This window comes from Variovorax paradoxus (genome assembly GCF_030815975.1).
Taxonomy (GTDB): domain Bacteria; phylum Pseudomonadota; class Gammaproteobacteria; order Burkholderiales; family Burkholderiaceae_C; genus Variovorax; species Variovorax paradoxus_N.
The window spans coordinates 337,416-557,361 of the sequence record NZ_JAUSXL010000001.1 but is presented as its reverse complement, the minus strand read 5'-3'; the positions used below and the strand labels follow the sequence as shown (position 1 = coordinate 557,361).

Annotated in this window: 220 protein-coding genes and 4 pseudogenes (1 of these 224 running past the window's edge); 107 read left to right on the top strand and 117 right to left on the bottom strand. The window is 66.6% G+C overall.

Features of this window, described 5'->3' with window-relative positions; all coding sequences use genetic code 11:
- A protein-coding gene (locus QFZ47_RS02675) for a PPC domain-containing DNA-binding protein (protein WP_307654151.1) crosses the window boundary here: on the bottom strand, nt 1-425 show its 5' portion. It extends 127 nt beyond the left edge of the window; 425 of the gene's 552 nt are visible here — the first part of the coding sequence; the start codon lies at nt 423-425; its stop codon lies beyond the left edge, outside the window.
- 117 nt (nt 426-542) lie between these two features.
- Here QFZ47_RS02675 and QFZ47_RS02670 point away from each other — a divergent pair, with 117 nt between their 5' ends.
- The gene (locus tag QFZ47_RS02670; protein ID WP_307654150.1) at nt 543-1,427 is read left to right on the top strand and encodes a LysR family transcriptional regulator; all 885 of its coding nucleotides are present in this window, start codon (nt 543-545) and stop codon (nt 1,425-1,427) included.
- Here the strand turns inward: QFZ47_RS02670 and QFZ47_RS02665 are convergent.
- Nucleotides 1,413-2,363, bottom strand: a complete 951-nt coding sequence (locus QFZ47_RS02665) for a LysR family transcriptional regulator (RefSeq protein ID WP_307654149.1) — start codon at nt 2,361-2,363, stop codon at nt 1,413-1,415. The genes QFZ47_RS02670 and QFZ47_RS02665 overlap by 15 nt on opposite strands.
- A gap of 112 nt (nt 2,364-2,475) precedes the next feature.
- On the opposite strand from QFZ47_RS02665, the gene QFZ47_RS02660 reads away from it, so the two are divergent.
- The 10 genes and pseudogenes from QFZ47_RS02660 to QFZ47_RS02615 all read left to right on the top strand — a co-directional run.
- On the top strand, nt 2,476-3,414 hold the full coding sequence (locus QFZ47_RS02660; protein WP_307654148.1) for a dihydrodipicolinate synthase family protein: 939 nt from the start codon (nt 2,476-2,478) through the stop codon (nt 3,412-3,414).
- 67 nt (nt 3,415-3,481) lie between these two features.
- Complete coding sequence (locus tag QFZ47_RS02655; protein ID WP_307654147.1) at nt 3,482-4,453, top strand: Bug family tripartite tricarboxylate transporter substrate binding protein; 972 nt, start codon at nt 3,482-3,484, stop codon at nt 4,451-4,453.
- Nucleotides 4,443-5,150, top strand: coding sequence for an SDR family NAD(P)-dependent oxidoreductase (locus tag QFZ47_RS02650; RefSeq protein ID WP_307654146.1), 708 nt, complete (start codon nt 4,443-4,445; stop codon nt 5,148-5,150). The genes QFZ47_RS02655 and QFZ47_RS02650 overlap by 11 nt, the downstream gene beginning before the upstream one ends.
- Nucleotides 5,151-5,182: 32 nt before the next feature.
- A complete protein-coding gene (locus QFZ47_RS02645; RefSeq protein ID WP_307654145.1) occupies nt 5,183-6,349 on the top strand; it encodes a mandelate racemase/muconate lactonizing enzyme family protein in 1,167 nt (388 codons plus the stop codon).
- A gap of 262 nt (nt 6,350-6,611) precedes the next feature.
- Complete coding sequence (locus QFZ47_RS02640; RefSeq protein ID WP_307654144.1) at nt 6,612-9,500, top strand: type VI secretion system Vgr family protein; 2,889 nt, start codon at nt 6,612-6,614, stop codon at nt 9,498-9,500.
- A 62-nt stretch (nt 9,501-9,562) separates the two neighbouring features.
- Nucleotides 9,563-14,398 carry an RHS repeat-associated core domain-containing protein gene (locus QFZ47_RS02635; RefSeq protein WP_307654143.1) on the top strand — a complete coding sequence of 1,612 codons (4,836 nt, stop codon included), beginning with the start codon at nt 9,563-9,565 and terminating at the stop codon, nt 14,396-14,398.
- Complete coding sequence (locus QFZ47_RS02630; RefSeq protein WP_307654142.1) at nt 14,395-14,793, top strand: hypothetical protein; 399 nt, start codon at nt 14,395-14,397, stop codon at nt 14,791-14,793. Before QFZ47_RS02635 ends, QFZ47_RS02630 begins: the two co-directional genes overlap by 4 nt.
- 91 nt (nt 14,794-14,884) lie before the next feature.
- Nucleotides 14,885-15,100 carry a hypothetical protein gene (locus QFZ47_RS02625; RefSeq protein WP_307654141.1) on the top strand — a complete coding sequence of 72 codons (216 nt, stop codon included), beginning with the start codon at nt 14,885-14,887 and terminating at the stop codon, nt 15,098-15,100.
- Between the two features lie 167 nt (nt 15,101-15,267).
- Nucleotides 15,268-15,678: a hypothetical protein gene (locus tag QFZ47_RS02620; RefSeq protein ID WP_307654140.1), complete on the top strand. Its 411-nt coding sequence runs from the start codon at nt 15,268-15,270 to the stop codon at nt 15,676-15,678.
- Nucleotides 15,679-15,728: 50 nt separating this feature from the next.
- Nucleotides 15,729-16,115: pseudogene (locus tag QFZ47_RS02615) on the top strand (RHS domain-containing protein); the annotation flags it as partial.
- Between the two features lie 54 nt (nt 16,116-16,169).
- Here QFZ47_RS02615 and QFZ47_RS02610 read toward each other — a convergent pair.
- The 6 genes from QFZ47_RS02610 to QFZ47_RS02585 form a co-directional block, all read right to left on the bottom strand.
- Entirely contained in the window at nt 16,170-16,457 is a 288-nt protein-coding gene (locus QFZ47_RS02610; RefSeq protein ID WP_307654139.1) for a copper-binding protein, read from the bottom strand.
- Between the two features lie 30 nt (nt 16,458-16,487).
- Nucleotides 16,488-16,991: a cupredoxin domain-containing protein gene (locus QFZ47_RS02605; protein WP_307654138.1), complete on the bottom strand. Its 504-nt coding sequence runs from the start codon at nt 16,989-16,991 to the stop codon at nt 16,488-16,490.
- A gap of 54 nt (nt 16,992-17,045) precedes the next feature.
- On the bottom strand, nt 17,046-18,461 hold the full coding sequence (locus QFZ47_RS02600) for a multicopper oxidase family protein (RefSeq protein ID WP_307654137.1): 1,416 nt from the start codon (nt 18,459-18,461) through the stop codon (nt 17,046-17,048).
- Between the two features lie 35 nt (nt 18,462-18,496).
- Nucleotides 18,497-19,921 (bottom strand): TolC family protein, encoded by a 1,425-nt coding sequence (locus tag QFZ47_RS02595; protein WP_307654136.1) that lies wholly within the window; start codon nt 19,919-19,921, stop codon nt 18,497-18,499.
- Nucleotides 19,918-20,208 (bottom strand): hypothetical protein, encoded by a 291-nt coding sequence (locus tag QFZ47_RS02590; RefSeq protein WP_307654135.1) that lies wholly within the window; start codon nt 20,206-20,208, stop codon nt 19,918-19,920. Before QFZ47_RS02590 ends, QFZ47_RS02595 begins: the two co-directional genes overlap by 4 nt.
- A gap of 179 nt (nt 20,209-20,387) precedes the next feature.
- Nucleotides 20,388-20,828, bottom strand: a complete 441-nt coding sequence (locus QFZ47_RS02585; protein WP_307654134.1) for a hypothetical protein — start codon at nt 20,826-20,828, stop codon at nt 20,388-20,390.
- Nucleotides 20,829-21,097: 269 nt separating this feature from the next.
- On the opposite strand from QFZ47_RS02585, the gene QFZ47_RS02580 reads away from it, so the two are divergent.
- Nucleotides 21,098-22,636 carry a sensor domain-containing diguanylate cyclase gene (locus QFZ47_RS02580; protein ID WP_307654367.1) on the top strand — a complete coding sequence of 513 codons (1,539 nt, stop codon included), beginning with the start codon at nt 21,098-21,100 and terminating at the stop codon, nt 22,634-22,636.
- 10 nt (nt 22,637-22,646) lie between these two features.
- Here the strand turns inward: QFZ47_RS02580 and QFZ47_RS02575 are convergent, their stop codons facing one another.
- Nucleotides 22,647-22,910 carry a substrate-binding domain-containing protein gene (locus tag QFZ47_RS02575; RefSeq protein WP_307654366.1) on the bottom strand — a complete coding sequence of 88 codons (264 nt, stop codon included), beginning with the start codon at nt 22,908-22,910 and terminating at the stop codon, nt 22,647-22,649.
- A 96-nt stretch (nt 22,911-23,006) separates the two neighbouring features.
- Here QFZ47_RS02575 and QFZ47_RS02570 point away from each other — a divergent pair, with 96 nt between their 5' ends.
- Nucleotides 23,007-24,179, top strand: coding sequence for a mandelate racemase/muconate lactonizing enzyme family protein (locus QFZ47_RS02570; protein WP_307654133.1), 1,173 nt, complete (start codon nt 23,007-23,009; stop codon nt 24,177-24,179).
- 268 nt (nt 24,180-24,447) lie between these two features.
- Here the strand turns inward: QFZ47_RS02570 and QFZ47_RS02565 are convergent, their stop codons facing one another.
- The 8 genes from QFZ47_RS02565 to QFZ47_RS02530 all read right to left on the bottom strand — a co-directional run bounded on the left by QFZ47_RS02565 (nt 24,448) and on the right by QFZ47_RS02530 (nt 32,910).
- Nucleotides 24,448-25,227, bottom strand: a complete 780-nt coding sequence (locus tag QFZ47_RS02565; RefSeq protein WP_307654132.1) for a sulfite exporter TauE/SafE family protein — start codon at nt 25,225-25,227, stop codon at nt 24,448-24,450.
- 109 nt (nt 25,228-25,336) lie between these two features.
- The gene (araD, locus tag QFZ47_RS02560; protein WP_307654131.1) at nt 25,337-27,100 is read right to left on the bottom strand and encodes an L-arabinonate dehydratase; all 1,764 of its coding nucleotides are present in this window, start codon (nt 27,098-27,100) and stop codon (nt 25,337-25,339) included.
- Nucleotides 27,101-27,126: 26 nt separating this feature from the next.
- Nucleotides 27,127-27,945 (bottom strand): HpcH/HpaI aldolase family protein, encoded by an 819-nt coding sequence (locus tag QFZ47_RS02555; RefSeq protein WP_307654130.1) that lies wholly within the window; start codon nt 27,943-27,945, stop codon nt 27,127-27,129.
- A gap of 20 nt (nt 27,946-27,965) precedes the next feature.
- The gene (locus QFZ47_RS02550) at nt 27,966-28,949 is read right to left on the bottom strand and encodes a Bug family tripartite tricarboxylate transporter substrate binding protein (protein WP_307654129.1); all 984 of its coding nucleotides are present in this window, start codon (nt 28,947-28,949) and stop codon (nt 27,966-27,968) included.
- Between the two features lie 24 nt (nt 28,950-28,973).
- Nucleotides 28,974-29,777 carry a shikimate dehydrogenase family protein gene (locus QFZ47_RS02545; protein WP_307654128.1) on the bottom strand — a complete coding sequence of 268 codons (804 nt, stop codon included), beginning with the start codon at nt 29,775-29,777 and terminating at the stop codon, nt 28,974-28,976.
- Nucleotides 29,778-29,781: 4 nt separating this feature from the next.
- On the bottom strand, nt 29,782-30,618 hold the full coding sequence (locus QFZ47_RS02540) for a carbohydrate ABC transporter permease (RefSeq protein ID WP_307654127.1): 837 nt from the start codon (nt 30,616-30,618) through the stop codon (nt 29,782-29,784).
- Nucleotides 30,615-31,517, bottom strand: a complete 903-nt coding sequence (locus QFZ47_RS02535) for a carbohydrate ABC transporter permease (protein WP_307654126.1) — start codon at nt 31,515-31,517, stop codon at nt 30,615-30,617. Before QFZ47_RS02535 ends, QFZ47_RS02540 begins: the two co-directional genes overlap by 4 nt.
- 25 nt (nt 31,518-31,542) lie before the next feature.
- Nucleotides 31,543-32,910 carry an ABC transporter substrate-binding protein gene (locus QFZ47_RS02530; protein ID WP_307654125.1) on the bottom strand — a complete coding sequence of 456 codons (1,368 nt, stop codon included), beginning with the start codon at nt 32,908-32,910 and terminating at the stop codon, nt 31,543-31,545.
- A gap of 164 nt (nt 32,911-33,074) precedes the next feature.
- Between QFZ47_RS02530 and QFZ47_RS02525 the strand changes: the two genes are divergently transcribed.
- The 4 genes from QFZ47_RS02525 to QFZ47_RS02510 all read left to right on the top strand — a co-directional run bounded on the left by QFZ47_RS02525 (nt 33,075) and on the right by QFZ47_RS02510 (nt 37,839).
- On the top strand, nt 33,075-33,839 hold the full coding sequence (locus QFZ47_RS02525; RefSeq protein WP_307654124.1) for a FadR/GntR family transcriptional regulator: 765 nt from the start codon (nt 33,075-33,077) through the stop codon (nt 33,837-33,839).
- Between the two features lie 34 nt (nt 33,840-33,873).
- A complete protein-coding gene (locus QFZ47_RS02520) occupies nt 33,874-34,974 on the top strand; it encodes an ABC transporter ATP-binding protein (RefSeq protein ID WP_307654123.1) in 1,101 nt (366 codons plus the stop codon).
- Nucleotides 34,975-35,249: 275 nt separating this feature from the next.
- Entirely contained in the window at nt 35,250-37,433 is a 2,184-nt protein-coding gene (katG, locus tag QFZ47_RS02515) for a catalase/peroxidase HPI (protein ID WP_307654122.1), read from the top strand.
- Nucleotides 37,434-37,608: 175 nt separating this feature from the next.
- The gene (locus QFZ47_RS02510) at nt 37,609-37,839 is read left to right on the top strand and encodes a hypothetical protein (RefSeq protein WP_307654121.1); all 231 of its coding nucleotides are present in this window, start codon (nt 37,609-37,611) and stop codon (nt 37,837-37,839) included.
- Nucleotides 37,840-37,894: 55 nt separating this feature from the next.
- Here the strand turns inward: QFZ47_RS02510 and QFZ47_RS02505 are convergent, their stop codons facing one another.
- From QFZ47_RS02505 to QFZ47_RS02495, 3 genes are read right to left on the bottom strand one after another with little or no spacing between them, the layout of a single operon-like run.
- Nucleotides 37,895-38,539 (bottom strand): HD domain-containing protein, encoded by a 645-nt coding sequence (locus QFZ47_RS02505; protein ID WP_307654120.1) that lies wholly within the window; start codon nt 38,537-38,539, stop codon nt 37,895-37,897.
- A 34-nt stretch (nt 38,540-38,573) separates the two neighbouring features.
- Nucleotides 38,574-39,299, bottom strand: a complete 726-nt coding sequence (locus QFZ47_RS02500; RefSeq protein WP_307654119.1) for a nitroreductase — start codon at nt 39,297-39,299, stop codon at nt 38,574-38,576.
- A 3-nt stretch (nt 39,300-39,302) separates the two neighbouring features.
- On the bottom strand, nt 39,303-39,851 hold the full coding sequence (locus tag QFZ47_RS02495) for a 4-hydroxylaminobenzoate lyase (RefSeq protein WP_307654118.1): 549 nt from the start codon (nt 39,849-39,851) through the stop codon (nt 39,303-39,305).
- Nucleotides 39,852-39,962: 111 nt separating this feature from the next.
- On the opposite strand from QFZ47_RS02495, the gene QFZ47_RS02490 reads away from it, so the two are divergent.
- From QFZ47_RS02490 to QFZ47_RS02475, 4 genes are all read left to right on the top strand, one after another.
- Nucleotides 39,963-40,943 carry a LysR family transcriptional regulator gene (locus tag QFZ47_RS02490; protein WP_307654117.1) on the top strand — a complete coding sequence of 327 codons (981 nt, stop codon included), beginning with the start codon at nt 39,963-39,965 and terminating at the stop codon, nt 40,941-40,943.
- 141 nt (nt 40,944-41,084) lie between these two features.
- Nucleotides 41,085-41,534, top strand: coding sequence for a cupin domain-containing protein (locus QFZ47_RS02485; protein ID WP_307654116.1), 450 nt, complete (start codon nt 41,085-41,087; stop codon nt 41,532-41,534).
- Nucleotides 41,531-41,986, top strand: coding sequence for a carboxymuconolactone decarboxylase family protein (locus tag QFZ47_RS02480; RefSeq protein ID WP_307654115.1), 456 nt, complete (start codon nt 41,531-41,533; stop codon nt 41,984-41,986). Before QFZ47_RS02485 ends, QFZ47_RS02480 begins: the two co-directional genes overlap by 4 nt.
- A 254-nt stretch (nt 41,987-42,240) precedes the next feature.
- Nucleotides 42,241-42,645, top strand: a complete 405-nt coding sequence (locus QFZ47_RS02475) for a hypothetical protein (protein ID WP_307654114.1) — start codon at nt 42,241-42,243, stop codon at nt 42,643-42,645.
- 94 nt (nt 42,646-42,739) lie between these two features.
- Here QFZ47_RS02475 and QFZ47_RS02470 read toward each other — a convergent pair whose 3' ends face one another.
- From QFZ47_RS02470 to araD (QFZ47_RS02395), 18 genes are all read right to left on the bottom strand, one after another.
- The gene (locus tag QFZ47_RS02470) at nt 42,740-43,111 is read right to left on the bottom strand and encodes a VOC family protein (protein ID WP_307654113.1); all 372 of its coding nucleotides are present in this window, start codon (nt 43,109-43,111) and stop codon (nt 42,740-42,742) included.
- A 175-nt stretch (nt 43,112-43,286) separates the two neighbouring features.
- A complete protein-coding gene (locus QFZ47_RS02465) occupies nt 43,287-43,958 on the bottom strand; it encodes a hypothetical protein (RefSeq protein WP_307654112.1) in 672 nt (223 codons plus the stop codon).
- A 640-nt stretch (nt 43,959-44,598) separates the two neighbouring features.
- Complete coding sequence (locus QFZ47_RS02460; RefSeq protein WP_307654111.1) at nt 44,599-45,180, bottom strand: hypothetical protein; 582 nt, start codon at nt 45,178-45,180, stop codon at nt 44,599-44,601.
- 514 nt (nt 45,181-45,694) lie between these two features.
- Nucleotides 45,695-46,264, bottom strand: a complete 570-nt coding sequence (locus tag QFZ47_RS28845) for an alpha/beta hydrolase (RefSeq protein WP_370880557.1) — start codon at nt 46,262-46,264, stop codon at nt 45,695-45,697.
- A gap of 143 nt (nt 46,265-46,407) precedes the next feature.
- On the bottom strand, nt 46,408-46,947 hold the full coding sequence (locus QFZ47_RS02455) for a DUF2059 domain-containing protein (RefSeq protein ID WP_307654110.1): 540 nt from the start codon (nt 46,945-46,947) through the stop codon (nt 46,408-46,410).
- A gap of 91 nt (nt 46,948-47,038) precedes the next feature.
- Nucleotides 47,039-47,392, bottom strand: a complete 354-nt coding sequence (locus QFZ47_RS02450; RefSeq protein WP_307654109.1) for a hypothetical protein — start codon at nt 47,390-47,392, stop codon at nt 47,039-47,041.
- Nucleotides 47,393-47,515: 123 nt separating this feature from the next.
- Nucleotides 47,516-47,968, bottom strand: coding sequence for a hypothetical protein (locus QFZ47_RS02445; protein ID WP_307654108.1), 453 nt, complete (start codon nt 47,966-47,968; stop codon nt 47,516-47,518).
- 71 nt (nt 47,969-48,039) lie between these two features.
- The gene (locus QFZ47_RS02440; RefSeq protein ID WP_307654107.1) at nt 48,040-48,474 is read right to left on the bottom strand and encodes a hypothetical protein; all 435 of its coding nucleotides are present in this window, start codon (nt 48,472-48,474) and stop codon (nt 48,040-48,042) included.
- Nucleotides 48,475-48,569: 95 nt separating this feature from the next.
- Nucleotides 48,570-48,971 (bottom strand): hypothetical protein, encoded by a 402-nt coding sequence (locus QFZ47_RS02435; RefSeq protein ID WP_307654106.1) that lies wholly within the window; start codon nt 48,969-48,971, stop codon nt 48,570-48,572.
- Between the two features lie 86 nt (nt 48,972-49,057).
- On the bottom strand, nt 49,058-49,186 hold the full coding sequence (locus tag QFZ47_RS02430) for a hypothetical protein (RefSeq protein ID WP_307654105.1): 129 nt from the start codon (nt 49,184-49,186) through the stop codon (nt 49,058-49,060).
- A gap of 180 nt (nt 49,187-49,366) precedes the next feature.
- Nucleotides 49,367-49,789, bottom strand: a complete 423-nt coding sequence (locus tag QFZ47_RS02425; protein ID WP_307654104.1) for a hypothetical protein — start codon at nt 49,787-49,789, stop codon at nt 49,367-49,369.
- A 77-nt stretch (nt 49,790-49,866) separates the two neighbouring features.
- Nucleotides 49,867-50,139 carry a DUF8617 domain-containing protein gene (locus QFZ47_RS28950; RefSeq protein ID WP_503169953.1) on the bottom strand — a complete coding sequence of 91 codons (273 nt, stop codon included), beginning with the start codon at nt 50,137-50,139 and terminating at the stop codon, nt 49,867-49,869.
- A gap of 417 nt (nt 50,140-50,556) precedes the next feature.
- Nucleotides 50,557-50,697, bottom strand: coding sequence for a hypothetical protein (locus tag QFZ47_RS02420; protein WP_307654103.1), 141 nt, complete (start codon nt 50,695-50,697; stop codon nt 50,557-50,559).
- 90 nt (nt 50,698-50,787) lie between these two features.
- Complete coding sequence (locus QFZ47_RS02415; RefSeq protein WP_307654102.1) at nt 50,788-51,246, bottom strand: hypothetical protein; 459 nt, start codon at nt 51,244-51,246, stop codon at nt 50,788-50,790.
- A 68-nt stretch (nt 51,247-51,314) separates the two neighbouring features.
- Nucleotides 51,315-51,743, bottom strand: coding sequence for a hypothetical protein (locus QFZ47_RS02410; protein WP_307654101.1), 429 nt, complete (start codon nt 51,741-51,743; stop codon nt 51,315-51,317).
- A gap of 166 nt (nt 51,744-51,909) precedes the next feature.
- Nucleotides 51,910-52,917: a Bug family tripartite tricarboxylate transporter substrate binding protein gene (locus QFZ47_RS02405; RefSeq protein WP_307654100.1), complete on the bottom strand. Its 1,008-nt coding sequence runs from the start codon at nt 52,915-52,917 to the stop codon at nt 51,910-51,912.
- Between the two features lie 39 nt (nt 52,918-52,956).
- The gene (locus QFZ47_RS02400) at nt 52,957-53,667 is read right to left on the bottom strand and encodes a ribonuclease activity regulator RraA (RefSeq protein WP_307654099.1); all 711 of its coding nucleotides are present in this window, start codon (nt 53,665-53,667) and stop codon (nt 52,957-52,959) included.
- Nucleotides 53,668-53,720: 53 nt separating this feature from the next.
- Entirely contained in the window at nt 53,721-55,448 is a 1,728-nt protein-coding gene (gene araD, locus QFZ47_RS02395; RefSeq protein ID WP_307654098.1) for an L-arabinonate dehydratase, read from the bottom strand.
- A gap of 83 nt (nt 55,449-55,531) precedes the next feature.
- Between araD (QFZ47_RS02395) and QFZ47_RS02390 the strand changes: the two genes are divergently transcribed.
- A complete protein-coding gene (locus QFZ47_RS02390) occupies nt 55,532-56,227 on the top strand; it encodes a GntR family transcriptional regulator (protein WP_307654097.1) in 696 nt (231 codons plus the stop codon).
- A gap of 53 nt (nt 56,228-56,280) precedes the next feature.
- The gene (locus QFZ47_RS02385; RefSeq protein ID WP_307654096.1) at nt 56,281-56,847 is read left to right on the top strand and encodes a flavin reductase family protein; all 567 of its coding nucleotides are present in this window, start codon (nt 56,281-56,283) and stop codon (nt 56,845-56,847) included.
- Nucleotides 56,848-56,899: 52 nt separating this feature from the next.
- Here QFZ47_RS02385 and QFZ47_RS02380 read toward each other — a convergent pair whose 3' ends face one another.
- The 6 genes from QFZ47_RS02380 to QFZ47_RS02355 all read right to left on the bottom strand — a co-directional run bounded on the left by QFZ47_RS02380 (nt 56,900) and on the right by QFZ47_RS02355 (nt 61,771).
- Nucleotides 56,900-57,919, bottom strand: coding sequence for a zinc-dependent alcohol dehydrogenase family protein (locus tag QFZ47_RS02380; protein ID WP_370880556.1), 1,020 nt, complete (start codon nt 57,917-57,919; stop codon nt 56,900-56,902).
- A complete protein-coding gene (locus QFZ47_RS02375; protein WP_307654095.1) occupies nt 57,919-58,497 on the bottom strand; it encodes an amino acid synthesis family protein in 579 nt (192 codons plus the stop codon). The genes QFZ47_RS02380 and QFZ47_RS02375 overlap by 1 nt, the downstream gene beginning before the upstream one ends.
- Before the next feature lie 10 nt (nt 58,498-58,507).
- On the bottom strand, nt 58,508-59,479 hold the full coding sequence (locus tag QFZ47_RS02370; RefSeq protein WP_307654094.1) for a tripartite tricarboxylate transporter substrate binding protein: 972 nt from the start codon (nt 59,477-59,479) through the stop codon (nt 58,508-58,510).
- 73 nt (nt 59,480-59,552) lie between these two features.
- Nucleotides 59,553-60,416: a fumarylacetoacetate hydrolase family protein gene (locus QFZ47_RS02365; protein WP_307654093.1), complete on the bottom strand. Its 864-nt coding sequence runs from the start codon at nt 60,414-60,416 to the stop codon at nt 59,553-59,555.
- Nucleotides 60,417-60,460: 44 nt separating this feature from the next.
- The gene (locus tag QFZ47_RS02360) at nt 60,461-61,018 is read right to left on the bottom strand and encodes a VOC family protein (protein ID WP_307654092.1); all 558 of its coding nucleotides are present in this window, start codon (nt 61,016-61,018) and stop codon (nt 60,461-60,463) included.
- A 33-nt stretch (nt 61,019-61,051) separates the two neighbouring features.
- The gene (locus QFZ47_RS02355) at nt 61,052-61,771 is read right to left on the bottom strand and encodes an FCD domain-containing protein (protein WP_307654091.1); all 720 of its coding nucleotides are present in this window, start codon (nt 61,769-61,771) and stop codon (nt 61,052-61,054) included.
- A gap of 31 nt (nt 61,772-61,802) precedes the next feature.
- On the opposite strand from QFZ47_RS02355, the gene QFZ47_RS02350 reads away from it, so the two are divergent.
- Nucleotides 61,803-62,405, top strand: a complete 603-nt coding sequence (locus QFZ47_RS02350; protein ID WP_307654090.1) for an NADPH-dependent FMN reductase — start codon at nt 61,803-61,805, stop codon at nt 62,403-62,405.
- 33 nt (nt 62,406-62,438) lie between these two features.
- Here the strand turns inward: QFZ47_RS02350 and QFZ47_RS02345 are convergent, their stop codons facing one another.
- A complete protein-coding gene (locus tag QFZ47_RS02345; RefSeq protein WP_307654089.1) occupies nt 62,439-62,981 on the bottom strand; it encodes a cupin domain-containing protein in 543 nt (180 codons plus the stop codon).
- Between the two features lie 9 nt (nt 62,982-62,990).
- A complete protein-coding gene (locus QFZ47_RS02340) occupies nt 62,991-64,100 on the bottom strand; it encodes an alcohol dehydrogenase catalytic domain-containing protein (RefSeq protein ID WP_307654088.1) in 1,110 nt (369 codons plus the stop codon).
- Nucleotides 64,101-64,250: 150 nt separating this feature from the next.
- Here QFZ47_RS02340 and QFZ47_RS02335 point away from each other — a divergent pair, with 150 nt between their 5' ends.
- The gene (locus QFZ47_RS02335; protein ID WP_307654087.1) at nt 64,251-65,867 is read left to right on the top strand and encodes a bifunctional 3-(3-hydroxy-phenyl)propionate/3-hydroxycinnamic acid hydroxylase; all 1,617 of its coding nucleotides are present in this window, start codon (nt 64,251-64,253) and stop codon (nt 65,865-65,867) included.
- Nucleotides 65,864-66,277: a nuclear transport factor 2 family protein gene (locus QFZ47_RS02330; protein ID WP_307654086.1), complete on the top strand. Its 414-nt coding sequence runs from the start codon at nt 65,864-65,866 to the stop codon at nt 66,275-66,277. The genes QFZ47_RS02335 and QFZ47_RS02330 overlap by 4 nt, the downstream gene beginning before the upstream one ends.
- 60 nt (nt 66,278-66,337) lie before the next feature.
- On the opposite strand, the gene QFZ47_RS02325 is transcribed toward QFZ47_RS02330, so the two are convergent.
- Both QFZ47_RS02325 and QFZ47_RS02320 read right to left on the bottom strand, forming a co-directional pair.
- Nucleotides 66,338-66,787, bottom strand: a complete 450-nt coding sequence (locus QFZ47_RS02325) for a type II 3-dehydroquinate dehydratase (protein ID WP_307654085.1) — start codon at nt 66,785-66,787, stop codon at nt 66,338-66,340.
- 26 nt (nt 66,788-66,813) lie between these two features.
- Nucleotides 66,814-67,815: a TRAP transporter substrate-binding protein gene (locus QFZ47_RS02320; protein ID WP_307654364.1), complete on the bottom strand. Its 1,002-nt coding sequence runs from the start codon at nt 67,813-67,815 to the stop codon at nt 66,814-66,816.
- 125 nt (nt 67,816-67,940) lie between these two features.
- Here QFZ47_RS02320 and QFZ47_RS02315 point away from each other — a divergent pair, with 125 nt between their 5' ends.
- The 8 genes from QFZ47_RS02315 (at nt 67,941) to QFZ47_RS02280 (ending at nt 75,729) form a co-directional block, all read left to right on the top strand.
- Entirely contained in the window at nt 67,941-68,723 is a 783-nt protein-coding gene (locus QFZ47_RS02315) for an IclR family transcriptional regulator (RefSeq protein ID WP_307654084.1), read from the top strand.
- 186 nt (nt 68,724-68,909) lie between these two features.
- Nucleotides 68,910-69,938: a TRAP transporter substrate-binding protein gene (locus tag QFZ47_RS02310; RefSeq protein ID WP_307654083.1), complete on the top strand. Its 1,029-nt coding sequence runs from the start codon at nt 68,910-68,912 to the stop codon at nt 69,936-69,938.
- Between the two features lie 4 nt (nt 69,939-69,942).
- Complete coding sequence (locus QFZ47_RS02305; RefSeq protein ID WP_307654082.1) at nt 69,943-71,814, top strand: TRAP transporter large permease; 1,872 nt, start codon at nt 69,943-69,945, stop codon at nt 71,812-71,814.
- 20 nt (nt 71,815-71,834) lie between these two features.
- Nucleotides 71,835-72,929, top strand: coding sequence for a LacI family DNA-binding transcriptional regulator (locus tag QFZ47_RS02300; RefSeq protein WP_307654081.1), 1,095 nt, complete (start codon nt 71,835-71,837; stop codon nt 72,927-72,929).
- The gene (locus QFZ47_RS02295) at nt 72,926-73,924 is read left to right on the top strand and encodes a hydroxyacid dehydrogenase (protein WP_307654080.1); all 999 of its coding nucleotides are present in this window, start codon (nt 72,926-72,928) and stop codon (nt 73,922-73,924) included. The genes QFZ47_RS02300 and QFZ47_RS02295 overlap by 4 nt, the downstream gene beginning before the upstream one ends.
- A complete protein-coding gene (locus QFZ47_RS02290) occupies nt 73,921-74,745 on the top strand; it encodes an amidohydrolase family protein (protein WP_307654079.1) in 825 nt (274 codons plus the stop codon). Before QFZ47_RS02295 ends, QFZ47_RS02290 begins: the two co-directional genes overlap by 4 nt.
- A 197-nt stretch (nt 74,746-74,942) precedes the next feature.
- Nucleotides 74,943-75,143 carry a hypothetical protein gene (locus QFZ47_RS02285; RefSeq protein WP_307654078.1) on the top strand — a complete coding sequence of 67 codons (201 nt, stop codon included), beginning with the start codon at nt 74,943-74,945 and terminating at the stop codon, nt 75,141-75,143.
- A gap of 139 nt (nt 75,144-75,282) precedes the next feature.
- A complete protein-coding gene (locus tag QFZ47_RS02280; protein WP_307654077.1) occupies nt 75,283-75,729 on the top strand; it encodes an SRPBCC family protein in 447 nt (148 codons plus the stop codon).
- A 12-nt stretch (nt 75,730-75,741) separates the two neighbouring features.
- Here the strand turns inward: QFZ47_RS02280 and QFZ47_RS02275 are convergent, their stop codons facing one another.
- Nucleotides 75,742-76,491, bottom strand: coding sequence for a TerC family protein (locus QFZ47_RS02275; protein ID WP_307654076.1), 750 nt, complete (start codon nt 76,489-76,491; stop codon nt 75,742-75,744).
- A gap of 194 nt (nt 76,492-76,685) precedes the next feature.
- On the opposite strand from QFZ47_RS02275, the gene QFZ47_RS02270 reads away from it, so the two are divergent.
- The 5 genes from QFZ47_RS02270 (at nt 76,686) to QFZ47_RS02250 (ending at nt 80,153) form a co-directional block, all read left to right on the top strand.
- A complete protein-coding gene (locus tag QFZ47_RS02270; RefSeq protein ID WP_307654075.1) occupies nt 76,686-77,054 on the top strand; it encodes a hypothetical protein in 369 nt (122 codons plus the stop codon).
- A 60-nt stretch (nt 77,055-77,114) separates the two neighbouring features.
- On the top strand, nt 77,115-77,522 hold the full coding sequence (locus tag QFZ47_RS02265; RefSeq protein ID WP_307654074.1) for a GNAT family N-acetyltransferase: 408 nt from the start codon (nt 77,115-77,117) through the stop codon (nt 77,520-77,522).
- 78 nt (nt 77,523-77,600) lie between these two features.
- Nucleotides 77,601-78,464: an alpha/beta fold hydrolase gene (locus QFZ47_RS02260; RefSeq protein WP_307654073.1), complete on the top strand. Its 864-nt coding sequence runs from the start codon at nt 77,601-77,603 to the stop codon at nt 78,462-78,464.
- Between the two features lie 28 nt (nt 78,465-78,492).
- Nucleotides 78,493-78,915, top strand: a complete 423-nt coding sequence (locus tag QFZ47_RS02255; protein WP_307654072.1) for a VOC family protein — start codon at nt 78,493-78,495, stop codon at nt 78,913-78,915.
- Between the two features lie 107 nt (nt 78,916-79,022).
- A complete protein-coding gene (locus QFZ47_RS02250) occupies nt 79,023-80,153 on the top strand; it encodes a 3-deoxy-7-phosphoheptulonate synthase (RefSeq protein ID WP_307654071.1) in 1,131 nt (376 codons plus the stop codon).
- A 127-nt stretch (nt 80,154-80,280) separates the two neighbouring features.
- Here the strand turns inward: QFZ47_RS02250 and QFZ47_RS02245 are convergent, their stop codons facing one another.
- Nucleotides 80,281-81,222 (bottom strand): LysR substrate-binding domain-containing protein, encoded by a 942-nt coding sequence (locus QFZ47_RS02245; protein WP_307654070.1) that lies wholly within the window; start codon nt 81,220-81,222, stop codon nt 80,281-80,283.
- Between the two features lie 85 nt (nt 81,223-81,307).
- On the opposite strand from QFZ47_RS02245, the gene QFZ47_RS02240 reads away from it, so the two are divergent.
- Nucleotides 81,308-82,294 carry a Bug family tripartite tricarboxylate transporter substrate binding protein gene (locus tag QFZ47_RS02240; RefSeq protein WP_307654069.1) on the top strand — a complete coding sequence of 329 codons (987 nt, stop codon included), beginning with the start codon at nt 81,308-81,310 and terminating at the stop codon, nt 82,292-82,294.
- An 8-nt stretch (nt 82,295-82,302) separates the two neighbouring features.
- Complete coding sequence (gene ggt, locus QFZ47_RS02235) at nt 82,303-83,919, top strand: gamma-glutamyltransferase (RefSeq protein ID WP_307654068.1); 1,617 nt, start codon at nt 82,303-82,305, stop codon at nt 83,917-83,919.
- Between the two features lie 37 nt (nt 83,920-83,956).
- Here ggt and QFZ47_RS02230 read toward each other — a convergent pair whose 3' ends face one another.
- The 3 genes from QFZ47_RS02230 to QFZ47_RS02220 form a co-directional block, all read right to left on the bottom strand.
- Nucleotides 83,957-84,445, bottom strand: a complete 489-nt coding sequence (locus QFZ47_RS02230) for an SgcJ/EcaC family oxidoreductase (RefSeq protein WP_307654067.1) — start codon at nt 84,443-84,445, stop codon at nt 83,957-83,959.
- A gap of 161 nt (nt 84,446-84,606) precedes the next feature.
- Entirely contained in the window at nt 84,607-85,290 is a 684-nt protein-coding gene (locus QFZ47_RS02225; RefSeq protein ID WP_307654066.1) for a response regulator transcription factor, read from the bottom strand.
- Nucleotides 85,287-86,912 (bottom strand): sensor histidine kinase, encoded by a 1,626-nt coding sequence (locus QFZ47_RS02220; protein ID WP_307654065.1) that lies wholly within the window; start codon nt 86,910-86,912, stop codon nt 85,287-85,289. Before QFZ47_RS02220 ends, QFZ47_RS02225 begins: the two co-directional genes overlap by 4 nt.
- 202 nt (nt 86,913-87,114) lie before the next feature.
- Here QFZ47_RS02220 and QFZ47_RS02215 point away from each other — a divergent pair, with 202 nt between their 5' ends.
- On the top strand, nt 87,115-88,347 hold the full coding sequence (locus QFZ47_RS02215) for an acyl-CoA dehydrogenase family protein (protein WP_307654064.1): 1,233 nt from the start codon (nt 87,115-87,117) through the stop codon (nt 88,345-88,347).
- 26 nt (nt 88,348-88,373) lie between these two features.
- On the opposite strand, the gene QFZ47_RS02210 is transcribed toward QFZ47_RS02215, so the two are convergent.
- Nucleotides 88,374-88,853, bottom strand: a complete 480-nt coding sequence (locus QFZ47_RS02210) for a VOC family protein (RefSeq protein WP_307654063.1) — start codon at nt 88,851-88,853, stop codon at nt 88,374-88,376.
- 141 nt (nt 88,854-88,994) lie between these two features.
- Between QFZ47_RS02210 and QFZ47_RS02205 the strand changes: the two genes are divergently transcribed.
- Together QFZ47_RS02205 and QFZ47_RS02200 are read left to right on the top strand one after the other, a co-directional pair.
- Entirely contained in the window at nt 88,995-89,489 is a 495-nt protein-coding gene (locus QFZ47_RS02205; RefSeq protein ID WP_307654062.1) for a helix-turn-helix transcriptional regulator, read from the top strand.
- Complete coding sequence (locus QFZ47_RS02200; protein ID WP_307654061.1) at nt 89,486-89,893, top strand: VOC family protein; 408 nt, start codon at nt 89,486-89,488, stop codon at nt 89,891-89,893. Before QFZ47_RS02205 ends, QFZ47_RS02200 begins: the two co-directional genes overlap by 4 nt.
- Nucleotides 89,894-89,911: 18 nt before the next feature.
- Here QFZ47_RS02200 and QFZ47_RS02195 read toward each other — a convergent pair whose 3' ends face one another.
- From QFZ47_RS02195 to QFZ47_RS02175, 5 genes are read right to left on the bottom strand one after another with little or no spacing between them, the layout of a single operon-like run.
- On the bottom strand, nt 89,912-90,604 hold the full coding sequence (locus QFZ47_RS02195) for a substrate-binding domain-containing protein (protein ID WP_307654060.1): 693 nt from the start codon (nt 90,602-90,604) through the stop codon (nt 89,912-89,914).
- The gene (locus QFZ47_RS02190; protein WP_307654059.1) at nt 90,601-91,506 is read right to left on the bottom strand and encodes a DUF1932 domain-containing protein; all 906 of its coding nucleotides are present in this window, start codon (nt 91,504-91,506) and stop codon (nt 90,601-90,603) included. The genes QFZ47_RS02195 and QFZ47_RS02190 overlap by 4 nt, the downstream gene beginning before the upstream one ends.
- 22 nt (nt 91,507-91,528) lie before the next feature.
- Complete coding sequence (locus QFZ47_RS02185) at nt 91,529-92,545, bottom strand: Bug family tripartite tricarboxylate transporter substrate binding protein (protein ID WP_307654058.1); 1,017 nt, start codon at nt 92,543-92,545, stop codon at nt 91,529-91,531.
- A gap of 12 nt (nt 92,546-92,557) precedes the next feature.
- The gene (gene ligK, locus QFZ47_RS02180; protein WP_307654057.1) at nt 92,558-93,259 is read right to left on the bottom strand and encodes a 4-carboxy-4-hydroxy-2-oxoadipate aldolase/oxaloacetate decarboxylase; all 702 of its coding nucleotides are present in this window, start codon (nt 93,257-93,259) and stop codon (nt 92,558-92,560) included.
- A 7-nt stretch (nt 93,260-93,266) separates the two neighbouring features.
- Entirely contained in the window at nt 93,267-94,295 is a 1,029-nt protein-coding gene (locus QFZ47_RS02175) for an amidohydrolase family protein (protein ID WP_307654056.1), read from the bottom strand.
- Nucleotides 94,296-94,453: 158 nt separating this feature from the next.
- On the opposite strand from QFZ47_RS02175, the gene QFZ47_RS02170 reads away from it, so the two are divergent.
- Complete coding sequence (locus QFZ47_RS02170; RefSeq protein WP_307654055.1) at nt 94,454-95,755, top strand: LysR family transcriptional regulator; 1,302 nt, start codon at nt 94,454-94,456, stop codon at nt 95,753-95,755.
- Between the two features lie 21 nt (nt 95,756-95,776).
- On the opposite strand, the gene QFZ47_RS02165 is transcribed toward QFZ47_RS02170, so the two are convergent.
- Complete coding sequence (locus QFZ47_RS02165; protein WP_307654363.1) at nt 95,777-96,631, bottom strand: NAD(P)-dependent oxidoreductase; 855 nt, start codon at nt 96,629-96,631, stop codon at nt 95,777-95,779.
- A 268-nt stretch (nt 96,632-96,899) separates the two neighbouring features.
- Here QFZ47_RS02165 and QFZ47_RS02160 point away from each other — a divergent pair, with 268 nt between their 5' ends.
- Complete coding sequence (locus QFZ47_RS02160; RefSeq protein WP_307654054.1) at nt 96,900-97,247, top strand: GFA family protein; 348 nt, start codon at nt 96,900-96,902, stop codon at nt 97,245-97,247.
- Between the two features lie 3 nt (nt 97,248-97,250).
- Here QFZ47_RS02160 and QFZ47_RS02155 read toward each other — a convergent pair whose 3' ends face one another.
- Nucleotides 97,251-98,165: a LysR family transcriptional regulator gene (locus QFZ47_RS02155; protein ID WP_307654053.1), complete on the bottom strand. Its 915-nt coding sequence runs from the start codon at nt 98,163-98,165 to the stop codon at nt 97,251-97,253.
- Nucleotides 98,166-98,308: 143 nt separating this feature from the next.
- Here QFZ47_RS02155 and QFZ47_RS02150 point away from each other — a divergent pair, with 143 nt between their 5' ends.
- Together QFZ47_RS02150 and QFZ47_RS02145 are read left to right on the top strand one after the other, a co-directional pair.
- Nucleotides 98,309-98,800, top strand: a complete 492-nt coding sequence (locus QFZ47_RS02150) for a (R)-mandelonitrile lyase (protein ID WP_307654052.1) — start codon at nt 98,309-98,311, stop codon at nt 98,798-98,800.
- Nucleotides 98,778-99,644, top strand: a complete 867-nt coding sequence (locus tag QFZ47_RS02145; RefSeq protein ID WP_370880555.1) for a carboxymuconolactone decarboxylase family protein — start codon at nt 98,778-98,780, stop codon at nt 99,642-99,644. Before QFZ47_RS02150 ends, QFZ47_RS02145 begins: the two co-directional genes overlap by 23 nt.
- Here QFZ47_RS02145 and QFZ47_RS02140 read toward each other — a convergent pair.
- The 4 genes from QFZ47_RS02140 to QFZ47_RS02125 all read right to left on the bottom strand — a co-directional run bounded on the left by QFZ47_RS02140 (nt 99,565) and on the right by QFZ47_RS02125 (nt 103,054).
- Nucleotides 99,565-99,969, bottom strand: a complete 405-nt coding sequence (locus QFZ47_RS02140; protein WP_307654051.1) for a nuclear transport factor 2 family protein — start codon at nt 99,967-99,969, stop codon at nt 99,565-99,567. The genes QFZ47_RS02145 and QFZ47_RS02140 overlap by 80 nt on opposite strands.
- Before the next feature lie 73 nt (nt 99,970-100,042).
- Complete coding sequence (locus QFZ47_RS02135) at nt 100,043-101,020, bottom strand: Bug family tripartite tricarboxylate transporter substrate binding protein (protein ID WP_307654050.1); 978 nt, start codon at nt 101,018-101,020, stop codon at nt 100,043-100,045.
- A gap of 54 nt (nt 101,021-101,074) precedes the next feature.
- Complete coding sequence (locus tag QFZ47_RS02130) at nt 101,075-102,046, bottom strand: Bug family tripartite tricarboxylate transporter substrate binding protein (RefSeq protein ID WP_307654049.1); 972 nt, start codon at nt 102,044-102,046, stop codon at nt 101,075-101,077.
- Between the two features lie 54 nt (nt 102,047-102,100).
- Complete coding sequence (locus QFZ47_RS02125) at nt 102,101-103,054, bottom strand: 2-hydroxyacid dehydrogenase (RefSeq protein WP_307654048.1); 954 nt, start codon at nt 103,052-103,054, stop codon at nt 102,101-102,103.
- Between the two features lie 112 nt (nt 103,055-103,166).
- Here QFZ47_RS02125 and QFZ47_RS02120 point away from each other — a divergent pair, with 112 nt between their 5' ends.
- On the top strand, nt 103,167-104,315 hold the full coding sequence (locus tag QFZ47_RS02120) for a citrate/2-methylcitrate synthase (protein ID WP_307654047.1): 1,149 nt from the start codon (nt 103,167-103,169) through the stop codon (nt 104,313-104,315).
- Nucleotides 104,316-104,366: 51 nt separating this feature from the next.
- Here the strand turns inward: QFZ47_RS02120 and map are convergent, their stop codons facing one another.
- Nucleotides 104,367-105,158, bottom strand: a complete 792-nt coding sequence (gene map / locus QFZ47_RS02115) for a type I methionyl aminopeptidase (RefSeq protein ID WP_307654046.1) — start codon at nt 105,156-105,158, stop codon at nt 104,367-104,369.
- The gene (locus QFZ47_RS02110) at nt 105,158-105,412 is read right to left on the bottom strand and encodes a ParD-like family protein (RefSeq protein WP_307654361.1); all 255 of its coding nucleotides are present in this window, start codon (nt 105,410-105,412) and stop codon (nt 105,158-105,160) included. The genes map and QFZ47_RS02110 overlap by 1 nt, the downstream gene beginning before the upstream one ends.
- Before the next feature lie 255 nt (nt 105,413-105,667).
- Here QFZ47_RS02110 and QFZ47_RS02105 point away from each other — a divergent pair, with 255 nt between their 5' ends.
- From QFZ47_RS02105 to QFZ47_RS02060, 10 genes are all read left to right on the top strand, one after another.
- A complete protein-coding gene (locus QFZ47_RS02105; protein WP_307654045.1) occupies nt 105,668-107,179 on the top strand; it encodes an aldehyde dehydrogenase family protein in 1,512 nt (503 codons plus the stop codon).
- Between the two features lie 41 nt (nt 107,180-107,220).
- A complete protein-coding gene (locus QFZ47_RS02100) occupies nt 107,221-107,940 on the top strand; it encodes a cupin domain-containing protein (protein WP_307654044.1) in 720 nt (239 codons plus the stop codon).
- Between the two features lie 20 nt (nt 107,941-107,960).
- Nucleotides 107,961-109,286, top strand: a complete 1,326-nt coding sequence (locus tag QFZ47_RS02095; protein ID WP_307654043.1) for an NAD(P)/FAD-dependent oxidoreductase — start codon at nt 107,961-107,963, stop codon at nt 109,284-109,286.
- Between the two features lie 195 nt (nt 109,287-109,481).
- Nucleotides 109,482-110,999 carry an amidohydrolase family protein gene (locus QFZ47_RS02090; protein WP_307654042.1) on the top strand — a complete coding sequence of 506 codons (1,518 nt, stop codon included), beginning with the start codon at nt 109,482-109,484 and terminating at the stop codon, nt 110,997-110,999.
- Nucleotides 111,000-111,064: 65 nt separating this feature from the next.
- The gene (locus QFZ47_RS02085; RefSeq protein WP_307654360.1) at nt 111,065-112,105 is read left to right on the top strand and encodes an ABC transporter substrate-binding protein; all 1,041 of its coding nucleotides are present in this window, start codon (nt 111,065-111,067) and stop codon (nt 112,103-112,105) included.
- A gap of 133 nt (nt 112,106-112,238) precedes the next feature.
- Nucleotides 112,239-113,084, top strand: a complete 846-nt coding sequence (locus QFZ47_RS02080; protein ID WP_307654041.1) for an ABC transporter permease — start codon at nt 112,239-112,241, stop codon at nt 113,082-113,084.
- Nucleotides 113,081-113,893 carry an ABC transporter permease gene (locus tag QFZ47_RS02075; RefSeq protein ID WP_307654040.1) on the top strand — a complete coding sequence of 271 codons (813 nt, stop codon included), beginning with the start codon at nt 113,081-113,083 and terminating at the stop codon, nt 113,891-113,893. Before QFZ47_RS02080 ends, QFZ47_RS02075 begins: the two co-directional genes overlap by 4 nt.
- A gap of 25 nt (nt 113,894-113,918) precedes the next feature.
- Nucleotides 113,919-114,779 (top strand): ABC transporter ATP-binding protein, encoded by an 861-nt coding sequence (locus QFZ47_RS02070; RefSeq protein ID WP_307654039.1) that lies wholly within the window; start codon nt 113,919-113,921, stop codon nt 114,777-114,779.
- Nucleotides 114,780-114,820: 41 nt separating this feature from the next.
- Entirely contained in the window at nt 114,821-116,185 is a 1,365-nt protein-coding gene (locus QFZ47_RS02065) for an LLM class flavin-dependent oxidoreductase (protein WP_307654038.1), read from the top strand.
- A gap of 53 nt (nt 116,186-116,238) precedes the next feature.
- On the top strand, nt 116,239-117,459 hold the full coding sequence (locus QFZ47_RS02060; protein WP_307654037.1) for an acyl-CoA dehydrogenase family protein: 1,221 nt from the start codon (nt 116,239-116,241) through the stop codon (nt 117,457-117,459).
- Here the strand turns inward: QFZ47_RS02060 and QFZ47_RS02055 are convergent, their stop codons facing one another.
- From QFZ47_RS02055 to msuE, 5 genes are read right to left on the bottom strand one after another with little or no spacing between them, the layout of a single operon-like run.
- Complete coding sequence (locus QFZ47_RS02055) at nt 117,460-118,833, bottom strand: LLM class flavin-dependent oxidoreductase (protein WP_307654036.1); 1,374 nt, start codon at nt 118,831-118,833, stop codon at nt 117,460-117,462.
- A gap of 1 nt (nt 118,834) precedes the next feature.
- On the bottom strand, nt 118,835-119,695 hold the full coding sequence (locus tag QFZ47_RS02050) for a MetQ/NlpA family ABC transporter substrate-binding protein (RefSeq protein ID WP_307654035.1): 861 nt from the start codon (nt 119,693-119,695) through the stop codon (nt 118,835-118,837).
- 53 nt (nt 119,696-119,748) lie between these two features.
- Complete coding sequence (locus QFZ47_RS02045) at nt 119,749-120,996, bottom strand: SfnB family sulfur acquisition oxidoreductase (RefSeq protein ID WP_307654034.1); 1,248 nt, start codon at nt 120,994-120,996, stop codon at nt 119,749-119,751.
- 3 nt (nt 120,997-120,999) lie between these two features.
- Nucleotides 121,000-122,241: an SfnB family sulfur acquisition oxidoreductase gene (locus QFZ47_RS02040; RefSeq protein ID WP_307654033.1), complete on the bottom strand. Its 1,242-nt coding sequence runs from the start codon at nt 122,239-122,241 to the stop codon at nt 121,000-121,002.
- A gap of 10 nt (nt 122,242-122,251) precedes the next feature.
- Nucleotides 122,252-122,830 (bottom strand): FMN reductase, encoded by a 579-nt coding sequence (gene msuE / locus QFZ47_RS02035; RefSeq protein WP_307654032.1) that lies wholly within the window; start codon nt 122,828-122,830, stop codon nt 122,252-122,254.
- A gap of 179 nt (nt 122,831-123,009) precedes the next feature.
- Here msuE and QFZ47_RS02030 point away from each other — a divergent pair, with 179 nt between their 5' ends.
- From QFZ47_RS02030 to QFZ47_RS02015, 4 genes are all read left to right on the top strand, one after another.
- The gene (locus tag QFZ47_RS02030; protein ID WP_307654031.1) at nt 123,010-124,089 is read left to right on the top strand and encodes an ABC transporter substrate-binding protein; all 1,080 of its coding nucleotides are present in this window, start codon (nt 123,010-123,012) and stop codon (nt 124,087-124,089) included.
- Between the two features lie 13 nt (nt 124,090-124,102).
- The gene (locus QFZ47_RS02025) at nt 124,103-124,912 is read left to right on the top strand and encodes an ABC transporter ATP-binding protein (RefSeq protein ID WP_307654030.1); all 810 of its coding nucleotides are present in this window, start codon (nt 124,103-124,105) and stop codon (nt 124,910-124,912) included.
- Nucleotides 124,913-125,069: 157 nt separating this feature from the next.
- On the top strand, nt 125,070-125,897 hold the full coding sequence (locus QFZ47_RS02020) for an ABC transporter permease (protein WP_307654029.1): 828 nt from the start codon (nt 125,070-125,072) through the stop codon (nt 125,895-125,897).
- Nucleotides 125,890-126,774 (top strand): transporter substrate-binding domain-containing protein, encoded by an 885-nt coding sequence (locus QFZ47_RS02015; protein WP_307654028.1) that lies wholly within the window; start codon nt 125,890-125,892, stop codon nt 126,772-126,774. Before QFZ47_RS02020 ends, QFZ47_RS02015 begins: the two co-directional genes overlap by 8 nt.
- Before the next feature lie 82 nt (nt 126,775-126,856).
- Here QFZ47_RS02015 and QFZ47_RS02010 read toward each other — a convergent pair whose 3' ends face one another.
- The 7 genes from QFZ47_RS02010 to QFZ47_RS01980 form a co-directional block, all read right to left on the bottom strand.
- A complete protein-coding gene (locus QFZ47_RS02010; RefSeq protein WP_370880562.1) occupies nt 126,857-128,725 on the bottom strand; it encodes a family 2A encapsulin nanocompartment cargo protein cysteine desulfurase in 1,869 nt (622 codons plus the stop codon).
- Nucleotides 128,726-128,791: 66 nt separating this feature from the next.
- Nucleotides 128,792-129,724: a family 2A encapsulin nanocompartment shell protein gene (locus QFZ47_RS02005; protein ID WP_307654026.1), complete on the bottom strand. Its 933-nt coding sequence runs from the start codon at nt 129,722-129,724 to the stop codon at nt 128,792-128,794.
- Nucleotides 129,725-129,786: 62 nt separating this feature from the next.
- Nucleotides 129,787-130,056, bottom strand: a complete 270-nt coding sequence (locus QFZ47_RS02000; RefSeq protein WP_012747027.1) for a helix-turn-helix domain-containing protein — start codon at nt 130,054-130,056, stop codon at nt 129,787-129,789.
- On the bottom strand, nt 130,053-130,967 hold the full coding sequence (gene epsC / locus QFZ47_RS01995; RefSeq protein WP_307654025.1) for a serine O-acetyltransferase EpsC: 915 nt from the start codon (nt 130,965-130,967) through the stop codon (nt 130,053-130,055). The genes QFZ47_RS02000 and epsC overlap by 4 nt, the downstream gene beginning before the upstream one ends.
- A 33-nt stretch (nt 130,968-131,000) precedes the next feature.
- Entirely contained in the window at nt 131,001-131,483 is a 483-nt protein-coding gene (locus QFZ47_RS01990; RefSeq protein ID WP_307654024.1) for a rhodanese-like domain-containing protein, read from the bottom strand.
- Nucleotides 131,484-131,667: 184 nt separating this feature from the next.
- Nucleotides 131,668-132,399, bottom strand: a complete 732-nt coding sequence (locus QFZ47_RS01985; RefSeq protein ID WP_307654359.1) for an oxygen-binding di-iron domain-containing protein — start codon at nt 132,397-132,399, stop codon at nt 131,668-131,670.
- An 83-nt stretch (nt 132,400-132,482) separates the two neighbouring features.
- Complete coding sequence (locus QFZ47_RS01980; protein WP_307654023.1) at nt 132,483-133,319, bottom strand: class I SAM-dependent methyltransferase; 837 nt, start codon at nt 133,317-133,319, stop codon at nt 132,483-132,485.
- Between the two features lie 193 nt (nt 133,320-133,512).
- Here QFZ47_RS01980 and QFZ47_RS01975 point away from each other — a divergent pair, with 193 nt between their 5' ends.
- The gene (locus QFZ47_RS01975) at nt 133,513-134,055 is read left to right on the top strand and encodes a nucleotidyltransferase family protein (protein ID WP_307654358.1); all 543 of its coding nucleotides are present in this window, start codon (nt 133,513-133,515) and stop codon (nt 134,053-134,055) included.
- Nucleotides 134,056-134,109: 54 nt separating this feature from the next.
- On the opposite strand, the gene QFZ47_RS01970 is transcribed toward QFZ47_RS01975, so the two are convergent.
- Entirely contained in the window at nt 134,110-135,090 is a 981-nt protein-coding gene (locus tag QFZ47_RS01970; protein ID WP_307654022.1) for a tripartite tricarboxylate transporter substrate-binding protein, read from the bottom strand.
- Nucleotides 135,091-135,295: 205 nt separating this feature from the next.
- Here QFZ47_RS01970 and QFZ47_RS01965 point away from each other — a divergent pair, with 205 nt between their 5' ends.
- Nucleotides 135,296-135,838, top strand: a complete 543-nt coding sequence (locus tag QFZ47_RS01965; protein WP_307654021.1) for a MarR family winged helix-turn-helix transcriptional regulator — start codon at nt 135,296-135,298, stop codon at nt 135,836-135,838.
- Between the two features lie 62 nt (nt 135,839-135,900).
- A complete protein-coding gene (yccS, locus tag QFZ47_RS01960; RefSeq protein ID WP_307654020.1) occupies nt 135,901-138,114 on the top strand; it encodes a YccS family putative transporter in 2,214 nt (737 codons plus the stop codon).
- A gap of 13 nt (nt 138,115-138,127) precedes the next feature.
- Here the strand turns inward: yccS and QFZ47_RS01955 are convergent, their stop codons facing one another.
- Nucleotides 138,128-139,030: an amidohydrolase family protein gene (locus QFZ47_RS01955; RefSeq protein ID WP_370880554.1), complete on the bottom strand. Its 903-nt coding sequence runs from the start codon at nt 139,028-139,030 to the stop codon at nt 138,128-138,130.
- Between the two features lie 211 nt (nt 139,031-139,241).
- Between QFZ47_RS01955 and QFZ47_RS01950 the strand changes: the two genes are divergently transcribed.
- The 3 genes and pseudogenes from QFZ47_RS01950 to QFZ47_RS01940 form a co-directional block, all read left to right on the top strand.
- A complete protein-coding gene (locus QFZ47_RS01950) occupies nt 139,242-139,925 on the top strand; it encodes an aspartyl/asparaginyl beta-hydroxylase domain-containing protein (protein ID WP_307654019.1) in 684 nt (227 codons plus the stop codon).
- Nucleotides 139,926-140,143: 218 nt separating this feature from the next.
- Nucleotides 140,144-141,232: a hypothetical protein gene (locus tag QFZ47_RS01945; protein ID WP_307654018.1), complete on the top strand. Its 1,089-nt coding sequence runs from the start codon at nt 140,144-140,146 to the stop codon at nt 141,230-141,232.
- Nucleotides 141,233-141,460: 228 nt separating this feature from the next.
- Nucleotides 141,461-141,799: pseudogene (locus QFZ47_RS01940) on the top strand (hypothetical protein); the annotation flags it as partial.
- Here the strand turns inward: QFZ47_RS01940 and QFZ47_RS01935 are convergent.
- Entirely contained in the window at nt 141,712-142,665 is a 954-nt protein-coding gene (locus QFZ47_RS01935; protein WP_307654017.1) for a GlxA family transcriptional regulator, read from the bottom strand. The pseudogene QFZ47_RS01940 and the gene QFZ47_RS01935 overlap by 88 nt on opposite strands.
- A 108-nt stretch (nt 142,666-142,773) precedes the next feature.
- Between QFZ47_RS01935 and QFZ47_RS01930 the strand changes: the two genes are divergently transcribed.
- On the top strand, nt 142,774-143,772 hold the full coding sequence (locus QFZ47_RS01930; RefSeq protein WP_307654016.1) for an SLAC1 anion channel family protein: 999 nt from the start codon (nt 142,774-142,776) through the stop codon (nt 143,770-143,772).
- A gap of 48 nt (nt 143,773-143,820) precedes the next feature.
- On the opposite strand, the gene QFZ47_RS01925 is transcribed toward QFZ47_RS01930, so the two are convergent.
- From QFZ47_RS01925 to QFZ47_RS01900, 6 genes and pseudogenes are all read right to left on the bottom strand, one after another.
- Nucleotides 143,821-144,747 carry a protein NO VEIN domain-containing protein gene (locus QFZ47_RS01925; RefSeq protein ID WP_307654015.1) on the bottom strand — a complete coding sequence of 309 codons (927 nt, stop codon included), beginning with the start codon at nt 144,745-144,747 and terminating at the stop codon, nt 143,821-143,823.
- A gap of 69 nt (nt 144,748-144,816) precedes the next feature.
- On the bottom strand, nt 144,817-145,275 hold the full coding sequence (locus QFZ47_RS01920) for a RidA family protein (protein WP_307654014.1): 459 nt from the start codon (nt 145,273-145,275) through the stop codon (nt 144,817-144,819).
- 76 nt (nt 145,276-145,351) lie between these two features.
- Complete coding sequence (locus tag QFZ47_RS01915) at nt 145,352-145,903, bottom strand: alpha/beta hydrolase family protein (RefSeq protein ID WP_307654013.1); 552 nt, start codon at nt 145,901-145,903, stop codon at nt 145,352-145,354.
- Nucleotides 145,851-146,270, bottom strand: a pseudogene (locus QFZ47_RS01910) (transposase); the annotation flags it as partial. The gene QFZ47_RS01915 and the pseudogene QFZ47_RS01910, both read right to left, overlap by 53 nt.
- Nucleotides 146,271-146,428: 158 nt before the next feature.
- Entirely contained in the window at nt 146,429-151,240 is a 4,812-nt protein-coding gene (locus QFZ47_RS01905) for an autotransporter outer membrane beta-barrel domain-containing protein (protein WP_307654012.1), read from the bottom strand.
- 615 nt (nt 151,241-151,855) lie between these two features.
- Nucleotides 151,856-152,587 (bottom strand): maleate cis-trans isomerase family protein, encoded by a 732-nt coding sequence (locus QFZ47_RS01900; RefSeq protein WP_307654011.1) that lies wholly within the window; start codon nt 152,585-152,587, stop codon nt 151,856-151,858.
- Nucleotides 152,588-152,735: 148 nt separating this feature from the next.
- Here QFZ47_RS01900 and QFZ47_RS01895 point away from each other — a divergent pair, with 148 nt between their 5' ends.
- Nucleotides 152,736-153,467, top strand: coding sequence for a GntR family transcriptional regulator (locus QFZ47_RS01895; RefSeq protein ID WP_307654010.1), 732 nt, complete (start codon nt 152,736-152,738; stop codon nt 153,465-153,467).
- Nucleotides 153,468-153,488: 21 nt separating this feature from the next.
- On the opposite strand, the gene QFZ47_RS01890 is transcribed toward QFZ47_RS01895, so the two are convergent.
- Nucleotides 153,489-154,910, bottom strand: coding sequence for an amidase (locus QFZ47_RS01890; protein ID WP_307654009.1), 1,422 nt, complete (start codon nt 154,908-154,910; stop codon nt 153,489-153,491).
- 215 nt (nt 154,911-155,125) lie between these two features.
- On the opposite strand from QFZ47_RS01890, the gene QFZ47_RS01885 reads away from it, so the two are divergent.
- The 7 genes from QFZ47_RS01885 (at nt 155,126) to QFZ47_RS01855 (ending at nt 162,469) form a co-directional block, all read left to right on the top strand.
- Nucleotides 155,126-156,226, top strand: coding sequence for an ABC transporter ATP-binding protein (locus QFZ47_RS01885; RefSeq protein WP_307654008.1), 1,101 nt, complete (start codon nt 155,126-155,128; stop codon nt 156,224-156,226).
- Nucleotides 156,227-156,292: 66 nt separating this feature from the next.
- Nucleotides 156,293-157,336 carry an ABC transporter substrate-binding protein gene (locus tag QFZ47_RS01880; RefSeq protein WP_307654007.1) on the top strand — a complete coding sequence of 348 codons (1,044 nt, stop codon included), beginning with the start codon at nt 156,293-156,295 and terminating at the stop codon, nt 157,334-157,336.
- Nucleotides 157,337-157,360: 24 nt separating this feature from the next.
- Nucleotides 157,361-158,227, top strand: coding sequence for an ABC transporter permease (locus QFZ47_RS01875; RefSeq protein ID WP_307654006.1), 867 nt, complete (start codon nt 157,361-157,363; stop codon nt 158,225-158,227).
- 7 nt (nt 158,228-158,234) lie between these two features.
- Nucleotides 158,235-159,050: an ABC transporter permease gene (locus QFZ47_RS01870; RefSeq protein WP_307654005.1), complete on the top strand. Its 816-nt coding sequence runs from the start codon at nt 158,235-158,237 to the stop codon at nt 159,048-159,050.
- A 26-nt stretch (nt 159,051-159,076) separates the two neighbouring features.
- Nucleotides 159,077-160,495: a dihydropyrimidinase gene (gene hydA / locus QFZ47_RS01865; protein WP_307654004.1), complete on the top strand. Its 1,419-nt coding sequence runs from the start codon at nt 159,077-159,079 to the stop codon at nt 160,493-160,495.
- Between the two features lie 28 nt (nt 160,496-160,523).
- Nucleotides 160,524-161,276, top strand: a complete 753-nt coding sequence (locus tag QFZ47_RS01860) for an aspartate/glutamate racemase family protein (protein ID WP_307654003.1) — start codon at nt 160,524-160,526, stop codon at nt 161,274-161,276.
- The gene (locus QFZ47_RS01855) at nt 161,273-162,469 is read left to right on the top strand and encodes an MFS transporter (RefSeq protein ID WP_307654002.1); all 1,197 of its coding nucleotides are present in this window, start codon (nt 161,273-161,275) and stop codon (nt 162,467-162,469) included. Before QFZ47_RS01860 ends, QFZ47_RS01855 begins: the two co-directional genes overlap by 4 nt.
- Nucleotides 162,470-162,509: 40 nt before the next feature.
- On the opposite strand, the gene QFZ47_RS01850 is transcribed toward QFZ47_RS01855, so the two are convergent.
- The 4 genes from QFZ47_RS01850 to QFZ47_RS01835 all read right to left on the bottom strand — a co-directional run bounded on the left by QFZ47_RS01850 (nt 162,510) and on the right by QFZ47_RS01835 (nt 165,120).
- A complete protein-coding gene (locus QFZ47_RS01850; protein WP_307654001.1) occupies nt 162,510-163,052 on the bottom strand; it encodes an SRPBCC domain-containing protein in 543 nt (180 codons plus the stop codon).
- Between the two features lie 64 nt (nt 163,053-163,116).
- Complete coding sequence (locus QFZ47_RS01845; protein WP_307654000.1) at nt 163,117-163,911, bottom strand: SDR family NAD(P)-dependent oxidoreductase; 795 nt, start codon at nt 163,909-163,911, stop codon at nt 163,117-163,119.
- Between the two features lie 99 nt (nt 163,912-164,010).
- Nucleotides 164,011-164,514 carry an SRPBCC family protein gene (locus QFZ47_RS01840; RefSeq protein ID WP_307653999.1) on the bottom strand — a complete coding sequence of 168 codons (504 nt, stop codon included), beginning with the start codon at nt 164,512-164,514 and terminating at the stop codon, nt 164,011-164,013.
- 3 nt (nt 164,515-164,517) lie between these two features.
- On the bottom strand, nt 164,518-165,120 hold the full coding sequence (locus QFZ47_RS01835; protein ID WP_307653998.1) for an NADPH-dependent F420 reductase: 603 nt from the start codon (nt 165,118-165,120) through the stop codon (nt 164,518-164,520).
- A gap of 171 nt (nt 165,121-165,291) precedes the next feature.
- Between QFZ47_RS01835 and QFZ47_RS01830 the strand changes: the two genes are divergently transcribed.
- On the top strand, nt 165,292-166,212 hold the full coding sequence (locus QFZ47_RS01830; protein ID WP_307653997.1) for a LysR family transcriptional regulator: 921 nt from the start codon (nt 165,292-165,294) through the stop codon (nt 166,210-166,212).
- A gap of 143 nt (nt 166,213-166,355) precedes the next feature.
- On the opposite strand, the gene QFZ47_RS01825 is transcribed toward QFZ47_RS01830, so the two are convergent.
- The 5 genes from QFZ47_RS01825 to QFZ47_RS01805 form a co-directional block, all read right to left on the bottom strand.
- The gene (locus QFZ47_RS01825; protein WP_307653995.1) at nt 166,356-167,591 is read right to left on the bottom strand and encodes an MFS transporter; all 1,236 of its coding nucleotides are present in this window, start codon (nt 167,589-167,591) and stop codon (nt 166,356-166,358) included.
- A 138-nt stretch (nt 167,592-167,729) separates the two neighbouring features.
- On the bottom strand, nt 167,730-168,167 hold the full coding sequence (locus QFZ47_RS01820) for a DUF4019 domain-containing protein (protein WP_307653994.1): 438 nt from the start codon (nt 168,165-168,167) through the stop codon (nt 167,730-167,732).
- A 72-nt stretch (nt 168,168-168,239) separates the two neighbouring features.
- The gene (locus QFZ47_RS01815) at nt 168,240-169,184 is read right to left on the bottom strand and encodes an AraC family transcriptional regulator (RefSeq protein WP_307653993.1); all 945 of its coding nucleotides are present in this window, start codon (nt 169,182-169,184) and stop codon (nt 168,240-168,242) included.
- Nucleotides 169,185-169,215: 31 nt separating this feature from the next.
- Nucleotides 169,216-170,421 (bottom strand): M20 aminoacylase family protein, encoded by a 1,206-nt coding sequence (locus tag QFZ47_RS01810; RefSeq protein ID WP_307653992.1) that lies wholly within the window; start codon nt 170,419-170,421, stop codon nt 169,216-169,218.
- Nucleotides 170,422-170,438: 17 nt separating this feature from the next.
- Entirely contained in the window at nt 170,439-171,440 is a 1,002-nt protein-coding gene (locus QFZ47_RS01805; protein ID WP_307653991.1) for a tripartite tricarboxylate transporter substrate binding protein, read from the bottom strand.
- A 129-nt stretch (nt 171,441-171,569) separates the two neighbouring features.
- Between QFZ47_RS01805 and QFZ47_RS01800 the strand changes: the two genes are divergently transcribed.
- The gene (locus QFZ47_RS01800) at nt 171,570-172,481 is read left to right on the top strand and encodes a LysR family transcriptional regulator (protein ID WP_307653990.1); all 912 of its coding nucleotides are present in this window, start codon (nt 171,570-171,572) and stop codon (nt 172,479-172,481) included.
- A gap of 12 nt (nt 172,482-172,493) precedes the next feature.
- Here the strand turns inward: QFZ47_RS01800 and QFZ47_RS01795 are convergent, their stop codons facing one another.
- Entirely contained in the window at nt 172,494-172,697 is a 204-nt protein-coding gene (locus QFZ47_RS01795; RefSeq protein ID WP_307653989.1) for an outer membrane protein assembly factor BamE, read from the bottom strand.
- The gene (locus tag QFZ47_RS01790) at nt 172,694-172,885 is read right to left on the bottom strand and encodes an ESPR domain-containing protein (RefSeq protein WP_307653988.1); all 192 of its coding nucleotides are present in this window, start codon (nt 172,883-172,885) and stop codon (nt 172,694-172,696) included. Before QFZ47_RS01790 ends, QFZ47_RS01795 begins: the two co-directional genes overlap by 4 nt.
- 799 nt (nt 172,886-173,684) lie before the next feature.
- On the opposite strand from QFZ47_RS01790, the gene QFZ47_RS01785 reads away from it, so the two are divergent.
- The 3 genes from QFZ47_RS01785 (at nt 173,685) to panD (ending at nt 175,359) form a co-directional block, all read left to right on the top strand.
- Nucleotides 173,685-173,915, top strand: coding sequence for a hypothetical protein (locus QFZ47_RS01785; protein ID WP_307653987.1), 231 nt, complete (start codon nt 173,685-173,687; stop codon nt 173,913-173,915).
- A 210-nt stretch (nt 173,916-174,125) separates the two neighbouring features.
- A complete protein-coding gene (locus tag QFZ47_RS01780) occupies nt 174,126-174,881 on the top strand; it encodes a winged helix-turn-helix domain-containing protein (protein WP_307653986.1) in 756 nt (251 codons plus the stop codon).
- A 76-nt stretch (nt 174,882-174,957) separates the two neighbouring features.
- On the top strand, nt 174,958-175,359 hold the full coding sequence (panD, locus tag QFZ47_RS01775; protein ID WP_307653985.1) for an aspartate 1-decarboxylase: 402 nt from the start codon (nt 174,958-174,960) through the stop codon (nt 175,357-175,359).
- A 75-nt stretch (nt 175,360-175,434) separates the two neighbouring features.
- Here panD and QFZ47_RS01770 read toward each other — a convergent pair whose 3' ends face one another.
- Entirely contained in the window at nt 175,435-176,250 is an 816-nt protein-coding gene (locus QFZ47_RS01770; RefSeq protein WP_307653984.1) for a class I SAM-dependent methyltransferase, read from the bottom strand.
- A 303-nt stretch (nt 176,251-176,553) separates the two neighbouring features.
- Here QFZ47_RS01770 and QFZ47_RS01765 point away from each other — a divergent pair, with 303 nt between their 5' ends.
- From QFZ47_RS01765 to QFZ47_RS01755, 3 genes are all read left to right on the top strand, one after another.
- On the top strand, nt 176,554-176,817 hold the full coding sequence (locus QFZ47_RS01765; RefSeq protein ID WP_307653983.1) for a type II toxin-antitoxin system ParD family antitoxin: 264 nt from the start codon (nt 176,554-176,556) through the stop codon (nt 176,815-176,817).
- Complete coding sequence (locus QFZ47_RS01760) at nt 176,814-177,146, top strand: type II toxin-antitoxin system RelE/ParE family toxin (protein ID WP_307653982.1); 333 nt, start codon at nt 176,814-176,816, stop codon at nt 177,144-177,146. Before QFZ47_RS01765 ends, QFZ47_RS01760 begins: the two co-directional genes overlap by 4 nt.
- A 78-nt stretch (nt 177,147-177,224) precedes the next feature.
- On the top strand, nt 177,225-178,685 hold the full coding sequence (locus tag QFZ47_RS01755; protein WP_307653981.1) for a sensor domain-containing diguanylate cyclase: 1,461 nt from the start codon (nt 177,225-177,227) through the stop codon (nt 178,683-178,685).
- A gap of 28 nt (nt 178,686-178,713) precedes the next feature.
- On the opposite strand, the gene QFZ47_RS01750 is transcribed toward QFZ47_RS01755, so the two are convergent.
- Nucleotides 178,714-179,982, bottom strand: coding sequence for an MFS transporter (locus tag QFZ47_RS01750; RefSeq protein WP_307653980.1), 1,269 nt, complete (start codon nt 179,980-179,982; stop codon nt 178,714-178,716).
- Between the two features lie 315 nt (nt 179,983-180,297).
- Here QFZ47_RS01750 and QFZ47_RS01745 point away from each other — a divergent pair, with 315 nt between their 5' ends.
- From QFZ47_RS01745 to QFZ47_RS01725, 5 genes are all read left to right on the top strand, one after another.
- Nucleotides 180,298-180,720, top strand: coding sequence for a tripartite tricarboxylate transporter TctB family protein (locus tag QFZ47_RS01745; RefSeq protein ID WP_370880553.1), 423 nt, complete (start codon nt 180,298-180,300; stop codon nt 180,718-180,720).
- Nucleotides 180,721-180,730: 10 nt separating this feature from the next.
- Nucleotides 180,731-182,251 carry a tripartite tricarboxylate transporter permease gene (locus QFZ47_RS01740; protein WP_307653978.1) on the top strand — a complete coding sequence of 507 codons (1,521 nt, stop codon included), beginning with the start codon at nt 180,731-180,733 and terminating at the stop codon, nt 182,249-182,251.
- A gap of 322 nt (nt 182,252-182,573) precedes the next feature.
- Nucleotides 182,574-182,981 (top strand): GreA/GreB family elongation factor, encoded by a 408-nt coding sequence (locus QFZ47_RS01735; RefSeq protein ID WP_307653977.1) that lies wholly within the window; start codon nt 182,574-182,576, stop codon nt 182,979-182,981.
- Nucleotides 182,982-183,035: 54 nt separating this feature from the next.
- Nucleotides 183,036-183,482: a hypothetical protein gene (locus QFZ47_RS01730; RefSeq protein WP_307653976.1), complete on the top strand. Its 447-nt coding sequence runs from the start codon at nt 183,036-183,038 to the stop codon at nt 183,480-183,482.
- A gap of 39 nt (nt 183,483-183,521) precedes the next feature.
- A complete protein-coding gene (locus QFZ47_RS01725) occupies nt 183,522-184,550 on the top strand; it encodes an RNA methyltransferase (protein WP_307653975.1) in 1,029 nt (342 codons plus the stop codon).
- 147 nt (nt 184,551-184,697) lie between these two features.
- On the opposite strand, the pseudogene QFZ47_RS01720 reads toward QFZ47_RS01725, so the two are convergent.
- Nucleotides 184,698-184,772: pseudogene (locus tag QFZ47_RS01720) on the bottom strand (hypothetical protein); the annotation flags it as partial.
- A gap of 12 nt (nt 184,773-184,784) precedes the next feature.
- Here QFZ47_RS01720 and QFZ47_RS01715 point away from each other — a divergent pair.
- Together QFZ47_RS01715 and QFZ47_RS01710 are read left to right on the top strand one after the other, a co-directional pair.
- Entirely contained in the window at nt 184,785-186,731 is a 1,947-nt protein-coding gene (locus QFZ47_RS01715) for a sensor histidine kinase (protein WP_307653974.1), read from the top strand.
- A gap of 9 nt (nt 186,732-186,740) precedes the next feature.
- A complete protein-coding gene (locus tag QFZ47_RS01710) occupies nt 186,741-187,211 on the top strand; it encodes an AAC(3)-I family aminoglycoside N-acetyltransferase (RefSeq protein WP_307653973.1) in 471 nt (156 codons plus the stop codon).
- A gap of 36 nt (nt 187,212-187,247) precedes the next feature.
- Here the strand turns inward: QFZ47_RS01710 and QFZ47_RS01705 are convergent, their stop codons facing one another.
- On the bottom strand, nt 187,248-188,129 hold the full coding sequence (locus QFZ47_RS01705; protein WP_307653972.1) for an aldo/keto reductase family oxidoreductase: 882 nt from the start codon (nt 188,127-188,129) through the stop codon (nt 187,248-187,250).
- 115 nt (nt 188,130-188,244) lie between these two features.
- Between QFZ47_RS01705 and QFZ47_RS01700 the strand changes: the two genes are divergently transcribed.
- The 4 genes from QFZ47_RS01700 (at nt 188,245) to QFZ47_RS01685 (ending at nt 190,986) form a co-directional block, all read left to right on the top strand.
- Nucleotides 188,245-189,141, top strand: a complete 897-nt coding sequence (locus QFZ47_RS01700; RefSeq protein WP_307653971.1) for a LysR family transcriptional regulator — start codon at nt 188,245-188,247, stop codon at nt 189,139-189,141.
- 20 nt (nt 189,142-189,161) lie between these two features.
- Nucleotides 189,162-189,650, top strand: a complete 489-nt coding sequence (locus QFZ47_RS01695; RefSeq protein WP_307653970.1) for a GNAT family N-acetyltransferase — start codon at nt 189,162-189,164, stop codon at nt 189,648-189,650.
- A gap of 70 nt (nt 189,651-189,720) precedes the next feature.
- The gene (locus QFZ47_RS01690; protein WP_307653969.1) at nt 189,721-190,365 is read left to right on the top strand and encodes an FMN-binding negative transcriptional regulator; all 645 of its coding nucleotides are present in this window, start codon (nt 189,721-189,723) and stop codon (nt 190,363-190,365) included.
- Nucleotides 190,366-190,377: 12 nt separating this feature from the next.
- Complete coding sequence (locus QFZ47_RS01685) at nt 190,378-190,986, top strand: trimeric intracellular cation channel family protein (RefSeq protein ID WP_307653968.1); 609 nt, start codon at nt 190,378-190,380, stop codon at nt 190,984-190,986.
- Between the two features lie 34 nt (nt 190,987-191,020).
- On the opposite strand, the gene QFZ47_RS01680 is transcribed toward QFZ47_RS01685, so the two are convergent.
- The 3 genes from QFZ47_RS01680 to QFZ47_RS01670 form a co-directional block, all read right to left on the bottom strand.
- Nucleotides 191,021-191,818: a DUF899 domain-containing protein gene (locus QFZ47_RS01680; protein WP_307653967.1), complete on the bottom strand. Its 798-nt coding sequence runs from the start codon at nt 191,816-191,818 to the stop codon at nt 191,021-191,023.
- A 128-nt stretch (nt 191,819-191,946) separates the two neighbouring features.
- Nucleotides 191,947-192,567, bottom strand: coding sequence for a glycine-rich domain-containing protein (locus QFZ47_RS01675; protein WP_307653966.1), 621 nt, complete (start codon nt 192,565-192,567; stop codon nt 191,947-191,949).
- A 72-nt stretch (nt 192,568-192,639) separates the two neighbouring features.
- Nucleotides 192,640-195,987, bottom strand: a complete 3,348-nt coding sequence (locus tag QFZ47_RS01670; RefSeq protein WP_307653965.1) for a bifunctional diguanylate cyclase/phosphodiesterase — start codon at nt 195,985-195,987, stop codon at nt 192,640-192,642.
- 382 nt (nt 195,988-196,369) lie between these two features.
- Between QFZ47_RS01670 and QFZ47_RS01665 the strand changes: the two genes are divergently transcribed.
- The 4 genes from QFZ47_RS01665 to QFZ47_RS01650 all read left to right on the top strand — a co-directional run bounded on the left by QFZ47_RS01665 (nt 196,370) and on the right by QFZ47_RS01650 (nt 199,721).
- The gene (locus tag QFZ47_RS01665; RefSeq protein WP_307653964.1) at nt 196,370-196,675 is read left to right on the top strand and encodes a helix-turn-helix domain-containing protein; all 306 of its coding nucleotides are present in this window, start codon (nt 196,370-196,372) and stop codon (nt 196,673-196,675) included.
- Nucleotides 196,676-196,677: 2 nt separating this feature from the next.
- The gene (locus QFZ47_RS01660) at nt 196,678-198,018 is read left to right on the top strand and encodes a type II toxin-antitoxin system HipA family toxin (protein WP_307653963.1); all 1,341 of its coding nucleotides are present in this window, start codon (nt 196,678-196,680) and stop codon (nt 198,016-198,018) included.
- A gap of 130 nt (nt 198,019-198,148) precedes the next feature.
- Complete coding sequence (locus QFZ47_RS01655; protein WP_307653962.1) at nt 198,149-198,433, top strand: hypothetical protein; 285 nt, start codon at nt 198,149-198,151, stop codon at nt 198,431-198,433.
- A 124-nt stretch (nt 198,434-198,557) separates the two neighbouring features.
- Nucleotides 198,558-199,721 (top strand): ATP-binding protein, encoded by a 1,164-nt coding sequence (locus QFZ47_RS01650; RefSeq protein WP_307653961.1) that lies wholly within the window; start codon nt 198,558-198,560, stop codon nt 199,719-199,721.
- Nucleotides 199,722-199,734: 13 nt separating this feature from the next.
- On the opposite strand, the gene QFZ47_RS01645 is transcribed toward QFZ47_RS01650, so the two are convergent.
- On the bottom strand, nt 199,735-200,382 hold the full coding sequence (locus tag QFZ47_RS01645) for an ABC transporter ATP-binding protein (RefSeq protein ID WP_307653960.1): 648 nt from the start codon (nt 200,380-200,382) through the stop codon (nt 199,735-199,737).
- A gap of 345 nt (nt 200,383-200,727) precedes the next feature.
- Between QFZ47_RS01645 and nosP the strand changes: the two genes are divergently transcribed.
- Genes nosP through QFZ47_RS01620 form a run of 5 tightly spaced genes read left to right on the top strand, consistent with a single transcriptional unit; the run spans nt 200,728 to nt 208,479 of the window.
- Entirely contained in the window at nt 200,728-201,888 is a 1,161-nt protein-coding gene (gene nosP, locus QFZ47_RS01640) for a nitric oxide-sensing protein NosP (protein ID WP_307653959.1), read from the top strand.
- Nucleotides 201,881-202,978 (top strand): sensor histidine kinase, encoded by a 1,098-nt coding sequence (locus QFZ47_RS01635; RefSeq protein ID WP_307653958.1) that lies wholly within the window; start codon nt 201,881-201,883, stop codon nt 202,976-202,978. The genes nosP and QFZ47_RS01635 overlap by 8 nt, the downstream gene beginning before the upstream one ends.
- A complete protein-coding gene (locus tag QFZ47_RS01630; RefSeq protein ID WP_307653957.1) occupies nt 202,975-205,242 on the top strand; it encodes a putative bifunctional diguanylate cyclase/phosphodiesterase in 2,268 nt (755 codons plus the stop codon). The genes QFZ47_RS01635 and QFZ47_RS01630 overlap by 4 nt, the downstream gene beginning before the upstream one ends.
- Nucleotides 205,239-206,231, top strand: a complete 993-nt coding sequence (locus tag QFZ47_RS01625; protein ID WP_307653956.1) for a TRAP transporter substrate-binding protein — start codon at nt 205,239-205,241, stop codon at nt 206,229-206,231. Before QFZ47_RS01630 ends, QFZ47_RS01625 begins: the two co-directional genes overlap by 4 nt.
- A 37-nt stretch (nt 206,232-206,268) precedes the next feature.
- Complete coding sequence (locus QFZ47_RS01620; protein ID WP_307653955.1) at nt 206,269-208,479, top strand: putative bifunctional diguanylate cyclase/phosphodiesterase; 2,211 nt, start codon at nt 206,269-206,271, stop codon at nt 208,477-208,479.
- 3 nt (nt 208,480-208,482) lie between these two features.
- Here the strand turns inward: QFZ47_RS01620 and QFZ47_RS01615 are convergent, their stop codons facing one another.
- From QFZ47_RS01615 to QFZ47_RS01580, 8 genes are all read right to left on the bottom strand, one after another.
- Nucleotides 208,483-209,880: an amidase gene (locus QFZ47_RS01615; protein ID WP_307653954.1), complete on the bottom strand. Its 1,398-nt coding sequence runs from the start codon at nt 209,878-209,880 to the stop codon at nt 208,483-208,485.
- Nucleotides 209,877-210,581 (bottom strand): ABC transporter ATP-binding protein, encoded by a 705-nt coding sequence (locus QFZ47_RS01610; protein ID WP_307653953.1) that lies wholly within the window; start codon nt 210,579-210,581, stop codon nt 209,877-209,879. Before QFZ47_RS01610 ends, QFZ47_RS01615 begins: the two co-directional genes overlap by 4 nt.
- 15 nt (nt 210,582-210,596) lie before the next feature.
- Nucleotides 210,597-211,316, bottom strand: a complete 720-nt coding sequence (locus tag QFZ47_RS01605; RefSeq protein WP_047784910.1) for an ATP-binding cassette domain-containing protein — start codon at nt 211,314-211,316, stop codon at nt 210,597-210,599.
- The gene (locus QFZ47_RS01600; protein WP_307653952.1) at nt 211,313-212,401 is read right to left on the bottom strand and encodes a branched-chain amino acid ABC transporter permease; all 1,089 of its coding nucleotides are present in this window, start codon (nt 212,399-212,401) and stop codon (nt 211,313-211,315) included. The genes QFZ47_RS01605 and QFZ47_RS01600 overlap by 4 nt, the downstream gene beginning before the upstream one ends.
- The gene (locus QFZ47_RS01595; RefSeq protein ID WP_307653951.1) at nt 212,398-213,264 is read right to left on the bottom strand and encodes an ABC transporter permease subunit; all 867 of its coding nucleotides are present in this window, start codon (nt 213,262-213,264) and stop codon (nt 212,398-212,400) included. The genes QFZ47_RS01600 and QFZ47_RS01595 overlap by 4 nt, the downstream gene beginning before the upstream one ends.
- 15 nt (nt 213,265-213,279) lie before the next feature.
- Nucleotides 213,280-214,506 (bottom strand): urea ABC transporter substrate-binding protein, encoded by a 1,227-nt coding sequence (locus QFZ47_RS01590; RefSeq protein WP_307653950.1) that lies wholly within the window; start codon nt 214,504-214,506, stop codon nt 213,280-213,282.
- A gap of 85 nt (nt 214,507-214,591) precedes the next feature.
- Nucleotides 214,592-216,109: an amidase gene (locus QFZ47_RS01585; protein ID WP_307653949.1), complete on the bottom strand. Its 1,518-nt coding sequence runs from the start codon at nt 216,107-216,109 to the stop codon at nt 214,592-214,594.
- 140 nt (nt 216,110-216,249) lie between these two features.
- Nucleotides 216,250-217,365 (bottom strand): substrate-binding domain-containing protein, encoded by a 1,116-nt coding sequence (locus tag QFZ47_RS01580; protein WP_307653948.1) that lies wholly within the window; start codon nt 217,363-217,365, stop codon nt 216,250-216,252.
- Between the two features lie 162 nt (nt 217,366-217,527).
- Between QFZ47_RS01580 and QFZ47_RS01575 the strand changes: the two genes are divergently transcribed.
- Complete coding sequence (locus QFZ47_RS01575) at nt 217,528-217,962, top strand: MarR family winged helix-turn-helix transcriptional regulator (protein ID WP_307653947.1); 435 nt, start codon at nt 217,528-217,530, stop codon at nt 217,960-217,962.
- Nucleotides 217,963-218,018: 56 nt separating this feature from the next.
- Here QFZ47_RS01575 and QFZ47_RS01570 read toward each other — a convergent pair whose 3' ends face one another.
- Nucleotides 218,019-219,392 carry a replication initiation protein gene (locus tag QFZ47_RS01570; protein ID WP_307653946.1) on the bottom strand — a complete coding sequence of 458 codons (1,374 nt, stop codon included), beginning with the start codon at nt 219,390-219,392 and terminating at the stop codon, nt 218,019-218,021.
- Between the last annotated feature and the right edge of the window lie 554 nt (nt 219,393-219,946).

Here is a 219,946-nt window from a genome sequence, read left to right as displayed (position 1 = left end):
GTCCGCTCGGTCAGGATGTGGCCGCCGCGCACCGCGCCGTCGGCGGTGCGGAAGGCGCCATGGCAATGGACCACCGGCGTGCCGCTGGCGGAACTGCCCAGCGTCGCGTTGCCGAATATGAAGCAGGCGCCGTGCACCGTGTGCGGTGCGCCGTAGGTCGCGAGCACCCGGCCGGTCGGGTCGGGCAGTGCGAGGCAGAAGCCAAGCTCGGCCAGCTCGCCGCCGAGCAGCGTCATCGACGCGCTGGCCACGCCTTCGTCCGCCAGCGCCTGCACGAAGCTCTCGTGCAGCGTTCGGCCGCCGGGCAGCGAGAGCCGGAAGTGCCGGCCCTTCTCGTCGCGCATGCGATCGATGCGCACGGGCCGGAAAGGCCCCGGATGCACCACGGTGCGCGAGCGTGGCAGCCCCATCAGTTTCTCGACCATCGCAGCGTCTCCTTGCCGCGCCGTTCGGATCGACAGCGCTGGTGGAACAAAGTCTAGAAGTTGACATCGATAGCAACAAATTTAGAATTCGTATCGATCAATACAAAATTCAGATCGATGGAAATCCGCCACCTCCGCTGCCTGGTCGCCGTTGCCGAGGAGCTGCACTTCGGGCGCGCGGCGCAGCGCCTCAACCTCTCGCAGCCTCCCGTGAGCCTCGCGATCAAGGAGATGGAGGAAGAACTCGGCGTCACGCTGTTCGAGCGCACCTCGCGCCGCATTGCGATCACGCGCGCGGGCGAAGAAGCGCTTCGCGACGCACGCGCGGTGCTGCTCGGCATGGACACTTTGCGCCGGCGCGCGCAGGAGGCCGCGGCCGGGCTCATGGGATCGATCTCCATCGGCTTCATCAGCCTGCCGGCCTACTCCTTCCTGCCGCGGGTGCTGCGGCAGTTCTCCGATGAGAACGAGCGGGCCGAGATCGCGCTGTGGGAAGGCACGACCGACCAGATCATCAACGACGTCGAGTCCGGCCGGCTCGACGTGGGCCTGGTGCTGCAGCCTTCGAGCATGCCCGCCTCGTTGGGCTCGCGGCTGGTGCAGAAAGACGCGCTGATCCTCGCGATGCCCGAGGCGCATCCGCTGGTGCGGCCCGGCAGCATCGCGCTCGAGAAGTTCTCGGGCGAGCGCTTCCTGGGCTTCGAGCGCCACTTCGGACCGCAGGTGTTCGATGCGATCGTGGCCACCTGCATGCGGCGCGGCTTCAGCCCGCGGCTGTTTTCGGCGCGCCAGATGCACACCATCGTCAGCCTGGTCTCGGGCGGCCTGGGCGTGGCGCTGGTGCCGGCCTGCGTCAAGGCGCTGCACCGCGAGGGCGTGGCGTACCGCTCGCTCAAGGGCGAGAAGACCTACATCGACACCCTCGCGGTATGGCGCAAGGCGGACGATTCGCCGCTGGTGCGCACGCTGCTGGCGCTGCTGCCGACGCTAAGCAGCGTGTGAAGGCTGGGCCGCGGCGCCGTCCCTCACCAGCTCCCACAGCGCCTCGGCCACGGGCGCCATGTGGGCCAGCTGACGGTACAGCCGGATGTCCACCGGCACCCGCCAGCCGCCCGCGCCGGCATCCACCAGCGCGCCGCCGCGCAGGTCGTCCGCCACCAGGCTCATCGGCAGCCACGCGAGGCCGCGCCCTTCGAGCGCCATGGTCCGCAGCAGCGCCGCATGGTGTGCCGTGAAGACCACCGACAGCGACGGCGCGAAGTCCTTGCCGAACTCGCTGTCCTGGATCGCCCGCATGATCCGACCCAGCCCCGAGGCTTCGCTGTAGGCCAGCACCGAAGGCGCCTGCGGCGCGCCCAGCGCATGCTGCGGCAGGCCGCGCGCGTCCGGCGCGGCCACCGGCACGAGCACGTCGTCGCTCAGGCGCAGCATGGGGTACTGCGCCTCGTCGAGCCGGCCGGGCGCCTGCGCATGGCCGTGGCACAGCACGAACTGCACGCGACGCTGCAGCATCAGGTCTTCGCAGGCCTGCGAGCTGTCGGAGATGGTCTGGATCGGCCCCAGGCTCAGCCGCGCTTCCACGCTGGCCAGCCAGCGCGGAAAGAAGGTCAGCGACAGCACGTGCGTGGCGGCGAAGCTCAGGCTTGCCGCGGCCAGGTCGTGCGCGGCGCGCGCCTTGATGCGCGCCGCCTCCAGCGCGGCCAGCACCTCCTGCAGCAGCGGCTGGAAGCGCTTGCCCGCCGCCGTGAGCGCGGCCGGGTGCGCGCTGCGGTCGAACAGATCGACACCCACCCACTCCTCGAGCGCGCGGATGTGGCGGCTGAAGGCCGGCTGGGCGATGGAGCGCGCCTGCGCCGCGCGCGAGAAATTGCCGCTCTCGGCCAGGGCCAGGAAGTCTTCCAGCCATTCGAGGTCGAGGGGTCGGTTGCCGGGGCCCATGCGCAGTGCGAGCGGTTGAATAGTTGTATGCGATTCGAGTATTGGACGGTGCATGCCCCGCCGGCCAAAGATGCACGCATTCCTGCACCTTGAACCCCAACGGAGACACAGCATGCCTTCCATCGCGAATTATCGCGGGATCATCCCCGCCATTTCCTGCCCCTTCACCACCGACCACCGCATCGACGAGCCGGCGCTGCGCAAGCTGGCCTCCTGGCTCGCGGGGCACGACGGCGTGGTGGCGGTCATGACCAACGGCCACACCGGCGAGGTGTTCTCGCTGACCCCGGCCGAACGCGCGGAGGTGACCCGCATCGTCGCCGACGAGCTGCGCGGCCGCATGCCGGTGATCTCGTCGATCGTCTGCGAGGGCCTGGCCGAGGCCGCCGAGCATGCGCGCGCCGCCCAGGCCGCCGGCGCGGCCGCGCTCGACGTAATGCCGCCGCACCACTGGCTGCGCTTCGGCTTCACGCCCGGCCATGCGCTGCAGTACTTCGAGGCCATCCACCGCGCCGCGCCGGAGCTCGACCTGGTCTGCCACGTGTACCCGGCCTGGACCCGCGCCTCCTACTCGTCGCAGCTGCTGGCCGAGCTGGCCCGCCTGCCCTACCTGCAGGCCTTCAAGGTCGGCCAGCGCGACATGAACAAGTACGCCCGTGACATCCAGGCGATCCGCGAGGCCGACGCCTCCAAGGCCATCCTCACCTGCCACGACGAGTACCTGCTGGCCTCGATGGTGCAGGGCGTGGACGGCGCGCTGGCCGGCTTCGCGACCTTCATTCCGCAACTGATCATCGACCTGTGGAACGCCGTGAAGGCCGGCGACCTGAAGAAGGCGATGGCGGTGCAGGCCCTCATCACGCCGCTGAAGGACGCCGTGTACGGCGGCGGCGAACCCACCGGCGAGGCGCATGCGCGCATGAAGGGCGGCATGTACCTGGCCGGCGTGCTCGACAACGCCACGGTGCGCCCGCCGACCGAGGCGCCGAACGCGCGCGAGATGGAGGCGCTGCGCGCCGCCGTCGCGCAGGCCGGCCTGTCGAAGCGCTGACTGAACTGAACACGCGCGGCCCGGCGCCGCCGGGCCCGTTCCCGAAAAACACAAGGAGACAAGAGACATGCAACGCAACCATTTCCTGCGCGCCGCGCTCGCGGCCCTCGCGCTCGCCGCGGCGTCCTCCGGCTTCGCGCAGACCCAGCCCTGGCCCACCCGGCCGGTGCGCGTGGTGATCCCGTTCCCGCCGGGCGGCACGCTCGACACCGTCGGCCGCCTGCTCGCGCAGAAGCTCGGCGACCAGATGGGCCAGCCCTTCATCGTGGAGAACCGGCCCGGCGGCAACGGCATCATCGGCGCCGACGTGGTGTCGAAGGCGCCGGCCGACGGCTACACGCTGCTGTTCAACGCCTCGACCTTCACCACCGCGCCCATGACGATGAAGTCCGTGCCCTACGAGGTCGCCAGGGACTTCACGCCGGTGGCGCTGGTCGCCAAGGCGCCGCTGTCGGTGGCCATCAACAAGAACCTGCCGATCACCGACATCAAGTCGCTCATCGCCTACGCCAAGGCGCACCCGGGCAAGATGACCTTCGCGGTGGGATCGACCGGCTCGGCGGGCCACCTGTCGACCGAGCTGCTCAAGCGCGCGGGCGGGCTCGACTACCTGATCGTGCCGTACAAGGGCACGGCGCCGGCCTTCCAGGACCTGATCGGCGGACAGATCGACGGCTTCATCGACCCGATCCTCGGCTCGCTGCAGTACCACAAGAGCGGCATGCTGCGCGTGGTGGCCGTCACCTCGGCCAACCGCGCCACCAGCCTGCCGAACGTGCCCACCGTGGCCGAGAGCATTCCGGGCTACGAGTTCTACAGCTGGTACGGCCTGTGGGGCCCGGCCAAGCTGCCGGGCGCGATCACGCAGCGGCTCAATGCCGAGGTGAACAAGGCGCTGGGCACCGACATGCGCGAGACGCTGAACGCGCAGGGCCTGCTGCTCACGCCGGGCAGCGTGGACGACTTCGCCAAGTTCCAGCAGGCCGACATGGAGCGCTCGAAGAAGATCATCGTGGAGGGCAACATCCGTGTCGAATGAAGCCAAGGCCGCCCCGCTTGCCGTGGTGACGGGCAGCAGCAGCGGCATCGGCCGCGCCATCGCGCTGCACCTGCTCGAGGAAGGCTGGCGCGTGAGCGGGCTCGACCTGGCGGCGCCCACGCTCTCGCATGCGGGCTTCGCGCACGCGGCGGTCGACCTGTCGGACGCCGCGGCCATCGCGCGCGCCACATCCGCGCTTCAGGAGACCGATGCGCTGGTGCATGCGGCCGGCGTGCTGCGCGTCGGCCCGCTGGGCCAGCTCGACCACGCGGGTGGCGAGCTGATGTGGCGCCTGCACGTCGACGCAGCCACGCGGCTGGCCGATGCGCTGGTGCCCGCGATGGCCGCGCGCGGCCATGGCCGCGTGGTGTTCGTCGGCAGCCGCGTGGCGCACGGCATGCCCGGCCGCGGCCAGTACGCCGCCACCAAGGCGGCGCTGGTCGCGCTCGCGCGCAGCTGGGCGGCGGAAGTGGCCGCAAGCGGCGTCACCCTCAACGTGGTGTCGCCCGGCGCCACGCAGACCGCGATGCTGCAGGACCCGGCGCGCGCGGCCAGCGCGCCGCGCCTGCCGCCCATCGGCCGGCTGATCGAGCCCGCGGAAGTCGCCGCGCTGGTCGCCTTTCTTCTCTCGGCGCCGGCCGCGGCCATCACCGGCCAAGACATCGCCATCTGCGGCGGTGCATCGCTGCACCGCTGAGTCCTCTTCTTTTTTCTACAGCCACAAGCACCATGAAGATCGTCAACATCCTCGAGTCCACGCGCCCCATCAAGTCGGACATCCGCAACGCCTACATCGACTTCTCCAAGATGACCCTGAGCCTGGTGGCCGTGGTCACCGATGTGATCCGCGACGGCAAGCCCGTCATCGGCTACGGCTTCAATTCGAACGGCCGCTACGGCCAGGGCGGACTGATCCGCGAGCGCTTCCTGCCGCGCCTGCTCGAGGCCGAGCCGGCCTCGCTCCTCGACGAGACCGGCGACAACCTCGATCCGCACAAGATCTGGGCCCGCATGATGATCAACGAAAAGCCCGGCGGCCACGGCGAGCGCTCGGTGGCCGTGGGCACCATCGACATGGCCGTGTGGGACGCGGTCGCCAAGATCGCCGGCCAGCCGCTCTACCAGCTGCTGGCCGAACGCTACGGCAGCGGTACGCCGAACCCGCGCGTGTTCGTCTATGCCGCGGGCGGCTACTACTACCCCGGCAAGGGCGTCGAAGGCCTGCAGCGCGAGATGACGAGCTACCTGGAGCGCGGCTACTCGGTGGTCAAGATGAAGATCGGCGGCGCCACGCTGGCGGAAGACTGCGAGCGCATCGAGTCGGTGCTCAAGATCCTCGGCCCCGGCCAGCAACTGGCCGTGGACGCCAACGGCCGCTTCGACCTGGCCACCGCCATCGACTACGGCCGCGCGCTCTCGCAGTACCCGCTCTTCTGGTACGAGGAAGCCGGCGACCCGCTCGACTACGAGCTGCAGGCGAAGCTCGGCGAGGTCTACGCCGGCCCCATGGCCACGGGTGAGAACCTGTTCTCGATGCAGGACGCGCGCAACCTGATCCGCCATGGCGGCATGCGGCCCGACCGCGACTGGCTGCAGTTCGACTGCGCGCTGAGCTACGGGCTGGTGGAGTACCTGCGCACGCTCGACATGCTGAAGGACCACGGCTGGTCGCCCTCGCGCTGCATTCCGCACGGCGGCCACCAGATGTCTCTGGCCATTGCGGCGGGCCTGGGCCTGGGCGGCAACGAAAGCTACCCCGACCTGTTCCAGCCCTACGGCGGCTTTCCAGACGGCGTGAAGGTGCAGAACGGCCATGTCACGCTGCCGCCGCTGCCCGGCATCGGTTTCGAGGGCAAGGTCGACCTCATCGCCGAGATGCGCGCGCTCGCGGGTTAACCCGAAGGGTTTCATTCCACGCGATGCAGCGCGAGAGATGTAGCCGTAGGGATTACATCTTTCGTTAACTGCAATCAAATAGCCCCGATCCGTGTCGAATTACCAAGGAATGAACATAGGGCCTCTTGCATAATCCAGCTGTTTTGATGCGTCCTGTCACACACATTGCATCCAGACAGTTGATTGGCTAGTTTCTTCTTCAGAAGAAGAAAAAAGATCAGGGAGGTCACATGGACACCACGTTCCTGCAAGGTGGCGGCTCGTGAAGCGCCGCGTCACCATCCAGACGCCGCTGGGCGAGGCACTGCAATTCCACCGGCTGGTCGGGCGCGAGGCGCTCAGCCAGGCCTATGCCTTCGACCTGGACCTGCTGGGCAGCAGCAATGCCATCGACGCGAAGGCCCTGCTCGGCAAGCCGGCCACCGTCGTGATGGAGACCGAGAGCGGCGCCCCGCGCTACCTGGCCGGCCTCGTCACCCGCTTCGGCCTTGCGCAGGAAGACGACCGCCAGGCCTTCTACAAGATGCGGCTGCGTCCCTGGCTCTGGCTGGCCACCCGCCGCAGCGACTTCCGCATCTTCCAGGACCAGACCGTGCCCGAGATCGTTTCGGCCGTGCTGGGCCGCTACGGCCACCCGATGGAGCAGAAGCTCAGCCGCAGCTACCGCCCCTGGACCTACTGCGTGCAGTACCACGAGAGCGATTTCGACTTCATCTCGCGCCTGTGCGAACACGAAGGCATCTACTTCCACTTCCGCCACGAAGCCGAGCAGCACGTGCTGGTCTTCGCGGACGACATCGCGAGCTCGCACGCCCCGCTGCCCGGCGGCGAGACCGTGCGCTACCACCCGCACGAGAAGGCCGGCATGACCGGCGGGCTGGAGGCCAGCGAGCGCATCTACGAATGGGCACAGGCCGAGGAGATCCGCCCCGGCCACCACTTTCGCAACCACTACGACTTCGAGAAGCCCCAGGCCGACCTGGCCAGCCGGCGCCAGATGCCGCCGGGCCACGCGCACGACGCCTTCGAGCAGTACGAATGGCCGGGCGACTACCTGCAGCACGACGACGGCGAAACCTATGCGCGCATCCGCACCGAGGAACAGCTGAGCCAGCGCAACCGGGTCAGCGGCCGTTCCAACTTGCGCGCATTGGCGCCGGGCCACACTTTCCGCCTGCGGGACCACCCGCGCGAGGACCAGAACCGCCAGCACCTGCTGCTGGCGGTCGACTACGAACTGCAGGAGAACCTGCAGGCCAGCGAAGGTGTGAATGCCTCCGAAGGCTCGGTGCAGCGCTTCGCCTTCGAGGCGCAGCCCACGAGCTACGCCTGGCGCCCGCGGCGCAGCACGTCCAGGCCGCGCACCCGCGGCCCGCAGACCGCCGTGGTGGTCGGCCCGGCCGGCGAGGAGATCTGGACCGACCGCTACGGCCGCATCAAGGTCCAGTTCCACTGGGACCGCTTGGGACAGCGCAACGAGAACGCCAGCTGCTGGCTGCGCGTGTCCACGGCCTGGGCCGGCGCCACCTTCGGCGCAGCCGCCTTGCCGCGCATCGGGCAGGAGGTGATCGTCGATTTCCTCAATGGGGATCCGGACCACCCGATCGTCACCGGCCGGGTCCATAACGCCGACGAGATGCCCGCCTGGGCCCTGCCCAGCCAGAAGCAGCTCACGGGCCTGCGCAGCCGCGAACTGGGCGGCGGGCGCAGCAACCACCTGGCGTTGGACGACTCCGCGGGCAAGGTGCAGGCCCAGCTCAAGAGCGACCACCAGAGCACCAGCCTGAGCCTGGGGCACATCGGGCGCATCGAGGACACGGCCGGGCGCAAGGACGACCGCGGCCAGGGCTTCGAGCTGCGCACCGACGGGCACGGCGCGGTGCGCGCCGCCCGCGGCCTGCTGCTGAGCACCGAGGCGCGCCCCAATGCGCAAGGCCACATCACTGACATGCGCGAGACGCTCGCGCGGCTCACGCAGGGGCGCGACCTGCACGAGAGCCTGGCGCAGGTGGCGCAGCAGGCCAGGGCGCACGAGGCGGGCGACCAGGACGAGGTGGCCCGGGCGCTGAAGGCGCAGAACGACGCGATCAGGGGGCAAGGCGGCCCCGCGGGCCAGGGCGGGTTCCCGGAGTTCCAGGAGCCGCACCTGACGCTGGCAAGCCCCGCGGGCATCCAGGCCACCACGGCCGCAAGCACCCACCTCGTGAGCGTGGCGCACACGGCCATCAGCAGCGGCGCGCACACCAGCGTGGCCACCGGCAACAGCTTCCTGGTGAGCGCCAAGGATGCGGTGCGCATGGTGGCCTTCAACAACGGCATCCGCATGGCGGCGGCGGCGGCCGACATCGACATCACGGCGCTCAGGGACAGCATCAATGTGCTGGCCAAGCTGGACATCAAGTTGGAGGCCAACCGGATCACGATCACGGCCAAGGAAGAGGTGCTCATCAACGGCGGCTCCAGCTACACGCGCTGGACGGCGGGCGGCATCGAGAGCGGCACCAACGGCCTGTGGCGCGCGCATGCGGCTTCGCATTCGATGGTGGGGCCCAGGAGCGACGGGCAGCCGCGGCTGCCGCAGCCGCCCCAGCTACCCAGGGGCCAGCTCGACCTCTACCACCAGTACGTCAAGGCAGACGGCGCCACGCGGCAAGGCGTGCGGCAAGGCGACTACACGGTGGTGGACTCCGACGGCGGCACGCACACCGGCAAGCTCGACAGCAATGGGTTTGCATCGGTGTCGGGACTTCCCATCGGGCAGGCGAAAGTGACCTTCGGCCAGGACCCGAGCGATCCGTGGGACAAGGGCAGCTATTTCGGCCAGCCCGATCGCTGGCCCGACAAGCCCGCGACCACTGCGGGCGTCGACGCGGCAGGCAGCAGTGGTGCAGCCGGCTTGCTTGGCGGTGCGGGTGGTGGTGTTGCCGGCATTGCCGGCGGCGCCCTGGGGCTGGCCAGCGGCCTCGCGGGACAGCTCGGCCAGGCGGCAGGCCTCGTCCAGCAGGCCGTCGGCACAGCACAGGCCATCGAGCAAGGTGGTGCCAAGGCGCTGCTCGGACAGGCCACTCAGACCGCCGCCGGCATGGTGCCCCGGCTGCTGCCTGGCGCGTCGGCCCGAATGCCGGGCCAGACACCGGGCTTCGCGGGCTGACGGCCGCAGCCGACGCCGCATCCATCAACAACAAGCAAGCATCCAGTCCAGGGGTAACAACAATGGCAGGCGACACGCCGCAACAGAATCGACCGGCGCAAGAGGAACAGGAACGCGAGCCCCAGGTGGCGGTGGCTCCGCTGAACGCCATCGCGCAGGAAGACATCGGCACGGGCGCGGCCAAGCTGGACGCTTGGCTGCAAAGCATCAGCGACGGCTGGATCACACTGGAGCGCCTGTCAACCGTGGCTGGCAGCATCCCGGTGGTCGGCAACATCATGGCGCTTGCCGACGCGATCATGGACGTAGTGCGCATGATCCAGAAGAATTCCTGGAACCAGTTCCTGGAGTGGGTGTCGCTGGTCATCAACGTGATCGGCGTCATCCCCTTTCCGCCGACCATGGCGGCAGCGCGCATGAGCCTGCGGCCCATGCTGGCCCTCATCAGGCAGAACGCCGGCCGCGTGGTCAAGGACCAGGCCGGCCGCGCCTTCGCCAATGCCGGCGAGGCCATGGTCACCGTCGCCGTCGGCCACCTGAACGACACCATTGCCGGAGAGATCGACAAGTTCGTCGACGAGGCCATGGCGCTCCTCGACAGCATGCTGAAGGACTGCGCCAACATGATCGACGCGGTCGTGGACGCCTTGCTCGACATCATGCAGCGTGGGCTCGGAGAAAAGCCCCTGCTCACGGTCACGCCGCCGATGGAGAGGAAGACCTACGACCCCCATACCCAGACCACCATGGGCAGCCTGCTGAGCACGCTGAGTTCCTTAGGCACCTCGGCCAGCAATACCGCCAAGAGCGGAATCAATCGCGTCAGCAAGGCGGCCTCCGGCCTCATTCCGGCGTGGGCAATGGCCAAGGTCAAGGAGACCATGGGCGCCCTGCTCGACATCAAGCAAGTCGCACGCGGCAAGCTGCAGGCAATGGCCAGCGAAGCCGAGCGCAACAGCATCAAGTCGCTCCTCAAGATGCTGAAGACCGCCTTGCTCAAGCGCAAGAACCGCCGAAACGGCATCGTGAACGCCTCCGAGGGCGCGCGGGTGGACAGCAAGAAGCCGGGCGGCGAAGTCGGCTTGGCCACCGCACAAGCCGGTCCCGGCGGCGATCCCGGCTGCAAGAACTGCCCCGCCCGTTCGAGCGCGGGCGGCGCGATCAGCCTGGCCATGGGCTGCGAAAGCTTCACGCACACCGATTTCGTGCTGGCCGCGCCCCTGCCCATCACATGGGCGCGCACCTACCGCAGCAACCTGGACGCCTTCGACCAAGGCAGCCTCGGCGCACGCTGGCTCGCGCCCTACAGCACCCGCGTGGACATCGCCACCCCCGCCCAGGGCCCTCGGCAGGGCCAGCCGAGCCTTGTCTACCACGGCGTCGATGGCCGCAGCCACGCCTACCCCCTGCTCGCCGCGGGACAGCGCCACCGCGATCCCATCGAGGAAGTCACCCTCACCCGCCTGAGCCCGAGCCTGCTGACGCTGGACTTCGGCAAACCGATGCCCGCCGGAGCGTCCAGCGATTGGCGCGAGACCTACGAGCTCGTCGACACCGCCGCCGCCAAGGTCCGCACCCAAGGCAAGCAGCACTTCCGCCTGGTGGCGCAGCACACCAGCAACGGCTTTGCCATCGGCCTGCGCTACGACCACGTGATTGCCGCCACCGGCGAGCAGGTGCTCAGCGACATCATCAGCAAGCAGGGCGACGCCACGCTCGCCCATGTCGGTATCCGCCCCCATGCCCACAGCGGGCTCATCGAAAGCCTGTGGGAAATCAAGGACGGCCAGCCCGTGCGCCAGCTCGCCACCTACGTTCACGACGCCGAAGGCGACCTTGTCTCGGCACAGGACGAGAACGGCGCGCGTTGGAGCTACGGCTACAGCCACCACCTCCTGACCCGCTACACCGACCGCACCGGGCGCGGCATGAACCTCGAATACGACGGCACCAGCGCAGACGCCAAGGCCGTGCGCGAGTGGAGCGACGATGGCAGCTTCGCGCTCAAGCTGGAGTGGGACAAGAACATCCGCCTGACCTACGTCACCGACGCCCTCGGCCACGAGACCTGGTACTACTACGACATCCTGGGCTACACCTACCGGATCATCCATCCCGACCAGTTGGAGGAATGGTTCTTCCGCGACAGCGCCAAGAACATCACGCGCCACATCCACACCGACGGCACCACCGACGACTACGTCTACGACGCCAACGGCAACCTCAAGACCCACACCCGCGCCGACGGCAGCAGCGTGCACTACGCCTACGACGCGCGCCACCGCATCATCGGCATCCTCAATGCCGAAGGCGGCGCCTGGAAGCGCGACTACGACGCGAGCGGCAACCTCACCGAAGAGATCGACCCACTCGGCCACAAGACCGAATACGCCTACGACAGCGCCGGGCGCCCCGTGCGCATCACCGACGCCAAGGGCGGCATCAAGACCCTCACCTACACCCCCGACGGCCAGCTGGCCAGCCACACCGACTGCTCGGGCAAGACCACCCAGTGGGCCTACGACGATCGAGGCCGCCTGGCCAAGGCCACCGATGCGCTGGGCCAGGCCACCCGGTACCGCTACACCGAAGCCGGCGAATCCGCGCTGGCCGCGATGCCCGGCCAAGCCAACCACCCGGGCCAACTCGAGGAGATCGTCCACCCCGACAACACCAGCGAGTATTTCGTGCACGACGCCGAAGGCCGCCTGCTCGCGCACACCGACGCGCTGGGCCGCCGCACCAGCTACGGCTACACCCGCGCCGGCCTCGTGGCCCAGCGCACCGACGCGGCCGGCCGCACGCTCAAGTACCACTGGGACCTGCTGGGCCGCCTGCGCGAACTGCACAACGAGAACGGCAGCCGCTACGACTTCCGCTACGACCCGGTCGGCAAGCTGCTCGAGGAAACCGGCTTCGACCGCAAGACCACCCAGTACCGCTACGACGAAGCCAGCGGCGTGCTGGCCGAGGTCATCGAAGCCGGCCACAGCACCGAACTCGCGTTCGACCTCCTGGGCCGCCTGAGCGAGCGCCAGGCCGGCGACCAGGCCGAGCGCTTCGCCTACGACCGCAACGGCCGCCTGGTCGAGGCCACCAATGCCGAGGCCCGGCTCCAGTGGTTCTACGACCGCGCCGGCAACCTCGTGCGCGAGCACCAGCACTACCTGGACCATGGCCACACGGCGGTCTGGCAGCATGGCTACGACGAGCTCAACCAGCGCATCGCCAGCGTCCGCCCCGACGGCCACATCACCCAATGGCTCACCTACGGTTCCGGCCACGTGCACGGCCTGCTCGTCGACGGCCAGGACATCCTGGGCTTCGAGCGCGACGACCTGCACCGCGAGATCGGCCGCGACCAGGGCAACGGCCTGCACCAGGGCTCGCGCTACGACCCGGCCGGCCGGCTGCTGGAGCAGCAGATCTCCCAGACCCAACCTGGCGCTATCGAGGCTGTCGGCATCCGCCGCAGCTATGCCTACGACAAGGCCGGCCAGCTGGTGGCCATCGGCGACAGCCGCCGCGGCAATCTGAGCTACCGCTACGACCCCGTGGGGCGCCTGCTGGAAGCGCACAGCCGACTGGGCCGCGAAACCTTCGCCTTCGATCCGGCGGGCAACATCGGCAACCCGTCAGACGACACCGATGCGAACGCGCAGGCCGCCGGCCGCGTCACCACCCGCGTCGCGGCGCGCCTGGGCGGCGATGGCCGCAGCATGGCCGGCCGGCTGATGGACAACCTGCTCAAGGACTATGCGGGGACCCACTACACATGGGACGCGCGGGGCAACCTGATCGAGCGCAGCCGCAACGGAGAAAAGACCACCTTCACCTGGGACGGCTTCAACCGCATGCGCAGCGCCGAGACCTTCGGTGAGACCACAAGCTTCAGCTACGACGCGCTGGGCCGGCGCATCGCCAAGCGAAGCTCACGCGCGACGACCTTGTTCGGCTGGAACGGCGACACGCTGGCCTTCGAGAGCACGCAGAGCTCCGAGGGCCAGCAGGAGAAGCAGACTTGGCGCGGCGACAGCGTGCACTACATCCACGAGCCCGGCTCCTTCGTGCCGCTGGTGCAGATCCGCCAGGCGCAGGCCGTGGCATTGAGCCAGACCACGGATGTGAAGGCGCTGATCGCGGCCAATGGCGGGCGCTACGACATCGAGCAGGATCCGCTGTGGAACGGGGAGCAGCTCAAGACGCCAACTCCCTTCGCAAAGGAAGAGATCGCGTTCTACCAGTGCGACCACCTGGGCACGCCGCAGGAGCTGACGGACCATGAAGGACGCATCGCCTGGTCGGCCAGCTACAAGGCCTGGGGGAAAGCGAAGCAGGCGATCAGCGAGGCGGGGCGCAAGGCCGGGTTCAGGAATCCGATTCGGTTCCAGGGGCAGTACTTTGACGACGAGACGGGGCTGCACTACAACCGCTATCGCTACTACGACCCGGTGAGTGGGCGATTTATATCCAATGATCCGATTGGATTGCTTGGCGGGATCCACCTTCAGCGATACGCTCCAAATCCCACTGAATGGATTGATCCACTTGGATTAAATCGCACAAGCGGCGCAGGTCGAAAACCGGAGTCATCAAAGCCCAATCAAAACCCCAAATGCTCCGAATGCAGAAAACCGTGGGAAGTAAATCGCTACGATAGACTTTGCGACGGTCATGTCCCCGGCGTTGGCAGAGTGAAATATTTCTACGATCCCAAAACCCGGCAGTGGTGGTCACCGGATCAAACAGGGCATGGCGGAAGTGCCTGGAAAGTTTACAACAGCGATGGTTCTTGGAGAGCCGATGCGGACCGGTATGGCGACTTTATGAGCAAACATAAGAGTGAAACCGGAAAGAACGTTGATCTCAAAAATATGAAATGCAAGGATGTTCAATGATTGAATCCGCAGAAGAATTCTCAAGACTTAGATTAAGCTCCATAAAAGAAGAATATGACCGTGCCGCTCACGAAGAGGCATCAGTTGAGGTTTGGATTGATGTAATAGAAAATTATCCAGAACTCAGGCAATGGGTTGCACATAACAAAACTGTTCCTCTTGCGATACTCAAATATCTAGTCGAAAACCATCCTGAAGCAAATTTATTTGTGGCCGATAAAAGGAAGCTGTCTCCAGAGTTGTTTGATATATTGTCTAAAGATGAAAATTATCTTGTTCGGGAAAGAATTGCAATTAATGCAAAAACTCCCATCCACATACTAGAGAATCTTTCAAAAGATTCTATAGAGGACGTAGCGCAAGCAGCGCGCTACAATTTAAAAAACAAAAAATAATTCCGAGAATTCACAAATTTGCATACAAGCATTCCACTGAAACAATTTTAAAGCATGTTGATACGCTCGAGAGCACGCGCTGGAGACTAGCATGTCGACTATGGGTGTGGACAAAATTAGAGAGCAAATTACTCAACGCCGAGGCAATGAATTACTGCAGAAGCTTGAAGGATTAGAAGCCGGAGCCTTGGTCAAATCCAGCAACTATGATCTATCGTGGCATACGACAAAAACAAAAGAAAATCGTGCGTTCGAATCAAAACCCACACTACTCTTTCCAATAGATATTTCTCTCGAAATAATATGAAAAAAATTTGACCATCTTCAAGATGCATCCGGATGCTATTTTTGAAGTGCAAGAATTGGAATATGAAATCAAGCTATTTGTAATCGCCAAATCTATTTAGATCTTATACATCCCGAGTACAAGTACTTCTTCAACATCGTTTCAACTATCGCCAGTCAGGGACTTCAATGCGACCACTTACATTGCCACTGCTGCTTCTCGCTGCCAACATCAGCTTTGCCGCGGAAACCACCCCCAAAGAAGTCAATTTAGGAAAATTGCACCAAAGCTACGTCAAAGCAGGTTATTCGACCATGGATTTGCCAGAATTCAATAAGAGGATTGCATTTTCCGGGGTAGTGATCGGAGGACCGAGCAGAGGCTTCAAAAGAGGCCCGGATAGCGCGAACGGCGGTGCTTTGCTCAAAGCGGGCGTTGCAGGTTCGGAAAACGAACTGGTTCGTATGGTTGCACGCGATGCCACCAATGAAGCCCAAATGGGAGCGCTGACAGCCGGGACTGCATTCCGAGCCACATGCACCGTTGCATTTGCCTCGGGCACGGGCTATATCCCGTTGCAAGATTGCGTTTTTCGCTAAGCGAAGCGTTCAAGCCTGTTGTAGGCCTATATCGCCACGTAGCGCACCTCAGCTACGGCGCGCTGGGCCGGCGCATCGCCAAGCGAAGCTCACACGCGACGACCTTGTTCGGCTGGGACGGCGACACGCTGGCCTTCGAGAGCACGCAGAGTTCCGAGGCGCGTCAGGAGCTACAGGCCTGGCGCGGCGACAGCGTGCACTATATCCACGAGCCCGGCTCATTCGTGCCGCTGGTGCAGATCCGCCAGGCGCAGGCCGTGGCATTGAGCCAGACCACGGATGTGAAGGCGCTGATCGCGGCCAATGGCGGGCGCTACGACATCGAGCAGGATCCGCTGTGGAACGGGGAGCAGCTCAAGACGCCAACTCCCTTCGCAAAGGAAGAGATCGCGTTCTACCAGTGCGACCACCTGGGCACGCCGCAGGAGCTGACGGACCCCTGCGTCCGAAGAACCCGACGGCCGCCAAGCGTCGGCAAATGGCCTGCCCTCTCAGCGCACAGGCTCGATGTGCGTCACGACGATCTTCCCATCCATCTTCTCCGCATCAAAGCGCACCTTGTCCCCCGCCTGGAACTTCTCCAGCACGGCTTCGTCGCTCACCCCAAAGACCATGGTCATGCCGGGCATGTCCAGGCTCTTGAGCGGGCCGTGCTTGATCGTGAGTTTCTTGTTGTCCTTGTCCACCTTGCGGATCTCGCCATCGGCAAGTTCCGCGGCGGAGACCGTGAAGGCCAATGCGGCCAGCGCCGCCATGAGTGAAATGCGAATCTTCGACATGCTGAGGTTTCTCCTGGAGGTTGGGGTTTCTTACTTGGCGGCAGCGGTCTTGGCCACGGTCACGGCGCCCTTCATGCCGGCGTCGTAGTGGCCCGGCTGCAGGCATGCGAAGTCGACCTTGCCGGCCTTGGTGAACTGCCACACGATCTCGCCGCTCTTGCCGGCGGCCAGGGTCACCATGTTGGGATCGGCGTGTTCCATCTCGGGGTTCTTCTTCATGGCTTCGTAGTGCTCCTTGAGTTCCTTCTCGGTGCCGAGCACGAGTTCGTGTTTCAGCTGGCCGGAGTTCTTGACGACGAAGCGCACGGTCTCGCCCTGCTTCACCTTGATGTCGGCGGGCGTGAAGCGCATGCCGTCGGTCATGTCGACATTGATCGTTCGCGTGGCCTTGGCGGCCTCGCCGGGTTGGCCGATCGCGGCTTCGGCATCGCCGTGGCCATGCCCGCCGGCGTGATTGCCGGCGGCAAAGGCGCCTGCGGCCGCGAAGGCGGCAAGCACGGCGAAGGCGGTGCTGTGGAGGGTGTTGTGCTTCATGGGTGGTTTCCTTCTGAAAGTTGGAGGTGGGAAGAAAGAGGGATGGATGAAAAATCAGTGGCCGGAGTGGCCGCTGCCGGGCTTGCGGATCTGCACTTCGATATTCTTCGCGGGCATGTTCCGCGCGGGCATCGCGGCCGCGCCGGCATCGCGCTGGCGCGAGGTTTCCGGTGGCGGGCCGTCGAGCTCGTAGGCCACGGTGCCCTTGGGGTGCTTGAACCAGCCGGGGTTGCTGTAGTCGCCGGGCTTCTGGTTCCTGCGCACCTTCACCACGCTGAACATGCCGCCCATCTCGACCGAGCCGAAAGGCCCCTCGCCCGTCATCATTCGCGCGGTGTTGTCGGGAATGGGCATTTCCATCTCGCCCATGTCGGCCATGCCGCGCTCGCCCATCACCATGTAGTCGGGCACCAGGTTCATGATCTGCCTGGCCACGTCCTTGTGGTCCAGGCCGATCAGTGTGGGCACGTCGTGGCCCATCGCGTTCATGGTGTGGTGGCTCTTGTGGCAGTGAAAGGCCCAGTCGCCCTCCTCGTCGGCCAGGAACTCGATCTGGCGCATCTGGCCGACGGCCACGTCGGTGGTCACCTCGTACTGGCGCGCGCTCCTGGGGGTGGGCCCGCCATCGGTGCCGGTGACGAGAAACTCGTGCCCGTGCAGGTGCATCGGGTGGTTGGTCATCGTGAGGTTGCCGATGCGGATGCGCACCTTGTCGTTGAGCCGCACGTTGAGCGAATCGATGCCGGGAAAGATCCGGCTGTTCCAGGACCACAGGTTGAAGTCCAGCATGGTCATGATCTTGGGCGTGGCGCTGCCGGGCTCGACGTCGTAGGCGTTGAGCAGGAACACGAAGTCGCGGTCGACCTTGTCGATCAGCGGATGCTCGGCCTTGGGGTGCGTCACCCAGAAGCCCATCATGCCCATGGCCATCTGCGTCATCTCGTCCGCATGCGGGTGGTACATGAAGGTGCCGGGGCGGCGCGCGACAAACTCGTAGACGAAGGTCTTGCCCGGGCGGATCGGCGGCTGCGTGAGGCCGGTGACGCCGTCCATGCCGTTGGGCAGGCGCTGGCCGTGCCAGTGCACGCTGGTGTGCTCGGGCAGCTTGTTGGTCACGAAGATACGCACGCGGTCGCCTTCCACCACCTCGATGGTCGGGCCGGGCGACTGGCCGTTGTAGCCCCACAGGTTGGCCTTGAAGCCGGGCGCCATCTCGCGCACCACGGGCTCGGCCACCAGGTGGAATTCCTTCACGCCGTTGTTCATGCGCCAGGGCAGCGTCCAGCCGTTGAGCGTGACCACGGGGTTGTAGGGCCGCCCGCCGGATGGCATGAGCGGCGGCATGGTGTTGGGCGTGGTCTGGGTCACGGGCTCGGGCAGCGCGGCCATGGCCACCTTGCTCACACTCGCGGCCGCGAGGGCGCCGGTGATGGCACCGGCGCCGCCGAGGAAATTGCGTCTGTTTGTCATGTCGTTCGAATCGTTGGTGAGCGCATGTGGCGCATTCAATGAGCGGCGCCGGCGGAGGCGGCATCGCCACCCGCACTGCTGGCCGAAGCGCTCATGGCCGTGGGCTTTCCGATCACGGAGGCCGCCAGCGCGGCATCGGCCAGCCAGAACTGCTGCTGAGCGTTGATGGCGTTGCTCACGCTCGTGATCTGGTCGCGCGCCTCGGCCAGCAGCTCGAACACGCCGATCAGCATGCCGTTGTAGCGAAGCACGTTCTCGTCGGCCATGGCTTGTCGCAGCGGCACGATCTCGTCGCGGTAGTGCCGCGCGATGTCGTAGGCGGTGCGGTAGGCCGAATAGCCTTCGCGCAACTGCGAGGAAGCACCGCGCACAGTGGCGTCGTAGCGGTTGGCCGCGGCGAGCGACTGCGCGTTCAATGCATCGCGCTGTGCCGAGCCCCAGTCGAACAGCGGCAGCCGGATGTCGAGCTCGAAACCGCGCCGCGTGCTCCGGGTGCCTTCGGCGTTGTCGAACACGGTGTCGCGCCGTCCGCCCACTTCCACGTCGACGAAGGTCGACAGCAGGTTGATGCCCTGCGACTTGCCCGCCACGTCGAGCTGCGCACGCGCAAGCTGCACGTCGAGGCGCTGCTCGGTCGCGGTGGCGGCCACTTCCTTGGGCTCGCGCGGCGCCTTTGGCAGATCGGGCAGCCGGTCGGGCAAGGCCAGCCGGGCGGCCTGCGCATCGTCGAGCCCCAGGGCGCGGACCAGCTCCTCGCGTGCAGCGGTGGCAGCGTGCTGCGCCGAGGCGAGTTGCGTGGTCGCGTCGGCATAGAAGACCTGCTGGCGCGCGCGCTGCAGCTTGCTGAAGTTGCCGATCTGCTGCATGCGGCGCGCGAGTTCCGCGCTGGCCTGCGCCGAGCGGTTGACCTGCTCGGCGTACTGCAGCAACTGTTGCGCGGCGACGGCGCGAACCCAGGCCTGCCGCACCTGGGTGACCTGGTCGACCACGGCGCCGGTGAGCTGCACCTTGGCCTGGCTCGACTGGCTGCGCGAAATCGACAGGCGCTGCGGCAGCAGGATGAGGTCCACGAGGCCGAAGGACAGCAGCCGCCCGATCTCGAGTTCGCTGTTCAGGCGCATGCGCTCGAAGGTGAAGACCGGGTTGGGCAGCCGGCTCGACTGATTGGCCGCGGCAAGGTCGCCCCAGCTCTGCGCGACCAGGGCCTGGACCGCCGGGCTGTTGGCCAGCGCGAGCTGCACCGCGTCGCTTTGCGACAGCGGCCTGGACAGCAGCTCCTGCGTCAGCGCCGAACGGCGGTCACGCTGTTCCTGCGTGCGGCTGAGCTCGAGCTTGCCGCCGGTGAACTGCCGGGCCTGGGTGTTGGTGTCCTGCAGCGCGTCGTCGACGCCGACCGAGGCGCAGCCCGCCAGGAAGGCGGCCGCTGCAGCGGCGGCCGTGAGGCGCAAGGCGCGCTTCATGGCTTCTGCTCCTTTTTTGCGGGAGGCATCGGCATCGTGTGCCCCTGGTGCGCGGCCGGTGCATCGGCCGCGCCGCCACTCGCCGCCTCCTCGGCATAGGCCTTCCAGCCGCCCCGCTGGTGGACGGTCTCGTTGGCCTCTTTCCACGGGATCGGCTTGTCGTCGGTGAAGGGCCGGTAGCCCTCGAGCGCGGACTTGTAGCTCAGGCCGGTGGGCGCGCGGGTGTCGGCCTTGTCAGCCGGGGGGGCGGGCACCGGCTGGGCCGCCGCGGCGGCGAGCGCTGCCAAGGCCGGAAGGACAGCCAGCCAACGGGCCGGCAATGAATGGAACATGGAATCCTCGCGTGTTCATGAACGGAATGCGTCAAGGCGGCCCCGAGGGCGCATGGCGCAGGCGATGCACGTGCGTTCGCTGCTGCACTGCGGCCGCGGCCCATGACCGGGCCGCGCGCAGGCGCACGAACGCTTCAGGCGCGAGGAGGTTTGTCGAGAAGGCGCGGCGCGACCGAGGCCACCGTGCTGGCGGGCTCGATCAGGTCGGCGCGGGGAAGGCCCTGGAACACGATCAGTTCCAGCGTGCTGGTGAGCGCCGTGGCGTGGCACGCGCCGCAGGTGCCGCACTTGTGCATTCCATCGGGCGACGCGTGGGTGTCGGCGCCGGCGCTGTGGGCGCTGGCGGACGGCCCGGCGTCCTGCGCGGCGGCTTCGTGATGGTGATGACTTGCGTGCCCATCGCCGTGCGCCTCTTGCGCATGCCGATGCGCTTCGGCCGGCGCGGCGGTTGCCGCAACCGCCGAGGCAGCACCGTCATGGCCCGGTCCGCAAAAGACCATGGCTGCCGCCGCGTACGCCTGGAAGGGCACGGCAAACATCGCGATCCAAAGGACGAAGAGGCGAACCCGGTGCATGCGCAGATTGTAGATAGAGCGGCGATGCCTGTCCGTATTCGACGGGCATACATGCCACTCTAGCCATCCACCCCGACGGTTTCCCGTCGGCCGGATTACAGCGCCGTCATCTTGGGACGCCGCCGTGCCGTGCCGTAGTGCGAACAGCACCAGCCCTGTCGGATGCGCGCTGGCTGTCGCATTCGGATACAGTGGGACGCATTCGCCTTCGGCGAGGCGCTCCAATCACCACCCCCCGCCGCCATGCTTCATTGCTCCGAAAGTGCGTAGTGCTTCGCGGACCCTCCATCACCGCCCGGACCATGGCTTTTGTGGCCATCGTCTGCTTCAGTCTGCTGGCGATTGACGGCTGGAACAGCTGGGAGTCGCGTTCCGACCAGCTTCGGCAGATGAGCGTGGCGGCATCGAACCTCGCGCGCGCCATGGCGCAGCAGGCGGACGACACCATCAAGAAGGCCGATACCGTCCTGGTCGGCATGGTCGAGCGGGTGGAGCACGACGGCACCGGCCCGGACGCTGTCGCGCGGCTTCGCAGCGTGCTCGCCAGGCGGATTGCCGAACTCCCGCAGCTCGATGGCCTGCACGTCTACGACGAAGAGGGAAACTGGGTTGCAAACTCCCGCACGACGCAGCCGGAAAACCTGAACAACGCGACCCGGGAGTACTTCGTCTTTCACCGCACGCACGAGGAGCGCGGCCCTCACATCGGCATTCCTGTGAAGAGCCGCACCAGCGGCAGGTTGCTTGTCCCGGTTTCACGGCGCATCAATCATGCGGACGGCAGCTTCGCCGGCGTGGCGCTCGCGACGATCCACATCGACTTCTTCATGAAGTTCTACGACAGCCTCGATATCGGCGAGGCCGGCGCTGTTGCATTGGTGCTCGAAAACGGAACCATGATGACCCGCCGGCCCTACGGCCCCGCCATGGTGGGCCGGAACATGCTGGAAACCGAACTCTTCCGCTCCTACGTTGCGCAGGGGCCAGTCGGAACGGTCTACATCAAGTCGGCGCAAGACGGCCTGATGCGGCTGAACAGCTTCCGGCGCCTCGACAACTATCCGCTGTTCGTTGCCGCGGCCCTGTCCAAGGACGAGATCCTGGTCAACTGGTGGCGCGAAACGCTCTGGCATTCCGGTGGCGTCCTTCTGCTGACCCTGATCGTCGCTTTCATCGGCTGGCGCCTGGTGAGGCAGTTCCAGCTCCAGACCCGGACCGAGGCCGAGCTGCGCCAGACGCGCGATGCGCTGGAAACGCTGAACAAGACCCTCAACACGCTCGCCATGGAAGACGGCCTGACCGGGCTGGCGAACCGCCGGCAGTTCGACGTGACGCTGGACAGCGAATACAGCCGCGCGGCGCGCACTGCGAGCACCCTGGCCTTGATCATGATGGATGTGGATTGCTTCAAGCAATACAACGACATCTATGGCCATGCGGCAGACGACGAGTGCCTGCAGACCATCGGCTGCACGATCGCCCGCCTCGCGTCCCGGCGTCCGGGGGACCTTGCGGCCCGCTATGGCGGGGAGGAACTGGCGGTACTGCTGCCGAACACCGATGTGGCCGGGGCCATGATTCTGGCGGAACGCATCCGCAGCGCCGTGCGGGACCTGCAGATCGAACATGCCGGCAGCGCCGACGGATTCGTGACACTGAGCGCCGGCGTGGATGCGCTCAGCCCCGCGGCCGGGAAGCCAGGCCAGCCCAAGGAACTGATCCGGGCCGCGGACAAGGCGCTGTACGCGGCGAAGAGCAGCGGCCGCAACCGCGTGTGCGCATCGACGGTGCAGCCGGTGGCGGTGTGATCCAGGCCCTTCAGTCGGCCTTGCGGCTCTCGGCCGGCCGGGGCCGCGACGTCGATTCGCGCACCACCAGCGACACATCGACGTCATGGTGCAGCGCGGCCGCCCGGCCCGACAGCGACCGGACCAGGTATTCCCCCGCACGCGTCCAGACCTCGTCGGTGGGCACATGCATGGTCGTGAGGCTCGGGCGCAGGTGCCGGCTCCACTCGAGATCGTCGAAGCCCATCACCGACAGGTCGTTGGGCACATTGAGTCCGCGGCGCTCGGCCTCCAGCAGCGACCGAGACGTACGGCTTGTCCGAAGGCGAACTCTGCGCGGCTTATTCCTGAGTTCGTGCGCAGGGCGAACTTGCGCCTGAGAATCGACGCCATGACATCCATCGCAACATCGGACCCTGCGTCCCCCACCACGGTCGAGCGCTTCGACGTGTTCGTATTCCGTGCACCGGCCGACCCGCCAGTGCAGACCTCGTTCGGCATCATGCGCGACCGCCCCGCGGTGCTGGTGCGTCTGACCGATGCCGACGGTACCGAGGGCTGGGGCGAGATCTGGTGCAACTTTCCGACCGTGGGCGCGGAGCACCGCGCCCGCATGGCGCTGGCCTACTGCAAGCCCTGCGTCGTGGGGCGCGCCTGGTCGCATCCGCGCGAGTGCTTCGACGAGCTCACGCGCCGCTTCGCGGTGCTGGCGCTGCAGACCGGCGAGCACGGCACGCTGAACCAGATCGTGGCGGGCGTCGACACGGCGATGTGGGACCTGTACGCGCGCCGCCAGGGCAAGCCGCTCTGGCAGGTGCTCGGCGGTGCCGAGGCGCAGCCGGTGCAGGTCTATGCCTCGGGTCTCAACCCCACCGGGCCCGAACAGCTCGCGCTGCAGAAGCGCAGCGAAGGCTACCGCGCGTTCAAGCTCAAGGTCGGCTTCGGAGCCGAGCGCGACCTGGCCAACCTGCGCGCCCTGCGCGATGCGCTCGGTGCAGAAGCCGCCCTGATGGTCGACGCCAACCAGGCCTGGAACTTCGACGAAGCACGCCAGGCCGGCGTGCGCATGGCGGATTTCAACCTGCTGTGGCTCGAGGAGCCGCTGCGCGCCGATCAGCCCGCGCAGCGCTGGAAGGAACTGGCCGCGTGCCAGCCGCTGACGCTGGCCGGCGGAGAGAACCTTGCAAGCTTCGCGCAGTACCGCGACTTCATCGCGACCGAAGGCATGGCGATCATCCAGCCCGACCTCGGCAAATGGGGCGGCTTCAGCGGCTGCCTCGAGGTGGCGAAGCAGACGATCGCGGCAGGCAAGTGGTACTGCCCGCATTGGCTGGGCGGCGGTATCGGCCTGGCCGCGTCGATGCACCTGAAGACCGCCGTGGGCGGGCCGGGCTACGTGGAGGTCGATGCCAATCCGAACCCGCTGCGCGAGCTGCTCGCGGTGCCGAACTTCGCGGTGAATGACGGCTGGGTGCAGTTGTCGCATGCACCGGGGCTGGGCGTGGTGCCGGACCTGGCGGCGTGCAAGGACTTCGTGGTCGAGCTGCCGCTGGTCGGCGTCTAGGGCCTGTTAACGCTATTTCTGGGGTCGCGAAGGCCAGCCGCAGCGGGCCAGTCAAGGCGCGCGACGCCGCGTGTGCATGCGTACACGCAAGGAGCGCAACGCCGAGTGGCCCGCTGCGGCTGGCCTTCCCTTCGGGTTGCCCGGCCAAGGGGCCGTCTGCGGCGTTGCCCGCGCTTGCAAGGCGCACGCCTTGCAAGCGCGTGCGCCTTGCATCCAGCCCCTTGGCCGGGCAACGCGATCCCCAGAAATAGCGTTAACAGGCCCTCGATCAAGCCTGAGCAATCGCGAGCCAGGCGCTCGCGACCAGCGTCGAACCCGCCGCGGCCAGCAGGCCGCCCACCAGCCATTTCAGGGTGCGCGGCTGCAGCTTGTTCGGCAGCCGGTGGTGCAGCCGCGTCACGCCGTAGACCACCGGCATCGCGCAGGCGGCCAACAGCGCCGCGCGCCACGAGAAGTGCCCCGTGGGCAGCACGATCACGAGCCGCACCAGCGAATTGAACGCGAACATCAGCAGCAGCGCGCGGCGCACCAGCTCGCGCTCCAGCGGCTGGCGGTACATGTGGAAGACGATGGGCGGCCCCGGACTCGAGAACAGCCCGCCCAGCACGCCCGAGAGACCGCCGATGACGGCAAAGCTCGCGCGGCCCGACACCGCGGGCTGCGGCCTGCCCTGCAGCACCAGCAGCAGCGCGCAGCCCAGGATCGATACGCCCAGCAGGCCCCGCAGCCAGTTCACCGCCCCGCCGCTGAGCCACGTGAGCAGCATGAGCCCCGCGATCACGCCCACCGTGCTGCCGTTGAGCGCCGGCTTCATCAGCTGCCACGGCACCACGCCCGGCCGCGCGCGGAAATAGGTCCATGCATTGATCAGGCTCAGCACCGTGGCGGCGTTGGCCGTATCGCTCACGCTGGCGACGTGGAACACCGACACCAGGCCGAGCAGGATGAGGCTGAATGCGAACCCCGTGAGGTTCTGCGCGTAAGTGGCCAGCGCCACGCAGGCCATGAAGACCAGCACGGGGCCGGCTTCGGAAAGAATCGCTTGCACCGGATATGAATCGTCGAGAGGCCGCGTCGGGCCGAATGTCGCAGGCCGTATTGTCCCCGAACGGCAGGTGCCGATTCCGGTGCGCCGCGCGCATGGCGAGGGACCTTTTTCAGTAGATCGGCGGCTCGGGCGTCGGCGCGTTGCCCGCCAGGCTCGCGAAGTCGCAGCCCAGGTGCGCCTGCGTCACCTCGTGCTGGAAGATCTTCGTGTAGCCGCGCGCGTAGGCCGGCGCGGGCGGCGTCCACTGTCGGCGCCGCTCGGCCAACTCCTCGTCGGACACCAGCATGTCGAGGCGCCGCTCGCCGATGTCCAGGCGCACGGTGTCGCCGGTCCTTAGCAGCGCGAGCGGACCGCCGATGGCCGACTCCGGCGAGACATGCAGCACGCAGGTGCCGTAGTGGGTGCCGCTCATGCGCGAATCGGAGATGCGCAGCATGTCGCGCACGCCCTGCCGCAGCAGCTTCTTCGGAATCGGCAGGTTGCCCCATTCGGGCATGCCGGGCCCGCCGACCGGGCCGCCGTTGCGCAGCACCAGCACGGTCGATGCATCGCAGTCGAGTTCTTCGTCGGCCATGGCCGCGAGCATCTCGGCGTTCGAGTCGAACACCAGCGCGCGCCCGGTGTGGCGCAGCAGTTCGGGCGTGGCGGCCGAGGGCTTGATGACCGCACCGTCGGGGCACAGGTTGCCGCGCAGCACGGCCAGCGCAATGCCGGCCTCGGGACATTCCGGTGTGCCCTGCCGGAGCGGCGCCGCGGGGTCGAGGATGGTGCCGTCGTCCTCCGCGGGCCAGCCCGCGATGTCCTCGCCGAGCGTGCGGCCCGTGACGGTGCGCACCGACAGGTCCAGGTGCGCCGCGATCCTGTTGAGCACAGCCGGCAGGCCGCCTGCGTAGTGGAAGTCTTCCATCAGCTTCTCGCCCGACGGATAGAGGTTGGCGATGACGGGCACGCGCCGCGCGATCGCGTCGAGCTCGTCGATGTTCAGCTCGATGCCCGCGCGCCCCGCCATCGCGGGCAGGTGCACCGCCGCGTTGGTCGAGCCGCCGAGCGCCATGTAGGCGGCCACGGCGTTGAGGAAAGACGCCTTGGTGACGATGCGCGAGGGCTTCAGGTCTTCCCACACCATCGAGACGATGCGCTCGCCGCAGCGCCACGCCATTCGGCTGTGCTCGGAGTCGACGGCCGGAATGCTCATCGCGCCAGGCAGCGACAGGCCCATGGCCTCGGCGATGGCGGTCATGGTGCTGGCCGTGCCCATGGTGTTGCAGGTGCCGGGCGTGCGCGTCATGCGCGCTTCGAGGCGGATCCATTCGGCCTCGTCGATGTTGCCGATGGTGCGCTCGGCCCAGAACTTCTTGGTGTGCGTGCCCGCGCCGACGGCCTGGCCCTTGTAGCGGTCGTTCATCATCGGACCGGCGGGCAGGAAGATGGCGGGGATGTCCATCGACAGCGCGCCCATGATCAGGCCAGGCGTGGTCTTGTCGCAGCCGCCCATCAGCACCGCGCCGTCGATCGGCAGGCTGCGCAGCAGCTCCTCGCATTCGATGGCCAGCAGGTTGCGGTAGATCATGGTCGTGGGCTTGACCATCACTTCGCCCAGGCTCAGCGCGGGCAGCTCGAGCGGATAGCCGCCGGCCTGCAGCACGCCGCGCTTGACGGACTCGGCACGCTCGCGCAGGTGCGCATGGCACGGCGAGAGCTCGCTCCAGGTGTTGACGATGCCGATCACCGGCCGGCCCATGAACTCCTCGCGCGCGAGCCCCTGCTGCTGCATGCGCTGGCGGTGCGCGAAGCCGCGGATGTCGTCGCTCGCGAACCAGCGCTGGCTGCGCAGTTCCTGCAGGGTCTTGGGGCGGGCGGCTTCTGTGGACATGCGGTGTGTTCTCTGGATCTCTGGGTTCAATAGGTGGCGGGCGCCGGCGCCGAAGCGGGCGCGGCGGGCGCGCCGCGCTGCCTGAAGCGCGTCGCGATGTCGTCGGCGCTCTTGCGCAGCAGCAGCTGGTCGTTGGCGACGGCCACGAAGAGCGCGCCAAGGTCGAGCAGCTCCCGCGCGCGCGGCTCGTCGTTCATGAGGATGCCGGGCGCCTTGCCGCAGGCGAGGATGCGCGCGATGGCGCGGTCGATGGCGGTGCGCACCGTGGGGTGGTTGACCTGGCCGGCCACGCCCATGCTGGCCGACAGGTCGCCAGGGCCGATGAAGACGCCGTCGACACCGTCGACGTTCGCGATGTCCTCGAGATGTTCGAGCGCTTCGACGGTCTCGACCTGCACCAGCACGCAGATCTCGCCGGAGGCTTCGGCCGCGTATTTCGTGTCGCGCCCGAACCGGGTGGCGCGCACCGTGCCGCCCATGCCGCGGATGCCGTTCGGCGGATAGCGCGTGGCGGCCACGGCGGCCTCGGCCTCGGCGCGGTTCTGCACGAAGGGCAGCAGCAGCGTCTGCGCGCCGATGTCCAGGTACTGCTTGATCAGCACCGGGTCGTTCCAGGGCGGACGCACCACGGCCGAGGTGGGCCGCTCGCGCTCGGCCTGCACCGCCTGCAGCTGGCGCAGCATGGTGGTCGGATCGCCGGGCGTGTGCTCGGCGTCGAGCAGCATCCAGTCGAAGCCGGCGCCCGCGAGCAGCTCGGAGACGTAGGGGTCGGGCAGCGTCGACCAGAGGCCGATCTGCGGGATCTTCGCCGCGAGGGCGTGCTTGAAGGTGTTGCGTGAGGGCATGGCTTCGGTCCTTTGCTGGGTCAATCGATCTTCACGTTGCCGGCCTTGATGACCTCGCCCATCGAGGCGTGGTCGGCCTTCAGGCGCTCGGCGAACGCCTGAGGGGTCGATGAGAGCACATCGAAGCCCTGCGCTTCCAGCGGCTTGCGGAATGCGGGCTCCTTCAGGATCGCAACCATCTCGCTGTGCAGGCGCTCGACCACCGGCGCGGGCGTGCCGGCGCGCACCAGCATGCCGCTCCATGCGAGCTGCACCACGCCGGGCGCGCCGGCCTCGGCCATGGTCGGCACGTTGGGCAGCAGCCTGGAGCGCTGCGTGTCGGCCACGGCGAGCACGCGCACGCGGCCGCCCTTCTCTTGCCCGAGCACGGCCGATAGGTTGTGGAACATCATCGGGATCTGCCCGCCCATCACGTCGTTGAGCGCGGCGGGTCCGCCCTTGTAGGGCACGTGGATCAGCCGGGTGCCGGTCTTCGCCTCGAACTGCAGCCCCGTGAGGTGCATGGTGTTGCCGTTGCCGGCCGAGCCGAAGCTCAGCGTGCCGGGCTCTTTCTTCGCGGCGGCCACCACGTCGGCCACGGTCTTGTAGGGCGTTCCCGCGCCGACCACGAGCACGTTGGGCGTCTGGTTGGTGAGCGTGATCGGCTGGAAGTCCTTCAGCGCGTCGAAGCCCGTGGCCTTGTAGAGGTGCGGGTTCACGGCCAGCGTGCTGACCGATCCGAAGAAGACGGTGTAGCCGTCCGCCGGCTGGTTGCGCGCCACGTAGGCGGCCGCGATGTTGCCGTTGGCGCCGGGCCGGTTGTCGATGATCACCGGTTGGCCCAGCCGCTGCGACAGCGCCTGGCCGAAGGGCCGCGCGAACTGGTCGGCGGCGCCGCCCGCGGGCTGCGGCACGACGAGCACGATGGGCTTGTGCGGATAGTCGGCCCTGGGCTGCGCCAGCGCGGGTGCGGCGGCCAGCGCCATGGCCGACAGGGCCATCGCGGCCCTCGGGAATTTCATCATGGTGTCTCCTGGATCACGTGTTGTTCATGCAGTGCCGCCGCGCCAGAACGCAATCTGCGCGGCGACCTGGTGGTCGATCATGGGTTTGCCGCCGACCACCCGCAGCCCGCGCGCGGCGCATGCGGCCATGAGCTCGGTGTCGCGCGCGGCGATGATGTCGAACAGCGCCGCATCGGCCGGCAGCTGCGCCGGGTCGAAGGGCATCGGGTCGCCCGCGTGCAGGCCGAGCGAGGTTGCGTTGATGGCAAGGCCGGCACTCCCCAGGCTGCCGGCGCGTGTGTCGGCATGGATGTCCGGGTAGGCCTTGCGCAGCTCGGCGCACAGGTGCTCCGCGCGCTCGGGTTCGCGGTTGACGATGTGCAGCTCGCGCACGCCGGCCGCGGCCAGCGCAAAGGCGATGGCGGTGCCCGCACCGCCCGCGCCCACCAGCACCACCGGCCGATCGGGCCACAGCACGCCATGCGCGCGTGCGGCATCGACAAAGCCCACGCCGTCGAAGCTCTCGCCCGACCATTGGCCATCGGCGTCGATGCGCATGGTGTTGACCACGCCCGTGCGCCGCGCCTCGGGCCCGAGGCGCGCGCACAGCGCATGCGCGGCGGCCTTGTGTGGGATCGTGAGGTTCAGGCCCTGCAGGTTGCCCACGCGCGCGAGTTGCGCCACGGTGGCCGCGAAGTCGCCGGGATGCACGCCCATCGGCACCAGGCACCAGTCGAGCCCGGCGGCGGCGAAGGCCGGGTTGTAGATGCGCGGCGCGCGCACGTGGTCGACCGGGTGCGCGAGGATGGGAACGAGGCGCGTCGCGCCGCTGAGGTTCGCGGGGACCATCGCCTCAGCCCTTCACCGCACCAGCCGTGAGGCCGCTGACCAGGTAGCGCCGCACCAGCATCGAGAACACCAGCACGGGCGCCATCACCAGCGAGCCGCCGGCGGCGATCTTGCCCCACTCCCAGCCTTCGTAGTTCATGAAGTTGACCACCGCGACCGGCGCAGTGCGCGCATCGGTGCGCGTGAGGATGAGCGCGAAGAAGAAGTCGTTCCAGGCATAGAGAAAGCACAGGATCGCGGTGGCCGCGATGCCGGCAGCGGCCATCGGCATCACGATCTCCATGAACACGGTGGCGTAGCCCGCGCCGTCCATCAGCGCCGCCTCTTCCAGCGACGCCGGCACGGCGTCGAAGAAGGGCTGCATCATCCAGATCACCAGCGGCAGGTTGAAGGTCATGTAGATGAGGATCAGGCCGGTGCGGGTGTCGAGCAGGCCGAGGTAGCGATACGCCAGGAAGAACGGAATCGTGAACGCGATCGGCGGCGCCATGCGCGTGAGCAGGATGCCCAGGCCGAGGCCGAAGCGCCCGCGCCCGGTCCAGCGCGACAGCGCGTAGGCCGCCGGAATGCCGAACACCAGCGCGAGCAGCGTCGACACGATGCTCGTGACCAGGCTGTTGACGAAGGACTCCGGAAAACCGGCCTGCCAGAGCCCCACGTAATGCTCGAGCGTGGGCACGAAGAAGACCCGCGGCGGAAACTCGAGGATCAGCGGCGTCGGCTTGAACGACATCTGCAGCAGCCACAGGAACGGCAGCAGCATCGCGAACAGGACGAGCGGCACGGCCCAGCGCGCGAGCGGCCAGCGCCGGCGCAGCGACGTCATTCGATTCGAACTCATTCGGCACCTCCCGCATTGCGGCTCACGCGCATCGCGCCCCAGCTGATCAGCACGGTGGCTGCGAGCAGCACGACGGTGATCGCGCTCGAATAGCCGAGCTCGCCGAAGTTGAAGGCCACGAGGTAGGCGTAGTAGTTGGTCACCTCCGTCACCGAGCCCGGGCCGCCGCCGGTCAAGAGGAAGATCAGCGGAAAGGCCTTGATGCTGTCGATGAGCCGGAACAAGGTGCACACCAGCAGCACCGGCGCGATGTACGGCAGCACAATGTGGCCGAACACGCGCCAGGCATCGGCGCCGTCCATGCGGGCGGCCTCGACGTATTCGGCCGGCAGCGTCTGCAACGCGGCCAGCACCATCAGGAAGGTGAACGGTGCCCACTCCCAGGTGTCGGCGATGACGATGGACCACAACGCGAAATCGACGTGCGTGGTGAGCGCCGGCAGCGTCACGCCCAGCATGCGCGCGGCCTGGTAGATCGGGCTGATGTCGGGCGTGTAGATCAGCTTCCAGATCACCGCGACGACGATCGGCGGCAGCACCATCGGAATCACGAACAGGTGGCGCAGCGATTTCCAGCGCTCCTGCCCCGAATGCACGAGCAGCCCCAGCCCCGTGCCCAGCAGCACCTGCAGCACGACCGTGTAGACCGAGAGGCGTGCCTGCACGCCCAGCGAGCCGACGAACCGCTCGTCGCTGCCCAGCAGCCTGTAGTTGCGCAGCGGCTCCGAGAAATCGCCCAGCGAGCCCGGGTTCACCAGCGCCCCGGGCGTAAGGCTCGTGACCAGCAGGAAGACGGTGGGCAGCCCCGCCACCACCAGCAGGAACAGCAGGCTCGGCGCCATCGCCATCCGCACGAAGCGGCGCCGCTGCGCCTCGTAAGAAACCTTTCTCGCGCTCACTGGTGCACCCTTGACGCCGCGGCGCTCATACCTTGGCTCCGGCGCGCCGCAGGCTGCCGAGCGCGGCCTCCTGCGCCGTCTTCATGGCATCCGCGGCCGGCGCTTGGCCCGAGACCACGCGCTCCACGGCCTTGTTCACCGCGTCGCCCACCAGCGGGAATTCCTTCACCGTGCGATACGCCATGTAGTTGCGCGTCTTGCCGGGCTGCTCGAGCACTTCGAGATAGAGCTTGCCGATGTCCTGGCCGTTGATGGTGTTGATGCGCTTGTACTCGGCGCTTTCGATCACGGAGCGCCGGCAGATCGACGGATGCCCGGTGTCCTTCACGATGCGCGCGGTGAGCTCGGGGCTCAGCGCCCACTTGATGAACTCCCAGGCCGCTTCCTTGTTCTTCGCGTTCTTCGGAATCCCGAGCCCCTGGCTGTTGGCGGCGGGAAAGTCGCCCCTGGGGCCGGCCGGCATGCGCACGACGCGCGCGGTGTCCTTCACCTTGCTCTCCGGCGAAGTCAGCATCGCCGTGACCCAGGAACTCGAATGGATGAAGATGTTCGACCGGCCGCCGATCAGCGCGGCGCGCGCCTGGTCCTCGGTGTAGCCGAGCACGCCCTGCGGGCTGTATTTGGACAGCAGCGTCGAATAGAAGGCCGTGGCCTGCACCGCGGCGGCCGAGTCGAGCGTGGGCTTGATGTCCGCCGGCGGATTGGCGAACAGGTCGCCGCCGAAGCCATGGATGTACGGCGGCAGGAACCAGTGGTGCAAGTTGGAACTCACGAAGCCCGTGACGCCGTCCTGGCCGTGCACCGCCTCGCAGACCTTCATCAGCTCGTCGAAGGTCTGCGGCGCCTCGACCCCGCGCTTCTTCATCAGGTCGGTGCGGCTCATGCCCATGAGCATCGCGCCGCCCTCCCATGCGAAGCCGTAGGCCTTGCCGGCCTTGTCGAGGTACGGCAGCTGCGCGCCCTTGACGAAGTCGTCCGGGTTCCAGCTGGCGGACGTGAGCTTGCGGTCGGCCGCGAAGTCGCTCAGGTTGGCCAGCAGGCCGGCCGCGACCCAGCGCGCGGCAAGGATGAAGGTGACGTTGCAGAAATCCCAGGCGCTGCCGCCCGAGGACAGCTCCAGGTCGGCCTGCTGGTTGTAGACCGGGAAGGCCGACAGCTGCAGGTCGACCGCCATGCCGGTCTGCTGCTCGAACTCCGGGATGTACTTGCGCAGGATGTTGAAGAAGCCGTGCTGGTACGCAGCGCCGCGCAGCTTGACGCCGGCAAAGGGCTTGGCCTGCGCAATGGCGGGAAACGCCAGCGCCGTGCCGGCGCCGGCCACCGCGGTGGCGGCCGCGGCCTTGATCAACTGGCGGCGCTGCGTGTCGACAGCGGGGGATTGCAGGAGGCTCATGCTTGTCTCTCTTTCGATCAGAATCACGCGGCGCAACGAGGTCGGCCGGCATGTTCAACTTGCTTGTGGAAGCGAATATGACAGACAAATCAGATTCCACTGATCATGGAAAACCCGAGATTCCACGCGCCTCCAGCCCATATAAGCTCATTGCATCAACAAATATGTCAGACCATAAAACGAAAACGCTGAAGAAACCCGCCGCCGCGGACGCGCCTGTCCGGCGCGGTCCGCTGGCCGTGACGGAGGCGCTCGCGCGGCGCGTGATCGGCGGCGAATGGGATGACGAATCGACGCTGCCGACCGAGGTCGAACTGGCCGAGCAGCTGGGCGTGGCGCGGACCTCCGTGCGCGAGGCGCTGACCCGCCTGAAGGCCAAGGGCCTGCTCGCGTCCCGGCAGAAGGCCGGCACGCGGGTGCTGCCGCGCATGCAATGGAACATGCTCGACGAGGACGTGCTGCGCTGGACCTGGTCGGGCCACGACCGCGCGCAGATGGCGCAGCACCTGATGCAGCTGCGGCGCATCGTCGAGCCGGCCGCCTGCGAGATTGCGGCCGCTTCGGCACCCGATGCAGCCATTGCCGCGATCGAGCGCGCGTACCGCCTGATGGACGCCGCGGGCATGGACCCGGTGGCCTATGCCGGGCCGGACCTGAGTTTTCACCAGGCCATCCTCAGCGCCACCGGCAATCCGTTCCTGGTGGCCTTCGGGGCCACCATCGAAGCGGCGCTGCGCATGTCCTTCGAGCTGTCGACGCGCCAGCCGGGCGCGCCGCGCAAGAGCCTGCCGATGCACCGCGCCGTGCTCGACCAGATCTGGGCCCGCAAGCCGGCCGCGGCGCGCAAGGCCATGGAAGAGCTGCTCGGCCTCACCGAATCGAACATCCAGCGCGGGGTCGCCAGGTCCGGCGCCACGCCGCCGGCCTGACCCCCCTCCTTCCCATCAGCAGCAACCAACCACCATGGCAGAGATCCAGCTCCAATCCATCAGCAAGCGCTTCGGCGACGTCGAGGTGATCCCCGGCATCGATCTCACCATGCCAGACGGCCAGGTCACGGTACTGCTCGGGCCGTCGGGCTGCGGCAAGTCCACCCTGCTGCGCATGATTGCGGGGCTGGAGACGCCGAGCGGCGGCCAGGTGCTGGTCGGCGGCCGCGTGGTGAACGACGTTCCGCCCGCCGAGCGCGGCTGCGCGCTGGTGTTCCAGAACTACGCGCTCTATCCGCACAAGACGGTGCGGCAGAACCTCGCCTTCCCCTTGCGCATGGCCAAGGCCACGGCCGCCGAGCAAGAGCGCAGCGTGGACGAGATCGCGCACAAGCTCGAACTCACGCCGCTGCTGGAGCGCTATCCGCGCCAGCTCTCGGGCGGCCAGCGCCAGCGCGTGGCGATGGGCCGCGCGATGATCCGCAAGCCCGAGGTGTTCCTCTACGACGAGCCGCTGTCGAACCTCGATCTCGAGCTGCGCGTGAAGCTACGCCTGGAGATCGCGCGCATGCAGCGCACGCTGAAGGCAACCGCCGTCTACGTGACGCACGACCAGACCGAGGCCATGACGCTGGCCGACCAGATCGTGGTGCTGCGCAAGGGCCGCATCGAGCAGGTGGGTTCGCCGCTGGCGCTGTACCGCTCACCCGCCAACCTGTTCGTGGCCGGCTTCATCGGCACGCCGCGCATGAACTTCTTCAAGATCGACGCCGCACAGCCGGATGCGAACGGCACGCTGCTGCGGCTCGGCGATGCCCACGTGCAGATTCCGCGCCGCGTGCCGGGCCAACCGGCCACGCTGGGCTTTCGCGCCGAGCAGGCACGCTTGGGCGAACCTGCGCCCGGCGAAGTGCTGCTCGAACTCCAGGACTGCGAAACCCTGGCGGTCGAGCAGCTGGGCGACCGCGCCTACTGCTACCTGCGATCGTCGCTAGGCGAGCTGGTTCTCATGGCGCCCGAGGCCGCGGCGGATCTCTCGGGCACCCTGCGCCTGGCCATCGCGCCGGGCTCGCTTCATTTCTTCGATGCAAACGGCGTCGCCGCGGGCACCGAAGAGCGCCTGCTCGCGGCTTGAAGATCTCAGGCGAACGCGGTGTGCGGCATCGCGTCTCACCGGCCAGGTCATGCAAGTCTAGAAGGCAACGCGGCCTGGGCACTGTAAGTCGTTGATTTCACAAGCATTGCTGTCCACTTCGTTGCGGCGTATCCTGACCGTCCCCTGAACGACGAAGGGGCGCGGCGACGCAGGGCTGGCAATGCACTATGACCGTCATAGGCAAAGCATTTGCCCTATTCGTCCGTGCGAGATCCAGAATGTCCGGATCTCAATCAAAGAACTGGAGACTCCCCATGGCCCAGACTCAAGCGGAAGCCAAGTGCCCCGTCCACCATGCAGTGGGCCGCGGCCCAGTCAATCGTGACTGGTGGCCCAACCAGTTGCGGGTGGACCTGCTTCACCAACATTCCTCCAAGTCCGATCCGATGGGCAAGGACTTCGACTACGCGAAGGAGTTCAAGAGCCTCGACTACGAGTCGCTGAAAAAGGATCTGCGTGCGCTGATGACGGACTCACAGGATTGGTGGCCGGCGGACTTCGGCCACTACGGCCCTCTGTTCATCCGTATGGCGTGGCACAGCGCCGGTACCTACCGTACCGGCGACGGGCGTGGCGGCGGCGGCCGGGGCCAGCAACGCTTTGCGCCGCTCAACAGCTGGCCCGACAACGTCAACCTCGACAAGGCTCGGCGTCTGTTGTGGCCGATCAAGCAGAAGTACGGCCGCAAGATCTCGTGGGCCGACCTGATGATCCTGACCGGCAACGTGGCCCTGGAGTCCATGGGCTTCAAGACCTTCGGCTTTGGCGGCGGCCGCCCGGACACGTGGGAACCCGACCAAGACGTCTACTGGGGCAACGAGACCACCTGGCTCGATGACAAGAGGTACACCGGCGACCGCGACCTGGAGAACCCACTCGCAGCTGTGCAGATGGGTCTGATCTATGTCAACCCCGAAGGCCCGAACGGCAACGCGGACCCGGTCTCGGCAGCCAGAGACATCCGCGAAACCTTCGCCCGCATGGCGATGAACGACGAGGAAACCGTCGCTCTGATCGCCGGCGGCCACACCTTCGGCAAGACCCACGGTGCCGGCCCGGCAGACCTCGTCGGCTCGACCCCGGAAGCGGCCGACCTGGAGGAGATGGGCATGGGCTGGAAGAGCACTCACGCCAGCGGCATCGCCGGCGATGCGATCAGCAGCGGCCTGGAAGTCACCTGGTCACAGACGCCGACGCAGTGGAGCAACCACTTCTTCGAGAACCTGTTCAAGTTCGAGTGGGAACCGGTCAAGAGCCCGGCCGGGGCGGGACAGTGGCAGGCAAAGGGCGCACCGGCCGACATTCCGGATGCGCACAACAAGTCGAACAAGCGTGTACCGACCATGCTGACCACCGACCTCGCGCTGCGCTTCGACCCAGCCTACGAAAAGATCTCGCGGCGCTTCCTCGAGCACCCCGAGCAGCTTGCCGACGCGTTTGCGCGTGCCTGGTTCAAGCTGACGCATCGCGACATGGGCCCGCGCTCGCGCTACCTCGGCCCGGAAGTGCCCGCCGAAGAGCTGATCTGGCAAGACCCGATTCCCAAGGCCGACCATCCCCTGATCGACGACAAGGACGCCACGGCTCTCAAAGCCAAGATCCTGGCCTCGGGCCTGTCGGTCTCCGACCTGGTGCTGACGGGCTGGGCCTCGGCCTCCACCTTCCGTGGCTCTGACATGCGCGGCGGCGCCGACGGCGGCCGCATCCGCCTGGCGCCACAGAAGGACTGGGAAGTCAACGAGCCCGCAAGGCTGGCCAAGGTGCTCCAGACGCTGGAAGGCATCCAGGGCGAATTCAACAAGGCGCAATCCGGCGGCAAGAAGATCTCGATGGCCGACCTGATCGTGCTGGCCGGCTGCGCCGCTGTCGAGCAAGGCGCCAAGAACGCAGGTCATAACGTCACGGCACCCTTCACCCCCGGCCGCATGGACGCGTCGCAGGAGCAAACCGACGTGGAGGCCATGAAGGTGCTCGAGCCCGTGGCCGACGGTTTCCGCAACTACCTGAAGAAGGACTATGCGGTTCCCGCTGACGCGCTGCTGATCGACAAGGCCCAGCTGCTGACGCTGACAGCGCCCGAGATGACGGTGCTGGTGGGCGGCATGCGCGCGTTGGGCGCCAACGTCGGTGCCACCAAGCACGGCATCTTCAGCCAGAAGGAGCATGCGCTGACCAACGAGTTCTTCGTTCGCCTGCTCGACCTGAACACGACCTGGAAGGCCGTGCCCGGCGAGAACAACCTGTACGAGGGAGTTGCACGCACGACGGGCGAGCGCAAGGGCAGTGCGACGCGCGTAGACCTGGCCATCGGCTCGAATTCGGTGCTGCGCGCCCTGGCCGAGGTCTACGGCAGTTCGGACGCGCACGAAAAGTTCGTGAAGGACTTCATCGCGGCGTGGACCAAGGTGATGAACCTCGGACGGTTCAACATGGCCTAGACAATCCTCGCGGTTGCCGATTCGATGTAGCTACAGGCAGTCGCCGGTGCGAGCGCTCGGCGACGCCATCGCATGCAACGCCGTGGTGCGATGGTCTTGCCCCGTGAGTGCGGACACGGCCGATTCGCAAATTGACGCCGCCAGGCCTATGCAGCCAAGCGCGCAGGAGACAACGATGACGGCCAGCTACGTAGAAATACAAGGCGCCCAGGCGGATATAGACCTCTGGGATGGGTTGATCACGGATCAAAACGCCCTCATCGGCATCATGATGCAGAAGATGTCCCAAGTCGGAGGCACGGATGCAGCATGGTTCGACGAGCGAATCACGGAGGCGGAAAGTATCGAGAATCGTTTGGTCGTCGGACTCGACCGCGCCCAGCGCCGATTGCGGGCATTGATCTAGACATTCCGAGTGCCCGGGCGTTCTACCAAGATGTACTTGGCCTCGAGCCGGCAGTTCACCCATGCCACTTCGACGCATGAATGACGGCGCACATGTCGACGCGGTGAAAGTGCGGATCCTTGCATGCGAGGAAGTCGTCGTTGAACGTGCCCACGGTGCTGTCGGGACGGTGCTTCAAGCCTTGGTAGAAGGCGTCAACGATCCCGCTCTTGAAATCGGATTCCCGCGGAAACGCAGCGAGCACGGCTTGGCGCTCCGCATCAGTGAACTGGTCGTAGCTGCGGCCGGCAACGTCCATGCCGGCGCCCGCTTGCACCAATGCGATCTCCGGCCGCATGAACTGCGGAATTCCGGGCGTCGTGTGGAGAGCCACGGCGTTCCAGACCGTCTCGACTCCACTTTCGGAAATGCCGTGGCTCCGAAGAAAATCGCGCGCCGCATTGGCACCATCGACTTCAAAACGAAGCTGGCTGCTCCCGTAGCGCGCGGTGAGCCCGACGTCATGGAACATGGATGCTGCGTAGAGCAGTTCGGGATCGAACTTCAACCCTGCCCGGCGGCCCGCGAGCGCGCCCCAGCAATAGACGCGCAGGGAGTGGTGGTAGAGCAGGTCGCTTTCGGTGTCGCGAATGAGCTGCGTCAGCTCACGGGCGAGCTGGCTGTCTGGAATGCGGATTCCGGAGACTTCTTGAGGTGTCATGATGATCTCTCGCGTTGATGAAATGATGTGGGCGTCACCGCGCGGAGTGCTCTTCGGGAAAGCCGACGATCCGCGCGAAGTCGCGGAGGTGTTCGCGTGGCATGGCAATCTGGTTTACCGGGGCATGCGGGTCGCCATATCCCATCGACATGCCGAAGGCTGTCACCTCGCAGGGCTCCATCTGCAGGTGTGCGGCGATCACGTCATGAAAGGGTGCAAAGGAGACCTGCGGACAGGTGTCGATGCCGCGGGCCTTCGCCGCGATCATCACGTTCTGGGCGAACAGGCCGAGGTCGATCCAGCTGTGCGGCTTCAGCCTGCGATCGATGGTGAACAAGAGACCCACCGGCGCACCGAAGAACGAGAGGTTCCGCTCGGACTGACGCAAGCGCGCGGCAGCATCGGTCCGATCGATTCCGAGGGATTCGTAGTAGCGCGCTCCGAAGTCCTGCAGCCTCGCGCGAAACACGTCCGGCAATGGGTCGGGAAAGTGTGCCGGCGCTGGAACAGTGCCGGCCCGCGAAGCCGCGAGCAGCGCATCGGCGAGAGTGTCCTTCACGGTGCCCGTGACGACGTACACGCGCCAGGGTTGGATGTTCGCGCCGCTCGGCGCCGTGGCAGCGTCGTCCAGGATGTCTTCCACGAGATTGCGTTCGAGTGGCTGCGGCTTGAATGCGCGAGTTGCGTGCCGCGAGCGCATGACGGCCGACACGCACTGGGCAATGGCCTGCTGGCCCCGATCACGTACGGAGTTGTCCATCGCCTACTCCTGGGGCGCAGGGTGGTAGGAGATCCGCCCCGAGGGAAGGAAGAACAGCGCGATGACCGCCCCTCCCTTGGCTTCCGGGTAGTGCTTGCTGCCGGGGCCAGGCGCGGTCCACCCGCCGTAGCACCATCCACTCGGGCCGCATAGCGCCGCGCCGGGGGTGACGGGCACGACCATGTTGAACTCGCCGTATGGATGCCCGTGGTATTGGCCGCGGAACCGGTGGTCGGGATGCCCTTGGTGGTTGCCGGTGCTGTCCATGTACACCGCGGTGATGCTGAAGTGCAAGGTGCGTTCGGACGGTTCGGCGACGCGGCTTCGGCGGTAGCTGGGACCGTCGATCTCCACGTTCGCCGCCCAACCCTCCTTGACGCCCGACTTCACGAGCCGGCAGAGGTTCTGATACAGCTCGCTTTCTGGTCCGTGCTTCTCGTTCAGCCAGCGCTCCACCGGCGGGCCGGCGGTCATATCCTTCACCTCTTCGAGAAAGGGAATGCAGCGCTCGATGAGCGCCTCGCGTGCGCAGAGGGGTGTCTCGGTGGTCATCTTCAGTGCTCCGGCGGTTGCTTGCGGGCAATCATGGGCGATGACCGAACTGAAGGGAACTGCTGCTTTTGCAAGCTCATAATGCACGCCATTCATTGCGGAAGGGCAAGCATGAGCATTGGCCGAATGGACCTGAACCTGCTGAAGGTGTTCGACGCCGTCTACGAGGAGCGCAACCTGGTCCTCGCGGGCAAGCGGCTCAACCTCACCCAATCTGCAGTGAGCCACGCCCTCGGCAGGCTGCGCGAGTTGGTCGGCGACGAGCTGTTCATGCGAACGGGCAAGGGAATGGTTCCTACCGGTCGGGCTGCGGCCATGGCCCCGGCTCTGCGCGATGCCCTGCGTCGCATCGAGACAACCCTCGGTGTCGAGCCGTTCGCGCCGGCAGAGTCGACCCGTCGCTTTGTCATCGCCGCGAACGACCATCTGACCTCGGTGATCATTGCACCGCTCTCGCGCGAGCTTCAGCACGTCGCCCCCGGCGTGGAGCTGGTGATTCGGCCCTCCACGCGGCTCGACCTCGCGGAGCAGATCGACCTGGGGCGGATCGATCTCGCCATCGGCATCTTCGCGCAAGTGCCCGACCGATTGAACTCGCGCACGCTGATGTCGCAAGGCGAGGCCATTCTGATGCGGCGCGGTCATCCCGCGTCACGCCGCAAGCTCACGCTGCGTGACATGGCAAAGTACCCGCTTGTGACCGTTTCCGTCGGCGGCCAGGAGGAAGGCGCCGTCGGCGGATTCATTCTGGAGCGCGGCCTTGCACGCCAGTCGGAAATGTTCGACCGGCAAGCGCTCGAAGAGGCGCTCCAGGCGGAACAAGAAGCGCCACATGCACGCGTCACAGTGCCGCACTCCCTGGCGATACCCGAACTCCTTCGTGACACTGACATGCTATCCATCGTCCCCGCCTCGCTTGCCGTGGCGCTCGTGAAGGACCGCGATCTGCTGCGTCGGCAACCGCCTTATCAGAGCGGAACTTCCACCATTCGCGCGGTCTGGCATCGCCGCGACGAGCACGACGCTGCGCACGTGTGGTTGCTCGACATGGTGGCGAAGACGGCCCATGCCGCCGAGGAATCGCTCGGCTAGCAAGCGCCGCCGCCGAAGTGCACGGCGTGCATTTCGTGGTTGAAAAGACATCAGTTCCCTTGGAGCTGCGGGGCAACCATCATTCGGTGGCAAGGCCATCCCTATAAGGGCACCTTCACCGTTTCACCAAGGAGAACCCACATGAACAACAACTCACGGCTCGCTGCTGGCCTGGTTGCAGCAGCCACGGCCGGCCTCTTGTGTGCTGCCGCGGCAGCGCACGAGCAGAGCGAGAAAGTCACCCCCGCGCTTCAGCAGGCCATTCCCAATATTCCCGGCAAGTCGCTGACCGCCGTCGTCGTCGACTATCCACCAGGAGCCGCCTCGCCCGCCCACATGCATGCGAAGTCCGCATTCATCTACGCCTATGTGGTTTCAGGTTCCATCGAGTCGCAGGTGAACGACGGGCCGAAGCAGCTACTGCGCGCCGGCCAGAGTTTCTACGAGCCACCTGGCGCGCGGCACAGCGTCAGCCGCAATGCCAGCAGGACGAAGCCCGCGAAGCTGCTGGCGGTCTTTGTGACGGACACCGGAGACTCTCCGCTGACCACCCCTGCAGCCGAATCCGAATCCATGGAGAAGAAGCAATGAGCCAACGCCTCGACTACAACCAACTTGCCCCCGCCGGCGTCAAGGCGCTCGGCGCGGTCTATGGCTACGTCGCCCAGAGCAGCCTTTCGACCGTCCTCGTCGATCTCGTGTACCTGCGCGTCTCGCAGATCAACAACTGTGCGTATTGCCTTGACATGCACACGCGGGACCTTTTGAAGAAGGGCGTGCCCGTCGAAAAGCTCGCGCTGCTGCAGGCTTGGCGCGAGGCCGGCGACCTGTTCGATGCTCGTGAGCAGGCAGGCCTGGCTTGGGCGGAGTCGGTGACGCGCGTTACCGATACGGGCGTGCCCGATGCGGACTTCCAAGCCGCAAGGAGGGTCTTCGACGAGCGCGAACTGGTGGACCTCACCATCGCGATCGGCGTGATGAACACCTACAACCGGATGGCGATCAGCTTTCGGAACACTCCCCAGGCCGCACGGCCCAAGTAGGCCCGAGCACGTCTGGGCTCCGGGTGGACGGGCGCAAGTACTGTTTCCTTCGCGCTTCCTGCAGCGCTCTGGCCTGTACTCCGCGCGGGTATGAGGAACATCGCGTGGACGACGGCTTTGGGCCCGAAGCGGAAGTAGCATGTTCTCCAAAGCTGCCGTTGAATTCAGCTTAGGTAGCGACAGCCAAGAACACCAAGCGTCGCTGAGACCTGACAACCTCAATGCCTCTCAAAGGCGTATTCAAAGACAACACCATGGGCGCCCCCATTTGGATCAACAAAAACACGGACCTTTGGATCAGCAATGGGATGAAAGATGCATTTTGCAGAGTGCTTACGACCGTCGCGACTCTTGAAGGCCACGATGTCATGGCCGTTTATACAGATGCATCGGGCGTGGCCGGCACCTACGGAGTCTCCGGTTTGGGTATTGATCTTGACGAGTTCAATGCCTACCTCGGCGGACCGGAGGGCGTACGACGCCACCTTGATGTCTGTCGCGCACGATTGCCAGAAGTCGCCGACTCCTGCGGGCTGACGCCGACCGACGCCGGATACATGTTGAATTTGTTCGCGTGGGCAGCGTACATCATGGATGGACACCCGCTCCCCGCGAACTGTAACTACTACCAGGACTGGCCGCCCGGCATCGGGGTCTGACGCTACAACGCCGCTCGCAGCCATCGATTGCGGAAAATGAGCCACGCCTAACAGACGGCCGCTTCTGGCCGGCAGCCGCCGATGCTGCCTCGGCTCAAGCAGCGCCAGAAACATCCTCTCCAAACATCATGCGGTGACCATCGATGGTTTCGATTCCGAACTCCCGCATGCCCCAGGGCTCTGTTCGTAGGGCCTTGACCATCTGGGCACCCCGCGCGGCCAGATCCGTGTGCAAGCCGGTGACATCGTCGACCTCAAAGTAGGCCATGTATGAATGCTCGCCCAAGTCGCGCGCGGGAGGCGTGTCCGGACACTCTCCCGCCATGATGATGCAGGCATCGCGTCTGAACAGACGCCAGCCGGGCACTTCCTTCCACTCGATTGAGAACCCCAGGACGTCCCTGTAGAAATCGGCGGAACGGGCCAGGTCGCGCACTGCGATCACAAACCGAGGTTGTTTGAGCATGACGAATATGACAGAGGATCGAATACCGACGGGATTCTGCCCCAGCGGTGGAGGTCGGCTTCAAGCCGACTGTAGCCTTACGCGCGGCCAGCGCAAAGGGGCCCACCAGTCACGCTAGGCCAGCGAATAGTGGTCTCAGAGCTTCGAGTGGGGCCCGCGAACGTCCGACGCGACATCAGTCCTCCCAACGAAAGGGCACATTCTTGATCTCGTGTTTGTTCCAGGCTGTGACGATGCCAGACATGCTCTTGCCTTGGTTGTTACCGCGATAGTTGAGCGAGCCGACGTGGTAGCGATATTCCGGGCCGTTGACTGCCCCGACGATTTCGATGGCCTTGATGGCCGCGTCGCTACGCTGAACCAATACGCTGACGGTCGCGAATGCCAACGCCAGGCAGATACCAAAGGCGATCGGCATTCGTGCGCTACGTTCTTTCTGTCCGGCTGCGGCACGCGCTGCTCGAACCTGGGGTGATCCGAGTTCTTTTACGAGCCAGATCAGAAGAGCCATGGTGAACACGAACAGCGTGATCCCAACGAGAGCAACGTGGGGGTGCAGCCGAATCTCGGTGAGCGTCAGGTCAATAGGCTGAAGAGCCGGAGAGACAACGAGCATCGAAATAAGGGCGGCGGCTATGAGGAGTGCAAACCACTGAACAAGAGAAACTGCTTGCAGGCTGCTGCGGAGAAGGAAGACGCCACCGATAACAGCAAATACGCTGATGCTCGATGAATATGGAATGCGGTTCACGATCGAGTAGATCAAGACGCAGATGTCCAGCAGACCGGCAATCAAGAGGACGATTCCCGCGCGTTTTAGGATGGCCGTATGCGGTGTGGCTTGCATGTTGCGATGATATGAAGGAGATAGGGCGCCAGCGGCTACTTTTTGGCCGCTAGCCGACTCGGGAAATGGCAGGCGGCTCATTCGCCAAGACGCTGACGCATTGGTCTTCTCCCGCGACGAAGAACTCCCGAACCCTTCCGTAGAACCCGGTGGACGTGAGGTCCGCATCAAAGTCCGATCTGCTGAGCCATCCACCCTCTGTGATCTCGAACACTGTGCCTCCCGAGCATGCGGGCCAATATGAAAGCAGGTCTCGCTCGTCAAAAACGCGATAGCCCACGGGTGAGTGGAAGTAGATCTCCCACCGGACGTCCTCGGGCATCAACCTCACGGTGACCGTCGCGCCAGCACGGTCAGAAACCACCTTTTCGACGAGGCGGTAGCGCGTCAAAGGTATTCGAGGCTGTTGCTCAACGGCTTCAAGTGACATGGTGACCTATGCTGCACGCCGAGTGAGATCCTGTCGAATGACCGCTCATGGCCGGAAGCACTAAACATCAAGCGCTCGCTGCCTGCGGATCTGACGCTTTTGCTCGGCACTGGGCGGCTTGTAAGAGCCGGAAAGACGGCGCCGGAGGGACTTTATCGCGGCGGCTTTTGCACGCCTCACGCCCGGATCGGTCACCGTCTGGGCCTCCGCTCATTCCAGTGATCCTTCGATTGGAGCCCCTCTCAAGGCACATAGGCAAAGTGTCTGCTGATGCGATGTGGTGGCACTGGCGAACGTCTCGATCACCAGGTCTCCCAACTTCTCCTGCTGATCTTGCGGTGGCACGAGGCCGTCGTCGAAGCTCGTCAACGCGTTCAACGCGCCGAGCGCTCGCCAGAACGGATCGTCTGGTTCGTCCGAAACGGCGGTTGTCGACATGCAGTAGTCCAACAGCGCCGTTACGCAAGACTCGGTGCGAACTTCCTCAAGAACCGCAATGGCAAAGGTCGCGAGCGTCCGGTCGGTCAGCAAGTACTGCAGCGAAGCAACGCCGCCGCGGCCGTAGGCGACGCAGACCGCAGCCCAGCGCGCGAGCAGCATTACCCTCGTGCCGTCCTCAAGCAGACCGTCTTCGTGCCATCCGTGCTGCTCGGAGAGCCGTTCAATCTCATCAGCGCCGACAGCGCCATAAGCTAGCGAAAACCGAATCAAGTCTTCCGGATAAACCGAGCCACCGTAGGACGGCGGTCCGGAGCCCTTGGCAGCCTTGCGAGCAAGATCATTGAATTTCATCGGACTTCGGTACGCATGCTTTTATAGCCGTCGTGTCGTTTGCCAGCTTGCCATGATCGGAGACTAGGCCACGATGGTGAGAGTCCGATTTTGGCCGACTGTAGCCTCACGCCGGGCCGGAGCAAAGGGCCCGAAGCAGCCGGTCAGAGTTGCCCATAGCAGCCGTACAGCGTCGAGACTAGCGGCGCTGTGGAACTATTGGTGAACCTCAGTCACGTTCATTGCCATATCTCTCGAAGAAAACCAGCCTGGCGATCCAGCACGCCGTCTCGAGTTCGCCTGTCAAGCACGTGTCCCTGGCCTTCAAGCGCTATAAGTTCGCACCGGCTTCCTAAGCCTCGCGCTCGCTCGCAGAACAATCTACTCCGCTCGATTGGGGTGGTCTTGTCCGCGTCGCCCTGCATGATGAGAGTGGGAGCAATACTTTTGATCAAAGTGTGTGTGGGCGATAAAGACGCTGGTGTTCCGTGTCCTTTCATCAGATCACGGAACAACCCCTCTGAGGCTGCGTCAACTACGGGTGAGACAAGCAGCATTGCGTCGGGGCCGCCGTTGCCGGAGCTACCCTCTGCAGAACCGCAGCCAACCGTAGCCGCAGACGCCACGAGTTGGCCACTCGAGGAAATTCCCCAGAGCGCGATCCGCGATGCCGCGATGGCGCGAGGCCGAACTTGTCGGCATTCTTTCTCAGGAACGCGAGCGCATGGCAAACATCGGAGAACGATTCGGCTGGCGAGTTCGTGGCATCCGCCAGTCTGTACTCAAGAACCACGGATACAAACCCTTTATCAGCGAAGTATCGCGCCGATCTGAAGAGCTGTTCGGGGCTGCCGCGCGACCAGGCGCCGCCTTGTACAAAAAGGACGGCAGGCCGTGCGTTACCCGAGACGACCACAGGCGGAAACTCGAATATTCGAAGATCGCGGCCCGCAATGTTCCGGTACACCGAGGCGCTGGGCGTCGCGGGCTGGCCAGTAGGATCTTCTGCAGCTTGTGCGCAAGATATTGCGGCCAGAAGCCCAAGCGATACAGCGCAGAACCGGCGCAATTTGCGCGATATCCCAGGGCATCTTGTCTCACGCATCGAATGTCTCCTCGTGGCCGACAGTAGTAGTCCGGTTGCGGTCTTCGAAGCTTCCGGCCTCGCGAGCCTAGCTTTCCCTCGGAAGCAGATGTTTGAGGCGACCGCGACGTTGGGTACCCCAAGGTGCCCAATCTCGCGCCAGGCTAGCGAGGTGCGCGCTGATATTCGCTTGCAATGTCATTCAACGCTTTTTGCATGGTCAAGTAGCCGGGTGAGTCGACGCCAACCCGTTGCCCCAATAGACGCCGAGCGGTCTCGCTGGCCTTGTCGTTGGCCCTACGAAAACTCACGCCGGCCGCCGACTGAAAAAACTTGATGGAGGCAGCGAGTTCGGCCTCGGTCATCTGGCCCCCCAGTTCCTTCGCTATCAACGGATCAAATTTTCCCGAGGATAGTTCGCCGCAGACGGTCAGTTGGAACTTGCGGTAGGCCTCTTGAATGCGCGGCCAATAGGCAGAGCGAGGGGTCATACCGCCGAATACCGCTGGATTGGCGCCATAAATGGCGTCCGGGTCAAAAGGCGAGCCAGTCGTTTGCGCGCACTCCGTCTCAAAATTACTCCACTGCTTGCCAAAGTCGAGCACTTTGGCGAGCCGATCGGCAAGCTCGGATTTTTTTGCCTCGTCAGCTTGCGCAAGTGCACAGGACGACGCGAGAAGAATGAAAACGATGCTGCGGCGCATGGTAACGAGTGAGCGATGAAACGCACATTCTGCCGGATGGTCAATGCCACCACTCATTGGGCACGCCGGTGGGAAGTCCGCTCTTGGCCGACTAGAGCCGCTCGATGGAGCGGGCCAGCACTTCGGCCGGAAACGCCGAAAAATGGCCGCACCCTCCGAGCGTTTCATGGGAACCGAGCAAGGTACCGAGCACCCTGACCCGTTTGCCATGCCATCGGAGAAGCTGCTCCTCGTTGAATTGCAAAGCACCTGAACCAACGGTCAGCCACACGCTCGATGCCTCAAGCGGACCATCATCTTGCGCGTTGCGGCGCTCTGCCTTGGGGAAGTGGTCCAAGGCCGTTCCTTCGAACTCGAAGCGCAGGATGCCCTCCAAGGCGACGTCCTGACCTACCAAGGTCGCTAGTTCATCAAGTGCGGCGTTGACGGAAAGCGCAGGTTTCATCGAATTCAGAGGCTTGGGTCGAATGTCTGGTTGTGGCCGACTGTAGCCGGTCGCGGTGCCGTCGCGAAGGGCCCGAAGCGGCTGTACAAAATTCTCCAAAGCCGACCTTCGTTTGGCGCTGGCTCACTTCGGCGATACAAGACGCGCCCGTGTCAGACACAGAGGCCTGGCGTCATTCATGCGGACTACCATCTCATCCACAACAGCAAGTCCCTCGTCCCCCACCGTGAGGCCATCGGGACCGGGGGTGCTAATCTTGTCGAAGCTAGAGTCGCTGAGGCCTTGGATGCTGGCGCTCCCTTTGCATTTGCAATAGGTCACCCGTTGCGCGAGCGACAATTCCCTCGTCTCGGTGTCGGTTTCGGCCCAGACGACACAGTAGGAAGCTGGGTCGGAATATTTCGCAAGGAATTGGGCGATCTTAGGTGAGTAGGTTTGTTCGCTCGTCCCTCCCTGTGGCGGTGTTCTTGTACCGCAGGCGGTCAGCAGCATTGCTGACAAGGCGAGACTGAAAAGAAGACGCATTGTTTTCTCGCGATAGAAGAAGCAAACGGGAATCAGCAGCGGCCAGAGCATGCATAGAGCTACAAGAGTTCGCACACCGAACCCTCTTCGGTCCGGTCTTGGCCGATTCTGCCCCTTGGCGTTCATCCGAAGTCGATGGACCTGACGATGGTGCTAGCGTCGGCGAGCTCGGCTGCAACGTCCCCGCTTGCAGCCGCTGCTACGTAGGTAACAAGTGCCACATCGGAGCCGTTCGTCAGATACCAGACTCGAATCAGGTCGTCTCCCTGCAGGAAGCTCCCGCCAACATAGTGGCTTGTGGACTTTCCTCGCTCAACGTCCGCGGCCACGCTAAGCGAACGTGTGTCCGCAAACTCCTTCAGCAGCGCATCTAAGTCGTCCGGGGTGACTTGTGGGTTTGCGCCGGAACGGTACCTTCCCACGGAAAACTGCATTGCCCCAACCCCTTCCGGCTTTGCCAGGGTGGGCGGTGCTCCTCCGGGCATGTCTTCGCTGATATCGACCCAGCCGTTGGGAAGGGAGATGCGGACGTCGGCGAAGGTGCAGAGTTGCCTCATCGTTTGGAAAATCAGTGGGTGGGGTCGAAGGTCCGCTGTTGGCCGATGTGCGTCATCGTACCCGGGGCCGCGGCGTGCGCAGAGCAGACCTGCGATCAATGTGCGGCCTGTGCGAAAACCAACCCTTCCGAGCGCACCGAAAGCACCGTCATCGCATCGTGAGCCAATTGCCGCAACTCGGCTTCCTCGGAACTGGAGAGGTCGTCCGGCAACCGAGTAAAGCGTGCCGGAAAATGAAGCCGGTCGCCAATCTGAATTGTTGACCATGCATTGATCTGAATAACGGCCAGCGAATGAACCGCGATGAGCGCATACCAGTAATCGCCTTCGCGCATTTCGCTCGTGTCGCTGAGAAGCTGGGTGAAAGAAGCTCCCCTTTCCGCATCGACGGCCCAATCCCATGTTTTCGCGGGCAGCCGCCTTTCCTCAATTCCGAGTGCCTGTAAGTCGGCAGGCGCTGTGTCGTCTTTTTGAAGGCGGCGCTTAATAAAAGTCATAGATGCAATCCTGACAGTCCGTCCTGTGTAGTGCCCGCTCCTGCCCGGATTCCGCCCTTAGGGGGTCGCGCCCGCTCATGATTGGCTCACGTGGCGTCATGCTTCAGCGAGTCCAGGATGCCCTTCAGACGTTGCACCTGCGCACGCTCGTACTCAGGTTCAATCGCTCGTAGATCGGCAATCAGAGACGAAGTGATGAAGAAGGTGAATGACATTGGCGGCCGCAGTTTCTGCTTCTGAATACCGCCGTAGTTCTGCTAAGGCGTCTTCGCCAGCCAGTTCTCCGGAGGAGATTCGCGCCGCAAGGTCCTCTAGAGCTCGAACGTCGAACAATCGCATACGGCTCTATGACTCCGATCGGTGGCTGAACGGCCGATACTGGCCGCGTCCTGCCATCAGCCGTGGCGCACAGATGCGACGCAGCGGCACTGAAAGGGTACGGCCTCTGTGAAGTCGCCGGACCAGAATACGTCGCAAAGCCCGTCCCACGCGAGTTCGATGTGCCCGGCGTCCATGCGACCGAACGCCAACGTCGTGTCGTACACGTCGTGGTGGCCGAACACGTACATCAACCCCAACTCCGGATGAGGGTACGTGGCGTCCGATTTGTTTCTCCATGAGGTGCTCGCGCCTTCCGGATTGTCTTCCGTATGCGTCAGCAGCCGCAGACCCTGGTGGTACAGCCTGGGTGACCACATTTCGCCATCGAACTCTTTCGGCTCCGTCTTAATCTCTACGCTCCACAGTCCGTCGAATTGGCGAACCACCGCTGACGTGACGTCGAACCTTCGGTCTCTGAGACTGATGTAGCTGTTCATGAGCTGGTTCTTGGAAGCAAACTGGAGGTGCTGGTCGGAAGTCTGGTCTTGGCCGGGCCATGCAGGTCAACAGCGCCTCATAGTTTGCCTTTGAGAATTCCGAACGGAGTGCTTTCGTCCGGTTTGAAGGAAATCAAGTTTCCAGCGTCATCACTCAGGAACAATCGGCAGCATTCGCTGCATTGATACATCGGACGCGTTACGCGCCGCATCTCTGCCCACACCTCACCGCCTGCTTGGATCCTCTCTGCAACGCCCTCGTACAGCTGGTCGGGGATGAAGTGGGCCTTGTGTTCCTGGTAATCGGTGTTGTCTCGCACAACTGCTCCGCAGGGGCATACAAATTTCATAACGTTTCCCTCAACATCGGCGGCCTATCTGAACATGCGGCCTTCATCTGCCTTTCGCGTGTGGGCGATGTATCCACGGATAGCGGGCCGTCGGCACCGCTTTCGCCCGAAAACTGAAGGCCTGTAACGTACGTCTGCTCTTGGCCGCATTCTGCCTTTGCTGCCGATGCCGAAACGGGGCGCCGAGTTCGAGCACGCTACTTGGAGCTTCCGCTGCCTATAAGGTCCCACGCCAAGCCAGCAACCCAGCCGATGCCCACCAACCATGCCCCGGCCTGAACGGCGTCAATGTCGCTGGGCGCGGCCCAATGGAGCACCATCGCGAGCAGCAACCCGACAACGGCGCCAAGACAAGACAATGGTGAAACGAGAGCATCAAGCATTTGGGAGGCCCTGGCGAAGGTCTGGTTCTGGCCGTCAGTCGTCCTTCCCAAACCCCAGCGACACCGCAATGCCCAGCGCCAAGCCAATGCCGATTCCCATGGTCACGTTGTCGACTAGCAGACCTATGCCGACACCAACGGCCAACCCTATTCCGACGTTCAGGCCCTTCTTCATGCGGACAGTTTAGCCAAGGCCTTGGGGCATTCTGCTGCGGCTCGCCGAACGACGGCGTCCCGAGCGGAGCCGTTTGATCTGCGGGACCGCTCATCGCACCGCGAGAGCGTTCGCAAGTCGCTCCAGCGTTGCGAGCTGCCAGTTGCTCTCGGTGACGAATGACTCGGGATCGCAGACTGCGCCATAGCCGCCCGCGCCGTAGACCGCAGCGTACGCAGCATAGTCTGCCGCTTGATCAACCCGGGCGGCCAGCGCATTCGCCACCGCATAGCTTGCTGATACAGCTGCGTGACCAACGCCATCCAATGATCGTGAACCTTGATGCTGACTGGCTAAGCCCGCGGCCTCTGCCGCAGCTTGATCGAGCGCACCTCGATCCGCCCGGCCCTCGATGTACGCCACCAGGACGTCGAGGCAACATGTGACCCTCTCGTCTTCCAGCAAGTGCCGCACTCGTTCAACACACGCGCAGGCAAACGCCAACTTCAGCGCCTCATACCGCGCAGATGATTCATGGGCCTGCAGGGCTGAACGAACTGCATCGGTCATGACTTGTTCTCTCTAGCTGCGATGCGCACCCTGGCAGACGTCGATCGAGACATCGCCACCGGCGTAGCCTATGCCGCCTTCGTGCTCAGCGTGACACGAAACAGCGCGCCATCCCGAAACTGGTAGTGCCGTGTGTTGGACCCGAAATCGCCTTTGACCCACCATTTCTCCCCGGGGCTTTCCCTGAAAGAAATTCCGTCCCGCGTGAAGTCCCGCTTCGCCTCATCGAAGCTCTCATACAAAGGAGCTCCCACTTCGTTGCGCGCGATAGGCCTAAAACCCTCGCTGGCGGCGATATAGAGAAACACAACGCCCAGCTTCTGGTTTTGGTCGAACCGGAACTGAAAACCGGATGCTTGTGCTGCAGCCCAATAAACATCCTCAAGATTCTCGTGTGTTCGGTCGAAGTCGTAGACGACTTGCATGTCCCGCGCCTCCAACACTTCGACAACCTCGTCGTCCTTCAACTGACGCCCCAGCAGCGACTCGAAATCCATGGCACTTCCCTTGCTAGAAATAGGAAACCTTGCTCGTTCGTCCAGGCCCCCACTTTGTGCACCCGCGTAGCTACCCAGTAGCGAGTCGGAGAAGTGCCTCCAAATCTCTTGAAAAAGTAGGCTACGCCTTCGATGCATTTTCGCCGGATGCGCGCCTTCACGCGGATCAGTCCGCGGTCGCGCCCGACTTCTTCACCAGCTCGGCCCAGCGCGGGATCTCGCGCGCCATGTGGTCGCGCAGTTCCTCGGGCGTGCTGCCGACGATTTCCATGGCCAGCTGGCCGGAGAGCCTGGCCTGCACGTCGGGCTGCTTCAGGGCCTTCACGATCTCGGCATTCAGGCGCTGCACGACGGGCTTGGGCGTGCCCTTGGGCGCATAGACCGCCTGCCACGACGACATCTCGAAGCCCGGCACGCCCGACTCGATCATGGTCGGCAGTTCCGGCACCAGCGCGATGCGCTTGCCGGTGGTCACGGCCAGCAGTTTGAGCCGGCCGCTCTTGACGAGCGGCAGCGCGGCGGTCACCTGGTCGAACATGAAGGGCACCAGGCCCGACGCGACATCGGTCATGGCGGGCGGCGTGCCCTTGTACGGCACGTGCGTGAGCTTGACGCCGATCATGTCGGCGAACATCTCGCCCGCCAGGTGCGTCGAGGTGCCGGCGCCGGACGAGGCGAAGGTGCGCTTGGACTCGTCCTTCTTGAGCAGCGCGATGAGCTCGGCCACCGAGTTCACGCCAAGCTGGCTGTTGACGATCAGCACGTTGGGCAGCCGCCCGACCAGCGACACGGGCTCGAAGTCCTTCACGGCGTCGTAGGGCAGCTTCTTGTAGAGGCTGGGGTTGATGGCGTGCGTGCTGATGGTGCCGCCGAACAGCGTGTAGCCGTCGGGCGCGGCCTTGGCCACGTAGGCCGCGCCGATGCCGCCAGCCTGCCCCGGCCTGTTGTCCACCACCACCGATTGGTGAAGGCTCTCCTGCAGCTTGTTCGACAGGATGCGGCCCACGATGTCGGTGGAGCCGCCGGCCGTGAAGGGCACGACGTAGGTGATGGGCTTGGCGGCGGGCCATTCGGCCTGCGCGAGGACCGCGGCCGGTGCGAGTGCGAGTGTTGATGCGAGTACGGACGCGAGTGCGGCGGACCCAAGGCCCGCGGCGCGTTGGATGAAGGGCATGGTGTTGTCTCTCTTGTCGTTTGTCGGGGGAAACCGGCGTCAGCGCCCGCGGACCTGCCGCCAGGCGGCGAACTCGGTGCGGCTTTGCTCCTCGGTCGGCGGATAGAGGCCGAGGATGGAGCGGCCCTCGAGCACTTTTTCCTGCACGAAGTCCTCGAAGACGGTCATCTCGGTGGCCTCGGCCGCAACCTCGTCGGCAATGCCGGCCGGAATCACGATGACGCCTTCGGCATCGCCCACCACCACGTCGCCGGGCCACACGGCCACGTCGCCGCAGCCGATCGGCACGTTGATGTCGATGGCCTGGTGCAAGGTCAGGTTGGTGGGCGCGCTCGGGCGCTGGTGGTAGGCGGGAAAGCCGAGCCGCGCGATGTCGGGGCTGTCGCGAAAGCCGCCGTCGGTGACCACGCCGGCCACGCCGCGCTTCATGAGCCGGCTCACCAGGATGCCGCCGGCCGAGGCGGCGCGCGCGTCCTTGCGGCTGTCCATCAGCAGCACCGCGCCCACCGGGCACTGCTCCACGGCCTGGCGCTGCGGATGGTTGCGGTCGTTGAACACGGTGATCGGATTCAGGTCCTCGCGCGCCGGCATGTAGCGCAGCGTGAAGGCCTCGCCGACCATGTTGGGCAGGCTCGGGTCGAGCGGATGCACGTCCTGGATGAACTGGTTGCGCAGTCCGCGCTTGAACAGCGCCGTGCACAGGGTGGCGGTGCTGACCTTCATCAGCTTCTCGCGGGTATTGGGATTCACGTCGTCGGTCTCCGTTGGCTTGCTTGATCGTTCGTCGGTCGGGAAAGTGGTCTTCAGAAGATGTCCGGCTCGGGCACGGGGCGGCCGAACGCGGTTTCGAGGAAGTCGAAGTCGCAGCCCTCGTTGGCCTGCAGGATGTGGCGGCCGAACATCCAGCCGTAGCCGCGTTCGTAGCGCGCGGGCGGCGGCGTCCAGGTGGCCTTGCGGCGGGCCAGCTCCTCGTCGCTCACTTCGAGATGGATCGTGCGTGCGGGCACGTCCACCGTGATGCGGTCGCCCGTGCGCACCAGCGCCAGCGGTCCGCCGATGGCTGCCTCGGGCGAGCAGTGCAGCAGGCAGCCGCCGTAGCTGGTGCCGCTCATGCGCGCATCCGACAGGCGCAGCATGTCTTTCACGCCCTGCTTCAGCAGCTTGGTGGGGATGGGCAGCATGCCCCACTCGGGCATGCCTGCGCCCTTGGGGCCGGCATTGCGCAGCACCAGGATGTCGTCGCCGGTCACGTCGAGCTCGGGGTCGTCCACCGCCTTCTTGAGCGCCGGATAGTCGTCGAACACCAGCGCGCGGCCGGTGTGCTGCAGCAGGTGCGGCGCGCAGGCGCTGGGCTTGATCACCACGCCGTCGGGCGCGAGGTTGCCGCGCAGCACGGCCAGCGCGCCTTCGGCATAGATCGGGTTGGCCAGCGGCCGGATGACGTCGTCGTTGAAGACCTCGGCGCCCTCGATGTTCTGGCCGAGGGTGCGGCCGTTGACCGTGCGCGCTTCGGTCTTGAGGTGGCCGCGGATGCGCTCGAGCATCGCGGGCAGCCCGCCCGCATAGAAGAAGTCTTCCATCAGGTAGGTGTCGCCGCTCGGCCGGATGTTGGCGACCACCGGCACCCGGCGGCTTGCCGCATCGAAGTCGTCCAGCGTGACCGGATGGCCCGCCCGGCGCGACATGGCGATCAGGTGAACGATGGCGTTGGTGGAGCAGCCCATCGCCATCGCGCAGGCGATGCCGTTCTCGAAGTTGGCGCGCGTGAGCATGCTGGCGGGCGTGAGGTCGTCCCACACCATCTCGACGATGCGGCGGCCGCATTCGGCGCTCATGCGCACATGGTTGGCGTCGGCGGCCGGAATGCTCGAAGCGCCCGGCAGCGTGAAGCCCACGGCCTCGGCGATGCCCATCATGGTGGCCGCGGTGCCCATGGTCATGCAGGTGCCGTGGCTGCGCGCGATGCCGGCTTCCATCTCTTGCCAGGCCTGGTCGCTCAGCTGGCCGGCGCGGCGCTGGTCCCAGTACTTGAAGGCGTCCGAGCCCGAGCCCAGCACCTGCCCGCGCCAGTTGCCGCGCAGCATCGGGCCGGCCGGCAGGTAGATGAACGGCAGTCCCATGCTCAGCGCGCCCATCGTGAGGCCCGGCGTGGTCTTGTCGCAGCCGCCCATCAGCACGGCGCCGTCCACCGGATGGCTGCGCAGCAGCTCTTCCGTCTCCATCGCCAGGAAGTTGCGGTAGAGCATGGTCGTGGGCTTGACCATGCTCTCGGACAGAGAGATGGCCGGCAGCTCGAGCGGAAAGCCGCCCGCCTGGAAGATGCCGCGCTTGACGTCGTCCACGCGCTGCTTGAAGTGCGAATGGCACTGGTTGGCATCGCTCCAGGTGTTTACGATGGCGATGATCGGCTTGCCCACCCAGTCGGTGGGCGCATAGCCCATCTGCATCACCCGCGAGCGATGGCCGAAGGAGCGGAAGTCGTCGGGCGCGAACCAGCGGGCGCTGCGCAGGGTGTCGTAGGAGCGTGGCATCGAGGGGCGGACCGGCATTCTTTGTGGGATCAGCTACATTAAAACACTAATATATCACTCGGTCAAAGCGAAAATTCCAGCGAATGACAGCCCTCCCCCGGATCCGACTCGACCGCACACGCCTTGCAGCGCCACAGGTGCTCGAAAAGCTGCGCGATGCCATCCTTTCGCTCGAACTCGCGCCTGGCACCGTGCTGGCCCGGCAGGAGCTGGCCGACCGCTTCGGCGTGAGCCAGACGCCAGTGCGCGAGGCCCTGCTGCGCCTCGCCGAGGAAGGCCTGGTGGATGTGTTCCCGCAGCACGCCACGCTGGTGAGCCGCATCGACGTCGACGCGGCGCGGCAGGCGCACTTTCTGCGCCGCTCGATCGAACTCGAGATCGTGCATCAGCTCGCTGAAGAGGCGCCGCCCGAGCTGGTGGCCCAGCTGCAGGCCCAGGTCGCGCTGCAGGCGACGCTGGCGGCGGCCCGGCAGTACGGCGACTTCGTCGGCGCCGACCGCAAGTTCCATCACCTGATGTACGAAGCCGCGGGCGTGCCGAGCCTGTGGGACATGGTGTGCCGCGTCTCGGGCCACGTGGACCGCCTGCGGCGCCTGCACCTGCCCACGGCCGGCAAGACTGAAGCGATCCTGCGCGACCACCGCGCCATCGTGCGTGCCATTGCCAGGCACGACGGCGCCGCGGCGCAGAAGGCGTTGCGCGAGCATCTCTCCGGCACGCTGAGCTCGCTGCCGGAGATCTGCGCGCGTCATCCGGATTTCATTGCGGGGGGGAGCTGAGGCGTGCTTCACGGTACCGCACACACTTCCGAATGCGACGACGCGGTATCGCGATGACGAAGAAAAGGCTTTTCACCAAGACGGACTTCCCAGTCTCCCAGGTCCGGCAGTTCCTGGAGCCGGGCCCGATCGTGCTCTTGTCTTCCCGCTGGAAGGGAAAGAACAACATCATGACGCTGGGCTGGCACACGGTGATGGAGTTCACGCCGTCGCTGGTCGGGTGCGTGATCGCGCGCGCGAACCACAGCTTCGAGATGATCCGCCGCAGCGGCGAGTGCGTCATCAACCTGCCCACGCGGCCGCTCACCGATGAGGTCGTGCGGATCGGCAACAGCTCGGGGGCCGAGATCGACAAGTTCGCGGTCTTCGGCCTCACGGCAGTCGATGCCGAGCACGTGAAGGCGCCGCTCATCGGCGAGTGCCACGCGAGCTTCGAATGCCGCGTGCACGACCGCAGCTTGGTCGGCAAATACGACTTCTTCATCCTCGAAGTCGTGAAGGCCCATGCCGCCGAATCGCCCCGGCATCCGAAGACGATCCACTACACCGGCGAAGGCGTTTTTGTCGAATCGGGAAAGGCGTTCAGCCGGCGGTCTCTGTTCAGGAGCGCGCTGCTTTGAATCGCCCGCCGTGGCGGCAGTCCGGCTGCGCCCAGGCGGGTTCTCGCGCCGCCTAGCCTCGAGACCGGCCGGCAGGCAGCAGCACGATCTTGCCGGCTGCGCTTCCGCTGTCGAGCACTTCATGGGCGCGGCGCGAATCCGCCAGCGCGAAGCAGGTGGCCGGTGGCGCATGCACGCGGCCCTCGGCCATGAGCGCGATGGCGGCCTCCATGAAGCCGCGCCGCTGCGCGACGTCGGCGTCGATGGCGTGGATCGAGAAAGTGCGCACGGCCAGGCTCTTGCCCAGCAGCCGCCGAAGCTCCTCGAACACGTCGCTCGTCGGCGGGCCGTTGACGATGTTGTAGGAGACCGCCATGCCGAACGGCGCCAGGGCCCGCAGGCAGGCGATGAAAAGATCGCCGCCGAGGTGATCGAAGGCCAGGTCCACGCCGCGCCCGCCGGTGAGCTGCATGACCTTCTCGGTCAGGCCGCGCGGGTCGCTTTCGATGACATCGTGCGCGCCATTGGCCAACGCGAAATCCCGCTTCTGCGGGGTGGAGGCTGTGCCGATCACGCGCAGGCCGCGGTCGCGTGCCACTTGCACCAGCGCCGTAGCCACGCCGCCCGCCGCGCCGGGAATCAGGATCGATTGCGCAGGCAGGTTGCCGTTGCTCGACAGCATGGCCAGCGCAAGCTGGAAGTTGCCGAGGCTCACGGCATCCTCGAAGGGGATCGCATCGGGAAGAACGAAGGGCGCGGCCTCGGGCACGCAGATGGCTTCGGCGTAGCAGCCGCCGCGCTGCTTGAGCTCACGCGCGCTCACGAACACGCGCTGGCCGACGTGCAGGGCGGTGACACCAGGCCCGACGGCATCGACGATGCCGGCCATCTCGTTGCCGGGAATCGCCGGCATCGGCGGCATCCACTTGTAGGTGCCATTGCGGATCAGCACGTCGGGCCCGCCCGCGCCGATGGCCATGGCCTTGACGCGCACTTCGCCCGCCTGCGGCTGCGGCAGCGGAAGCTCCACGAGTTGCAGAACCTCGGGGCCGCCGGGTGCCTGGAGCTGGATCGCCTGCATGGTGGTGTGCATCAGCGCTGCCCGTCGTGCACGGCCACCTGCTCCTTGGCGAGGCCGCCCAGGCGGGCGTGCACCCGCCCTCCCGTGCCCATCACCAGCGCGAACAGGATCTCGTTCGGCCGCGGCGCATCCTGGATGCCGACCTCTATCGAGTTGTAATGGCTGCGCACGTACGCGGCGTGGATGTAGTGCAGCGGCACCATGAGCCGGTAGCCCGTGGCGGCCACCGCCTTGGCCGAGGGCACGATCGCCTTCGGCTCGCCGAGCACGTGGCGCATGGCCCAGCCCCCGGCTTCGTGCCAGACGGCGCCGTGCTCCAGCTCTCCGTTCACGCCCACGATCGCGGCCTTGCTGTAGACCTCGACCTTGTCCCGGCCCAGCACCTCGACCAGCTCGTTGGCCAGCAGCGTGCCGAGCGATCGCAGCTCGGCCATGAAGGGCATCAGGTCCGGCTCGTAGCGGCCTGCATAGGGGTTGTGGATGACCGCGCAGGCGGCCGCCAGCCTGAGCGGCGTCGCGGCCGGCGGACCGCCCTCGTGGTAGATGGTTTCGATGGAAAGACTGCGCTTGCGGATGTCGATCAGGGACATGGAAGGGTCCTCATTGCTTGGGTATGTGTGCATCGTTCACCACGGTGGTCCACCGCTTGAGTTCGGCGGCCACCATGGTGGTCATTTCTTCGGGCGTGCTGCCGCGCGCTTCGCCGCCCATCTCTTCGAGCCGCACGCGCACGCCCGGCGCCTGCAGCGCCTTGAGCGTCTCGGCACGCAGGCGGTCGACCACCGGGCGCGGCGTGCCCGCGGGCGCCATGAAGCCGGCCCAGGAGCGCACGTCGTAGCCCGGCACGCCCTGCTCGGCCACCGTCGGCAGCTCGGGCATCACGCTCCAGCGCTGCGCGCCGGTGGTGGCCAGCGCCCTGAGCTTGCCGGCCTTGATGTGGGCCAGCACGGCCGTGGGCGGCGCGATGATCATCGGCACCTCGCCGCCGAGCAGCGCCGCGACCGAGGCCGCATCGCCGCGGTAGGGAATGTGCAGCATCTCGACGTTGGCGCTCTTCACCAGCAGCTCGCCGGCAAGATGGTGGGTGGAGCCGATGCCCGCCGACCCGTACGACACGCCGCGCGCATCGGCCCGCGCCGCCGCAAGCATCTCGGCCAATCCGCGATAGGGCGAATCGGCCCGCACCACCAGCAGGAACGGAAAGTAGGTGATGGTCGAGACCATCTGGAAGTCCGACACCGTCTGGTAGGCGAGCTTGTTGTAGAGCGCGCCGGCCACCGCATGGCCGCCGGTGGCCAGCAGCAGCGTGTAGCCGTCGGGCTTGGCGCGCGCCACCGTTGACGCGGCGATGGTGCCCCCCGCGCCGGTCTGGGCCTCGACCACGAAGGGCTGCCCCAGTCCCTTGGCCATTTCCGTGCTGACCACCCGCGCAATGGTGTCGGCGTTGCCGCCGGCCGCAAAGCCCTGGTAGATCTTGATCGGCTTGTCCGGGAAGCCCTGGGCCAGGCCGTGAAGGGGTGCCGCGCAGGCCAGGGTCAGGCCTGCGGCGACGAGCAATCGTCTGTGCCACATGGTTTGTCTCCAATGTTGTGGAATGAAGGCCGCGGCTTGTGCCGCCGCGGTCCGGGCGCTGGGCCTTTGGGCTTCAGTCCTGCTGCACGATCGGGTTGCGCAGCACGCCGATGCCTTCGATCTCGACCTCGCACACGTCGCCCGGCTTCATGAAGCGCGGCGGCTTCTTGCTCCAGCCCACGCCGGCCGGCGTGCCGGTGGCGATGACGTCGCCGGGCGTGAGCGTGAAGATGGTCGACGCGTAGCTGATGAGCTTCGGAATGCTGAAGATCATGTGGCCCGTGTGGCTGCTCTGCACCACTTCGCCGTTGAGCCGGGTCTCGAGCTTGAGCGCGCGGCCCGGCGCGATCTCGTCGGCCGTCACCATCCAGGGGCCGAAGCCGCCGGTCGATTCGAAGTTCTTGCCCGAGGCGATCTGCTTGGCATGGAACTGCCACTCGCGCACGCTGCCGTCGTTGTAGCAGGAGTAGCCCGCCACATGGTCGAAGGCATCCGCCTCGGCGATGTTGCGTCCGCCCTTGCCGATGATGACGGCGAGCTCGCCTTCCCAGTCGAGCGATTCCGACACGTGCGGCCGCACGATCGGCTGGTTGTGCGCGCACTGCGAACGCCACACGCGCAGGAAGATCGGCGGCTGCTCCGACAGTTCGCGCTGCATGCCGGCGGCCAGCACCTCCTGGTGATGGTCCATGTAGTTGCGCACCGCGCACACGATCTTCTCGGAGCGCGGGATCACCGGCAGGAAGGTGATGTCGGCCAGCTTGGCCGCGATGGGCAATCCTTCGACATGCTGCGCCGCCTGCAGGTACTCGCCCGAGGCGATGTAGTCGACCAGGCCCGCATGCTGGGGGCGCGCCTTGCCGAGATCGACGACGCCGTCGCCGACGACTGCGCCCCAGGTTTCACGGCCTTGATGGACAAATGACAAAAGCTTCATGGGAACTCCGGTTGAAATGCGGGGATTGGGAAAAGGCGGGCGCGTCAGGCGGCAGGCGCCGTCGGTGCACGCGACTCGAACTGCGCCTGCCACTGCGCGAGCGGCATGAAGGTCGGGTCCCGGCGGCACGCGGCTTCGGTCTCGCGCATGAGCGTCTCGTCGTCCTTCGACAGGTCGAGCGGATCGCCATGCGGCTGCGCGATGTAGAACGGCGTGTCGACATAGATCTCCACCGTGTTGCCTTCCGGGTCCAGCATGTAGACCGAGAGCGCGTTGCCATGGTTCAGGCCGCGGATGCTGGTGGCGCCCCTGGCCTCGGCGCGCGCGGAAATGTCGCGCAGGTGCTGAATGCTCGGCACCACGAAGGAGATCTGCATCACGGTACTGAACGTCGCCTCCGCCGGCCGGCCCGAGGCCAGCACCAGCTGGTGATGCTGGTCCGGGCTGGCGCTGGTGAACACCAGCTGGTTCCTGAAGGTGCGGCCTTCGCCGCGGTCGGTGATCGTGAGGTCGAAGGTCTCGGTGTAGAAGGCCACCATCCGCTCCAGGTCGGTGACGAAGATGCCGAAATGCGATGGCGTGGGTCGGGCGACCTTGAGCATGCTGTCTGTCTCCAGTGACGGGGTCTCGCGCCCCTACGATTGCGCGGCCTGGGCCGCCTTGAGCGCGGCGATCACGTTGCGCTGCGTGCTCAGGATGTGCTCCTCGAGCAGGGCGCAGGCCGTGTCCGTGTCGCGGCGCAAGGTGGCGTCCATGATCTTCTTGTGCTCGTTCGACTTGCGGCGCGCGGTCTTCCTGTGGCGCGCGGAAAACCGCCGGTAGCGCTCGGCCTGGTCGAACAGGCTCGCGCCCCAGACGCGCTGGCGCAGCGAGGGGCAGGCGGCCAGCAGCGCGAGGTGGAAGGCGCGATGCAGCTGCGACCAGTCGTTGTCGAGAATGACCGGCCCGTCGCTCAGGCGGGACTCGACCTTTTCCAGCCGGTGGTACGCGGCCAGGATGTCGGCCTCCCAGGCGTCGTCGCCGTGGGCAATGGCTTCGCGCAGCGCCGGCACGTCGAGCATCACCCGCATGCGCGTGATGTCGGCCAGGTCGTCTTCGGAGATCGGCGCCACGCGAAAACCGCGGCGCTCGTCGGCGCGAACGAGCCCTTCCTGCGCCAGCCGGCTCAGCGCCTCGCGCAGCGGACTGCTCGAATAGCCGTAGGCGGACTGGAGTTCGTCGAGCTTGAGCTTGGCGCCGGCTTCGAAGGTGCCGGCCAGGACGTCCTGCCGCAAGCGGCTGAAGGCCTGCTCGACCAGCGGCGGCTCGTAGGCGGGGGAGATTTCTTGTTTGTGCATGGAATGTATTTTATGCATAAACTCTGCTTTCCTGAACACGGACATCCACATGACAACACACGGCACTTCGACCCACGGCATCCGCCTGCTCGGCATTTCCGGAAGCATCCGGCGCGAATCCCATTGCACCGCGGTGCTTCGCAGCCTGCAGCCGCTGCTGCCCGAGACGGCATCCATCGAGCTCTTTCCCCTGGACGACATTCCGCTCTACAACGCCGACCTCGATGGCGATGCGCCGCCCGCGGCCGTAGCGCGGCTGAAGACCGCCATTGCGCAGGCCGATGGCCTGGTCCTGTGCTCGCCGGAATACAACTACGGGATGCCCGGCGTGCTGAAGAATGCCATCGACTGGGCCTCGCGGCCCGGCTTCGCTTCCCCGCTCAAGGGCAAGCCGGTCCTGATCGCGACCGCCTCGCCGGGCACCGCGGGCGGGGTGCGCGCACAGGCGCAGATCCGCGACGCGCTGGCCGCCACGCTGGCGCGGCCCGTGGTCCGGCAGCACGTCGCCATCGCGAACGTCGGCACGCGGATCCGCGATGGCCGGCTCGTCGACGGATCCACGCTCGACTTCCTGCGCGTGGCGCTCGCCGACCTGCTGCAGGAAATTGCATGGCTGGACAATGCCGCGTCGCGCTCGGCGGGCCAGGGTTGAAGAAAGCATCGGCACCATGGACTCGATCCCGGCTCAGCCGGCGCGCCTGGCGCCCAGCAGCACGAACAGCATGGTCGCGGGCTTGTCGCCGAGGTTGCGCCATGCATGCCGGTTGCCGTGCTGCACGGCAACGTCATGCTGGCGAAGCAGCACCTGCGCACCGTCGTCGAGTTCGAGCGTGATCTCCCCGTCGAGCACGATGTCGTAGTCGATGCTGTCGGTGGTGTGCATGCCGGGGTGATCGGGCTCGAAGGTCTCGGCCAGGCCGGGGACCAGGCGGCCGAACTCGGCGCCGAAGGCGGCCGCGTCGAAGTCGGCGCGCATCATCACCGCATCGGGCGGGAATGTGACCATCATGAGCCGAGTCCCGCCGCTGGCAGGCGCGAAGCCCGCCTCGCCCGTGCGGTCGACCGCAGCGCCGGCACCCACGGTGTCGGTGGACTCCGTGGCCCACAGCAGCGCCGCGGCAAAGCCGGGCACGGTCGTGAACTCGACGCTGCGCGGCGCCGCGCCGTCCGAAAGAAATTTCGCCTTGCCGTCGGCGCCCGTGCCTGCCACCACGCGTCTGATCTTCATGGCGCGCTTTCAGGGATTGATGACGAAGTTGCTGAAGCCGCCGTTGCGGCTCGCGATGCCCGAGATCGCTTCGTTGACGCGGTCCAGCGGATAGCACACGTGCTCGAACACCGAAAGGTCGAGCGTGCCGGCCTCTGCCATGTCGGCCATGTCCTGTCCCTCGCCGGCGGTGAACCAGGCCGAGCCCTCGATGCTCTGCTGCTCGTCCATCATGGTGTGCAGGTCCATGCCCACCATGCCTGCGATGGCGCCGACGTTGAAGGCGCGCCCGCCGCGCTTCAGGGCGCGCACGCCCTGCTGGAAGGCCTCGTGCGGCGCGCCGGGGCCCAGCGCGTCGATGAAGGTGTCGACACCCAGCCCGTCCGTGCGCGCCTTGGCCCAGGCGTCGATCGCCTCGCCGTCGGCATTGGAAAAGACCTCGATGCGATCGGGCGCGAGCGCCTTGACGCGCGCCAGCAATTCCCGGTTGCGCCCGGTGCCGAGGATGCGCGTGGCACCCATGGCCAGGCCGAAAAGCGCACCACCGATACCGAGCGTGCCGCTGATGCCGTTGATCAGCACACTCCGGCCGGGGCCGACCTGCGCCTTGCGCATCGCCGAGTACATCGTGCCCAGGTAGCCGAAGCGCGCCGCCTGGTTGAAGCTCACGTTGTCGGGCAGCTTCACCAGCGCGTACTGCGGGGCAATCATGTATTCGCACAGGCCGCCGTACGGGTAGTTCTTGTAGAGCTTGAGCGAGTTCTGCGAGAAGCCGAAGTAGCCGCTGAACGCGTAGTGCGTGCAGTTGACGAGGTCGCCGTTGCGGCAGGCGCGGCAGCCGCCGCAGTAGAGACTGGGATTCACGTAGACGCGATCGCCCGGCTTCCACGTGTGCACGTGGGAGCCGACCGCCGTCACCTCGCCGGCCGGGTCCAGCCCGAAGACCGCAGGCAGCGGCGGCAGCGGCAGTTCCGGAAACCAGGTCGTCCAGTTGGCCAGGATGTTGCCCAGGTTGGGCACGATGCCGCAGGCACGCACCCTCACCTGCACGTCGTTGGCAGCGGGCTGCGGAATCGGCAGTTGCTCGACCTCCATCGGGGCGCCGACCTTGTGCAGTCGGGCGGCTTTCATCGTCGTCATGGTGTCTCCTTGCTGATGGGTGTGTAGATGCACAAAGCTCGTTTTATGCATTCTTTTCGACCCCGCGGCACGGCGCCATCAGTGATAACCCTTTGCGCACGGAATAACGTTTTATGCACAATCTTTAAATTCATGCATTCGATACAGCCCATGCTCCAACAGAACCCGGAACCCGTCGACGTGGCGGTCATCGGCTTCGGCCCCGTCGGCGCGACGCTTGCCGCACTGCTCGGCCAACGCGGCCTGCGCGTCGCGGTCTTCGACAAGTCTCAGCAGATCTACCCGCTGCCGCGCGCCTTCGCGCTCGACCACGAGGCGCTGCGCGTGTTCCAGGAAATCGGCATCGCCGGCGGGCTGGCGCCGCACATGGCGCCCTACCGTCCGACGATCTACCAGGGAAGCGACGGCGAACCCATCCAGCACTTCGACATGGGGCCTGCGCCGTATCCGCTGGCGTGGGCGCCGTCGTACACCTTCAACCAGCCGGCGCTGGAAGCCTCGCTGCGCGAGGCCGTCGGCCAGCTCCCCGGCGTGTCGGTCCATCTCGGGCACGAGGTGCTGCAGCTGAGCCAGTCGCCGGGCCATGCGCTCGTGGGCGTTCGCCGGCCCGACGGCGCCGAAGTGCAGCTGCGCGCGCGCTATGTCGTCGGCTGCGATGGCGGCACCAGCCCCACGCGCAGGCAGATGGGGCTGAAGCTCAAGAGCCTCGAGTTCGACGAGCCCTGGATCGTGGTCGACATGCACGTGGACGAGGACAAGCTCGACCGGCTGCCCGCCACCAATGTCCAGTACTGCCACCCGTCGCGGCCCTGCACCTACGTCGTCGGTCCGGGTACTCATCGGCGCTGGGAATTCCTGCTGCTGGCCGATGAGGCCGAACAGCGCGAAATGCCGCACGCGTCCATCTGGAAGCTGCTCGCCCCCTGGCTCACGCCCGCGGACGCGCGCATCTGGCGCGCGGCCACCTATCGCTTTCACGCGGTGGTCCTCGAGCAGTGGCGCCAGGGCCGCGTGCTGCTCGCGGGCGACAGCGCGCACCAGATGCCGCCCTTCCTGGCGCAAGGCATGTGCCAGGGTTTGCGCGATGCCGTCAACCTCGCGTGGAAGCTTCAATGGGTGCTCGAGGAACGCGCGCCCGAGCGCCTGCTGGACAGCTACGGCGACGAGCGCGGGCCACAGGTCGAGGACGTGACGGCGACGGTCAAGCGCCTGGGCCAGATCATCTGCGAACGCGACCCGGTGCGCGCCGCCGAACGCGACCGCCGCCTGCGCGAACAGCAAGGCGGAGAGGTGCGCATGCAGCTGCGCCAGAGCCTGCTGCCCGGCGTGCACCACGGCTTGATCGATCGCGACGAGTTGCCCGCGGGCACGCCCTTTCCCCAGGCCATGGGATGCATCGAACCCGGCGCCGCGCCGCAGATGATGGACGACCTGCTGCCGCACGGCTTCCTGCTGGTGTTGCGCCGTGCGCCCGATCCAGCCGCGCTGCGGGCCATGCGCGAGCCGGTAGCCGCCCTCCAGGCACAGGTGCTGTGCATCGATGCTGCGGCGGCGGCGCCCGGCATGGCAACGCTGGCCGAAGCCGACGGCATCCTTGCCGCATGGTTCGAGCGCCACCAGTGCGAAGCCGCGCTTGTGCGGCCGGATCATCTGGTCTACGGCGTGGCACGCAGCCTCGGGGAAGCGGCGATCCTGATGCAGCGCGCCTGCGGGGATCTCGGCACTGCGCTGAAACACACCGCCACCACGCTCCAGGAACCGACATGACCGAAGCTTCCACCACCCCCGCGCCTGCCGGCACCGAGGCGCTGTTGCTCGATCTCGAGGCGCAGCGATGCGACGCCATGAAGCGAGCCGATTTCGCGCGGCTGCGCGAGATCCTCCATCCCGCGCTCACGCATGTTCATGCCAAGGGCCAGATCGACGACTACGAAAGCTACTTCCGCTCGGGCGGCACGCATGTCGACTACCGGCAGATCGACCGCTCGGAACTGAAAGTCCGGGTGCTGAGCCGCACCGCGCTCATGACCGGCCGGCAGCTGCTCGTGGCCGTGCGCAAGGACGGCAGCGGCACCGTGCGCATCGACTCGCGCGTGATGCAGGTCTGGACCCAGCACGAAGGCCGCTGGCGCCAGTTGGCGTTCCAGACCACGCCGCTGGCCATGAGCGTGACCTGACCGCGCGGTCGCCGCCGGTCGGCGGCACCTCGGGGGGCCGGCTCATTTGTCGTCGTTCCTTCAGGTCCCCGCCAGCGACGTGTTCTGCATTTCGACCAGTGCGCGCAGCGCGGCCAGATACGACTGCGGGCCCAGGCCCTGGATCGTGCCCCTGACGGCCGGCGAGATGATCGAGTGCGCGCGCCAGGCTTCGCGCGCGGCGATGTTCGACATGTGCACCTCGATGGTCGGAAACGGCATGGCCTTGATCGCATCGTGCAGCGAAACGCCGTGCTGCGTGAGGCCGGCCGGATTGATCAGCGCCCCTTGCGCGTCGTCGATGTGCGCGTGCAGGAAATCGACCAGCTCGCCTTCATGGTTCGACTGGATCGTTTCGAGCGTTGCGCCAATTTCGCTTGCGAGCTTGTGCAGCTGCGCGTTGATCTCGGCCAGCGTGGTGGTGCCGTAGATGTGGGGTTCGCGGCGGCCGAACAGGTTGAGGTTGGGGCCGTGCAGGACGAGGATTTTCATGGAAGAAAAGCTTTTGTGGCTGGTGTCTATTTGCGGATGCGCGCCAGTTCGTCGCCGTAGAGCTTGACCATGGCGGAGTCGTAGCTGGCGGAAAAGCGCTCGACGACCGGTTTCGCGATCTGCCGCATGCGGGCCTGCTCGGCCGGCGCAAGCTCGTTGAACTGCGCGCCCTTGGCCTGGAGCTCGCCCACGGCCCTCTGCGCGGCCGCGCGGCTCACCTGGCGCTGATAGCCGCGGGCCTCGTCGGCGGCCTCGCGCATCATCTTCTGCTCCGCGGGAGTGAGCGAATCCCAGAACTTCTTGCTGACCAGCACGATGTTGGCCGCGTACACGTGGTTGGTGGCGCTCACGAACTTCTGCACTTCGAAGAACTTGTTCGAAAGAATCACCGAGTACGGGTTCTCCTGCCCGTCCACCGCCTTCGACTCGAGCGCGCCATAGAGCTCCGCGAAGGGCATCGGCACCGGGTTGGCCTTGAAGGCCTTGAAGGTCTCCAGGAACACCGGGTTGGGAATGACGCGGATCTTCAGGCCCTCCAGGTCTTCGGCCCGGGCGATCGGGCGCTTGCTGTTGGTGACGTTGCGGAACCCGAGGTCCCAGTAGCCCAGCGCGATCAGGCCCTTCTCCGGAAGCTTGGCGATCAGCGCCTGCCCCAGCGGGCCGTCGAGCAGCGCATCGGCCTGCGCGAAGTTGCCGACCGCGAACGGAAAGTCGACGAGCCCGAACTCCTTCACGATGCCCGCCAGCGAGGTGGTGGCCGGCGCCGACATCTGCTGCACGCCGCCCTGGAGCGCCGACTGCTGCTGCATCTCGTTGCCCAGCTGCGAGGCCGGGTACTCCTGCACCTTCATCCTGCCGCCGCTCTTGGCCGCCAGCAGCTCGGCAAAACGCTTCACGCCGAAGCTCACCGGATGGTCGGCATTGTTGAGGTGGCCGAAGCGAATGACGCGGTCCTGCGCCTCCTGCGCGAGCGCCGGAACCGCCAGTGCGAGGGCCAGGCCTGCGACGGCCAGCGAGCGATGAAGCATTCTCAAGATGATCTCCAGCAAAGTGATGCCGGCGCGATCTTAGGAGAAAAGTGGAGAATCATTTCCACTAGTGAAAACACTTGGCAAAAGAGCTAGAGTCGTGCCTGCCCCATCCTCCGGACGACATGACCGCCATACTCGAACGCAGCTTCAAGGTCCTTGAGCACCTGGCCGGCCACCCCGAAGGCCGCGCGCTCTCCGCGCTCTCCGCCGAGCTGCAGATGCCCCTGAGCGCCACCCATCGCCTGCTGAGCGAACTGATCCGCTGCGGCTACGTGCGGCAGGACCAGAGCCACGGCGACTACATGCTCACGATCAAGCTCGTGTCGCTCGGCCTGAGCTTCCTGAGCAACAGCGGCATCGTGGACGTGGCGCAACCGCTGCTCGACAGGCTCGCGGCCGAAGCGGGCGAACTGGTGCGGCTGGCGGTGGTCGACGGCGACGAGCTGACCTTCGTCGCCAAGGCGCAGGGCGCCACGCGCGGCCTGCGCTACGACCCGGACATGGGCCTGTCGGTCAACCTCTCGTGCAGCTCCGCCGGGCACGCCTGGCTGTCGACGATGACGGACGAACAGGCGCTGCAGCTGGTCGCCCGGCAAGGCTTTGGCAAACCCGAGGACTTCGGCCCCAAGGCACCGACCACCGTCAAGGCACTGCTGGTGTTCTTGCGCGCTGCGCGCAAGCGCGGCTTCGCGATGATCAACGAGGTGTTCGCGCCCGCCATGACGGCCATGGCCGCACCGGTGCGCAGCGGCAACGGCGCGGTGATCGGCGTCATCACCATCGCCGGGCCGCTGGTTCGGCTGACGGAAGAACGCATGCTCGAACTGGGGCCGGCCCTTCTTGCAACAGCCGAGGACGTGGCGCACGCCAGCGGTGCGTCGGCGCTCTTCAAGCGGCGCGCCTGATCGGGCCTGCGTCGACGGCCGCCCCTTCGCAGCGCCAGGCAAGGCCCATCTCCCCAGCATGCAAAGTCCACCAGCGCGGGAAAACCCGCATCTTCAATCGGCTTGTATATCGATACAGTAAACCGGTACAGTAAATCGATACACCTCGATCCTGTGCATCTGTTCGACACAAGACTGGAGACAAGCATGGTTTCGATTCCACGCCGCCAATTCGTGCATGCGGGCGCCGCCGCATCGCTGGCCGCACTTGCAGGATTTCCTGCCCTCGTCCGCGCGCAATCGACCATTGCGCTGCGCTTCTCCTCCTCGATGCTGGCGGACGACAACGCCGCCCACTACGTGTGGTGCCAGCGGATGCAGGCCAATCTCAAGGCGGCCGTGGGCGACGCCATCCGCATCGACTATTTCCCCAACAACCAACTGGGCAAGGAAAGCGACGTGGTGCAGCAGGTCAAGGTCGGTTCGGTCGACATGATGGTGACCGGCTCCTCCATCTTCGCCACCATCTCGCCCGAGATCGGCATGCTCGACCTGGGCTACCTGTTCGACAGCTACGCCCACGCCGGCAAGGCGCTCGAAGGCCCGGCCGGAGCAACGCTCAACGAGCTGCTGCAGAAGCGCTCGGGCTGCTCCATCCTGACCTGGGCTTCGCATTTCGGCGCGCGCAGCGTCTACACCAAGGCGCCGGTTAAGTCGCTGGCCGAGATCAAGGGCGTCAAGCTGCGCGTGCTGCCCACGCCGGCCTTCATCGAGACCTTCAAGCTGATGGGTGCGATCCCCACGCCCATTCCCTTCGGCGAGCTCTACATGGCGGCGCAGACCGGTGTGGTCGACGGCTTCGAGCACGATGCGGCCACGGTGCTGGCCAGCAAGCTCAACGAAGTGGTCAAGTCCTGCTGGCTCACCGAGCACCTGTTCAGCCCGATGGTGGTGGTAGTCGGCAAGCGCGGCATGGACAAGATTCCCGCCAGCCTGCGCCCGGCCTTCCTGAAGGCCGTCAACGATGCGACCACGCAGCAGCGCGCCATCGCGAGCGACAAGGGCAAGGCCGCGATCGAGGAGCTGCAGCGCAAGGGCGTGGCCTTCTTCCCGATGGCTGCGGCCGAACGCGCGACCGTGCGCAAGGAGATGGAAAGCAGGCTCTGGGCGGACTTCGCCAAGCAGTACCCCGCGACGGCGCCGCTCTTTGCCGCGGTCAACGGGGCGCGGGTCTGAGGCCATGACCGCGGTCGCTGCATCCTCGCTGGGCTTTCGCCACGACACCGTCTCGGGCGGGTGGCTCCGCGCACTGAACCGCTGGACCGAGATCCTGTCGGCCGTCGTGCTCGCGACCGACGTGGTCGTGGTCTTTCTCTCGGTCGTGTTCCGCTACTTCCTGCACGACCCGGTGGACTGGGCCGAGGAGATCGCGCGTGCGCTGATGATCGTGCTGGTGTTCTTCGGCGCCGCCACTGTGCTCGCGCGCAGCCAGCACGTGGGCATCGACCTGTTCCGCCACCTGCTGCCGGCGCACTGGCAGCCCGCACTGATGCAGGTGAGCCACTGGATCATCGCCGGGGTGGCGGCGAGCCTGCTCCTCTCGTCGACGCTGCTGCTGGTGGACACCTACGAGCAGACCACGTCCATCGGCCTGCCGCAATGGCTCTATGTCTATCCGGTGGTGATCGGCAGCCTGTTCATGACGCTGTTCGGCCTAGCCAATGCACTCAACGGTCCGCGCCGCGTGGTGCTCGGCACGCTGGCCGCGTGCGTGCTGCTGATGACGGCGATCTTCGGCTGGAACGCACTGGTGCCGCAGCACGCCATCCCGAGCGGCCTGCTGCTGGCGGCCGGCTTCATTGGCGGGCTGGTGCTGGGCGTGCCGATCGGCTTCGTGCTGGCCTTCTCGGCACTGCTCTACTTTCTCTCCGATCCGTCGCTGCCGATGCTGATCTATTCGCAGCAGGTCATGGCCGGGACCGACCATTTCGTGCTGCTGGCCATTCCCTTCTTCGTGCTGGCCGGCCTGCTGATGGAATCGAACGGCATGTCCTCTCGGCTGATCGAGTTGCTGCTGCGCATCTTCGGCCGCGTGCGCGGCGGGCTGGGGCTGATCACCATCAGTGCGACCGCCTTCTTCTCGGGCGTGTCGGGCTCCAAACTGGCCGACATTGCCGCGGTGGGCGGCATCGTGATGCCGGCGGTGCGCCGCACCAAACAGGACCCGAACGAAGCTGCGGGGCTGCTCGCCTGCACGGCGGTGATGGCTGAGACCATTCCGCCCTGCATCAACATGATCATCATGGGCTTCGTGGCCAACATCTCCATCGCCGGCCTCTTCATGGCCGGCCTGGTGCCCGCAGCCGTGATGGCGCTGGCGCTGGGCGCGCTGGCGATCATCGTCGGGCGCAAGATCAATCCCGACGATGCGTTCGAGAAGCGCACGCCGCTCCTGAAGCTGCTCGGCGGCGCGCTGGTCGCGATCGTCATGGTGGGCATGATCGGCAAGGGCGTGACCTCGGGTGTCGCAACCTCGACCGAGGTCTCGGCCTTCGCCGTGGTCTATGCGCTGGTGGTCGGCAGCCTGGCCTTCCGCGAGCTCAGCGCGCGCGCCATGGCGCAACTCTTCGTGCGTTCTGCTTCGATGGCGGGCGGCATCCTCTTCATCGTGGCGGCCGCGTCCAGCGTGTCCTTCGCGCTCACCATCGAGCAGATCCCGCAGCTGGTGTCGACCGCCATGATCTCCTTCGCGCAGCAGTACGGCAGCGTGATGTTCATCCTGCTGTCGGTGGGGATCATGATCGTCTTCGGCGCCGTGCTCGAAGGCGCGCCGGCGCTGATCATCTTCGGCCCGCTGCTGACGCCGATCGCGCAGCAGCTGGGCATCCATCCGCTGCACTTCGGCACGGTGATGGTGATCGCGATGGGCCTGGGCCTGTTCGCACCGCCGATCGGCCTGGGCCTGTTCGCCACCTGCGCGATCACCGGCACCCAGGTCAAGGACGTGGCCCGGCCCATGATGAAATACCTGGCAGTGCTGCTGGTGACGCTGATCGTGCTGGTGCTCGTTCCGTCGTTCTCCTTGTGGCTTCCGAACCGGCTCGGGCTGTAGCCAGGAAGAAAACCGAATTCATGACCACCATCCAGGACGTCGCCCGCCATGCCGCCGTGTCGGTGAGCACCGTGTCCAACGTGCTCAACGGCCGCACCGACCGCATGCGTGCGGAAACCCTGGCGCGCGTCGAGACGTCGATCCAGGCGCTGCAGTTCCGCCCCAGCAAGCTGGCCCAGCAGCTCAAGACCGGACAGACGCCGCTCCTGGGCCTGCTTGTGCCATCGATGGCGAACCCGATGTACGGCTACATCGCGCGCGAGATCGAAAGCGTGGCGCAGGAGCGCTTCGGCTTCAGGCTCCTGATCGGCAGCACCTACCGCGACCGGGAGAAGGAGAGCGCGTTCTTCGAGGACCTGCTGGCACACGGCGTGCGGCGCGTGATCGTGATCTCCTCGCTGGCCGACGAGCGCCACTTCGAGTCGGCGGTGGAGCGCGGCATGGCGGTGGTGAGCTACGACCGTGGCGCGACGCCGGGCAAGCCTTCGAAGGTGGGCCACGTGATGCCCGACAACTTCGAGGCCGCGCGCCTGGCCACGCAGCACCTGATCGACAAGGGCCACCGGCGCCTGGCCTTCGCCACCGTGGCCGGCATGACCATGAGCCGCAGCGCCAAGATCGACGGCTTCTTCGCCGCCGCCGAGGCCGCGGGCCTGCGTGCCGGCGCGCAGGTGCTCGACGGCGGCGCGCTCAACGAATACGGCGACTCGGTGATCGCCGAGGTCGGCCGCGCGACCGCTCTGCAGATCGCGGGCCTGCCCGAGCATCCGACCGGCATCGTCGCCCTCAACGACCTGATGGCGCTGGGGTTGATGGCGGGCCTGCGCGAAGCCGGCCTGCGCGTGCCGGAAGATGTTTCGGTGGTGGGCATCGACGGCCTGTTCCTCGCGACCGTGTCGAACCCGATGCTAACAACGGTGCAGCTGCCGGTGCGCGAGATGGCGCGCGCCATGGTCGAGCGCGTGATGCAGCACCCGGGCGAGGCCGGCGAGGACGAGCGCGAGCAGGTCTTCACCAGTGTCCAACTGATCGAGCGCGAGTCCGTCGCGCCGCCGCCCGCGGCCAGCCAGCCCCGCATCGCAAGAGGAACCAAGCCCGAGAAGGCAGCCCCATGACGACCGTTTTCGTGACCCACCCGGCCGACAAGCTGGCGCAGTACTTCGGCCCCAAGGCCACCCAGGCGCTGGAGGCGATCGCCGAAGTGCGCTTCAATCCCGAGGCGCACGAGCTCTCGACCCCCGAGCTGGTGGCCGCGGCGCAGGGCTGCGATGCGCTGATTGCGTACCGGCAGACGCCCGGCCCCGAATCGCTCTTTCGCGACTTGCCGCAGCTGGCCGCCTTCGTGCGCTGCGCGGTCGACATCCGCACCGTCGACGTCGAGGCCGCGAGCCGCCACGGCGTGCTGGTGACGCAGGCCAGCCCGGGCTTCGTGCCCGCTGTTGCCGAGTGGATCGTCGCCGCGATGGTCGATCTCGCCCGTGGCATCGGGCGCTACACCCATGCCTACCACCGCGGCGAGCCGCCGGCGCCCTTCATGGGCCGGCAGTTGCGCGCCTCGACGCTGGGCATCATCGGCTTCGGCGCCATCGGCCGTTACCTGGGCGATCTGGCGCAGGCCTTCGGCATGCGCGTGCTGGTCAACGATCGGCTGCCGATCGAGAAGCAGGCGATGCGCGAGCAGGTCCCGTTGCCGGTGCTGCTGGCGCAGTCCGACTTTGTCGTCTGCCTGGCGCCGGCCAACGGGCAGACCGAGAAACTCATGAACGCCGAAGCCTTCGCGGCCATGAAGCCGGGCGCCTTCTTCATCAATGCCGCGCGCGGCGAACTGGTCGACGACGAGGCCCTGCTCGCCGCGCTCGAATCCGGCCAGCTGGACGGTGCTGCGCTCGACGTCGGCCGCGCGCCCGACCAGATGCCCACGCCGGCGCTCGCGCGCCATCCGCGCGTCGTGGCCACACCGCACATCGGCGGGCTCACGCTGCCGGCGGTGGAGCACCAGGCGCTGGAGACCGTGTCCCAGATGGCCGCACTGATGCGCGGCGAGATGCCGCCCGGCGCCGTGAACGCGGCGCATGCCACGCGGATTGCCCAATGGAGGCTTGCCGCATGACGAATCCTCCCATTGCCTACGCCGGCGCCTGCGATTGCCACGTCCACATCTACGAAGACGCCTGGCCCCTCGCGCCCACCGCGACCTTCAAGCCGCCGCATGCGCCGGCCTCGGCCTACCGCGAAGTGCAGCAGGCGCTCGGCCTCACGCGCACCATCGTGGTCCAGCCCACGGGCTATGGCTTCGACAACCGCTGCACGCTGTCGGCGCTGGAGCACCTGGGCCCCGAGGCGCGCGGCATCGCGGTGGTGCCGCCCGAGGTGGCCGGCGACGAGCTCGAGCGCCTGCACCGGGCCGGCATCCGCGGCGTGCGCTTCATGATGCTGGCAGGCGGCCTGCTGCCTTGGCCCAGCCTGGAAAACATGGCCGCACGCATCGCGCCGCTCGCCTGGAACATCAACCTGCAACTCGACGGCCGTGCGCTGCCGCATCACATGGCCATGCTGGAGCGCCTGCCGGGCCGCTTCGTCATCGACCACATCGGCAAGTTTCTCGGACCCGCTGCGCTCGACGGCGAGGCCGTGGGCGCGCTCTGCCGCCTGCTCGACAAGGGCAACTGCTGGATCAAGCTGGCTGCGCCTTACGAGAGCTCGAAGAGCGGCCCGCCTGCGTACGCCGATGTGGTGCCACTCGCGCAGCTTCTGGCCCGGCGCTATCCCCAACGCTGCGTGTGGGCCAGCAACTGGCCGCATCCCAACGTCAAGCCCGAACCCTCCAACGCAGCCTTGCTGGACTGGGCACTGGCGCTTTGCGACAGCGAGCCCGCGCGCCGCGCGCTGCTGGTGGACAACCCGGCCGAGCTCTACGGCTTCGACACGTAGAGGAACGGCCCTTCCGGCGCGCGCAGCACGCGAATCCGCAGGATTCGCCGCGAAGTGCGCAAATTTGCACAGGATCCGCCACGGCCCTCCTGCGCGAAGTACCGCATTTGCCGGCGCGCGCTTGTAGGATCGCCGCCATCCCGGAAAGCATGCCCATGCGGCCAGCACCCCACCATTTCCCATCCGCCTCGCATCGAATGAAGCAAATCTGCGTCCATTGGCGTTCGAGCGTCGTCCACGACGAAGACGACGAGCACTGCGACGACGGCCTTTGGGTGCCTGCAACCCCGTCGGCGCAGAGGGAGGCCCGGGTGATCTGCGAGGTGCAGAACGCGATCCACGGGCCCGGGTCGCACTGGATCGAAGAGCGCGAGGCTCTTCTCATGTGCTCCGCCTGAGCCGCGCACGCAGGTCTACTGCGAACTTTCGGCCTCAAAAAAAATCTTCGCGCGGCGCTACAGTTCGCTGTCGATTTTCCGCAGCCTCGTTCGTCGTGCCAGTGGAGGGTCGTCCTCTGCACTTCAGGAGAACACAGCCATGGCTACCAACACCGTCCGCCTGCACCGCGTACTGCGCACCCCGCCCGAGCGGCTCTACCGCGCCTTCGTCGAGCCCGGCGCCTTCGAGCGCTGGCTGCCGCCATTCGGATTCACCGGCAAGGTCCACAGCATGGACCCCGTGGTCGGGGGTGCCTGGCGCATGTCCTTCACCGCCTTTGGCAGCGGCCACAGCCACTCGTTCGGCGGGAAGTACCTTGAACTGGTGCCTGGCCAGCGCATTGCCTACGACGCGAGCTTCGACGATCCCAACCTGCCGGGCACCATGAAGACCACCGTGACGCTGACCCCGGTGTCCTGCGGCACCGAGATGTCCGTGGTGCAGGAAGGCATTCCCGACGTGATTCCCGCCGAGATGTGCTACCTGGGCTGGCAGGAATCGCTTGTCGCGCTGGCCCAGCTGGTCGAACCGGACATCCCGGGCTGAAGGAGCCGGCGCTCAATCGCCCGGAATGTGCGGCGGATTCAGCTGCACGGCCTTGGCCGACTTCTTGCGCAGCCTGATGTTGAGCATCTCCACGGCCAGCGAGAACGCCATCGCGAAGTACACGTAGCCCTTGGGCACGTGGTGTCCGAAGCCCTCCGCGACAAGAACCACGCCCACCACCACCAGGAAGGCCAGCGCCAGCATCTTGATGGTGGGATGGTTCGAGACGAAGCGGCCGATCGGGCCGGCAAAAAGCATCATGAGCAGCACGGACACGATCACCGCGGCAATCATGACCCGCACGTCGTCCACCATGCCGACCGCGGTGATGATCGAGTCCAGCGAGAACACGAGATCGATGACCATGATCTGCAGGATGACCGACACGAAGGTGGCCTTGACGGCGCTGGGCTTCTCTTCGTGTCCGCCCTCCAGCGACTGATGAACCTCGCTCGTGCTCTTCCAGATCAGGAACAGCCCGCCCAGGATCAGGATCAGGTCCCGCCCCGAAATGTCCTTGCCGAGCACCGAGAAAAGCGGGGCGACCAGGCCCACGATCCAGGCAAGCACCAGCAGCAGCCCGATGCGCATGAACATGGCCATGAACAGCCCGACGCGGCGCGCAAGTTCGCGCTTGGCGGCCGGCAGCTTGTCGACCAGGATCGAGATGAAGATGATGTTGTCGATGCCCAGGACGAGTTCGAGCGCGGTCAGGGTCGCAAAGGCGATCCAGACCTGGGGATCCGTCAGCAGTTCAAGCATGGAAGATCTTTCGGCACGGCAACGCCGGCAAAAAAAACAGAAGTGTTGGACGCAGGAGTGAAGTCTGCCACGCGTCCTCCGGACGCTTTTCGCGTGACATCTTGAAATGTTCTTCACCGAAGCGATGTGTGCGATCTTGCGCGGCCGAACGTTGGAAGAGGCATCGGGAGCATTCCCATATCTCAGGAGACGAGATGACCTTTACTCGAACCGTTCTCAAGCTGGCTCTCTCGGGCACGATTGCCGCAGGCGCCCTTCTCGGCGCGGCCGCCGCCACCGCGGGCACCAGCTGGTCCATCGGCGTGTCGCTGCCCGGCGTGGTGGTGAGCGAACCGGCACCGGTGTACTACGAACCCGCGCCGGTGTATTCGCGGCCGGCCCCTGTCTACTACCAGCCGGCGCCGCCAGTGCGCTACCAGCCTCCCTCCTACGTTGCACCCGCGCCCGTCTATTACGAGCCGGGACCGAGCTGGGAAGAACGCCGCGCGGAGCGCCGTGAATGGCGCCGCCGCGAATGGGAGCGCCGCGAGCACTACCGCCACTATCGTGAAGACCGGGACTGATCGCAGTCGCACGAGCGGCTACAGTCGCCCTCGATGCCACTCAATTCTCGAGGAGCGGATATGCAGATTCGCAGCGCTGCGGCTTCCGATGCCGATGCCGTTCATCGCCTTCTCTCGGCCAACGGATGGGCACACCGGATCGCCGATGTCGAGCACCTCGGCCGGTTGATCTCGGCGTCGCAGCAGGCGGTGATTGCGTTGGCAGATGGTGACGAGATCGTCGGATTTGCACGCGCCACCGGCGATGGCATTTCGAACGGATACCTGTCGATGGTCGTGGTTGCCGAGCCGTTCCGCCGGCAGGGCATCGGGCAAGCGCTGGTCCGGCACATCCTGGGTTCGGAGACGGACATCACATGGGTGCTGCGGGCCGGCCGGCCGGGTGCCGCCGAGTTCTTTGCCAAGCTGGGCTTCAGCCCCTCGCCCGTTGCGATGGAGCGGCCGCGCAGCCAGCCTGCGGGCGAGTAAACGGCCTACAGGCGACTGCGGGCGAGGCTGATCAGCACGGGCTGCGCGAGGCCTACGGTGTTGCTCGAAGGAGCACGCATGGCACGCGAATCCACTCTCTCGATCGACGGCTTGACCCTTTCCTACCGCTCTGCCGGCGATCCGCGATCGCCGTGGCTGGTCTTGCTGCATGGCTGGCCGCAATCGAAATCGATCTACGACCCGGTGCTGGGCGAATTGGGAAAGGATGCCCATGCCGTCGCCTTCGACCTGCCCGGCATCAGCGGATCGCTTGGCGTGCCGGCTCCATCGCCGTGCGAGCTGCATGAACTCGCCGGCCTTCTGCTGCGCGCGGCCGAATCGCTGGGCGCGCATTCGATCGTGTTTGCGGGCGTGGACATCGGCGGCATGCTCGCCTTTGCAGCGGCCCGCGAGCACGGCACGCGCATCGCGGGCGCGGTGGTCATGAACACCGTCATTCCCGGCGTCGCGCCATGGTCGAGGCTCATTGCCGATCCCCGCATCTGGCACTTCGCGTTTCATGCGATACCGCAGCTGCCCGAACAGCTGGTGAGCGGGCGCGAGCGCGCCTATTTCGACTACTTCTACGACCTGCTCGCGGGCGACAGGCATGCGTTGACGGACGAGATCCGAAACGACTGGACGCGTGCCTATGAACGGCCCGAAGCATTGAAGGCCGGTTTCGATTGGTACCGGGCGCTGGAGAAAGCCGCGCAGCGCAACGCGCAGCCGGTCCGCATCGACACGCCCCTCCTGTACCTGCGCGGCGACGCCGGCGGCCGCGACATCGATGACTATGTGGAAGGCCTGCGCCAGGCCGGCGCCGCGAATCTGCGATCGCGGCTCATTCCCGGCAGCGGCGAGTACCTTCCTGTCGAAGCACCCGCTGCGACGTGCGAGGCGCTGCGGGCATTTCGCGCTGAACTCGGGCATGCGGCCTGATCGGCACATTGCTTTTCCGGAGACCTTCATGCAACCAAGAATCACCGTCATCACTCTCGGCGTCGAAGACCTCGAAAGAGCCGTCGCCTTCTACCGCGACGGGCTCGGTCTGCCCACTGACGGCATCGTGGGCGAGGAATTCGAAAACGGCGCCGTCGCCTTCTTCGACCTGCAGGACGGGCTCAAGCTCGCCGTGTGGCCGCGCTCGAGCATCGCGGCCGATGCCGGCCTTGCGCTGCGCGCGGGCGGGCCGCTTGAATTCACCCTGGGACACAACGTCGCGTCGAAGACCGAAGTGGACGCGGTGATGCAGCAAGCCTCAAAGGCCGGTGCCACCGTGGTGAAAACCGCGGCGGACACTTTCTACGGTGGTTACGCCGGCTACTTCATGGACCCGGACGGGCACCTGTGGGAGGCGGTCTACAACCCCCAGTTGCCGCCAAAAGGTTGAAGCTGCGCCGGCGCTTAGGCAATTCGGCCGCATCGCAATGCGCGTCGGCTGTGGAGGCCTTCGAGACGACAATCGAAGAAGCCCAGTACGAAACCACAGCCACCACCATGCCCCGCCTCGACGACCCTCTTCACGACGCCGAGATCGGCTCCCGCGACAGCACGCTCGACACCACCCGGATCGACGACGTGCGCATCGGGGCCGTCCGCCCGCTCATCACCCCTGCCTTGCTGCAGGAACGCGTGCCCGTGCGCGACAACACACTGGCGTTGGTCGAAGGCAGCCGCGCGGCGATCGCCGACGTGCTGCACGGCCGCGACGATCGGCTGGTGGTCGTGGTCGGCCCATGCTCCATCCACGACCACGACCAGGCCATCGAATATGCACAGCGCTTGAAAAGGGTCGCCGATTCGCTGCAGGACGACCTGCTGATCGTGATGCGCGCCTATTTCGAGAAGCCGCGCACCACCGTGGGCTGGAAGGGCTACATCAACGACCCGCACCTGGACGGCAGTTTCGCGATCAACGAAGGTCTGGAGCGCGCGCGGCGCCTGCTGCTCGAACTGACCACGCTGGGCCTGCCGACCGGCACCGAGTTCCTCGACCTGTTGAGCCCCCAGTTCATTGCCGACCTGATCGCCTGGGGGGCCATCGGCGCCCGTACCACCGAAAGCCAGAGCCATCGGCAGCTGGCCTCGGGCCTGAGCTGCCCGGTCGGCTTCAAGAACGGCACGGACGGCAGCGTCAAGGTCGCGGCCGATGCCATCCTCGCAGCGCGCGCGCCGCATGCCTTCATGGGCATGACCAAGATGGGCATGGCCGCGATCTTCGAGACGCGCGGCAACGACGACTGCCACGTGATCCTGCGCGGCGGCAAGACGCCCAACTATTCGGCCGCGGACGTCGCGACCAGCTGCGAAGCGCTGCTCGCGAACGGCCTGCGGCCGCAGGTGATGATCGACGTCTCGCACGGCAACAGCAGCAAGCAGCACCAGCGGCAGATCGTGGTCGCCGAAGACGTGGCCGCGCAGATCGCGGCCGGCGAGCGACGCATCACGGGCCTCATGATCGAGAGCCATCTCGAGGAAGGACGGCAGGACCTGTTGCCCGGCGCTGCGCTGAAGCACGGCGTCTCGATCACCGACGCCTGCATCGGCTTTGCCCAGACGGTGCCGGTGCTCGAGGGTCTGGCTTTGGCCGTCAGGGCGCGGCGGCGCCTGTCGAAACCACAAGATTGATTTCAGCCTGAACGTGCCGCGGCCGATGGCTCGACGCGTGCTCTGCCGCCGCATTCGAGAGAGGAAAAATCAGGTGGCAAGATTCAGGTAAGGCACGCTGCAGCGCCGGGAGCGCATGGCAATCCGGTCAGGAACCCGGCGATGCACGAAGATCCCGTGCCAGCTCGCGCATGCAGGACAGGAACTGAGTCATCTCGGGCTGCCGCTCGCTGTTCCTCGCGACGACGCCGACCGGGCCGAACCAGTCGCCCAGCGGCAGCACGTGCACCACCCCCAGGGCACCCAGGTGTTCGGCCAGAGACCCTGACCAGACCGCGACGTAGTCCGTTTGCCGCAGCAGCGACTCGACGGTGATGACGGAGCCGGTTTCCACTCGCGGCCGGATCCCTGCGCCTCCCCGGTCGAGCAGCGCGGCGTCCAGGCGCGCCCGCATCAGCGTGCCTGGCGGCGGCATGATCCAGGGATACGAAAAAAGGTCGGCCCAGTACACCTTCTTCTTGCGCGCCAGCGGGTGCCGCAGCCCGGTGATCACCGCCATGGAGTCTTCGAACAGTACTTCGTGGGACAGCCCGGGACCGTAGGCCCGTGTGTCGAGGCTGCCCACGATCAGATCCAGTTCGCGCTTTTCGAGGCCGTCCAGCAGGGCGGCCAGTCCGCCTTCGGTGATGCGAACCGAAACATCCGGGCGGAGTGCCTGGAATGAAGCAATCGCCCTCGGAACGATGTCTGCAATTCCGGCGGTGACACTGCCGACGTGGATGCTCGGCGCGGCACCTTCTGCAATCGATTCGAGCTCCTCCTGCGTGCGGGCCACGTCGCCCAGCACTCGCACGGCCAGCCTGCGCAGGGCGTGCCCGGCGGAGGTCAGTTCGATCCTGCGGCCCCGGGTGACCAGTTTGACACCGGTCATGGCCTCGAGGTCGGTGAGCCAGTGCGACATGGCGGACTGGGTCATGTGCATGCGCATCGCCGCCTCGGACAGCGTGCCGCTCTCCTGAAGGATCAGGAAGCACTCCAGATGGCGCACCTTGAGGCGCCGGGCCCACTGGATCGTGTCGATGCCACTCATGAGTGTTTACTCATATTTTCATCAGAAAGCTTCATTTGAACTGATCCCGTCTTCCAGCAAATAATCGAAAGCAAAGGATCAATGTATGAATATTTTCTCATTTCGCACAGCGCTGTGCGTCCTGCTTCTGCCCACCGTGGCGCTGGGTTCGGGTGCTGCATGGGGCCAGTCGAACTGGCCGCAGAAACCGATCAGGCTCGTGGTGTCCCAACAGGCGGGCGGCAATACCGACTCGATCGCACGGCTGTGGGCAGACAAGGTCGGAAAGATCCTGAACGCCACCGTGGTGGTCGAAAACAAGCCAGGCGCCGGTGGCGCGATCGCAGCACAGGCCGTGATTTCCCAGCCGGCGGATGGCCACACGCTGTTCCTGGCCGGCGTTTCGCAGATGGTGCTCAACAAGTTCGTCTACAAACCGCTCGCGTACTCGCCCGAGAAGGATTTTGCGGGCGTGGCGTTGCTCACGACGGTGCCCTTCGCATTGGTGGCCAACCCGGAAGCCGGGTTCAAGACTTTCGACCAACTCAAGGCTGCGGCGAAAGCCCGGCCGAACGCCATCAATTTCGCCTCCTCGGGCAACGGCAATTCGACGCAGCTGGTCGTCGAAATGATGCAGAAGCAGACCGGCATCTCGATGACCCACGTGCCATTCAAGGGCGAGCCCGACGGAGTCATGGCCACCGCCGCCGGGCAGACCCAGGTCATGGCCCCGGTGCTGAGCACCGCACTGCCTCTGGTCAGGTCCGGCAAACTGGTGCCGCTGGTGGTGTTGGGAGGCGAACGTTCGGCGGACCTTCCGGGCGTACCGACGGCCGCCGAGGTGGGCCTGAGCGGCTTCGAAAACATCGGCTGGAGCGGCATCGCGGCCAAGGCGGGCACGCCCGCGGCGATCATCGAAAAGCTCCATGCGGCAACGCAACGCATGCTGGACGACCCGGAGGTCGTGCGCAAGCTCGGCGACATGCAGGTGCGCCCGATGAAAGGGCCATCCACCGAACTCCTGCGTCTGACCGTCAAGGACACGGCGCGGTGGCAGGAAGCCATTGGCGGCCTGGACCTCAACGTCAAGTAGCCCGAACCATGATGAAGAAATCGATGGTCGTGTGCCCCCAGCCGGAAGCAGCGGAGGCCGGCATCGACGTGCTGCGCGCCGGCGGCAACGCCGCGGATGCGGCAGTCGCCTGCGCCTTCGCGCAGACCGTGGTGGATCCGTTGATGTGCGGCATCGCCGGCTTCGGTACAGCCGTGGTGTATCGACCTGGTGCCGCCGTGCACGAGTACATCGATTTCCACTCGCCCGCGCCCGGCAAGGCGCGAGCCGAGATGTGGGCCGACCTGCTCGAAGGCGAAACCCGGGACGGCTTCGGCTTCACGATCCGCGGGAGGCACAACGACCTGGGCTATCAGTCGATGTGCGTGCCTGCAACCCTGCTCGGCCTCAGGGAACTGCATGCCGCGCATGGCCGCATGCCCTGGGATGCCGTGCTGCAACCCGCCATCGAATGGGCGCGCGAAGGCTTCTTTGTCCGGCCCGCGATGCACGCCTTCTTCACGGACAAGCCGCTCGCGGGCCGCGCCAGCAATCTGGAGCGCCTGCATTTCACCGAGAGCGGAAGAGATTTCTTCTGCCAGGCTGACGGAAGTCCGAAGCCCATTGGAACGCCGATGCGCAATCCCGACTACGCGCGCCTGCTGGAGCGGATCGCGCGGGAGGGCATCGACATCTTCTACAGAGGCGATGTAGCGCAGCAAATGGTGGAGCACCTCGCCTCGAACGGCGGGTTGCTCACGCTGGAAGACCTGGACTCGCTCGCCGTTCGGCGCAACAAGCCGCTCGAAGGCCGCTACCGCGATCGCCGCATCACCACCAACCAGCCCCCGGGAGGCGGGGCGATGCTGCTGGAGATGCTCAACATCCTCGAGAACTTCGAGCTGGGCGGCATGGCGCACAACAGCGCGGAATACATGCGCATCCTGTGCGAGGCCATGAAGCAAGCCACGGTCGACAAGGACCGCTTCATCGGCGACCCGCTGTTCGTCGACGTGCCGCTGGATCGCATCCTGTCGAAGGCCTACGCAGAAGAAGTGGCGCAGGCGATCAGGGCTGGCACGAAGATCAACGTTCCCCGCCTGGATCTCGGTCCGCCGCCGCCGCGCGACACCACCCACCTTTCGGTTGTGGATGCCGAGGGCAACTGCGTTGCCATCACCCATTCGCTGGCGATGCCCTCCGGTGTCATGGCGCCGGGGCTGGGCTTCATGTACAACGGCGGCATGGGCGTTTTCGATCCCCGGCCAGGACGCACCGGAAGCATCGCTGCGGGCAAGTGCCGGTTCACTTCATCGTGCCCGAGCATCGTCTTCAAGCAGGACCAACCCGAGATCGTCCTGGGCGCGCCGGGCGGCACGCAGATCGCCATGGGTGTTCTGCAGGCCATTCTGAACGTCATCGATTTCGGCATGGACATGCAGCAGGCGGTGTCGGCGCCGCGCTTCTCGTCGACCAGCAACTTCGTCGATGTCAGCAACCGCATTCTTCGTTCGGTGACCCGCGAACTCACGGAGAAATACGGCTACGAAGTGGTCCGCAATCCTTTCGGCTACACGATCGCCTGGGTCCATGCGATCCGTTTGGTGGACGGCCGCCTCGAAGGCGGCGCGGACCCCGGCCGCGACGGCGTGGCATACGCAGTTTGAGCCGGGTCGACGAGCGCGCAATGCGCAGCCCGTCCCCTCAGTTTCCGCTACCGACAGCTTCGGGCATTGCCGACGAGTGATGGTGGGCAATCAGCCATTGGCCGTTCACCCACTCGTAGACATAGGTGTAGCGGGCATGCACGCTCTTGCCGTCCTTGAACCTGAAGGTGTAGGTACCGACGTCCTGCGCCACGTTGCAGCCGATCCTGATGATGCGGTGGTCGACCTTGCCCTGCGGCGATCCCTTCAGGAACTTGACGAAATAGTCGCGAATCTCGGCCGGGTTGGTGCGCGGCGTGTTCGACACGGTCGGCAGCAGCACGCCGTCGACGGCATAGTTGGCGACCACCTTGTCGGCGTCCAGCGTGCGCAGCGAGTCGTTCCAGCGTTCGAACAGCGCCGCGATCTGCGGCTCGGTGGCCGGCGTGCAAGTCCCTGCGGCCGGTGCCTGCGCGAAGGCAGAAGCCGAGATGGCGAGAACCGCCGCCGTGGTTGCCGAAAGAGAAAGCGTACGAAGCACGTTCATGGAGTTTTCCTTTTTTTCAATGGAGAGTCGAATCACCGGCATCTGCGGTGCTGCATCGTTCTTGCGACGCAGGACTTCATTGTTCGGTTCGTCCCTGAACGCCAACTGCCGTGCGCCATGAACCCGGCGTGACACACAGATGAACATCGGATGAACCTGCTTCAGCCCAGCGCGGCATCCAGCCGGTAGCCGAGGCCACGCACCGTCTTCAGCAAGGCCACCGGATGGCCCTCGTCGATCTTGGTGCGCAAGCGCCGCACGTACACGTCGACGATGTTGGTCAGCGGATCCTCGTTCGTGCCCCACACATTGGAGAGGATCCGCTCGCGGCTGTAGACGCGGCCTGGCGCCGCCATCAACAGCTCGAGGAACGCAAGCTCCTTGGCCGTCAGCGGCACCAGCTTGCCGGCACGGGTCACCTCCATGCGCTCGCGGTCCAGCACGAGGTCGGCCACCTGCAGCGTGGTGGCCCTCGCGCGCTGCTCCCGCCCCCGTCGCAGCAAGGCCTCGATGCGCGCCAGGAGCTCCTCGAAAGCGAAGGGCTTGGTGAGGTAGTCGTCCGCGCCCAGGCGCAGGCCGCTGACCTTGTCCTCGGTGTTGCTCAACGCGGTGAGCATCAGCACCGGCACGTGGTGGCCTTCGGCGCGAAGAGTCTGGCACAGCTCCAGCCCGCTCAGGCCCGGGAGCATCAGGTCCAGCAACAGCAGCGACAGCTCGTTGCCGCGCACGAGTTCGAGGCCCTCGGGCCCCGTGCGCGCAAGCTGCACGCGGTAGCCCTCGGCGCTCAGGCCGCGCAGCAGAAAATCGGCCACGCGCGCGTCGTCTTCGACAACCAGGATGTTCATGTTTCTTGTGTCCGGATGGGCAAGTGGCACGGCAGTTCGATGCGCACCGTGGTGCCCTGCTGGGGAATGCTCTCGATCCCGATGCAGCCCTGGTGGGCCTGCACGATGGCCTGCGCGATCGACAAGCCGATGCCGGTTCCGTCGGCCCGGTGCAGGCGCGCGCGGCGGCCGCGCACGAAGCGATCGAACACCTGCGGCAATTCATCCGCATCGATGCCGATCCCCTCGTCGGCCACGGCCACCTGCACGCGGCCATCGACCCACTGCCAGCTCACTCGCACCGCCCCGCCGTTGCGCGAATAGCGCACCGCGTTGTCGAGCACGATCACGAGGGCCTGCCGCAGGCGATCGGCATCGGCCTGCAGCGTGACTGCGGGCAGGTCGGCGCGAGGTGCCTCGAGCTGAACGCGAACGTTGTGCCGCGCACCCAGCGTGCCGGCCATTTCGGTGGCGTCGCCCAGCAACTCCGACAGGTCGACCGTGCCGAAGCGCATTGCCAGTTGATCCGCCTCGGCGCGGGCAATCAGAAGCAGATCGTCGATCACGCCGGTGAGCTGCTTCACACCGCCCACGATGCGCGTCAGCGTCTCCCGGTATTCGGCCGAAGGCCGGTCCGCGCCGCGCAGCGCGATCTCCGCTTCGCCCCGGATGGCGGTGGCCGGGGTGCGAAGCTCATGGCTGAGATCGGCCAGGAGCTGGCGCCGCCGCTGATCGACCTGTTGCAGCGTTTCATGCGCGGCACTCAGCTCGCTGGTGCGCTCCAGCACCGCATCCTCGAGCCGGCGGCGCGCGGCATCGGCGTCGCTGCGGTGCCGCTGCAGTTCGGCCGCCATTGCGTTGAAGTGCTCGGCAACGCGGCCGAACTCGTCGCGCGAACGCAGTGCGATGCGGTGCTCCAGTGCGCCGGCCTGCAGCGCCTGCGTGCCTTCCAGCAGGCGGTCCAGCGGCCGCTGCAGCCGCCGGTTCAAATACAGCGCCAGCACGATGGCTGCAGCCAGCGTGAGCGCTGCCAGCGCGACGGCCTGCTGGCGCAGCTGATCGAGGCCGCGTTCCGTCGCGGCACGGGCCACGGGCATCGCCTTGCGCTGCCGCTCGATGGCGCCGTTGATCAACTCCCGCAAATCCCGGCCACGCGCCATGTCGAACACTTCGTTGAGTTCCTGCCAGACACTCGCGAACTCCGCACCGCGCTCCAGCGACGCCAGCCTCAGGAGCCGTGCGCGGACGGAGGCGATGTTGTCGTTGAGCAGTTCGCTCACAGAAACGAGCTGGTCGACTTCCGGGGGGATGGGTACGCCTTCGCGTGCCGAGATACCGCCCCAAAGGGACAGGTCGCGGCGCGCGAGATTCCTGAGCGTCTCCGCGCTGGCCTGCATGCGTGCCAGCTGGCTGTCGCGCACCTCGGGCGACGCGTTCGCATCCATCAATTGCTGGGACGCCCAGACGCGCAGCCTCTGCTTGCTGGTCGAGAGTTCCAGCAGTTCCGACAGGATGTCGCTGGCCAGCCGGCTGTGCTGGGCATAGTCGTTGACGCGGTTCGACCCCCAGTAGACGAAAACGGCCTGGATGCAGACCAGTGCGACCAGGACGGCGAATGCGAGCGACAGGCGAAGGCGGAACATGAGGCGACTTTAGCGTCGCGGCGCACGCCGCCGCATGAACAACGGATGAACAGCCGATGCCAAGCCCGACGATGCGAAGGAAGCGCAGCGCGCCGCGATCGTCCGTCGCCTGCGGGACGGCATCCGGCCACGCGCGATGTTCAAATCTTTTGCAAGCGAGCGGTCTCTCCCAGGATGTTCGCGACCATGAAAAGGACGCCCCATGTTTGCCGAACCCTCCCCCAAGACCCGCGAACTGCTCGAACGCCTGAACAAGTTCTTCGACCAGCACATCTATCCGAACGAAGCGCGCTACCACCACGAGATGGACGCCTTTCGCCGCCAGGGCAATGCCTGGCAGGTCTCGCCGCTCGTCGAGGAACTCAAGCCCGTGGCGCGCGCGGCCGGGCTCTGGAACATGTTCCTGCCCCACCCGCACCGCGACGTGCCGGCCATCTCCAATCTCGACTACGCGCCGCTGTGCGAGGTGATGGGCCGCGTCTCGTGGTCGGGGGAGGTGTTCAACTGCTCGGCGCCCGACACCGGCAACATGGAAACCATCGAGCGCTACGGCACCGAGGCGCAGAAGGACGAATGGCTGGCGCCGCTGCTCGCCGGCGAGATCCGCTCGGGCTTCCTGATGACCGAGCCGGCCGTGGCCTCGTCGGACGCCACCAACATCCAGTGCACGATCCGGCGCGAGGGCGGCGAGTACGTGATCAACGGCCGCAAGTGGTTCTCCTCGGGCGCGGGCAGCCCGCGCTGCAAGATCTTCATCGTGATGGGCAAGACCGACCCCGATGCGCCGCGCCATGCGCAGCAGTCGATGGTGCTGGTGCCGCGCGACACCAAGGGCATCACCGTGCTGCGCCATCTCTCGGTGTTCGGCTACGACGACGCACCGCACGGCCACATGGAAGTGTTGCTGGAGGACGTGCGCGTTCCCGCATCGAACATCCTGCTGGGCGAAGGGCGCGGTTTCGAGATCGCGCAAGGGCGGCTCGGCCCGGGGCGCATTCACCATTGCATGCGCTCGATCGGCGCCGCCGAGCGCGCGCTCGAACTGATGTGCGACCGGCTGCGCAGCCGCGTGGCCTTTGGCCGTCCGCTCGCGGAACAGTCGATATGGCACGAGCGCATTGCCGAATCGCGCTGCCTCATCGACCAGGCGCGCCTCCTCACGCTCAATGCGGCCTACAAGATGGACACCGTGGGCAACAAGGAAGCACGCGCCGAGATCGCGATGATCAAGGTGGTGGCGCCCAACATGTCGTGCAAGGTGGTCGACTGGGCGATCCAGGCACACGGCGCCGCCGGCGTCAGCCAGGACTTCTGGTTGGCCGAAGCCTATGCGCACCAGCGCACGGTGCGCATCGTCGACGGACCCGACGAAGTGCACCGCAACGCCATTGCCAAGCTGGAACTGGCCAAACGCGCCGCGCCGGCGCGCGCGTGAGAACGGCTTGCCGCCTCGGGTGAACGTCAACCGCGCCGGGCCGCCTCGATCGCCGCGATGTCGATCTTTCCCATCTCCATCATTGCTTCGAACGCGCGCTTGGCGGCTGCTCGGTCGGGATCGGTGATCGCGGCTGTCAGGGCGCGTGGCGTGATCTGCCACGACAGCCCCCACTTGTCCTTGCACCAGCCGCATGCGCTTTCCTGGCCGCCGTTGTCGACAATCGCATTCCACAAGCGGTCGGTTTCGGCCTGGTCGTCGGTCGCGACCTGGAACGAGAAAGCCTCGTTGTGCTTGAACGCCGGGCCTCCGTTCAGGCCGAGGCAAGGGATGCCCATTACCGTGAACTCGACCGTCAGGACATCGCCCTGCTTGCCCGAGGGGTAGTCGCCTGGCGCGCGATGGACCGCTCCCACCGCGCTGTCCGGGAAGGTCTCGGCGTAGAACTTCGCGGCGTCCAGCGCGGTGCCGTCGTACCAGAGACAGATCGTGTTCTTGCTCGTCATCTTGGTTCTCCTGAAGTGGTGGACCGAATGAGTTTCGGCGCTCGGCAGGATAGCGCGTTCAATTGACCCGGGTCCTTGATAATTTGCAATGGCCATCGACTTTGCAGGTCCCGGCGGGATACCTCCGACCCGTTCCTCATCATGAGTGGAAGTCCTTCCAACCAGGATCCCGCGCTGCTGCGGCGGCTGCTGCGCGCCAGGGACCGGATGGACGCCGCATCGCACGAGGAGTGGCCCGTCGGGCGGCTGGCGCAGGTGAGCGGCGTGTCGCAGGCCCACTTCGCGCGATCGTTCAAGCAGGCCTTCGGCACCCCGCCGCACCGCTACCTGCTCACGCGGCGCATCGAGCGGGCAATTTCGCTGCTGCGCGAAACCGATCGGCCCATCACCGACATCGCGTTCGAGACGGGCTGGGCGAGCCTGGGCACCTTCGGGCGCACTTTCCGCGACATCACCGGCAGCAGTCCGAGCGCGATTCGCTCGCGCGCGAAGGCGACGCCGCACGAGCTCGGCCAGGTGCCCGTCTGCATCGCCAGCGCCGCGCACCGGCCCCATCTCACAACCGCAGTTTCGGAGAAGCGGCGCCTGGCGGCAGACGGTACAAACGAGCCCGAACAACAACAGGAGATTCCATGAATCAGGGCATCGAAGTCGTCGGCGTGTATGTGCACGATCAAGACGAAGCGCTTGCGTTCTATGTAGGGAAACTCGGTTTCCGCGTCCACACGGACGTGGGAAACGGCGACTATCGCTGGCTCACGGTGCAGCACCCCGAGCAGCCGTCGTTCCAGCTCGGCCTGTTCACGCCCGGGCCGCCGGTGCTCGATGCGGCCACGGCGCAGGCGGTGCGCGCCATCGTGGCCAAGGGCGCGATGCCGCCGCTCGTGCTGAAGGTGGACGACTGCCGCGCCGCCCACGCCAGGCTGCTTGCGCTGGGGGTGGAGTTCACGCAGGAGCCGGTGGATCGCTACGGCACCGTGGACGCCGGCTTTCGCGACCCGTCCGGGAACGGGTGGAAGATGATCCAGGGGCACGGCTGAGCCACCGCCGAAAACGCCTCAGGCCGGTGCCATGCCATGGCAGCGCTTGGCCTCGGCGCTGCCCGCCGACCGCATGAATTCGAGCAGCGCCTGCACCGCGGCCGGCTCAGCGCAGCCGACCACCGGCGCCGCGGAAAAGACCGTGGTGATCTGGACTTCCGGCGGCAAGGGGCCGATCAGATCGATGCCCTCGACGCCGATCAGCTCGCTCAGTTGCTGGAACCCCAGGGCGGCATCGCCGCGTGCGAGCAGCGCGCCGACCGGCACGCCGGGCAGCGCCTGCACCAGGCGCTCGCGGATCTCGTCGGCCATGCCCCAGCGCTCGAACAATGCCATCAAGGCCACGCCGCTCGGCCCGGTCGAATAGGCGATGCCGGAGGCGGCCCGGACGGCGCCGCACAGCGCGTCTTCGGTGGAAATGTCGGGACGCACCGCGCCCGCAGGCACCGCCACGGCCACGCCCGAACGGACCAGGTCGACCTTGCCGGCGGCATCGAGCCTTCCCTGCGCAACGAGCGTGTCGATCGCATCCGAGGCCAGCACCACCACGTCGAACGCTTCGCCCGCGGACACGCGCCGCGCAGCCTCGACACCGCCGACCGCGAGGAAGGAAACCGGCACACCGGTGCGTTGCGAATGGGCGGCCGCGAGCTCAGCCAGCAAGCCCCGGGTCGCCATCGAACAGAGGCCCCGGATGGTGAGTGCCGTCATTTCTCGCCGCCCTGCCCTCGGCCGATCAGGCGGTCGGCGTAGTCCTGCCACGGGCTCTTGCCGTCCAGTCCGTCGAACAGGCCGGTGCGCGTCTGCTGGGCGACCCAATCCTGCTTGCCTGCAATGGCCGCTGCCATGAACGGCTCGAAGCCGGTCTCGCGAACGGTCTGCGCGGCTTCGCGCATTTCTTCCGCGCGCCGCTTGCCATGCTGCACGACGCGGCTGAAGAAGTAGGCGCCCTGGCGCTCCCAGTCGATCTGCGGAAAAGTCTCCGCGAGCGTGGGCAGCACATGCGCCTCCACGCCATAGCGCCGCGCCGTGGTGTAGCTTTCGATGACCAGCGCCTCCAGCCCCTTGATCATGATGCTGCGGCTCATCTTGATGGCCGAGGCCACGCCGAGCCGCTCGCTCACGGCGCGCGCGTCCAGGCCCCATGCGCACAGCGTGGCGGCCAGTGACTCGGCCTGGGCGCCGCCCAGCAGCATGGGCACGCGGATGCCGTAGGGCGGCACCGAGGTCATCACGCCGGCTTCCACGTAGCCGACGCCGGCGGCTTCGAGTGCGGCCCCCGCCTGCTGCTTGGTGCCGGGCGAGGCCGAGTTGAGATCCAGAAAGCGGCTGCCCGCGCGCGCATGGCGCGCCGCTTCCTCGGCCACCGCGAAGGTGCTGGAGGCGGTGACGGCCGAGATCACCAGATCGGCGGCGGCGCACAGCGCCTGCATGCCCGAGGCGACGCGCAGGCCGTCGGCTTCGGCGGCCGCCCGTGCTGCTGCGCCGCTGTCGGGATCGGCGAATTTGAGGTCCCAGACCCAGACCGCCTCGATGCCTTCCTTGTGCAGCAGGCCGCGGCCGAAGATGCCACCTACTTCGCCACAGCCGACGATGCCCAGTGTGATGCCCATGTGTGTGTCTCCTTGGTTCGCTTCAATCGACGGTGATGCGGGCCGACTTGATCACGCGCTCCCATCGAGCCATTTCGCTCGCGATCAGCTGGCCGAAGGCTTGCGGCGTGGCGGGCGTGGCCTCGGCACCTTCGGCCGCGAGGCGCGCCTTGACCTCCGCCGAATCGAGCGAATGGTTGATCTGCTGGTTCAGCATCGAGACGATCGCGCCCGGCGTTGCGGCCGGCGCGACCACGCCGTACCACTGGTCGGCTTCGAAATCCTTCGTGCCGGCCACGCCGCTCTCGGCCACCGTGGGCACGTCGGGCAGCAGCGCGATGCGGCGCGGGCTCGACACCGCAAGTGCGCGCAGCTTGCCGGCCCTGATGTGCGGCAGCAGTGCGGGCGTGCCGGTGAAGAGTGCCTGCAGCTGGCCCGCCAGCAGGTCGTTCACGGCCGGCGCGGTGCCGCGGTAGGGAATGTGCAGCAGCGAGGCGCCGGTCTGCAGCTTGAGATATTCCATCGCGATGTGCGCCGCGCTGCCGTTGCCGCCGGAGCCGTAGGCCAGCTGGCCCGGTTTCGACTTCGCCAGCGCGATCAGCTCGGCCAGCGTGCGCGCCGGCACCGACGCATGAACCACGAGCACGTTCGGCACGCGCGCGACCCACGCCACGGGCGCAAAGCTGCGCAGCGGGTGGTAGCCGAGCTTCGGGTAGAGAGACGGATTGATGGCCAGCGTGCCGATGTGCCCCATCAGCAGCGTGTAGCCGTCCGCGGGCGCCTTCGCGACTTTTTCCGCGCCGACGGAGCCACCCGCGCCGGGCACGTTGTCGACCACCACGGCCTGGTTCCACGCGCGGCCGAGCTCCTGCCCGATGCCGCGCGCCAGCACGTCGGTGGAGCCACCGGGCGTGAACGGAACGACGAGGTGCGGCGGACGGTCCGGATAGGCCTCGGCCGCGGCGCTGCGGCTCGCGAGCCAGAGCGCGCTGCCTGCGGACCAGAGGCAGGCCTGGCGACGGGTGATGCCGGGTGTCGCGGCGCCAATGATGCGAGCCATGCCGTCCTGCCCTCAGTCGACGTAGCGCAGGCCCGCCTTGGCGAGCGGCTCGCGCATGGCGTACATGTCGAGCCCGAGCTCGCCGGCCGCGAAGCGCGCGCGCTTGGCCGCTTCGTTGGCCTCGCGCGCTTCGGCCGCGTCGGCCACCTGCTGCGCGCGTGCCGCAGGCACCACCACCACGCCGTCGATGTCGGCCACCACCACATCGCCCGGATACACCAGCGCACCCGCGCACACCACCGGTACGTTGACCGAGCCGAGCGTGGCCTTGATCGTGCCCTTCGAATGGATGGCGCGGCTGAACACGGGGAAGCCCATCGCGTGGAGGTCGCGCACGTCGCGCACGCCGCCGTCGATCACCAGGCCCTTGCAGCCGCGTGCCTGGAAGGAGGTGGCGAGCAGGTCGCCGAAAAAGCCGTCGGTGCTGTCGCTGGTGCAGGCCGCGACCACCACGTCGCCGGGCTGGATCTGCTCGGCCGCCACATGCAGCATCCAGTTGTCGCCGGGCTGCAGCAGCACCGTGACGGCCGATCCGCAGAAGCGCGCATCGGGATGGATCGGACGGATGCGCGGCTGCATCAGCCCGAGCCGGCCGAGCGCCTCGTGCACGGTCGATACGCCGAAGCGCGAGAGCTTTTCGACGGCGGCGGCATCCGCGCGCGCCACGTTGCGGTGGACCACGCCAAGCTGCTGGAGGGTGTTGGAAGAAGACATGATGAGATCAGAGCCCCTTGGCGATGAGTGCGCGGTCCAGGCGCGGATAGACGCGGCGCGCGTTGGCTTCGAACACCTTGTGTCGCGCCTTCGCGTCGAGCATGGGCGTGGCGTCGATGTAGCGGCGCGTGTCGTCGTAGAAGAAGCCGGTCTCGGGATCGATGCCGCGCACCGCGCCGATCATCTCGCTCGCAAACAGGATGTTGTCGACCGGAATCACGCGGGTCAGCAGGTCGATGCCCGGCTGGTGGTACACGCAAGTGTCGAAGAAGATGTTGTTGAGCAGGTGGTCCTTCAGCAGCGGCTTCTTCATCTCCTGCGCCAGCCCGCGAAAGCGCCCCCAGTGGTAGGGCACCGCGCCGCCGCCGTGCGGGATCACGAAGCGCAGCGTGGGGAAGTCGGTGAACAGGTCCGACGTGAGGCATTGCATGAAGGCGGTGGTGTCGGCGTTCAGGTAGTGCGCGCCGGTGGTGTGGAAGCAGGCGTTGCAGCTCGTGCTCACATGCACCATCGCCGGGATGTCGTGCTCGACCATCTTCTCGTAGAGCGGGTACCAGTGGCGGTCCGATAAGGGCGGCGAAGTCCAGTGCCCGCCCGAGGGATCGGGGTTGAGGTTGATGGCCACGAAGCCGTATTCGCGCACGCAGCGCTCCAGTTCCGGAATGCAGCTGCGCGGGTCCACGCCCGGCGACTGCGGCAGCATGGCCGCGCCGATGAAATGGTCCGGGAACAGCTCGCTCACGCGAAAGCACAGCTCGTTGCAGATGGCGGCCCAGGTCGACGAGGTTTCGAAATCGCCGATGTGATGCGCCATGAAACTTGCGCGCGGGCTGAAGATCGTCAGGTCGCTGCCGCGTTCCTTCATGAGGCGCAGCTGGTTGCCCTCGATCGATTCGCGCAGCGCGTCGTCGCTGATCTTCAGGTCGGCGGCCCGCGGCTTCAGCGCAGGGTCCTTCAGGCCCGCGATCTGCTGGTTGCGCCAGTTCTCCAGCGCCTTGGGCGCCGTGGTGTAGTGGCCGTGGCAGTCGATGATCATTGGCAGTTCCGTAGGTCGCTCGATGGTGTGCGGCAAGTGTGGTTCTTCACGCCGCCGCGTGGCGTGAGTTCGGGTTGATCTACCATCAGACTTTTTTATCGGACAGGGTTTACCCGGGATGTGATCGCGCGACCTGGCACGAGAACATCGGTCCAAAGATGACCCCTGCATATTCGCGAGACAAAGTTATCGACCACACGCACACGCGCGCGCTCGGCATCAACCTGCGGCACCTGCGCGCGTTCTCGGCCGTGGCGGCGGCCGGCAGCATCGCCAGGGCCGCGGACGAGCAGCTGTTCCGCGTCGCCTCGGGCGTGACGCGCTCCATCTCCGAGCTCGAAGGCGCGCTCGGCCGACCGCTGTTCGACCGCGGCGCGCGCGGCATGGCGCTCAATTCCTACGGCGACCTGGTGCTGGTGCGCGCGCGCCGCATCGAGCGCGAGTTCGAGGACGCGCGCGCCCAGCTCGCGGCGCGCGGCGGCATCGGTGCCTCCGCCGACGTGCATTCGCTGTTCGCATCGATCCTCAATGGCCGCCGCCTCGCGGTGATTGCGAGCCTGGTCGAAAAGCGCAACATGCCGGCGGTCGCGCGCGAGTTCGGCATCACGCAGCCGGCGATCAGCCGCGCACTGAAGGACCTCGAAGGCGGGCTCGGTGTAGCGCTGCTCGAGCGCAGGACGCGCGGGCTCGTGCCCACGCCGGCCGGCGACATCGTGGCCTTCTATTTCAAGCGCGTGCTCGCGGAGCTGCGCCACATCGGGCCGGACATCGCGGCCTGCGAAGGCATGCTGCAGGGCAGCGTGAACGTGGGGGCGCTGCCGCTCGGCCGCACGCAGATACTGCCGCTGGCCATCGCCTCGCTGCTGGCGCAGCACCCGGGGCTGCACATCGCCACGGTCGAAAGCCCTTATGACGCATTGGCGGCGTCGCTGCGCAGCGGCGACATCGACTTCATCCTCGGCGCGCTGCGCAGCAGCGCCGAGGCCGGCGACCTGCAGCAGGAAGCGCTGTTCGAGGACCGCATCTCGGTGATCGCGCGCGCCGGCCATCCGCTCGCGCGCGGCGTGCGTGTCGACTTCGATGCGCTGCGGCAGGCGAGCTGGGCGCTCTCGCGGCAGGGCACGCCGTCGCGCGAGCTGCTCGAGCGCTTTTTCTCGGCGGCACGCGAAGCGCCGCCCATTCCCGCCGTAGAAACCGGCGACCTCGCCGTGCTGCGCGGCCTGCTGCTCGAGAGCGACATGCTGACCGCGATCTCGGCCCACCAGCTGCGCTACGAGATCCGCGACGCCAGCCTGGTGGTGCTGGACTTTCCGCTCGCGGAGACGCGGCGCGAGATCGGCCTGAGCCAGCGCCTCGGCGCGTTCCCCTCGCCGGGCGCGCGCGCGCTGATGCAGGAGATCCGCGCGGTGGTCGCCCGCTCGCCCGACTTCCGCACCAAGGCAGGAAGCCGCGGCCAGTGAATTGCGGGCGGCCGCTGGCGCTCAGCGCCGGGCCAGCAGGTCCGCGAGCTCGGGCACCAGGGCCTCGGGCGCCAGGCCCTGCGCATGCTGCAGCGTCTGCAGCACCGCCGCCGCAATGTCGCGGTGCGCACCGGCATCGCCCGCCATGGTGTTGTAGTAGCCGAGGTCCTTGCTCGCGTTGGCGATCGAAAAGCGCAGGCTCGACGTGTCCTTGGCCGTGAGGTAGGGACGGAGCCGCTCCAGCGCCACGCCGCCGCCGCCGCCCTTGGCCAGGATCTCCACGAACACCTCGGGCGCCACGCCGTGCTGGCCCGCACAGGCGGCCGCCTCGGCGATCAACGCGACCGTGCCCAGCGAGACGAAGTTGTGCAGGAGCTTCATGCCATGGCCCGCGCCCACCGGGCCCGCGTGCAGGATGTTCTCGGCAAAGCACGACAGCAGCGGCCGGCACTCTTCGAGCAGCGCCGCATCGCCGCCCACCAGCAGGTTGAGCCGGCCTTCGGCCGCTTCCTTCGGCGTGCGCGTCATCGGCGTGTCCAGGAAGCGGCTGCCCGCAGCCTGCACGGCCTGGGCCATGCGCAGCGTGGAGGCGGGAATCGCGGTGGAGCAGTCGATGACGATGCTGCCCGGGCGCAAGCCCTGCAGCACGCCGCCTTCACCCGTGAGCACGGCCTCGACCTGGGGCGAGCCCGTGAGCACGAGGATGACGATGTCGGACTGCGCGGCCAGGTCGGCCGCCCGCGCGAAGCTGCGCGCGCCCGCGGCCTTGAGCGCGTCCAGCGGCTGGTTGCCCGGATGCTCGAGCACGGCCAGCGGGTAGCCGTGCCTGGCGATGTTGCTGGCAATGCCGTGGCCCATCATGCCGATGCCGATCATGCCGATGTTCTTTTTCAAGGGAGTCTCCTGGGTTGCGATGTGTCAGGCATGCAGGGCCACTGTCCGAAACCGGGGGCCGCGCTCCGCTTTGGAGTAGGCTTCGGCCGGGCATCGATCGCGCGGCAAGATCTGGCGCGCGAACTGGTCTGCAGGCAGGCGCAGCGTACCAAACTCGACGGGGTGCTTGGCCCGATGAGCGATGCTCGCCTTGCCCGCATCCTGCACGTGCGAACTTGCGAACCTGTTTTCTTCCGGAGGACCCATGACGATGAATTACCAAGGAAGCTGCCACTGCGGCCGGATCGCCTTCGAGGTCGAAGGCGAACTGCAGGGGGCCATGGCATGCAATTGCTCGATGTGCCAGCGCAAGGGGTCGCTGCTGTGGTTCGTGCCGCACGAACAGCTCAGGCTGAAGACGCCGCCCGAAGACATGAGCACCTACCTGTTCAACAAGCACGTGATCTCGCACCGCTTCTGCGGGGTCTGCGGCATCCATCCCTTTGGCGAAGGCGCCGATCCCAAGGGCAACAAGATGGCGGCCATCAATATCCGCTGCCTCGAAGGCATCGACCTGCAGGCGGTGCCGGTGCAGCATTTCGACGGGCGTTCGAAGTAGAAGTCACCTCGTTCGCCTGGGTGGCGGCGCCCGGTACCTCAAGGCTTCGATGACCAGGGCAAGCGCCGGGGAAAGCTGGCGGCGATTGGCGTAGTAGAGGTGGTAGCCCGGGAAGGTCGGCCACCAGTCCTGCAGGACCGGAACCAGCCGCCCCTCCTTGATGTGCAGTTCCATGATGTCGAAAGGCACGTAGGCGAAGCCCATGCCGTCCAGTGCCGCGCGCAGCATCAGGAAGGTGTTGTTGAACACCGTCTGGCCTTGCACCCGCACACTGACCTGCTTCTTTCCTTTCTGGAAATCCCAGGCGTACAGGCCGCCGTGCGTGGGGAGCCGCAAGTTCACGCAGCGATGCGCCGTCAGGTCTGCGGGCTTCACCGGCACAGGCTTGCCCGCGAGGTATTCCGGCGAGGCCGCGACCGCCATCCTCAGCGGCGGTGCAATCGGCACCGCCACCATGTCCTTGTCGACGCGGTTCCCCACGCGCACGCCTGCATCGAACCTTTCGGCTGCGATGTCGGTAAAGCCGTAGTCGACGCTGAACTCCACCTCGATGTCCGGGTACTGCTTGAGCAGGGGCAGGAGCCTGGGCCACAGCACCGTGGCAATCGCATGGTCATGCGTGGTGATGCGAACCGTGCCGGCCGGTTTGTCGCGCATCGCTGTGAGGGATTCGAGCTCGCGCTCGATGTCCTGCAATCGCGGGGCCAGCGTGTTGAGGAGCCGGGCACCCGCCTCGGTCACGGAGACGCTGCGCGTGGTGCGGGTCAGCAGGCGCACGCCCAGGCGGGCCTCCAGCGCCAGCATCGAATGGCTGAGCGCCGAGCGCGACACGCCCATCTGGGCGGCGGCGCGGGTGAAGCTGCGTTCGCGCGCAACCACGACGAAGGCCTGGAGGTCATTCAGGTTTTCTTTTGCCATTGGTGAGCCACATTCACATAAGCATCCCGATTTTGCTTCCTTCTCAACCGGCCGTGATGTCCCTAAAGTTCATGCATCCCCGTCGCTCCGACAGCGGCGGCGCAGTTCTTTCTTTCCATCGACGACCAGGAGTTGAATCCCCCATGTGCATCCGACCCTTGAAGGCCGCGCTCTACCTTGCGGCCCTGAATTCCATCGGCGCAGGCGCCGAACCCGCACCGGCCCCGGGGGCGGCCCAGCAGATCGCGAGGGCGGGCAGCCAAGCTTCCGCGGTCGGCCCCGCCGAATACTTCACCGGCCGCGTTCGTGTCGACCCGGTCTGGCCCGCCACCGAAACCCTCAATGCCTCCGGCGGCCTCGTGACCTTCGAGCCCGGCGCCCGCTCCGCCTGGCACACCCACCCGGCCGGACAACGCCTGGTGGTCCAGTCGGGCGTCGGCCTGACCCAGGAGTGGGGCAAGCCCGTGCAGGAGATCCGCCCCGGCGATGTCGTCTGGTGCCCGCCCGGCGTCAAGCACTGGCATGGCGCCGCCCCCTTCACGGCACTGGTTCATCTGGCCGTCACCGGCACCGTGGACGGCAAGAACGTCGAGTGGATGGAGAAGGTCAGCGATGAGCAGTACAACCAACGCTAGGCATTGCAAGGCGGCCGCGCTGGCCTTGGCCCTGTGCCTGGCCGCCGCGCCGTGCCATGCTGGCACGCAGTCCCGGGAGTCCACGAACATGAACGCCGCGCGCACCGCATCCGAGACGCTTTCGCTGCGCCAGCAATCCATCATCCCCATTGCGGCGTTGGCAGCGGCGGGCGACATCGTTCGCCTGAACACCGCGCTCGAACAGGGGCTCGATGCGGGCCTTGCCATCAACGACGCGAAAGAGATCCTGGTGCAGGTGTATGCCTATGCCGGATTCCCGCGCAGCCTCAATGCGCTGGGCGAACTGATGAAGGTCATGGATGCCCGCAAGCAGCGCGGTGTCCAGGACAAGCAGGGGCAGCTGCCCTCGCGCCCCATCCCGAAGGGCGACGCCCTGCTGGCAGCCGGCACGGCCAACCAGACGAAGCTCGCCAATGGACCGGTCAAGGGCGCATTGTTCGATTTCGCGCCGGCCATCGACGAATACCTGAAGACGCACCTCTTCGGCGATATGTTCGAGCGCGACAACCTCGACTGGCCGAGCCGCGAGCTGGCAACCGTCGGCATGCTGTCGGTGCTACCGGGCGCCGAATCCCAGCTCCAATCCCACATGCGCATCAGCATGAACGTGGGCATCACCGCGCCCCAACTGGATCAGCTGACCCAGGTGCTTGCAGACCGCGTAGACGCGGGTGCAGCCCACAGGGCCCGTGAAGCCCTGGCTCGCCAGCGTGCCCGCGCACCGGGGGCGACGCAAGCAGGCGTCACCGCGGCGGCGCCGCAGCCGGCTGACGGCTCTTGCGGTAGGAGTTCTTCAGAAGAATCTTGCCGGCACGAAAAGTAAACAGATCGCAGCCCTGAACTTCGACGCGGGTTCCGTCGCTGCGCGTTCCCGTGAACGTCCATTCCGACACTCCCCGGTCCCCGTGGACAAAATGGCGCGCGCTCCCCCAGTGGGCGTCGGGAAAGACGGTCCAGACTTCCGCAAAAGCCGCTCGCACCGCCGCGCCGCCGACGTACCGGGCGCCGCAGGCCTCGGCGCCGGCGGAGGATTCGAAGACGCAGTCGGGCGTCATGAACGACATGAGTGCATCGACATCGTGCCGATTCCACGCATCGGCAAATGCTTGCAGCATTTCCGTGGTTACTTCAGGAATTACCGTTTGCATGATCAGGCACCTCCAGCATCGATCAGTGGCTCGAACGCCAAGGTTAGTCCGATTCCGGCCAGACCACCTGCCCTCATTCCGCCTGGATCCCCGCCTCCTTGACCACCCTGCCCCACTTGGCGAGGTCGGACTTGATCAGCGCGGCGTACTCCTGCGGCGTGCCGCCCTGTATCTCTATGCCGGCGGCCTCCAGCTTCGCCCGCACATCGGGCAGCTTCAGCGCCGCGTTGATCTCGGCATTCAGCTTGGCGACGATGGCCTTGGGCGTGCCGGCCGGCGCCAGGAACCCGCCATTCGTATTGGCGTCGTAGCCCTTGAACCCCTGCTCGTCGGCGGTGGGCACGTCGGGCAGCAAGCGTGTCCGCTTGCGCGTCGACACCGCGACAGCCCGCGCATTGCCGGCCTTCACCTGCGGCAGGATGGCGCTGATGGTGTCGATGAAGAGCGCGGTGCGTCCGGCCAGCAGATCCGGGTGCGCGGCGGATGAGCCCTTGTAGGGGACCAGCAGCATCTGCGCACCGCTCGCCATGCGGAACATCTCGGCCGCCATTTCCTGCGCACTGCCGCGGCCGGAGGTGGCGACCTTGGCTTCGTCCGGGTGAGCCTTCATCCAGGCCACGAACTCCGGCAGCGTCCTGGCCGGAAGCTGCGGGTAGATGGCGAACACCAACGGGACCTCGTGGCTGTAGACGATGGGCTCGAAGCTCGTCGAGGGATCCCAGCCGAGGTTCTTGAACAGGAACTTGTTGATGTTGTGGCTGCCGCCCACGATGCCGATCGTGTAGCCGTCGGGCGCCGACTTGGCGAGAACGTCGGTACCGAGGTTGTTGGACGCGCCGGGCCTGTTGTCGACGATCACCGGCTGGCCCATCGACACCGCGAGCTTGTCCCCGACGACGCGGGCAATGGTGTCGATTGCGCCGCCCGGCGGGGCGGGCACGATGATCTTGATGGCGCGGGCCGGGTAAGCCGCCTCGGCCGATGCGGCGATCGGCATCGCGGCCAGCGACGCCGAAACCGCAAGGATCTTGATCAGGGATGTGAGCTGCATGGATGTCTCCTCTTCGGGGTGGGTCTGTCGTATTCGAATGCCTGCTTGCCGCGCTCACTCGATCGTGATCTTGCGGCTGCGGATGATCTGGGCGTAGCGGCCTTTGTCGTCGGCGATCAGCCGGGCAAACTCCTGCGGCGATGTGGCGCGCGGTACGCCGCCCAGGCCCACGAAGCGTGCCTTGACCGCTTCGTCGGACAGCACGGCGCGCAGGTCGGCGGCGATCTTGTCCACCACGTCCGGCGGCGTGCCCGCCGGCGCCAGCAGGCCGATCCAGGAGATCGCGTTGAAGCCGGGAACCACACTTTCCGCGAGCGTGGGAACTTCGGGAAATGCCGGTACGCGCTTGTCGCCGGTCACGGCCAGCGCACGCAGCTTGCCCGCCTTGATGTGGCCGGAGGCCTCCAGCACGGTCATGAACGACAGCTGCACATGGCCCGCGAGCAGGTCGGCGATGGCCGGGCCGCCGCCGCGGTAAGGCACATGCAGGATGAAGGAACCGGTCTGGTCCTTGAACATCTCGGCCGCCAGGTGCGGCGCGCCGCCGGCGCCCGAACTGCTGTAGCTCATCTGGCCCGGCCTGGACTTGGCCAGCGCTACGAAGTCAGCCGCCGTCTTCGCGGGGACCGATGGATTGACCATCATCGCCAGCGGCAGCTCGGCCACCAGGGAGACCGGCGCAAAGGCCTTGTCGGCGTCGTAGGGCAGCCTGGGATACAGCAAGGGATTGATCGCCTGCGTCCCGATGTTGCCCAGCAGCAGCGTGTAGCCGTCCGGCTTGGACTTGGCGACGAATTCGGCGCCGATCTGCCCGGCAGCGCCTCCTTTGTTCTCCACGACCACAGGCTGGCCCCAGCGGCGGCTCAACTGCTCGGCGATGACGCGGCCGCCGGTGTCCGTCCCGCCACCCGGCGGGAACGGAACCACCAGTGTGACGGGGCGCGCAGGAAAGCTCTGCGCGAAGCTTGGCGCGTGGATGGCGCAGAGGGCAAGGGCCAGGGGAATGGCAAGGCGTCGAGTGAACAAGGGTGTCTCCTTTTATAGCTTTGGGTGCGGTCGCTGCGCCGCGAACGCAGGGGCTCAGGTGGTCAGGCTCATGGCCGGGCGCTCGCCTGCCAGGGCCTGGGCGACGCTGGCCAGCACCATCTCGGCCATGGCGGTGCGGGTCTCCCAAGTGGCGCTGGCGCGGTGGGCCTGCAGCGTCGCGCGCTCGGACTGGCGCAGCGCCAGCGGCACGCGCGGTTCGTCGACGAACACGTCCAGGCCCGCACCCGCAATGCGGCCGGCAACCAGCGCCTGCGTCAGGTCGGCTTCGTTGACGAGCCGGCCGCGCGCGACGTTGACCAAAAAGCCGCGCGGCCCCAGCGCGTCGAGCACGGCCGCGTCGACGATGCCTTCGGCCTGGTCCGCGGCTGCGCACAGCACCAGCGCGTCCGACTCGCGCGCCAGGTCCACCAGGCTGGGCATGAAGCGGTACGCGACGTCGTCCATGGCGCGCAGGTCGGTGTAGCGGATGGGGCAAGCGAAGGCGGCCGCCCGCACGGCGACGGCGCGGCCCACCCGGCCCATTCCGACGATGCCGATGCGCATGCCGCTGAACCGCCGGGCGAGCGGAATGGCGCCGGGCTGGGGATGAAGCTCCCACCGGCCGTCCCGCACAAAGCGGTCGCCCGCACACAGGTTTCGGCAAGCCGCAATCAGCAGGCCGATGGCCAGGTCGGCCACGTCTTCGGTCAGCGCACCCAGCGTTGCGGTGACGGGCAGGCCGCGCTCTCGGCAGTACGCCAGGTCCACCGCGTCGGTGCCGACGCCATTGACAGCCACCACCTTCAGGCCGGGCAACTGCTCCAGCATCGCGCGCGAGATGCCGGTGTGCCCGCCGGTGATCACGGCGTCGATCGACGCGCCGTGTTCACGCAGCCAGCCCTCCGGATCGGGCAGCTCGAAGTGCTTGTGCACGGCGTAGAGCGAGGCGAGCTTGTCGTTGACGGCGGGAATCAGGATCGGATTGAGTTGAAGGACTTGGGGTTTCATATCGCTGTTCGAGAACGCTCTTCACGGAGCTGGGTCCATGCTATTAATAGATTGACGTTATCGTCAATCTTGATACATATAATCAATAGAAATTGACTCTGTCGACCTGCCCATGGCTTCCTGGATTTCAATGACCGAGGCGTGCCGGCTTCTGGGTGTTCAGCCTCAGACGATCTACGCGTACGTGAGCCGCGGCAAGCTCGAGGTCATGCCCGATCCGGCCGACACGCGGCGCAGGCTCTACCGCGCCGAGGACGTTGCCGGCCTGGCCAGGCGCAAGCAAGCCGGCCGCAAGCACGAGACGCTGGCCGCCAACACGCTGTTCGGGTCGGAGCCCAGCATTCCCACGGCCCTGTGCGCGTTCTTCCGCGGGCGGCCGTACTACCGGGGCTGCGACGCCGTGCGCATGGCCCGGACCGCCACGCTGGAAGACGCGGCGCAACTCTTGTGGGGCGCCGAGCATGCCGTCGATTTCGCTTGCACGGCGTCCCTGCGTTCCGGCAAGCCGGGGCGGGGCGCGGCCTTCGCCGCGCTGGCCAGCCTGGCGGCCGCCGGGCATTCCACGGGTGGGCGTCTGACCCGGGTGCTGCATGCCGAGGGCCAGGGTCTGGTGGGCCAGCTGGCCAACGCGTTCGGTGCTTCACCAGGCCGCGAACCGTTGCATCTGCGCTTGGCGAAAGGGTGGAAGCAATCTTCCAAGGTGGCTGATTTGCTGCGAACAGCCTTGGTGCTGTTGGCCGATCACGAGCTGACCAGTTCGGCCTTTGTCGCACGCATTGCCGCGTCGACCGGCGCCTCGTTGCCGGTATGCCTGCTGGCCGGATTGACCACGCTCTCCGGCCCCTTGCACGGCGACGCCTCGGGCCGCGTCCGGGCACTGTTCAGCGAGGTGGAGCGGCTGGGCGAGGATCAGGTGCTGGCCCACTACCTGTCGAATGGCTTGTCGCTGGCCGGATTTGGCCATCACCTCTATCCCGATGGCGATCCCCGCGCCGCCGCATTGCTGGCCTTGTTCGAGCCTCCCAAGGTGATCGCGCGCTTCATCGCAAAGGTGACGAAGCTGACCGGGTTGCAGCCCAACATCGACGTCGCGCTGGCCGCCATGGTCGCCCACCATCGGCTTCCTGCCGACGCGGCCTTCGGCCTGTTCGCTACCGCGCGCAGCGTCGGGCTGTTGGCGCACAGCCTGGAGCAACTGGGCGTCGCGCAAGTCATTCGCCCACGCGGGCGCTATGTGGGGCCGATGCCCGAACCCGCATGACCTGTCCGCATCGATGCAATTGCCCGGAGTCGAGCCTCATCCAGCCAAGCGTCAGACCGGCGCGTAGCTGCCCGTGCCTCCCGGCCAGGCCGTAAGCACTTCATATCCCTCGGGCGTGACGGCTACCATGTGTTCCCACTGGGCGGACAGCGACCCGTCCTTTGTCACGACGGTCCAACCGTCGGGCAATTGCCTGGTTTCGCGTTTTCCCGCGTTGAGCATCGGTTCGATGGTGAAGACCATCCCCGGTTCCAGCTTGAGCCCCGCCCCGCGCTGCCCGTAGTGCAGCACCTGCGGCTCATCGTGGTAGATCTGGCCGATGCCGTGCCCGCAGTATTCGCGCACCACGCCGAATTGCTCCCGCTGGGCGACCGACTGGATGGCATGGCCGATATCGCCCAGAGTCGCTCCGGGCCTGACCTGCCGGATTCCGGCCAGCATTGCCTCGTACGTGGCCTCCACCAGGCGCCGGGCCAACACACCGGGGGCTCCGACGAAGTACATGCGGCTGGTATCGCCGAACCAGCCATCCTTGATGACGGCGACATCGATGTTGATGATGTCGCCCTTCTTCAGAACCTTGGCCGGCGAGGGGATGCCGTGACAGACCACCTGGTTGACGGAGGTGAGGATGGTCTTTGGATACCCCTGATACCCCACGTTGGCGGGAATGGCGCCCTGGACGTTCACGATGTGGTCGTGGCAGATTCGGTCGAGCGTCTCCGTGCTCACCCCCGGCACCACATAGGGCTCGACCATGGCGAGTACCTCTGCGGCAAGCCTGCCGGCGCGCCGCGCCATCTCGAGCTCCTCGGCGGACTTGATGGGAATGCCGTGAGCCACTAGTGTTTTCCGGTCGACGATCCGCGGGCCTTGGCAGACTGAGTTGTGACAGCCACGGCGATGTCCAGGCCTCCAGCGAGTTCAGCCTGTATCAACAGTTGGCAGATTTCCCGGTAGTCCAGCTCCGGGTGCATCTCGGTCAGCATGCCGACGCGCATCCAGTGCTCTGCCTGCGCATTGATGGACCTGCTGAGGGCGTTCCCCGCCACGCGCAGGTTCTCATGCATCAGGTCCGAAATTTTCACGATGCCCATCATTTGCCTTTATATGAAACGTATACGGATTATATATGTTTCGTACAGTTCAGATCATCCCGGCCGCCGGACGCTCGGCTCGACGCGGTTCAGCGTGAGGGGCGTGAAAGCCTCTGATGCATGCACGACGGCAGGATCTGCTGCAGCAACCCGCACAACCGCAGCCTGCTTCGTGCAAGACCCTCATTGCAGCACCGATGCGAGGGCCACGCAGCCTAGACTTTTGAACATCCGAAAGCCCGACCTCCTCCCATCATGACGCTCCCCACTGCATTGCCGACCTCCGTGGCCTCCTCGATCATCGAACACCTCGGAAGCGCTGGCCGCCTGGATCGCATGTTTGTCGACGGCGAGTGGGTCTTACCCGAAACGCGAGCTCGCAGTTCCGTCATCGACCCATCGACAGAAGAGCCTGTGGCGCAGATCGCGCTCGGCAGCGCAAGAGACGTCGCTGCAGCCGTGGCTGCGGCGCGGCGTGCATTCACGAGCTGGTCCGTGAGTTCCGCCCAGAGCAGGGCCATGCTTCTCGATCGCGTCCACTCCCTGGTCCTCGAGCGCGCCGAACTGTTCGCTCAGGCGATCTCGCTGGAGATGGGCGCTGCCATCGGCTTTGCGCGCCTCACCCAGGTGCCGTCCGCCGCGGAGCACATCCGCGTGGCCCGCGACAATGCGCGCAGCTATGCGTTTGTCAGCCATCGGGGCGACATGGCCATCATGCGCGAGGCCATCGGCGTGTGCGGCCTGATCACCCCCTGGAACTGGCCGCTCTACCAGATCACAGCCAAGGTCGGGCCCGCCCTGGCAGCAGGATGCACGGTCGTCTTGAAGCCCAGCGAGTTGTCGCCCCTGAGTGCCTTGCTCTTTGCCGAGGTGATGCACGACGCCGGCCTTCCGCCGGGTGTGTTCAATCTGGTGAACGGCAGCGGAGCGGAGGTGGGCGCGGCCTTGGCGGAGCATCCCGATGTGGACATGATCTCGTTCACCGGTTCGACCCGGGCCGGCGTCCTGGTGGCCCAGGCGGCGGCCCCGACGGTGAAGCGCGTGACCCAGGAACTCGGCGGGAAATCGCCCAACCTCATCCTGCCGGATGCGGACCTGGTGCATGCCGTGCCGGCAGGCGTGGGGGCCGCCTTCCGCAACGTCGGCCAATCCTGCAGCGCCCCGACGCGCATGCTCGTGCCCCGCGCGCGCCTCCAGGAGGTCGAACGGATCGCGCTCGAAGCGGCGTCCAGCATCGTCGTGGGCGATCCGCGTTCGCAGCAGACCACGCACGGCCCCGTGGCGAATCGCGCGCAGTTCAACCGGGTGCAGGAAATGATCGGCATCGGCATTGCCGAAGGCGCGCGGCTCCTTTGTGGCGGCCCCGGACGGCCCGAGGCCCTGAGTCGCGGCTTCTACTGCCGTCCGACCATCTTCACCGCGGTGCATCCTCGAATGCAGATTGCGCAGGAGGAGATCTTCGGCCCGGTGCTCGCGATCATTCCGTACGACAGCGTGGACGAGGCTGTGGAGATCGCCAACGATACGGTCTATGGCCTGGGCGCCCATGTGCAAGGCAAGGACCTCGGCGCGGCGCGCGCCGTCGCGGCGCGCATCCGCTCCGGGCAGGTGCACATCAACTACCCGGCCTGGAGCCCCCATGCGCCGTTCGGTGGCTACAGGCGCTCGGGAAACGGCCGCGAGTACGGAACAGAAGGTCTCGAGGAGTACCTGGAAACCAAAGCCATTCTTGGCTTTCAGGATGCCTCGGCACCCGGTACCGACTGACAACTTTCAATGAAGACATCGCGCATCGCGCAGGAGCAATCATGACCGTGGCCCTCGTACTGCACCGCGCCGGCGGCGCACCCTTATCGACCACTTTCCGCAGGACGCCGTTCGGCAAGGACGATCCCTTTGCGCGGCATCGCGAGATCGCCTGGGAAGGACCTGGCGCGATGAGCGCGGGCCGCACCAGCTTCATTGGCGAGCTCGAAGTCGCAAGCTATCCCCACATCGAAACCATTGTCGTCGTCGAGGGCGAGCTGACCCTGACGGCGGCCGGCGCGGCCCCGCTGGTGGTCGGTCCCCAGGCGGGCGCCGTCATCGGATGCGGTACCTCGCTTCATATCCAGGCCAGGTCCCGCGTGCGATTCGTGTTCTGCGCGGCCGCTTGCGAGAGGCCGACGAAGCGCGGCCTCTTCCCTCTGCACGCCGATGCCGACTTCAAGCCCTCCGCCACGCTGCCCGCGGAAGTTCTGCTGGGCCCGTCGCCGGAATGCCGCAGCGACAACGTCTTTACCGACGACGGCGCGCAGTACCTCGCAGGCACCTGGGACTCGACCCCCTACCACCGCATTGTTCGTCCGCATCGCGTGAACGAGTTCATGCATCTTCTGGCCGGCAACGTGCGGTTCGCAGCCCCTGATGGCAGCGTGTTGTCGGCGGGCACGGGTGACGCGCTTTTCGTGCCCCAGGGCGCACCGATCGGGTGGGAAAGCAGCGATCGCGTGGCGAAGTTCTACGTGTGCCAGAGCGTTGCGGCTTGAGCGGGCGAACGAGATTCAGCATGTCCCCTCCGCTGCACCACATCCAAACGTCGCCCACGCTGCCGGCTTCGGCCGACGTCGTCGTGATCGGCGGCGGCATCATCGGCGTCTTTACCGCCTACTACCTGGCCAAGCGCGGCGTATCGGTGGCCCTGGTGGAAAAGGGAAGGATCGGCGCCGAGCAATCGAGCCGCAACTGGGGCTGGTGCCGGCAGCAGAACCGCGACGCCCGCGAACTGCCCATGGCGAGCAAGAGCCTCGATCTCTGGGAACGCTTTGCCGCCGAAACCGGTGAAGACACGGGCTTTCATCGCTGCGGGCTCCTGTATCTCAGCGATGACGAGGCCGAAATTTCCCACTGGGCCAGCTGGCGCGATTTTGCGAAGACCGCGGGCGTGACGACCCACATGCTGAGTGGCCGCGAGGCTGCCGAGCGAGGGCAGGCCACCGGCCGCGCCTGGAAAGGCGGTGTCTTCTCGCCCAGCGATGGCACCGCCGATCCTGGCAAGGCTGCGCCGGCCGTGGCCGCTGCGCTCGTCAAGCTCGGGGGCAGCGTCCACCAGAATTGCGCTGCCCGCGGCATCGAGACGGAAGGCGGACGGGTCAGCGGCGTGATCACGGAAGCCGGCGTCATCAAGACCCGGACGGCCGTGCTCGCCGGCGGCGCCTGGGCCTCCTCGTTCTGTCGGCAGCTCGGCATCCGTTTTCCGCAAGCCTCGATACGCCAATCCATCCTGAGCGTGTCCCCTGTAGAGCAGCGCTTGCCCGATGCCCTGTTCACCGCGGGGGTCGCCGTGACGCGCCGCAGCGACGGACGCTACGCACTGGCCATCAGCGGCCGTGCGCGCGTGGATCCGACAGGGCAGTTCATGCGCTTCGCTCCGCAATTCGTGCCGATGTTCGCCAAGCGCTGGCGCAACCTTCGTCCGGGCGGTCTGGAAGGCATGCGCGGTGGCCATGAAACGCTCGCGCGTTGGCGGCTCGATGCGCCGACGCCCATGGAGCGGGTGCGCATCCTCGATCCGAAGCCCGATTTGCCGGCGGTCAGGGAGACCCACCGCCGCGCCGTCGAACTGCTGCCCCAACTTCGCGATGCCAAGATCACGCACGCCTGGGCCGGCTACATCGACAGCACGCCGGACGGTGTTCCCGGCATCGGCGAGGTGCCGTCCCTGCCGGGATTCATCCTGGCCGCGGGCTTTTCCGGGCACGGCTTTGGCATCGGTCCCGGCGCCGGCCACCTGATCGCGGACCTTGCCACCGGTGCCGAACCGATCGTGGACCCCAGACCGTATCGGCCCAGCCGATTCAGCGACTCCGCATGGGGCAAGGTCGCTGATTTCTAGGCGCGCGCCGGCGCCGATATCGCGGCCGGCGGGACTGCATCCGCGTCGACACCAACCAGGAGGACCTGGCCGGTGAAGAGCCATGCGGCCGCTCCTTATGCACGCAGCGGCTAAGCAACGACAAAAGCCTTCTTTGGCGGTCGTGCGGGCCGCGCGTAGCCTGCGGCATTCCTTTTCCCTCCAAGGAATCCGCAGATGAACGATCGTTTGAATCGCGTGCATGCATCGCGCTCCGCCGCCGTGAAGGCCGGCCTCGACCATCCCGTGATCGACACGGATGTCCACGTCAACGACTACGCGCCGGTGCTCGAAGACTACGTGGCGCAGTACGGCGGCAGCCAACTCGTCGACGCGCTGCGCAAGGCGCTGGGCGGGCGCTTCGTCACGCGCAACGGCGGCGGCAAGGACTGGTACCAGCAGACGGCCGAAGAGCGCCAGTTCCACCGCACGCTGCGCGCGCCCTGGTGGGCCCGCGTGACGCGCAACACCTACGACCTGGCCACCTACACGCTGCCCGCGCTGCTCTACGAGCGCCTGGGCGAGCAAGGCTCGGACTATTCGATCCTGTTTCCCAACGACGTGCTCTCTCCCGCCGCGGCCGGCAGCGAATACCGCCAGCCGCTGCACCGTGCGATCAACCATTTCCATGCCGACCAGTACCGGCCGTACGCCGACCGCCTGACACCGGTGGCGGGCATCCCGCTGCACACGCCGCAGGAAGGCATCGAGGAACTGGAGTTCGCGGTCAAGACGCTCGGCCTCAAGGTGATCAACATCGCGGGCGGCGTGCGCCGGCCGATCCGCGCCATTGCCGAGAAGTATCCGGCGAAGGAGCACCCGGAGATCGCGAAGCAGACCGGCTACATCGACTTCTATGGCATCGACAGCGAACACGACTACGACCCGTTCTGGGCCAAGGTGGTCGAACTGGGCGTGCCCGTCACCACGCACTACGGCAGCCAGGGCTGGACGGGCCGGCAGTCGATCAGCAACTACATGAACAACCACATCGGCCATTTCGCCGATGGCTCGCAGGCCTTTGCCAAGGCGCTGTTCTTCGGCGGCGTGACGCGGCGCTTTCCGGGCCTGCGCGTGGGCCTGCTCGAAGGCGGCGCGGACTGGGGTTCGCATGTCTACACGCACCTGGTGGACCGCTGGGAGAAGCGCAACAAGAATGCGGTGCGCAACTACGATCCCGCGGAGGCCGACATCGAGCTGCTCGCCTCGCTGTTCGAGCGCTATGGCGGCGACCTGCTCAAGGGCCGCACCATCGACAAGTCGAAGCTGCTGCGCGACAGCCTCGGCATTTCGGCACTGCCGCACAGCCGCGAACCGAATGAATCGGAGATCGACGACTTCGCGCTCGCAGGCATCGAGAAGGTCGAGGACATCCGCGACCGCTGGGTGAACAACTTCTACTTCGGCTCCGAGGCCGACGACCGCACGGTGGCGGCGGCCTTCAACACCAAGGTGAACCCGCTGGGCACGAAGATCAATGCGATCTGGTCGTCCGATGTCGGGCACTGGGACGTGCCCGAGTTCACCGAGCCGCTGGCCGAAACCTGGGACCTGGTGCAGCAGGGCGTGATCTCGGCCGCGGACTTCAAGGCCTTCGTCTTCGACAACCCGCACCGCTTCTATACCGAGGCGAATCCGCGCTTCTTCGAGGGCACCGAGGTCGGCCGCAAGCTCGGCCTGAAAGGCGCAAAGTGAACCGGACACGAACCCTGCTCGCGGTCCTGCGCCGCTGGACCGCACCGCTTGTCGCGCTGGCGCTGATGGCGGCCGCCGCGTCGTCCGCGCAGGCAGCGCCGGACACGATCCGCATCGGCGTGGCCACCGCGGGCGGCGGCGATCCCGTCACCTGGGGTGGCTCGCCCGGCGGCGTCGCGCGCGTCAACAACTGGCTGGAGGACGAGTTCAAGGCAACCGGAATCAAGGTCGAATGGCTGTTCTTCAAGGGCGCCGGACCGGCGGTGAACGAAGCGCTGTCGAACAGGCAGATCGACTTCGCCTACCAGGGCGACCTGCCATCGATCGTCGGGCGCTCCAACGGCCTGAAGACCAAGCTGCTGCTGGTGAGCGGCGCGCGCAACAACCTGTACCTGGTGGCACCGCCCAAGTCCGACATCCGGTCGATCAAGGACCTGAAGGACCGCACGGTCTCGATCTTCCGCGGCACCAACGGCCACCTCGTCGCCATCAACGTGCTGGCGGCCAATGGCCTCGCCGAGCGCGACATCAAGGGCGTGAACCTCGACACCGGCAGTGCGCAGGCTGCGCTGGTGTCGAACGGCGTGGATGCGGCCTTCGGTGGCTACGAGTGGTTCAAGGTGCGCGACCAGGGCCTCGCCAAGGTGGTGTACTCCACGCAGGGGCAGGATCCGGCCTTCACGCGCCAGGCTTCGCTGCTGGTGCGCGCGGACTTCGAGCAGGCCAACCCGGCCGAGGTGCAGCGCGTGGTCGACGTGTTCGTGCGCGCGGCGCGCTGGTCGTCGGACGAGAAGAACCGCGATGAGCTCTTCCGCATCTGGGCGCGCAGCGGCACGCCGGTCGCGTCCTGGGCGGCGGAGTTCGACCAGCAGCAGCTCGCGGCGCGCAACTCACCGCTGGCCGACGACTTCATCATCGGGCGCTACAAGGCCGTGGCGGCCGATGCGAAGAAGCTCAAGCTGATCCGCCGCGAGGTGTCGATCGACGACTGGTTCGATACGCGCTACCTCCAGAACGCGTTGAAGAAGCAGGGCCTGGAGAACTACTGGACGGCCTTCGATGCCAAGGGGCAAGCGAAGGCGGGTCAGTCGGTCGCGGCCCGATGAGTGCGCCGTCTTGTTCCCTCTCCCTCTGGGAGAGGGTCAGGGTGAGGGCAGCAGCTTTCGCACAAGCACCGCATCGGCAAACGCCGCTCGCCCTCACCCCAGCCCTCTCCCAGAGGGAGAGGGAGCAATACCCATGAGCGCCGAAATCGAACTGACAGCCGTCCCGCAGCCTCGCGGCGACGCACCCGCGTCGTCGCTGCCCTGGCGCCGCATCGGCCGTCTCTGCGAAGGCGCCCTCCCCTGGCTCCTGCCCGTCGCGCTGCTGGCGCTGTGGTTCGCGGGCGCCGCGCAGGGCTGGATCTCGCCGCAGGTGCTGCCGCCACCCCAGTTCGTCTGGGAGACATTGCGCGACCTGGCCACGAGCGGCGATCTCTGGCTGCACGTGAGCACCAGTTTCACGCGCGTGGGCGTCGGCTTCGCGGCCGGCACGGTGCTCGGACTGGCGCTGGGCTCGGCCATGGGCCTGTCGCGCAGCTTCGAGGCTTACGTGCTGCCCACCTTCAATGCGCTGGTGCAGATCCCGGTGCTGGCCTGGCTTCCGTTCGTGCTGCTGATCGTGGGCATCGGCGAACCGCTGAAGTACATCCTCATCGCCAAGGCGGCGCTGGTGCCGGTGGCGCTCAACACGCTGCAGGGCTTCCGGCAGACCCCAACCGCGCTGCGCGAGGTCGGCCAGGTCTACGGCTACACGCGGCGCCAGCAGGTGCTGGAAATCGTGCTGCCGCACGCCGTGCCCACGCTCTTCACCGGCGTGCGGCTGGGCTTCACCAAGGCCTGGCTCTCGCTGGTCGTGGTGGAACTCGTGGCATCGAGCGAGGGGCTGGGCTACCTCATCGTCTATGGCCGGCAGCTGTTCCAGCTCGACCTGGTGATGGCGGCCGTGATCGTGGTGGGCGCCATCGGCTATGCCATCGACCGCTTGCTCGACCGGCTCGAAACCGCGGTGCACCAGCGCCAACCGGGCGGAGCCGCGCGATGAACACGCCCACGCGGGATGCCGCCGAACTGGCTGCCGTGCAGCCGCTGCAGCCCGAGCAGCGCAGCCGCTGGCGCGGCTTCGTGCTGCCCGTGGCGGCACTCGTGCTGTGGTGGCTGCTGTCGTCCCTCGACGTCGTGAACTCGGCGCTGCTCGTTTCGCCGGCCAAGGTGTTCGGCACCGCGGCCGACCAGGTGGCGAGCGGACGCCTCTGGCGCGCACTGAGCGCCAGCCTCGCACGCGAGGCGACGGGCTTCCTGATCGGCACCGTGTCGGGCCTCGTGCTCGGCGCGCTGCTGGGGCTGTCGCCTCTTTTCAATCGCATCGTCGGCCCGAGCTTCAACACCTTCAAGCAGATCTCGCTGTTCGCGTGGATTCCGCTGATCTCCGTCTGGTTCGGCCTCGGCGACGTGGCCAAGGTGGTGTTTCTCTCGCTGGCCGCGCTGGTGCCGGTGGTGGTCAACACCTGCGACGGCATCCGCACCGCGCCGGCCAGCCTGCTCGAGGTGGCGCGCGTCTACGGCTACACGCGCTGGCAAACCGTCACGCAAGTGGTGCTGCCGGCCGCGCTGCCCTCGATCTTCACGGGCGTGTACCTGGCGCTCATCTATTCCTGGCTCGCAACCATCGGCGCCGAGTACCTGCTGGTGGCCGGCCGCGGCATCGGCAACACGCTGATCGAGGGCAGCGAGCATTTCCAGATGGACCTGGTCATCTTCGGCATGTTCGTGATCGGCCTTGTCGGCTGGCTCATGAACGCCGCGGCCCGCGCGCTGGAGCGCCGTCTGGCGCGCTGGACCGGACGCGCATGAACAACGCAGAAAGCACTCTCCTTCCATGACCTCCCTCCTTGCGAATCCCTCCAACGAACTCGACATCCGCGGCCTCGGCAAGCGCTATGCGAACACGCAGGCCAGTGGCGGCGAACTGCAGGTGCTCGAAGGCATCGACCTGCATGTTCCCGCCGGCCGCTTCGTGAGCATCGTCGGCGCGAGCGGCTGCGGCAAATCGACACTGCTGCGGCTCATCCTCGGCCTCGATGCGCAGTACGAGGGCCGGATCCTGCTGGATGGCGAACCGATCTCGGGCACTGGCCGCGAGCGCGGCATCGTGTTCCAGGACCACCGCCTCTTCCCCTGGCTCACGGTGGAGCAGAACATCGCGGTCGGCCTGCGCAATGCGCCCTTCAGCGCCAGGGAGAAGCGCGAACGGGTGGCCGAGCACGTGGCCCTGGTCGGGCTCGAGGGCTTCGAGAAATCGTGGCCGCACCAGATCTCCGGCGGCATGGCGCAGCGCGTGGCGATCGCGCGCGGGCTCGTCAACCGGCCGCGCGTGCTGCTGCTCGACGAACCCTTCGGCGCGCTCGACGCGCTCACACGCTCGCGGCTGCAGAACGAGCTTCAGCGCATCTGGCAGAAGGAGCGAATCACCATGCTGCTGGTGACCCACGATGTCGAGGAAGCCGTATTCCTCGGCGATCGCGTGGTGGTGATGCAGCCCTCGCCCGGCCGCATCCGGCGCACGGTCGAGGTCGACCTGCCGCACCCGCGCAACCGCAGCGACCCGGCCTTCATCGCCTTGCGCGACGACGTGCTCAGCGACTTCCTCGATGCCGATACCGCTCGCACGCCGGCCGCTGCGCCGCAACCCGAAACGGCCGGCACCGGCCTGCCGCAGCGCCTGCAGCTGGCGTGGTGAGCGCCGCAATCTCCTTCTCTCTTTTTCAAGGCAATCGACCCATGGCTTCATCCACGCGCCAGTTCAAGCTTGGCGCCTTCCTCATGCAGACCGGCCACCACATCGCGGCCTGGCGCCATCCGGGCGCGCAGGCCGATGCAGGGGGCAACTTCCGCCACTACGTCGAACTTGCGCAAAAGGCGGAAGCGGCCAAGTTCGACGCCATCTTCCTGGCCGATTCCGTGGGCGTGCGCAACAGCGACCTGCCGTCGCTCTCTCGCACCGCGCGTGCCGACCACTTCGAGCCGCTCACGCTGCTGGCCGCCATCGCGGCATTGACCGAGCGCATCGGGCTCATCGCCACGGTGTCGACGAGCTTCAATGAACCCTTCAACGTGGCGCGCAAGTTCGCTTCGCTCGACCAGATCAGCGGCGGGCGCTCGGGCTGGAACCTGGTGACCTCCAGCGGCACCGGCGAGGCGCAGAACTTCAACCGCGACGCGCATTTCGAGCACGCGCTGCGCTACGAGCGCGCGGCCGAGTTCCACGACGTGGTCACGGGCCTGTGGGACAGCTGGGAGGACGACAGCTTCGTGCGCGACAAGCAAAGCGGCCGCTACTTCGACGAGCACAAGCTGCACGTCCTGGGCCACAAGGGCACGCATTTCTCGGTGCGCGGCCCGCTCAACGTCGCGCGCTCGCCGCAGGGAAAGCCGGTGGTGGTGCAGGCCGGTGCCTCCGAAGCAGGCCGCGACCTGGCCGCGCGCACGGCCGAAGTGATCTTCGTCGCGCACCAGACCTTCGACGAGGCGAAGGCCTTTTATGCCGACATCAAGGGCCGGCTGCCGCGCCATGGCCGCCACCCCGACGAGGTGAAGATCATGCCCGGCATCTTCCCCGTGGTCGGCCGCACGCAAGCAGAGGCCGAGGAGAAGTTCGAGCAACTGCAGGAACTCGTGCATCCGGTGGTCGGCCTGTCGCTGCTGTCGAGCGTGATCGGAGGCTTCGACTTCTCGGGCCTGCCGGTCGACGCACCAGTGCCCGAACTGCCGGAGACCAACGGCCCCAAGAGCCGCCAGCGGCTGCTGCTGGACCTGGCGCGGCGCGAAAACCTCAGCATCCGCGATCTCTACCTGCGCATTGCCGGCGCGCGCGGCCACCAGCAGGTGGTGGGCACGCCCGCCCGCATTGCCGACCAGCTGCAGCAGTGGTTCGAGGAAGGCGGCGCGGACGGCTTCAACATCATGGCGCCTTGGTTTCCGGGCGGTCTGGACGACTTCATCGAACTGGTGCTGCCCGAGCTGCGGCGGCGCGGCCTGTTCCGCACCGAGTACGAAGGGCGCACGCTGCGCGAGCACCTGGGGCTGCGCAGGCCCGTGCATCCCGCGCATGCGGCGCGCGAAGCGCATCCGGTCGCCATTGCATAGCCGCGTGCCACGCCTGACGCTCTTTCTCACCTCCCTTGAATCCGTCATCGTTCATGCCCGCACAACCCCCTAGCTACGAGCAGCTCGCCGAGCGCTTCCGCCCCGTCTTCGCCCGCATCGCCGAGCATGCCGCCCAACGCGAGCACGAGCGCGCATTGGCCTACGACGCCGTCAGCTGGCTGCGCGAGGCGAAGTTCGGCGCATTGCGTGTGCCGCTCGCCCATGGCGGCCTGGGCGCCTCGGTCGAGCAGTTGTTCGACCTGCTCATCGAGCTTGGCGCGGCCGATTCCAACCTGCCGCAGATCCTGCGCGCCCACTTCGGTTTCATCGAGCGGCTCTACGCCGAGATCGATCCCGAACTGCATGCACCCTGGCTGCGGCGCGCCGCCGATGGCGCGATCTTCGGCAATGCCACCACCGAACTGGGCGAAGCCGAGGTGGGCACGCTGCAGACCAAACTCACACGCGACGGCAAGGGCTGGCTGCTCGACGGCGACAAGTACTACAGCACCGGCACCCTCTACGCCGACTGGATTCCCGTGACCGCACAGCGCGCGGACGACCCGGGCAAGCAAGGGCGGGTCCTGGTGCTCGTGCCTGCGCAGGCGCGCGGTGTGGAGCGCATCGACGACTGGCGCGGCTTCGGCCAGCGCCTGACCGGGTCGGGCACCACGCGCTTTCGCCGTGTCGCCGTCGAGCCCGGCCACGTGCTGTCCTACGACCGCGACCGGCCGACGCCGCTCACGGCGCATTTCCAGCTCACCCACCTGGCCACGCTGGCCGGCATCGCGCGCGCGATCGAGCGCGACGCGGTGGCCTTCGTGCAGCCGCGCAAGCGCGTCTACAGCCACGGCAGCGGCGCGACGCCGCGCGAAGATCCCCTGGTCCAGCAGGTGGTGGGGCAGCTTTCCAGCGCAGCCTTCACGGCGGCAGCGGCGGTGGCCGCAGTGGCCCGCGGACTGGGCGACATCGACCGCCTGCGCCAGCGCGGCGAGGCCATTCCCGAAAGCCTGATCGTCGACGTGGAGCTGCGCACCGCCAAGGCGCAGGTCGGCATCGTCGACGCCGTGCTGAACACCGCCACGCGCCTGTTCGACGTCGGCGGCGCCTCGGCGCTGCAGGAAGACCGGCGGCTGGATCGCCACTGGCGCAACGCGCGCACTCTCGCCTCGCACAACCCGGTGATCTACAAGGCGCGCATGGTCGGCGACCACGCGATCAACGGGACCCGGCCCACTTTCTATTGGGCGGTGGGGACCCGCGGCGAAGCTTGATCAGGCTTCGCCGGCGCGATGCCGGAATTGCGCCGCTGCATGGCGTGCGGGCAGCCGGTCGCCAGCGTCGAACAATTTGCGGCGCAGGCTGCCTTCGGCATAGGCGGTCTTGTAGACGCCGCGGTTCTGCAGCTCGGGCACGACCAGGTCGACGAAATCCTCGTAGCTCTCGGGCACCACGGTGCGGCTCAGGTTGAAGCCGTCGACCCCGGTTTCATCGATCCACGACTGCAGCTCGTCCGCCACCTGCGCGGCATCGCCGACGATGGCCGGGTAGCGCCCGCCGAGCTCGAACAGTTCGAGCAGCTTGCGGCGCGTCCAGCCCAGCTGCTCGGCGGTGCGGGTGGCCGATTCGATGGCATTGGCCTTGCCGTAGTCGATCGGCTCGTCCAGGCCGTGGCGCGCGTAGTCGATGCCCGTGCTGGCCGAGAAGTGGGCCAGGCCCGCCTCGCGGCTCGCGTAGTGCCGATAGTCCGCGTACTTCTCCTGCGCCTCCTTTGCGCTCGCGCCCGGCACCACCGCGGCACCGACGAACACCTTGACGTCGTCGGGACGGCGGCCGGCGCGCACCAGTTGCTCGCGCAGCGCCTGCACGGTCTTGCGCGCCGCATCCTTGTTGGGCGGCGAGATGAAGACGCACTCCGCGTGCCGTGCGGCAAAGCGCTGGCCGCGGCCGGAACTGCCGGCCTGGAACAGCACCGGCGTGCGCTGCGGCGAGGGCTCGGCCAGATGGTAGCCCTCGACCTGGTAGTGGCGGCCCTGGTGCCGCACCTTGTGCACCCTGGCCGGGTCCGCGAAGACGCGTGCGGCCTTGTCGCGCCGCACCGCCGCGTCTTCCCAGCTCCCCTCCCACAGCTTATAGAGCACCTCCAGGTACTCGTCGGCCCGTTCGTAGCGCTCGTCGTGCGCGATCTGTTCCGCCAGGCCCATCGCGCGCGCGGCGCTGTCGAGATAGCCGGTGACGATGTTCCAGCCGATGCGTCCGCGCGTGAGATGGTCCAGCGTCGAGAAGCGCCGCGCCAGCAGGTAGGGCTGCTCGTAGGTGAGATTGACCGTGACGCCGAAACCCAGGTGCCGCGTTGCCGCCGCCATGGCCGAGACCAGCAGCAGCGGATCGTTCACCGGCAGCTGGATCGACTCGCGCAGCGTCACGTCGACGTTGTTCCGGTAGACGTCGTAAACGCCCACGATGTCGGCGATGAACAGGCCGTCGAAGAGGCCGCGTTCCAAAGTGCGCGCCATGCCGGTCCAGTATTCGAGCGTGTTGTACTCGAGCGAGCGGTCGCGCGGATGGGTCCACAGGCCGTGGTTGATGTGGCCCACGCAGTTCATATTGAACGCGTTGAGCAGGATCTGCTTCTTCTTCTGCGCCATGTCAGAACGCCGGCAGCACGCCGCCCGCGAAGGTCTTGACGATGAAATCGCGCACCTCGTCGGTCTGGTAGGCCTTGACCAGCTGCTGCACCCAGGGCTGCTCCTTGTCCTGTTCACGCACCGCGATCAGGCAGGCGTAGGGGCCTTCCTTGTCCTCGACCAGAATGCCGTCGCGCGCCGGATTGAGGCCGGCCTTGTTGGCATAGTCGGCGTTGACGGCCGAGGCGTCGGTGTCGTCGAGCGTGCGCGGCAGCTGGGCGGCCTCGATCTCGACGAAGCGAAACTTCCGCGGGTTCTCGGTGATGTCGCGCGGCGTGGCGTTGATGCCCGCGATGGGGTCGATGCCGCTCTTGAGCTTGATGGCGCCGGCCTTCTGCAGCAGCAACAGCACCCTGCTTTCATTGGACGGGTCGTTCGGAATGGCAATGCTGGCGCCCTCCGGCAGATCCTTGAAAGCCTTGTACTTGCGCGAATAGATTGCGATCGGGCCGATCCAGGTGCGGCCGAAGCCGACGATCCTGTAGCCGCGCGAACGCACCTGCGCCGCAAGAAAGGGCCGGTGCTGGAAGCTGTTGGCGTCCAGGTCGCCGGCATCGAGCGCGGCATTGGGCCGGCTGTAGTCGGTGAAGGGCACGATCTGGATCTTCAGGCCGTAGTCGCGCTCGGCCACGCGCCTGGCCACCTCGAAGGTCTGCTCGTGCGGGCCGGTCGTCACGCCCACCTTCAGGACCTTGGTGGTGCCGGGCTGCTCCTTCAGGGTGGCAAAGGCCGGCAGGCCCGCGCCGGCAGCGGCCGCGGCCGAGGTGAGTTGCAGCAGGCGGCGGCGCGACAACGCGGCCGGAATCGACGAGAAGCGGCTCAAGGGAAACTCCGAAGAAGAAACGAACAAGGAAGAAAGAGGCAAGAGGCCGGTGCTCACAGGGCGCCGTGGCGCGGCGGGAGCCGGTCGTTGAGGTAGTAGTTGCCGATGTGGTGGTACTTCCAGCGCACCGGGTCGTGCAGCGTGTGGGTGCGCGCGTTGCGCCAGAAGCGGTCCAGCCCCAGGCCGTCGAGCGTGGCGCTAGTGCCGGCCAGCTCGAACAGGCGGTTGCCGGCGTCGAGCGAGGCGGTGGTGCTCAGCACGCGGGCCTCGGCCACCGCGATCGAGGCCGCGGCCACGCTGTGCTCGTCGGGGGCGCGCTGGGCCGCCTCGACGAAGCGGGCCGCGCGGCGCAGCAGGGCCTCGGCCGCGCGCAGGCGCACCGCCACTTCGCCGGTCAGCTGGATCGCGAGCAGGTCCTCGCTGGCGCGTTCCACGCCGGCATCGATCCATGGCCGCGCGCGCTCGCGCACGAAGGGCAGTGTGGCTTCGAAGGCGCCGCGCCCGATGCCAAGGTCGATGGCGGCATGCAGCAGCTGCGCGAAGGGGCCGATGGTGGTGGGCCGTTCGAAGGAGGCCAGGAAGGGAATGACCCAGGCCGGGTCGATCTGCACTCCTTCGAAGCGCACCGAGCCGCTGCCCGTTACGCGCTGGCCGAAGCCGTCCCAGTCGTCCACGATGCTCACGCCTTGGGCGCGACGCGGCACGAATGCGAGTTTGGTCACCTCTCGGGGGCCCTCCTGCGCCACCACCAGCGTCGGAATCCAGTGCGCGAACAGCGCACCCGTGCAGTAGAACTTCTGCCCGTCGATCTGCAGGCTGCCGCCTTCCTCGTGCAGGCGCGTGCGGCGCTTGAAGTCCTTGTGGCCGATCTCCGCGAGCGCATTGCCGAAGCGCTCGCCTTCGAGCACGCGGCGGTAGAAGAAGCTTTTCTGGGCCTCGGTCCCCCCTACCCTCAACACCTCCAGCGCGTAGTAGTGGTTCTGCGGAATCTGCCCGAGCGAACCATCCGCGGCCGAGATGATGGCGATCACCTCCGCCAGCGTGCCTGCCGACACGCCGGCGCCGCCGTGCTCGCGCGGCACGGTGATCGCCCAGAGGCCGCTGGCCGTGAAGCGCTCCAGCTCGGCCCAGGGCAGGCGCCGTTCGCGGTCGCGGGCTGCGGCGTCGCGCGCGAAGTCGGCGGCGAGCTCGCGTGCGATTTCCAGCGCCTGGGCATCGTCGCTGATGCGCAGCGGCTTCTGCGCAGGGATGGGCGCGGGCACCTCCGACGCGCGATCGGGAAGAACAGCGGTGAGCGTCATCGGTCAGTTCCAGGAATGCCGTGGCGGCAGTACGTGGTTGAGCAGGTAGTTGCCGATCAGGTGCGCCTTCCATCGCACCGGGTCGTGCAGGGTGTGCGTGCGGGCGTTGCGCCAATGCCGGCCCAGGTTGTGGGCTTCGCGCGTGGCCGAGGAGCCGGCGAGCTCGAACAGCTTCTCGGTGGCATCGAGCGCGATGCGCGTGGTCAGCACCTTGGCCTCGGCCACGGCGACCGAGGCGCGCGCGCTGGATTCGGCGCTGACGGGCCGGGCCGCCACGGCGTCGAGCGTGCGGCCGCTTTCCAGCAGCACCTCGTGCGCCGCATGCAGGTCCACCTCGAGGCGGCCCACCTCCTGGACGATGTAGGGGTCGTCCGCGGCGCGGGCCACGCCGGCATCGGTCCAGGGCCGCGCATGCGCGCGCACGAAGGCCACCGCCTCGGCGAGTGCCGCCTGCGCAATACCCTGGTCGATGGCGGCCTGCAGCAGCTGCGAGCCCGGGCCGAAGAGGCCGGGCCGGTCGGCCAGCTGCCAGAGCGGCAGCACGTCCGCCTCGTCGACCGGCACGGCCTCGAAGCGCACGGTGCCGCTGGCGGTGGTGCGCTGGCCGAAGGAAGACCAGTCGTCGACCACCGTGAGCCCCGGCGCATCGCGCGGTACCCACACCTGCACGGCGCGGCCCTGGTCGTCGAGCGCGCGCGCCGGCACGCGGTGGGCGAAGAGCGCACCGGTCGAATAGAAGCGCTCGCCGTCCAGGCGCAGGCCCCGGGGCGTGCGGCGCAGCCGTGTCGCGCCCTCCACGATGGTCTTCGATCGCCGCTCCGGCCCCGCATTGCCCAGGCGCCGGCCCGCGAGCACCTCGGCGTAGAAGCGGGCCTTTTGCGCCTCGGTGCCGATCTCGCGGAGCACGCCCAGCACGCCGAAGTGGTTCTGCGGGATCTGGCCGAGCGAGCCGTCGGCGGCCGACAGGATCACGAAGATCTCGGCCAGCGTGGCATAGGACACATCGGCGCCGCCATGCGCGCGCGGCACGGTGATGCCGCCGAGCCCGCTCTCGGACCAGAGATCGAGCTCGTCCCACGGCAGGCGCCGCTCGCGGTCGCGCGCGGAAGCGCCGGGTGCGAACAGCGCGGCAAGGCGGTGCGCTGCCGCCAGCGCTTCGTCGTCGCTGCGGATGCGCTGCACGCGCGCGGGATCGGGGTCGCGCGGTTTGCGCGGCACGGCGACCCCTTGGTGTTCGGAAGCCATCGGAGAGCGCTCAGGCCAGCGCCAGCGAGGGCACCTCGACCGGCCCGCTGGCGCGCTGGCGCAGCACCGGCAGCGCCCGCTCGACGGCCAACGCAATGCGTGCGCGCAGCGCCTCGCTGCTCACGCGGTAGTTCTCGAACTCCTTGTCGGTCGCATAGACGCCGATCGGCAGCGTGTGGGCCTGGAAGAAGCTGAACAGCGGACGCAGCTGGTGGTCGATTGCCAGCGCGTGGCGGTCGCTGCCGCCCGTGGCCGCAAGCAGCACCGGCACGTCGATCAGCGATTCGTGATGAACGAAGTCGAAGAAGTGCTTGAAGAGCCCGGTGTAGGAACCACGATAGATCGGGCTCGCCACCAGCAGCAGGTCGGCGGATTCGACGTCCTTGAGCGACTGCTCGACATCGGACGGAAGCTGGCTGCGCTGCACCGCGCCGCCGAACCTGGGCACCAGCTGGCCGAGTTCGATGAGGCGTGTTTCGGCGGGCCAGGCGTCGGTCAGGCCTTCCAGCAGTTCCTCGACCAGCGCGAGCGTGCGCGAGGGGCGTTGCAGGCCGCCGGAGACAGCGACGATCTTGAGTTTTTGGGTCATGGTGAAAGTAGAAAAAGTCAGACCATGAATGTGCCGGCCGCGCGGTCTTTTTTGCGCACGGGCTCTAGAAGCATTTCAGCTATGCATGTGCGGTTTTCTTCGTTGATGGGACAGGCAAGGCTTCCTAGGATCGGCGCTTCCCAACCAGCCAGACCGCTCCCGCGCCGGAGCGCGCCGCCATGCCCATCGAGACGCCCTCCTCTTGCCTTGCCAGCGCCTTGCCTTCGAGGCGCCTGGCGCTCAAGACCCTCGCCTCCCTCGCATCCGCCACCGCCATCGGCGGCCTGGCGCTTGCGGGCTGCTCGCGCGGCGATGGCAGCAAGGCCGCCGCGGCCAACGGCCCGGCCGTGGTGAAGAAGACCGGCGACAAGGTCGCGTTCAAGTACCCGAACAACCCGTCGTTCGACCTGATCTACCTGGCCGACGAGCTCGGCTATTTCGAGGGCACCAACACCCGCCCCGAGTACGTCGGCAAGATCGCCGCGCCGCAGATCATTCCGCTGGTGGGCACGGGCGAGATCGACTTCGGCAGCCGCATGGTGCCGCTGGTGATCTCGGCCATTGCGTCCGGCGCGGACCTCAAGGTGGTGGCTGCAGGCGGCAAGACGCTGCAGGAAGCGCCGCACATGAAGTACTTCGTCCGCAAGGACTCGGGCATCCGCCATCCGAAGGACCTCGAAGGCAAGACCATCGGCTTCAACAGTTTCGGCGCCTGCGCCGAGTTCGTCACCAAGAAATACTTGCGCCAGCACGGCGTGGACGTGACGAAGATCAACTTCGTCGTCGTCCCCGACGAGCAGGCCGAGCAGACGCTGGTGACCGGCAACACCGACCTTGCGATCATCCACGCGCCCTTCTCGGGCCGGGCCGACAACGCCGAGCCGCTGTTGCGGCTGTGGAGCGACTACGACCTCGACGGCGGCCTTGGCGGGATGGCGCCGTACAGCGCGCATGGCCAGTTCATCCGCGAGCACCCCGAGGCGGTGCGCGACGTGGTCGCGGCGCTGGCCAAGGCCGGCAACTGGGTCAATGCCAACACCGAGGAAGCGCGCAAGCTGGTGGCCAAGCGCATCAACATGGACCTGAAGAACGTCGACCGCTACGCCTATGTCGACGATCTGGTGGTGACCGAGCCGCCGATCCAGTACTACATCGACATCCTGCAGTCCGAGGGCAAGCTCGCCGCCGGCAAGGTGGCGGTGAAGGACGTCTACACCAACGAGTTCAACCCTTTCGCACCGCAGGCCGCGAAGTCCTGACCCGACGCCCGCCATGAGCTTCAAGATCTCGGCCCGCGACGTGCGGATGGACTATGCGGCGCGCGGTGCGAGCGAGCGCGTGCGCGTGCTCGAAGGCTTCGACCTGGACGTGCGCGACGGCGAATTCCTTTCGGTGCTCGGCCCCTCGGGTTGCGGCAAGTCGACCTTCCTCGGCATCCTGGCCGGGCTGACGCAGCGCACCGGTGGGCGCATTGCCATCAACGGCCAGCCGCTCGCGGGCATCAACCGCAACCAGGGCGTGGTGTTCCAGGGCTATGCGCTGTTTCCATGGCTCTCGGTGCTCGACAACATCGCGGTCGGGCTGGAGATCCGCGGCACCGCCAAGGCCGCGCGCCGCCGCATCGCGCATGAATACCTCGAACTGGTGGGCCTGCACGGCTTTGCGGACCGCTATCCGCACGAGATCTCGGGCGGCATGAAGCAGCGCGTGGCCATTGCGCGCTCGCTCGCCTACAAGCCCGACGTGCTGCTGATGGACGAGCCCTTCGCGGCACTCGATGCGCAGACGCGCGAGATCCTGCAGGGCGAACTGCTGCGCATCTGGGAGCAGTACCGCAAGACCATCGTCTTCATCACGCACAGCCTGGAGGAAGCGGTGTACCTCTCGGACCGCGTGGCGGTGATGACGCAGCGGCCCGGCTGCATCAAGGACATCATCGACATCCCACTCGCGCGCCCGCGGTCGGCGGAAATTCGCCACTCGAGCGAGTTCGCCGCGCTGCGGCAGTGCGCCTGGGAGGTGCTGAAGGACGAGGTGCAGATCGGCTTGCGGCCCAGGTCGCTCGAAGAGGTGGTGTCATGAGCAGCGCACTCCGATTTGCTCCTTCCCCTTCCGGGGGAAGGCCGGGATGGGGGCACGCGGCCTCCGAAAAGCCGCTGGTGATTGATGCGCCGCTTGCCCCCACCCCAACCCTCCCCCGGAAGGGGAGGGAGCAACAGCCAAGGGCGGAGGTGGGACGATGAGCGCCGTGCTCGATGCGCCGGTGGCCCGCTCACCGGGCCGCTTTTTCAGGTTCGTGCGCAGCCTCGCCCGCGTGGCCGAACGCGGCATCGGCCTCGTGATCTTCCTGGCGCTGTGGGAGGCGCTGCCGCGCCTGGGCGTCGTGAGCGATGCCTACCTGAGCCCGCCGTCCGCCGTGGTTGCGAGCATCGTCCAGCTCGTCGACACCGGCCAGCTGTGGAAGCACGTGGCGGCAAGCCTGCAGCGCTCGCTGTGGGGCCTGCTGCTCGCGAGCTTCTCGGGCGTGGTGCTGGGCCTCCTGATCGGCAGCTCCAGGCGGCTGGCGGCCGTCGTCGATCCGGTGCTGCAGCTCTTTCGCCAGACCTCGGCCTTCGCGCTGTTTCCGGTGTTCATTTTGTTCCTGGGCATCGGCGAGCTGTCGAAGGTGGCGATCATCTTCTGGGCCTCGTTCTGGCCGGTGCTGCTGAGCACGGTGAGCGGCGTGAAGCAGGTCGACCGGCTGCTCGTCAACTCGGCGCTGTCGATGGGCGCCTCGCCGCGCTTCGTCTTCTTCAAGGTGGTGCTGCCGGCGTCGCTGCCGTCGATCTTCACCGGCGTGCGGCTGGCGGGGGCCTACAGCATCACGGCGCTGGTGGCGGCCGAGATGATCGGCGCGCATTCGGGCCTGGGCTTTCTCACGCTCAACTCGCAGGAGACCTTCCAGATCCCGACGATGTATGCCGGCATCCTGCTGTTGGCCGTGCTCGGGCTGCTGCTGAACTACCTGCTGGCCTTGCTGGAGCGGCGACTGCTGCGCTGGCGCAAGGGGCTGAGCCTCGATGACTGAGCGCAGGCGGTCGAAGCGCGGGCTGGTGCTGGCCGGCACGGCGCTGGCGATGGCCGTCGCCGTGGCGGTGGCGATCGCGGGCATCGGCGGCGCCTGGGCTTTCGCGACGCCCGTGCTGTCGGGCCTGCCGAAGGGACCGGTTCTCGCCCAGGCGATCGAGCGCGGCAGGCTGATCGTGGGCGTGCGCCGCTATCCGCGCCCGGCCCCGCCCGAGGCGCCGACGCCGCCGGAGCCCGATGGTTTCGACGCCACGCTCGCACGGCAACTGGCGGCTTCGCTCGGCGTGCCGCTGGAGCTGGTCGGCCTCGACCCCGCAGCGCAGGAGGCTGCGCTGAGCGAGGGCCGTGTCGACCTGCTGGTCACCGGCGTGCCCGCGCAATCCGCGCACGGTATCGCCGCCGCCCCCGGCAGCTACGACGTCGGCCGCGGCCTCCTGGTCGCGCTCAGGCGCGGCAAGGTCCAGGACGAGGCCGCGCTGCGCGGTGCCCTGGTCTGCGTGGGCGAAGGTTCGGGCTACGCCGGCGCGGTGTCGCAGCGCTATGGTGCGCAGCCGCGCAGCTACCCCTCTTCGGTGCATGCAGCGTCGGCTTTCATGGCCGGCGAATGCGCGGCGCTCGCCGAGGACGGGGAGGTGCTGGACCGGCTCATGCAGAACGAGGAATGGCGCTTCTACCAACCGCTGGCGAGCGGCCTTCGTCCATCGTCGGATGCAGCCATCCGCCTGCCCGAAGGCGACGCTGTCTCGCGCGACTACCTGGCGGCCGCGCTGCGCCGATGGCGCGCCGACGGCACGCTGGACAAGGCGCGCGGCGCACGTGCAGGCAATCTTCAGTTCGAGATCACGCTGCTCAAGGACGGCTTGGTCTGCCATTCCTGAGCAGTGCGCGTCAGCCTTGCATGGCACGCCATTGCGCGGACGCGGATTCGCGGCTCACGAGCTCTCGGCCGCCATTTCTTCCCTAACCCGCGCGGCGCTGCCCTGCCAGCCGCCGCACCACCGACACCAGCCGGTCGATCTCGTCGAAGGTGTTGTAGAAGGCCAGCGACGGCCGCACGGTCGTCTCGACACCGAAGCGGCGCAGGATTGGCTGCGCGCAGTGATGGCCTGTGCGCACCGCGATGCCTTCTTCGTTCAGCGCGTGGCCCACTTCTTCGGTGGTGTAGCCGTCAAGCACGAAGGACATCACGCTCGCCTTGTCGGCCGCCGTGCCGATCAGCCGCACGCCGCGGATCGCGCGAAGCTGCGCCATGCCATAGGCCAGCAGGTCGTGCTCGTAGCGCGCGATGTTCTCGATGCCGACCTTGTGGACGTAGTCGATCGCGGCCCCCAGCCCCACCGCATCGGCAATGTTGCCGGTGCCGGCCTCGAACTTGTTCGGGATCGGCTGGAACACGGTCTTCTCGAAGGTCACGTCGGCAATCATGTTGCCGCCGCCCTGCCAGGGCGGCATGTCCTCGAGCACTTCGCGCTTGCCCCAGACCACGCCGATGCCGGTCGGGCCGAACACCTTGTGGCCGGAGAACACGAAGAAGTCGGCACCGATGTCCTGCACGTCGACCCGCATGTGCGAGACCGATTGCGCGCCGTCGACCAGCGCCCTGGCGCCGGCACGGTGCGCGAGCTCGACGATCTCCTTCACCGGCACCACGGTGCCCAGCGCGTTCGAGACCTGCGTGACCGCGACGATCTTGGTGCGGTCGTTCAGCAGCTTGCGGTATTCGTCGAGCAGCACCTGGCCCGAATCGTCCACCGGAATCACGCGCAGCTTCGCACCCTTGGCGGCGGCGAGCTGCTGCCACGGCACGATGTTGGCGTGGTGCTCGAGGTTGGAGACGATGATCTCGTCGCCCTCGCCCACGTGCTGCCCGCCCCAGCTCTTGGCCACGAGGTTGATGGCCTCGGTGGTGCCGCGCACGAAGATCACCTCCTCGACTTCGGGTGCGTTGAGAAACAGGCGCACGCGCTCGCGCGCGCCTTCGTAGGCATCGGTGGCGCGCGCGGCCAGTTCATGCGCCGCGCGGTGGATGTTCGAGTTCTCGTGTGCGTAGAAGTACGCGATCCGGTCGATGACCGATTGCGGCTTGTGCGTGGTGGCGGCGTTGTCGAACCACACGAGCTGCCGGCCGTTCACGCGCTCCTGCAGGATCGGGAAGTCGCGGCGTACGGCATTGACGTCGAACGGCGGATGCTGGCCGCTGCCGGCGAGCGGCACGGCATCGACGAAGTAGAACTGCGGCTGGCTCCCTCGCCCCTCTGGGGAGAGGGTTGGGGTGAGGGGCTGCTCCGCACCTTGCGTCGTCCGCTGGCCCTCACCCCAGCCCTCTCCCGCAAGCGGGAGAGGGGGCAAGACCTGTGGAAGGACGGACACGGCGGAGGCTGCGCCGGCCGGCGGATGCCCGAAGCTGTTGTTCAGGAAGTAGAACGGCGACGCGCCCGCTTGCGGCGCGAAAGGCGTGGCAGGCGCGTTGGCTTGCTGCGGCACGCCCAGCACCGAACTGCCGAGACGAGGCTCGAAGGCCGGCGCGACCGACAGCACGCTGTCGGGCACGCCGTTGCCCGCCACCGCATGCGGCAGCAGCGCCGGCGCGCGGTTCGCAAGCGAAGGCAGTTGCGTGGGCGAAGCCGGCACCAGGTTCGCGCCTGGAACCTGCCCCTGCGGAAACGGCGTGCCGGGCACGCTCGGTCCGAAACCGGCAGGACTCGCCAGCGGCGAGCCCGGCGGCGCGACGTTGGCAGGAAACTGCGCGCCCGGCACCAGCCCGCTCGCCGCACCGGGCAACGAGGCAGGCGGCGTGCCCGGCAGCGCGGCGAACATGGCGCTCGCCATGCGCGCGAGAACGGCCGGATCGAACGGCGCCTCGCCCGGAATCGATGGTGTGATGCTCACTGCGGCTTACTTGTAGGTGTCGGGATAGTCGTGGTACTTGCCGATCTCGACGTCGTCGAGCACGGCCAGCGCATCGGTGGTCAGCACCGCCAGCGAGCAGTACAGCGAGATCAGGTACGACGCGATCGCATGGTTGTTGATGCCCATGAAACGCACCGACAGGCCCGGGCCCTGCTCGCCCGACAGCCCCGGCTGGAACAGGCCCACCACGCCCTGGCGCTTGTCGCCCACGCGCAGCAGCAGGATCTTGCTCTTGCCGTCGGCCACCGGCACCTTGTTCGACGGGATCAGCGGAATGCCGCGCCAAGTGATGAACTGCGAGCCGAACAGGCTCACCGTCGGCGGCGGCGTGCCACGGCGCGTGGCCTCGCGGCCGAAGGCGGCAATCGCGAGCGGGTGCGTGAGGAAGAAGGCGGGCTCCTTCCACACCTTGGTCAGCAGCTCGTCGAGGTCGTCGGGCGTGGGCGCGCCGGTCAGCGGGAAGATGCGCTGCTCTTCGCTCACCTGGGCCAAGAGGCCGTAGTCGGGGTTGTTGATGAGCTCGCTCTCCTGGTTCTCCTTGATCGTCTCGATCGTCAGGCGCAGTTGCTCCTTGATCTGGTCGTGCGGGCTGCTGTAGAGGTCGGAGATGCGGGTGTGCACGTCCAGCACGGTGCTCACGGCATTGAGGTAGTGCTCGCGCGGGTTCTCCTCGTAGTCAACGAAGGTGCGCGGCAGCTGGTTTTCTTCTTCGCGCGAGGTGCAGGTGACCTTGATCGACTCGGGGTTCCTGACCTTGTTGACGCGGTAGATGCCCGCCTCCACCGGCACCCATTGCAAGAGCTGCGTCAGCCAGCGCGGACTGATGGTCTCCAGCTGGGGGACTGTCTTGGTGGCGTTGGCCAGCTGGCGGGCGGCGTTGTCGCCAAGGGCGGTGATACCACCGACTGTTGCGCTCATGAATCAAGGCTCCGTGTTGGGAAGAAGGTGGCCGCAAGTGTCAGGCGGCCTGGGGTTTTCCCTCAACAGGCTATAGCCGCCAAGTTGATCCTGCGCACAAGGCGCGATTGCTCCAGCTGTTCGCAGCGCAGCAGCAGGCCGACCATGTTGATGTCCAGTGCCGCAGCCAATTTGTGCGCTGTGACGATCGAGGGGATGACGCGCCCGCGCTCCACTTCGCCGACATAGGAACGGTTCAGGTCGGCGCGCTCGGCCAGCGCTTCCTGCGACCAGCCCTTGCCTTCGCGCAGCTGGCGGATGGTCACGCCGAAGTCTTCCACGAAGTCCTTCATGCGCCACCTGCCTTCGGCGCATTCTGCAGGCTGGCCTGCGTCACGCTCGCGCCCGCGGGCACGTCGTCGGTGATCCACACGTTGCCGCCGATGACCGCGCCCTTGCCCAGCGTCACGCGCCCAAGGATGGTGGCGCCAGCATAGATCACCACGTCGTCCTCCACCACCGGGTGGCGCGGCAGGCCCTTCTGCAGGTTGCCCTCGGCATCGGTCGGGAAGCGCTTGGCGCCGAGTGTGACGGCCTGGTACAGGCGCACGCGCTTGCCGATGACCGCCGTCTCGCCGATCACCACGCCCGTGCCGTGGTCCATGAAGAAGCCCGCATCGATCTGCGCGCCGGGGTGGATGTCGATGCCGGTCTGCGCATGCGCGAGCTCGGCCACGATGCGTGCCAGAAGCGGCAGCCCGAGCTGGTAGAGCTCGTGCGCCAGCCGGTGGTGGATCATCGCGAGCACGCCCGGGTAGCACAGCAGCACCTCGTCCACGCTGCGCGCGGCCGGGTCGCCCTGGTAGGCCGCGAGCACGTCTGTATCGAGCAGGCGGCGCAGTTGCGGCAGCGCGTTTGCGAAGCGGCGCACCGCATCGGTCGCGGCGTCGTCGATCTCGCCCGGGGACCGCGGTTCGTGCCGGGCATTGAATTCGAGTTCGAGGCGCGCCTGCACCAGCAAGGCCTGCAAGGCGGAATCGAGCGAGTGGCCGATGTAGAAGTCTTCGCTCTCGTGGCGCAGTTCCGGCGGCCCGAGCCGCATCGGAAAGAGCGCGCCCTTGAGCGACTCGACGATCTGCGCGAGCGCGTGGCGCGACGGAAACTCGCGTGCGCCGGGCTCGCGCGAGCGCCGCTGTGAATCGCGCCATTCGTCGCGCACGCCATGCAGCGCGCGCACGATGCCGCTCACCTCGAAATGAGCCATGTGGTTGTTCTCCCTGAAAAAGGAACGCTGGCGTCAGTCCTGCACCCACGGCAGGCCGTGGAAGCGCCAGCCGCCGGAACCGCCGCGGTGCTGGCGGGCGTCGATCTCGCCCTCGAAGCCCTCGAGCACGTTGAACACGTGCGTGAAGCCGGCCTTGGCGGCCGCCTCCGCCGCGAGTGCCGAGCGCTTGCCGCTGCGGCACAGCAGCAGCGCCACCGCGTCCTTGCCGCCGTGCTTCGCAAGCCTGGCTTCGAGCTCGCGCACGAAGCGCGGATTGCGCGTCAGCGCCGTGCCGGTCGCCCAGGCCACGTGCAGGCTCTCGGGCACATGGCCCACGAACTTGCGCTCTTCGCCCGAGCGCACATCGACCAGCACGGCCTGGCCACCTTGCACGAGCGCCCATGCGACGGGCGGCGTCACGCCGCCGGCGTAGGTCCACCCCGCTTCGGCCGCACGAATGCGTGCTTCTTCGAGGGCGGGCGGCAAGGCGACGAGATCTTCAACTTCCACTGACATGCGCTGGGGCTCCTGTGCGTTGCTTCATTCGCCATCGGGCTTGGTGGCGATGACCATCACTGTAGGAGCGGGGCGATCAAGCTCAAACAACCGAAAAGTCGGTTCTAAACAACCAATCGTTCTAAAGGGTCAAGGCCCAGGCGATGGGAATCCCCGGTCCACCGCTGGTGGCCGTGCGCCTGACTCAACGCTGCGCCGACAACGCCACTGAAAGCTGGCGCAACAGCGACGCGCCGTCACCCTGCCATGCGCTGCCATGCATGCAGGCGAGCGTGCGGGGCTCCTGCTGCGCAAGCCTGGCCAGCAGTGCGGCCGTTTGTGGCGCATGCGCGTAGTAGTCCATCTGGTTTCGGAATGCCTCACTGGGGCCCAGGATGTCGGCATCGGTCAGCGCCTTGCTGCTGTCGCCCGCCTGCGTGAAGAGGTCGCCGCAGAAGAATGTACGCGTGCGCGTCTCCATCATCAGCCCGCATTCCCAGCCATGCGGAAGATGGGGCGTGTCGAACCAGCGCATCGTGTGGCTGCCGAGCGGGAGCTCCTCGCCGTCGGCCAGCGCGCGCGGTGAACGGTCCGCCAGGTCACTCATCGAGACCATGGCGGCAATGCTGCCGCACAAGGGCACGGCTTGCGGCGCTGCTGCGAGAAACAAGTTCAAGGCGCCGCACTCGTCCGCCTCGACATGGGACAGCCCGATGTAGCGCAGGCGCTCGACCGGCATCACGCTCGCGATGGCTTCGCTCACCAGCGGGAAAAGCTGGCGCGGCCCGGAGTGGAACAACAACGGCTCGTCGTCGACCACAAGGTACTGGTTGAAGCTGAATAGATTGCCGTCGGGCAGCGGCACCGGCGTATTGATGCGGAATATGCCCGCCGCGATTTCCTGCACGTTGGTGCCGGACTGTGGATTCGTGGTCATGCGTGTCTCCTCGGCGTTGCGGAGCGACGACCCGATGCGTCGCCAGAGCGCCACGGTACTCCAATTTGGCAATCCGGCGGCGATCAGCTTCCCCGCGCGACCGGCATGTCCGCAGGCGCCGTGCCCTTGACCGCCCAGGCCAGCGCGGCATAGGAGCGGGCGCCGTCGGCTTCGCCATCGAGGTAAGCCGCCGCTACCGCCTCGCGCAGCCGCGAGCGCGCAGCTGCATCGAGCGTGGCGACGTACTCCGCGCCGGGCCCGTCCTTGCCCTCGAAGGGCGTCCAGTAGTCGGCGAACGAAGCGAATTCCATCCGGATCGCGAGCGTCGTCTCCTCCACGCCCTTGAACCCGGCGTCGCGCCATGCCCGCGCCAGTTCGCCGGGTCGCGTCAGGGGCCGCGTGTAGTTGCGGGCGCGGCGCACGCCGGCCTCCGGGTCGAGCATGGCGGCGGTGTCGAAGAACATGCGATTGGAGACCCAGCCGCCGCGCGCGTCCCACACCGCCGCGCCGACCACCGCGCCCGGCTTGGCGACGCGGCGCATCTCGGCAATGGCCTTGCTTGGCTCGGGAACGAAGTGCAGCACCAGCAGCGAGAGCACGCGGTCGAAGCTTTGCGCCGGGTACGGCAGCGCGCAGGCGTCGGCCACCTCGAAGACGATGCGCGCATCTTCGTTGTGGCGCTTCGCATGTTCGATGTAGGGCTGGGCGAGGTCCACGCCCCGCACCTCGCCCGCGCCGGTGCGGCGGGCCACGGCAAAGGCCAGATGGCCGGTGCCGCATCCGACGTCGAGGATGCGATCGCCGTCCGCGGTGCCGACGAAATCGAGGAAGGGCAGCGCAAGGAGGCGGCTCCAGCGGCCCATCAGCCGTTCATAGCCATCGCCGTCGGCGGCGACGAAGGTCGAGGACGTGGTGCTCATGGCAATCCCTCCGCACGGCCGGGCGCAAGGAGAGTGCCGTGCAGGCAGATGCTATGCCTCGGCCGATGGCTGCGTCAACGCCGGCGCGACGGCCGGTGGCGGCCCGGGGGCTGACCTTGGATAGCACCCGCCGATTTACCATCGAGACATGACTTTCAGCCCCAGGACGAGCCATGAGCAGAGGCTTGCTGCAATGGTGACCGCATCAGACGAGTTGATGGCCGCGCTGCGAGTCGTCCGCTCGCTCGGACTGCGATCTTGGTGTATTGGCGCTGGCGCCATCCGGTCTCTGGTATGGGACACCCTTCATGAGTTTGACCAGCGTTCGACCGTTGAAGAAGACATGGATGTCGTCTACTTCGACGCGGGGGCTGGTCCAGGGCAGGATGCCGATCTCGAGAACCGGCTTCATTCAGCCATGCCAAGCTTTCGGTGGGAGGTAACGAACCAGGCGCAGGTGCATCGTTGGTTCGCCGCCGCCCTCGGCCAGGTGGTGCCACCTCTCGCATCCCTCGAAGAAGGCGTTGCGACGTGGCCGGAATTTGCTACCTGTGTCGGTGTATACCTGAACGAGGATGAATCGTTGGGCGTGGTCGCTCCACATGGACTTGATGACCTGTTCGAGTTGCGTGTCCGGCACAACCCGCTCAGGGCGAGCGTCGCGACTTACCGGGAGCGTGTCATGGCGAAACGGTTTGGTGAGCGGTGGCCTCGGCTTTCAATCAGCACGGATTAAGGGCAGAGTGCGCCCAAAAGCCGCCCTTCGAAGCCGCGTTGATTGATGGGCCATTCAGGGCTGGAAGCCCGAGCGCCGCACCACCGGCTCCCATTGCCGGCGGAAGGCCTTGAGCATCTGCACGGTTTCGGCCTGCGTGCTGACGACGGGCGTGATGTAGGCAGCGTTGGCGGCCTTCTGCAGCGCCGGGTCCTGCATGACCTCGCGGATCGCGGTGGCCAGCAGCTGCACCTTGGCCGGCGGCATCGAGGCGGGCGCGAAAAAGGTGTTCCAGCCGTCGGCATCGATCTTCATGCCGGCCTCGCGGAAGGTGGGGATGCTCGGCGCGAAGCTCACGCGCTTCTTGCCCGAGACGGCCAGGATGCGGATCTTGCCGGCCACGTGCTGGCCATAGAGCGAGTCGAGCGTGTCGATGGCGATCGGCAGGCTGCCGCCGCTCAGGTCGGCCGACAGCGGCGCCGAGCCGCCGTAGCCCTTGATCTGCGGCTGCACGCTCAGCGCGTCGCCCACCATCAGGCCGAAGAAGTGCGGCAGGCTGCCGGTGGCCGGCACGCCGAAGACGGCCTCTTCCGGATGCGCCCAGAGCCGGCCCACGAGGAACATCGCGCGGTCGAGCTGCAGCTTGTTGCCCACGGCCAGTGCGAAGTCGTAGCTGCTGACCTGCGACACGGGCACGAAGTCTTTCTCGGCGTCGTAGCCCGCGTCCTTGAACACGAGCGGCGCCACCACCATCACCGCGGGGTTGCCGAGCATCAGCACGTTCTGCGGCGCGGACGCGCGCCTGAGTTCCTTGGCCGCGAGCCGGCCGCCCTCGCCAGGGCGGTTTTCCACCGTGACCGCCACGCCGAGCTTCGGGCCCAGCCGCTCGGCGACCAGGCGCGCGATGCGGTCGGTGCTGCCGCCGGCGGTGTAGCCGACCACCAGCGTGAGCGCGCCATCGAGCGCGGGCGCCTGGGCATGGGCCAAGGGGGCGGCACAGGCGGCGAGCGCCAGACACCATGCCGTGAGCTTGCGCCGGGAAAGGAATGCGGTCATCGGATCTTCCTGCTTGCAGTGGAGGCGAACGGGCACGCGCAGGGCTTCACGGCGACAATCACCGGCCCACATTCGTTTCTTCCCGTGTCATTTGTTACATGGTTATACGCACGCAACAAACAGTTGATCTAATCCATCATTTCCGCGCGAGGCGCGCGAACGACACCGCCTTGACGGGCCCGACCTGATGCACGACACGCAAGGCATGCAAGCCTTCCCCGACGCCAGCGCCCTGCGCGCGCCTCGCTCCCTGGACGAGCTGCTCCTGTACCGGCTGTCGCGCGCGGTGCGCACCGCCAGCGGCATGGCCACGCGCCTGGTCGAGGGCGGCTTCGGCATCACGCGCCGCGAGTGGGGAATGATCGGCACGCTCGCGCAGCACGGCGAGATGACCTCCTCGGCGCTGGCTGCGCACCTGCAGCTGGACCGCGTGCGCACCTCGCGCGGCCTGCGCAGCCTGGTCGAGAAGAAGCTGGTGTCGCGCCGGCAGGACGAGGAAGACCGGCGCGGCGTGCATGTGCGGCTGAGCCCCTCGGGCCGGCAGCTCTTCGAGCGGGTGTTTCCGCGCATCGCGGCCCTCAACACCGATCTGCTCGCCGGCATCGCGCCCGCGCAGCTCGACATCTTCCTGCAGTGCCTGCAGCACCTCGAACAGCGCGCCGGCGCGCTGAGCGCACAGGGCGTGGTGGCGGAGAAGGCCGACCGGCGCGCGGGCGGCACGCGGCACCGCTGGCCGGAGGCGGGCTGAATCCTGCAGATGCGGCCGCAGCACAGGCCGCGCGCTGGCACGCATCGTGCAAAACGATGGCAATGTCTTCTCTCTCCCTCGATCTTTTCCACCAGCGGCTTCGCCGGATGGCCGGCCATGCCCAGCCGCTGCGGGTGTTGCTCACGCTCGGCAGCCTGATGGCCATCGGCAGCCTGAGCGGGCACGCCGAAGCCATGACGCCTCTTTTCCTGGGTGCCATTGCAAGCGCGCTGGCCGAAACCGACGACAGCGGCCGGGGCCGGCTGCGCGCGCAGGCCGTCACGCTGCTGTGCTTCGCGGCGGCGGCCTTCGCGGTCGTGTCGTGGATCGACACGCCCGTGCTCTTCGTCCCGGGGCTGGCGCTGGCTGCGTTCTCGCTGACGATGCTGGGCGCGATCGAGCCGCGCTACAAGGCCGTCGGCTTTGCCACGCTCATTCTTGCGATCTACGCCATGCTGGGCATCGACGGCAGCGCGGCTGCCGCAAGCGACGCCGGCCGGCTGCAGGAAGCCCTGCTGCTGCTGGCGGGCGCGGCCTGGTATGGCGTGTTCTCGGTGGCGTGGTGCACGTTCTTCCCGGCCCAGCCGGTGCAGGCGCAACTGGCGGGGCTGTTCCGCGTGCTGGGCGACTATGTGTGTTTCAAGGCCTCGCTCTTCGAGCCGCTGCGCGGCATCGACATGGAGCGCAAGCGGCTGTCGCTCGCGCAGCTGAACACGCAAGTGGTGGCCGAACTCAACGCCGCCAAGGAAGGCATCTTCCGGCGCATCGGCAGCACGCGCGCGCCCACGGGCCGCATCGTGCGCTACCGCGGCCTCTACCTGATTGCGCAGGACGTGCACGAGCGCGCTACCTCGTCGCACGACGACTACAACGCGCTGGCCGATGCCTTCTTCCACAGCGACCTGCTGTACCGCTGCCAGCGCGTGCTGACCCTGCAGGGCGAGGCCTGCCGGCGCCTCGCCCTGTCCATCGAGCGGCGCGAGCCCTTTGCCGCCGATCCCGCCACCGGCCACGCGCTCGTGGAGCTGCAAAGCGCCATCGACCACGAGCGCGCGCAGGTGCGCGAACCGCGCCGGGCGGCGCTGCTCGCGTCCGTCGAGGCCATGGCGTGGAACCTGGCGCAGCTCGAGCGGCAGCTCGCCGGCGCCACCGAGCCGTCGGCCCGGGCCGGGCGCGCCGACATGGGGCTGTTCGACCGCTCGCCGCGTTCCGGGCGCGAGATGGTGGAACGCGTGCGGCGCCAGTTCACGCCGCGTTCGGCGCTGTTCCGCCATGCGCTGCGGCTGGCGGTCGCGCTGGTGGCCGGCTACGGCGTGATGCTGCTGATCCATCCGGTGCGCGGCTACTGGATCCTGCTGACCACGCTGTTCGTCTGCCAGCAGGCCTGGGGCGACACGGTGTCGCGCGTCGGGCAGCGCATCGCGGGGACGGCGATCGGCGTGGTGGCGGGCTGGGCGCTGCTGGTGCTCTTCCCCCAGCCCTGGGCCCAGTCGCTCCTTGCGGTGGCCGCGGGCGTGTTCTTCTTCGCCACGCGCGCGACGCGCTATCTGCTGGCGACCGCGGCCGTCACGGTGCTGGTGCTGATGTGCTTCAACCAGGTGGGCGACAGCGACGTGCTGATGGTGCCCCGGCTGATCGACACCGCCATCGGCAGCCTGATCGCCGCGCTGGCGATGGTCCTGGTGCTGCCCCACTGGCAGGCGCGGCGCTTCAGCGACTTGGCGGCCGCGGCGCTGCGCAACCACGCGCACTACCTGCGGCAGATCGCGGGCCAATACCGCTCGGGTGCACGCGACGACCTGGCCTACCGGCTCGCCAGGCGCAACGCCCACAACGCCGATGCAACGCTGTCCACCGCCGTGTTCGAGATGTTCCGCGAACCCGGCTTCGTGCGGCCGCGCGCGGGCACGGCGCTGCGCTTCCTGATCCAGTCGCACACGCTGCTGAGCTACCTCTCGGCACTCGGCGCACATCGCGTGGCGCTGCATGTGCCGCAGCGGCTGGACGCCTTGCGCATGGAGGCCGAGGGCGCCGCGGCGGCATTGGATGCACTGGCCGCGTACATGGAAGGCGGCTCGCCGGAGGCCGTCACAGCGGGCGTCGAGCCCATTGATCTTGAGCCGCCGGAAGCAGCGCCCCATGGGAGCGATGCCGGCGATCACGCCGCGCGGCTTTTCCGCACCGAGCTTGCGCTGGTCCGGCAGCAGATCGAGGCGCTGCGCGAACAGGCCGGGCGATGGCTGCAGCCGCAGCCCGAAGGCGCCACCGGCGGCTGAGCGAACGAACCTCTCAGCGCAAATCGAACAACGCGGCCGCGTTGCCCCAGGCAATGCGCCGCGCCACGTCGGGCGGCAGGTCGCCCAGCCAGGTGCGATAGCCGCGCATGATCTCGTCGTAGGCGCTCCAGCGCTGGTTCACCCAGGTGTCGGAGCCGATCATGAAGCGCTCCGGGTACTTTAGGATCAGCGCACGCCACTCGGGGCACAGCCTGTCGCCTTCGCAGGTCAGGCCTGGCCGGTACGAGAGTTCGCCCATCAGCAGCGGATAGCGCTCCAGCAGCGCCTGCACCCGCTCGATGGGCGCACCGCCAATGCCGGTGTGGGCCCAGATCAGGCGAAGGTCCCGCCCCTTCGACGGCGCGTTGGCCATCAGGAGGTCGATCGCCACGTCGTCGACATGCGCGAGCACCGCGAGCTTCTGCCGCTCCGCCAGCGCGATCAGCTTCTTTGCCACCGGGCCGTTGGCATTGGCGCTGTCGTACAGGTGGAACTCGCCGAGCCCGCGGTAGGGTCCGCTCGCGGTACCGCGCGCCAACTCGGCCTGCACCATGTCGTGGATGGTCTCGTCGCGGAACCAGTTGCTGTAGTCGTCGCGGTTGCGGTACAGCCGCACGAAGGGCACCACGGTCACGCCCGCGGCGCGGGTTTCGCGCGCCGCAGCCAGTGTTTGTGTGCCGGCGTTGGGCCGCGAATTGGCAACGATGGCCGTCACGTTGTTGCGCTGCATGCGCGCGAGCGCCTCGGCGGGCGGATAGGGCCCCGTGTTGCCGTCCCAGGCTTCCTGGTTGTAGTGCAGGTGTGTGTCGAACAGCGGGCCGGCGTAGGGCGACGCGTTCTCTGCAGCCTGGGCGTGGGGCGCCATGGCGAAGCAGGTGGCCAGGACAAGGGCCGCGAGGAGCGGGATGGCTCTCATGTGTTTCATCAGGGTGGAACCCGCCTATTTTGAACCTGTCGAACCGAGCGGCGAAAGGAAGCCGAACAGCCCGAACCCGGTGCGCTTCTGCAATACGGTTTCGTGATTCCCGGCACGCGCGCCTTTCGAAGCGGGTGCTAGTATGTGTATCAATGTTAAATTGGCAAAAACATGGCTTTTTTGCCCGGGCATGGAAGGGCGAGAAGACACCATGAAGCGCTCGAAAGACGTCATGTTCGCGAGACTGGCTGATTTCAAGGTCGATCCCGAAAAGCTCCAGGCCCACTTCCTGGACCATGTCAAACGGCAGCCGGCCGTGCCCTACCGAGACAACCGGGTCGACTACATCGGCTGGGCCGTGACCAGCCGCGACGGCACCTTGACCGACGGCATCCGGCGCATCGCCCCGACGCAGGCCGCCGCTCCCAGCCGGGGAGTCACGCCCACCGAGGTGTGCACGGGCTATCTCGCCGAGGTCATGGAGAGCCTGCACCAGCGCGGCATCGAGCACTTTCGGGCCCGCATCATGCAGCTCGAGAGCGAAGGCGAAGAGATGCCGCTGCACACGGATGCGCTCAGGGAGACATGGCGGCTGCACATCCCCATCATCACCAACCCCAATTGCTTCTTCGAATGGCAGCGTGCCGATGGCAGCATCGAGAGCGTGCACCTGCCCGCCGACGGTTCTGCATGGCTGGTGCGAGTGGACCTGAGCCATCGCGCGGTCAATCGCAGCAATGAGCCATCGAACCGCGTCCATCTGTTGATGGGCCTGAGCCCGGGCCCCGATTTCTCGATGCTGGCCGAGCCCCGGCTGCCCGTGCTCCAGGAAACGCCCGCCGCTGCAGCCCCAACGCTTTCTGCTGCAGCAGAGAGCGCCGAGCGGCCCGCATGACCGCGCATCCACCGGGGCGAGCCGTCGAAGTGTGAAATGAACAGCTGCCCTGCTCTTTCAGGGTGTGCGGCGCGAGCCCCTGGAGAGAATATCCACCCCCGAAGCCATGCCGGCCGCGTCGTACGGGACAAATTGCTCTGGAATTCCCTGACCTGAAGAGTTGTCCGTTGATCGAGCCTCGCTTGGCGAGCCATGCAGGATATGCAACAGGAGCAGCAATGCCGACCAAGAAATCGCCATGGAAGCAAATGATCGCGCTCGGAGCGATCGCGTGTGTACTGAGTTCCACTTCCGCAGTTTCGGCGCAGGACCTGCAAGAGGCGCCCGCATGCAGAACCTCGAAGAATCCGCACAGGCTGGAGCTGGAGCAGAAGTTCGAGTTCAATGGCATCCGGGTTTTTTATACGCAGTCAGGGCCGCACGCGCTGTACACCAACGTGGATCTGAATCGCAATGGCGTGCCCGATATCGTCGAAGACGCGGCATTGCACCTCGACACGGTCCGGCAGATATTCAATCGGAACGGCTTTCGCGACCCGCTGCGCAGCACCAGGTTTCGGCGCGCCGAAACCATCGACATCGACTTCTTGGACTTCGGCTCCTACAGCGAGGAGAACGCGAAGAAAAGAGGGCTGTCGTTCTCCGGGGTGGTCCGCTACCCCCGCAGCCGCAACCGCGATGACAAATGCTCGATCTCCATCGGCATCAATTCCACAATGCGCGGAAATCATGAGCGGGTGAAGGACTACCTCATCCCGCATGAGTTGTTCCACCTTTATCAATACGGCTACACCATGTTCCGCGCAAGCTGGTTCCTGGAGGGAATGGCGAAATGGGCGGAATGGGTCACGCTCGCAGAGAACGAGCGCAATCGCGAAATGTGGAGCACCCCGCTTCCTTCTTCGCAGAAAGAGCTCAACGAACGGGTTTTCCTCAACCCGAATCCCTATGACGTGAGGCATTTCTGGAACCGGTTGGCCGAACTCGCCAAGAGCCAGGACGCGCCGATGATCATCCCCGAAGAATTGCGCAGCAGAAGATTTGCCGATGGAACGCCGGTGATCAGGGACGAGGTCTGGCGCGGACATTCCCTGATGCTGAAGATTCTTCAGGAACTGGATGAAGAAGACGACAAGGTCACGCGCGAAAAGAACCGCCAGCCGAATCAATGGACCCATGAAGACCAGCGTTCGATGGCGAACAACCCGATATTGATGAGGGCTGTTCAACGCGCCATGGGCTCCTTTCGGATTTCCACGCCGGAGGTCGTTCGGTTTCTTGCCCTCGATCCGGCATCTCCGGGCTGAAGCAGCATTGACGGTGAAGCCATATTTCGGCGCCTGCCAACATGGGATGCGGACCGTGTTGCGACACCGCCACGACCAGCACCGCCTACCCGGCGCGCCAAGTCACGATCGCGCCATTCCCACGTACAACGCGCTGCGCCATGCCAGTTCGACCTACGCGCTGCTCGAAGGCTGAAAGCTCGCGCTCTACCGGCCCGAGGAGCGCTACCTGCGCTTTGGCCTGGGCAACGTGCGCGCTACCTGCTCACGGGGCACTTCTGGCCAGAGCTCGCGATGTTCTTCAGGAACCCCTCACGCATCGTGGGCAGCTCCTTCATCCGCCACCACAGCTTCCGCGTGCGCATCGACGACGTGGAGCATTACCTGTCGGACTATGTGGCGCACTGGAAGTACCTGGAAGGCGGCGGCCGGCCGGGTTGCAGGCCATGCGGGAAGGATGATCTCATCCGCGGCAAGCATGGCAGCGCCGCACTCCGCCTTCATTTCGCGAACCGCCTTCGATACTCCACGAGGCTCACGCCAAGGCGCCGGCCGAACGCGCGCCTGAAGCCGTCCACGTTGGCGTAGCCCACCTCGCCCGCCAGGCGCTTGGCCGGCAGCTGCGACTCCTCGGCCAGGCGGCGGGCGGCATCGATGCGGGCGTTCTCGACGAACTCGGCCGGCGTGGTGCCGGTCTCGCTTCGAAAGAGCCGCGCGAAGCTGCGCTCGCTCATGCCGGCGCGCGCTGCCAGCGTCGGCACGGACAGGTCGTCCTTCAGGTGCGAAAGGACATAGTCCTGCACCTGCCGCACGCTCGAGCGCTCGGAGGTCTGGGCCGCCAGGTGGGCGCTGAACTGGCTCTGGCCACCCGGGCGCTTGAGGAACATCACCAACTCGCGCGCAACGCGCAGCGCGAGCTCGCGGCCGTGGTCCTCCTCCACCATGGCGAGCGCCAGGTCCATGCCCGCGGTCACCCCGGCCGAGGTGAAGAGCTTGCCGTCCTTCACATAGATCGCGTCCGGTTCGACGGATGCCAACGGGTAGGCTGCTGCCAGGCGCGCGGTGGAGTTCCAATGCGTCGCCACGCGTTTGCCGTCCAGCAGCCCGGCGGCCGCGAGCACGAAGGCGCCGCTGCACACGGAGCCATAGCGCCGCACCGTGCGCGATTGACGCCTGAGCCAGTTGTGCAGCGCCACATCGCCGGCGACCTGGTCAATGTCGGGGCTGCCGGCCACAAGCAAGGTGTCGATCGGTGTGCGATGCGCACCCACTGTGGCATCGACGGCCAAGCGCACCCCGCTGCTGCTCTTGAGCAACCCGGCCTCGGTGCCGACCACCTGAACCTGGTAGGCGCGCGGCTGCCCGAGCTGGCGCGCCGCCTCGGCGAACACGTCGGCCGGGCCGGCCACGTCGAGCAGCTGGACACGGGGAAAGGCAAGGATCGCGACACGCATGGCAGTGAAGGCTCGGTGATTGGCGGAAAACGTCGTGCCGCGGCGCCCGCGGCACCGGCAGTCTGGCAGAAACTATCCATACCAGCAAATTCAGCCAACGAGACCCTCATGCAGAATGATTCATTGAATCCACCCTTCCCGGTTTTCCATCCCTCCAGCGAGGCTTCGCTGCGCAACCTGCCCGTCAACCTGTTCGGCTCCGTCATGGGGCTTTCGGGGCTGGCCCTGGCCTGGCGGCTGGCACATGGCAGCCTCGGCGCGCCAGCCGCCATCGGCGAGGCCATCGGCGCCTTTGCGCTTGGCGTCTTTGTGCTGCTGGCGCTGGGCTATGCGACGAAGCTGGCAAGGCATCCGCAGGCCGTGCGCGGGGAATTCCATCACCCGGTGACCGGCAACTTCTTCGGCACCATCGTCATCTCGATGCTGCTGCTGTCGGCCGTGATCGCACCCTACAGCGCGTCCGCCGCGCACGCGCTGTGGACCCTGGGCGCGATCGCGACCTTCGCGCTCGGCTTCATGGTGGTCTCGCGCCTGCTCAAAGGACAGCTGGATGCGTCGCATGCGGTGCCGGCCTGGCTGATTCCGGGCGTCGCCACGCTGGACATCGCCGTGACCGCCGGGCACGACCCGTCCATGGCCTGGGCCGCGGAGCTCAACTTGCTGGCGATGGCCGTGGGCGCGGTGCTCGCATTGGTGCTGTTCGTGCTCATCGTCGGCCGGCTGGTGCACCAGGCTCCGCTCGCGCCGGCGATGACGCCCTCGCTGATGATCCTCGTGGGGCCCTTCGCGGTCGGGTTTCTCGCCTACACGAACATCACGGGCAGCATCGACCGCTTTGCCGCACTGCTCTTCTACTTCGCGCTCTTCATGTTCGCGGTGCTTGCGCCGAAGGTGTTCCGGCCCAGCGTGAAGTTCTCCGTGGCATGGTGGGCGATCGGCTTTCCGATGGCGGCGCTGGCCAACGCGGCACTCAAGTACGCGCAACTGCGGGCGAGCACGCCGCTCTGGGTCATCGCGGTCCTGCTGCTCGGGTTGCTGACCGTGGCGCTGGCGGTGCTCACCGTGCGTACCCTGCGCATCGCGTTCAACGGAAAGCTGTTCACATGAGCCGGGGCTTTCCTGGCGCACAGCCGCCATGAAGGCAGCGGCTTCCCGCTAATCCAGCGGCTCGAACCCCGGCGCCTGTTCCATTTCGGAAGGCTTGTAGATCTTGTGCTGCGCCGCGGTGCCGATGACATCGGCGACCACCAGCAGCCGCCAGAGCGGCTCGCGTGCCGAGCAGGCGCGTTCTTCGCTCGTGAGCCGGAAACTGGGCACCCCCGTGGACGTGCCCTTCACCGCCACCCTAAGAAGCGTGGCGCCCTTCGCGTTCGACACTTCGAGATCGTAGCCGAGCTTCTGGCTGGTGACGTCCTCGGCGTTGTAGCCGTAGCCCTTGAAGTGGCGCATCACATAGGCGATGGCGGCGGCCTGGACCTCTTCCCGCGAGGCCGACCGCTCGGCAGCCGCCGCCCCCGGATCGCCGGCAGCGGCCTCCGGCACGCTGCCCCGCGCCTTGGCCGCCTGAATCTCCGCCTCGCCGGGCACCCAGCCGCGCGCACCGCGCACCAGGATCGCGAGCTGCTGGTCGGAATCCCAGGAGGCGACATGCCATTCGGCGTCGTCGCGCACCCGCGTGGAGACCTTCGCGCTCTTGTTGCTCTCGAGTTCGGCAATCGCAACGCGGTTGGTCTGCAGCACGGCGCGAAAGCCCTGGCCTGCATCGACGGTGCGCTTGAGCAGCGCACGGCGGTCCTTGGCACGCTGGATCTGCTGGGGGCTGCGCACGCCGCCGCCGACACGGTGCTGCGTGTCCAGCGACTCGAGGCAGAACCAGCGCCCGTCGGCGCCGATGTTCACGAACTCCGCCCAGATGGTGGCAATGACGTTGTCGCCCGTCGCGAGCCAGGCATGATCGAACGGCTTCTCCCGCGCATCGAAGACACCCATCTTCGCGACGATCTCGACCGGCGTCAGCCGTGGTCCTGACAGCCGCATCTCATCGATGACGGCGAGCACTTTGGGGTCGACTTCCTTGTCCATTCAGCGGGTCTCTGGCGAGTTCGGGGGGTGGGAAGTATGCCGCATCGGATGCGGGCCCAGCCAGACCGATCATTGCCGTCCTGCCGTCAACTGCTTGCCGAAAGGAATCCGGCCGCTGGCATCGAATCCTTTCGCGTCCACATGTTCAGCCGCGGCGATGCACTCGATTTCGAGCAACATGCGCGAGTCCGGAAGCGCCGACACCACGCAGGTCGTGCGTGCCGGATACGGCGCGGGACCGAACGCTTTTGCATAGCGGCGGTTCATCTCGGCCACGTCCTGGGCGCGGGTCAGCAGCACGTTGACCTTGACCAGAGAGCGCATCGACGCGCCGCCACGCGCCAGCACCTCTTGCAATGCAATCACCGCCTGGTCGAACTGCGCGCCGAAGTCGCCTTCGTCGATGCGCCCATCGGGGTAATAGCCGGGTGTGCCGGAGACGAAGACGAGCTCGCCGATGCGCGTGGCGGCCGACAGCGGCGGCATCTGAAAAGCGGCGTTCGGCGCAATGTGTTGAATGTCGGGCATCGGGTTCCTGAAGGTGGGTGAGTCAACTCGGGAAGAAGGATGGCACAGGCCGGCCACTCGGGGAAGCCTTGGCTTCTCACGTGCCGTCCGCCAGCTGCGCGGTCAGCCAGTCGCAAATGAACGCCTGGCCCAGGCTCGGGATGTCGGCCTGACAGTGCGAAGCGCCTGTTTCTTCGGCAGTGAATATCTTGAGCGCCACAGCAACGCCGTGCTGCCTTGCGCATTCGACGGCATCGAGTGCAGTCTGCAGTCCGAGCAAGTCATGCTTCCCTTGAACGATCAGATAGGGGCAGCGGATCTTCTCGATGAAGCCGGCGTGAAGATCGGAGATCAGGCTGTCCGAAACGACCGCCTTCAGACGCCGCTCGGCCGATGCGGCGCGCGCCGCGCCGATGCCTCCCAGGCTGGCGCCGTAGAGCGCGATGCGTGCGCTGTCCATGTCGCTGCGCGCACAGAGCCAGTCGATGCAGCGCGCCACCGGGATTTCGACATCGGCACGCTGAGCCACCGCGCGCTGCCGCAACGCCGCGCCCTGCTTCGGCAGATGGGGGTGCGGATAAAAACTTGGACTGGTTTTATGTCGCGAGTCCGAGACTTTGTCGGTATTCGATGGGGCTGCGAGAGCCAAGGGAGATCTTGATCCGCTTCTCGTTGTACCAGCGGATGTAGGAATCAACTTCTTTGATGAACTGCTCGACCGTGGCGGCCCTCCAGTCCCGAGGGTAGAACAGCTCCGTTTTCAGCCGGCCGAAGAAGCCTTCGCACGCCGCGTTATCAGGCGAGCACCCCTTGCGAGACATCGAGCGAACCAGCTTCGCGTCACCGATCCTCGATAGCCAACCAGGCCAGCGATAGTGGGCACCACGGTCAGAGTGAACGATGGGTCGGGCATTGCCGTCGGCCATGGTCTCGATCGCTGCATCCAACATCGTGTTGACGAGCTCAGCATTTGGATGCTCCCCAATGGACCAGCTGATGACCAAGCCATCGAAGCAGTAATAGTCGCCCTGACGCGTTTGCCGAGCTTGATATACAGCTCGACCGCTCGAATCCTGTCTTCGTATGAATACATGAACTACCTCCTGGTAGTCCAAGTTTTTGTCCGCATCCCCTCCAGGTTTTTATCCACATCCCCCTGAAGGCAGTATTCCGATCACCACTTCAGCTGCACGCCCAGCGATCCGTTGATCGAGCCCTTGACCTTGGCGCCGCCGCCCGAGGACCAGAGCTTGCCGACTTCGCCGTAGAGGCTGGTCCTCTGGCCCAGCGCCAGCGTGAAGCCGCCGGCCAGCTCGGTGCTCGTGCCGCCGGTGGGCGCTGCGATGTCAGTGCGCGTCGCGCCGTTGACAAAGCGCGCGATGTCCGTGCCGCTCGAGATCTTGTAGACGTTGAAGCGGCCGTAGGGCTGCAATACGCCCATGGCGGTGTCGATCTGGCCCTTGACGCGAACGCCGGCCCGTGCGATCCAGCCGCTGCCGGCTTCTGGTTGAACCACCGCGCCGAGGATCGCGGAGTTGCTCAGGTCCATGTGCTGATGAATCAGCTGCAGTTGCGGCTCGATGCTCCAGCCACTGCCACCCAACGCGAAGGCTTGGCCCACTTCGATGGAACCCAGCAAGCTGTTGCCCTTGCCTTGCACGCCGCCAGAGAGGTTCGGCTGCACGGTGTAGCGATGGCGGCCCGACTGCACCACCGCATCGGCGTAGAAGCCGCTGTCGCCGGCGTAGGTTCCGTAGACACCGACGTACTGGCTGCGCAGGTCATTGCGGCCCGTGCGCAGGTTGTTCACGCCGCTGGCGAAGCCGTTGACCGTTGCGTCACCGTCGAGCTGGCCGACATAGAGGCCGGCACGCCAGTTTGGCGTGGCCAGCAAGTCGGTGCCGGCCTGGAAGCCCGTCAGACGCCCCTTGCTGGTCGGCGAGACGGTGCCGCCCTGCTGGATGTCGATGTCGGTCGAGAGCACACGCGCCCAAGCACGACGATCCGAACCGGTCGGCATGGCAGCGGTGCCCTTCACATCGTCATCGCCCACGCGCTTGCGCAGGTCGCCCAGCATCGCGAGGTTGCCTTGGCGCAGTTGGCCCGGCAGCGCCGCATAGAGCGAGGCTTCCGGCCGGTAGGTGATGACGGGCGCGCCTGCGGGATTGCCGGGCGACACCGCTTCGGTGGTCGAGCGCAGATACCAGTTTTCGCCGGCACCGTTTGCATCGGCTGCGTTCAGCCGGTACTCGTAGGCACCCGCATCGACATGACCCCCTGCGAGTGCAAACGCGTCCTTGGTGGTCTGCGCCGTCGTGGTCGCGCCGTTCTGCGCAGTAATCACTTCGATGCCGTTGCCGCTGGTCAACGCGCCCAGGCCGCCGAGGTTGGTGATCTGCACGCTGGTCTTGCCGCTGGCCACTGCCGAGACGCCGTTGAAGACGAGGCGATCCGACGGGCCCGTGCTGTTGAGCGCCGCGCTCAGTTTCAGCACGCCGTTGTTGCCGACGTAGTTGCCGTTCACGATCAGCGTGGTGCCTGGCGTGGCGCCGACGAGCGAGACAGTGCCGCTGTTCGTCAGCGATGCCACGCTCTGGTTGAAGCCCGCGAGATCCAGGGTCGCACCCGAGGCCACACCGTGGGCCGAGCTGGCGCTCAAGGTGTTGGCCGCGCCTGCCTTCAACGTACCCTGTGCCACATTCGTAGCACCGGTGTATGTGTTGGCCCCTGAAAGCGTCAACGTACCCGTGCCTTCCTTCGTGATGAAGCCGCCACCGCTGATCGCGCCGCTCAGCGCGCCATTGAAGGCGCCCGTGTCGATGACTGGATCGTTCTGGCCCGTCAGCTGAATCGCATTCGCGAGGGTCACGCCATCGGCACTGAAGCCCAGTGTCGTGTCGTCGTCCATCGACAAGGCGCCAGTGCCCAACGCTTCGTTGTGTCCGACGTTCAAACGCCCCTGATGCAGCACGGTGCCGCCCGAGTAGGTGTTGGCGCCCGACAGCGTGAGCGCGCCGGTGCCGACCTTGACGACCGAACCACCCACGCCGGAGATGACGCCCGAGACTTCCGTGTCGGTGTTCAGCCCGCCGGTGGTCAGCGCCTTGGCGCCGAGCAGCACCCGGCCCGCGCCTTCGAGCGCGCCGATGGTGATGGCGTCGGTGGTCAGCTTGCTGATGCGCACCGTGCCGCCCGCCTTGTTCACCACCGTTGCCTGGTCGGCCTTCGCACGGTCGAAGAAGTCGATGACGCCGCCTGTTTCGTTCACGAGCGCGGACTGGCCGGCCGAGCCGTCGTCCAGGAAGTTGGTCGAGCCGCCCGCGTAGTTGGTGATGTGGGCCTTGCCCGCGGTCGCGTTGAACCAGACGGTGGTCTCGCCGCCGCGGTTCTCGATGGTGGCGTTGCCAGCCGTCGTGTTGTCGCGGAAGTCGATCGAGCCGTTGGCCTGCGTGACGATGGTGGCGCTGCCGGCCGAGGCGTTGTCCTTGAACTGGATGAACCCGCCGTTGGTCTGCTGCACCGGGCCTGCCGTGATCTGCAGGCTGCCTGCACCGGCGCTGCCGCTGAAGACCAGCCCGGAGCCGCCCGCCACGAACACCGGGCCGGTGCCCAGCGCGCCGGCGACGGCCGCATCGACCGTGCCCGCGTCCACCTGGGTGCCGCCGCCGTAGCTGTTGGCCGCCGCGAGCTGCAGCTCGCCGGTGCCGATCTTGCGCAGGCTGCCGGTGCCGCTCATGGTGCCGGCGTAGATGCCGTTCGCCGCCTGGTCGAAGGTGACCTTCGCGTCGTTGACGATGTCGCCCTGCAGGCTGGTGGTGTTGCCCTGCAGCACGCCGGCCTTGACGGTGGTGCCGCCCGTGTAGGTGTTGGCACCGCCCAGCACCAGCGTGCCGACGTCTTCCTTCGACAGCCCGCCCGTGCCGGTGATGGCCGAGTTGATGGTGGCCGTCATGCGCGCGCCGCCCGCCGTGCCGTCGCCCACGCGCACCACGGTGCTGGCGCCGCTGATGTTGAGCTCGTCGCCCTGCACCACGTAGCCGTCGACCATGAACTGCGCACCGCCGATGCTGACCCTGCCGCCCGACTTGTCGACCGTCACCGTGCCGCCCTTGCCGCCGAACATGGCGAACTGATCCTGCTTCCAGGACGCGTTGAGGGTGCCGTCCATGTCGGTCCAGCCGTCGCCCGGGGCGCCCACGCGCCAGGCGCCGGAGCCGCCGTTGGCGGTGCCATTGTTGTAGTCGGCGCCGTTGCCGCCATCCCAGAAGTTGAAGCTGAAGCCGGCACGGTTCACCAGGTTGATTTGCTTGGCCACCGAGGTCTGCACCGACAGATCGCTCGCCACCGTGCCCGACGGCACCGCGCCGACGTCCAGCCCGTTGTCGGTCAGCGAACCGGTGTACGTGATGAGGCGGTAGAGGCCAGGGCCGAAGGTGCCGCCCGAGGACTGCGCGACGTTGAGCGTGCCGTCCAGCGTGAGATTGCCGGTGACGTTGACCAGGTCGTTGAGCGGTCCGCCCGCCGTACCCGCCTGGCCCAGTTCGTAGCTCAGGATCGAGCCGCCGCTCAGAGACAGCGCGCCGGTGTTCAGCGTCCCGGGGCTGTTGCCCGCCGCAAGCGTGCCGCCGTCGACAACAGTGACGGCGCCAGAGATGGTGCCGCCGCCGCCGAGGGTGCCGCCGCTGTTGACCTGCACCGCGCCGCTGCCGGTGGCGCTCCCCGTCGTATTGTCGATCTTCAAGGTCCCCGCATTGACGACCGTGCCGCCCGCGTAACTGTTGGCGGCCGTCAGCGCCAGTGTTCCGGTGCCGCTCTTGACCAATGCGCCCGGACCGTCGACCACGCCCTGCAGCGTCGCACGGTCCGAAACATCCAAGACACCCTGCGCGGCAGCGATGTGGACGGCCCGTGCCAGCGTCACGTTCCCCAGTGCGGCGAGCGTTCCGCCTGCCAGCGCCAATCCGCCGGCGGTGTCGCCAAGGCTGGCGTCATCGGAGATGGCCAGCGCGCCGGCCTTGATCACCCACGGCGTCAGCGCCGAAGTACTGCCGTTGAGCGTCCATCTGCTGTCACCTTCCTTGCGGAATTCGGTGAACGGGCGGTACTGCGCCGTCGGGCCGATCGTCGAGGTGTCGAACGACGCATCCTTGCCACCTGACAGGATCAGAGCAAAACGCTGATTTCCACCGCTCACCTTGACGACGTTGCCACGAATGTCGGAGCCGGCCTCGAGAAACAGTTCAACATCGCTTGCACCCAGTTGAATCGCATCGGCACGCTGCCGGCCATCGCCGGAAAGGCCACCAGCAATGAGGCCGCTGTTGACGATGACGGTCGCGACGCCCGCGAAGGCCTGAATGGCCGGCGCACCGGAGGCCACAGCACCATCGGTACGTCCGCCGGCGCCAGTTGCACCGCCATTGCCCCCTAGGATCTGTCCCGCATTGGTCAGGTGGAATTCGGCGTTTTCGTATTCCACAAGGATGGCAGGGTTGCCCGCGCCGCCAACACCGGCAAGTCCCGGTGTGCCGCTGCCACCTCCATTGCCGCCGTCGCCGCCGCGAATGATCGCCTTGGTCGGGTCCGTGTTGCTGATCCCGTTGAGGATGGTGCTCGTGTCTCGGACGTTGATGCCGAACCCGCCAGTTCCGCCCGTACCGCCTTTGCCCGATGCGCTTGACCCTCCATCGCCCCCTCGCCCGGCCTGGAGCACGCCATCGTTGATCACCGTGGCGCCATAGGTGAAGACAAGGGCAGTCGTGCCGCCATCTCCACCGTTGCCGCCATGACCGAGAAAGGCCGATCCACCCGCGCCACCCGCGCCCGCAGAAATGTTCGTATCGAGATAGTTGTAGAGATCGAGGAAAAATGCGGCAACGATGCCATGGCCGCCCTGCCCTCCGCCGCCACCGCCGCCGAGCCCCACTCCGGCGCCGCCGGCGCCGCCATTTCCGGCTCGCGCATCCTGCCCAGGAAGCGACTGCAAGCTCCCGAACCTCAGACCGGAAGCGACGCCACCGCCGCCCCCACCACCGCCGCCGCCATCGCTTCCCGCGCTTGCCGAAGCATCAGCCCCAGCGCCCCCATTACCCCCCGACAGCAATCCCCAGGTGTGGTTGTCCTGGGCGACGAATCCGCCTGTGCCTCCAGTGCCACCACTCCCGCTCCCCAAGCCGCCACCCGTTCCACCTGCGACGCCCTTTAGCGCGTCGGCCGGCTGTGTCACGTCGTAGAACCCCGTCGATCCACCGCCTCCTCCACCGCCCACCAAGCCGCCCGGCGCGGCAAGTCCTGCGCTCCCTTGCCTCGGCCGATTGGCAAATGTCTCGGGCCCGTCGCCTCCAACCGCACCCGCAGCCGCACCTTCCCCGCCGTTGCCGGATTCCGAAGAGGCCTGGGCGAAAGCTGGAGGCGCCAGCACAGCCATGATCACAGCGACAAGCCACAGGTTCGCCAGAGATCGCCTGATCGATCGGGAGCCTTCGCCGTTCGAATGTGATCGACGGGCCGTCTCGGGCACGGGTTGAACGACGCCCGAGCCATTGACTATGAGCGCGAAGGTGTGATTCATGAAAATCCGATCAACGTGGTGGCAAGCTGCTCATGCCAGGAAGAGACGACCCCAATTCGCCAGCGACCGGGTGTCGACGCCCGCCAGACGCAGCGCCTTCCACACCACCGTGGCAACGGTGTCGTAGACAGGCACGCCGAACTCGGCTTCCAGCTCGGCCACGAGCGGTGCGCCGAAGAGGTTGGTGCAGAAAATCGCCACGGCCTCGGGCCGGCCGTCCGCATGCGAGGTCATCACGGCGCGCACCATGTCCCGGATCTCCTGCGCGCTCACTTCGGAGAAGGAAAAGTTGTCCTGCAGCCCGAGATGACGTTCGGCAACCACCTCGATGCCCGACGCGGCGTAGTTGCGCACGATGGCCGCCTGCACGTCGGCGCGGTAAGGCGACACCAGGCCCAGGCGCCGCACGCCGGTGGCTTGCAGCGCTTCGTTGAGTGCGAGCACCGAGGTGCACGCGAGCGCGCCCGTTTCGCGGGCGATGGCGGCGCACAGCCGCTCGTCGGCCTCGAAACCCAGCCAGCCCGCCGATGTGCCGTTCCACCCGATCACCTGGCAGCAGGCATGCGACAGCAGTTCGGCGGCGGCGAGGATCTCGCGGTCGTCGAACTGCGAGAGCGCCCCGCTGGACAACGCGATCTCCGTGACGCGAAAGCGGCCGTAGTGCACGCTGACGTTGGGCAGCCCCGCCAGCATCGCGCTCGTCACCGGCTCCAGCGCGGTATTGGACGAGGGCGTCAGCATTCCGATCAGCGTGCGCAACATGGTTCTTCTCCGTTGGGGATGCAGACCTGCAAGCCATAATCGCACCGGACCTCTAACGATTGGATACGATTTACCGGCGCGATTGTATCCACATATTTCGCGCGGGCCAGACTTTTGCTTGCATGATGGCGAGAACTGCTGTCATCCAATGAACAAACCCAAATCCACCACCTCCAAGACCACGTTGCCCGCAACGCGCAGCGTCGCGAGCCAGGCCGATATCCATCAGAGCGTCTACAACGCCATCGTGGAACACCGGCTCCTGCCCGGTACCAAGCTCTCGGAGGAACGCGTGGCCGAACTCTTCGCAGTGAGCCGCACGCAGGTGCGCGGCGCGCTGCAAAGGCTGGCCGTGGAGCAGCTGGTCACGCTCATTCCCAACCGGGGCGCCTTCGTGACCATGCCCAGCGCCGACGAGGCGCGCGACGTGCTCGGCGTGCGCCGCACGCTGGAGCCGGCGGTGGTGGCCCGCCTGATCGAGCGCATCGAAGCCGGCAAGGCGCCGACCGCCGTCAAGCAACTGCGCGCGCTGGTCAAGCGCGAGCAGCAGGCGCATGCGCGCGACGACCGTCGGCAGGCCGTGCGCCTTTCAGGCGATTTCCATGTGCTGCTCGCCGAGCTGTCGGGCAGCAGCATCCTCTCGCGGCTGATGCGCGAGCTCACGCCACTCACCTGCCTGGCGATCCTCACCTTCGAGGCGCCGACGGCCGTCGCCTGCCCGAACGACGAGCACGCGCTGCTGATCGACGCCATCGAGGCGCGCGATCCAGAGACCGCAGCACAGCTCATGGTCGAGCATCTGCGGCACATCGAAAACGCCCTCAAGCTCGATGCGCAGGCGGTGCAGGAAGTCGATCTGGCCGACGTGCTGTTCGGCTGAACGCACGCGCCTCGAAGCACCTCAGCCCATCAGCGCAGACGCGGGCCCGACGCCCAGGATCTGCTCGGCGTGCCACGCCAGTTGCAGCACGCGCGCATCGGCGAAGCGCGGCCCCGAAATCTGCAGGCCGACCGGCAGGCCCTGGCGGCCGGTGCCACAGGGCAATGACAACGCAGGCACACCGCCGTAGTTGAAGAGCGGCGTAAAGGCCGCATGGCCCCGCGGCCCCGCGGGCAGGCCACCGATTTCCGAAGGGCCCAGGCTGCCGAGCGGCCAGGCTTCGACGGGACTCGTCGGACAAAGCAAGGCATCGAAGCGCGAGAAGAATCGGGTGAAGCTGGCATGGAAGTCTTCGCGCAGCTTCAGCAGCTCCGTCACCCGGGTGCCGGAGATCGCAAAGCCCAGCTCGATCTGCGCGCCGATGTCCGGATCGAGGCGCTCCGGCGTCCGGCGCCACACTGCGCCGAAGCGCTGCGCCAGGCCCGCCTGCTGCAGCGCGATGAGCGGGTACTCGTTCGCCTCGGCAGGCCATGCGGGATCGGCACGTTCGATCTGCCAGCCCGCGCGCTGCAGGCGGTCGATGGCGGCCTCCATCGTGGCGAGCACGTCGGCATCGACTGCCAACCCGCAACCGAGCTGGGGTGACCACGCAAGGCGCAACAGCCCCAGCGGCTCGCGCAACGATGCCATCGCATCGGGCACCGAGAAGGCAGGTGACGACAAGGTGTCTGCAGGCTCCCACGCGGTGAGCGCGTCCAGCATGAAGGCCACGTCCTCGACGTTGCGCCCGATCTGCCCGATGACGGACAGCAGGTGGTTCGGGTCGTCGAAACCCCATGGATTGGGCACGCGGCCCAGCGTGGGCTTCATGCCCACCAGGCCCGCATGCGCCGCGGGCCGGCGCACCGATCCGCCGGCGTCGGTGGCCAGCGCGATCGGACCGAGCCCTGCCGCCACGGCCGCCACCGCGCCGCCCGAAGAGCCACCAGGCGTGCGCTGCAGGTCCCACGGATTGCGCGTTTCGCCGTGCAGCGGCGTGGCGGTGATGCCCTTGCAGGCGAACTCGGAGCAATTGGTGACGGCCAGCGGCACCGCCCCCAGCGCGCGCAGCCGCTCCACGCACCACGAGTCGCGCGGCGCCACGAAATCGGCGAACACCTGGGAGCCGAATGTCGCGGGGCGACCGCCGAGCCAGAGGTTGTCCTTGACGGTGAATGGCACGCCCGCGAGCGGGAGCTGCTCACCGGCGGCGATGCGAGCATCAACCGACTGCGCCGCGGCCAATGTCAGCCCCGGTTCGAAATCCGCAAAGGCGTTGAGCAAGGGGTCGAGCCGCTCCGCCCGCTCGATGAAGGCCCCGGCGACCTCCGTCGCGGACAGCTTCTTGTCCCTGACGTCCCGGGCGATGCGCAACGCGCTCTGGCGATGCAGGTCTTCATGCATGTTCGACGCTCTCTTTTCAGGTTTTGGATGCACCATAACATTTCGTTTGTATCCAATCTGGTGCGGCACACATCGCTGATCGACGAAAGCCGACCGATCGCACGTAGACCATGCAAGTCCGGTTCCATAAGGAGATTTCACCGCAATACTGTGAGAACATCCGGCCTCGCCAGATTGGATACAAAGTTGGCACAGTGATTGCGTAAGGCAAAAGCATGGACTCGGACGCCGGACAAAGCCTCACCCTCGACGACATCGTGCACCGCTACGGCGGCGGATCGCTCGCGGTCGACCACGTGACGCTCGAGGTCGCCGCCGGCGAACTGGTGGCGCTGCTCGGCCCCAGCGGCTGCGGCAAGACCACGCTGCTGCGGATCATCGCGGGCTTCATTGCGCAGACCTCGGGCAAGGTCGTGGTCGGCGGCCGCCGCATCGACGAACTGCCGCCGGCGCGGCGCAACGTGGGCATCGTGTTCCAGAACTACGCGCTGTTCCCGCACATGACCGTGGCCGAGAACGTGGGCTACGGCCTGGCCGCACGCGGCACCGACCGCAATGCGGCCGCGAAGCGCACGGCCGAGATGCTCGACATGGTGCAACTCGGCCATCTGGCGGGGCGGCTCACGCGCCAGCTCTCGGGCGGCCAGCAGCAGCGCGTGGCGCTGGCGCGCGCACTGGCCATTGAGCCGCGCGTGCTGCTGCTCGACGAGCCCTTCTCCGCGCTCGACAAGAGCCTACGGCTGGACATGCAGATCGAAATCAAGCGCATCCAGCGCGCCGCCGGAACCACCGCGATCATCGTCACCCACGACCAGGAAGAAGCGCTGGGCATGGCCGACCGCGTGGCCGTGCTAAGCCAGGGGCGGCTGGAGCAGTTCGCGCCGCCCTCGCAGGTGTACGACACGCCGGCCAGCTACTTCGTCAACCAGTTCGTGGGCACGGCCAATGTGCTGCCGGGCACGCTGGAGGCATCCGCCGACGAGGGCGCGACGGTGCGCCTGGACAACGGCACGCTGCTGAGCACGCGCCCGGTCGGCGCTTCGGCCAGCCCTTCTTCTGCCGGCAGCAAGGTGGTGGCCTGCGTGCGCCCGGAAAACATGCGGCTGTGCGACGAGGTCGCTGGCGCACTGGAAGGCGTCGTCGAACTCGGCATGCCGCTGGGCGCGACCATCGTCCACGAGATCCGCACCACCGGTGGCCTGCGGCTGAAGCTCTCCGAACCGCGCGCGCCGGGCACCGGCCCGCGCGAGACCGGCGCCCGCGTCTGGATCCGGCCCGTCTCGCCCGCCAGCGTGATGGTGTTCGCCGCACCCTGAATCTGCATTCGCAGTCCTCCGAGTGTTCTTCATCCCGCTCTTCTCCTTCACCTCACAAGGAACGCCATGCAACTCACCCGTCGTCACCTGCTCGGCAGCGCGCTCACCCTGAGCGCCATGGAGCTCTTCCCCGGCATCAGCCATGCGCAGGCGCGCAAGCTGGTGTTCGCCACCTTCACCGGCAGCTGGGAAGAAGCCCACCGCGATGTGCTGGTGCCCGCTTTCAAGAAGGCCAGCGGCCAGGACATGCTGCTCGACGCGATGCTGTCGGTCGACCAGATCGCCAAGGTTTCGGCAGCGCGCACCAACCCGCCGATCGACGTGATGCTGCACGACCCGGGTCCGGCGCTGGTCGCCATCGGACAGGACCTGGTCGAGCCCTTCCCGGTTGCAGCGAGCAAGAACTACAAGGACCTGATTCCCGAAGCACAGGATCCGATGGGCCCGTCGATGTTCTTCCAGGTCGTGGGCATCACCTACAACCCCGAGACGGTGAAGACACCGCCAACCTCGTGGGCCGACTTGTGGAAGCCCGAGTACAAGGGCCGCGTCGGCATCACCAACCTCAATTCGACGCTGGGCACCGGCTTCCTGGTCGAAGTGGCGCGCATGCATGGCGGCAACGAAGGCAACGTCGAGGAAGGCTTCAAGGCCATCGAGAAGCTCAAGCCCAACCTCGCGGCCGTGGCGGCCAACCCGGGCGCGCTCGCGGCGCTGTTCCAGCAGGGGCAGGTCGACATCAGCCCCGGCAACTTCAACGCCATTCAAATCCTGAAGACGCGCGGCGTACCGGTCGAGTTCGTCGCTCCGAAGGAAGGCGCCATCGCCTTCAAGACCAGCATCCATATCGTGAAGAATTCGCCCAACAAGGCGCTCGCGGCGCAGCTGATCGACGTGGCGCTGTCGCCCGAGGTGCAGGGCAAGCTGATGCGCAGCCCCTACCTGGTCGTTCCGACCAACGGCAAGGTCAGGATGGAAGGCGAGATCGCCAAGGTGCTGGCCAAGGACACGGCCGAGATGAAGAAGAAGTTCGTGTTCCAGGACTGGAAGAAGATCAACGAGCACCGCTCGGCCTGGATCGATCGCTTCAACCGCGAGATCAAGCTCTGATCCGCCGCTGAAGCAAACCGCACGATGAACACCGCCGTCGTCAAGGGCCCGCCCGCCACGGGCTACAGCCTGGCCTTCGCCTCGCCGCTCGCGGCGTTCTTCGTGCTCTTCTTCCTGGCGCCGCTGCTGCTGCTGATCGTCATCAGCTTCTACGCCACGCCCGATCTCAAGTCCTTCGGGCTCGACCAGTACATCAAGATCGCCACCGACGGCTTCACACTGCCCGTGCTGGCCGACACGCTCTGGCTCGGCGTGCAGACCACGCTGCTGTGCCTGGTGCTGGGCTATGCGCTGGCATGGAGCTACGTGCGCAGCCCGCGCACGATGCAGAAGGTGCTGATGCTGATCATTGTCATGCCGCTGCTCACCAGTGTGGTGGTGCGCACCTTCGCATGGGTGGTGATCCTCGGGCGGCAGGGCATCGTGAATTCGATGCTGATGGAAATGGGCTGGATCTCGGGGCCGCTCAAGCTGCTCTACACGCGCGGCGGGCTGATCGTGGCGCTGGCCAACGTGCAGCTTCCGCTGATGGCGCTGCCGCTCATCACCGCGCTGCAAAAGCTCGACCCGAACCTCGAAGACGCCTCGTCGGCGCTTGGCGCGAGCGCGCTGCGCACCTTCGTTCGCATCACCCTGCCCCTCACGCTGCCCGGCATTCTTGCGGGGTGCCTGCTGACCTTCGCGGCCAGCATCACGGCCTTCATCTCGCAGTCGCTCATCGGCGGTGGCCAGATGCTCTTCATGCCCATGTACATCTACCAGCAGGCGTCGTCGCTGCAGAACTGGCCTTTTGCAGCCGCCATCTCGCTCGTGTTTCTCATCGCCGTGATGGCGTGCGTGGCCCTGTTCAACGCGCTCGGCCGGCTGAGCCGCGGCCACATCGCGGACTGACACCATCATGAGCGCAGGCCGCCGCCACGAACCCGCTACCATCGCGCTGACCGCCGTGCTGGGCGCCATCGCGACCATTGCAACGCTGCTGCTGCTCGCGCCCACGGTCGTGGTGATCGTGCTGTCGTTTACCAATGGCTTCTCGCTCAAGTTTCCGCCGCCAGGCTATTCGCTGCGCTGGTACGAATCGCTGCCCGACGCTTTTCAGCTGCAGTACGCGGTGATCAACAGCCTGAAGGTCGCATCGGCCTCGACGCTGCTGGCGGTCGTGCTGGGCGTGGCGGCCGCCATGGCCATCGCGCGCTCCGAGAAAACGATGGCACGCGTGCTCGACTCGTTCTTCATGTCGCCGCTGATCCTGCCCGCCCTCGCCTTCGGCCTGGCCTCGTTGATCTATTTTTCGCGCATCGGCATCGAGCTCTCGCTGCGCACGCTCGTCATCGGCCACACGGTGGTGGGCGTGCCGTATGTGATCCGCACCACGGTAGCAGCGCTGTCGCAACTGCCGCCCGCGCTGCTCGAGAGCTCCGCAAGCCTGGGCGCGAGCCGCACCTATACCTTTCGCCGCGTGACCCTGCCGCTCATTGCGCCGGGCATTGCGGCGGGTGCGTTCATCAGTTTCATGTCGTCGTTCGACAACGTGCCGGTGTCGCTCTTCCTGCGCGACGCATCGACCGACATGCTGCCGATCCGCATGTGGCAAGACCTCGAAAGCCGCCTCGACGTGAGCATTGCCGCCGTGTCCAGCCTCATGGTGCTGGTGACGCTGGTGCTCATGATCGTGATGGAGCGCCTCACGGGCATCAGCAAGCGCATGCGCTGAACTCTTCTCTCATTTCCCCTCGATACATGACCCCTGATTTCGACCTCGTGGTGCGCAATGCGCGCGCCATCACAGCCTCCGACGAGATGCATTGCGACATCGGCATCCGCAACGGCCGCATCGTGCAGCTCGGCCTCTCCCTTGGCCCCGGCGTGCGCGAGATCGACGCGGCGGGACGCGCGGTAACGCCCGGCGGCGTCGATGCGCATTGCCACCTCGACCAGCCGATGCCGCCGCCCACGCGCACCGCCGACGGCTTCGGCTCGGGCACGCGCTCGGCGGCCTGCGGCGGCACGACCACGGTCATTCCGTTTGCTGCGCAGCAGAAGGGCCAGTCGCTGCGCGCCGCGGTCGAAGACTATCGTCAGCGCGCCGAAGGCAAGGCGCACGTGGACTACGCCTTCCACCTGATCGTGAGCGACCCCACGCCCACGGTGCTGAAGGACGAGTTGCCCGCGCTGATCCGCGAAGGCTTCACCTCGTTCAAGATCTACATGACCTACGACGACATGAAGCTCGACGACGGCCAGATCCTGGACGTGCTCGACGTGGCGCGCCAGCACGGCGCAATGGCCATGGTGCATGCGGAGAACTCCGACTGCATCGAGTGGCTGACCCGTCGGCTCGAAGCCGCGGGCCGCACCGCGCCGCGCTTTCATGCCCACGCGCGGCCGATGCTGGTGGAGCGCGAAGCTACGCACCGCGCCATCGCGCTGGCCGAGCTGGTCGACGTGCCGATCCTGATCGTGCACGTGTCGGGCCGCGAGGCGGTGGAGCAGATTCGCTGGGCGCGCGCGCACGGCCTCAACGTGTTCGCCGAGACCTGCCCGCAGTACCTGTTTCTCACCGCGGAAGACTTGGGGCCAGACGACAGCTACAAGGGCGCCCGCTGCGTGTGCAGCCCGCCGCCGCGCGACAAAGCCAACCAACAGGTGATCTGGGACGGACTCAACGACGGGCTGTTCACGGTGTTCTCGTCCGACCACGCCCCCTTCAGGTACGACGCGCCCGAGGGCAAGAAGCCCGGCGGCGAAGAGGTGGCCTTCCGACACATTCCCAACGGCATTCCGGGCCTGGAGACGCGCATGCCGCTGCTGTGGTCCGAGGGCGTGCTCGCAGGGCGCATGACACCGCATCGCTTCGTCGAACTCACCGCGACCGGACCGGCCAAGGCCTACGGACTGCACCCGCGCAAGGGCACGATCGCCATCGGCACCGACGCCGACCTCGTGATCTGGGACAAGCGCGACGTCGTGCTGACGAACGCCCAACTGCACCACGAGGTCGACTACACGCCCTACGAAGGCATGCGGCTCAAGGCCTGGCCGGGCGTCACGCTCAGCCGCGGCGAAGTGCTGTGGGACGGCACGGACTTTCATCCGCAGCCCGGACGCGGCCAGCTGCTGGCCTGCGGTGCGCCCACGCTTATGCCCGCGCGCCGCTGAACGACAGCCGCAGAACGACGGCCGCCCGATGCGCCTGCTGGTCATCAACCCCAACATTTCCGAAAGCGTCACGGCACTGATCGAGGCCGAGGCGCGGCTCACGGCATCGCCCGCCACGCAGCTCACGATGCAGACGGCGACCTTCGGTGTGGCCTACATCGAGACCCGCTTCGAAGCGCTGATCGGCGCCTACGCCACCGCGCAACTCGCGGCCGAGCACCATGCGGGCCACGACGCGGTAGTGATCGCGGCCTTCGGCGATCCGGGCCTCGCAGCCCTGCGCGAGGTGATGCCGGTGCCCGTGCTCGGCATGACCGAGTCGGCGCTGGCCACGGCCTGCATGCTGGGGCACCGCTTCTCGATCGTCGCGATTTCGCAGCGCATCCAGGCCTGGTACCGCGAGGTGGTCGAGGCCAACGGGCTCATCGGTCGGCTCGCGAGCATTCGCGCACTCGACCGGCCGCTGGCCAGCATCGGCAACGTGCAGTCGGACCATGCCGAAGCCCTGCGCGAACTCTGCGAGCGCGCGGTGCGCAAAGACTGCGCCGAAGTCATCGTGCTGGCCGGCGCGCCGCTAGCGGGACTGGCGCGCGCGCTGCACGACCAGTTGCCGGTGCCCGTGGTCGATGGTGTTTCGAGCGCGGTGCGCCATGCCGAAACGCTGGTGGCGCTGCAACCTGGCAAGGCCGCGATGGGAAGCTTCGCGCCGCCACCGGCCAAACCCCATCGTGGATTGCCGGAAGCCATCGCCCGCCTGTTCGAAGGCAACGCCGCGCGATGAGTACGGCCGTTGCCCGCACGCTGCCGGCCCTGACGGCGGTACAGGCGCTGGTGGCGATGGGCACTTTCGCGCTGTCGGTGCTCGCGCCGCAGCTGGGCCTGGAGGTGCAGCAGCTGGGGCTGCTCGGCAGCGGCCTGTTCGCAGTCGGCGCTTTTTCTTCGTTGATGGCCGGGCGGCTGATCCGCCGCTTCGGCGACCTGCAACTGGCAGGCCTGTGCATGGCGGCCGTCATGCTGGCCATGCTGTGCCTCGCTTGCGACGCTGCAGGCGTCGGGCCCTCGCGCTGGGCGCAGTGGCCTGCTGTGCTGTTTCTGGGCCTGGCGTTCGGCCCGGAGACGCCCGCCAGCGCATCGGTGCTTGCGCGCGTCACGCCGCCGGCGCGTCGGCCGTGGGTGTTCTCGATTCGGCAGACCGGCAACCAGATCGGCGCGATGGCCGGTTCGTTGCTGCTGCCTTTGCTGCTCTTCCGGCACGCCGCGCTGCCCTTTGCACTGGTCGCGTCGCTTGCGCTGTGCGTCGGGCTCTGGTGTCTTCGGCTGGTGGGGCGCGACGGTGACGCGGCCGCTCCGCTGTCGCGGAGCGGCCAGGGTGAAACAGGCGCGGGAAGTGCAAGAAGCGGCCTGCATGAGCTCGCCACATCCGCGCCCCTGCGCCTGCTGACGGCCACCATGCTGGTCTACATGGTCACGCAGGTGTGCCTCAACCTTTTCGTGATGAGCCATGCGGTTCGCCACTGGCAATTGCCCATCGCCCTCGCTGCATCGCTGGTCGCGCTCATGCAGGGCGCGGGTCTTGTGGGGCGCCTGCTGTGGGGCTGGATTGCGCAGCGCCCCGGCCTCTCGACCGGCCGGCTGCTGGGCGCGCTCGGGCTGTTGATGGCGGCCTCGGGCCTCCCGCTGTTCCTGTGGCCCGCGACCCCGCCTGCGTGGGTGCTCGGCACGCTGCTCGCGCTGGTGGGCCTGAGCGCCAGCGGCTGGAACGGCGTGATGATGGCCGAGGTCGCCTGCATCGCCGGGCCCGCGCGTGCCGGCGCGGTGACCGGTGCGGTGCTGCTGTTCGGCTATTCGGGGCTGGCGCTGGCGCCGATTGCATTCGCGGCGCTCGGCGCCCGGACAGGCACCGGCGTTTCGTACGCAGCCCTGCTGGTTGCCGCGGGCCTCTTGGGCGGCATGCTGCTGAAGCGTTCCCGGTGACTAGAACTCTGATCGCTCGTGGCAAAACACCGGGCCGCCTTCACGAAATCCATCGCAGTCCCAGCGCATGCAATTCAACGACGCCATCTCTGCTTCCCTTAGCTTCGCGCTCGAGCGCCACCTTCGCGAGGTCTTGCAGCAGCTTTTCGTGGGTGCGCCAGAAGATATCGGGAGCCTCTTTCGCCAACTCGAGCCAGAGCGGCCCTTGCATTGTCTCTTCGGTCCATAGATGAACACCGCGGGTCGTCGGAGTGATGATCCAGGCATGATAGGCCCTGGACTCCTTGGAAGACTTGGGACCGCCGCCCCAAGCGAGTCGCGCGATAGGCTCGAACTCCTGCACCGACGCGTAGACGTCTTGGCCAGCCAGATTGGTCTCAAAGTGCGTGCCGACTTGCAGCACCTTGTGCCCGTTCAGCAGTTGAACTTCCTGGACGCCCGGATAGAAGAGCGGCCAATTCGTCGTGTCGACGAGCAGTGACCAGATGGTCTCGGGTGAGGCTTCGACCTCAAGCTCGTTGGTGAAATGAATGGGAGAGCGGCTGGGCACCATGTCCGCCGGCCACTTGATTGCTTCAAACATATTTTTTCCGTGGTAGTCGGGGAACTGTCCGCAGGCAGTTCCACTAGAGCGCAGACTGCGAAGCTCAGGGGATCGAACGAATGACGCCGCCGTCGACTCGCAGCGCGGCGCCGGTCGTACCGGTGGCCTGCTCCGAGCAGATGTAGACCACCATGTTTGCGATCTCGTCGGTCGTCGTGAACCGGTTGATGAGCGTCGTCGGGCGCATGGTCTTCAGGAAGTTCTGTTCCGCCTCTACTTGGGTGATGCCTTGCTCTTCAGCGGTCGACTTCATCCAGTTGCCCAGGATCTCGGAGCGGGTCGGGCCAGGCAAAACCGCGTTGACGGTGACGCCGGTGCCGCCGACGAGCTCGGCAAGGCCGCGCGAAACAGCAAGTTGCGCAGTCTTCGTCACACCATAGTCGATCATTTCCTTCGGAATCATGACCGCTGACTCGCTGCTGATGAACACGACGCGCCCCCAGCCGCGCTTGACCATGCCAGGCACATAGTGCCGTGCGGCGCGCACACCACTCATGACATTGAGCTGGAACAGGTCAAGCCACTCGCTGTCCTTTTGCTCGAAAAAGCCATTGAGATGAGCCGTGCCGGCGTTGTTGACGAGGATGTCCGCATCCTTCACCTGAGCCTCGAGGGCTGCTGAGCCCTCAGGCGTCGAAACGTCGGCGACCACACCGGTGAAGTCAGCGTCGGGCAACAGCGCACGCAGTTCACGTAGCGCGGCGTCGACCCGCTCTGCTCCGCGCCCGTTGATGACGACCGATGCACCCGCACGTGCGAGCCCCGCGGCAATCGAGCGGCCGATGCCTGCCGTCGATCCGGTAACGATGGCCTTGCGGCCCTTGAGTTCGATCTGCATTCAATTTCTCTCCGGTGATGTGCGGGCCAAACAATAGTGCCGCTGATGTGGGCTGGACGTCACTGCCTGAGCGGCGCGCCCAGACTTGGGGAAAAAGCGTCAACCTGCGTTCTTTGCAGCCTCCGCCTCCGCTGCGCGGGCAAGACGTTCGACCCAGTCTTGGTGATAGCGGTATAGCCCTCCGGGATGCTTGTGTCCCAACATGTCGAGGAACCAGGGACCTTGTTGCGTCTCTTCCGTCAACACGTGACAACCTTCGTCCGTAGGAGTGATGACCCAGCCGTGGTAGGCGCTCGAACCGGTCTCGTCGCCGTCGACTGTCGTAGCCCACGCGAGCCTTTGGTTTGGCACGTACTCGGTCACGACAAGGCTCATCGGAAAGCCAACCGTCACCCGGCTGTATTTCGTGCCGAGCGTCAGTTCCTTCTCACCGGCCTGGAGCTTGACCTGACCTTCGGCAGGAAAGTAGCTCGACCAGTTCTCTGCGTTGACGAGCAGCTTCCACACCACTTCAGACGGCGCTTTCACGTCAATGTCGTTCAGCGCGTAGATAGCCGATGTCTTTGGATCAAAGCGCTCGGGCCAGATGACATGGTCGTACATCGCTCATTTCTCCTGCTTGAAAAGGTCCTGGAAAATCAGGGGGGCCCAGCTCTTGTCCCGCGCCTGCACGAGCTGACCGCCTTCCGCAATCTTGCCGAGACTGATCGGCGCGTAACCGAGTTGCTGGACCAAGGCGGCGACCGTCGCGGTCGCGCCTTCGTGGTCGCTCGACAGGAAGATCACCCGCCGGCCACCGGCGGTGGCAGGATCTTGCGCGAGCACTCCTGCGGGCAGATGGTTGAATGCCTTCACGAGGTGCGCCCCTGGTAGCGCCTTCGCCACAATCGCCGAGGACGGCAGATTGTCGAGATCAGACAGCGGCACGCCATAGGCGTTTGTGACGTCGATGACGAGCTTGCCCTGCCAAGTTGCGGCGGCCTTGGCGACGTCGCGGTGCGACCAGAATGGAACCGCCAGGATGATCACGTCGGCCTTGAGCGCTTCTTGCAGCGTCAGGGGAGCGACCTGGTCGCCAAGTTCTTGGGCCAGCGAGGCGAGGGAGTCCGGGCCGCGCGTGTTCGCGATGCCGACCGTGATGCCGCTGCGGGCGAATTGACGGGCAAGCGCTTTGCCAACGCTGCCGCTGCCGATGATGGAACAAGTCATGACGATTCCTTGGTTGGTCGAAGGGGCCGAGATCTGCACGCTGTCAGACGAGGTACTGCTCTTCGCGGGCAGCCCGGCTGCATGGATCGAATGATGAGGATCGCCACCTATTCTGAGAAGACGGTATATTGAGATTCATACCATCTATATTCGAGATAGAAGAACATTCCCATGCTGGATGGCGTCTCCCTGGATCAGCTCAGGACCTTTATCGCCGCCGCGGATGAGGGCAGCTTCTCGGCCGCGGCTCGAAAGCTGAACCGCGTTCAGTCAGCGGTGAGCGGCTGGGTTGGCGGGCTGGAAGATCAAATCGGGGTCGTTCTCTTTGACCGCTCGGGCCGGTTACCGAAGCTCACGCCAGAGGGCGTGCTGTTGCTCGCGGACGCGCGCAACGTCGTCTCGGCGGTGGACACGCTGAAGGCTCGCGCCAAGCTCATGACTTCAGGCGTCGAGGCAGAACTCTCGGTGGTCGTCGACGTGTTCTTTCCGACCGGCGTGGTCAGCGCCGTCGCGAAAGCGTTCGCGAGCCGGTTTCCTTTGACGCCACTGCGCCTCTTCGTCGAGGGCCTGGGAGCGGCCTATCAACCGGTTCTGGACGGTCGATGCAGTCTGGGCATCCTGTCGCCGCTACCGCAAACATTCCCGTCACTGGTTAGCGAGCGACTGGGCGAATTGCCGCTGGTCGCGGTCGCCGCGCCAGGCCATCCGCTCGCAAGCGTTGGTCATCGGATACCACTGTACGAGTTGGCGAAACACGTACAACTCGTGCTCACCGACAGGTCCGACCTCACGGCCGGTCGGGATTTCGCCGTTGCATCGCCTTCAACCTGGCGCCTTGCGGACCTGTCGACCAAATATGCGTTTCTCAAGGACTGCGTGGGATGGGGAGGGATGCCCTTGCACATGATCGAGAAAGACATCGCGGCAGGCACTTTGGTCGTCCTCGATCTGGACGAAATGCCGCGCACGGGTTTCATGTTGACCATGTCCGCATTTCACCGGCCTTCGCAACCGCTGGGCCCCGCCGGCCGATGGTTCGTCGACCACTTGAAGACTTTGTGGCAACAACCCGATGTCGTCCAGGTACGTTAGGTAGATAGGCTCGTCACGCTGCTCAACACATTGTGCGATCACGTGCGCCTGGATCTTGCCGGCTGGCGATGGCCTCGGCCGCGCGGTCGGTCTCGCGCTGAAGCAGATGACGGCGAGCACTTGGGGTCGGCCTCCTTGTCCGTTCAGCGGGCTTCTGGCGAGTTGGGGGGTGGGCGTGTGCCGCGTCCGCCGATGCCGCCCGGCACCAGCACGAGCAGGGCCCCAGCGCCGACGACGGCAAAGACCGCGCCATAGAGAAAAACCGCGGCATGGCCCACATGGTCCCAGAGCAGCCCGGCGACGATGCTGGCCACCAGTTCGAGCAGGCCCACGGTGGCGCTGTACCAGCCGATGCCGCTGGCACGAAGCTGCTCGGGCACGAAGTCCGAGGCGAATGCCTTGCCGACCGCGCGGAACATGCCTTGATAAAGCCCGTAGAAGACGAAGAGCAGTGCGATCAGCTGGATGCTGCCGGCAAGCGCGAAGCCGACGTAGGCCACCAGGAAGACCCCGAACGACAGCAGCAGCACGCCCTTGCGCCCGAAGCGGTCCGACAGGAAGCCCGCCGGATACGAGATCAGCGCCGCCACCAGATTGAAGCCCGCGTAGATGAGGGTGGTGGTCACCAGCGAGGCACCGATCTCCTGGGTCCGCAGGATCAGGAACGCGTTGCTCGAATTGCCGATGCCGAACAGCGCCGTCGCCAGCAGGTAGGCCCAATAGGCCTTGGGAAACTGCTTCAGCCCGACGTCGATCCGGGCCTTGGCCGCGACCGCCGTGGCCGGGCGCTCGCGCACCAGCAGCACCATCAGGAAGGCGAGCAGCCCCGGCACGAATGCGATGTAGAAGATCCAGCGGATCTCGACCGCCAGCGCGCTCATCAGCAGCACCGCAAGCAAAGGTCCGACGAAGGCTCCCAGGTTGTCGCCGAAGCCCTCGAGCCCGAAAGCCTTGCCGCGGTGCGCCTCGGAAACGGAAGACGCGAGCAGCGCGTCGCGCGGCGCCGAGCGAAAGCCGGCCCCGATCCGGTCGAAGAACCGCGCGCCCAGCACCGTTGGCCAGCTCGCCGCGAGGCCGATCACCGGCTTGGCGAGCGCCGCCAACAGATAGCCGGCGAGCGCGATCGGCTTGCGCCGCTGCTGCCTGTCCGACAGCCAGCCGGAAAACCCCTGGACGATGTTCTGTGAGGCCTGCGCAATGCCGTCGACGAGCCCCACGACGCTGCCGCTCGCATGCAGCGTCTGCGTCAGGAAGACGGGCAGGATCGGGTAGAGCATCTCGGTCGAGATGTCGGCAAAAAGGCTCGCCAGCGCCAGAAGCACCGTGTTCCTGGACAGCCAGGCGAATTTCCTCGGCGGTGTTGCAACTTCTTCAGCCATCGCTGCCCTGCTTTGGCTTCAACGATAGGCGATGGGGCCGCAAGTGCAAGCCGACGAAGCCGCCTCGGTCCGCCGGACGGGCGGATTCGGCTTCGTGTCCTACAACGGCGGCCGGCGGCGAGCAGGCAACGCGGCGGCTCAGCGCACGACGTAGCCCACGAAGCGCCAGACCTTGTCCTCGTCCTGCCGCAGCGAGACGAGCTCGCGCTGCGTCTTGCCCTCGGCGAAGGTGGTCACGAAATCGATGTTGATGTAGGCGCCGGCCGGCAGCTTGTCGCCGGCACCGACGAACTGGCGCGAGAGGCCGAGCCAGGTGCGCGAGGCCACGGCGCCGAGCGCCGCGCGGCTTCGCTGCAGGCTTGTGACGAAGGCTTCGCGCGTCACCACCCTCTTGGCCGCCGGCGAAGCACCGTCCCACAGCACCGCGGCCTGGTTGCGGTCCACGGCCTGCGCGATCTGCACGCCGGCCGCCTGCAGGGCGTTGAGGTCCAGCTGTTCCTGGGCGGGCTGGGCCGACGCCAGCGCGAGCCAGCCCGAGAAAGCCGCGGCCGCGACGATGCGAGAAATGGGTTTCATGGTGTCCCTGTGCCCTGGTGGTGAATGCAAAAAATGAAACCGGTGCCGCGGCGCGCGCGTTCTTCCCGCCGCTCAGTCCTTGCGCCGCACGGCGCCTGGCGGAACGCCGTAGCGGGCGCGAAAGCGCCTGGAAAAATGAGCGGGGGAGCTGAAGCCGCAGCGCGCCGAAATCTCGATGACGGTCGCGGTACCGTGCGGTCCGCCGCGCAGCATGGCGTGGGCGCGTTGGAGCCTGCGCGCCATCAGTTCGGCGCCAAAGCTCGTTCCGTCCCGCGCCAGGCGTGAGTGCAAGGTGCGCACCGAAATCCCCATCTGTTGCGCGACGCTGGCCGGGCACAGAGCCGGGTCGGCGTACTGCTGGTCGATGATCTGCTGCACCCTGCGCCGAAGAAAACACCTGTGCTTCGTGGCAATCAGCGACTCGTCGCCGGTGCCCTGCAGCACGGCTTGCAACGTGCCCACGAGCAGGTCCGCCACATGGCTCGCTTCGTCGGGCTCCAGATCATGGGGCCATGCGCTGAGCGTGCGCATCTGGCCGGCCAGCAGCTGGAGCGAGGCCCGGTGCGGAAGATGCTGCGCAATCAGACCCTCCACTGCCGGCGCATGGCTGCCCAGCGCCGTGTAGGGCACGGCCAGGGCGAGCATGCTGACCGGATCCGGATGGTCGAGCCGGTAGTTGCGGCGACCGTCGATCAGGAACGGTTCGCCCGGCCTTGCGATGATCTCGCGGCCCTGCTGCGATGCCTGCACCTGCCCAGACAGGTACAGGTCCACGAACACGAAGGGCATCTCGCTGCGCGACAGGTCGAGGTCGGTGCATTCGACGTTGTGGCTGGTTGCCACCTCTACCTGATTGAGTATCAGGTTGTCCAGGCTGCGGGTCGTCAGCGTGGCATCGAAAGTCTCGGCCTTGGGAATGTGCGGCGTGATCGGCGTCAGCGCCTCCTGGCTCGCCGCGCGCCAGAACTCGGCGCGCTGGGGCGCGGCAATATGGGAAGTGGACCAGCGGTTGTACATCGGCGTTCAGCCTGTCGCGCATGCCACGTGCTCAGACCAGGAAACGCTGCGCCAGCAGAGCCCAGTAGGCTGCGCCGATCGGCAGGTTGCGGTCGTTGAAGTCGTAGCCGGGGTTGTGCACCATGCAGGCGCCGTGGCCATCGTTGATGCCGTCGGCCGTGCCGTCGCCATTGCCGATCAGCACATAGCTGCCCGGAACCTGCTCCAGCATGAAGGCGAAATCCTCGCTGCCGGTGAGCGGCCGCGCCTGCGGCTCGACACGGTCCGCGCCCACCAGTTCCAGGGCCACCTTGCGCGCAAACTCCGTTTCCGCGGACGTATTGACCAGCACCGGATAGCTGCGCCGGTAGTCAACGCGCGCCGTCACGCCGAAGCTCTGCGCCTGCCCCTGCGCAAGTTCGGTGATGCGGCGCTCCAGGGTGTCGCGCACGCCGCGGTCGAGCGACCGCACGCTGAGCTCGAGCGTGGCGCTCTGCGGAATCACGTTGTTGGCCATGCCGGCATTGAATGCGCCGACCGTGATCACGGCCATGTGCAGCGGATCGATGTTTCGCGCCACGATGCTTTGCAGCCCCATGACAATGGCCGATCCGGCCACCACGGGGTCCGCCGCGCGGTGCGGCATCGCGCCGTGGCCGCCCGTGCCTTCGAGCGTGATCGTCACGTGGTCCGACGAGGCCATGGCCGCGCCCTCGCGCAGCAGCAGCTTGCCTTGCGGGTGGCCGGGCATGTTGTGCATGGCAAAGACCGCGTCGCACGGGTACTTGGCGAACAGCCCGTCTTCGATCATTCTTTTGGCGCCGCCCTGGCCTTCTCCGCCCTGGCCTTCTTCTGCGGGCTGAAAGATCAGGTTGAGGGTGCCGTCGAACTGCCCCTGCGTGGCAAGGTGGTGCGCCGCCGCGAGCAGCATGGCCGTGTGGCCGTCGTGGCCGCAGGCGTGCATCACGCCGTGGCGGGTGCTGGCGTGCGCCAGGCCCGTGGTCTCGACGATCGGCAGCGCATCCATGTCGGCGCGCAGGCCCAGACGCTTGCCGCCCGTGCCGCGCCGGAGCTGGCCCACCACGCCGGTGCCACCGAGGCCGCGCTCCACGGCATAGCCCCAGCGGGCGAGGCGCTCGGCCACCAGATCGCTGGTGCGAAATTCCTCGAAACCGAGTTCGGGATGGCGATGGATGTCGCGCCGCATGGCGACGAATTCATCGGCGTGGGCCTGCAGGGCCTCCAATATGGCGCTCATGGATCGGCTCTTCCTGCCTACTGGGGCTGCAGGTTGATGGCCTTGGCGATCGCGCGGAAGCGCGCCGTCTCGGCCGCATAGGCCTTGTTGGCCTCCGAAAGGCTCATCGGCTGGGCCAGCAGCATGTTCTGCGCTTCGAGCTGGGTGCGCACGGCCGGCTCGGACAGCACCGCGCCCAACGCCTTGTTCAACTGCTGCACCACCTCGTCGGGGGTGTTCTTCCGGACGAAGTAGCCGGTCCAGGTCGAGAAGTTGAAGCCCTTGAGGAACTGGCCTTCGTTGACCGTTGGAATGTTCTTGAGCGCAGGCAGCTCGGTGCGCGTTGCGTTGATGCTGGCGATGATCTTGATGCGCCCCTGCTCGGCCAGCGCGATCTGCTGCAGGGACACCGGCAGCATGACGAAGTCGAGCTGGCCGCCTCCAAGGTCCTGCAGCAGCGGTGCGCCGCCCTTGTAGGGCACGTGGACCATGGTGGCGCCAAGGGTCTGCGCCATGTGCTCGCCCAGCACGTGGTAGAGCGAGCCGACGCCCACGCTGCCATAGGTCAGCGGCCGGGTCTTGGAGACGCTGCGCGCGAGCGTGGCCAGCTCGTCGGCCGTGTTGGCGGGAAGGTCCTTGCGGGCCAGGATCACCATCGGTGCCACGCCGATCATCTGCACCAGGCGGAACTCCTCGCTCTTGAACCGGACCGCAGCGTTGGCCAGCGGCGAAAGAATGAGCTCGTTGGGCGAGCCCTGGAACAGGTAGTAGCCGTCGGCCGGCGCCCCCGCCACTTTCTGCGCGGCGATGGCGCCGCTCACGCCGCCCAGATTTTCGACCGGCACCGGCTGGCCCAGCTGCTTCGAAAGCGGGTTGTTCACGAGGCGCGCGATGGTGTCGGAGAGGCCGCCTGCCGGGTAGGGCACCATCATCACGACCGGCTTCGAGGGGAAGGGATCCGCTGCCATGGCGGAGCCCGCCAACAGCAACAGGCCGGCCAGCAGGATTCCGGCTTTCTTCAGCAATTCAGATGGGTTCACGGAGGCTTCTTGTGGAACAGTGGGTGGGGGCGAATGGCTGGGCGCAAATGTAGGAATGCGCCTACTATTTGTCTAATGCATAATTTTTCTTGATATAAGAAAAAAGACTCATGCAAGGGAGCCGAGGCAATGAACCTCAGACAGCTGGAACACTTGCTCGCCGTTGCCGAAACCGGCTCGTTCAGCCGCGCCGCCGAGCAACTGCACCTGACGCAGTCGGCGCTGAGCCGCAGCATCCGCATGCTCGAAGACGATCTGGACGCGCGCCTGATCGACCGCATGGGCAAGCGCAACGAGCTCACGCCCTTGGGCGAGGCCGTGGCCACGCGCGCCAGGCGCCTGGTCTTCGAGGCTGCGGAACTGCGCCGCAACGCGGAGCTGCTCAAGAAGGGCAACACCGGCGAGATCCGCGTCGGTCTGGGTTCGGGCCCGGGCGCCATGCTCATGACGCCGTTCCTGATTCACATCGCGCAGCAGCACCCCGAGGTCCGCGTGCACGTCGCGCGCGGCTCCATCGAAGTGCAGCTGCTTCAGTTGCGCCAGCGCACGCTCGACGCATTGGTGATCGACACGCGCGGCCTGGTGCCCGCGCCCGATCTGCGCATCGAGCGCGTGAGCGAGATGCGGGCGGGCTTTGTCTGCAGGCGCGGCCACCCGCTGCTGGCGGCGGCGAAGAAGAAAAAAGGCGTATCGTTCGACGACGTGCTCCGCTACCCGCTGGCCTCGACGCCGCTGGTCGAGGAAGTGACGCAGATCCTCATTCAGCATTTCGGCCCGCGGGCCAATCCGCAGCAGGCCGTGAGCCTGCGCTGCGAAGAGATCGCGAGCCTGATCGAAACGGTCCGGGTGTCGGACGCGATTTTTCTTGGCATCGTGACGGCGGCGCGCAGCGGCCTCGAGACCGGCGAGCTGGTCGAGCTGGTGACGACGCCACCGCTGCTGAGCGGCACGCGCTTTGCCATCGTGACCTTGGTCGGCCGCACCGAGGCGCCGTCGATGGCCTTGTTTCGCGAGTTCGTGGCTGAACGCTTGCACGATTGAGGCGCTTTCTTCTTACTGGCCGGCGCAGCTTGCCGGCTGCCAATGGAACGACTGCGCCTTGTGCCTGCTGTCGAAGATCACCTTGTACTGGCAGGTGATGAACGCAGGGGCCGGTCCGGTGCGCAGGTTGAAGACGTAGTCCCACTCGCGCACATCCACCAGGACGTCGCTGAAATGCGGCTTGCCAAGCAGGTCAAGGAGCTGGTCCTTGCTCATGTGATGGTGCCGTTGCTGTTGGTGTAATCCGCCACGCTGACGCCGGACGCCCCCGCAAGCACCAGCCCCATCACCGCCACCATGGCTCTGCCGCCACTCGATCTCTTGCCCCGCGCCTTGGTGGCTTCAGAGGCGGCCACCCAGGCGCCGAGCGATTTATTCCAGATTGAGCGATATGACTTGTTCATGAGAAGAGGACTTGAACGGCGGCCACTGGTGTGTGGCAAACCGAGATGAAAGACTGGGGAGAGGGCTCTCGCGGACGATGCCGATCACTACGCTGAGCGGCTGGCGAGATCCGATCTAGAAAATCGGAAGTGGCAAGCGCGATTGCGTGACAAACGCTTCGAACGAGCGGATATCGCCACTCTCCAGAACGGCGGCACTTGCCGGCGCCTTCCTGTTCGCGGTTGCTGTAGTCATAGTCATGAAACCCCCTGTCGATCTCGTTGTTTGCTGGCGCAAGAAAACCGAGGTTCCACGCCGGCGTGTGACAGACGCGGTGGCGAGGCCTCGCGGATCGAGATGAAGGCAGGGAGCGGCGCGAACTGCGCCAAGAAAAGGGAAAAAACGGTTATGCGCGACGAAACGAATTTCCGAAACACTCACCGGCCGGCTTTGCCAGCCCTCCCTGCATAAACACGAATCCTGTAATGAGCGTATTCAGATGTGTGGAGCATTCATAGGCAGCAGCAGCCTGACAGCGCAACCACCATGACCACCAGCGCAAGCATGTCAGCCGATTAGTGCGAAATGGTTCTCAACAGCGGAACTTTCATCGAACACGCACCTTTAGTCATGGTCGCTGCGCTGTCGGGCAATCGACACTTGTGAGTGGCCTGTGTGCATGGCTAGTCTTCTTATCTGATCTTCCGGACTGGAGTTTCAGCTTGGGCCGCTCTTGCTTCGCGAGCAGGACTTGCACACGTTGTGAAGCGCTCTTGCCGACATGAAACCGCATTCTGGCCATGGGCCACGAGGACCGAATTGCACGATCTCTCCCGCTTGCACACACTCAAGAGCCGGCAGAAGGTGATGCAGGCTGCGACGATCCTCCGGATGTATCGCAAGGACCCGAAGGCCAACGACTTCCTTCAGCACGAGGCGGAGCGTGTGCTGCGCAAGGTGATCTATCACATGCGCCAGGCCGTCATCATCGGGCGGATGGCCGCAAAGGACAGTGCGCAGTTCCGTCTGCCGAAGCGCCGTCTGAAATGAGCACCTGCTTTATTTACAAACGCCACACGATTGCACTAGCCATCATTCGCCCCGCACTGCCAGTCATCTTCTAGTCGCCGCGCAGCCGGTTCGTGCGTTTGTACCTTTGCTACCTTGTTTTTGTTGAATAGCCTTTGTGTCCCATCCTTAATAGTTAGAGCAAACCGCTCTAAGTGAAATCGTGAACAAGCCAGTGAGAGTAGAGCAGCGATGACGACACAAGCTGTCCAACCTTTGTCGGTCGCGCTCCTTGGCACCACGAACGACCGCCTCACCGCCCTGCACGACGAGCTGGTTCTGTTGGGATACGAACCCAGTCTGTTCACCAACACTGCCGATTTCCTGATTGCGTTCTGCATGGGGCAGCGATTCCATCTGCTGCTTCTGACTCTGCATGACCAGCCACAGCACAAGGGCCTGCCCGAGGTATGCAGGAGATTTCGCATTCCAACGCTCTTGGTCGTGGAAGAGGAGCAATGGAAACTTCTCTCGCCCCAGGCTTCGGAAGCCTCCTCATGGGACGACATCATGGACTTCAATGTCCTGCAGACGAGAGTCCAGGAGCTGGAATGGCGCATTCAAGCGCTCCTGAAAAAGCAGGATGCCCCAGGCCAGATAGGCCGGCTGGAAGGCGAGATGACCTGGGAAGACTACAAGTTCTGCCCTGAATCGATCTCTGTTGAATACCGCGGCCGCAAGATCCATCTCACACAACTCGAATGGACCTTTGCGTTGGAATTGTTCCGGAACGTCGGCCGAGTGCTCACGCGCGAGTGGCTGCTGACGAGGGTCTGGAAAAGCAAGCCCCGGCTCGGCACGCGAACGGTGGACGTTTGCGCAACCAAAGTGCGAAAGAAGCTCGACTTGCGTGAAGAGAACGGATTCGTGCTGCGCGGCATCTACCGCCGGGGCTACCAGCTCGCCTACGTTTCAGGCGACGCCAGGGCCGCGAAGTTGGCGCAGTGAGGATCGGGCTATCCTACGCCCGCCCTCATCATGGAAAGCGGGCCGTCCCACCTTCGCAGAGAGAAAGATTTCACCCATGTTCCGTACCCTGCTCAAGTCCAAGATCCACCGCGTTGCGGTCACCGACTGCGAACTGCACTACGAAGGCTCCTGTGCCATCGACGAAGACCTGCTCGATGCCGCCAACCTGGCCGAGAACGAGCAGGTCCATATCTGGAACATCAACAACGGCGAGCGCTTCGTCACCTATGCGATCCGCGGCGAGCGGGGCACCGGCATCATCTCGGTCAACGGCTCGGCCGCACGCCGGGCCTCGGTGGGCGACCTGATCATCATCGCGGCCTTCGGCCTGGTGCCCGAAGACCAGGTGGCGGGCCACAAGCCCAGGCTGGTGTTCGTGGACGGCGCCAACCGCATCAAGGAAGAACGCGCGCACATTCCGGTGCAGGCGGCTTCGGGCGAGGCCATCGCGGTCTAGCGCGGACGCGTTCCAGGGGACGAGGTGCGCGCGCAGGTCGCGGTGAGGCGGCGCCAGCCTCCTGCCGGGACCTGGCTATCCCGCCGCCACGATCACATGCGCCTGGATCTTGCCGGCCACCGGTCCTTCGCCATGGCGGCTGGCGATCGCCTCGGCCGCGCGGTCGGTCGCGCGCTGAAGCAGGCTGGCGTCGCGCGCCTCGATCTCGTTGCGCAGCGGCGTTCCCTGGCAGTAGGCCATGGCCACCTCGCGGGCCGAGGGCGAGCGGCTCAGCTTCTCGCGGGTCTGGATCTCGATGTCTGTGAACCCTGCGCGGCTCAGATCCCCGCGGATCAGCGCGACGTCGTGATAGCCATGCGGCGTGCGGGCGAGGAACCGCGGAGGGTCGTGCGGAAACACCGTGGCAACGGCGGCGGTGACCTCGTCGGCGAAGGCGTTTTCCTCGATGCGGTCCCAGACATTGAAGACGAACCGCCCGCCCGGCTTCAGCACTCGGCGCGCCTCGGCGTAACCGGCGCTCCGGTCGGGGAAGAACATCGCACCGAACTGGCAGCAGACGACATCGAACGATGCATTTTCGAACGGCAGATGAAGCGCGTCGGCCTGCCGCCATTCGATGCGGCTGTCGGGGCCCTGCCGGCTCGCGGCGTAGTCGAGCATGGGTTGGTTGAGGTCGGTCACGACGTAGCGCGCGCCGGCGCCGAGTTTGGGCGCCAACGCCCGCGTGACCACGCCGCTGCCGGCCGCAGTTTCGAGCACCGCGCCGGGCGAGGAGGCGGCGGCAAGCTCCGCCATGTCGGCGGCATAGGCCTCGAAGATCAGCGGGACCATCAGCGTGTCGTAGAACTTCGGGATCGAGCCCGCGAACACCTTGTCGCTCTCAGCAGCCATGAGATCTCTCCTTGAAAGCCCTGAACGGCGCCTTGGACCGTTCCGGGCAAGCCAATCTCCCTGGTGCATCCGCCGACTGCGGCATGAGCAGCGACACACCATGGTGGACGCGCGCAGGCCCCCCGTCAACCTCGGGCTGCCTTGCCGGTCAGAATGCGGGCGGGACCCGCCGTGGGGCGCTGATGTCGATCCACCTGTCAGGTCTTCATGCGTGCTTTCCGATCTCTTCTTTTCGACTCACCGAGGAACCGTCGGCCGAGCCGCAGGCTTGCCAAATTTTGCCAACCGAGATAGGCTTGCGCCATGAGCACGATGAACGTATCCCTGCCAGAGGCCATGAAATCGTTCGTAGACGAGCAAGTCTCCGAACGCGGCTATGGCACGAGCAGCGAGTATGTGCGCGAACTCATCCGCAAGGACCAGCAGAGACTGCAGCTGCGCAGTCTGCTGCTTCAAGGAGGCCGCTCGGCTCCCGCCGCCGGGGCAGACAAGGCCTACTTCGATGGCCTGCGCGAAAGGGTGCGCAACGCAAGCAAGAAGGCCGGCAAGGCCGGCGCCAAGAGGTGAAGGCGAAGACGGTCGTCCCGCGAGAGCAGGCCAACCAGGACGTCGACGAGGCCGTCGCCCATTACCTGAGTGAAGATGCGGCAAGTGCCGCACTCGACTTCATCGACGAACTCGAAAAGGCCTACAGCCACATCGGTCGGAATCCGGGCACGGGCTCTGCGAGCTACGCGCATGAGCTCGGTCTGCCAGGGCTTCGTTTCTGGCCGTTGACTCGATTTCCCCACCTGGTCTTCTACTTCGAACAGCCTGACTGCATCGACGTCTGGCGCGTCCTCCACGGCCAGCGCGATATTCCCGCGTGGATGCGCGCTTCCGAGATCGGCTCCTGACCGGGTCCGGCTGCGCCCCGGGCGCAGCCTCCGGGAAGGCGCATCATTGCGGCCGCAACCCGCACGAAGGACAAGTACATGCCGTCTTCCACCGACTACGAAGCGATGTTCGAGTTTGCGCCGATGTCGCTCTGGCTCGAGGACTACAGCGGACTGCGCGAGCTGTTCGGCGCCTGGCGCAGCGCCGGCGTGGTGGATCTGGTGGAGCACCTGAATGCCGAGCCGCAGCGCGTGCGCGATTGCATGGCGCAACTGAAGGTGCTGAGCGTCAACCAGAGCACGCTCACCCTCTTCGGTGCGTCGAACCAGGCCGAGCTGCTGTCGCGGCTGGGCAGCATCTTCCGGGACGACATGACCGCACCCGTCATCTACGAGCTCGACCAGCTCTGGCGCGGCAAGCTCTGCTTCGACAACCAGACGGTCAACTATGCGCTGGACGGCCGCCGGCTCGACGTGCACGTGCGCGTGCAGGTGCTGCCCGGGCACGAGGCGCTGTGGGACCGCGTGCTGGTGTCGCTGGACGACATCACCGAGCGCGTGCGGGCCGAGCGGCTGCGCCTGGAGAGCGAGCGCTATGCGCGCGAGCTGTTCGAGCGTTCGCCGGTGTCGCTCTGGGTGGAAGACTTCAGCGGCGTCAAGACCCTGCTCGACGACATCCGCAAGCGCGGCATCACCGACTTCACGACCTTCATCAAGGTGCACCCGGAGTTCATCACGCGCTGCATGCGCGAGATCCGCGTGATCGACGTCAACCAGGAAACCCTGCGCATGTTCGGCGCGGCCGACAAGAGCGAGCTGCTGGACAACCTCTCGGGCATCTTCCGCGACGAGATGCACGACTCTTTCGCCGAGCAGCTGCTGGACCTGTGGAACGGCAAGATGCTGCAGCAGCGGGAGGTGGTCAATTACGCGCTCACGGGCGACCTGGTGAACATCCACATGCAGTTCGCCGTGCTCGAGGACCGGCTCGCCACCTGGGACCTGGTGCTGGTGTCGCTGATCGACATCACGGCCCGGAAGAAGGCCGAGGCGTACCTCGAATACCTGGGCAAGCACGACGTGCTGACGCAGCTGCGCAACCGCGCCTTCTTCTCGGAAGAGCTGAACCGGCTGTCGCGCAAGGGGCCGTGGCCGGTGTCGGTGCTGGTGATCGACATGAACGGCCTGAAGCCCGTCAACGACGAGGACGGGCACGCCGCCGGCGATGCGCTGCTGCGGCGCGTGGGCGAGGTGCTTAGCAAGGCGGTCGACGAGCCCGGCTGGCCCGCGCGCATCGGCGGCGACGAGTTTGCCGTGGTGCTGCCGAAAACGGACGAACGCGGGGCCGAGGCGATCCGCGACCGCATCGCTTCGATGCTCGAACTGAACAACCAGTTCTACGCGGGACCAAGCGGCCGTGTGCTGAACCTCGCGATCGGCCTGGCGACCTGCGACGCCGGCGACCAGCTCGATGCGGCCCTGCAGCGCGCGGACCGTGCGATGTACGAGGAGAAGGCCCGCCACTACCGCGAGACCGGCGCCGAGCGCCGCCGCGACTAGAGCGCAGCGGCGGCGGCAATGCCGGCTTTCACTCCGCGTCGAGCCGGTCCCGCCGCATGGCGCGCCAGAGCGCGAGGTCGTAGCCGATCTTGAGCAGCCCGCAGGCGATGAGCGGCAGCGAGATCCATCCGGCCGCGAACAGCGCGCCGCTGATCGTCGGGCTGATGGCCGCGGCCAGGCTGCGCGGCACGGCAGTGAAGCTCGCCGCGGCGCTGCGTTCGGGCGGCGTCACGACCGCCATCACGTAGGCCGTGCGCGTGGGCACGTCCATCGACGACAGCGCGCTGCGAACCATCAGCAGGCCAAGCGCGATCGGCAGACTGGGTGCCAACGCGGCCAGCACCAGGCAGACATTGGCGGGCAGGTGCGTGAAGACCATGGTGTTGAGCAGGCCGATGCGCCGGGCCACCACGGGAGCGGCAAGCTGCGACGCCGCGCCGAGCAGGCCGGTCCAGAAGAAGAACACGCCGGCCTGGGTCAGCGAGAAGCCGAAGCGCTCCAGCAGCCACAGCGACATCAGCGCGTTGACCATCAGACCGCCGGCAAAGGCATCGACACTGAAGAGCGCCGCCAACCGCACCACGACGCGGCGCGAGGGCCCGAGAGGCGCCGATGCCACGGGCGCGCTGCCCGCGTCGTGGGTGCCGGCGTGGTCGGGCAGGCTCCGGTAGAGCCAGAAGACGGCGAGCCCGATCGCGGCGTAGACCGCGAACATGCCGCGCAGCGCGTCGGGCCGCGCGAAGTGGCTGTGCCGAACCAGCCAGTCCGGCACGGCGGCCGCCAGTGCACCCATGGCCGCGCACAAGGCGCCCAGGAGGCTGTAGCGCGCAAACAGCGACGTGCGGGCATGGCCTTGCGCCGCCGCCGCAAGGCGCGCGTGTTCGAGCGGAAGAAACACGCTGACGTCGCCTGAACTCGGATTGAGCGTGCCGACCAGCGCGACCACCAGCAGCGGCCAGAACGAGGACAGGCCCGCAAAGCCCAGCCCGGTGGCGGCCATCAGCAAGGCGGCGCCGCGCAGCAGCCGCCCGCCCGCGAAGCGGTATCCCCACGCGCCCACCGCGAGCGTGGCAAGCGCCGAGCCCAGCATGGTCGCCGTGCTGACGATGCCGACTTCCAGCGTACCCAGCCCGATCGACAGCAGGTAGGCCGGCAGCAGCACCGCCATGTAGCCGTCGCCGAAGGCGCGCAGCCCCCGGGCAGCGAGCAGGGGCAGTGCATCGGCGCTGACGCCTGCGGGCAGCAGGCGCGCAAGTCCCGTGCGCGGCGAAGGCGATGGTGATGGCGCCGCGCTCATGGACGGGACTCCACGGCGTGTGCGGGCGGTGTCGGTGTATCAGGCAGGGCGGTGTCCACGGATGGCTCCATCACGGGTTGCCAGCGCTTGGACGGGACACCGTCTGGTTGTGCAGGCCGGGAGGCTGTTTTCCCGGCGAGGGCATGCTAGCAGAGCCCATCGCGGTACGTAGTTCCCCTCAGCTTCTCGTCAGATTGCGATCAGCTCGGCGCAAGACCATTCGACCGTCCGGAGTTCCATCCGGATGGAGACAAGCAAGCCCGGGCCGCATTCACCGGCGCCGGATGCGTTGACCAACCCATACATCGGGAACTTATGAGAAACAGAAATCTTGTCAGGGGACTCTTCCTCATGGCAATCGCGCTGGCCTTCGGCCTTACGGCGCTTCGCTACCCCATCGGAGACCTGAGCCGCGCCGGCGCCGGTCTTTTCCCCGCCATGGTGAGCGGCCTGCTGCTGCTGATCGGCGTGTCGACGGTCGTGCGCTCGTTCTTCGTGGAACCGGTACGGCTGGACCTGCACTTCAAGAACATCGCGCTCATTCTCACGAGCCTGTGCGGCTTTGCGCTGATCTCGATGTACCTGAACATGATCGCGGGCATCGTCTTCATGGTGTTCTGCTCGGCCTTTGCCGGCAGCTCGAACTCCTGGGTGCGCAACCTCAAGATCTCGGCCGGCCTCGTCGCCATGGCGCTGGCGCTGCAGAAGCTCCTCGGCCTCAACCTGCCGCTGTTCTGAGGCCACGACCATGGAAGTCCTCAACAACCTGGCGTTCGGTTTCTCGCACGCGCTGACCTGGCACAACCTGATGTACTGCGCCATCGGCTGCACCGTGGGAACACTGGTGGGCCTGCTGCCGGGCCTCGGCCCGCTGGCCACCATCAGCCTGCTGCTGCCGCTGACCTACTCCATTCCCACCACCGGTGCGCTGATCATGCTGGCCGGCATCTACTACGGTGCGCAGTACGGCGACAGCGTGAGCGCGATCACGATGAAGATCCCGCATGCGAGCAGCATCGTGGCCTGCATCGACGGCTACGCGATGACACTCAAGGGGCAGACCGGCCTGGCGCTGTTCACGGCCGGCTTCTCCAGCTTCATCGGCGGCACGGTCTCGATCCTGGTGCTGTCGTTTCTTGCGCCCGTGCTGGGCGAGGTCGCCTTCCTGTTCGGCCCGGCAGACTACGTCGCGATGATGCTGGTGGGCTTCGTGTGCGTGAGCTTCGTCACCACCGGCAGCCTGCTGAACGGCCTGGCAATGTGCATGATCGGCGTGCTGCTCGGAACCATCGGCACCGACGTGAACAGCGGCATGGCGCGCTTCACGATGGACATGCCTTTCCTGACCGACGGCGTGGGCATCGTGAGCATCGCGCTCGGCTGCTTCGGCATTGCCGAGATCACGAAGAACCTCGACTCCCGCGAGGAACGCTCGCCCTTCAACGGCAAGATTCACCTCATTCCGACCTGGGCCGAGTTCAAGCGGATCATCCCCAGCGCGCTGCGCGGCAGCGTGGTCGGATCGTTCCTGGGCATCCTGCCCGGCGGCGGCCCCACCATCGCGCAGTTCGCGGCCTATGCGCTCGACAAGAAGGTCAGCAAGTACAAGCACGAGATCGGCACCGGCTGCATCGAAGGCGTGGCCGGCCAGGCCGCAGCCGACGAAGCGGCGGCGCGCACGAGCTTCATCCCGCTGATGAGCATCGGCATTCCCGAGAACGCCGTGATGGCGCTGATGCTGGCGGCCTTCATCATCAAGGGCATCCAGCCCGGGCCGAACATGATCGCCAGCCACCCGGAGCTGTTCTGGGGCCTGGTGGCCAGCATGTGGATCGGCAACGTGTTCCTGCTGGTGCTGAACGTGCCGCTGGTGCGCTATTGGCTCTCGGTGTTCAAGATTCCGTACAGCGTGCTGTTCCCGTCGATCCTGTTCTTCTGCTGCATCGGCACCTACAGCGTCAACAACAACCTGGACGACGTGTTCATCACCGCCGCCTTCGGCTTCATGGGCTACATGTTCATGCGGCTCGAGCTCGACGCCGCGCCGCTCATGCTCGGCTTCATCCTCGGGCCGATGCTCGAGGAGAACTTCCGCCGCGCGATGCTGCTGAGCCGGGGAAGCTTCGGCACCTTCGTGTCGCGCCCCATCAGCGGCACCTTGCTGGGTCTCGTCGGCGTCTTCATCGTGTGGCAGGTGGTCTCCTTCGTGCTGCAGGCACGAAAGAAGATCGCCATTGCGCCGCCCATGACACTGGAGCCGCAGGAGTAATAGCGAAAGCGCGGCAATCCGGCAAGAACCCTGAGGGCATTGCTTGCCCGGGCCTGGCATGTTGAATAGACTGGGTGCGATGTTGACTACCCTTGCCGTCTTCACCCACGCCGTTGTTGCGGCGGCGCTGCTCGCCGCAGCGGCGTGCGCGCGCGCACGCGTGGCCTTGAAGGCGGGTCGCAGGCAACCGCCCGCACACCCCTAGGCCCGGCGGTCGCCTCCTTCTTCCTTCTTCTTCAGCGCAACCATTCACCGCCGGGCACCAGTTCCGCGCGGCCGCGGCCACCGTCCATCGACAGGTCCGCACGAATGGAGTGCGTCTATGCATGCAGCAACAACAATCCACGGCGAGCGCACGCTCACCGACCTTGACTTCGCCCGCCTGAGCAAGCTGCCCAGGCTCAACCTGCCGCCCAGCCTCGCGGACCTCCTGGATTCGGCCGAAGTGACCCGCTCGCGGGACGTGCCCGGCAACGTCGTGACGATGTGCTCGCGCGTCGAGATCGTCGATGTGCACACGCATCGGCGCCAGACGCTGACCCTCAGCTATCCCGGAGAGGCCAGGCCCGGGGCCGGCCTCATCTCCGTGCTGTCGCCGGTGGGAAACAGCCTGCTCGGCCTGAAGGCCGGCGACACCGCAATATGGCAGGCGCCGACGGGCGAAACCTGCGAGGCGCAAGTCGCGGCGATTCTCTTTCAGCCCGAGGCGAGCGGCGACTACACCACGTAGGCGGCCGCACGCGCAGCGCGGCCCGCGCGCACGGCGGATGAATATCATCGGGCCATGGCGATCTCCGCATACATTGTCCCGGTGCCCCAGGCCGAACCGAACGACAGGCTTGTCGCGGGCTGCTTCACTTCCTTCGCGAACATGCTGCGCCTCGCTCTCCTGATTGCGCTGAGCCTTGCCACAGTGGCCGAGGCGGCTGCCCAGCCGGCCGGACCGGCGCCTGCGGAAGCCAAGGCCGAAGCGGCGCCGGTGACCACGTACGCGCGCTTCACCTCCGTCAAGGAAGAAGCCGACGGCAAGCTGTATGTTCGATTGAAGCTGCTGCCAAGGGCCAAGATTCCTTTCACGGTCCAGGCCTTCAGGGTGAGAGACCGAGCGCTCCTGGCCGGCATCGCCGAAGGTTCGTGGGTCAGGTTCACGGCAAGGCACATCGACGGCGAGAACGCATTGACATCCATCCAGACCGCCGCCGAATGCAGGCGCTTTCAAAAATGCGACTGAGACACGACCGGGACGAGGCGGCACCGAGTTGACCAACCCATGCGAATCCACGAACTGAAACGGCGCCTGCGGGAAGCCGGTGCCGGCCCGAGCCACGAGCAGCGGATCCTGCGGCTGTGGTCGCATGCGCTGCCGCGCAACAGCGGCAGGCGCCTGCCTCAAAGCTTCTTTCCGTCGTCGCTGCTGGAAGCCCTGCCATCGATCGAGGCCGAGCTCGCGGGCCTGGCGCGCATCCACGCGGTGCATCCCGGCGCCGATGGCTCCGAGCGGCTGCTCGTCGCGCTGGCGGACGGCCAGACGGTAGAGAGCGTGCTGCTGCCGCGGGACGGCCTGTGCGTCTCGTCGCAGGTGGGGTGCGCGGTGGGATGCCAGTTCTGCATGACGGGACGGGACGGACTGCTGCGCCAGGTGGGCAGCGCCGAGATCATTGCCCAGGTCGCCCTCGCGCGCACGCGCCGGCCGGTGCGCAAGGTGGTGTTCATGGGCATGGGCGAGCCGGCCCACAACCTGGACAACGTGATGGAGGCGATCGACCTGCTCGGCACGGTGGGCAACATCGGCCACAAGAACCTGGTGTTCTCCACGGTGGGCGATCCGCGCGCGTTCGAGAGGCTGCACCAGCAGCGCGTGAAGCCTGCGCTGGCGCTCTCGCTGCACACGACTAGGGCGGACCTGCGCAGAAGGCTCCTGCCACGCGCGCCGAACATGACGCCGGAAGAACTGGTCGGCGAAGGCGAGCGCTATGCCCGGGCCAGCGGCTACCCGATCCAGTACCAGTGGACGCTGCTGGAAGGCGTCAACGACGGGCCGGACGAGATCGAAGGCATCGCGCGGCTGCTCTCCGGCAAGTTCGGCGTGCTGAACATGATTCCTTTCAACGCCGTGGATGGCGTGGCGTTCAGCCGCCCATCGCTGGAGCGCTGCGAACAGATGGCGCGCACGCTGCACCAGCGCGGCATCCTGACGAAGCTGCGCCATTCGGCCGGCCAGGATGTCGATGGCGGCTGCGGCCAGCTGAGGGCGCGCGCGGCCGAAGCAAGGGTGGTGCCGATTCGCCCGCTCAGGTGAACGAGGCCACCCAGTCCCAGACCCGAGCGGGTGCCTCGACCATCACGTTGTGGCCGTGCGGGCCGAGCTCGCGGGCATCGGGGTCGATCTCGCGGGTCTGCGCCATCGTGACCAGCGCCAGGCGTCCCACAGGGCAACCCACAGGCAACCCTGGTCGTCGACCGCGAGGCCGTCAGGCTTGCCGTCGGAGGTCCATTTAATGGAAAACTTTGTCGAAGACATAATTGTGTCCTGATGAAACCATCCCGCGTTGCCCTTGGCCGGTGGACCGCAACGCTGTGGCTCGCCCTGCCCTTGGCCCTGCTGCCTTGTGCGAACGCCACCGAGGCACCGCCAGCGGATCCGGCGCCGCAGCAGGGCGGCACGGTCCACATCACGCGGGCCGAACTGCTGTCCATTCCAGGTACGGGCTATTCCGCCCCGCCGCGGCGCATCGAGGATGCCGGGCTACCAAGTGACGGGTGGCAAGCGGTCAGCCTCCCGCATACGGCCGGACGAGAACTGGTGCCCACATCCGCGGGCGGCGTGCACACGGTCACCGATTGGTACCGCATCGACCTGGCCGGGCGCGTGCCATCGCCGCGGCAGCCGCTTTTCCTGTACTTTCCGCGCTGGAAGACCCTGGGCCGCATCGCGGTGTACAGCGATGGCGTGCTGCTCTACCAGTCGCAAGGCAGCGCGGTGCACAACGGCTACAACCATCCGCTGCTGCTGCCGCTGAACGCGGCGGCCAACACGCCTTCACCTTCGACCGTGCTGATTCGCGTCGACCGCCTGCGCAGCAGCGGAAGCGGGTTTTCGACGGTGTGGGTGGGCGACCAGAATTCGCTGCGCTGGCGCTACCAGGGCCGCCAATTGCTGCAGGTGCTGCTGCCGTTCATGGGCAGCGCCGCGTTCCTCGCAGTGGGCGCCTTCGCGTTCGCGGTGTGGCTGGGCAAGCGGCGCGAATCGCTCTACCTGCTGTTCTTTGCCATCTCGGCGGCCGCCTTCCTGCGCACGCTGCACTACTTCGTGACCGGCGACCACCTGCTGATGTCGGACGAGTGGTTCGAATGGATCACCGTGGCTTCGCTGCTCTGGCTGATCATCTTCATCCACCTGTTCCTGCAGCGCCTGCATCAGCAGCCCTCGCCCTGGCTGACCCGTTTGTCGGTGGGCCTGGCACTGGCGTCGAGCATCGCGACGCTGCCCCATGCGTCCGCGGCGGTGCCCAGTCTCTACCTGCTCACGCCGCTGCTCAACCTGGCAGTGCTGCCCATTGCGATGCTGATCTTCGCGGTGAATCTGCGCAAGGCGCTGCGCTCCAAATTCCCCGAGGGGCGCCTGGTGGCGGGCTGGGCCGTGCTGGCACTGGCCTTCACCTCCTACGACGGGCTGCTGCAGAACAACCTGGTGAGCCCCGAGAGCGTGTACACCTCTCCCTACGCCATCATCAGCCTGTTCTTCGTCTTCTCGTACATCATGTTCCAGCGCTACACGGGCGCTTTCGCCGAGGTGGCCCGGCTGAACAAGGGCCTGGCCCAGCGGCTGCAAGCGCGCGAGGCCGAGCTGGAGCAAAGCTACCAGCGGCTGCGCGTGATCGAGAACGAGCAGATGCTCGGCGCCGAGCGCCGGCGCCTGATGCAGGACATGCACGACGGGCTCGGTTCGTCGCTGATCAGCGCCATCCGGTCGGTGGAGCAAGGCGCCATGACCGACACCGAGATCTCCGGCGTGCTCAAGGGCTGCATGGACGAACTGAAGCTGGCCATCGATTCCATGGAGAGCGTGGACGCCGATCTGCTGCTGCTGCTGGCCACCCTGCGCTTTCGCCTGGCGCCGCGCATCGAGAGCGCCGGCCTCGCGCTGCGCTGGGAAGTGCAGTCGGTGCCTGCGCTGCCCTGGCTGGACCCGGGCAGCGCGCTGCACATCCTGCGCATCATGCAGGAGTGCGTGGCCAATGTGCTGCGCCACACGCGGGCCACCATGATCCGCTTCAGCACCGCGACCGACGGCCAGGGCGTGTGCGTGGTGATCGAGGACAACGGCGCGGGGTTCGCCGTGGAGGAGGCCCTGCGCCAAAGCGGCCGCGGGCTGCGCAACCAGCATCGGCGCGCACTGACCATCGGCGGCACCGTGCGCTGGGAGTCCGGCAGCAGCGGGACGCGCTTCACGCTTTGGCTGCCGCTTCTTCGTTGCTAGCATTGCGCCATGTCCAGCTACACAGTCCAGCAGCTCTCGGCCGGGGACGAGCCGCTGATGAATGCACTGCTCGGCGTTTTCGGTGAAGCCTTCGGCGACCCGGATACCTATGGCACCAGCCGGCCCCGGCCTGCCTACCTTCGGCAGCTGCTCGACAGCGACTATTTCATTGCGCTGGCGGCGCGCGAGGAATCGCAGGTCACCGGCGGCCTCGCGGCCTACGAGCTGAAGAAGTTCGAGCAGGAGCGCAGCGAGATCTACATCTACGACCTGGCGGTTGCCGCGGCGCACCGCCGCAAAGGCGTGGCGACCGCATTGATCCGCGAGCTCCAGCGCATCGGCACGGAACGCGGAGCCTATGTGATCTTCGTGCAGGCCGATCCTCCCGATGCGCCGGCCATCGCGCTGTACGCCAAGCTCGGGGCGCGCGAAGACGTGCTGCATTTCGACATTCCGGTGCCGCCGATGCGGGCGGCCTGAGGCCAGCGGGCGCCGAACCGCGCCTGCGGTGTGTCCTCACCCGGCAGCGGAAGCCGCCGCCACGCGGTCCAGCGCTGCCATCGCATCGGCCGGCAGCTCCAGCTCTCCCGCCGCGAGGTTCTCGCGCAGGTGCCCGACCGACGAGGTGCCGGGAATCAGCAGGATGTTGGGCGAGCGGCGCAGCAGCCAGGCCAGCGCCACCTGCATCGGCGTGGCGCCCAGGCGCTGCGCCACGTCGGAGAGCCCGGACGACTGCAGCGGACTGAAGCCGCCAAGGGGAAAGAACGGAACGTAGGGAATGCCGTCGCGCGCCAGCTCGTCGATCAGCGTGTCGTCGCTGCGATGCACGAGGTTGTACTGGTTCTGCACACAGGCGATGCGGCAGATGCGGCGGCCTTCGGCAACCTGGGCCGGCGTCGCGTTGCTCAGGCCGACATGGCGCACGAGGCCCTGGCGCTGCAGGTCGGCCAGCGCCGCGAGCGGCGCCTCGATCGATCCCTCGGCCGGGCCGTGCACGTCGAACATGAGCCGCAGGTTCACGACCTCCAGCACGTCCAGGCCGAGGTTGCGCAGGTTGTCGTGCACCGCCTGCGCGAGCTCCTCGGGCGAGAACGCCGGCAGCCAGGCGCCGGTGTCGGTGCGCCGCGCGCCGACCTTGGTGACGATGACGAGGTCCTTCGGATAAGGCGCGAGCGCCTCGCGGATGATCTGGTTGGTGACGTGCGGGCCGTAGAAGTCGCTGGTGTCGATGTGATCGACGCCGCTGGCAACCGCTTCGCGCAGCACCGCCACGGCGGCCTCGCGGTCCTTGGGCGGGCCGAACACGCCGGGGCCGGCGAGCTGCATGGCGCCGTAGCCGAGCCGATGGACGGTACGGTCGCCGAGGGTGTAGGTGCGGTGGGTCTGCGTGCTGGACATGTGTGTTTCCTCAAGCGCTGGAGTGATGGAGCGGGGTCGTGAAGCCCAGTCTAGGCAGCTCTTCGCTGCTTGATAACCCACCATAATCGGCACAGGCTGTGCGGAATTCCAAACAATGAACGTCGACCTCGGGGATCTGAACGCCTTCGTGGCGGTGGCGGGAGCCAAGGGCTTCCGCGACGGCGCACGCCTGAGCGGCACCAGCGCATCGGGCCTGAGCGAGGCAGTGCGCCGGCTGGAGGCCCAGCTCGGCGTGCGGCTGCTTCACCGCACGACGCGCAGCGTGCGGCCGACCGAAGCGGGACAGCGCCTGCTCGAGCGGCTGAGGCCCGCGCTCAGCGAGGTCGAAGCCGCGCTCGACGTGGTGAACGGCTTTCGCGACCGGCCGGCCGGCACGCTCAAGCTCAACGTGCCGATCAGCGCCGCGCGGCTGGTGCTGCCGTCGATCGTGCCGCGCTTTCTTGCGGCCTACCCCGACATCTCGCTCGAGGTGATTGCCGAGGACGATTTTGTCGATGTGCTGGCGGCCGGCTGCGATGCCGGCATCCGTTATGACGAAAGGCTCGAACAGGACATGGTGGCGGTGCCGATCGGCCCGCGCCTGCAGCGCTTCGCGGTCGCGGCCGCCCCGGCGTATCTCGATCGCCATGGCCGCCCGCAGCATCCGCGCGAGCTGCTCGGCCACGCCTGCCTGCGCGGGCGCTTTGCCAGCGGGTCGATGCCGCCGTGGGAGTTCGAACGCGACGGCGAAACCTTGCGCATCGACGTGACGGGGCAGCTGATCGTGCGGATCGGCGCAGCGGCCGATCTCACGGTCGATGCGGCGATCGCCGGTGCCGGCGTGGTCTACCTGTTCGAGGACTGGCTGCGGCCCCACTTCGAAAGCGGCGCGCTCGAGCCGATCCTCGAGCCCTGGTGGCTGCGGTTCTCCGGTCCATTTCTCTACTACCCCGGCCGCCGGCTGCTGCCGGCGCCGCTGCGGGCGTTCGTGGATTTCATTCAGGGCACGTAAGGACGATGCATTCACCATCCATGAATATCGAGCAAGCACGCGCCTCGGATGCGCACGAGATTGCCTCCGTCCTGCAGGAAGCCGCGCAATGGCTCTCCGATGGCGGCAGAGCACTGTGGTCAGGTGCGGAGATCGGCCGCGAGCGCGTTCTGCGTGACACGAGTTCCGGGCTTTTCTATGTCGCACGCGAAGGCGAGCAGTTGGCCGGCGTGATGAAATTCGAGCTGGAGGATCCCTTCTTCTGGCCCGAGATCGCGCCCGGCACCTCGGCCTTCGTTCACAAGCTGGCCGTACGCCGGGCTTGGGCGAAGAAGGGCGTGTCGACCGAGCTGCTGTCGTTTGCCCGAGCACGCGCACGGGCTCTCGGCCTGCCATACCTTCGCCTGGACTGCGTCGCGGATCGGCCTGGACTGCGAAATCTCTATGAGCACTTCGGCTTCGCGCTGCACAGCATCATCCAGAAGGGCACCGTCTCGTTCGCGCGATACGAGCTCAAGACGACACAATAGCTGCAGCAAACGGGCGAGGAAATTTCCTCCCAGAGCAGCGCCATGTTTCAACTGACTCCCTGAAGTTTTTGTGTACGTATCAAAGCACCACGCACTGCCCGAGCCCGGCGAAGCCCAGGCACTGATCGAGGCCTACCCGCTCGGCGCATGGGTCGTACCCGGCACCGAAGGACTGGTCGCCAACCATGTGCCTTTTCTGCTCGACAGGTCGCGCGGCCCCTTCGGAACACTGATGGGCCATGTGTCGCGTGCCAATCCTGTGTGGAAGCAACTGCCCGCTTCAGGGCACTCGGTGGTCATGTTCCAGGGCCCTCAGTCGTACATCACGCCTGGCTGGTATCCGGGCAAGCAAGAGCACGGAAAGGTCGTGCCGACCTGGAACTACGCCGTCGCACATGCACACGGGGCAGCGCGAGCCATCGACGACGAACACTGGCTGCGCGACATGCTGGCGCGGCTCACGGCTGCGCATGAGTCCTCGAAGCCAAGGCCTTGGCGGATGACGGACGCGCCAGCTGATTTCATCGACAAGCTCCTGCATGCCGTGGTGGGCATCGAGATTCCGATCGAACGCCTGGTCGGCAAGCTCAAGGCGAGCCAGGACGAAGCACTGCAAGACAGGTTGGGCACCGTGAGCGGGCTTGCCGCCGAAGGGAGCGAGAACGCCGCGGCCATGGCTTGCCTTGTCGAGCGCGCCATCCAACCGCTGCGCTGACGGGATTGCCACATGCTGTTGTACCTGCTCGATCTCGCCGGCATCGCGGTGTTCGCCATCAGCGGCGTGTTGGCGGCGGGCCGCGCGGGTCTCGACTGGCTGGGCGTGGTGGTGATCGCCTCCGTCACGGCCGTGGGCGGCGGCACGCTGCGCGACCTGCTGCTCGACCGCCACCCGGTGTTCTGGATTCGCGAAGTGCGCTACGTGTACACGATCCTGGCGGCGACCGCGGCCGCCATCGCCTGGGTGCATTTCCTCCCGCTGCCCGGGCACGCGCTGGCATTGGCCGATGCACTGGGCCTGGCACTCTTTGCGATGACCGGCGCGCAGGTGGCCGAAGAGCGACGCCTGCCGGCGCTCATGGTGATACTGATCGGCACCATGACCGGCGCCGCTGGCGGCCTGTTGCGCGACGTCTTCACTGACCGCATTCCGCTGCTGCTGAGCAGCGGCATCTACGGTTCCGCCGCCATCGCGGGCATTGCGGCGTACCTGCTCCTGCAGGCCGCCGGAGCACCGCGCCGCTGGGCCTTTCAGGCGGGCTTGCTGCTGATCGTGGCGCTCCGGCTGGGCGGGATCTACGGGGACTGGCACCTGCCGGTGCTGCGGCTTTCGGCGTGAGCGTCCGCCGCTCGGCGAAGCCGCCCGCCCCGGCTCATCGCTTCGCCTTCAGGCTCTGCTCGCGGAATGCCGCCTCGCCGGCGGTGGAAATCTCGACCCACTTCTTGTCGGGCGCGGCCTCTTCGGCGTAGTTGTCGTGCCAGTTCCACCACTTGTAGGTGGGCGTCTGGGGATAGCCCTCGGGCGAGTCTTCCCACACCTCCTGCCGGCCCAGCGGCGTGATGTCGAGATAGTTCCAGGTGTTGCCCATCTGCTCGTCGCCGCGGTTGTTGAGGAAGTAGGTGCGGAACACGCGGTCGCTGTCGTCGCGGTGGAACACGTTGGTGCCGTGCCACTCGTCGACGCCGAAGTCGGCATCGAAGCTGTCGGTGAGCGTGAACCACGGGATCTCCCAGCCCATGCGCGCCTTCAGCCGCGCAATGTCCGCCTGGGGCGCACGCGAGACGAAGACAAGGGTGGTGTCGCGGGCGTTCAGGTGGGCAACGTGGGCGACCTGGTCGGCCACCATGGAGCAGCCGCGGCAGGCGTGGTCGGGCCAGCCGAACACGCCCGGCTCGAAGAAGGCGCGGTAGACGATCAGCTGGCGCCGGCCGTCGAACAGCTCGGGCAGGCTGGCCTTGCCGGCGGGGCCTTCGAAGGCGTAGTTTTTTTCCACGGCCATCCACGGCATGCGCCGGCGCTCGGCGGCCAGTGCGTCGCGGGCGCGGGTCTGGGCCTTTTCCTTCACGAGCAGTTGCTCGCGGGCGGCCTCCCATGCCTGAGGGGACACGACCGGTGGCGTGTGCATGGCGGGCTGGCCGCCCTTCTGTCCGTTCTCGATGGAAGTCGTCATGGCTGAATCTCCTGGTTGAGCGATCGGGAGAGACAAGTCTGGCGCCGGAAATCGCAGAGCGGGAGTAACAAGTGTGGCGGGATTGCGATGGAGCCACCGCCTCGTTCCCCGCCCCATCCTTCAGCCGTTCACGCCAAACCCGAACCTGCGCGCGAAGCGGCCAGCCCGGATGCACCGGACTTCACCAAGAACGCTGCCGTGGGAACCCTACCGGGCCCAGCACCCGCCTCCAGCGAGCACCATGCCGCCGCCGGCTTGCCTGCCTCCAGCGAGCACCACGCCGCTGCCGGTTTGCCTGCCTCCAGCGAGCACCATGCGGGCGCATCCTTCAGCTCGCGATGCGGCGCGGGCGTCGGCTCGCCGAACTCCTCGGCGGACAGGCGCTGCATCTCCAGGAAGGCCGCCTGCAGCGCCTTGGCGTCGTCCTCGCCGCGCAGGCCGAGGTACGGAAAATGGTGCAGGAAATAGCCGAAGGTGGTCTCGCAATCGGCTGCGTACTTTCTCGTGTCGAGGATGTGCATGTGCCAGAAGCGGTCGACGTCCTGCTCGGGAGCGAGCGTCAGGTCGGGGTGCTTCGCATGCAGCATCAAGTAGCGCTTGTAGGCCACCTCCATCCGGTCCGCGTAGCCGGCCGACCAGCCGTAGCCATCCTCTTTCCGGCAGGCCTTGAACTTGATCGGCGTGAGGTCGAGCCCCTCGATCGCGGCGATCGTCTGCTCCAGTATCCTGCCTTGGGTGGAATGAATCATGAATGCTCCTGTGAAGTTGCCGGAAGGTCCGAGCGAACGTGCCCGGTGACGATTGCTTCAGAGGTTCAGCCGTCAGGCCACCACCGATGGAGCAAACTGGTTGCGCAGGTGTTGCGCCATGAATTTGCGCGCCTCGTCGGCAGGCACGGGCTTGCACAGCCAATAGCCCTGCGCTTCGTCGCAACCGCGGCTGCGCAGGTAGTCGAGCTGGGCAGTGGTCTCGATGCCCTCGGCCACCACCTTCATTCGCAACCCGTGGGCCAGGGTGATGATGCCGTCGATGAGCGCCCGTGCGTCGGCGTCTTGCGAAAGGTCGTTGATGAAGGAACGGTCGATCTTGACCGTCGACAGCGGGAAGTGCTTCAGGTAGGAGAGCGAGGAATAGCCCGTTCCGAAATCGTCGATGGCGAGTCCGACGCCCATCTCCCGAATCATCCGCAGCAATTCCGCCGCATGCTCGGGGTTCGCCATCACCGCGCCTTCGGTGATCTCCAGCTCCAGCAGCGACGGCTCCAGGCCCGAGGCTTCCAGGACGGCCCGTATGTCAGCGACGAGCGTGCGGCTTTCGAATTGGCGCGGCGACAGATTGACGCTCACCAACACCTTCGGCAGACCGGCTTTCTGCCATGCGCGCGAATCGGCGCAAGCCATCTCCAGCGACCACTTGCCCAGCGACACGATCAAGCCGATCTCTTCGGCGATCGGAATGAACTGCACCGGCGGAATCATGCCCAGGACCGGATGGCGCCAGCGCATCAGCGCCTCGACACCGACGATGCGGTCGGTCTGCAGATTCATCTTCGGCTGGTAGTGCATTTCCAGTTCGCCACGCTCCAGGGCATGGCGCAGCGCGCTTTCGAGCATCAGCTGTTCGGTGCTCTGCGCATTCATCTTCGCCGCGTAGAACCGGTAGGTGTTGCGGCCTCTTTCCTTGGCCCGGTACATCGCCGTGTCGGCGTTCTTCAGGAGGGCTTCGGCGTCGCCGCCGTTGTCCGGGTAGATGCTCACGCCGACGCTGGCGCTGACATTCAGTTCGCGCCCCGCGATGAAGAAAGGCTCGGCGCAACAGGCCAGCACTTTTTCGGCGAGCATTGCGGCGTCGTTCGCGCCGGACAGGTTCTCCAGCAGCAGCACGAACTCATCGCCACCGAAACGCGCCACGACATCGGCTTCGCGCAGCAGCGCCGTGAGGCGCTCGCCGCAGATCTTGATCATCTCGTCGCCCACACCGTGGCCCAGCGTGTCGTTGATTTGCTTGAAGCGGTCCAGGTCGACGAATATCACCGCGAACTGCTTCTGGTGGCGGTTGCTGCGCTTGATGGCGCGCGCAAGCTCGTGTTGCAGCGCGGCGCGGTTGAACAACCCGGTCAGCTCGTCGTGGCTGGCCATGAAACGAAGACTCCGCTCCGCCAGCTTGCGTTGCTTGTACTGGGCGATCTGCAAGGCGATCACACGCAGCGACTCCAGCGTCTGGGCATCGACAGCGTACGGATGGGAGCCAAAGAGCTCCAGCGCCGTGGTCGCATCGGCGGCAACCATCGGCACGACGAGGCCGATGGCCAGCCCCGCCTGGCGGGCCATCGCATCGCGCGCGAAATGGCTCGGAGCCGCCAGCACGTTGATCTGCACGACGCCGTCGGTTTTCCACGCGCGGCCGAGCGAGCCTTCGTCAGGCCGGTATTCGAGCGTCCGGCTGTCACCGACGAATTGCCGCACCGCCGGGGAGACGCTCTCGGCATGCCAGGCGGCGACGCAGCGAACCACGCCGTCTTCGCCGACGCTCCATAAAGTGCCGCAGTCCCAGCGCAGGTCGGTGCATACGGCTTCCAGCGCTTGCGTGATCACCGTCTCGGCCCTTCCATCGCCGGCGAGCAGCCGCGCGATCCTGTATTCCAGCCCCTGGCGCAATGCATCCTTGCGCGGCCGCGTGGCGTCGCGCACGGTGCCGCGCACCATGGTCCTTCCGCCCTCTTCGCCCGCCTGTGCGATGACGTGGAGCCAGCGTTCGGTGCCATCGGGCAGGCACAGGCGATGCTCGAATTCGCGCCGCTCCATGGACTGGGAGGCCAGTGCGATCTGCTGTTGGACCGCGGGGCGTTCGCCGGCCGGGACGCGCGAGAGCAGCGCGGGCAGGCCGGGCTGCAAGGAGCCCGCCTCGAAGCCCAGGATGCGCCGGGCTTCTTCGGAGCATTGCAGGGCGCCGGTTTCCGGATCGAGGATCCAGCTGCCCAGGCTTGCCAGGTGCTGGGCCTCCTCCAACTGCCGTTCGCTGGTGCGCAGGTGGCGGGTCATCTGGTTCGCCAGCACCTGGGCTCGGCTGCGCGCGGTGGTCAACGAAAAGACGATGCCGGCAAGCAGCAGGCTGGTGGCCAGGCCGCCGAGCACGATGAACCACGGGATGACCTTGTCGAGCGGGCCGAAGACCTGCTTCTCGTCCTGGCCGATCTCCACAAGCCAGGAGTGGCCGCCCAGCTCGAAGCCGAGCATGCGCTCGAGGCTGTGCGCCGGCGCAGCCAAGGGCTTCACCAGGGCCGCGCTGTCGAACAGCAGTTGCCGTTCGCCGAACGAGGTCCGCGCCACGAACCGGGTCTCGACGCGCGTCCCGATCGCCCCCCGACTCGGCCCGGCGTCGACCAGGCGCAACCGGAGCGTCCTCGCTGCATCGGCACCCACCACGTCGCTCAGCATTCCTGCGACGCTGAAGCCCGAGCCCACCGAACCGATGTAGGCACTGCGCCGCTGCTCGAGCGTATCGAGCGGTTGCCTGGGGCGGTAGACCGGCAGCCGCATCGCCAGTCCGATGTCGGCCTCGCGGCCCGCGATGCGGACCTTGCGGCCGGACGTGACGAGCCCGCCGGTGTCGCGCCCCTGCTCGAGTGCGTCTCCCCTGTCGGGCATCGCGCCCAGGTCATTGCCGAGCAGCCTCTCGTTGCCGGCCTGCGGTTCGATGTAGACCAGCGGATAGTATGTGTCGCGCTCACCGGGCGGCTTGATGGCGAAGCTGGAAGCCACGCCGGTGTCGAGGCTGGCGTCGCCGCGGACCTGCTCCTCGAAGGCCCGCTTGTCGTTGGACGCAATGCGGGGCGCATAGGTGACGGCCTGAAAGCCAGGATAGGCGCTCGCCAGGTTCAGTCCGGCGACGTAGTCCCTGAAGTCGCTGCGCGTCACGGTCTCGGAGGTGTTGAACCGCGCACGCAGGCCGATCAGGACCGCAATGTAGTCATCGAAGCGGGCCTCGACCTTGCGTGCCAGGTCGAGGGCGGTTGCGTCGAAGCGCACTTCGGCACTGCGCCCGATCTCCTGGCGGGCGGAGACGCTGAGGGCGATCGACAGCGCCGTGCCAAGCGCGAAAATCACCAGTGGCAAGCGGATCCTGGCCCAGACTGACAATGACATTGGATGTGATCCTGTCGTCGGCACAGGCCGGTTGACTCTGAACGCAGCAGTGCGGCACGGCAGAGAACGCAACAGGTTGTGTCGTAGGCCCAATGTATACGGCCGGGGTGAGAGCGTCACGCAATTGTTTCGGCAGGAGACGGGCACGCGCGAACGATTTGCTCCGAATTCGAATGCTTAAGTCTTAATTTGAGCGCAGTAGCACCTTGCATTCGGGCAAGAGAGGCATACGGCTCCTGCTGCAAAGGACCGGAAACGATGTTGCGCGCGCGGCCGTGCGCCAGTACTTCGCGCAGGACAACATACCCATGCTATGGGTATTGATTGGTTTACCTGTTTCATGGGTATTTTGACGAATACCCATCATATAGGTAGAATTCCGACTACCCACTTCGTTGGTATTCCCATGCAGCAAGTCCTCTCGGTTCCATCGCAGCTCGGCGTGCTCCTCAAGGCGGCCCGCAAGGAAGCAGGCATCTCTCAGGTCAAGCTGGCCGAGCGTCTCGGCATCAGCCAGAGCCGCATGTCCCACATGGAGCTCAACCCCGGCTCGGTGAGCCTGGAGCAACTGCTGGCCATCTTCGGCGTGCTGGGCCTCGAGATGCTGGTCGGCTCGAAGAATCCGGTGAAGCGCTCGAATGCGCAAGCACCAGATGCCGACCACCCGAGCCCAAGGCATGTCGCCAACGAGCCGCCCGCTTCGGAGTGGTGAGCATGGCACGAGCATCGAACATGCCGGCGCTTTCCATCTGGGCCAACGGCGAGCGCGTCGGCATCTGGCGCATTCCTGCGCGCGGGGCGGACGAGTTGCGCTACGACGACGCCTGGGTCGGCTCGCCGACAGGGCGTCCGCTGTCGCTCTCCTTGCCGCTGGTCGGCGGCTTCACCCACAAGGGCCCGGTCGTCCAGAACTACTTCGACAACCTGCTGCCCGACAGTCAGCCTATTCGCGAGCGCATCGCGAGCCGCTTCAGGACGCGCACGACGCAGCCCTTCGACCTCCTGCAGGCCATCGGCCGCGATTGCGTGGGCGCCATCCAGCTGCTGGGCGAGGACGATGGCCCGGCGGGTGTCGATCGCATCGAGGGCGAGGCGATGAGCGAGGACGACGTCGAGAAGCTGCTGCAGCAGACCGTCGACCCCGGCAGGTTCGCTGCGCAATCTGCACCCGAAGACGAGTTGCGCATCTGCCTGGCCGGCGCCCAGGAGAAGACCGCGCTGCTGTGGCACGAGGGCCAATGGTTCCGCCCGCACGGCTCGACGCCCACCACGCATATCCTGAAGTTGCCGCTGGGCCTGGTCGGCCACCGCAAGGCCGACTTTCGCACCTCGGTGGAAAACGAATGGCTCTGCCTGAACATCCTGCAGGAGTACGGCATACCCGTGCCCCGCACGGCCATCCTGCGCTTCGGCTCGCAGAAGGTGCTGGCCGTCGAGCGCTTCGATCGCAGGTTGCACTCGTCGGGCAACTGGTGGCTGCGCCTGCCACAGGAAGACTTCTGCCAGGCCCTGGGCAAGCCATCGCACCTGAAGTACGAGGCCGACGGTGGCCCCGGCATGGTCGACCTGGCGGGGGTGCTTCGAAGCTCGGTCGATGCCCAGCAGGACCTGGCCACGCTCATCACCGTGCAGCTGCTCTTCTGGATGTTTGGCGCGCCCGACGGTCATGCGAAGAACTTCAGCATCGCATGGTTGCCGATGGGCCGCTACAGGCTGACACCCGTCTACGACGTGATGTCCATCTGGCCCGTGGAGGGCAACGGGCCGAACCAGTTCTCCAAGCACGAGGCCAAACTGGCCATGGCCCTGATCGGCAAGAGCAAGCACTACCAGTTCAAGACCATCCAGCGGCGCCATTTCAATGCCATGGCACAGAAGTGCCACTACGGGCCGGACGCGGAGGAGCTCATCCAGCGCGTGCTCTCGGCAACGCCGGGGGTGATCGACCGCATCGGCGCGCGCCTGCCTGCGCGCTTTCCGGCCGCGGTGTCGGGCAGGATTCTTGAAGGGCTCGCCCGCTCCGCGAGGGCGCTGAAGGGGATGCCGCCTGTCTAGGGAGGCGTTGCGCCGGCGCATGCTGAAACACCCGTAAAAGCTCATCGGAAATTCGCCGCAGCCTTACCGGCCCTTCACATTGCGCGCTCAGCATGGGAACTCCTGAATACGACGACTCGAAGGAGTTGCAATGAAGAAGTTGTCCCTCGCATTGGCTGCGGCCGCCCTGCTCTCTCTGGCCACTCTGAGCGCTCCTGCGCAAGCGCAGCCACACCACGGAGACCACGGCTATCGCCCGCACGTGGTTGTTGTTCCGCCGCCCCCGCCCCGCCACGTGATACCACACGGCTACGACCACCATGCCGACTATCGTCATGGCCGCCGCGCCGACTACCGCCATGCGCGCCGCGACAGCGACCGCGACGGCGTGCCCGACCGCTACGACCGCCGCCCCCACAATCCGTATCGGCGCTGAGCACGAGCGCTTGCCGCTGGCGCAGCGCTTTCGCAGCGGCCGCACCTCGTCCAGAAGACTGGCAAGGATCTGCAAATGCAAGATTAAATCTTCAACTTGCACAATATGCATAGAATCGCATCTCATGATTCCTCGCGACGTCGCGCCGCTCGCCGCGCAACTGGCCCGCCAGTACCCTGTGATCACCCTGACCGGGCCCCGCCAGAGTGGCAAAACCACACTGTGTCGGAGCCTGTTCCCCGACAAGCCATACGTCACGCTGGAGGATCCCGACACGCGGCGCTTCGCAGAAGAAGATCCACGTGGTTTCCTGAAGGGCCTCGAGACCGGCGCCATCATTGACGAGATTCAGCGCGCGCCGCAGATCCCCTCTTACCTTCAGGCAATGGTAGACGCCGATCCAACCCCCGGGCGTTTCGTTCTGACGGGAAGCCAGCAGTTCGAACTCATGTCGCAGGTGAGCCAGTCGCTGGCAGGCCGTACGGCCGTGCTTCGCCTGTTGCCCTTCTCGCTTCCCGAGGTGGCTCGACTGCACCCCATCCCGCCGCTGGCGCAGACGTTGCTCACGGGCTTCTATCCGCGCATCCACGATCGGGGGCTCGACCCATCGCGAGCTCTCGGAGACTATTTCGCCACCTACGTGGAACGCGACCTGCGGCAGCTGACGGCCGTTCATGACTTGCAGCGATTCGAACGCTTTGTCCGCCTGTGCGCCGGAAGGGTCGGTCAGCTCGTGAACCTCACGAGTCTGGGCAACGATGCCGGCGTGTCGCATGCCACTGCCCGGGCCTGGTTGGACCTGCTCCAGACCAGCTACATCGTGCATGTGCTGCCGCCCTGGTTCACCAACACGTCGAAGCGCCTCGTCAAAAGTCCGAAACTGTACTTCTACGACGTCGGCCTGGCCTGCTGGCTGTTGGGCTTGCGCAGCGCCGACCAGGTCGCGCGAGACCCGCTCTTTGGCAGCCTGTTTGAAAACCTGGTGATCATGGAAGCCCTCAAGACGCGATTCAATCAAGGCGAGTCGGGGGAGATGTACTTTTTCCGGGATGCGACCGGCAACGAAGTGGACTTGTTGATACCCGACGGCAGAAAGCTCCGCGCCGTCGAGATCAAGGCCGGCGCGACAGTGAACGCCGATTACTTTCGCGGCCTTCGCAGTTTTGCAGCGTCATTCCCCGATGCGCTGGAAGGCGGCAGCGTCGTCTATGGCGGTGACGCCGACCAGTCGAGAAGCGACTGGCCCGTGATCGGCTGGCAGCGCCTGCAACATCCACCGGCACCCTGAACGCGTGCCGCGCTCAGCTAAGCGGCAGTTCGATGCAGCCCGCGAGCGAAACCTGCGGAACGTGGTCGAGGCGCGCACTGCTCGCAATGACGATCGCGCGGCCCGCGCGTCCGGCCAGCGACGCCATGGCCTTCCACAGGCAGCCGATCGAGCGCGCGTCGAGCGCGCCCTCGGGTTCGTCGAGCAGCACCAGCGGGCGGCCCGAGGCCAGCGCGGCCGCCAGCCAGACCTTGCGCTTCGATCCGGTCGAGAGCATGTACATCGGCTTCTCGATGTGCGGCGCCAGCGAAAAACCCTCGACCAGCGCCTGCCACAGCGCCGCATCGAAGCCTGCGTCGCCCTCGCCCAGGGTGGCGCTGCATGCACGCGCGGTGAGCGGGTCGAAGGCTTCGGTGGCCGGGTCGCAGAAGAACACGTTGCGCTTGTAAGCCTCGGGCTCGGTGTCGAGCCGCGCACCCGCGAGCATCAGTCTTCCGGAGGCGGGAAGCGTGCCCGCGATCACGCGCAGCAGGGTCGACTTTCCACTGCCGGTATCGCCATGCAGCAGCGTGACGCCTTCGCCCACCGAGGCACACCAGCCGGAGGCGAGCGCGGGCTGGCCCGCATAGGAGAAGCTCAGGTCCTGGAACTGGAGGATGGCGGGTGTTGTCGGGGCGTTCATGTGCGTGCGGAAGTCGTCGCCGGATTCTGCCCCGATCGAAGCCCCCCCTTTGCCCTTCCCGGCTCAGCTCAGATCAAGAGCTTGCAGATGCGTCCGCGGATGCGCGGCTGCAGCAGGCGCTGAAGGCATGGCAGTGCCTGTGAGCGGCTTGGCAAGAAAACTCGCCGGCAGTAGTTCGATCGGCGTAGGTTGCGCAACCGTCCTCTTGCTTTAGAACTTTCATCTATGCAGCTCGCGAAAGTAGCAAAAGATCCTGGCCCTCAGCAGGGATGTCCCGCATGGAATCGGCCGACAGCGGCGATTCTTCCAGCGTCTAATGGGTTCACCAATGCAAGGAGTCGCCACATGACGGATACGGACTGCATACGCAAAGCCCACTCCTGCGCGGCGGACCCCCGCAAGGCCGCGCAGGAATTCCATGCCGTGGTGGCACAGCCCGGCATGGCGCTGGTGATCTTCTACTGCTCCAGCGAATACGACCTGGACGCTCTCGCCGACGAAATGGGGCGGCTGTTCGGCGATGTCCCGCTCGTGGGCTGCACCACGGCAGGAGAAATCGGCCCCGCCGGATTCCGCGACCACAGCCTCGCGGGTGCGAGTTTTCCGGCCAGCCAGTTCAGGGTTGCCGCAGGCCAGGTCGGGCAGCTGCAGCAGTTCAAGGTGGAAGCCGGCCAGGACTTCGCCCAGGCGCTGCTGCACAAGCTGCTGGCCGAGGGCGCGCCCAGCGATGCGGACAACAGCTTCGCATTGCTGCTGATCGACGGCTTGTCGCTGCGCGAAGAACCCGTCACGCGTGCATTCCAGACCGCGCTGGGCAGGCTTCCGCTGCTCGGCGGCTCGGCCGGCGATGGCCTGAAGTTCGAACGGACCCAGGTCTACTGGGACGGCCGGTTCTGCTCCGACTGCGCGGTGCTGGTGCTGGTGACGTCGCGCATGCCGTTTCGGATCTTCAAGACGCAGCACGTTGTTGCCACCGACGAAAGGCTGGTCGTGACCGAGGCAGACGCCGCTTCGCGCGTCGTCAAGGAAATCAACGGCCTGCCGGCGAGCCAGGAGTACGCACGAATGCTCGGCATCGACGCCTCCGACCTGGACCCCTCGCGCTTCGCGGCCTGGCCGGTGGTGCTGACGATCGGCGGAACCACTTATGTGCGCTCGATCCAGAAGGTCAATCCGGATGGCAGCCTGACTTTTTTCTGCGCGATCGAAAACGGCCTCGTGCTGCGGGTGGCCAAAGGCGTGGACCTGCTGCAGAACCTGGAGCAGGCCTTTGCCGGCATCCGCGCCGAGATCGGCCCGCCGCAGCTGGTGCTGGGCTACGACTGCATCCTGCGCAAGCTGGAGATCGCGCAGAGCAGCGCGAAAGCCCGCATCGGCGAACTCCTGCAGGAGAACAACACGGTCGGCTTCCATACCTATGGCGAGCAGTTCCGCGGCGTGCACGTCAACCAGACGCTGGTGGGCATTGCATTCGGCACTAACGGCGGGGAGGTCCACCATGCCTGAGACGACAACGCTGCAGCGTCCTGCCGCGCAAGAGCCGGACTCGCAGCACGAGATCGCGCGGCTCAACAAGATCATCCGGGCCCTGATGGACCGGGCCGAGCGCAGCGCCAATGCGCAGGGCTCCGACTTCAACCTCTTCCAGACCACGATCATGCTGGAGGAGCAGGTGCTCAGCCGCACCGCGGAACTGGAGGCGGCGCTGCGCGAGAACGAACAGGTCAACCGGGTGCTGCGCAAGACGCAGGCCGACCTGGTGGCCGCCGCGCGCTCGGCCGGCATGGCCGAGATCGCCACCAACGTGCTGCACAACGTGGGCAACGTGCTCAACAGCGTCAACGTCTCCGCCGGGCTGATCCTCTCCAGGGTTCGCGCATCCAAGGTGGAAGGGCTCGCACGCGCGGTGCAGCTGATGAACGAGCATGCGGACGACCTGGGCGCCTTCCTCGCCTCCGACGCCAAGGGCAAGATGCTCCCGGGCTACCTGATGCAGCTGGCGCCGCTCCTGGTGGCGGAGCAGCGCGCCGCCGTCGACGAGCTGATGGCGCTGGGCAAGAGCGTCGACCACATCAAGGAAATCATCGCCGCGCAGCAGGCCCATGCCGGCGCCTCCAGCCTGGTCGAATCGATACGGATCCACGAACTGGTCGAGGACGCGCTGCGCATGAACGCGGGAGGCCTGGCGCGCCACCAGGTGGTGATGGAGAGCGATCTGGCCCGGATTCCCGAGCTGCCGCTGGACCGGGGCCGCGTGCTGCAGGTGCTGATGAACCTGGTGCGCAATGCCAGGCAGGCCATGGAGGCGGCGGCGGACGACAGCGCGAAACTCATGCTGGATGCGGAGATCGTCGGGGACGAGATGCTGCGCATCCGCGTCGCGGACACGGGCGTCGGCATCGCCCCGGAAAACCTGACGCAGGTGTTCGTGCACGGGTTCACCACCAAGAAGGATGGCCACGGCTTCGGGCTGCACAGCGCGGCCATCGCGGCGCGCGAGATGGGCGGCACGCTGGCGGTCCACAGCGAGGGGCCCGGCACCGGCGCCACCTTCACGCTCGAACTTCCAATCAGAAAGGCGGCAGAGACACCATGAGCAAACCGCAGAACCGCCGCATCCTGCTGGCGGACGACACGCCGGCCATCCACGAGGACTTCCGCAAGATTCTTCTTCCGGCAGCCGCGGACGCGAACCTGGACGACCTGGAGTCCGCGCTGTTCGGAACCTCGGTCCCGAAGAGCCAGGTGGACTTCGTGCTGGACAGCGCCTACCAGGGGCAAGAGGCGCTCGCGAAGCTGCGCGAGGCATTGGAGGCCGAAGCGCCCTACGCCATGGCGTTCATCGACATGCGCATGCCTCCGGGATGGGACGGCGTCGAGACCATCGAGCAGCTGTGGCTCGAAGACCCGCGCCTGCAGATCGTGATCTGCACGGCCTATGCGGACCAGTCGTGGGTCGAGGTGTTCGAGCGGCTGGACGCGCGCGACCGCCTGCTGGTGCTCAAGAAGCCGTTCGATCCGATCGAGGTGCGCCAGCTGGCCAGCGCGCTCACCATGAAGTGGCAGATGACCGAGGACGCCGCCTTCAAGATGAACCAGCTCGAGCAGGCCGTGGAGGAACGCACGCGCGAGCTGTCGGACGCCAACATCATCGTGCAGAACAGCCCGACCATCCTCTACCGGCTGCGCGGCGAACCGGCGTTCCCGCTGATCTACATCTCGCACAACATCACCAAGTTCGGCCACGAACCGGCGGCCCTGCTGGCCAACCCGAATTGGGCGGACGTGCTGATCGACCCGGCCGACCAGCCCGGCGTCGCCGCCGCGATGGCGCGCGTGCTCGAGAAGGATGCCGAAGGCGCTTCCATCGAATACCGCCTGTGCACCGGCGACGGCGCGCGGCGCTGGGTCGAGAACCGCTACGTTCCGGTGCGCGACAAGGACGGCCGGCTCATCGAGGTCGAGGGCATCGTCATCGACGTCACCGAGCGCAAGGCGGCGGAGGAACAGCTGGCAAGGCTGGCGCGCACCGACGGGCTCACGGGCCTGGCCAACCGCGCCACCCTCGTCGAGCGCCTGCACCAGGCCCACGCCGCGGCACGGCGCGGCTCGGTGCCGTTTGCGATCCATTGCCTCGACCTGGACCACTTCAAGCCGGTCAACGACATGTTCGGCCATCCGGGCGGCGACCTGCTGCTGCGCGAGGTGGCCCTGCGCCTGAAGAACTGCACCCGCGAGACCGACGTGGTGGCGCGCCTGGGCGGCGACGAATTCGCCATTCTGCAGGGCGAGATGGCAGAGCCGGCCGCCGCGGGCGCGCTGGCCGCGAAGATCCGGCAGGAGCTGGCGCGCCCTTACATGATCGACGGCAACCAGGTGCATGCCTCGGCCAGCATCGGCATCTGCCCCTACATCCCGGGCAGCGAAAGCCCCGAGGAAATGCTCGCGCAGGCCGACGTGGCGCTCTACCGGTCGAAGGAACAGGGGCGCAACCAGTACCACTTCCACTCGGAGGAGCTCGACCGGGAAGTCCGCGACCGGGTGGCGCTCGGCGAGGACCTGAAGAAGGCCATCGAACGCGAGGAGCTGGAGCTCTACTACCAGCCGCAGGTCGAGCTGTCCTCCGGAAAGATCGTGGGCGTGGAAGCGCTGCTGCGCTGGAACCATCCGCAGCGCGGCCTGCTCGACGCGGCCGCGTTCGTGCCGATTGCCGAGCGCACCGGCGGCATCGTCGCGCTCGGCCGCTGGGTGCTGGACCAGGCGTGCAGCCAGCTGAGCGCGTGGCGCGAACAGGGGGTGGCACCGCCCGTCGTGGCCATCAACCTGTCGCTCGGGCAGCTCAGGCAAGGCAGCGAGCTGATCCACGACGTGACCGAGTGCCTCGCGAAATGGCAGCTCGATCCGTCCGTTCTGGAGTTCGACGTGACGGAGTCGACGCTGGCCCAGATGACATGGACCCACAACGACGTGCTGCCGAAGCTGCGGGCGCTCGGCGTGCGCATTGCGATCGATGACTTCGGCACCGAATACTCGTCGTTCGAGTACCTGCGGACCTACCGCGTGAACCACCTGAAGATCGCGCAGTCGATGCTCAAGCGGGCCATCGACGATCCGGACAGCGCGGCCACGGTTCGCGCCATCATGAATCTCGCGCGCGAAGCGCGCATCGGCATCATCGTCGAAGGACTGGAGACCGAAACGCAGCTCGCCTTCCTTCGATCGACCGGCGCCACCACGCTGGCGCAGGGCTACTACTTCAGCGAGGCCGTGATGGCCATCGAAGCCGGCGACTTCCTGCGCTCGGGCACCATGGCGCAGAGCGAGCGCAGCAAGGCCGGGGCCCGGGGGACCGCGGCATGAAGAAGACAGGCCTGATGCTCGCCGCAGCCTGGGCCCTGCTGGCAGCGATGTCCGCAGCGCGCGCCGAGCCCGTCGTGCTGTCTCTGGTGCACGCCGCCGCCACCACGCACCCGGCCCACCTGGCGGCGCTCCAGTTCGCCAGGCGGGTCGAGGAGCGCACCCACGGGCAGGTCCGCACCGAGATCTTTCCCGCGTCCCAGCTCGGCAGCGAGAACGAACTGCTGCAGAAGGTCCGGCTCGGCGCGGTCGACATGGACGTGACCTCGCTGAACTACCTCATCAAGTACGAGAAGACGTTCTCCGTCGTCGTCATGCCCTATCTCTTCGACAGCTATGCGCATGCCCACCGCGTGCTCGACGGCCCGGCCATGAACTGGCTCGCGCCGCTGGCCGAGAAGCAGGGCTTCGTCATCCTGTCCAACTGGGAATGGGGATTCCGCAACCTCACCAACAACAAGCGCCCGATCAACGTGCCCGAAGACGTGCGGGGCCTCCGCGTGCGCGTTCCGCCCGTCGCCGAACTCGAGGCCACCATGGAAGCGCTGGGCGCGCAAGTCAGCAAGGTCGGTTTCAAGGAGCTTCCCCAGGCACTTTCGCAGGGCCTGGTCGACGGCCAGGAGAACCCGCTCAACGTCATCTACTACAACAAGCTGTACGAGGTGCAAAAGCACCTCGCCCTGACCCGCCATGTGTACTACAACACGCTCCACCTCATGAGCACCAGGACCTGGGCGAAGCTCACGCCGGCCGAGCAGGCGATCGTGCGCGAAGAGAGCAAGGTGGCGGGCGACGGCATGCGCAAGAAGATCATTGCCGAAGAGGAGGAGCTGATCGAAAAGATGATGGCCGCCGGCGTGAAGGTCACGCGCCCCGACCCGGCGCCGTTCCGCGCGGCCACGCAGGGCGCCCGCGAGGGGATCAGGCGCTTCGCGGGCGACGAGAACGTGCGCACGTTCCTGAAGATGGTCGACGCAGAGCGAAGGCAGTGACGCGTCCCTCCAACAGAGACTTGGGAGCGAGCCGCAATTGATCAAATTCCCGATCGACTTCTGGTGGGGGAGAAGAATGCGCAGCCTGCGGGTGGAGATCGCGCTCGGATTCGGCGTCGTCATTGTGCTGATGCTCGCATTGGGCGCGTCCTTCTATCTGAGCGAACAGCGTTCCGCGGCGGCCATCGACAAGCTGCTCAACAGCGACAACCGGATGGCGGACCTGAGCCTGCGCAGTTCGCTGGCAATGTACAAGGCACGCGACGCCGAGAACGAACTCCTGCTGTCCGCGGACCGGCTCGGCGTGGCAGCGGCGAGCGAGCGCTCCCTGCCGGCCATGCAAAACCATTTGCTGGACATGCGGGAGTACCTCGCCAGCCTTCGGATCCTCTCGAGCGATCCGAAATTCAGGGACCAGGTCGACCGGATCGAGGCCCAGACGCGGCAGTACGAGGATGGATTCCTCGCGTTCATCGAACAGCACGGCAAGGAAGGCCTTTTGAGCTCGGCCCTGGCGCTTCGCCAAGGCTACCTCGACACGGCCGTTGCCATCGAGTCTTCGGTGGAAGCACTGCACACCGCAGCGACCAAGCGCGCACTCCAGACGCGCAGCGATGTCGAACGCGCGGCCAGGTTTTCGCGCTGGGCCGCCATCGCGATGATCGTCCTGGCCACCGTTCTGGGCGTGGTGGTCGCGGGGATCGTCTCGCAACGCATCACGGGCTCCATCGCGCAGCTCATCGCCTTTTCCCGGCGCGTCGCCGCGGGCGACTTCAGTGCAAGGGCACCGCAGGGCCGCGCGGATGAATTCGGCATCCTCGCGAGCGCCATGAACCAGATGGCCGAGTCGATCGAGAATTCCAATGCGCTGCTGGAAAGCAGCGCCGACAGCCTGAAGCACCAGGCCACCCACGACGCGCTGACGGGCCTTCCGAACCGCGCGCTGCTGGAGGACCGCCTCAGGCAGGCCATCTCGTATGCCGATCGATACGGCAGGCTGATGACCGTGGTGTTCATCAATCTCGATGGCTTCAAGCGGGTCAACGACAGCCTGGGCCGCAAGGCCGGCGACGAATTGCTGAAGGTCATGGCCGAACGCATGACCCAGTGCCTGCGCGGCGTGGACACGGTGGTGCGAACCGGCGGCGACGAATTCGTGATCGTTCTTTACGACCAGCCCGGAGACGGGACGGAGGTCGTGCCGGCCCTGCACAGGCTGCTCGAGGCCATTGCGCAGCCCGTCGACATCGATGGCCAGGGAGTCCAGGTCACGGCCAGCCTGGGCGTGGCCACCTATCCTGCGGACGGGGCTGACGCCGACGCCTTGCTCATGAACGCCGATGCCGCGATGTACCGTGCCAAGGCCTCCGGGCGCAACAACTTCCAGGTCTATGCGGCCGGGATGAACGGCGCCATCCGCGACGAGCTGGCCCTGCGCGAAGGGCTGCGCCATGCCACTGCGCGGGGCGAGTTCCACCTCGTGTACCAGCCCCAGGTGGAGATGGGATCGGGCCAGGTGACGGGTGTCGAGGCATTGATCCGCTGGCAGCATCCGGAGCGCGGCCTGGTCTCTCCGGTGCAGTTCATTCCCCTGGCGGAAGAGACCGGCCTCATCGTTCCCATCGGCGAATGGGTGCTGCGCACCGCCTGCTTTCAGAACAAGGCCTGGCAGGACGCGGGCCTGCCGGCCTTCAGCGTTTCGGTCAATGTGTCGGCGCGGCAGTTCAGGGAACGGACCTTGATCGAACAGGTCGCCAAGGCGCTCGAGGAAAGCGGGCTCGAAGCCCGGTTTCTCGAACTGGAACTGACCGAAAGCATGGTCATGGAAGACCTCGAGAAAGCCCTGCTGTCGATGAAGGCCCTGCAGGCGATGGGCGTGCAGTTCTCCATCGACGATTTCGGAACCGGCTATTCGAGCCTGAGCGCGCTCAAGCGCTTTCCCATCGCCAGGCTCAAGATCGATCGCGCTTTCGTGCGCGACATTCCCGGCGATGAAGAGGACAAGGCCATCGCCAAGGCCATCATCTCGCTGGGTCACGAGCTCAATCTCAAGGTCATCGCCGAGGGCGTCGAGACCGAGCAGCAGCTGGAATTCCTGCGCGCCCACGGTTGCGACGAAATGCAGGGCTATCTCTTCAGCCGGCCCGTGCTGCCTGCCGAGCTTGCAGCCCTGGTCAAGGCGCGTTCGGGCATTGCGGCAGCGGGCAGCCCGTCCGATGCGCACCCGAGGCGGATGGCGGCGCGCTGAGCCCTACACAGCCGGATGCCGACGGTGCCAGTCGGTCGCCTGCTGGAAGGCCCAGCCGGCGCGCACCAGCAGCTCTTCCTCGAAGTGGCGCGAGACGAACTGGAACGCGACCGGCGTGCCCGCATCGGTGAAACCGCCGGGCAGCGTGATCGTCGGGCTGCCGCTCATGTCCAGCGGACAGGTGTAGCGCAGCATCGCGGACATCAGCTCGGCGTCTTCGCCGAAGCTCCGCATGCGCTCGAGCGTGGGCGAGGCGACGCCCTGCGAGGGCATCAGCAGCAGGTCGATGCCCTCGAACATGGCGCGCACCTTGCCGCTGAAGGCATGGCGGTGGAGCACGATCTTCTGGTAGTCGATGCCGCTCTGCGCACGGCCCAGGTCGAGCAGGCCCGAGAGCGCCGGGCCGTACATCTGCTTGCGTGCAGGATAGGTCGACTCGTGCACCACGGCCGCCTCGATGCCGCAGAGCGGGAACCAGTCGGCGATGACCTGCGTGGGGTCGGGGAAGGTCAGGTGGCGCACCTCGGCGCCGAGTTCTCGCACGGCCGCGAGCGCGCCTTCCATCACCTTCGCGGTGGCCGCATCGACGCCCTCCCCGTTCCAGCGCGCGTCGATGCCCACGCGCAGGCCGCGCAAACCGCGCGCCATGCCCGCGAGGTAGTTGGGCACGGCCGCGAGGCTCGCGGTCGGGTCTTTCGGATCGCCCCCCGCAATGGCGCCGAGCATCGCACCCGCATCGGCCGCGCTGCGCGTCATCGGGCCGATGTGGTCGAGCGTGGCGGCCAGCTCGAAGGCGCCATGGCGGCTCACGCGGCCCCAGGTGGGCTTCAGGCCGGTGAGGCCGTTGGCGGAGGACGGAAAGCGGATCGAGCCGCCCGTGTCGGTGCCGAGCGAGCCATAGCAGAGCCCCGCGGCGGTCGCCACGCCCGAGCCGCTCGACGAGGCACCCGACCAGTGCGCCGCGTTCCATGGATTGGCCGGCGGCGTGACGGTGGGGTGGTGGTCGGCGTAAGCGCTCTCGGTGAGCTGCAGCTTGCCGAGGATCACGGCACCGGCTTCGCGCAGCTTGCGCACGGCCGTGCCGTCCTCGGTGGGCACGAAGTCGCGGTAGAGCGTCATGCCGGCGGCGGTGGCCACGCCTTTTGTCCAGCACAGGTCCTTCACCGCCACCGGCACGCCGTGCAACGGCCCGCGTATCTGGCCCTTCGCGATCTCGGCCTCGGCACGGTGCGCGTCGGCCAGCGCCTGTTCAGCCATCACGATCACATAGCTCTTGAGCGCGCCATCGACCTTTCCGATGCGCGCAAGCTGCGCTTGCGTGACCTCGACCGGCGAGAGCTCCTTGCGCTGGATGCGCTGGCCGACGTCGACCAGCTCGAGGTAATGCAGTTCGTTGCTCATCCATGGACTCCTGTGTATTGGCTCATGATTTCGAAATCGCCGAGGTGCTCGCGCGGGATCTCGCCGCCGATCTGGCCGCGCTTGATGACCAGCACGCGCTGCGACACGGCCGCGATGAATTCGAGGTTCTGCTCCACCAGCACGATCGTGAGCTTCATGCGGTCGCGCAGCGCAGCCAGCGTCTCGGCGATCTCCTCGATGATCGAAGGCTGGATGCCTTCGGTCGGCTCGTCGAGCAGGAGCAGCGTGGGCTTGCCGGCGAGCGCGCGAGCGAGCGCCAGCAGCTGCTGCTCGCCGCCCGAGAGCGAACCGCCGGGCCGCTCGAGCAGCGGCTTCAGGCGCGGAAAATCTTCCAGCAGCGCCTCGATGGTGTCCATCGTGCGCTCGCCGGTCTTCACCAGGCCCATGCGCAGGTTGTCCATCGCGCTGAGCGCCGGAAAGATCTCGCGCCCCTGCGGCACATAGGCCATGCCCAGGCGCGCGCGCGCATGCGGCGCCTCGCGCGTGACGTCGGCGCCGTCGAAGCGCACCGCGCCGGCGGTGGCGCGCAGCGCGCCGATCAGCGTACGCAGCAGCGTGGTCTTGCCCATGCCGTTGTGGCCCAGGATGCCCACCGACTCGCCCCGGGCGATGGCGAGCGAAACATCGTGCAGCACCGGGATGGCACCGTAGCCGGCATGGAGACCCGTGACTTCGAGCATGCGCGCCTTTCGGGTTCAGTGCGGCTTCTTGCCGAGGTAGATCTGCTGGATCAGCGGGTCGCTCATGATGCGGTCCGGCGTGTCCTCCTTGATCACGGCGCCCTGGTGCAGCACCGTTACCTTCTTGGCGATCATGCGGATGAAGTTCATGTCGTGTTCCACCACCACCAGCGCATGCTGGCGGTTGATCTCCAGGATGAGCTCGGCCGTGCGCGCCACCTCGGCGTCGCTCATGCCGGCGGCCGGCTCGTCGAGCAGGATCAGCGGCGGATCGGCAGCGATCACCACGCCGATCTCCACCCACTGCCGCATGCCGTGCGCCAGCAGGCCCGCCGTGACGTCGCGCCAGGCGTGCATGCCCACGCGCTCGAGCGTCTCGCGCGTGATGCGGTCGGCCTGCGCGGTGCTGTTCAGGCGCCGCGCCGAGAGCCACACGTTCTCCCACACGCTCAGGCCGTTGAACAGGCTGGGCACCTGGGTCTTGATGCCGATGCCCAGGCGGCCCGGGTCGTGCGGCTGCATCTTCGAGATGTCCTGGCCGCGGAACAGGATCTGGCCCGAGGTCGGCTTGACCTGGCCGGTCAGCAGCTTGAAGAAGGTGCTCTTGCCGGCGCCATTGGGGCCGATCACGCAGCGCAGCTCGGCCTCGGCCAGCGTGAAGTTGACGTCGCGCGTGGCATGCACGCCACCGAAGCGCACGTTGAGGTTGCGCGTCTCGATCAGCGGTGTGCTCATGGCGCCGTCTCCGTCGCGGCCAGCGCGCGCGGCGGTTCCATCGGGGCCGCCGCGGGTATGGCCACTTTCGGAGCGTGGGCCGCCGCCTTGCGCCAGCGCCGCCACGCCATGTCGATCAGGTCGCCGAGGGTCGGCACGATGCCGCGCGGCACCAGCAGCACGAAGACCACCAGGATGCCGCCGAGCACCAGGTTCGAGTTGAAGGCCTGCTGCGTGCCGATCTGCGAGGTGAGCCACTGGATCGCGACGCAGCCGACGATCGGCCCGACCAGCGTGCCCAGGCCGCCGACGATGACCCAGATGATGATCTGCGCCGACTGCGCCAGGCCGAAGATGGTCGGGCTCGTGAACGCGCCCCAGTTCGCGAACAGGCAGCCCGCCAGCCCCGCGATCGCGCCGCCCAGCGTGAAGCTGAAGAGCTTGTAGCCGCGCGCGTCGTAGCCCAGCAGCACCACGCGCTGCTCGTTCTCCTTGGCCGCCACGATCACGCGGCCGATCTTGGAGGCAATCAGCACGCGCAGCCCCAGGTAGACCAGCAGCAGGCAGGTGAAGGTGACGTAGAACAGGTCCTTCGGCGTCAGCACCTCGTCCTGCTGCCCGGGCCAGTTGAGCGTCGGTATCGCCGGGATGCCGTTGAAGCCGCCCAGCGGCGCGCTGCCGATGCGCCACTCGGGCCCGGCGGTGGAGTTGATCAGGTTGAACAGGATCAGCGTGACCGTGAGCGTGATCACGCCCATGTACACGTCCGACAGCCGGCCGTAGAAGATCACGTAGCCCAGCAGCGCGGCGAACAGCGCGGGCACCACGATCGCGAGCAGGAAGGGCACGGTGCTGTCGCCCATGTTCATCACCGCGATCGCGTAGGTGTAGGAGCCTAGGCCGAAGAAGGCGGCCTGGCCGAAGCACAGGATGCCGCCGAAGCCCCAGATGAAGGCCAGGCTCACGCCGAGGATCGACATCACGGCGTAGATCGTGACCTCGATCAGCGTGTAGTCGTCCATCACGCCGGGCAGGCCGAAGAGCAGCGCGATGCCCACGGCCAGGCTGAGCGCCGCGCTGGCCCAGGACTTGGCAAAACGGTTCACAGAGACCCCTTGAAGAAACGTCCGGTGATGCCTTGCGGCAGCAGCCGCAGCATCACGATGGCCGCGACGAGCAGCGCCACCTCGCCGAGCACCGGCGTGGTCACGAAGGTCGCGAGCTGGTTGATGGCACCGAACAATCCGGAGGCGCCGAGCAGGCCCGCGAGGATGGCCGGCCCGCCGCCGATCACGGTGATGAAGGCCTTGGCCACGAAGGCCGCGCCCATGGTCGGCACCACCCCGGTCAGCGGCGCGAGCAGCCCGCCGGCCAGGCCGGAGAGCGCGGCGCCGACCGCGAAGGTGACCGAGTACACGCGGCTCGGGCTGATGCCCAGCGCGTTCGCCATGTCGGGTTTCTGCATGGTCCCGCGCGCGATGAGGCCGAGCTGGGTGCGCGTGAGCACGAAGCGGATCGCGATCGCGAGCGCCACGGCCACCGCGATGATCACCAGCGTGTAGCCGCTGACCGAGTAGGCGCCGACCGAGAAGCTGCCGAGCGGCGCCGAGACGCCGGCCGTCGTGTTGCCCGCCACCGAGGTGACGATGCCCACCAGCAGCAGCGACAGCCCCCAGGTGGCCAGCATGGTGTCGACCATGCGGCCGTACAGGCGCCGGATGACCAGCCGCTCCAGCACCACGCCGACGATGCCCACCGCGATGGGCGCGACGACGAAGATCGCGATCCACAGGTTGAGGCCGACGTTGAGCGCCGCGATGACGGCATAGGCGCCGAGCATCATGAACTCGCCGTGCGCGAGGTTGATGACCTTCATCATCCCGAAGATGACGGCCAGCCCGGCCGAGACGATGACCAGGCTCGCCACCGCGTAGAGCACCTGGATGAGGACGACGAACGCGAGATCCATGCCGGCGCCCTGCCCTCAGGCCTTGATCACGTACTGCTGGTTGTCCTTCGGATTCTTCACGAGGTTGCAGACCGCGCTGGTGTCCACCGGCGGCTGCTGCTGGAAGGTCTCGACGATGTTGAGCTGCTTGTTGCGCACCTCCGCGATGCTCACGTTCAGCACGCAGTGGTGGGTGGCCGCATCGAGCGTGACCTTGCCGCTCGGGCCGTCGATGCCGATGCCGGTCTCCAGCGCCGCGATCATCTTCTCGCGGTCCAGCGAGCCGGCCTTCTTCACGCCCTCGGCCCAGAGCTTGAAGCCCTGGTAGGTGCCCATCGCAAGCTCGGTGATGTTGGGATAGTCGGCACCGAAGCGCTTGTAGAAGCGCTCCTTGAAGGCCTTGTTCTGCGGCGTGTCGAGGTTCTGGAAGTAGTTGTACGAAATGAGGAAGCCGTCGGTCTCCGCCTGCGACAGCACGATGTGCTCGTTGCCGCCCGCGAAGGTGGTGGACGCGAGCGGGATCTTCTTGGTCAGGCCCGCGGCCGCCCACTGGCGGTAGAACGAGATGTGCGCACCGCCGACCAGCGCCGAGACGATCATGTCGGGCTTGGCCGCCTCGATCTTCGAGATGGTCGGGCCGAAGTTGGTCACGTCGAGCGGGAAGAAGTCGATGGACGCCACCGAGCCGCCGTTGTCCTGCACGAACTTCTTCACCCACTGCGACGTGATCTGGCCATAGTTGTAGTCGGCCGCCACCACGTAGACCTTCTTGCCCCACTTCTTCATCGCATAGGGGATGAGCTTGGCAACGGTCTGCCCGGGCGTGACGCCGGTGCAGAAGGTGTTGCGATCGCACACGCCGCCCTCGTACTGCGTGTTGTAGAAGTACAGCGTCTTGTTGCGCGTGAGCACCGGCCGGATCACCTCGCGCGAGGCCGAGGTGATGCCGCCCATTACCACCGTCGACTTGTCCTTGAGCGCCGACTGCTGCGCGAACTGCGCATAGAGCTGCATGTTCGACTGCGGGTCGTAGGTGGCCAGCTTGAGCTTCCTGCCCAGCAGGCCGCCGGCCGCGTTCTGCTCCTCGACCGCGAGCGTCATGCAGTCGGCCATCGGCTTGCCGTAGATGTCCAGCCCGCCCGACATGTCGATGATGCTGCCGACCACGATCTCGTCGGCCGCCATGGCGGCCATCGGGAACAGCGGCACCGCGGTGCCCGCCAGGGCGGCGGCCGACGACTGGATGAAGGAACGACGATCCATGGAACTAACTCCTCGTTGTTCGGCGGGCGCAGCCGCCGCTGTGTTTATGAGAAAGGCAGGAACGGAAGGAAAGCGGGTGAAAGCCTCAGATGGCTTTCCAGTCGCCAGCCTGCTCGAAGGCATAGGCGGCGCGGTAGATGGTGGCTTCGTCGTGGTGGCGGCCGGTGAGCATCATCCCGACCGGCAGGCCGTCGATGAGCCCGCAGGGCACGCTCATCGACGGGTGGCCCGTGACGTCGAAGGGACAGGTGTTGGGCAGCACCTCGAAGGCGCGCGTGACCACTTCCTCGATGCTCGCGCCGGGCGCGGGCAGCGGCGTGGCCGTGATCGGCAGCGTGGGCATCAGCAGCAGGTCGAAGTCGGCCAGCGTGCTGTCGTAGGCCGCGGTCAGCTGGCGCGCGAGGTTCTGCGCCTTGGCGTAGTAGTGGCCGCGGTAGTGCTTGATGAAGTACTCGCCCAGCACCATCGTGAGCTTGAGCGTTTCCGAGAGTTCGTCGGCGCGCTGCTTCCAGCCGGCATGGAAGTCGACCATGCTCGTGACGTAGAGGCCCTTCCAGTTGAAGCCGTGGCCGTTGTCCTTCATCATCTGCTGGGTCGCGCCCTCGGCGGCGATCGGCAGCCAGATCGCCGGGCCGACCGCGTGCATCGGCACCGACACATCGCTGACGATGGCGCCCAACCTGGTGAACACCTCGGCCGCCTTGCGCACCTTGGCGCCGACGGCGGCATCCGACTGGGGCCAGCCGAAGCCCTCCTTGACGATGCCGATGCGCAGGCCGCGCACGCCGTCCTTCATGAGCTCGCTGTAGGGCTTGGCGGTCTGGCCTGCATGCTGGCGCGGATCGAGCCCGTCGGGGCCGGCCAGCACCTCGAGCATCAGCGCGTTGTCGGTCACGTTGGCCGTCATCGGGCCCGTGTGGTCGAGGGTGAGTTCGATCGGCATCACGCCCGTGTACGGCACCAGGCCGTGCGTGGCCTTCATGCCGTAGATGCCGCAGTAGGACGCCGGCATGCGGATGGAGCCGCCCTGGTCGCCGCCGATCGCAAGATCGACCTCGCCCGCGGCCACCAGCGCCGCGCTGCCCGACGAGGAACCGCCGGCCGAGTAGCCCATGCGGTGCGGGTTGTGCACCGGCCCCGAGGCGCTGGTGTGCGAGCCGCCCGAGAAGCAGAAGTACTCGCAGACCGATTTGCCCACCACCGTGGCGCCGGCGTCGAGCAGCCGCGTGACGACCGTGGCGTCCACGTTCGGCACATAGCCTTCGAGCGTGGAGGCGCCGTTCATCATCGGCACGCCGGCCAGGCAGACGTTGTCCTTCAGCACCACGGTCTTGCCGGCGAGCTTGCCCTCGGGCTTGCCCTTGATCGTGGTCTTGACGTACCAGGCGCCGTACTTGTTCTCCTCGCCCAGCGGGCGGTAGCCGGGCGTGCGCGCGTAGCTCACCACGGGCAGGTAGTCGGGCATCGCATCGACCGCGTCGTAGGCATCGAAGTTGGCCTGCAGCAGCGCGTTGTAGCTGCTCGCCTGCGCTTCGGACAGGTGGATGCCAAGGCTCAGCGCCACGTCTTGCAGCTGGTCCAGGGTGGGGCGCTTGATGGCCATGTGCGACTCCGTGTTTCGGGTGGAAGGGTTCGCCTGCAGCCCATCGGGCATGGGCGCGACACGGAGGGATTCTGGAATCTGATATTTTCCAAGTCAAGCATTTTATTTTCCTTGGAAAATAAAATGCTCGGCTGGACCGCTTACAGCTGCGTGATCACGCGAAACACGTTGCCCTCCGCACGGGCCAGGTAGATGGGGGTGCGGGTGATGCCGTCGGCGCCATAGGCTGCATCGCGCGCGCTGCGGTAGCGCAGCGGCGAAGCGCCCAGGCGCTCATGGCAGGCCGCCGGGCGCTGCTGGCGCTCGAGCAGCGCCGCCAGGAAGTGCATGCCCTCGTAGGTCGACTGGCCGAAGGTGTTGAGCGTGGGCGCGCGCTCGCCGAAGTGCGAGCGGTAGCGCTCCTTGAAGGCCAGGTTGGCTTCGGTGTCGAGCGTGGCGAAGTAGCCGCAGGCGACGTAGAGATCCTCCGCGTTGTCGGCGCCGATGCCCAGCAGCTCGTTCTCGCCGATGGCGCAGGACAGCCTGAACATCGCGCGCGACAGGCCGGCGGCGCCGAAGGCGCGGTTGAACTCGATCGCGTCCTGCCCGACCAGCGACAACACGACCGCGTCTGCCCTGCCCTGGCGCAGCGCATCGAGCGCCTCGGAAAAGTCGGTGGTGCCGAAGGGCACGTACATCTCGCCGACCAGCTCGCCACCGGCCTCGGCGATGTAGCCGCGCGCCATGCGGTGCGACACGTGCGGCCACACGTAGTCGTTGCCGATGGCGAACCAGCGCCGCGGGCGCTTGCGCGCGCCGAGCCAGCGGATCGCCGGCCCGAGTTGGCGCGCCGTCGTCTCGCCGATGGCGAAGACGCCCGGCGTCGACTCCCCGCCTTCGTAGAGCGGGGTGTAGACGAACGGGATCTGGCCGCCGACGGCCCGCAGGATGCGCTGGCGCACGGCGCTGGTGTGCATGCCGATGATGGCGTCGATGTCGCCCGCCTGGACCAGCTCGATCAGCGTGGCCTCGATGTCGGGCGCATCGTCCGCCGCGTTGACGGTCAGGAGCCGGCAGCCGCGCCCGCCGATGCCCGCCTCGCGGTTGAGCTCTGCGACGGCCAGCTTGGCCGACGACATCGCGGACGGCCCCCAGATGCCGGCCGTGCCGCCCAGCGGCACGCACAGCGCGATCTGGAGTTCCTGCCGCGCGAGCGCCGGCCGCTCGGCCCTCGTGAACGGCGCGCCGCCCGGCATGAAGACGGGCGGGCGACGCATGACCGATCCAGGGGAAGAAAACATCGGGAGCTCCCGGGCAACGCACCAAGACGGCAACTGGGCAGAAGCTATCGCAAAAATCGCGCCAATACTTTCCTGGGAAAAGGATCGTTGCTAAACTGGCGGCTCCCAACCACGCGACAAAGACCGTTGCCTCGCCCCATGCCCGAGCAAGACATTTCGCAGTATCTGGCGTATCTGCTGGCCTCCGCCAACCGGCGCATGCGACTCGGCCTGGCCCAGTCGATCGCGGCGGAGGAGGTGACCGAGGAGCACTGGCGCATCCTCCAGGTGCTCGCCGACGAGCAGGGGCGCTCCATGGGCGAGCTGGCCGAACTGGTGCTGCTCAACCACCCGGCGCTCACCAAGAACATCGACAAGCTCGTGAGCCGCGGCCTGGTGCAGCGCGCCGCCGACGCGGCCGACAGCCGGCGGGTGCTGGTCTATATCACCGACCTCGGGCTGGAGACGGTGTCGCGGCTCAAGAAAAGCGTGGACGCGCACCACCATGTGATCGAGGAAGCGCTGGGCCCGCGCAAGACCAGCCAGCTCAAGAAGCTGCTGGAAACTTTCATCGCCGAGTGCGAAGCAGACTGAAGCCCTCGCGGCTGCGCACTTCGAGAGATAAGTATGCGCTCACATAATAGACAGCATCAGAGGCCGGCCACGCCGCGCTGAAGCGCGAAATCCAGCAGCACCCGGTCGGACGGCGCTTCCGGCCAGGTGTCCTCTGCGAGCCAGCGGAAGAAGGTGGTCGCGGCCACGCGGCTGGCCGGGCCGTCGCGCCGCCAGGCGCGCGCGATAGGGGCCGCCACCTGATCGAGCCGTTCGGCCTCGAAGCGCGTGCGCACGTCGGCCTGCATCGGCTGCGGCATCTCGGCGAACACGGCGCGCGCCTGCCCCATGCGGTCGTTCTCCCAGAGCTCGCGGATGCGCCGCAGCCGGTCGGCCTCCGACAGCACCGCCGCGGGCGGCGCCAGCGCAGGCGCCGGGCCGCTGCTGGGCGCCGGCTCCATCGCGGTCACGCCGGCATAGCCCTTCTTCAGCGCATCCTTGAAATAGGCCGCCGGCGACTTGAGCCCGGGCATCGTGGCGTTGCGCAGCCGCTGGTCGACATGGTCGAGCGTGGCGCGGATCTGCCCTTCGTCGGTGGTGGCGTAGAGATCCTGGGCCTCGTCCTGTTTCAGGCCCAGCGCGATCAGGCGACCCACCAGCTCCAGGTCGAAGACGTTGCGGTTCGACGCGCTGATGTCGCCCAGGCGCTGCTGGACCTTGGGAACGACCCGGAACTGGATCTCCTCGATCTTGCGGCCGCGCTTGTGCTCGATCAGCTCCAGCCCGAAGTCCTCGCACAGCGCGTCGATCTCGGCCAACGCCTTGCTGATGACGTCGCGCTTGAGGAAGCGGTAGTCGACCTCCTTGATGTCGCTGCGGCCCGTCAGCACCGCAGCCCACCAGACCACGTCCTCGCGCATCGACAGCCGCCCCGGCGAGGTCAGATAGCGCGCGCCGATCTCGTACAGCACCGCCGCGGAATAGCTGCGCATCTGGCTGCTCATCTCGAGCAGCACGCGCGTGTACTGGTGCGGCTTGACCAGCCGCTCCTTGATCTCGTCCGGATAGCGCCAGGTCACCATGCAGGGCCGCCCCCTGCCCTGCTCCTCGATCGTGACCGTGCCCAGGAGCTGCGAGGACACCCACCGCTTCAGCGAACTGCTGCTGGTCGACCATTCGATGGTCGTGGCCTGCATGTCGCGCAGGTGCGATTTGAGCAGCTCGGTGTTGTTGGAGTTGAAGCGGGCGTCGCCGATCAGTTCGCTCAGCGTCAGCCGATAGACCGGCTCGTCCACGCCCTGGCGCTGCGAGTGGTAGAGCAGCGCGTTGTAGATGCGCCGCGACAGCAGGGTGAGCCGGCCGCGCTTGGGACGGATGGCAATGGCCTCGTTGGCCTTGGCAACGCTCTGCTCCTCCGCCGTGGGCGATTGCCGCGGTGGAGATCGGGAATGTGAATTGTCTTCTTCGACCATGGTCCGCAGCGGCAATCAGATGGTTTCACATCATGCCCTTGCATTGTGAATTCGTCAATTCACACTACACGGGCAATGGTGCCTTGGTATGTTTGCAGATAAACACTTGGGGGATTGAAGATTTGGGATTCGGTTTTTCTCCATCGTGACAGCCACTTACGCTCTTTGACGTGAGATCGGTTGGGATTGAATGTGAGAACGGCTGGGATTTGGAGTGAGCCTTGTTGGGAGACTGGAGGCACTTTTGTGAGTCCGGATGGGTTCCAATGTGAGTGGATATGGGTTCCAGCCCCCGGTGGCATCCCTGTTTGGGGGGCAAGACGGGCACAGGGCGCGCAAAAGACCCTCGAAGGGTGCCCTGCCCCCAGCTTTCGAGTGTTGCGGCGCCTGAGCTGCGAGGCCCCGGGGTCTGGGTCCCCAATCCCTCTCACAATACTTCGCGAGACTGCAGCTGACTTCTCCGCGAAACTTGTTCATTCGACAGATTCTCATAGAATTGCCGTATTCTGTCGAATAAGGTCAAACAAAATGTCCGTTCCCGTTCCCTCGATCGC

What these genes read in the sequence shown, in the direction of transcription:
- QFZ47_RS02670 (WP_307654150.1), top strand. Translation starts at nt 543, where the DNA reads ATGGAAATCCGCCACCTCCGCTGCCTGGTCGCCGTTGCCGAGGAGCTG.
- QFZ47_RS02665 (WP_307654149.1), bottom strand. Translation starts at nt 2,363, where the DNA reads ATGGGCCCCGGCAACCGACCCCTCGACCTCGAATGGCTGGAAGACTTC.
- QFZ47_RS02660 (WP_307654148.1), top strand. Translation starts at nt 2,476, where the DNA reads ATGCCTTCCATCGCGAATTATCGCGGGATCATCCCCGCCATTTCCTGC.
- QFZ47_RS02655 (WP_307654147.1), top strand. Translation starts at nt 3,482, where the DNA reads ATGCAACGCAACCATTTCCTGCGCGCCGCGCTCGCGGCCCTCGCGCTC.
- QFZ47_RS02645 (WP_307654145.1), top strand. Translation starts at nt 5,183, where the DNA reads ATGAAGATCGTCAACATCCTCGAGTCCACGCGCCCCATCAAGTCGGAC.
- QFZ47_RS02635 (WP_307654143.1), top strand. Translation starts at nt 9,563, where the DNA reads ATGGCAGGCGACACGCCGCAACAGAATCGACCGGCGCAAGAGGAACAG.
- QFZ47_RS02630 (WP_307654142.1), top strand. Translation starts at nt 14,395, where the DNA reads ATGATTGAATCCGCAGAAGAATTCTCAAGACTTAGATTAAGCTCCATA.
- QFZ47_RS02625 (WP_307654141.1), top strand. Translation starts at nt 14,885, where the DNA reads ATGTCGACTATGGGTGTGGACAAAATTAGAGAGCAAATTACTCAACGC.
- QFZ47_RS02620 (WP_307654140.1), top strand. Translation starts at nt 15,268, where the DNA reads ATGCGACCACTTACATTGCCACTGCTGCTTCTCGCTGCCAACATCAGC.
- QFZ47_RS02610 (WP_307654139.1), bottom strand. Translation starts at nt 16,457, where the DNA reads ATGTCGAAGATTCGCATTTCACTCATGGCGGCGCTGGCCGCATTGGCC.
- QFZ47_RS02605 (WP_307654138.1), bottom strand. Translation starts at nt 16,991, where the DNA reads ATGAAGCACAACACCCTCCACAGCACCGCCTTCGCCGTGCTTGCCGCC.
- QFZ47_RS02600 (WP_307654137.1), bottom strand. Translation starts at nt 18,461, where the DNA reads ATGACAAACAGACGCAATTTCCTCGGCGGCGCCGGTGCCATCACCGGC.
- QFZ47_RS02595 (WP_307654136.1), bottom strand. Translation starts at nt 19,921, where the DNA reads ATGAAGCGCGCCTTGCGCCTCACGGCCGCCGCTGCAGCGGCCGCCTTC.
- QFZ47_RS02585 (WP_307654134.1), bottom strand. Translation starts at nt 20,828, where the DNA reads ATGCACCGGGTTCGCCTCTTCGTCCTTTGGATCGCGATGTTTGCCGTG.
- QFZ47_RS02570 (WP_307654133.1), top strand. Translation starts at nt 23,007, where the DNA reads ATGACATCCATCGCAACATCGGACCCTGCGTCCCCCACCACGGTCGAG.
- araD (WP_307654131.1), bottom strand. Translation starts at nt 27,100, where the DNA reads ATGTCCACAGAAGCCGCCCGCCCCAAGACCCTGCAGGAACTGCGCAGC.
- QFZ47_RS02555 (WP_307654130.1), bottom strand. Translation starts at nt 27,945, where the DNA reads ATGCCCTCACGCAACACCTTCAAGCACGCCCTCGCGGCGAAGATCCCG.
- QFZ47_RS02550 (WP_307654129.1), bottom strand. Translation starts at nt 28,949, where the DNA reads ATGATGAAATTCCCGAGGGCCGCGATGGCCCTGTCGGCCATGGCGCTG.
- QFZ47_RS02545 (WP_307654128.1), bottom strand. Translation starts at nt 29,777, where the DNA reads ATGGTCCCCGCGAACCTCAGCGGCGCGACGCGCCTCGTTCCCATCCTC.
- QFZ47_RS02540 (WP_307654127.1), bottom strand. Translation starts at nt 30,618, where the DNA reads ATGAGTTCGAATCGAATGACGTCGCTGCGCCGGCGCTGGCCGCTCGCG.
- QFZ47_RS02530 (WP_307654125.1), bottom strand. Translation starts at nt 32,910, where the DNA reads ATGAGCCTCCTGCAATCCCCCGCTGTCGACACGCAGCGCCGCCAGTTG.
- QFZ47_RS02525 (WP_307654124.1), top strand. Translation starts at nt 33,075, where the DNA reads ATGTCAGACCATAAAACGAAAACGCTGAAGAAACCCGCCGCCGCGGAC.
- QFZ47_RS02520 (WP_307654123.1), top strand. Translation starts at nt 33,874, where the DNA reads ATGGCAGAGATCCAGCTCCAATCCATCAGCAAGCGCTTCGGCGACGTC.
- katG (WP_307654122.1), top strand. Translation starts at nt 35,250, where the DNA reads ATGGCCCAGACTCAAGCGGAAGCCAAGTGCCCCGTCCACCATGCAGTG.
- QFZ47_RS02510 (WP_307654121.1), top strand. Translation starts at nt 37,609, where the DNA reads ATGACGGCCAGCTACGTAGAAATACAAGGCGCCCAGGCGGATATAGAC.
- QFZ47_RS02505 (WP_307654120.1), bottom strand. Translation starts at nt 38,539, where the DNA reads ATGACACCTCAAGAAGTCTCCGGAATCCGCATTCCAGACAGCCAGCTC.
- QFZ47_RS02500 (WP_307654119.1), bottom strand. Translation starts at nt 39,299, where the DNA reads ATGGACAACTCCGTACGTGATCGGGGCCAGCAGGCCATTGCCCAGTGC.
- QFZ47_RS02495 (WP_307654118.1), bottom strand. Translation starts at nt 39,851, where the DNA reads ATGACCACCGAGACACCCCTCTGCGCACGCGAGGCGCTCATCGAGCGC.
- QFZ47_RS02490 (WP_307654117.1), top strand. Translation starts at nt 39,963, where the DNA reads ATGAGCATTGGCCGAATGGACCTGAACCTGCTGAAGGTGTTCGACGCC.
- QFZ47_RS02485 (WP_307654116.1), top strand. Translation starts at nt 41,085, where the DNA reads ATGAACAACAACTCACGGCTCGCTGCTGGCCTGGTTGCAGCAGCCACG.
- QFZ47_RS02480 (WP_307654115.1), top strand. Translation starts at nt 41,531, where the DNA reads ATGAGCCAACGCCTCGACTACAACCAACTTGCCCCCGCCGGCGTCAAG.
- QFZ47_RS02475 (WP_307654114.1), top strand. Translation starts at nt 42,241, where the DNA reads ATGGGCGCCCCCATTTGGATCAACAAAAACACGGACCTTTGGATCAGC.
- QFZ47_RS02470 (WP_307654113.1), bottom strand. Translation starts at nt 43,111, where the DNA reads ATGCTCAAACAACCTCGGTTTGTGATCGCAGTGCGCGACCTGGCCCGT.
- QFZ47_RS02465 (WP_307654112.1), bottom strand. Translation starts at nt 43,958, where the DNA reads ATGCAAGCCACACCGCATACGGCCATCCTAAAACGCGCGGGAATCGTC.
- QFZ47_RS02460 (WP_307654111.1), bottom strand. Translation starts at nt 45,180, where the DNA reads ATGAAATTCAATGATCTTGCTCGCAAGGCTGCCAAGGGCTCCGGACCG.
- QFZ47_RS28845 (WP_370880557.1), bottom strand. Translation starts at nt 46,264, where the DNA reads ATGCGTGAGACAAGATGCCCTGGGATATCGCGCAAATTGCGCCGGTTC.
- QFZ47_RS02455 (WP_307654110.1), bottom strand. Translation starts at nt 46,947, where the DNA reads ATGCGCCGCAGCATCGTTTTCATTCTTCTCGCGTCGTCCTGTGCACTT.
- QFZ47_RS02450 (WP_307654109.1), bottom strand. Translation starts at nt 47,392, where the DNA reads ATGAAACCTGCGCTTTCCGTCAACGCCGCACTTGATGAACTAGCGACC.
- QFZ47_RS02445 (WP_307654108.1), bottom strand. Translation starts at nt 47,968, where the DNA reads ATGCTCTGGCCGCTGCTGATTCCCGTTTGCTTCTTCTATCGCGAGAAA.
- QFZ47_RS02440 (WP_307654107.1), bottom strand. Translation starts at nt 48,474, where the DNA reads ATGAGGCAACTCTGCACCTTCGCCGACGTCCGCATCTCCCTTCCCAAC.
- QFZ47_RS02435 (WP_307654106.1), bottom strand. Translation starts at nt 48,971, where the DNA reads ATGACTTTTATTAAGCGCCGCCTTCAAAAAGACGACACAGCGCCTGCC.
- QFZ47_RS02430 (WP_307654105.1), bottom strand. Translation starts at nt 49,186, where the DNA reads ATGTCATTCACCTTCTTCATCACTTCGTCTCTGATTGCCGATCTACGA.
- QFZ47_RS02425 (WP_307654104.1), bottom strand. Translation starts at nt 49,789, where the DNA reads ATGAACAGCTACATCAGTCTCAGAGACCGAAGGTTCGACGTCACGTCA.
- QFZ47_RS28950 (WP_503169953.1), bottom strand. Translation starts at nt 50,139, where the DNA reads ATGAAATTTGTATGCCCCTGCGGAGCAGTTGTGCGAGACAACACCGAT.
- QFZ47_RS02420 (WP_307654103.1), bottom strand. Translation starts at nt 50,697, where the DNA reads ATGAAGAAGGGCCTGAACGTCGGAATAGGGTTGGCCGTTGGTGTCGGC.
- QFZ47_RS02415 (WP_307654102.1), bottom strand. Translation starts at nt 51,246, where the DNA reads ATGACCGATGCAGTTCGTTCAGCCCTGCAGGCCCATGAATCATCTGCG.
- QFZ47_RS02410 (WP_307654101.1), bottom strand. Translation starts at nt 51,743, where the DNA reads ATGGATTTCGAGTCGCTGCTGGGGCGTCAGTTGAAGGACGACGAGGTT.
- QFZ47_RS02405 (WP_307654100.1), bottom strand. Translation starts at nt 52,917, where the DNA reads ATGCCCTTCATCCAACGCGCCGCGGGCCTTGGGTCCGCCGCACTCGCG.
- araD (WP_307654098.1), bottom strand. Translation starts at nt 55,448, where the DNA reads ATGCCACGCTCCTACGACACCCTGCGCAGCGCCCGCTGGTTCGCGCCC.
- QFZ47_RS02390 (WP_307654097.1), top strand. Translation starts at nt 55,532, where the DNA reads ATGACAGCCCTCCCCCGGATCCGACTCGACCGCACACGCCTTGCAGCG.
- QFZ47_RS02385 (WP_307654096.1), top strand. Translation starts at nt 56,281, where the DNA reads ATGACGAAGAAAAGGCTTTTCACCAAGACGGACTTCCCAGTCTCCCAG.
- QFZ47_RS02380 (WP_370880556.1), bottom strand. Translation starts at nt 57,919, where the DNA reads ATGCACACCACCATGCAGGCGATCCAGCTCCAGGCACCCGGCGGCCCC.
- QFZ47_RS02375 (WP_307654095.1), bottom strand. Translation starts at nt 58,497, where the DNA reads ATGTCCCTGATCGACATCCGCAAGCGCAGTCTTTCCATCGAAACCATC.
- QFZ47_RS02370 (WP_307654094.1), bottom strand. Translation starts at nt 59,479, where the DNA reads ATGTGGCACAGACGATTGCTCGTCGCCGCAGGCCTGACCCTGGCCTGC.
- QFZ47_RS02365 (WP_307654093.1), bottom strand. Translation starts at nt 60,416, where the DNA reads ATGAAGCTTTTGTCATTTGTCCATCAAGGCCGTGAAACCTGGGGCGCA.
- QFZ47_RS02360 (WP_307654092.1), bottom strand. Translation starts at nt 61,018, where the DNA reads ATGCTCAAGGTCGCCCGACCCACGCCATCGCATTTCGGCATCTTCGTC.
- QFZ47_RS02355 (WP_307654091.1), bottom strand. Translation starts at nt 61,771, where the DNA reads ATGCATAAAATACATTCCATGCACAAACAAGAAATCTCCCCCGCCTAC.
- QFZ47_RS02350 (WP_307654090.1), top strand. Translation starts at nt 61,803, where the DNA reads ATGACAACACACGGCACTTCGACCCACGGCATCCGCCTGCTCGGCATT.
- QFZ47_RS02345 (WP_307654089.1), bottom strand. Translation starts at nt 62,981, where the DNA reads ATGAAGATCAGACGCGTGGTGGCAGGCACGGGCGCCGACGGCAAGGCG.
- QFZ47_RS02340 (WP_307654088.1), bottom strand. Translation starts at nt 64,100, where the DNA reads ATGACGACGATGAAAGCCGCCCGACTGCACAAGGTCGGCGCCCCGATG.
- QFZ47_RS02335 (WP_307654087.1), top strand. Translation starts at nt 64,251, where the DNA reads ATGCTCCAACAGAACCCGGAACCCGTCGACGTGGCGGTCATCGGCTTC.
- QFZ47_RS02330 (WP_307654086.1), top strand. Translation starts at nt 65,864, where the DNA reads ATGACCGAAGCTTCCACCACCCCCGCGCCTGCCGGCACCGAGGCGCTG.
- QFZ47_RS02325 (WP_307654085.1), bottom strand. Translation starts at nt 66,787, where the DNA reads ATGAAAATCCTCGTCCTGCACGGCCCCAACCTCAACCTGTTCGGCCGC.
- QFZ47_RS02320 (WP_307654364.1), bottom strand. Translation starts at nt 67,815, where the DNA reads ATGCTTCATCGCTCGCTGGCCGTCGCAGGCCTGGCCCTCGCACTGGCG.
- QFZ47_RS02315 (WP_307654084.1), top strand. Translation starts at nt 67,941, where the DNA reads ATGACCGCCATACTCGAACGCAGCTTCAAGGTCCTTGAGCACCTGGCC.
- QFZ47_RS02310 (WP_307654083.1), top strand. Translation starts at nt 68,910, where the DNA reads ATGGTTTCGATTCCACGCCGCCAATTCGTGCATGCGGGCGCCGCCGCA.
- QFZ47_RS02305 (WP_307654082.1), top strand. Translation starts at nt 69,943, where the DNA reads ATGACCGCGGTCGCTGCATCCTCGCTGGGCTTTCGCCACGACACCGTC.
- QFZ47_RS02300 (WP_307654081.1), top strand. Translation starts at nt 71,835, where the DNA reads ATGACCACCATCCAGGACGTCGCCCGCCATGCCGCCGTGTCGGTGAGC.
- QFZ47_RS02295 (WP_307654080.1), top strand. Translation starts at nt 72,926, where the DNA reads ATGACGACCGTTTTCGTGACCCACCCGGCCGACAAGCTGGCGCAGTAC.
- QFZ47_RS02290 (WP_307654079.1), top strand. Translation starts at nt 73,921, where the DNA reads ATGACGAATCCTCCCATTGCCTACGCCGGCGCCTGCGATTGCCACGTC.
- QFZ47_RS02285 (WP_307654078.1), top strand. Translation starts at nt 74,943, where the DNA reads ATGAAGCAAATCTGCGTCCATTGGCGTTCGAGCGTCGTCCACGACGAA.
- QFZ47_RS02280 (WP_307654077.1), top strand. Translation starts at nt 75,283, where the DNA reads ATGGCTACCAACACCGTCCGCCTGCACCGCGTACTGCGCACCCCGCCC.
- QFZ47_RS02275 (WP_307654076.1), bottom strand. Translation starts at nt 76,491, where the DNA reads ATGCTTGAACTGCTGACGGATCCCCAGGTCTGGATCGCCTTTGCGACC.
- QFZ47_RS02270 (WP_307654075.1), top strand. Translation starts at nt 76,686, where the DNA reads ATGACCTTTACTCGAACCGTTCTCAAGCTGGCTCTCTCGGGCACGATT.
- QFZ47_RS02265 (WP_307654074.1), top strand. Translation starts at nt 77,115, where the DNA reads ATGCAGATTCGCAGCGCTGCGGCTTCCGATGCCGATGCCGTTCATCGC.
- QFZ47_RS02260 (WP_307654073.1), top strand. Translation starts at nt 77,601, where the DNA reads ATGGCACGCGAATCCACTCTCTCGATCGACGGCTTGACCCTTTCCTAC.
- QFZ47_RS02255 (WP_307654072.1), top strand. Translation starts at nt 78,493, where the DNA reads ATGCAACCAAGAATCACCGTCATCACTCTCGGCGTCGAAGACCTCGAA.
- QFZ47_RS02250 (WP_307654071.1), top strand. Translation starts at nt 79,023, where the DNA reads ATGCCCCGCCTCGACGACCCTCTTCACGACGCCGAGATCGGCTCCCGC.
- QFZ47_RS02245 (WP_307654070.1), bottom strand. Translation starts at nt 81,222, where the DNA reads ATGAGTGGCATCGACACGATCCAGTGGGCCCGGCGCCTCAAGGTGCGC.
- QFZ47_RS02240 (WP_307654069.1), top strand. Translation starts at nt 81,308, where the DNA reads ATGAATATTTTCTCATTTCGCACAGCGCTGTGCGTCCTGCTTCTGCCC.
- ggt (WP_307654068.1), top strand. Translation starts at nt 82,303, where the DNA reads ATGATGAAGAAATCGATGGTCGTGTGCCCCCAGCCGGAAGCAGCGGAG.
- QFZ47_RS02230 (WP_307654067.1), bottom strand. Translation starts at nt 84,445, where the DNA reads ATGAACGTGCTTCGTACGCTTTCTCTTTCGGCAACCACGGCGGCGGTT.
- QFZ47_RS02225 (WP_307654066.1), bottom strand. Translation starts at nt 85,290, where the DNA reads ATGAACATCCTGGTTGTCGAAGACGACGCGCGCGTGGCCGATTTTCTG.
- QFZ47_RS02220 (WP_307654065.1), bottom strand. Translation starts at nt 86,912, where the DNA reads ATGTTCCGCCTTCGCCTGTCGCTCGCATTCGCCGTCCTGGTCGCACTG.
- QFZ47_RS02215 (WP_307654064.1), top strand. Translation starts at nt 87,115, where the DNA reads ATGTTTGCCGAACCCTCCCCCAAGACCCGCGAACTGCTCGAACGCCTG.
- QFZ47_RS02210 (WP_307654063.1), bottom strand. Translation starts at nt 88,853, where the DNA reads ATGACGAGCAAGAACACGATCTGTCTCTGGTACGACGGCACCGCGCTG.
- QFZ47_RS02205 (WP_307654062.1), top strand. Translation starts at nt 88,995, where the DNA reads ATGAGTGGAAGTCCTTCCAACCAGGATCCCGCGCTGCTGCGGCGGCTG.
- QFZ47_RS02200 (WP_307654061.1), top strand. Translation starts at nt 89,486, where the DNA reads ATGAATCAGGGCATCGAAGTCGTCGGCGTGTATGTGCACGATCAAGAC.
- QFZ47_RS02195 (WP_307654060.1), bottom strand. Translation starts at nt 90,604, where the DNA reads ATGACGGCACTCACCATCCGGGGCCTCTGTTCGATGGCGACCCGGGGC.
- QFZ47_RS02190 (WP_307654059.1), bottom strand. Translation starts at nt 91,506, where the DNA reads ATGGGCATCACACTGGGCATCGTCGGCTGTGGCGAAGTAGGTGGCATC.
- QFZ47_RS02185 (WP_307654058.1), bottom strand. Translation starts at nt 92,545, where the DNA reads ATGGCTCGCATCATTGGCGCCGCGACACCCGGCATCACCCGTCGCCAG.
- ligK (WP_307654057.1), bottom strand. Translation starts at nt 93,259, where the DNA reads ATGTCTTCTTCCAACACCCTCCAGCAGCTTGGCGTGGTCCACCGCAAC.
- QFZ47_RS02175 (WP_307654056.1), bottom strand. Translation starts at nt 94,295, where the DNA reads ATGATCATCGACTGCCACGGCCACTACACCACGGCGCCCAAGGCGCTG.
- QFZ47_RS02170 (WP_307654055.1), top strand. Translation starts at nt 94,454, where the DNA reads ATGACCCCTGCATATTCGCGAGACAAAGTTATCGACCACACGCACACG.
- QFZ47_RS02165 (WP_307654363.1), bottom strand. Translation starts at nt 96,631, where the DNA reads ATGATCGGCATCGGCATGATGGGCCACGGCATTGCCAGCAACATCGCC.
- QFZ47_RS02160 (WP_307654054.1), top strand. Translation starts at nt 96,900, where the DNA reads ATGAATTACCAAGGAAGCTGCCACTGCGGCCGGATCGCCTTCGAGGTC.
- QFZ47_RS02155 (WP_307654053.1), bottom strand. Translation starts at nt 98,165, where the DNA reads ATGGCAAAAGAAAACCTGAATGACCTCCAGGCCTTCGTCGTGGTTGCG.
- QFZ47_RS02150 (WP_307654052.1), top strand. Translation starts at nt 98,309, where the DNA reads ATGTGCATCCGACCCTTGAAGGCCGCGCTCTACCTTGCGGCCCTGAAT.
- QFZ47_RS02145 (WP_370880555.1), top strand. Translation starts at nt 98,778, where the DNA reads ATGAGCAGTACAACCAACGCTAGGCATTGCAAGGCGGCCGCGCTGGCC.
- QFZ47_RS02140 (WP_307654051.1), bottom strand. Translation starts at nt 99,969, where the DNA reads ATGCAAACGGTAATTCCTGAAGTAACCACGGAAATGCTGCAAGCATTT.
- QFZ47_RS02135 (WP_307654050.1), bottom strand. Translation starts at nt 101,020, where the DNA reads ATGCAGCTCACATCCCTGATCAAGATCCTTGCGGTTTCGGCGTCGCTG.
- QFZ47_RS02125 (WP_307654048.1), bottom strand. Translation starts at nt 103,054, where the DNA reads ATGAAACCCCAAGTCCTTCAACTCAATCCGATCCTGATTCCCGCCGTC.
- QFZ47_RS02120 (WP_307654047.1), top strand. Translation starts at nt 103,167, where the DNA reads ATGGCTTCCTGGATTTCAATGACCGAGGCGTGCCGGCTTCTGGGTGTT.
- QFZ47_RS02110 (WP_307654361.1), bottom strand. Translation starts at nt 105,412, where the DNA reads ATGGGCATCGTGAAAATTTCGGACCTGATGCATGAGAACCTGCGCGTG.
- QFZ47_RS02105 (WP_307654045.1), top strand. Translation starts at nt 105,668, where the DNA reads ATGACGCTCCCCACTGCATTGCCGACCTCCGTGGCCTCCTCGATCATC.
- QFZ47_RS02100 (WP_307654044.1), top strand. Translation starts at nt 107,221, where the DNA reads ATGACCGTGGCCCTCGTACTGCACCGCGCCGGCGGCGCACCCTTATCG.
- QFZ47_RS02095 (WP_307654043.1), top strand. Translation starts at nt 107,961, where the DNA reads ATGTCCCCTCCGCTGCACCACATCCAAACGTCGCCCACGCTGCCGGCT.
- QFZ47_RS02090 (WP_307654042.1), top strand. Translation starts at nt 109,482, where the DNA reads ATGAACGATCGTTTGAATCGCGTGCATGCATCGCGCTCCGCCGCCGTG.
- QFZ47_RS02085 (WP_307654360.1), top strand. Translation starts at nt 111,065, where the DNA reads ATGGCGGCCGCCGCGTCGTCCGCGCAGGCAGCGCCGGACACGATCCGC.
- QFZ47_RS02080 (WP_307654041.1), top strand. Translation starts at nt 112,239, where the DNA reads ATGAGCGCCGAAATCGAACTGACAGCCGTCCCGCAGCCTCGCGGCGAC.
- QFZ47_RS02075 (WP_307654040.1), top strand. Translation starts at nt 113,081, where the DNA reads ATGAACACGCCCACGCGGGATGCCGCCGAACTGGCTGCCGTGCAGCCG.
- QFZ47_RS02070 (WP_307654039.1), top strand. Translation starts at nt 113,919, where the DNA reads ATGACCTCCCTCCTTGCGAATCCCTCCAACGAACTCGACATCCGCGGC.
- QFZ47_RS02065 (WP_307654038.1), top strand. Translation starts at nt 114,821, where the DNA reads ATGGCTTCATCCACGCGCCAGTTCAAGCTTGGCGCCTTCCTCATGCAG.
- QFZ47_RS02060 (WP_307654037.1), top strand. Translation starts at nt 116,239, where the DNA reads ATGCCCGCACAACCCCCTAGCTACGAGCAGCTCGCCGAGCGCTTCCGC.
- QFZ47_RS02055 (WP_307654036.1), bottom strand. Translation starts at nt 118,833, where the DNA reads ATGGCGCAGAAGAAGAAGCAGATCCTGCTCAACGCGTTCAATATGAAC.
- QFZ47_RS02045 (WP_307654034.1), bottom strand. Translation starts at nt 120,996, where the DNA reads ATGACGCTCACCGCTGTTCTTCCCGATCGCGCGTCGGAGGTGCCCGCG.
- QFZ47_RS02040 (WP_307654033.1), bottom strand. Translation starts at nt 122,241, where the DNA reads ATGGCTTCCGAACACCAAGGGGTCGCCGTGCCGCGCAAACCGCGCGAC.
- msuE (WP_307654032.1), bottom strand. Translation starts at nt 122,830, where the DNA reads ATGACCCAAAAACTCAAGATCGTCGCTGTCTCCGGCGGCCTGCAACGC.
- QFZ47_RS02030 (WP_307654031.1), top strand. Translation starts at nt 123,010, where the DNA reads ATGCCCATCGAGACGCCCTCCTCTTGCCTTGCCAGCGCCTTGCCTTCG.
- QFZ47_RS02025 (WP_307654030.1), top strand. Translation starts at nt 124,103, where the DNA reads ATGAGCTTCAAGATCTCGGCCCGCGACGTGCGGATGGACTATGCGGCG.
- QFZ47_RS02020 (WP_307654029.1), top strand. Translation starts at nt 125,070, where the DNA reads ATGAGCGCCGTGCTCGATGCGCCGGTGGCCCGCTCACCGGGCCGCTTT.
- QFZ47_RS02015 (WP_307654028.1), top strand. Translation starts at nt 125,890, where the DNA reads ATGACTGAGCGCAGGCGGTCGAAGCGCGGGCTGGTGCTGGCCGGCACG.
- QFZ47_RS02010 (WP_370880562.1), bottom strand. Translation starts at nt 128,725, where the DNA reads ATGGCGAGCGCCATGTTCGCCGCGCTGCCGGGCACGCCGCCTGCCTCG.
- QFZ47_RS02005 (WP_307654026.1), bottom strand. Translation starts at nt 129,724, where the DNA reads ATGAGCGCAACAGTCGGTGGTATCACCGCCCTTGGCGACAACGCCGCC.
- QFZ47_RS02000 (WP_012747027.1), bottom strand. Translation starts at nt 130,056, where the DNA reads ATGAAGGACTTCGTGGAAGACTTCGGCGTGACCATCCGCCAGCTGCGC.
- epsC (WP_307654025.1), bottom strand. Translation starts at nt 130,967, where the DNA reads ATGGCTCATTTCGAGGTGAGCGGCATCGTGCGCGCGCTGCATGGCGTG.
- QFZ47_RS01990 (WP_307654024.1), bottom strand. Translation starts at nt 131,483, where the DNA reads ATGTCAGTGGAAGTTGAAGATCTCGTCGCCTTGCCGCCCGCCCTCGAA.
- QFZ47_RS01985 (WP_307654359.1), bottom strand. Translation starts at nt 132,399, where the DNA reads ATGACCACGAATCCACAGTCCGGCACCAACGTGCAGGAAATCGCGGCG.
- QFZ47_RS01980 (WP_307654023.1), bottom strand. Translation starts at nt 133,319, where the DNA reads ATGAGCACCACGTCCTCGACCTTCGTCGCCGCCGACGGCGATGGCTAT.
- QFZ47_RS01975 (WP_307654358.1), top strand. Translation starts at nt 133,513, where the DNA reads ATGGTGACCGCATCAGACGAGTTGATGGCCGCGCTGCGAGTCGTCCGC.
- QFZ47_RS01970 (WP_307654022.1), bottom strand. Translation starts at nt 135,090, where the DNA reads ATGACCGCATTCCTTTCCCGGCGCAAGCTCACGGCATGGTGTCTGGCG.
- QFZ47_RS01965 (WP_307654021.1), top strand. Translation starts at nt 135,296, where the DNA reads ATGCAAGCCTTCCCCGACGCCAGCGCCCTGCGCGCGCCTCGCTCCCTG.
- yccS (WP_307654020.1), top strand. Translation starts at nt 135,901, where the DNA reads ATGTCTTCTCTCTCCCTCGATCTTTTCCACCAGCGGCTTCGCCGGATG.
- QFZ47_RS01955 (WP_370880554.1), bottom strand. Translation starts at nt 139,030, where the DNA reads ATGAGAGCCATCCCGCTCCTCGCGGCCCTTGTCCTGGCCACCTGCTTC.
- QFZ47_RS01950 (WP_307654019.1), top strand. Translation starts at nt 139,242, where the DNA reads ATGAAGCGCTCGAAAGACGTCATGTTCGCGAGACTGGCTGATTTCAAG.
- QFZ47_RS01945 (WP_307654018.1), top strand. Translation starts at nt 140,144, where the DNA reads ATGCCGACCAAGAAATCGCCATGGAAGCAAATGATCGCGCTCGGAGCG.
- QFZ47_RS01935 (WP_307654017.1), bottom strand. Translation starts at nt 142,665, where the DNA reads ATGCGTGTCGCGATCCTTGCCTTTCCCCGTGTCCAGCTGCTCGACGTG.
- QFZ47_RS01930 (WP_307654016.1), top strand. Translation starts at nt 142,774, where the DNA reads ATGCAGAATGATTCATTGAATCCACCCTTCCCGGTTTTCCATCCCTCC.
- QFZ47_RS01925 (WP_307654015.1), bottom strand. Translation starts at nt 144,747, where the DNA reads ATGGACAAGGAAGTCGACCCCAAAGTGCTCGCCGTCATCGATGAGATG.
- QFZ47_RS01920 (WP_307654014.1), bottom strand. Translation starts at nt 145,275, where the DNA reads ATGCCCGACATTCAACACATTGCGCCGAACGCCGCTTTTCAGATGCCG.
- QFZ47_RS01900 (WP_307654011.1), bottom strand. Translation starts at nt 152,587, where the DNA reads ATGTTGCGCACGCTGATCGGAATGCTGACGCCCTCGTCCAATACCGCG.
- QFZ47_RS01895 (WP_307654010.1), top strand. Translation starts at nt 152,736, where the DNA reads ATGAACAAACCCAAATCCACCACCTCCAAGACCACGTTGCCCGCAACG.
- QFZ47_RS01890 (WP_307654009.1), bottom strand. Translation starts at nt 154,910, where the DNA reads ATGCATGAAGACCTGCATCGCCAGAGCGCGTTGCGCATCGCCCGGGAC.
- QFZ47_RS01885 (WP_307654008.1), top strand. Translation starts at nt 155,126, where the DNA reads ATGGACTCGGACGCCGGACAAAGCCTCACCCTCGACGACATCGTGCAC.
- QFZ47_RS01880 (WP_307654007.1), top strand. Translation starts at nt 156,293, where the DNA reads ATGCAACTCACCCGTCGTCACCTGCTCGGCAGCGCGCTCACCCTGAGC.
- QFZ47_RS01875 (WP_307654006.1), top strand. Translation starts at nt 157,361, where the DNA reads ATGAACACCGCCGTCGTCAAGGGCCCGCCCGCCACGGGCTACAGCCTG.
- QFZ47_RS01870 (WP_307654005.1), top strand. Translation starts at nt 158,235, where the DNA reads ATGAGCGCAGGCCGCCGCCACGAACCCGCTACCATCGCGCTGACCGCC.
- hydA (WP_307654004.1), top strand. Translation starts at nt 159,077, where the DNA reads ATGACCCCTGATTTCGACCTCGTGGTGCGCAATGCGCGCGCCATCACA.
- QFZ47_RS01860 (WP_307654003.1), top strand. Translation starts at nt 160,524, where the DNA reads ATGCGCCTGCTGGTCATCAACCCCAACATTTCCGAAAGCGTCACGGCA.
- QFZ47_RS01855 (WP_307654002.1), top strand. Translation starts at nt 161,273, where the DNA reads ATGAGTACGGCCGTTGCCCGCACGCTGCCGGCCCTGACGGCGGTACAG.
- QFZ47_RS01850 (WP_307654001.1), bottom strand. Translation starts at nt 163,052, where the DNA reads ATGTTTGAAGCAATCAAGTGGCCGGCGGACATGGTGCCCAGCCGCTCT.
- QFZ47_RS01845 (WP_307654000.1), bottom strand. Translation starts at nt 163,911, where the DNA reads ATGCAGATCGAACTCAAGGGCCGCAAGGCCATCGTTACCGGATCGACG.
- QFZ47_RS01840 (WP_307653999.1), bottom strand. Translation starts at nt 164,514, where the DNA reads ATGTACGACCATGTCATCTGGCCCGAGCGCTTTGATCCAAAGACATCG.
- QFZ47_RS01835 (WP_307653998.1), bottom strand. Translation starts at nt 165,120, where the DNA reads ATGACTTGTTCCATCATCGGCAGCGGCAGCGTTGGCAAAGCGCTTGCC.
- QFZ47_RS01830 (WP_307653997.1), top strand. Translation starts at nt 165,292, where the DNA reads ATGCTGGATGGCGTCTCCCTGGATCAGCTCAGGACCTTTATCGCCGCC.
- QFZ47_RS01825 (WP_307653995.1), bottom strand. Translation starts at nt 167,591, where the DNA reads ATGGCTGAAGAAGTTGCAACACCGCCGAGGAAATTCGCCTGGCTGTCC.
- QFZ47_RS01820 (WP_307653994.1), bottom strand. Translation starts at nt 168,167, where the DNA reads ATGAAACCCATTTCTCGCATCGTCGCGGCCGCGGCTTTCTCGGGCTGG.
- QFZ47_RS01815 (WP_307653993.1), bottom strand. Translation starts at nt 169,184, where the DNA reads ATGTACAACCGCTGGTCCACTTCCCATATTGCCGCGCCCCAGCGCGCC.
- QFZ47_RS01810 (WP_307653992.1), bottom strand. Translation starts at nt 170,421, where the DNA reads ATGAGCGCCATATTGGAGGCCCTGCAGGCCCACGCCGATGAATTCGTC.
- QFZ47_RS01800 (WP_307653990.1), top strand. Translation starts at nt 171,570, where the DNA reads ATGAACCTCAGACAGCTGGAACACTTGCTCGCCGTTGCCGAAACCGGC.
- QFZ47_RS01795 (WP_307653989.1), bottom strand. Translation starts at nt 172,697, where the DNA reads ATGAGCAAGGACCAGCTCCTTGACCTGCTTGGCAAGCCGCATTTCAGC.
- QFZ47_RS01790 (WP_307653988.1), bottom strand. Translation starts at nt 172,885, where the DNA reads ATGAACAAGTCATATCGCTCAATCTGGAATAAATCGCTCGGCGCCTGG.
- QFZ47_RS01780 (WP_307653986.1), top strand. Translation starts at nt 174,126, where the DNA reads ATGACGACACAAGCTGTCCAACCTTTGTCGGTCGCGCTCCTTGGCACC.
- panD (WP_307653985.1), top strand. Translation starts at nt 174,958, where the DNA reads ATGTTCCGTACCCTGCTCAAGTCCAAGATCCACCGCGTTGCGGTCACC.
- QFZ47_RS01770 (WP_307653984.1), bottom strand. Translation starts at nt 176,250, where the DNA reads ATGGCTGCTGAGAGCGACAAGGTGTTCGCGGGCTCGATCCCGAAGTTC.
- QFZ47_RS01765 (WP_307653983.1), top strand. Translation starts at nt 176,554, where the DNA reads ATGAGCACGATGAACGTATCCCTGCCAGAGGCCATGAAATCGTTCGTA.
- QFZ47_RS01755 (WP_307653981.1), top strand. Translation starts at nt 177,225, where the DNA reads ATGCCGTCTTCCACCGACTACGAAGCGATGTTCGAGTTTGCGCCGATG.
- QFZ47_RS01750 (WP_307653980.1), bottom strand. Translation starts at nt 179,982, where the DNA reads ATGAGCGCGGCGCCATCACCATCGCCTTCGCCGCGCACGGGACTTGCG.
- QFZ47_RS01745 (WP_370880553.1), top strand. Translation starts at nt 180,298, where the DNA reads ATGAGAAACAGAAATCTTGTCAGGGGACTCTTCCTCATGGCAATCGCG.
- QFZ47_RS01740 (WP_307653978.1), top strand. Translation starts at nt 180,731, where the DNA reads ATGGAAGTCCTCAACAACCTGGCGTTCGGTTTCTCGCACGCGCTGACC.
- QFZ47_RS01735 (WP_307653977.1), top strand. Translation starts at nt 182,574, where the DNA reads ATGCATGCAGCAACAACAATCCACGGCGAGCGCACGCTCACCGACCTT.
- QFZ47_RS01730 (WP_307653976.1), top strand. Translation starts at nt 183,036, where the DNA reads ATGGCGATCTCCGCATACATTGTCCCGGTGCCCCAGGCCGAACCGAAC.
- QFZ47_RS01725 (WP_307653975.1), top strand. Translation starts at nt 183,522, where the DNA reads ATGCGAATCCACGAACTGAAACGGCGCCTGCGGGAAGCCGGTGCCGGC.
- QFZ47_RS01715 (WP_307653974.1), top strand. Translation starts at nt 184,785, where the DNA reads ATGAAACCATCCCGCGTTGCCCTTGGCCGGTGGACCGCAACGCTGTGG.
- QFZ47_RS01710 (WP_307653973.1), top strand. Translation starts at nt 186,741, where the DNA reads ATGTCCAGCTACACAGTCCAGCAGCTCTCGGCCGGGGACGAGCCGCTG.
- QFZ47_RS01705 (WP_307653972.1), bottom strand. Translation starts at nt 188,129, where the DNA reads ATGTCCAGCACGCAGACCCACCGCACCTACACCCTCGGCGACCGTACC.
- QFZ47_RS01700 (WP_307653971.1), top strand. Translation starts at nt 188,245, where the DNA reads ATGAACGTCGACCTCGGGGATCTGAACGCCTTCGTGGCGGTGGCGGGA.
- QFZ47_RS01695 (WP_307653970.1), top strand. Translation starts at nt 189,162, where the DNA reads ATGAATATCGAGCAAGCACGCGCCTCGGATGCGCACGAGATTGCCTCC.
- QFZ47_RS01685 (WP_307653968.1), top strand. Translation starts at nt 190,378, where the DNA reads ATGCTGTTGTACCTGCTCGATCTCGCCGGCATCGCGGTGTTCGCCATC.
- QFZ47_RS01680 (WP_307653967.1), bottom strand. Translation starts at nt 191,818, where the DNA reads ATGACGACTTCCATCGAGAACGGACAGAAGGGCGGCCAGCCCGCCATG.
- QFZ47_RS01675 (WP_307653966.1), bottom strand. Translation starts at nt 192,567, where the DNA reads ATGATTCATTCCACCCAAGGCAGGATACTGGAGCAGACGATCGCCGCG.
- QFZ47_RS01665 (WP_307653964.1), top strand. Translation starts at nt 196,370, where the DNA reads ATGCAGCAAGTCCTCTCGGTTCCATCGCAGCTCGGCGTGCTCCTCAAG.
- QFZ47_RS01660 (WP_307653963.1), top strand. Translation starts at nt 196,678, where the DNA reads ATGGCACGAGCATCGAACATGCCGGCGCTTTCCATCTGGGCCAACGGC.
- QFZ47_RS01655 (WP_307653962.1), top strand. Translation starts at nt 198,149, where the DNA reads ATGAAGAAGTTGTCCCTCGCATTGGCTGCGGCCGCCCTGCTCTCTCTG.
- QFZ47_RS01650 (WP_307653961.1), top strand. Translation starts at nt 198,558, where the DNA reads ATGATTCCTCGCGACGTCGCGCCGCTCGCCGCGCAACTGGCCCGCCAG.
- QFZ47_RS01645 (WP_307653960.1), bottom strand. Translation starts at nt 200,382, where the DNA reads ATGAACGCCCCGACAACACCCGCCATCCTCCAGTTCCAGGACCTGAGC.
- nosP (WP_307653959.1), top strand. Translation starts at nt 200,728, where the DNA reads ATGACGGATACGGACTGCATACGCAAAGCCCACTCCTGCGCGGCGGAC.
- QFZ47_RS01635 (WP_307653958.1), top strand. Translation starts at nt 201,881, where the DNA reads ATGCCTGAGACGACAACGCTGCAGCGTCCTGCCGCGCAAGAGCCGGAC.
- QFZ47_RS01630 (WP_307653957.1), top strand. Translation starts at nt 202,975, where the DNA reads ATGAGCAAACCGCAGAACCGCCGCATCCTGCTGGCGGACGACACGCCG.
- QFZ47_RS01625 (WP_307653956.1), top strand. Translation starts at nt 205,239, where the DNA reads ATGAAGAAGACAGGCCTGATGCTCGCCGCAGCCTGGGCCCTGCTGGCA.
- QFZ47_RS01615 (WP_307653954.1), bottom strand. Translation starts at nt 209,880, where the DNA reads ATGAGCAACGAACTGCATTACCTCGAGCTGGTCGACGTCGGCCAGCGC.
- QFZ47_RS01610 (WP_307653953.1), bottom strand. Translation starts at nt 210,581, where the DNA reads ATGCTCGAAGTCACGGGTCTCCATGCCGGCTACGGTGCCATCCCGGTG.
- QFZ47_RS01605 (WP_047784910.1), bottom strand. Translation starts at nt 211,316, where the DNA reads ATGAGCACACCGCTGATCGAGACGCGCAACCTCAACGTGCGCTTCGGT.
- QFZ47_RS01595 (WP_307653951.1), bottom strand. Translation starts at nt 213,264, where the DNA reads ATGGATCTCGCGTTCGTCGTCCTCATCCAGGTGCTCTACGCGGTGGCG.
- QFZ47_RS01590 (WP_307653950.1), bottom strand. Translation starts at nt 214,506, where the DNA reads ATGGATCGTCGTTCCTTCATCCAGTCGTCGGCCGCCGCCCTGGCGGGC.
- QFZ47_RS01585 (WP_307653949.1), bottom strand. Translation starts at nt 216,109, where the DNA reads ATGGCCATCAAGCGCCCCACCCTGGACCAGCTGCAAGACGTGGCGCTG.
- QFZ47_RS01580 (WP_307653948.1), bottom strand. Translation starts at nt 217,365, where the DNA reads ATGCGTCGCCCGCCCGTCTTCATGCCGGGCGGCGCGCCGTTCACGAGG.
- QFZ47_RS01575 (WP_307653947.1), top strand. Translation starts at nt 217,528, where the DNA reads ATGCCCGAGCAAGACATTTCGCAGTATCTGGCGTATCTGCTGGCCTCC.
- QFZ47_RS01570 (WP_307653946.1), bottom strand. Translation starts at nt 219,392, where the DNA reads ATGGTCGAAGAAGACAATTCACATTCCCGATCTCCACCGCGGCAATCG.